The sequence below is a fragment of the Lacisediminihabitans changchengi genome (assembly GCF_016634425.1).
GTDB lineage: Bacteria > Actinomycetota > Actinomycetes > Actinomycetales > Microbacteriaceae > Lacisediminihabitans > Lacisediminihabitans changchengi.
In genome coordinates, this window is the sequence record NZ_JAEPES010000005.1 from 57,672 (window position 1) to 219,535 (window position 161,864).

149 protein-coding genes, 2 tRNA genes, 2 pseudogenes and 1 riboswitch (1 of these 154 only partly in view) are annotated in these 161,864 nt (G+C 64.9%); of the genes and pseudogenes, 87 read left to right on the top strand and 66 right to left on the bottom strand.

The genetic code is table 11. The features are described 5' to 3' along the window. From IV501_RS16255 to IV501_RS14180, 3 genes are all read left to right on the top strand, one after another. Nucleotides 1–499: the 3' portion of a carbohydrate ABC transporter permease gene (locus tag IV501_RS16255; protein WP_234698631.1), read on the top strand. The gene continues 389 nt to the left of window position 1, outside the view; only the last 499 of its 888 coding nucleotides appear in the window; its start codon lies off the left edge, out of view; it ends in the stop codon at nucleotides 497–499. A gap of 86 nt (nucleotides 500–585) precedes the next feature. Further along, nucleotides 586–1,401 carry a carbohydrate ABC transporter permease gene (locus IV501_RS14175; RefSeq protein WP_234698646.1) on the top strand — a complete coding sequence of 272 codons (816 nt, stop codon included), beginning with the start codon at nucleotides 586–588 and terminating at the stop codon, nucleotides 1,399–1,401. Between the two features lie 65 nt (nucleotides 1,402–1,466). Beyond that, nucleotides 1,467–2,792 carry an extracellular solute-binding protein gene (locus tag IV501_RS14180; RefSeq protein WP_200557027.1) on the top strand — a complete coding sequence of 442 codons (1,326 nt, stop codon included), beginning with the start codon at nucleotides 1,467–1,469 and terminating at the stop codon, nucleotides 2,790–2,792. Between the two features lie 85 nt (nucleotides 2,793–2,877). Here the strand turns inward: IV501_RS14180 and IV501_RS16260 are convergent, their stop codons facing one another. The 3 genes from IV501_RS16260 to IV501_RS14190 form a co-directional block, all read right to left on the bottom strand. Next, nucleotides 2,878–3,333, bottom strand: coding sequence for an SDR family oxidoreductase (locus IV501_RS16260; RefSeq protein ID WP_234698632.1), 456 nt, complete (start codon nucleotides 3,331–3,333; stop codon nucleotides 2,878–2,880). Then, a complete protein-coding gene (locus tag IV501_RS16265) occupies nucleotides 3,276–3,608 on the bottom strand; it encodes a hypothetical protein (protein WP_234698633.1) in 333 nt (110 codons plus the stop codon). Before IV501_RS16265 ends, IV501_RS16260 begins: the two co-directional genes overlap by 58 nt. Before the next feature lie 130 nt (nucleotides 3,609–3,738). Next, nucleotides 3,739–4,122: a DUF302 domain-containing protein gene (locus tag IV501_RS14190; protein ID WP_200557028.1), complete on the bottom strand. Its 384-nt coding sequence runs from the start codon at nucleotides 4,120–4,122 to the stop codon at nucleotides 3,739–3,741. A gap of 197 nt (nucleotides 4,123–4,319) precedes the next feature. On the opposite strand from IV501_RS14190, the gene IV501_RS14195 reads away from it, so the two are divergent. Continuing rightward, nucleotides 4,320–4,904, top strand: coding sequence for a TetR/AcrR family transcriptional regulator (locus tag IV501_RS14195; protein WP_307812314.1), 585 nt, complete (start codon nucleotides 4,320–4,322; stop codon nucleotides 4,902–4,904). 25 nt (nucleotides 4,905–4,929) lie between these two features. Here the strand turns inward: IV501_RS14195 and IV501_RS14200 are convergent, their stop codons facing one another. The 5 genes from IV501_RS14200 to IV501_RS14220 all read right to left on the bottom strand — a co-directional run bounded on the left by IV501_RS14200 (nucleotide 4,930) and on the right by IV501_RS14220 (nucleotide 10,456). Beyond that, complete coding sequence (locus tag IV501_RS14200; protein ID WP_200557029.1) at nucleotides 4,930–6,627, bottom strand: cation:proton antiporter; 1,698 nt, start codon at nucleotides 6,625–6,627, stop codon at nucleotides 4,930–4,932. After that, nucleotides 6,624–7,004, bottom strand: coding sequence for a hypothetical protein (locus IV501_RS14205; protein WP_200557030.1), 381 nt, complete (start codon nucleotides 7,002–7,004; stop codon nucleotides 6,624–6,626). Before IV501_RS14205 ends, IV501_RS14200 begins: the two co-directional genes overlap by 4 nt. Before the next feature lie 2 nt (nucleotides 7,005–7,006). Then, nucleotides 7,007–7,375: a RidA family protein gene (locus tag IV501_RS14210; RefSeq protein ID WP_200557031.1), complete on the bottom strand. Its 369-nt coding sequence runs from the start codon at nucleotides 7,373–7,375 to the stop codon at nucleotides 7,007–7,009. Nucleotides 7,376–7,398: 23 nt separating this feature from the next. Next, nucleotides 7,399–8,130, bottom strand: coding sequence for an alpha/beta fold hydrolase (locus tag IV501_RS14215; protein ID WP_200557032.1), 732 nt, complete (start codon nucleotides 8,128–8,130; stop codon nucleotides 7,399–7,401). A gap of 181 nt (nucleotides 8,131–8,311) precedes the next feature. Further along, on the bottom strand, nucleotides 8,312–10,456 hold the full coding sequence (locus IV501_RS14220; protein ID WP_200557033.1) for a sensor histidine kinase: 2,145 nt from the start codon (nucleotides 10,454–10,456) through the stop codon (nucleotides 8,312–8,314). A gap of 61 nt (nucleotides 10,457–10,517) precedes the next feature. On the opposite strand from IV501_RS14220, the gene IV501_RS14225 reads away from it, so the two are divergent. Together IV501_RS14225 and IV501_RS14230 are read left to right on the top strand one after the other, a co-directional pair. Beyond that, nucleotides 10,518–11,198 carry a response regulator gene (locus IV501_RS14225; RefSeq protein WP_200557034.1) on the top strand — a complete coding sequence of 227 codons (681 nt, stop codon included), beginning with the start codon at nucleotides 10,518–10,520 and terminating at the stop codon, nucleotides 11,196–11,198. A 315-nt stretch (nucleotides 11,199–11,513) separates the two neighbouring features. Beyond that, a complete protein-coding gene (locus tag IV501_RS14230; protein ID WP_200557035.1) occupies nucleotides 11,514–12,404 on the top strand; it encodes a helix-turn-helix transcriptional regulator in 891 nt (296 codons plus the stop codon). 71 nt (nucleotides 12,405–12,475) lie between these two features. Here the strand turns inward: IV501_RS14230 and IV501_RS14235 are convergent, their stop codons facing one another. The 3 genes from IV501_RS14235 to IV501_RS14245 form a co-directional block, all read right to left on the bottom strand. Next, entirely contained in the window at nucleotides 12,476–13,039 is a 564-nt protein-coding gene (locus tag IV501_RS14235) for an NADPH-dependent FMN reductase (RefSeq protein WP_200557036.1), read from the bottom strand. Between the two features lie 172 nt (nucleotides 13,040–13,211). Beyond that, nucleotides 13,212–14,279, bottom strand: a complete 1,068-nt coding sequence (locus IV501_RS14240; RefSeq protein WP_234698648.1) for a sensor histidine kinase — start codon at nucleotides 14,277–14,279, stop codon at nucleotides 13,212–13,214. Between the two features lie 103 nt (nucleotides 14,280–14,382). Further along, the gene (locus IV501_RS14245) at nucleotides 14,383–15,051 is read right to left on the bottom strand and encodes a response regulator transcription factor (protein WP_200557038.1); all 669 of its coding nucleotides are present in this window, start codon (nucleotides 15,049–15,051) and stop codon (nucleotides 14,383–14,385) included. A 183-nt stretch (nucleotides 15,052–15,234) separates the two neighbouring features. Here IV501_RS14245 and IV501_RS14250 point away from each other — a divergent pair, with 183 nt between their 5' ends. After that, a complete protein-coding gene (locus IV501_RS14250; RefSeq protein WP_200557039.1) occupies nucleotides 15,235–15,525 on the top strand; it encodes a hypothetical protein in 291 nt (96 codons plus the stop codon). A gap of 143 nt (nucleotides 15,526–15,668) precedes the next feature. On the opposite strand, the gene IV501_RS14255 is transcribed toward IV501_RS14250, so the two are convergent. From IV501_RS14255 to IV501_RS14280, 6 genes are all read right to left on the bottom strand, one after another. Beyond that, complete coding sequence (locus IV501_RS14255; RefSeq protein ID WP_200557040.1) at nucleotides 15,669–15,923, bottom strand: hypothetical protein; 255 nt, start codon at nucleotides 15,921–15,923, stop codon at nucleotides 15,669–15,671. Between the two features lie 38 nt (nucleotides 15,924–15,961). Beyond that, complete coding sequence (locus IV501_RS14260) at nucleotides 15,962–16,222, bottom strand: hypothetical protein (protein WP_200557041.1); 261 nt, start codon at nucleotides 16,220–16,222, stop codon at nucleotides 15,962–15,964. Between the two features lie 127 nt (nucleotides 16,223–16,349). Beyond that, nucleotides 16,350–16,423 (bottom strand) — tRNA-Pro (locus IV501_RS14265). Between the two features lie 41 nt (nucleotides 16,424–16,464). Beyond that, entirely contained in the window at nucleotides 16,465–17,430 is a 966-nt protein-coding gene (locus IV501_RS14270) for a metallophosphoesterase (RefSeq protein WP_200557042.1), read from the bottom strand. A 13-nt stretch (nucleotides 17,431–17,443) separates the two neighbouring features. Then, nucleotides 17,444–20,083 carry a transglycosylase domain-containing protein gene (locus IV501_RS14275; RefSeq protein ID WP_200557043.1) on the bottom strand — a complete coding sequence of 880 codons (2,640 nt, stop codon included), beginning with the start codon at nucleotides 20,081–20,083 and terminating at the stop codon, nucleotides 17,444–17,446. 76 nt (nucleotides 20,084–20,159) lie between these two features. Further along, nucleotides 20,160–22,679 (bottom strand): transglycosylase domain-containing protein, encoded by a 2,520-nt coding sequence (locus IV501_RS14280; protein ID WP_200557044.1) that lies wholly within the window; start codon nucleotides 22,677–22,679, stop codon nucleotides 20,160–20,162. Nucleotides 22,680–22,728: 49 nt separating this feature from the next. Here IV501_RS14280 and sp36 point away from each other — a divergent pair. Next, nucleotides 22,729–22,869 (top strand): annotated as a pseudogene (gene sp36 / locus IV501_RS14285) (Sp36 family protein); the annotation flags it as partial. 17 nt (nucleotides 22,870–22,886) lie between these two features. Then, entirely contained in the window at nucleotides 22,887–23,348 is a 462-nt protein-coding gene (locus IV501_RS14290) for a RidA family protein (protein ID WP_200557046.1), read from the top strand. A gap of 33 nt (nucleotides 23,349–23,381) precedes the next feature. On the opposite strand, the gene acs is transcribed toward IV501_RS14290, so the two are convergent. Next, nucleotides 23,382–25,364 (bottom strand): acetate--CoA ligase, encoded by a 1,983-nt coding sequence (gene acs / locus IV501_RS14295; RefSeq protein WP_200557047.1) that lies wholly within the window; start codon nucleotides 25,362–25,364, stop codon nucleotides 23,382–23,384. A 357-nt stretch (nucleotides 25,365–25,721) separates the two neighbouring features. Between acs and IV501_RS14300 the strand changes: the two genes are divergently transcribed. The 10 genes from IV501_RS14300 (at nucleotide 25,722) to IV501_RS14345 (ending at nucleotide 36,140) form a co-directional block, all read left to right on the top strand. Beyond that, nucleotides 25,722–26,714 carry a TadA family conjugal transfer-associated ATPase gene (locus tag IV501_RS14300; RefSeq protein ID WP_200557048.1) on the top strand — a complete coding sequence of 331 codons (993 nt, stop codon included), beginning with the start codon at nucleotides 25,722–25,724 and terminating at the stop codon, nucleotides 26,712–26,714. Then, the gene (locus IV501_RS14305) at nucleotides 26,707–27,642 is read left to right on the top strand and encodes a type II secretion system F family protein (RefSeq protein WP_200557049.1); all 936 of its coding nucleotides are present in this window, start codon (nucleotides 26,707–26,709) and stop codon (nucleotides 27,640–27,642) included. The genes IV501_RS14300 and IV501_RS14305 overlap by 8 nt, the downstream gene beginning before the upstream one ends. A gap of 110 nt (nucleotides 27,643–27,752) precedes the next feature. Continuing rightward, nucleotides 27,753–27,944, top strand: a complete 192-nt coding sequence (locus tag IV501_RS14310) for a DUF4244 domain-containing protein (protein WP_200557050.1) — start codon at nucleotides 27,753–27,755, stop codon at nucleotides 27,942–27,944. A gap of 37 nt (nucleotides 27,945–27,981) precedes the next feature. Then, nucleotides 27,982–28,362: a TadE family protein gene (locus IV501_RS16445; protein ID WP_200557126.1), complete on the top strand. Its 381-nt coding sequence runs from the start codon at nucleotides 27,982–27,984 to the stop codon at nucleotides 28,360–28,362. Next, complete coding sequence (locus tag IV501_RS14320) at nucleotides 28,359–28,715, top strand: Rv3654c family TadE-like protein (protein WP_200557051.1); 357 nt, start codon at nucleotides 28,359–28,361, stop codon at nucleotides 28,713–28,715. The genes IV501_RS16445 and IV501_RS14320 overlap by 4 nt, the downstream gene beginning before the upstream one ends. A gap of 149 nt (nucleotides 28,716–28,864) precedes the next feature. Beyond that, nucleotides 28,865–31,771 carry a type I DNA topoisomerase gene (topA, locus tag IV501_RS14325; RefSeq protein ID WP_200557052.1) on the top strand — a complete coding sequence of 969 codons (2,907 nt, stop codon included), beginning with the start codon at nucleotides 28,865–28,867 and terminating at the stop codon, nucleotides 31,769–31,771. Between the two features lie 2 nt (nucleotides 31,772–31,773). Further along, nucleotides 31,774–32,391: a dTMP kinase gene (tmk, locus tag IV501_RS14330; protein WP_372430757.1), complete on the top strand. Its 618-nt coding sequence runs from the start codon at nucleotides 31,774–31,776 to the stop codon at nucleotides 32,389–32,391. Between the two features lie 335 nt (nucleotides 32,392–32,726). Beyond that, nucleotides 32,727–33,884 carry a DNA polymerase III subunit delta' gene (locus IV501_RS14335; RefSeq protein WP_200557053.1) on the top strand — a complete coding sequence of 386 codons (1,158 nt, stop codon included), beginning with the start codon at nucleotides 32,727–32,729 and terminating at the stop codon, nucleotides 33,882–33,884. A gap of 23 nt (nucleotides 33,885–33,907) precedes the next feature. Next, nucleotides 33,908–35,449, top strand: a complete 1,542-nt coding sequence (locus IV501_RS14340; protein WP_200557054.1) for an alpha/beta hydrolase — start codon at nucleotides 33,908–33,910, stop codon at nucleotides 35,447–35,449. A gap of 43 nt (nucleotides 35,450–35,492) precedes the next feature. Further along, nucleotides 35,493–36,140 (top strand): TetR/AcrR family transcriptional regulator, encoded by a 648-nt coding sequence (locus IV501_RS14345; RefSeq protein ID WP_200557055.1) that lies wholly within the window; start codon nucleotides 35,493–35,495, stop codon nucleotides 36,138–36,140. 41 nt (nucleotides 36,141–36,181) lie between these two features. Here IV501_RS14345 and IV501_RS14350 read toward each other — a convergent pair whose 3' ends face one another. After that, on the bottom strand, nucleotides 36,182–37,084 hold the full coding sequence (locus IV501_RS14350) for a 2-dehydropantoate 2-reductase (protein WP_200557056.1): 903 nt from the start codon (nucleotides 37,082–37,084) through the stop codon (nucleotides 36,182–36,184). Nucleotides 37,085–37,145: 61 nt separating this feature from the next. Continuing rightward, complete coding sequence (locus IV501_RS14355) at nucleotides 37,146–37,868, bottom strand: GntR family transcriptional regulator (RefSeq protein ID WP_200557057.1); 723 nt, start codon at nucleotides 37,866–37,868, stop codon at nucleotides 37,146–37,148. A 77-nt stretch (nucleotides 37,869–37,945) separates the two neighbouring features. On the opposite strand from IV501_RS14355, the gene IV501_RS14360 reads away from it, so the two are divergent. From IV501_RS14360 to IV501_RS14410, 11 genes are read left to right on the top strand one after another with little or no spacing between them, the layout of a single operon-like run. Continuing rightward, entirely contained in the window at nucleotides 37,946–38,920 is a 975-nt protein-coding gene (locus tag IV501_RS14360; RefSeq protein WP_200557058.1) for a flavin reductase family protein, read from the top strand. Between the two features lie 38 nt (nucleotides 38,921–38,958). Beyond that, entirely contained in the window at nucleotides 38,959–40,545 is a 1,587-nt protein-coding gene (locus IV501_RS14365) for an aldehyde dehydrogenase family protein (RefSeq protein ID WP_200557059.1), read from the top strand. 1 nt (nucleotide 40,546) lies between these two features. Then, nucleotides 40,547–41,599, top strand: coding sequence for an LLM class flavin-dependent oxidoreductase (locus IV501_RS14370; protein ID WP_200557060.1), 1,053 nt, complete (start codon nucleotides 40,547–40,549; stop codon nucleotides 41,597–41,599). Continuing rightward, on the top strand, nucleotides 41,596–42,348 hold the full coding sequence (locus IV501_RS14375) for an alpha/beta fold hydrolase (protein ID WP_200557061.1): 753 nt from the start codon (nucleotides 41,596–41,598) through the stop codon (nucleotides 42,346–42,348). Before IV501_RS14370 ends, IV501_RS14375 begins: the two co-directional genes overlap by 4 nt. Further along, nucleotides 42,338–42,742: a carboxymuconolactone decarboxylase family protein gene (locus tag IV501_RS14380; protein WP_200557062.1), complete on the top strand. Its 405-nt coding sequence runs from the start codon at nucleotides 42,338–42,340 to the stop codon at nucleotides 42,740–42,742. The genes IV501_RS14375 and IV501_RS14380 overlap by 11 nt, the downstream gene beginning before the upstream one ends. A 33-nt stretch (nucleotides 42,743–42,775) precedes the next feature. After that, complete coding sequence (locus IV501_RS14385) at nucleotides 42,776–43,837, top strand: extracellular solute-binding protein (RefSeq protein ID WP_200557063.1); 1,062 nt, start codon at nucleotides 42,776–42,778, stop codon at nucleotides 43,835–43,837. Beyond that, nucleotides 43,834–44,706: an ABC transporter permease gene (locus tag IV501_RS14390; RefSeq protein WP_200557064.1), complete on the top strand. Its 873-nt coding sequence runs from the start codon at nucleotides 43,834–43,836 to the stop codon at nucleotides 44,704–44,706. Before IV501_RS14385 ends, IV501_RS14390 begins: the two co-directional genes overlap by 4 nt. A 1-nt stretch (nucleotide 44,707) precedes the next feature. Further along, nucleotides 44,708–45,562, top strand: coding sequence for an ABC transporter permease (locus tag IV501_RS14395; protein WP_200557065.1), 855 nt, complete (start codon nucleotides 44,708–44,710; stop codon nucleotides 45,560–45,562). After that, the gene (locus IV501_RS14400; protein WP_200557066.1) at nucleotides 45,543–46,688 is read left to right on the top strand and encodes an ABC transporter ATP-binding protein; all 1,146 of its coding nucleotides are present in this window, start codon (nucleotides 45,543–45,545) and stop codon (nucleotides 46,686–46,688) included. Before IV501_RS14395 ends, IV501_RS14400 begins: the two co-directional genes overlap by 20 nt. After that, nucleotides 46,685–47,296, top strand: a complete 612-nt coding sequence (locus IV501_RS14405) for an amino acid synthesis family protein (protein ID WP_200557067.1) — start codon at nucleotides 46,685–46,687, stop codon at nucleotides 47,294–47,296. The genes IV501_RS14400 and IV501_RS14405 overlap by 4 nt, the downstream gene beginning before the upstream one ends. A gap of 38 nt (nucleotides 47,297–47,334) precedes the next feature. After that, a complete protein-coding gene (locus IV501_RS14410; protein WP_200557068.1) occupies nucleotides 47,335–47,751 on the top strand; it encodes a hypothetical protein in 417 nt (138 codons plus the stop codon). Here the strand turns inward: IV501_RS14410 and IV501_RS14415 are convergent. The 4 genes from IV501_RS14415 to IV501_RS14430 form a co-directional block, all read right to left on the bottom strand. Continuing rightward, on the bottom strand, nucleotides 47,748–48,626 hold the full coding sequence (locus tag IV501_RS14415; protein WP_200557069.1) for a LysR family transcriptional regulator: 879 nt from the start codon (nucleotides 48,624–48,626) through the stop codon (nucleotides 47,748–47,750). The genes IV501_RS14410 and IV501_RS14415 overlap by 4 nt on opposite strands. A gap of 7 nt (nucleotides 48,627–48,633) precedes the next feature. Beyond that, nucleotides 48,634–50,340 carry an amidase gene (locus IV501_RS14420; protein ID WP_200557070.1) on the bottom strand — a complete coding sequence of 569 codons (1,707 nt, stop codon included), beginning with the start codon at nucleotides 50,338–50,340 and terminating at the stop codon, nucleotides 48,634–48,636. Continuing rightward, nucleotides 50,337–51,362 carry an agmatine deiminase family protein gene (locus IV501_RS14425; protein WP_200557071.1) on the bottom strand — a complete coding sequence of 342 codons (1,026 nt, stop codon included), beginning with the start codon at nucleotides 51,360–51,362 and terminating at the stop codon, nucleotides 50,337–50,339. Before IV501_RS14425 ends, IV501_RS14420 begins: the two co-directional genes overlap by 4 nt. 240 nt (nucleotides 51,363–51,602) lie before the next feature. Continuing rightward, nucleotides 51,603–51,675 (bottom strand) — tRNA-Thr (locus IV501_RS14430). Between the two features lie 228 nt (nucleotides 51,676–51,903). Between IV501_RS14430 and IV501_RS14435 the strand changes: the two genes are divergently transcribed. The 5 genes from IV501_RS14435 (at nucleotide 51,904) to IV501_RS14455 (ending at nucleotide 56,883) form a co-directional block, all read left to right on the top strand. Further along, nucleotides 51,904–52,809: a hypothetical protein gene (locus tag IV501_RS14435; RefSeq protein WP_200557072.1), complete on the top strand. Its 906-nt coding sequence runs from the start codon at nucleotides 51,904–51,906 to the stop codon at nucleotides 52,807–52,809. A 57-nt stretch (nucleotides 52,810–52,866) separates the two neighbouring features. Continuing rightward, a complete protein-coding gene (locus IV501_RS14440) occupies nucleotides 52,867–53,850 on the top strand; it encodes a Gfo/Idh/MocA family protein (protein WP_200557128.1) in 984 nt (327 codons plus the stop codon). 18 nt (nucleotides 53,851–53,868) lie between these two features. Further along, nucleotides 53,869–55,383: a D-alanyl-D-alanine carboxypeptidase/D-alanyl-D-alanine-endopeptidase gene (locus IV501_RS14445; protein ID WP_200557073.1), complete on the top strand. Its 1,515-nt coding sequence runs from the start codon at nucleotides 53,869–53,871 to the stop codon at nucleotides 55,381–55,383. A gap of 128 nt (nucleotides 55,384–55,511) precedes the next feature. Next, a complete protein-coding gene (locus tag IV501_RS14450) occupies nucleotides 55,512–56,102 on the top strand; it encodes an isochorismatase family protein (protein WP_200557074.1) in 591 nt (196 codons plus the stop codon). Nucleotide 56,103: 1 nt separating this feature from the next. Then, nucleotides 56,104–56,883: a TrmH family RNA methyltransferase gene (locus IV501_RS14455; RefSeq protein ID WP_200557075.1), complete on the top strand. Its 780-nt coding sequence runs from the start codon at nucleotides 56,104–56,106 to the stop codon at nucleotides 56,881–56,883. Nucleotides 56,884–57,060: 177 nt separating this feature from the next. On the opposite strand, the gene xylB is transcribed toward IV501_RS14455, so the two are convergent. The 3 genes from xylB to IV501_RS14470 all read right to left on the bottom strand — a co-directional run bounded on the left by xylB (nucleotide 57,061) and on the right by IV501_RS14470 (nucleotide 60,850). After that, on the bottom strand, nucleotides 57,061–58,476 hold the full coding sequence (gene xylB, locus IV501_RS14460; protein ID WP_200557076.1) for a xylulokinase: 1,416 nt from the start codon (nucleotides 58,474–58,476) through the stop codon (nucleotides 57,061–57,063). A 51-nt stretch (nucleotides 58,477–58,527) separates the two neighbouring features. Next, nucleotides 58,528–58,929: a DUF6855 family protein gene (locus IV501_RS14465; protein ID WP_200557077.1), complete on the bottom strand. Its 402-nt coding sequence runs from the start codon at nucleotides 58,927–58,929 to the stop codon at nucleotides 58,528–58,530. 73 nt (nucleotides 58,930–59,002) lie between these two features. Further along, nucleotides 59,003–60,850: an ABC transporter ATP-binding protein gene (locus IV501_RS14470; RefSeq protein WP_200557078.1), complete on the bottom strand. Its 1,848-nt coding sequence runs from the start codon at nucleotides 60,848–60,850 to the stop codon at nucleotides 59,003–59,005. Nucleotides 60,851–60,974: 124 nt separating this feature from the next. Here IV501_RS14470 and IV501_RS14475 point away from each other — a divergent pair, with 124 nt between their 5' ends. From IV501_RS14475 to IV501_RS14485, 3 genes are read left to right on the top strand one after another with little or no spacing between them, the layout of a single operon-like run. Next, nucleotides 60,975–61,901: an ABC transporter ATP-binding protein gene (locus IV501_RS14475; protein WP_200557079.1), complete on the top strand. Its 927-nt coding sequence runs from the start codon at nucleotides 60,975–60,977 to the stop codon at nucleotides 61,899–61,901. Then, on the top strand, nucleotides 61,898–62,743 hold the full coding sequence (locus IV501_RS14480) for an ABC transporter permease (protein WP_200557080.1): 846 nt from the start codon (nucleotides 61,898–61,900) through the stop codon (nucleotides 62,741–62,743). The genes IV501_RS14475 and IV501_RS14480 overlap by 4 nt, the downstream gene beginning before the upstream one ends. Before the next feature lie 23 nt (nucleotides 62,744–62,766). Then, complete coding sequence (locus IV501_RS14485) at nucleotides 62,767–63,576, top strand: ABC transporter permease (RefSeq protein WP_200557129.1); 810 nt, start codon at nucleotides 62,767–62,769, stop codon at nucleotides 63,574–63,576. A 113-nt stretch (nucleotides 63,577–63,689) separates the two neighbouring features. On the opposite strand, the gene IV501_RS14490 is transcribed toward IV501_RS14485, so the two are convergent. From IV501_RS14490 to IV501_RS14540, 11 genes are all read right to left on the bottom strand, one after another. Then, nucleotides 63,690–65,081, bottom strand: coding sequence for an MFS transporter (locus tag IV501_RS14490; protein WP_200557081.1), 1,392 nt, complete (start codon nucleotides 65,079–65,081; stop codon nucleotides 63,690–63,692). A 136-nt stretch (nucleotides 65,082–65,217) separates the two neighbouring features. Beyond that, on the bottom strand, nucleotides 65,218–65,688 hold the full coding sequence (locus IV501_RS14495; RefSeq protein ID WP_200557082.1) for a hypothetical protein: 471 nt from the start codon (nucleotides 65,686–65,688) through the stop codon (nucleotides 65,218–65,220). A 13-nt stretch (nucleotides 65,689–65,701) separates the two neighbouring features. After that, nucleotides 65,702–65,842, bottom strand: coding sequence for a hypothetical protein (locus IV501_RS14500; protein WP_200557083.1), 141 nt, complete (start codon nucleotides 65,840–65,842; stop codon nucleotides 65,702–65,704). A 17-nt stretch (nucleotides 65,843–65,859) separates the two neighbouring features. After that, nucleotides 65,860–66,330, bottom strand: coding sequence for a 6,7-dimethyl-8-ribityllumazine synthase (gene ribH, locus IV501_RS14505; protein ID WP_200557084.1), 471 nt, complete (start codon nucleotides 66,328–66,330; stop codon nucleotides 65,860–65,862). Next, entirely contained in the window at nucleotides 66,327–67,628 is a 1,302-nt protein-coding gene (ribA, locus tag IV501_RS14510; protein ID WP_200557085.1) for a GTP cyclohydrolase II, read from the bottom strand. Before ribA ends, ribH begins: the two co-directional genes overlap by 4 nt. Next, nucleotides 67,625–68,266, bottom strand: a complete 642-nt coding sequence (locus tag IV501_RS14515) for a riboflavin synthase (RefSeq protein ID WP_200557086.1) — start codon at nucleotides 68,264–68,266, stop codon at nucleotides 67,625–67,627. The genes ribA and IV501_RS14515 overlap by 4 nt, the downstream gene beginning before the upstream one ends. A gap of 1 nt (nucleotide 68,267) precedes the next feature. Further along, nucleotides 68,268–69,323 carry a bifunctional diaminohydroxyphosphoribosylaminopyrimidine deaminase/5-amino-6-(5-phosphoribosylamino)uracil reductase RibD gene (gene ribD, locus IV501_RS14520; protein WP_200557087.1) on the bottom strand — a complete coding sequence of 352 codons (1,056 nt, stop codon included), beginning with the start codon at nucleotides 69,321–69,323 and terminating at the stop codon, nucleotides 68,268–68,270. Nucleotides 69,324–69,395: 72 nt separating this feature from the next. Next, a riboswitch (FMN riboswitch) is annotated at nucleotides 69,396–69,560 on the bottom strand. Between the two features lie 39 nt (nucleotides 69,561–69,599). Next, complete coding sequence (locus IV501_RS14525; protein WP_200557088.1) at nucleotides 69,600–70,169, bottom strand: GNAT family N-acetyltransferase; 570 nt, start codon at nucleotides 70,167–70,169, stop codon at nucleotides 69,600–69,602. Nucleotides 70,170–70,172: 3 nt separating this feature from the next. Then, complete coding sequence (gene trpS, locus IV501_RS14530) at nucleotides 70,173–71,180, bottom strand: tryptophan--tRNA ligase (RefSeq protein WP_200557089.1); 1,008 nt, start codon at nucleotides 71,178–71,180, stop codon at nucleotides 70,173–70,175. Nucleotides 71,181–71,215: 35 nt separating this feature from the next. Next, nucleotides 71,216–72,064, bottom strand: coding sequence for an exodeoxyribonuclease III (locus tag IV501_RS14535; protein ID WP_200557090.1), 849 nt, complete (start codon nucleotides 72,062–72,064; stop codon nucleotides 71,216–71,218). 9 nt (nucleotides 72,065–72,073) lie between these two features. Further along, nucleotides 72,074–73,051, bottom strand: a complete 978-nt coding sequence (locus IV501_RS14540) for a YihY/virulence factor BrkB family protein (RefSeq protein WP_200557091.1) — start codon at nucleotides 73,049–73,051, stop codon at nucleotides 72,074–72,076. A 72-nt stretch (nucleotides 73,052–73,123) separates the two neighbouring features. On the opposite strand from IV501_RS14540, the gene ptsP reads away from it, so the two are divergent. Both ptsP and IV501_RS14550 read left to right on the top strand, forming a co-directional pair. Beyond that, complete coding sequence (gene ptsP / locus IV501_RS14545) at nucleotides 73,124–74,776, top strand: phosphoenolpyruvate--protein phosphotransferase (protein WP_200557092.1); 1,653 nt, start codon at nucleotides 73,124–73,126, stop codon at nucleotides 74,774–74,776. A 215-nt stretch (nucleotides 74,777–74,991) separates the two neighbouring features. Continuing rightward, the gene (locus tag IV501_RS14550; RefSeq protein WP_200557093.1) at nucleotides 74,992–76,608 is read left to right on the top strand and encodes a sigma-70 family RNA polymerase sigma factor; all 1,617 of its coding nucleotides are present in this window, start codon (nucleotides 74,992–74,994) and stop codon (nucleotides 76,606–76,608) included. A 451-nt stretch (nucleotides 76,609–77,059) separates the two neighbouring features. On the opposite strand, the gene IV501_RS14555 is transcribed toward IV501_RS14550, so the two are convergent. The 5 genes from IV501_RS14555 to IV501_RS14575 all read right to left on the bottom strand — a co-directional run bounded on the left by IV501_RS14555 (nucleotide 77,060) and on the right by IV501_RS14575 (nucleotide 81,800). Beyond that, nucleotides 77,060–77,815 (bottom strand): succinate dehydrogenase iron-sulfur subunit, encoded by a 756-nt coding sequence (locus IV501_RS14555; RefSeq protein WP_200557094.1) that lies wholly within the window; start codon nucleotides 77,813–77,815, stop codon nucleotides 77,060–77,062. Nucleotides 77,816–77,819: 4 nt separating this feature from the next. Next, on the bottom strand, nucleotides 77,820–79,625 hold the full coding sequence (gene sdhA, locus IV501_RS14560) for a succinate dehydrogenase flavoprotein subunit (RefSeq protein WP_200557095.1): 1,806 nt from the start codon (nucleotides 79,623–79,625) through the stop codon (nucleotides 77,820–77,822). 2 nt (nucleotides 79,626–79,627) lie between these two features. Beyond that, on the bottom strand, nucleotides 79,628–80,077 hold the full coding sequence (locus tag IV501_RS14565) for a succinate dehydrogenase hydrophobic membrane anchor subunit (RefSeq protein WP_200557096.1): 450 nt from the start codon (nucleotides 80,075–80,077) through the stop codon (nucleotides 79,628–79,630). Between the two features lie 2 nt (nucleotides 80,078–80,079). Then, nucleotides 80,080–80,475: a succinate dehydrogenase, cytochrome b556 subunit gene (gene sdhC, locus IV501_RS14570; protein ID WP_372430758.1), complete on the bottom strand. Its 396-nt coding sequence runs from the start codon at nucleotides 80,473–80,475 to the stop codon at nucleotides 80,080–80,082. Nucleotides 80,476–80,642: 167 nt separating this feature from the next. Continuing rightward, a complete protein-coding gene (locus IV501_RS14575) occupies nucleotides 80,643–81,800 on the bottom strand; it encodes a glycosyltransferase family 4 protein (RefSeq protein ID WP_200557097.1) in 1,158 nt (385 codons plus the stop codon). A gap of 112 nt (nucleotides 81,801–81,912) precedes the next feature. Here IV501_RS14575 and IV501_RS14580 point away from each other — a divergent pair, with 112 nt between their 5' ends. The 11 genes from IV501_RS14580 (at nucleotide 81,913) to IV501_RS14630 (ending at nucleotide 92,541) form a co-directional block, all read left to right on the top strand. Then, a complete protein-coding gene (locus tag IV501_RS14580) occupies nucleotides 81,913–83,031 on the top strand; it encodes a mannose-1-phosphate guanylyltransferase (protein ID WP_200557098.1) in 1,119 nt (372 codons plus the stop codon). Nucleotides 83,032–83,193: 162 nt separating this feature from the next. Then, on the top strand, nucleotides 83,194–84,300 hold the full coding sequence (locus IV501_RS14585; RefSeq protein ID WP_200557099.1) for a BMP family lipoprotein: 1,107 nt from the start codon (nucleotides 83,194–83,196) through the stop codon (nucleotides 84,298–84,300). Nucleotides 84,301–84,433: 133 nt separating this feature from the next. Next, entirely contained in the window at nucleotides 84,434–85,954 is a 1,521-nt protein-coding gene (locus IV501_RS14590) for an ABC transporter ATP-binding protein (RefSeq protein ID WP_200557100.1), read from the top strand. Then, the gene (locus IV501_RS14595) at nucleotides 85,951–87,297 is read left to right on the top strand and encodes an ABC transporter permease (RefSeq protein ID WP_200557101.1); all 1,347 of its coding nucleotides are present in this window, start codon (nucleotides 85,951–85,953) and stop codon (nucleotides 87,295–87,297) included. Before IV501_RS14590 ends, IV501_RS14595 begins: the two co-directional genes overlap by 4 nt. Beyond that, entirely contained in the window at nucleotides 87,294–88,601 is a 1,308-nt protein-coding gene (locus tag IV501_RS14600) for an ABC transporter permease (RefSeq protein WP_200557102.1), read from the top strand. Before IV501_RS14595 ends, IV501_RS14600 begins: the two co-directional genes overlap by 4 nt. Continuing rightward, a complete protein-coding gene (locus tag IV501_RS14605) occupies nucleotides 88,598–89,020 on the top strand; it encodes a cytidine deaminase (RefSeq protein WP_307812325.1) in 423 nt (140 codons plus the stop codon). Before IV501_RS14600 ends, IV501_RS14605 begins: the two co-directional genes overlap by 4 nt. A gap of 54 nt (nucleotides 89,021–89,074) precedes the next feature. After that, nucleotides 89,075–90,373 (top strand): thymidine phosphorylase, encoded by a 1,299-nt coding sequence (locus tag IV501_RS14610; protein ID WP_200557103.1) that lies wholly within the window; start codon nucleotides 89,075–89,077, stop codon nucleotides 90,371–90,373. Continuing rightward, complete coding sequence (locus IV501_RS14615) at nucleotides 90,370–90,672, top strand: hypothetical protein (RefSeq protein WP_200557104.1); 303 nt, start codon at nucleotides 90,370–90,372, stop codon at nucleotides 90,670–90,672. The genes IV501_RS14610 and IV501_RS14615 overlap by 4 nt, the downstream gene beginning before the upstream one ends. 10 nt (nucleotides 90,673–90,682) lie before the next feature. Beyond that, nucleotides 90,683–91,807, top strand: a complete 1,125-nt coding sequence (locus IV501_RS14620; protein ID WP_200557105.1) for an adenosine deaminase — start codon at nucleotides 90,683–90,685, stop codon at nucleotides 91,805–91,807. A 1-nt stretch (nucleotide 91,808) separates the two neighbouring features. Then, complete coding sequence (locus IV501_RS14625) at nucleotides 91,809–92,255, top strand: PTS sugar transporter subunit IIA (RefSeq protein ID WP_200557106.1); 447 nt, start codon at nucleotides 91,809–91,811, stop codon at nucleotides 92,253–92,255. Nucleotides 92,256–92,268: 13 nt separating this feature from the next. Next, nucleotides 92,269–92,541 carry a PTS sugar transporter subunit IIB gene (locus tag IV501_RS14630; protein ID WP_200557107.1) on the top strand — a complete coding sequence of 91 codons (273 nt, stop codon included), beginning with the start codon at nucleotides 92,269–92,271 and terminating at the stop codon, nucleotides 92,539–92,541. Nucleotides 92,542–92,585: 44 nt separating this feature from the next. On the opposite strand, the gene IV501_RS14635 is transcribed toward IV501_RS14630, so the two are convergent. Then, nucleotides 92,586–94,229 carry a phospho-sugar mutase gene (locus IV501_RS14635; protein WP_200557108.1) on the bottom strand — a complete coding sequence of 548 codons (1,644 nt, stop codon included), beginning with the start codon at nucleotides 94,227–94,229 and terminating at the stop codon, nucleotides 92,586–92,588. Then, nucleotides 94,226–95,104, bottom strand: coding sequence for a purine-nucleoside phosphorylase (locus tag IV501_RS14640; protein WP_200557109.1), 879 nt, complete (start codon nucleotides 95,102–95,104; stop codon nucleotides 94,226–94,228). The genes IV501_RS14635 and IV501_RS14640 overlap by 4 nt, the downstream gene beginning before the upstream one ends. 74 nt (nucleotides 95,105–95,178) lie before the next feature. Between IV501_RS14640 and IV501_RS14645 the strand changes: the two genes are divergently transcribed. Beyond that, complete coding sequence (locus IV501_RS14645; protein WP_200557110.1) at nucleotides 95,179–96,615, top strand: NAD(P)H-quinone dehydrogenase; 1,437 nt, start codon at nucleotides 95,179–95,181, stop codon at nucleotides 96,613–96,615. A gap of 556 nt (nucleotides 96,616–97,171) precedes the next feature. Beyond that, on the top strand, nucleotides 97,172–97,768 hold the full coding sequence (locus IV501_RS14650) for a hypothetical protein (protein ID WP_200557111.1): 597 nt from the start codon (nucleotides 97,172–97,174) through the stop codon (nucleotides 97,766–97,768). Nucleotides 97,769–97,857: 89 nt separating this feature from the next. Here the strand turns inward: IV501_RS14650 and IV501_RS14655 are convergent, their stop codons facing one another. Continuing rightward, a complete protein-coding gene (locus IV501_RS14655; protein ID WP_200557112.1) occupies nucleotides 97,858–99,615 on the bottom strand; it encodes an acetyl/propionyl/methylcrotonyl-CoA carboxylase subunit alpha in 1,758 nt (585 codons plus the stop codon). A 79-nt stretch (nucleotides 99,616–99,694) separates the two neighbouring features. Further along, complete coding sequence (locus IV501_RS14660; RefSeq protein ID WP_307812326.1) at nucleotides 99,695–100,318, bottom strand: Maf family protein; 624 nt, start codon at nucleotides 100,316–100,318, stop codon at nucleotides 99,695–99,697. A 43-nt stretch (nucleotides 100,319–100,361) separates the two neighbouring features. On the opposite strand from IV501_RS14660, the gene IV501_RS14665 reads away from it, so the two are divergent. The 4 genes from IV501_RS14665 (at nucleotide 100,362) to IV501_RS14680 (ending at nucleotide 104,738) form a co-directional block, all read left to right on the top strand. Continuing rightward, complete coding sequence (locus tag IV501_RS14665) at nucleotides 100,362–101,606, top strand: class I SAM-dependent RNA methyltransferase (RefSeq protein ID WP_200557114.1); 1,245 nt, start codon at nucleotides 100,362–100,364, stop codon at nucleotides 101,604–101,606. Between the two features lie 111 nt (nucleotides 101,607–101,717). Next, nucleotides 101,718–102,422, top strand: coding sequence for a response regulator transcription factor (locus IV501_RS14670; protein ID WP_200557115.1), 705 nt, complete (start codon nucleotides 101,718–101,720; stop codon nucleotides 102,420–102,422). Continuing rightward, complete coding sequence (locus IV501_RS14675) at nucleotides 102,376–103,695, top strand: sensor histidine kinase (protein ID WP_234698638.1); 1,320 nt, start codon at nucleotides 102,376–102,378, stop codon at nucleotides 103,693–103,695. Before IV501_RS14670 ends, IV501_RS14675 begins: the two co-directional genes overlap by 47 nt. Next, nucleotides 103,692–104,738: a DUF8320 family protein gene (locus IV501_RS14680; RefSeq protein ID WP_307812327.1), complete on the top strand. Its 1,047-nt coding sequence runs from the start codon at nucleotides 103,692–103,694 to the stop codon at nucleotides 104,736–104,738. The genes IV501_RS14675 and IV501_RS14680 overlap by 4 nt, the downstream gene beginning before the upstream one ends. Nucleotides 104,739–105,472: 734 nt before the next feature. On the opposite strand, the gene IV501_RS14685 is transcribed toward IV501_RS14680, so the two are convergent. Both IV501_RS14685 and IV501_RS14690 read right to left on the bottom strand, forming a co-directional pair. Continuing rightward, entirely contained in the window at nucleotides 105,473–105,724 is a 252-nt protein-coding gene (locus tag IV501_RS14685) for an acyl-CoA carboxylase subunit epsilon (RefSeq protein WP_307812329.1), read from the bottom strand. Continuing rightward, nucleotides 105,721–107,292 (bottom strand): acyl-CoA carboxylase subunit beta, encoded by a 1,572-nt coding sequence (locus tag IV501_RS14690; protein WP_200557135.1) that lies wholly within the window; start codon nucleotides 107,290–107,292, stop codon nucleotides 105,721–105,723. The genes IV501_RS14685 and IV501_RS14690 overlap by 4 nt, the downstream gene beginning before the upstream one ends. 145 nt (nucleotides 107,293–107,437) lie before the next feature. Here IV501_RS14690 and IV501_RS14695 point away from each other — a divergent pair, with 145 nt between their 5' ends. From IV501_RS14695 to IV501_RS14705, 3 genes are all read left to right on the top strand, one after another. Then, a complete protein-coding gene (locus IV501_RS14695) occupies nucleotides 107,438–108,241 on the top strand; it encodes a biotin--[acetyl-CoA-carboxylase] ligase (protein WP_200557116.1) in 804 nt (267 codons plus the stop codon). Between the two features lie 3 nt (nucleotides 108,242–108,244). Next, complete coding sequence (locus IV501_RS14700) at nucleotides 108,245–108,802, top strand: PH domain-containing protein (protein ID WP_200557117.1); 558 nt, start codon at nucleotides 108,245–108,247, stop codon at nucleotides 108,800–108,802. A gap of 377 nt (nucleotides 108,803–109,179) precedes the next feature. Next, nucleotides 109,180–110,061, top strand: a complete 882-nt coding sequence (locus tag IV501_RS14705; protein ID WP_200554814.1) for an endonuclease domain-containing protein — start codon at nucleotides 109,180–109,182, stop codon at nucleotides 110,059–110,061. 195 nt (nucleotides 110,062–110,256) lie between these two features. Here the strand turns inward: IV501_RS14705 and IV501_RS14710 are convergent, their stop codons facing one another. Beyond that, on the bottom strand, nucleotides 110,257–110,748 hold the full coding sequence (locus IV501_RS14710; protein WP_200554813.1) for a GtrA family protein: 492 nt from the start codon (nucleotides 110,746–110,748) through the stop codon (nucleotides 110,257–110,259). Between the two features lie 73 nt (nucleotides 110,749–110,821). Here IV501_RS14710 and IV501_RS14715 point away from each other — a divergent pair. From IV501_RS14715 to IV501_RS14725, 3 genes and pseudogenes are all read left to right on the top strand, one after another. Beyond that, nucleotides 110,822–111,961: pseudogene (locus IV501_RS14715) on the top strand (5-(carboxyamino)imidazole ribonucleotide synthase); the annotation flags it as partial. Between the two features lie 5 nt (nucleotides 111,962–111,966). Next, nucleotides 111,967–112,461, top strand: a complete 495-nt coding sequence (gene purE, locus IV501_RS14720; RefSeq protein ID WP_200554811.1) for a 5-(carboxyamino)imidazole ribonucleotide mutase — start codon at nucleotides 111,967–111,969, stop codon at nucleotides 112,459–112,461. Beyond that, entirely contained in the window at nucleotides 112,458–113,792 is a 1,335-nt protein-coding gene (locus tag IV501_RS14725; RefSeq protein WP_307812138.1) for an LCP family protein, read from the top strand. Before purE ends, IV501_RS14725 begins: the two co-directional genes overlap by 4 nt. A gap of 3 nt (nucleotides 113,793–113,795) precedes the next feature. Here the strand turns inward: IV501_RS14725 and IV501_RS14730 are convergent, their stop codons facing one another. From IV501_RS14730 to rfbB, 4 genes are all read right to left on the bottom strand, one after another. After that, nucleotides 113,796–114,938 carry a glycosyltransferase family 4 protein gene (locus IV501_RS14730; protein ID WP_200554810.1) on the bottom strand — a complete coding sequence of 381 codons (1,143 nt, stop codon included), beginning with the start codon at nucleotides 114,936–114,938 and terminating at the stop codon, nucleotides 113,796–113,798. A 77-nt stretch (nucleotides 114,939–115,015) separates the two neighbouring features. Beyond that, nucleotides 115,016–115,183: a hypothetical protein gene (locus tag IV501_RS14735; protein ID WP_200554809.1), complete on the bottom strand. Its 168-nt coding sequence runs from the start codon at nucleotides 115,181–115,183 to the stop codon at nucleotides 115,016–115,018. Nucleotides 115,184–115,444: 261 nt separating this feature from the next. After that, entirely contained in the window at nucleotides 115,445–116,296 is an 852-nt protein-coding gene (gene rfbD / locus IV501_RS14740; RefSeq protein ID WP_200554808.1) for a dTDP-4-dehydrorhamnose reductase, read from the bottom strand. After that, nucleotides 116,293–117,276 carry a dTDP-glucose 4,6-dehydratase gene (gene rfbB / locus IV501_RS14745; protein ID WP_200554807.1) on the bottom strand — a complete coding sequence of 328 codons (984 nt, stop codon included), beginning with the start codon at nucleotides 117,274–117,276 and terminating at the stop codon, nucleotides 116,293–116,295. Before rfbB ends, rfbD begins: the two co-directional genes overlap by 4 nt. A gap of 272 nt (nucleotides 117,277–117,548) precedes the next feature. Between rfbB and IV501_RS14750 the strand changes: the two genes are divergently transcribed. After that, complete coding sequence (locus tag IV501_RS14750; protein ID WP_200554806.1) at nucleotides 117,549–119,576, top strand: cell wall-binding repeat-containing protein; 2,028 nt, start codon at nucleotides 117,549–117,551, stop codon at nucleotides 119,574–119,576. Next, a complete protein-coding gene (locus IV501_RS14755; protein ID WP_200554805.1) occupies nucleotides 119,548–120,564 on the top strand; it encodes a glycosyltransferase domain-containing protein in 1,017 nt (338 codons plus the stop codon). Before IV501_RS14750 ends, IV501_RS14755 begins: the two co-directional genes overlap by 29 nt. A 10-nt stretch (nucleotides 120,565–120,574) precedes the next feature. Here IV501_RS14755 and IV501_RS14760 read toward each other — a convergent pair whose 3' ends face one another. Together IV501_RS14760 and IV501_RS14765 are read right to left on the bottom strand one after the other, a co-directional pair. After that, on the bottom strand, nucleotides 120,575–121,537 hold the full coding sequence (locus IV501_RS14760) for a glycosyltransferase family 2 protein (protein ID WP_200554804.1): 963 nt from the start codon (nucleotides 121,535–121,537) through the stop codon (nucleotides 120,575–120,577). A 16-nt stretch (nucleotides 121,538–121,553) separates the two neighbouring features. Next, entirely contained in the window at nucleotides 121,554–122,432 is an 879-nt protein-coding gene (locus IV501_RS14765) for a glycosyltransferase family 2 protein (protein ID WP_200554803.1), read from the bottom strand. A gap of 84 nt (nucleotides 122,433–122,516) precedes the next feature. On the opposite strand from IV501_RS14765, the gene IV501_RS14770 reads away from it, so the two are divergent. The 5 genes from IV501_RS14770 (at nucleotide 122,517) to IV501_RS14790 (ending at nucleotide 126,921) form a co-directional block, all read left to right on the top strand. Next, complete coding sequence (locus tag IV501_RS14770; RefSeq protein WP_200554802.1) at nucleotides 122,517–123,353, top strand: ABC transporter permease; 837 nt, start codon at nucleotides 122,517–122,519, stop codon at nucleotides 123,351–123,353. Continuing rightward, on the top strand, nucleotides 123,350–124,090 hold the full coding sequence (locus tag IV501_RS14775; protein WP_200554801.1) for an ABC transporter ATP-binding protein: 741 nt from the start codon (nucleotides 123,350–123,352) through the stop codon (nucleotides 124,088–124,090). Before IV501_RS14770 ends, IV501_RS14775 begins: the two co-directional genes overlap by 4 nt. A 45-nt stretch (nucleotides 124,091–124,135) precedes the next feature. Continuing rightward, the gene (locus IV501_RS14780) at nucleotides 124,136–124,747 is read left to right on the top strand and encodes a dTDP-4-dehydrorhamnose 3,5-epimerase family protein (RefSeq protein WP_200554800.1); all 612 of its coding nucleotides are present in this window, start codon (nucleotides 124,136–124,138) and stop codon (nucleotides 124,745–124,747) included. 3 nt (nucleotides 124,748–124,750) lie between these two features. Then, nucleotides 124,751–125,614: a glucose-1-phosphate thymidylyltransferase RfbA gene (gene rfbA / locus IV501_RS14785; protein WP_200554799.1), complete on the top strand. Its 864-nt coding sequence runs from the start codon at nucleotides 124,751–124,753 to the stop codon at nucleotides 125,612–125,614. 89 nt (nucleotides 125,615–125,703) lie between these two features. Next, nucleotides 125,704–126,921 carry a cell wall-binding repeat-containing protein gene (locus IV501_RS14790; protein ID WP_200554798.1) on the top strand — a complete coding sequence of 406 codons (1,218 nt, stop codon included), beginning with the start codon at nucleotides 125,704–125,706 and terminating at the stop codon, nucleotides 126,919–126,921. 26 nt (nucleotides 126,922–126,947) lie between these two features. On the opposite strand, the gene IV501_RS14795 is transcribed toward IV501_RS14790, so the two are convergent. Next, nucleotides 126,948–128,210, bottom strand: a complete 1,263-nt coding sequence (locus IV501_RS14795; RefSeq protein ID WP_200554797.1) for a glycosyltransferase family protein — start codon at nucleotides 128,208–128,210, stop codon at nucleotides 126,948–126,950. Nucleotides 128,211–128,603: 393 nt separating this feature from the next. On the opposite strand from IV501_RS14795, the gene IV501_RS14800 reads away from it, so the two are divergent. The 3 genes from IV501_RS14800 to IV501_RS14810 all read left to right on the top strand — a co-directional run bounded on the left by IV501_RS14800 (nucleotide 128,604) and on the right by IV501_RS14810 (nucleotide 134,237). After that, nucleotides 128,604–129,833 carry a glycosyltransferase family 4 protein gene (locus IV501_RS14800; protein ID WP_234698098.1) on the top strand — a complete coding sequence of 410 codons (1,230 nt, stop codon included), beginning with the start codon at nucleotides 128,604–128,606 and terminating at the stop codon, nucleotides 129,831–129,833. A gap of 48 nt (nucleotides 129,834–129,881) precedes the next feature. Next, a complete protein-coding gene (locus IV501_RS14805; RefSeq protein ID WP_200554795.1) occupies nucleotides 129,882–132,368 on the top strand; it encodes a glycosyltransferase in 2,487 nt (828 codons plus the stop codon). 105 nt (nucleotides 132,369–132,473) lie between these two features. Further along, a complete protein-coding gene (locus tag IV501_RS14810) occupies nucleotides 132,474–134,237 on the top strand; it encodes a class I SAM-dependent methyltransferase (RefSeq protein WP_200554794.1) in 1,764 nt (587 codons plus the stop codon). Between the two features lie 7 nt (nucleotides 134,238–134,244). Here IV501_RS14810 and IV501_RS14815 read toward each other — a convergent pair whose 3' ends face one another. The 5 genes from IV501_RS14815 to IV501_RS14835 form a co-directional block, all read right to left on the bottom strand. Beyond that, complete coding sequence (locus IV501_RS14815; RefSeq protein ID WP_200554793.1) at nucleotides 134,245–136,227, bottom strand: DUF7657 domain-containing protein; 1,983 nt, start codon at nucleotides 136,225–136,227, stop codon at nucleotides 134,245–134,247. A 79-nt stretch (nucleotides 136,228–136,306) separates the two neighbouring features. Further along, nucleotides 136,307–137,290: a GDP-mannose 4,6-dehydratase gene (locus IV501_RS14820; protein ID WP_234698097.1), complete on the bottom strand. Its 984-nt coding sequence runs from the start codon at nucleotides 137,288–137,290 to the stop codon at nucleotides 136,307–136,309. Next, complete coding sequence (locus IV501_RS14825) at nucleotides 137,287–138,354, bottom strand: glycosyltransferase family 4 protein (RefSeq protein WP_200554792.1); 1,068 nt, start codon at nucleotides 138,352–138,354, stop codon at nucleotides 137,287–137,289. The genes IV501_RS14820 and IV501_RS14825 overlap by 4 nt, the downstream gene beginning before the upstream one ends. A 4-nt stretch (nucleotides 138,355–138,358) precedes the next feature. Beyond that, complete coding sequence (gene gmd / locus IV501_RS14830; RefSeq protein WP_200554791.1) at nucleotides 138,359–139,387, bottom strand: GDP-mannose 4,6-dehydratase; 1,029 nt, start codon at nucleotides 139,385–139,387, stop codon at nucleotides 138,359–138,361. A 102-nt stretch (nucleotides 139,388–139,489) separates the two neighbouring features. Further along, the gene (locus tag IV501_RS14835; protein WP_200554790.1) at nucleotides 139,490–140,272 is read right to left on the bottom strand and encodes a glycosyltransferase; all 783 of its coding nucleotides are present in this window, start codon (nucleotides 140,270–140,272) and stop codon (nucleotides 139,490–139,492) included. 137 nt (nucleotides 140,273–140,409) lie between these two features. Here IV501_RS14835 and IV501_RS14840 point away from each other — a divergent pair, with 137 nt between their 5' ends. Genes IV501_RS14840 through IV501_RS14850 form a run of 3 tightly spaced genes read left to right on the top strand, consistent with a single transcriptional unit; the run spans nucleotide 140,410 to nucleotide 142,530 of the window. Beyond that, nucleotides 140,410–141,354: a GDP-L-fucose synthase family protein gene (locus IV501_RS14840; RefSeq protein ID WP_372430735.1), complete on the top strand. Its 945-nt coding sequence runs from the start codon at nucleotides 140,410–140,412 to the stop codon at nucleotides 141,352–141,354. A 28-nt stretch (nucleotides 141,355–141,382) separates the two neighbouring features. Beyond that, nucleotides 141,383–142,117 (top strand): glycosyltransferase family 2 protein, encoded by a 735-nt coding sequence (locus IV501_RS14845; RefSeq protein ID WP_200554788.1) that lies wholly within the window; start codon nucleotides 141,383–141,385, stop codon nucleotides 142,115–142,117. After that, nucleotides 142,114–142,530 carry a DUF2304 domain-containing protein gene (locus IV501_RS14850; RefSeq protein ID WP_200554787.1) on the top strand — a complete coding sequence of 139 codons (417 nt, stop codon included), beginning with the start codon at nucleotides 142,114–142,116 and terminating at the stop codon, nucleotides 142,528–142,530. The genes IV501_RS14845 and IV501_RS14850 overlap by 4 nt, the downstream gene beginning before the upstream one ends. A 72-nt stretch (nucleotides 142,531–142,602) precedes the next feature. Here IV501_RS14850 and IV501_RS14855 read toward each other — a convergent pair whose 3' ends face one another. Both IV501_RS14855 and IV501_RS14860 read right to left on the bottom strand, forming a co-directional pair. Further along, complete coding sequence (locus IV501_RS14855) at nucleotides 142,603–143,862, bottom strand: hypothetical protein (protein WP_200554786.1); 1,260 nt, start codon at nucleotides 143,860–143,862, stop codon at nucleotides 142,603–142,605. A 27-nt stretch (nucleotides 143,863–143,889) separates the two neighbouring features. Next, nucleotides 143,890–144,879: a glycosyltransferase family 2 protein gene (locus IV501_RS14860; RefSeq protein ID WP_200554785.1), complete on the bottom strand. Its 990-nt coding sequence runs from the start codon at nucleotides 144,877–144,879 to the stop codon at nucleotides 143,890–143,892. A gap of 236 nt (nucleotides 144,880–145,115) precedes the next feature. Between IV501_RS14860 and IV501_RS14865 the strand changes: the two genes are divergently transcribed. Further along, nucleotides 145,116–146,858: a DUF4012 domain-containing protein gene (locus IV501_RS14865; protein WP_200554784.1), complete on the top strand. Its 1,743-nt coding sequence runs from the start codon at nucleotides 145,116–145,118 to the stop codon at nucleotides 146,856–146,858. Here IV501_RS14865 and IV501_RS14870 read toward each other — a convergent pair whose 3' ends face one another. After that, nucleotides 146,859–148,241, bottom strand: coding sequence for a sugar transferase (locus tag IV501_RS14870; protein WP_307812137.1), 1,383 nt, complete (start codon nucleotides 148,239–148,241; stop codon nucleotides 146,859–146,861). A 706-nt stretch (nucleotides 148,242–148,947) separates the two neighbouring features. Between IV501_RS14870 and IV501_RS14875 the strand changes: the two genes are divergently transcribed. The 8 genes from IV501_RS14875 to IV501_RS14910 all read left to right on the top strand — a co-directional run bounded on the left by IV501_RS14875 (nucleotide 148,948) and on the right by IV501_RS14910 (nucleotide 157,790). Further along, nucleotides 148,948–149,919, top strand: coding sequence for a glycosyltransferase family 4 protein (locus IV501_RS14875; RefSeq protein WP_200554782.1), 972 nt, complete (start codon nucleotides 148,948–148,950; stop codon nucleotides 149,917–149,919). Between the two features lie 677 nt (nucleotides 149,920–150,596). Continuing rightward, nucleotides 150,597–151,112, top strand: a complete 516-nt coding sequence (locus tag IV501_RS14880) for a glycosyltransferase (RefSeq protein ID WP_200554781.1) — start codon at nucleotides 150,597–150,599, stop codon at nucleotides 151,110–151,112. A 73-nt stretch (nucleotides 151,113–151,185) separates the two neighbouring features. Further along, nucleotides 151,186–152,400: a glycosyltransferase gene (locus IV501_RS14885; RefSeq protein ID WP_200554780.1), complete on the top strand. Its 1,215-nt coding sequence runs from the start codon at nucleotides 151,186–151,188 to the stop codon at nucleotides 152,398–152,400. Between the two features lie 60 nt (nucleotides 152,401–152,460). Further along, nucleotides 152,461–152,988 carry an acyltransferase gene (locus tag IV501_RS14890; RefSeq protein WP_200554779.1) on the top strand — a complete coding sequence of 176 codons (528 nt, stop codon included), beginning with the start codon at nucleotides 152,461–152,463 and terminating at the stop codon, nucleotides 152,986–152,988. 5 nt (nucleotides 152,989–152,993) lie between these two features. Beyond that, nucleotides 152,994–154,289: a hypothetical protein gene (locus tag IV501_RS14895; protein WP_200554778.1), complete on the top strand. Its 1,296-nt coding sequence runs from the start codon at nucleotides 152,994–152,996 to the stop codon at nucleotides 154,287–154,289. An 11-nt stretch (nucleotides 154,290–154,300) separates the two neighbouring features. Then, nucleotides 154,301–155,677, top strand: a complete 1,377-nt coding sequence (locus tag IV501_RS14900; protein ID WP_200554777.1) for a polysaccharide biosynthesis protein — start codon at nucleotides 154,301–154,303, stop codon at nucleotides 155,675–155,677. Between the two features lie 21 nt (nucleotides 155,678–155,698). Continuing rightward, entirely contained in the window at nucleotides 155,699–156,487 is a 789-nt protein-coding gene (locus IV501_RS14905) for a glycosyltransferase (protein ID WP_200554776.1), read from the top strand. Between the two features lie 187 nt (nucleotides 156,488–156,674). Then, complete coding sequence (locus IV501_RS14910) at nucleotides 156,675–157,790, top strand: glycosyltransferase (RefSeq protein WP_200554775.1); 1,116 nt, start codon at nucleotides 156,675–156,677, stop codon at nucleotides 157,788–157,790. A 25-nt stretch (nucleotides 157,791–157,815) separates the two neighbouring features. Here the strand turns inward: IV501_RS14910 and IV501_RS14915 are convergent, their stop codons facing one another. Then, on the bottom strand, nucleotides 157,816–160,350 hold the full coding sequence (locus IV501_RS14915; protein ID WP_200554774.1) for a GH39 family glycosyl hydrolase: 2,535 nt from the start codon (nucleotides 160,348–160,350) through the stop codon (nucleotides 157,816–157,818). Nucleotides 160,351–160,529: 179 nt separating this feature from the next. Here IV501_RS14915 and IV501_RS14920 point away from each other — a divergent pair, with 179 nt between their 5' ends. Next, entirely contained in the window at nucleotides 160,530–161,336 is an 807-nt protein-coding gene (locus IV501_RS14920) for a glycosyltransferase (RefSeq protein ID WP_200554773.1), read from the top strand. After that, nucleotides 161,333–161,864 (top strand): glycosyltransferase (locus IV501_RS14925; RefSeq protein ID WP_200557118.1); only part of this gene is annotated, 532 nt, incomplete at its 3' end. The genes IV501_RS14920 and IV501_RS14925, both read left to right, overlap by 4 nt.

Sequence of the window (161,864 nt, forward strand, 5' to 3'; positions counted from 1 at the left end):
GCTGATGTGGGGCTATCTCTACTCCCCGAGCCTGTCGCCCTTCAAGCTCCTGACGTCGAGCGCCGACCTGCTGTCGGGTCCGACCATTTTGTGGTCGATCGCGAACGTCGTGACGTGGGTATACGCCGGCTACAACATGCTGATCATCTATTCGGCGCTTCTCGCCATCCCCACCGAAATCTACGAAGCGGCTCGGTTGGACGGTGCCGGACAACTGCGGATCGCATGGTCGGTGAAAATCCCCCTGGTCGCTCCCGCTCTCGTACTCACCGCTGTCTTCTCGATCATCGGAACGCTGCAACTCCTGACCGAACCGGAGGTCTTCAAGCAGTTCACCTCGTCGATCACCAGCAGCTTCACCCCCAATCTGCTCGTCTACTCGGTGTCGTCGATCCCGAACTTCAATCTGGCCGCGGCGTTCTCGGTCGTTCTCGCCGTCGCCACGTTCATCCTTTCGTTCGTCTTTTTGAGACTCACCAACCGGAGGACCGCACAGTGAGCGCGCAGAGCCAAACTTCAGCACGTCCCGTCCGCAAAGCCACCCCCGGCGGCCCTCGCGAAAGCATCCTCTCGCGGACGGCGGCGATGCTGATCATGGGGGTCTTCACCCTCTACTTCCTCATCCCGATCTTCTGGCTCGTGGTGTCGTCGACCAAGACCCTCGGCAATTTCAATTCCACGTTCTCTCTGTGGTTCACGTCGACCTCGTTCACCGACGGGATCGCCAATATCGTCAAGCTGTTCACCTACGACGACGCGGTATTTCCGCGATGGATGCTGAACAGCGTCGTCTATGCCTTGGTCGCCGGCGGCCTCGGCACGATCCTCGCTGCGATGTGCGGATACGCCCTGGCGAAGTACCGGTTCCGAGGCTCGGAGGCGATCTTCAACACGATCCTCGGCGGGGTTCTCGTTCCGGCCACGGCTCTCGCCCTGCCGCTGTTTCTCATCTTCAGCCAGGTCAGCCTGACCAATACGTTCTGGGCGGTGTTCCTGCCGAGCATCGTGAGCCCATTCGGCGTCTATCTCAGCCGCATTTATGCCTCGTCGAGCGTGCCGGACGAGATCATCGAAGCCGCACGGATCGACGGTTCTGGCGAGGTCCGCACCTTTTTCACGGTGTCTGTGCGTCTCATGTCTCCCGCACTCGTCACCATCTTCCTGTTCCAGTTCGTTTCGATCTGGAACAACTTTTTCCTCCCGCTGATCATGCTGCGCGACCAGTCGCTGTTTCCCGTCACCCTCGGACTGTTCACGTGGAACTCCCAAGTCAGCCAGATTCCCGACATCCGCACCCTGGTCATCGCCGGTGCGCTGGTGTCGATCATTCCTCTCCTCATCGCGTTCCTCTCACTCCAGCGGTTCTGGAGAAACGGGCTCGGTGCGGGAGGACTCAAGTAAGGCAACAACGATGTTCGCTCAGCATCGCGCTAGCCGCGCGTGCACATTCGATAGGAAGAAACTCCATGGCAAATAGATTCATACGGTTGGCGGCTGTTGCCACACTGGCAACCCTCGCCCTCGCCGGTTGTTCTGCGACCAATTCCGGTTCTGGCAGCAGCGCCGGATCCGCGAGTTGCAAGCCCTCCGGCGGCAAAGTCACTCTCGACTTCACGACCTGGGTTCCCGGTATGGACAAGGTTGTCGAGCTGTGGAACAAAAAGAACCCCAACATCCAGGTCAAGGTTCAGACCGGCCCGAACGGCAACTCGGGAACGTATCAGAACTTCTTCAACGAGCTCAAGGCCGGAAACGCGCCGGACATTGGCCAGGTCGAGTACGACTCTCTGCCGGCGTTCCGCGTACAGGACGGGCTGGAGAACATCGCCTCGTGCGCTGGAGTTTCGAAGGCGAAGTCGGAGTTCTCGTCTGGGCTGTGGAACCAGGTGACCTTCGGCGAGTCCGACTCGGTGTACGCCGTTCCGCAGGACTCCGGTCCCATGGCGCTGTACTACCGCAAGGACCTGTTCGATAAGGCCGGGCTGACGGTACCGACGACGTGGGAAGAGTATGCCGCCGACGCCGTGAAGATCAAGGCACTCGGAGGGCAGATCACCAACTTCCCGAAGGGAGATGTCAACTGGTTCGCGGGGCTGGTGTCGCAGGCGGGCGGACAATGGTTCTCGACGACTGGCGGCAAGTGGACGGTGAACCTGACATCGGAGCAGTCGACGAAGGTCGCGAACTACTGGCAGGATCTCATCTCCAAGGATCTGGTCTCGACCATCCCCGGCTTCACCGACCAGTGGAACAACGCGTACGACACCGGCGCGGACTGGACCTGGGTCTCTGCAGTCTGGGGCGCGAACACCATCTCTAGCGGTGCACCCACCACCACGGGCAAGTGGGCCGTCGCCCCGATGCCGCAGTGGAAGGCGGGTGGAAACACCTCGGGAGCGTGGGGAGGTTCGTCGAGTGTCGTCTTCAAGGGCTCCAAGCACCCGGCCGAGGCGTCGAAGTTCATTCTGTGGCTGAACACGAGCACCGAGGCGCTCACCGCGCTGAACAAGGAAGCCAACCTCTACCCGGCAAGCACCGCGGGCGACAAGCTTCCGGCGCTGACGGCTGGAGTCGAGTTCTACGGAAACCAGCCCATCTACAAGGAATTCAGCGAAGCGGGCAAGGTCATCAGCCCGTTCACCTGGGGTCCGACGATGACGCAGACCTATAACGATGTGTCGGACGGCTTCGGCAGCGCACTATCCGGCAACGGAACCCTGCTCGACGCTCTCAAAAACGGTCAAGACAAGACGATTGCCGCACTGAAAGCGCAGTCGATTCCTGTCAAGTAAATAGCACGGCTTCTCCGCAGCGCCCCTGGGTGCCTGGCCTTGGTCAGGAACCCAGGGGCGCTCGCGTTGTCCCGGGGTCGCGCCGTTACGCCGTCCATCCCCCGTCTAACGTCACGGTTGATCCGGTCATGTAGGCCGCCTGGTCGCTGGCGATCCCGGCGGCCAGTTTTCCGACCTCGTCGGCGGTGCCGAATCTGTTGAGCGCGGTGAGCCCTGCCAGGTAGGCGCCGTCTGGCCCGCCCGCCGGGTTTCCGTCGGTATCAATGGGGCCCGGTTGCACATTGTTCGCGGTGATGTGACGCGGCCCGAGATCGCGGGCCAGCCCCTGAGTGAATCCCACCAGCGCTGCCTTGCTCATGCCATAGATCGTGCCCCCTGACATCGGGATGCTTTCTGCAGTGATGCTTCCGATCATGATGATGCGACCGCCGTCAGGAAGGCGCTTCAGTGCGTGCTGGGTGGCATAGACGGTGCCGCGGATGTTCAGATCGATCGTGTGCTCGATGTGATCGTCAGGGTTTCGGCGAAGTGCTCGAACCATCCGCCTCCGGCATTGTTCAGCACGCTATCGGTGCTGCGGCGCCGGCGGCGAAGGGCGAATACCGCCACATTGATCAGGGCGAGGAGCAGAGGGGCTGCTCCTGCCCAGAACGCCGACCTCACTCCAGCGAAGTTACCGACGATGCCGCCGAGGCCGAACGTCAGCAACAGAATGCTCACCGTGCCGCCAGCGACGTGGAGAGTCGAGTGCAGGTACGGGGTGATGAAGGTGTACGAAATGTTGTGGCCGACAAAGAGCAGCGCGACGGTGATCATTAGAACCACGATGCTCGGGCGTCGCACCAAGGTGGGCAGAGCGCGCAGCGACGGCCTTTTCTATGAGGATCTTCGGAACCACCAGGGCCTGGAGCACGAGCACGAGCGGAAATCGACGCCGCAAGCTAGGTCAGGTCCGGATCTCCACAGCGGCGATTAGGGCATCGAAGAGTTGGGAGAGGTGCTGGAGAGGAAGTGTTGACGGGGAGATTCCGTACGACGCCCCGAGAGCGACCGGATCGCGGTACGTCAGCAAAGTCGTGCCGTGGTCATCGCGGATGAGGAGGCGCGACGGCAGCTCGTACCCGATGTCGGGGTTCTCCTGCATGAGAGTGGTTCCCACCGCCGGTGCGCCGAAGACAATCACTGTCTCCTCGGCCAACGCGAGGTTCACCGATCGCGCATTCGCTGCGTGGTCGTACTGTCCGAATATGGTGATCCCCTTCTGACGCAGTATGTCGGTGATGGCCGTGACGGCCTCCGCCACCGACATCGGAGTCTGAACCTCACGCATTCCATCCATTGATGACCTCCGAGCCGCCGGGTGAATTGTTCCACCTCATCATTGGATTGACCCGGCCGAATCCCCGGGGGTCCCCAGTCGTTTCACCATCGGGCGACCAGCGAGTCGGTTCGGGTCCCCGTCCTCTGGCTTTCGTGAACGAGAATTGACGTCTGAGCAGACCGCGCAAGTTTCTCGAAAGCGACGTTGTGGCGTCTGCCGGTGTGACGTTCACCGCCAAGGGATACTCCGGCACGACTCTCGACGACCTTGTCGCAGCAACCGGGCTCGGCAAGCAGAGCACCTACAACTCGTTCGGCGGCAAACATGCGCTATTTCTCCGAGCGCTGAGCTTGCACGCGGGCGAGGCGATCGCGGAGCTGGAGCGGGCACTGACCACAGACGCCGCTTCTCCTTTCGAACGGGTTAAAGGCCAACTGCTCAAACTGGCCATCGCCCTCAGTGATGGCGACGCCGCAAGCGACCTCTTCATCAAAGCGACCATCGAGATGGCCGACAGCGATTCGGCGGTCGCCGAGTCGGCACACAACACCATCAGCCGAATGTCCGGCGTCTATCGCGACTGCATCGAGGACGCCCAGGCCTGTGGTGAGGTCTCGGTCGAGGCGGACGCGACCGCGTTGGCGAACTACTTTGTGGCAGTTACCCGTGGCACGGAAGTGGTCGGGAGTGCCGGTGCCGATCGGGCGACTCTCACCGCTATCGCCCTGACCTCGCTCGGGGCGATTCCCGGGTCCGCGACACGGCCGCGTCGACATCCGCTGGGTGATTGACGGTCGCGGGGCAGGGCGACGGCGGTTATCGGTGTCGTTTGTCTCGTTGGCGAGTGTTCAATCGGTTCGTTGATGGTGGGGTTCGCTGAACTCGACTGAAGAACGCAGTGGCCCACGAACGACTACGTCGAACGGGACTGCTGCTGCCCTGGCCTTCCAGCTCGAATGCGCGCAGGGCCGCCTCTTCCGCATCAATGACTTCGAGCACCTTGATTACGGCAGTCTCGGGAAAGCGTCCCTCCGCTCTGGCTTTGATCGTGGCGTACCACTCGGCTCGGATCATCCGACGCCGCAATCGTTCGTAACTGGCCAGCAGAGATTCCTCATCGGGATTGGCAAGCTGGCGATCTAGGGACTCCTGCACCAGAGTCTCGCCCGCCCGCAACTGAGAGATGACTCGAACGTCGTCGTTGTCGGTCAACTCGGATTCAAGCGCGTCGACACCCGCGGCTCGAACTTCGGCCAATAGCGATCGCCACTCCATCTGCTCCTGAATCGAGTCCGGCGGGCTCACGCGGGCGAGGCGGATCACCGCCGGGAGCAGAGCTGAGCCGGAGATCGTCGCGACGACGACGACGAACGCCAGGAATTGAAGAAGCGCTCGGTCTGGCGTTTCTGGCGGGAGCAAGAACGCCGCGGCCAGCGTGACCACTCCTCGCACACTGACCGACGAGACGATGAAGGCGCTCTTCCACTGTACGTGCTGGTCGCGAAGTCGGCGGGGTCCCATCCGGAAGAACCATGCCACGGCGTAAACGAAGGCAAATCGGGCAGCAACGAGCGCCAGCAGGATCGTCGCGCAGATCCCCACCGCAGACCATAAGCCGTAGCCGGCGAGTGAAACTCCAGAAACGGCGCTCGAGAGGTTCAGGCCGATAAAGAGAAAGACCGCGTTTTCCAGAATGAACTGGACGGTGCGCCAATTGGCCAACTCAGCGCTGCGACACTCGGCTGTTTGAATTTTTGGCGAGAGATAGCCGAGATATAGCCCCGCGATGACGACCGCCAGGATTCCCGACCCATGGATGGCCTGAGCCGCGAGGAACGCGAGATACGGAGTGATGAGGGCGAGACTGGTGTCCAGGACCGCGACGCGGATTCGCGCGCGCACGAGAGCGGTCAGCCATCCGACGATTCCTCCGACCACCACCCCACCGGCGACGGCGAGAACCACGTTGCCGGCGAGGGCGAGGGGCGTAAACGATCCGGTGAGGGCGAGGAGGGCAGCATTGAGCGCTACGAGGGCGGCTGCATCGTTGAGCAGACTTTCGCCCTCGAGAATGGTGATGGCGCGTCTTGGCAGCCCCATCCGATGAGCGACGGCGGTCACGGCGACCGTGTCGGTCGGGGCGATCACCGCCGCGAACGCGAACGCGGCCGCCAGACCGATAGTCGGCAGAATGAGGCTGGCAGTGAAGCCGACGACTACAACCGTCGCTGCCACGGTGCCGATGGAGATCACCAGGATGCTGTCTCGCCGTTGCCGGATGTCGGCCAGGTAGGTATTTCTAGCCGCCGCGAAAAGAAGCGGTGGGAGCAGCCCATAGAGGATGAGGTCGGGGTCGATCGTGATCGACGGGACTCCCGGGATGAATGAGGCGATTCCACCCAGAGCCACCAGGATCAGCGGGGTCGGCCATCCGATGCGACGTCCCAGGCCGGTCATTGCGACGGTGACGAGTACGAACGCCACTATCCAACTGATGATCTCCACATGATTCATTGGTGGTCAGCTGGGCGAGCGGTGTTCGGCGGCGCGACCTGGTCTTCCACCGACTGCAGAGCAGATTGCAACTGCTCGTCCTCTGCGCGGAGTTGCTGGCGTACCGAGCGGATATGCGAATCGGTCAGAGAACGGATCGCGATCTGAGCGACAACGAGCGCGACCATCAGCAGAGCGCCGGCAGCCCAGAGGGGCTCAGCGCTCCACCACACCCAGCCGTATGCTTCACCGAGCGCACTCCAGCTCGCGGCGAATCCCAACGAGCCGAGGCCTATCGCGAGGGTGTTGAGAGGGATGCGCTGCGGAGCCGCCTGGTCAATTCGGCTGGGTGTTTGTGGCGACGACGTCGGGCCACCGCCGGAGTCGACTTCGTTCATCGTCAGCCACGCGGAAGCAGCGCGATGCAGTCGATCTCGACGCCGTAGCCGGGAAGAGATGCGCCCACGGTGGTTCGGGCTGGCAATCGAGCGCCGAACGCTGCCGTGTACGCGGCGTTGAATTCCGCGAGTTGACTGAGATCAGCAAGGAAAACTCCACACCGCACCACGTCCTGCAAGCCTGCTCCGGCGGAATCAAGGATGGCCGCGATGTTCTGCAAAACCGCAGAGGTTTGGTCGCCGATCGAGCCGTCCAGCATTTTGCCGTCTCGCGTCGGAGTCTGGCCGGAAACGAAAACGAATCTTCCGTCGGCGATCACCGCTGAGACGTACGGTCGCTCGGGCGCGACGCCCATTCGAGAGAACTCCATGGCTCAGTCCACCCGTCGGCCGGCTAGTGACCGGTTGTGGCGGCGGCGGCTTCGCGGATGAGGTCGGCAAGCTTCGCCGCCTCCGGGATGCTCACGGTGTGCGACCCGCCCGCCAACTCGACGGTCTTTCGGGAGCCGGCTCGCTCGGCCATGAAGCGGTGCGCTGCCACAGGGATGTTTCGGTCTTCGGCGCCGAACAGAAACCACGAGGGGACGGACTTCCACGCCGGAACCCCCGAAGCCTCGGAGAACGCCGATTCGAGAATGGGGCGTTGGGTCACTGCCATCACCTGCGCAACTTCATGCGAGGAATCTGCGGCGAATTGCGCGTGATAGCCGCTCTGTGTGATGTACAGGTCTGTTCCGCCGGCGACCGGCACGGGCGTGAGATTCTCGGCGAGGGTAGAACCAGGGAACTTTCCCGCCAGTTCGCCGGGGGTTTCTCCCTCGTCCGGCGCAAACGCTCCGACGAAGACCAGTGCCTTCACGTTGGGGTTGTCTGTTCCGCCTCCGCTGATCACGGTGCCTCCATACGAGTGCCCGACGAGGATGATGTCGCCGCTGACATCCTTCAAGGTGGCCCGCAAGTATTCAGAATCCGATGTGCCTCCTCGGAGCGGGTTGGCGAGAGCGATGGCGGGGAAGCCCTCTGCGGACAGTTCTGTGATCACCCCGCTCCAACTTGACGATTCAGCGAACGCGCCGTGCACGAATACGACGGTGGGCTTTGCGGCTGACGGCTCAGTGACGCTCATGATCACTCCTCGGGATAGGTCGCGTTTTCTCGGGTTCGGGCGAATCGCGATCATCACAGACTCTCGAATTCGTGGGTCGCGCACAGCCCGGCGAGTACCCGATCTATCCCCCCGCTAGCGGGGAGTCCGTCCCCCCGCCAGCCGGGCGTCAGCCCAAAAGGACAGGCCTCAAGAACTGGCCTTAGAGAACGGCGACAGGAAGGCGTGCGCTCACGATGGTTCCCCGTCTGCGCGGACTGTCGATCGTGAGCGTGCCGCCGACCGACTCGACGCGGTCTTGGAGCCCGATAAGGCCCGATCCCTTCGCGATGCGAGCACCGCCCACTCCGTTGTCTGACACAGAGACCACCAGCCGATTTCCTTCGAGTGTCGCCGTGACAGAGACTGCGGTGGCGTTTGCATGCTTGCTCACATTGGCCAGCGACTCCGAAACGACGTAGTAGGCGGCCACTTCGATGGGTTGCGGAAAACGCGGCAGCGCGTCCATGTGCACTCTGGAGGGAACGTCTGCACGGCGGCTGAGTGATCGGAGGGCCGGACCCAGACCGCCCTCGGAGAGGATCGCGGGATGAAGACCTCTCGATAGCTCCCGCAGCTCGTCGAGCGCGAGATCGAGGGCGTCTGCGCTGTGCGAGATCTTCATCCGAACGCCTGCCGCATCGGCGGGGAGCGCACGCTCGGCAGCCCTCATCTCCATGGTCACAGTGACGAGGCGTTGCTGTATTCCGTCATGCAGATCGTGCTCAAAACGCCTTCGGGTGTCATCCGCCGTCTGGACGATACGGGCACGGGACTCAAGCAGATCGAGGTGCGCCTTCATATTGCCGATTGCCGTCGCGACAAGGTCTCCGAATTGACTGACGCGCGCTTCCGTGTCGGCGGGAAGATTCCGTCGCGTCATGTTGGTGACGGCGATCGCGCCCCATAGCCGGTTCTCGACAACTACCGGGGTCGCGACGACGCTGGTAATGCCGATGTGTCGAGCCAGGGCCGCGAGCAGTCCGTCGGAGCCCTCCCACCCCTGTTGGCGCGCGGACGATCTGGTTTTCCACACTCGGGCCACGGGGTTGTCTCCCCTGATCGGCAGCCGCATGTCGGAGATCGCGGTGAGGGTGGGTTTTCCCCAGCCGGCGAGGACGGTGGCAGTGTCTTCGTCTTCGTAGCGAAGCATCATCGCGCCATCGACGCCGAGCAGCAGACCGATCTCGCGCACGATGGTGGGGATCGTCGTCGCCCATTCCTCCCTGGCAACGACCGTTGCCACGCGCCTCAGTGCTGCTTGCTCTTTGGCAAGATCCTCTTGGGCAACACGGGTCTGCAAGTTCGCGATCGCTATGGCGATGAGATCCGCGAATTTGACCATCCGCGGCTCCGTGTGCGGCGGGAGGTGACGGGCGCCCAATGACCCCACGACGACAGCCCCCCAGAGCCGCCCGCCCACCATGATGGGCGCCCCGACAGCAGATCTCATTCCCACTGCTGGCTGAACTGCTCTGACCTCGCCGGCGACCGTCGCGTAATCGTCGACGCGCGCTGGCAAGGAGGACGAGTAGATGCGGCCGGTGACGCTATTTCCCGCCGATCTCAGCCGGGTTCCGGTGGGCAAGCCGGCCTCCAGAGGCCCCCAGCTCGCGACGAAAGTAGCCATGTCATCGTCGTCGTAGCGCACTAGTTGGGCGCCGTCGACAAGAAGCACCCGCCCCAACTCTTCGGCCACGGCGGCGAAGACGTCCGCCGGGGCCGAGCCTCGAGCGACGAGCTCCGCGACTCGAAGTAGTGCCGTCTGATCTGCCGCGAGTTCCTGGAATTGTGCTTGTGCGCGGCTGCTGGCGATAACCGAGGCAATGAGTTCGGTGAAGCCGCTCAGTCGAGACTCCGTGTCGGGCGGGAGTGGGGCGCTGCCCACTGAGTGGACGAAGAGGGCACCCCACACCTGCTCGCCCACCAAGATGGGCACGCCGACCGACGACGTTATCGACGCGCGATCCGCCGGAGAATCCATGGCCCCCGCATCCGGTCCACCCACCCGCTCCAACCGAGCCGGTGCATGAGATTGCTCGATCCGGCGGGCGAGGCTGTCATCGTCTAGATCCCAGCGGTCGAGATACACGATCCCGAATCGACTGGTCGCCCAGGCAGCGATGACGCTGGTGTGGTCGTCGCCTTCAAACTGGAGGATTTCCAGGTAGTTCGGGCTCAACGCGGCGGCAACGTAGCGAGCAATCGTCTCGAGGACCACCCGAGAGGAGGTGCCATCGGAGACCAGACCGACGGCAGCTCGAAGCGCGGCGAGCTCTGCTCGGGACACATCCCCAGAAGATGTCATCGCCTCATCCTCCGGTTCTCGCCCGTTGCTGGAAGTCCCAGTTCACCCTGATAATGCGAACATGTCGAGACTTTCCGAGCCAACCGCGGGTGTGACGCGCGTGATGCTCATCGACGACGACGTTCTGCTGCGCGAAGGGCTGAGCAGCTTGATCGGAGCCGCGGGTTTCGAGGTGGTCGCCCAGGCATCCGACGCGTCGCAGCTCGATCAGCTCATTCGCCAGGCGAAGCCGGACTTGCTCGTCATCGACATCAGGATGCCTCCAACCCACACCATCGAAGGGATAGAAGCAGCCAAACGGATACGGTCAACTCTCCCCTCGCTGGCCATATTGGTGCTCTCTTCGCACGTCGAAGTCGATCACGCCATAGATTTGCTCAACAGCGGCCCCGGCATCGGCTATCTGCTCAAGCAACGAATCTCGAAGCTGGATGACTTCCTTTCGTCGCTCCGGCGAGTGTCTGCTGGCGAGTCGGTGATTGATCCGGCATTGGTGAGCGAGCTGCTTCTGGCGCAACGCTCGACCAATCCGCTGGACAGATTGACCCCGCGAGAATGCGAGGTGCTGTCGCTCATGGCAGAGGGGCGGTCGAATTTAGGGATCGGCCAGGAACTTCACATGACCGAGGGCACGGTGGAGAAACACGTGCATCGCATTTTCGACAAGTTGGGCCTTGGCGCCGAGACGAACATCAACCACCGTCGGGTACTTGCCGTCATCAAATACCTAGACATGGTGTGACTGCGCGGCGCGAAGTAGGGCCTCGGATTTCCCCGAAGCGATAGCGGCAGCTCTCGAGTCTGTGCGACCTCTGCTCACTCGGGCCCTGATGAGAACTGGGGTTAGTCCAGGATTCGAGGTGGTTCGTCACCTGATGTGATATGGGTTCAATGCCGAAAAGTTCACTCACGGAGTGGTTGTGGGCATCACAGAAGCGTTCGCGAATCGCCCGACCGTCGCTCTGATGGACGGATGTTCGCGGAGCTGTGGTGGCACCGTCACGGCTACGACGCACGACAGTCGATCGAACAGATGACTAGACCCGAAGGAAATCTGATGCCGATACAGCACACGCTCGTCAGCCAGTTTCTGCGAGCTCATCGCGACGCGCTCCAGCCCGAAGACGTGGGGCTTCCCCGCTCGGCGGGGCGCAGGGTTTGCGGACTGCGACGAGAGGAGGTCGCGTCGCTGGCCTGCATCAGCCTGGAGTACTACCTTCGCCTGGAGCAGGGAATCGGTGGGTATCCCTCGGATCGGGTAGTCACGTCGCTGGCTCAAGCGCTACTCCTCGACGACGACGAGGTGGACTACCTGCGCAGAATCGTGCGCCAGCAAGCCCGCGTCGTGCGCGCTCCTGTCATGTCGGAGCTCGTCGACGCAGGCGTGTCCGACGTCATCAATCAATGGGAGGGTTCTCCCGCAATCGTTCTCGATCGCAATCAGGATGTTGTCGCCGCAAACTCGCTGGCGCGCGAACTCGGGGGTGGCTCGTTCGATCCCGGCCAGAACAGAGTGCTAGCGACGTTCTCGGTGCCGCCTCGGCACCGCCGACCCCAGTGGGAGGCGACCGCGCGCTCCGTCGTTGCCGCGCTGCGATTTCACGGGGACGCCGATGATCTTCGGATGCAGCGAATTGTCGGGAAACTGTGGGGATCGAGTTCGGATTTTCGCCGAATTTGGGCTCTGCAGGACGCTCGCGCTCAGTCAGCGGGGAGCGTCGAGTGCTACATAGAAACTTTCGGGCGCGTCGACTTCCGCTGCCAATTCCTCGCGGTGCCCGGTATTAGCCATCATGTTGTCATGGTCCTTTTTGCTGACCCCGGCTCCGTCGCTGGTGACACGATTGAGCTCGTGGGCGCTCGGAAGGGCGCCGACTATGGAGAGGACTCCGGGGCGGGCGCTCTGAGCTCGCGGTACGAGAAGTATCCGCAAGCCGCATTAGCGTGACGGGTGGTTGTCTCGCCTTCGTGGTGTTGGGCACCCCACGAGCTCGGTTCGACCAGCCAGCTCGTTGGCTTTTACTCCTGTGAACTCTTCAACGATTCAGTCAGCGATTCGAGTTCGTGGAGCATCTTCGAGAGGATGGTTTGCTCCTTGTCGGTGGGGACGAATTCGCCATCGACGAAACGGGGTTCATTGAACAGTGGGATCTCGAGTTCGGCTCCAACACGGACGAGTCCCAAAATGCCCAGTACAGGCTCGAGACCGACAACCCCTCGGGTTCCGGCGGACACGCCCCCGTAGGTAACGAAGCCGGCCGGCTTTCTCCACCACTCCACAGCGAGATAGTCGAGTGCATTCTTCAGTGCAGGGGAGTAACTGTGGTTGTACTCCGGCGCGACGAAGATGAACCCGTTCGCGGCAGCCACCCGGGCGCTCCACTCACGCGTGTGTTGGTGGGTGTATTGCTGCATGCGCGGGTGATTCGGCTCGTCCATGAACGGAAGAGCGAGCTCGGCCAGGTCGACGAAGTCGATGTCGAATGTGCCCGCGCCGAGGGCTGCTTTCTCAACCCATTTCGCGATCGGGAGTCCGAGCCGACCCGGACGGACACTTCCAACGATGATCATGATTGTGTTCACGATGAGCTCTTTCTTGTCGACGGGAGTTCGCTGCGCAGGCTCTGGTGAGGTCATCCCGGGAAGACCAGGCGATTGTGGGGTCTGCGCGCACGGACAGCGAAAGCGTTGCCTCACACACCACAGCACTTCGCGCACTCAACCGAATCCGGGAAGTACCCCTAACTCGACCCGATCACACGGGGAGAGACACGTCGACCTCTAAGCCCCCACCCGCGCGGGGGCGAAGCGCTATCTTTCCTCGATGAGCGTCGACGATGCTGGCGGCCAAGGCGAGTCCGAGACCTCGACCGGAATGTCGATCGGTACTCTGCACGCGGCCGTACTGTCGATAGAACGGTTCCCTCAACAACTCGATTGTCTCCTCAGGGACCTGCTCGCCCGAATTGCTTATCGTGAGTTCGACGAAGCCATCAACGCTCACTGTTGAGACGACGACGTCGCCGCCCTGAACGTTGTGCCTGATCGCGTTTCGCATCAAGTTCCCCACCATCAATTTCAGAAGGGTCGGGTCGCCGTGAAGGCGGGCGGGGTGCAGATCGGTGGTCACGCGGATGTCTTTCTCGCGTAACTCGTCGTCGAGGTCTTGAAGCTGTTGGGTGACTTCGGTGTGGATATCCACCTCTGCGACGTCCAACGAGTGTTCTCCGATGGTGGCCAAGTCGAGCATTGCGTTGGTGATGAGGATGGTTCGCTGGTTCATGCTTGACAGCCGATCCAACAGCAGAGTCGTCTCGGCGGAGTGCTGCCCTTCGCGCGCGACATCTAGCAATGCTTTGGTCGTCGCCAGAGGGGTTCGAATCTCGTGCGAGGCGTTGGCGGCGAAACGCTGCTGGGCCGAAAACGAGCGTTCAAGCTGCTCAAGCATCTCGTCGAACGACCGCGACAACCGATGAAGTTCATCATCGCGGCCGACGCTATTGACACGATGGCTCAGGCTGCCCTGCCGCGCGAGTGTCGCTGCGTCGGTCAGGGCCGTGAGTGGCCGCAGCATCCGCCCGATCAGCACCCAGCTCGCTGCGGCTCCCACGGCAACCAACAAAATCAGCGACACCACGGAGATCATCAGCAGCGTGCTCAAGAGGTCGGAGGTGCTCGAGACGACGATCCCCGCGGTAAGCGGCTTCGCGCTCTGAACCGAGATGGGCTGGCCCGCCGGCACCAGTGTCGTGCTGGTCACAGCGGTTTGTGGGAATGAATATTTCGGCAGGTACGTCATGGCTAGGTAGACGACCGTGAGCATCACGGCGCCAACCAACCCGAGCAAAATCGTCGTAGCGAGGGTGAACCGCCGTCGAATGGATCGGGCGGGTCTCTGTGCATCGCCGGCCGTGCGGTGCCGAAGCCTAGGCACCCCCTTCCTCCATGCGATATCCGAAGCCGGGCACCGTCTTCACGATCCACGGCTCCCCGAGCTTTTTGCGCAGATTGGAGACCGTCACCCTGATCGAGTTGGTGAACGGATTCGCGTTGCGATCCCAAGCGCGTTCAAGGAGTTGCTCAGCGCTCACGACGCCACCCTCTGCGCGCATCAACACTTCCAACACGGCGAATTCTTTGCGCGACAGCGGCCGCGGATGCCCCGCTCGGGTGACTTCTCGGCGAAATGGATTGAGCACGACATCGCCGAAGACGATCGTCGGTGGTACGGGCCGGGTGGCCCGCCTTTCCAGCGCGCGCAGTCGCGCGACGAGTTCTCGCGGCTCGAATGGCTTGGCCAAGTAATCGTCGGCACCCAGCTCGAAGCCGGCGATCCTGTCGTCGAGCCGGCGGGCGGCGGTCAACATGAGGATTCGCACAGCGGAGTCGCCGTCGATGATTCGACGGCAGACCTCGTCGCCGTGCATTCCGGGAAGATCCCGGTCAAGAACAATGACGTCGTAGTCGTTCTCGTCAACGGCAGCCAAAGCCGCGAGTCCATCGTGCACGACGTCGGTGACTATGGCGGCCCGGTCCAGCATCGTCTTAATGGATTCCGCCATCAGAGGCTCGTCTTCAACTATGAGGGCACGCATTTTCCACCGATCGAATTGTTCGCGGGCTGAGAGGGCGCAGCTAAACCATTCGAACACATCGACCTAAAGAGAACATAAGGTCGAACGCTTACGCCCCCGCAACGCTCGACACGGTTATCTGATCTGCGAGCCGAATTTTTCGGTGCGAAACACAGTGATCCGTCGGGTCAGTTAGGAAATATCATGTCAATGCGCTTTAGCCTCAAGAGGTCCCTCATCGGCGGGGCTCTCGTCGTCGCGCTCAGCGGTGGCGCGATCGGAGCAGCATCGATCGCGAACGCGTCGGAGTTGCACTCCACCGGGGCTGCCGTATCGGGTGCGCCGGGAATCGCCTCCGTCGGCGATCTCACTGAGCTGAAGGGCGCTCCGGTCGTCATCGGAGAGGCCGGAGACGCCGGTACGACTCTCTCCGCAGTCGCTGGTCCGCTGCCTTCCAACATCCCCACGGGAGAGCCTGCACCCGCGGGCAAGTAGTAAACGGGGCGGGCGGCCCATTTGGGCCGCTCGCCCTTTTCGTCGAGCGGGGCTCCGAGACCACGCGGTAACCGGAGGTTAGCGGGAGGCGGTAAACGTCATTTCGCTGTCCTTGTCGGAGCCGGGGCGCTGGCCGTATCGAATCAGGATGGTGTCGCCTCTCTCCAAGGCGTAATAGTCGCCTTCCGCAACGGGGACCAGCCGCTGCCAAGACTGTCTTCCGCGACCGGTTCCCGCCAATCGAAGAACGGCCCGTGGCTGCAATAGACGGCAACGGTTGGGCCACCGCCGTCGATGAGGTTCTTCGTCGATTCGATCGTGTATGTATCGCCGGTGCGCGCGAGCGCGAAGTGCGTGTACGTCTGGTACCCGGAGATCGAGATCGCGAACAATGCCACGTATCCCAGTACGACGGTGACGAGAGAGGTCAGAACGATCAGCGTGATGCCGGCCCCGGATGATCCCGCGCGTAGGTCGCCCCGGCATCGACGATCAGCACGAGCAGACAGGCAACCCCGCCCCAGAACAGGATCATCTGAAGTCGGGTGCCGCCGACGACGCCGAGCGCGATGTGGATCGAGAGCTGGCCGAGGATGAAGACGGTGAGCCAGGCAACGACCTGCAGTCCGATGAGCGCGAGCAGAACGATGAGCGCGACTTTGCGCCAGTTCGGTCGAGCGACGGTTGCGGTGGTCACGGTGCTCCTGGTCGTGAGGGGAAGCCCGGGCGAAAACAAAAAAGATCGGGATGGTCTTTCGACCATTCCGATCCTTTTGTGCTGAATATCCAGAATCTTCTTGATTGATTTCCGGAATCAGCCTCTGTCGGGGTAGCGGGATTTGAACCCACGACCTCTTCGTCCCGAACGAAGCGCGCTACCAAACTGCGCCACACCCCGATTGTTTCGTCTGCAGATTCATCACCTGCACACGAGCCTCATCAAGAATAGCTGAAATCTCGACCGACAAGTGTCAGTAGCACCGCTTCGGGTGGAGAAGCGAAGCGCACCGGGGCATAAATGGATGTTCCGAGCCCAGCCGACACCTCGAGATACGCGACGCGGCGGGCGTGTCGCCACATGCTGAGGCCGCGAACCTGCTCGCGCGGGATGTCGCAGTTGGTGACGAGGGCGCCGTAGCCGGGCACGCAGACCTGTCCGCCGTGGGTGTGTCCGGCGAAGATCAGCTCGGTGCCTTGGCTGACGAAACTGTCGAGCACGCGACGGTACGGGGCGTGCGTGAGACCGATCGTGACGGGATCGGAGGCGCCGGGGTCATCCGCCCATCCCACGTTCTCTCGCAGGTCATCCATGGCACCGGGGAGGCGCTCCAGGTGATCCCAGCCGATGTGGGCGTCGCCGACACCCAAGAACTCGAGATTCGACCCCTTGATGGTGAGCGCACGGGCCGTGTTGTTGAGGTCGAGCCAGCCGAGACCGTCGAAGAACGCATTGAGCGACGCCGTATCGAGGTTGGGGGAGGCATGGCGCTTCTTCGACGGGCCGGTGAAGTAGGTGAATGGATTCTTCAGCACTGGGCCGTGGTAATCGTTCGAGCCATGCACGAACACTCCGGGAGTTCCACGGAACGGTTCCAGGGCGTACTGCACGCCCTCCAAACCGTCTTCGTGGCCCAGGTTGTCGCCGGTGTTCACGATGAGGTCGGGCTCGTACACGGCAAGACCGCGGATCCACTCCTGCTTGTCGCGCTGCCAGGGGGCCATGTGCAGGTCGGAGAGGTGAAGCACCGTGAGGGAGCGTGCACCGGGTGCTAGCACCGGCACGATTTCTCGCCGCAGGGTGAAGCGGCTGCGTTCGACCAGCGCACCCCAGGCGAATGCGCCAGCACCGAGGGTCGCCGCGGCGCCGATGGCCGTGGCGACGACCTTGCCGCTGGAATAACTCACGTGTAAATCCCTACTACGGGCAGAGCGGACCCGGGTCCGCGCCCGCGGGTGTGCCGTAGACGGTCAGTGTTACCCCGTCGGTCTTGGACATCGTCGCCCCCGCGGCGGGATTGCTCTCGCGCACCTGACAGATGTTGCCGCCCGAGCCCACCTGGCCAGCTACCCAGGTAATGCTGACGGTGCCCGTGATGCCGGCACCGCTGAGAGCTTGCAGCGCAGCGTGACGGGTCTGTCCGACAACGGTCGGCATCGCAGTTGCGAGAGACCCATCGCTGGTGAAGTAGGTGATCGTTGCTCCGCTGTACGACTTGCTGCCGCTGGCCGGGTCGGTGCGGGTGACGCGGCCGACCGGGAGAGCGGATGCTTCGGGCCCACCGTCTGCGACCTCGAACTTGTTGCTCGTGAGTAGTGACTTCGCCAGGTCGGCGGTGAGGCCAGTGGTGTTCGGCACCGTCACGGGCTTGCCCTGCAGCACGGCATCTGATGCCGCGGGGAACGACTTGTCGCCCCGGAACTGCGGCATGGTGTTCGCGGTTTTCATGATCTGCTTGATGATCGCGAAGCGGCTGCTGGAGTAGTAGTTCTCGCGCGTCTGCGGGTTCGTGAACTTCTTCAGGCTGATCTGGGCTCCGTCGTAGTTACCTTCCCACACCGCCGTGGCGACCTTCGTGGTGGTGGCAAGCGTCCAGTCGTGCTCGAGGAAGGAAGCGGTACCGGTCTTTCCTGCGATGGCGACACCGTCATTCGGGTTCCCGGGCTTGCTGGTTCCGCCCGTCTCGCTGCCGACCATTGCGTTCGCGACGCCGGCGGCGACGTCGGAGGTAATCGCGGTGCTGCAATCCTTGGCTTGGCCAGCCTGCTCTTTGCCCTTCGGGTCGACGACCTTATCGATGATCGTCGGAGTGCAGTAGGTGCCACCCGAGCCAATGGTTGCTCCCCAACCGGCAACGGTCAGAGGCGACTGCTCATTGACACCCAGAATGGTTGACGGAACGGTTCCATACTCATGCACACCGTCCATCACTGCGAGGTGTGCGCCCATTTTCTTCGCAGTTGCGGCGATCCCGCTGCAGAGATCCTGTTTCAAAGCCATGTTCATGAATGCGTTATTGACGGAGCGCATGAGCGCGTTCTTGACGGTCATCACCCCCTCGCGGGCCTTGCCATCGTTGTTGAGAGTAAACGGACTGCCCGACAATGGTGCTCCATTGCACTTGAAGCTCGAAAGCTTGTAAGTCTGCGGCCCGGTGCCGTTGATGACATCACCGAGGGATCCACCGTTACTCAGGTAGTCGGCCAGGTCGACGACCTTGTACGTCGATCCGGTGTTGAAGCCGTTCGATCCGCCGTAGGGCTTGTCGGTGGCCCAGTTGACCGCGCCTTTGGTCACGTCGACCGGGGCCCCGGGCACGTTCGCCGCATCGTCGAACGTCTTGTTCAGGGCCATGCTGACTATGCGCCCGGTGCCCACCTCCACGCTTACTGCGGCCGATCCGAGTTTGAAGCGCTGCTCGTCTGGCGGGGTGTGGAGATTCACCGCATCCTGAGCGGCCTGCTGCAGGTCGAGGTCAAGGCTGAGGTACACCTTGTATCCGCCCTTATCCCAGTTCGCGACACGCTCTGCTGGGGTCGCGCCGATGGCCTTAACGGCGGGCGCGGCATTCGGAGTGTTTTCGGCGAGTTGGCTCGTGATCACCTTGAGGGCGTAGTCGCACGCGAAGCCGGCCCCGGCGACGCTGACCGCGCGGCATCCGCTCGACGGCGGGGTGATCTTGACGTACGACTCGATCGGCGTGTTCACGGCCTCGGTGTACTGGGCCTGGGTGATGTGCTTCTCGTCGAGCATCGCCGCGAGAATCTGGTCGCGGCGCAGCTTGTTCGCCGCGTAATACTTCGGGTCGGTGAGGTTCTGATAGCTCGGCCGTTGCACGATGGCGATGAGGCTTGCGGCCTCGGCCAGTGTTATGTCTTTGGCGTTCGTGTTGAAGTACTGCTGGGCCGCGGCCTGAACGCCATAGGTGTTGTAGCCCATGTTGATGATGTTCAGGTACGCGAGCAGGATCTGATCCTTGGTGTACTTCTTGTCGAGTCCGATAGCGAGCTTCATCTCGCGCAGCTTTCTCGACGCGTTTTGATCGGTGACTGCCTTATAGGCCTTCGCCCGCTCTTTCGGGTCACTGATCTCCAGCGTCTGGCTGGTCAAGATGTTGCGGACCAACTGCATGTCCAGCGTCGAGCTTCCCTGCGTGTTGGAACTCGATGCGTTGTTCACTACCGCGCGGGCGATGGACGGGACGTCGACGCCACCGTGATCGCGGAAGCGACGGTCTTCACCGTCGACCGCAGCATCCTTGAGGAACTGCGAGACCTCGTCGGCGCCGACCTCTTCGCGGTTCTGCTTGAACACCTTGGCCAGCAGCTCGTAATTGTCACCGCGCTTGGCGTAGATCTCGTTCTGCTGCGAGAGCTGGCCGATCTTGATGTTCTCGGGCAGGTTCTCGAAGATGCTGATGCCTGACTGCGCGGTCATGCTGGTGACGGCGAGGGCGGGGGTGACCATCGCGGTCACGAGCACCCCGGCGATGACGCTGAACCCGACGAGGCCGACGAGTGCTCCGAGCGCGCCGAGCGGCTTCAGTTTCTGGGCAGACATACTAGACAGGCTAAGCGATGTTTACGGGCCTACCAGCTGGCTGCACCTGGGAATCAGATAACGCTCGTGCTAAAACTCACGGTTTGCTCGGGTTTTGGTTGCCGTTGCCGTTGCCGTTTCCACCCTGACCGGGTGCGCCGCCGCCATTGTTGGCATTCCCGGGTCCCGACCCGTTCTGCTGGTCGTTGCCGCTCGGATCACCGGAGCTCGGGAAGATCGTGATGCTCTGCCCGCTCGAGACGGACGTACCCGCTGCCGGGTCGGTGCGCGAGACAGATCCGCTGTTCTCGGATGACGGCTCTGCGGCGCCGACCGTGACGCTGAAGCCGAGGCTCTGCAACAGGGTGGTGGCATCGTCGGTCGACTGACCCGAGACATCCGGCACCTTGACGGTGGAACCCGCCAGGAGTTTCGCCGACACCGTCGGGAACGAGCTCGCGCCCTTGAGTGACGGGTTCTTGTTCACCGTCGACATGACCGCCTTCACAATCGCGAAGCGCGAGGTGGAGTAGTAGTTCGACTTGGTGATCGGGTTGGTGAACTTCTTCAAGCTGGTGGTGGCGCCGTCGATGTTGCCGGTCCAGACCGCGGTGGCGACTTTGGTCGTGGTGGCGACTGCCCAGTCCTGGTGGGCGGTATTCGCCGTTCCCGTCTTTCCCGCGATGGCGACGCCGTCGAAGGGGTTGCCGGGGCGACTGGTACCACTGGTCTCGCTGCCGACCATGGCGTTCGCGACGCCGGCAGCGACATCCGCCGTCAGCGCCTGGGTGCAGTCTTGCTGCTGCCCCGGGAGCTTCTTGCCCGAGGGGCTGACGATGCTGTCTATGATGACCGGCACACAGTACGTACCGCCCGAACCGATGGTCGCAGCAGCAGCCGCGATGGTGAGCGGAGCCTGCTCGTTGGTGCCGATGATCATGGTCGGGTTGAGTTCGAGGTTGCCTCCGCTGAACGACTTGAAGTCGGCGCGGTGCGCTCCCATGGTGTCGGCGGTGTCACGGATGCTGCAGAGATCCTGCTTCTGCGCCATCTGCATGAAGGCGTTGTTGACCGAGTTGATGAGCGCGGACTTGACGGTCATGTAGCCGCCCGGATCGCCCGCGTCGTTGTACGACTTGAACGCGCCGGTGCCGGCAACACCCGGGTCGCAGGACGTCGTGAAGTTCTGCTTCTGGAAGGTCTGCGGGCTGTTGCCGTTGACGACCTCGTTCAAACCGTGCCCGTTCTGCAGCCAGTTCGCCAGGTCGAAGATCTTGAACGTCGATCCGGTATCGAAACCGTTGGACCCCCCGTACGGCTGATCGGTGCTGAGGTTCAGCCCGGTCTTGGTCGGATCAGGAGCGGACCCCTCGACGATGCCCGCATCGTCGAAGGTCTTGTTCTGCGCCATGACCAGGATGCGGCCGGTGCCGGCCTCCACACTGTCGGCGACGCCGCCGAGCGCGAAACGGGTCTCCGTCGGAGGCGTCCACTTGGCGAGATTGGTCTGGGCGACATCCTGCAGATCAAGGTCGATGCTGGTGTAGATCTTGTAGCCGCCCTGGCTCCAGTTGGCGCGGCGTTCGGCGACGGTCGAGCCGAGCGCGCTGACGATTGGAGCCGCATTCGGCGTCGTCGCCGGGTCGAGGGCGGAGGTGATGATCTTCGACACGTAGTCACAGGCGGTGGGCGCGGCGCTGGCGGCGCGACATCCGTTGTCCACGGTGCTGAGCTTGACCTCGTCGGCGATGGGCGTGGCCAGGGCGGTATCGAGCTCCGCCTTGGTGATGTGCTTCGCGGTGTACATGTCGTTCAGGATCTGATCCCGGCGCAGCTTGTTGGCCGGGTAGAGCTTCGGATCGCTGAGGTTCTGCAGATTCGGCTGCTGCACGATCGCCACCAGGCTTGCCGCCTGGGCGATAGTGAGGTTGTTCGCCGAGGTGCTGAAGTAGCGCTGAGCGCCGGACTCGACGCCGTAGGTGACGCCACCCATACCGACCACGTTGAGGTAGGCGGTGAGGATCTGCTCCTTGCTGTACTTGCGGTCGAGGCCGATCGCGAGCTTCATCTCCTTGAGCTTGCGATCGAAGGTGTCCTCGATGGCGGCGACGTATGCCGCCTTCTGCTTCTTGGGGTCCGTGATCTCGAGCGCCTGCTGCACGAGCAGGTTCTTCACCAACTGCATGTCCAGCGTGGAGCTGCCGGATTGCGTGTGACCGCTGGTGAAGTTGCCAAGGGCTGCACGGACGACCGACTGCACGTCGACGCCGCCGTGGGTGAGGAAGCGGCGGTCTTCACCGTCGATCGCGGCGTTCTTGAGATAGGGGGAGATCTGGTCGGAGGAGACCTCCTGGCGGTTCTGCTTGTAGATCGTGGCGATCTTCACCGGCTGGCCCGCGCGGGTCGCGAAGATCTGGTTCTGGCCGGGTAGATCGCCGATGGTGATGCTGTCGGGAAGATCGTCGAAAATGCCGATCGAGTTAGAGGCCACAGAGCCGGTGACGGCCACGGCGGGGGTGACCATGGCGGTGGCGAGCACTCCCGCGACGACGCTCAGGCCGACGAAGCCGAGGATCGCAGTGAGGAGGCCCGGGGGCTTCTGAGCGGAGACAGACATATGATCAAGGCTAAAACGACCCCCCTGTTCGAACCCTGAAGGAATATTGATGCCCACCTGGGAGTACCTCACCACCCCGTTGATCGTGCACAACACGGCCGCCATCCTCAACAACTGGGGTTCGGAGGGCTGGGAGTTGGTGCAGGTCGTCACCGGCCCCGAGGGCGGACTCGTCGCCTACCTCAAGCGCCAGAAAGCCGACGACTGATGGCCGCGGTGGATGCCCGCCTCGCCGAGCTCGGGCTGACCCTCCCGACCGTCGTGCCGCCCGCCGGCGCCTACGTCCCCGCCGTGATCAGCGGAAACCTGGTCTTCACGGCGGGACAGTTGCCCATGGTCGATGGGGCGCTGCCCGCGACCGGCAAGGTCGGGGCCGAGGTGACTCCCGAGCAGGCGAAGGAGCTCGCCCGCCAGTGCGCGCTGAACGGGCTCGCTGCGGCGGCATCCGTCATCGGGTCGCTCGATCGGGTCGTGCGCGTCGTCAAAGTGGTCGGTTTCGTGTCGTCGGTGCCCGAATTCTCTGGGCAGCCCGGCGTGATCAATGGCGCGTCAGAACTGCTCGGCGAGGTGTTCGGTGACGCCGGTCGCCACGCGCGCAGCGCAGTGGGCGTCGCGGTGCTGCCGCTCGACTCGCCGGTCGAGGTGGAGCTGATCCTCGAGTTCGCGTAGCGGGTGTTGGTCGAGTAGCGCCCGCGCGTTGGGCTAGCCGCTGAGCTGCGCGCTGATGATCGACATCACCGAGGTGTCGGCGAGGGTCGTGGTGTCACCGACGGCGCGGCCTTCGGCGACATCCTGCAACAGCCGGCGCATGATCTTGCCCGATCGGGTCTTCGGGAGTTCCTCGACGATGATGACCTGGCGGGGACGGGCGATCGCACCGATCGACTGCGCTACGTGCGTTCGCAGCGTCACGCTCGCCTCGTCCGCGCTCTGCCCTCCGGCGTGCTCGGCTCGCAGAACCACGAACGCCACCACGGCCTGGCCGGTCGTCTCGTCTGCGGCGCCGACCACGGCGGACTCCGCCACGATCGGATGCGACACCAGCGCCGACTCGATTTCGGCGGTGGAGAGGCGGTGTCCAGACACGTTCATCACATCGTCGACCCGGCCGAGCAGCCAGATGTCGCCGTCCCCGTCGCGCCGAGCGCCATCCCCGGCGAAGTACTTGGTGCCGAATTTCGACCAGTAGGTCTCTCTAAAGCGCTCCGGGTCGCCCCAGATCCCGCGCAGCATCGACGGCCACGGTTCGGTGATGCTGAGAAGCCCGCCGCCGCCCGGAAGTACGGTGACACCCTGCTCGTCGAGCACCTCCACCGAGATTCCCGGCACCGGCACCTGTGCCGAGCCCGGCTTGGTAGTGGTGATGCCCGGCAGCGCGGAGATCATGATGGCGCCGGTCTCGGTCTGCCACCAGGTGTCGACGATCGGAGCGCTGCCGCCGCCCACGACATCCCGATACCAGATCCAGGCTTCCGGATTGATCGGTTCGCCGACGCTACCCAGCACGCGGATGCTGCTCAGGTCGAAGTCATCCGCGACCTGTCGGCCGACCTTCATGAACGAACGGATGGCTGTCGGCGCCGTATAGAAGAGGGAGACGCCGTATTTCTCGATGATCTCGAACCAGCGGCCGGGATGCGGCGTATCGGGGGTTCCCTCGTAGAGCACCGACGTCGTGCCGTTGGCCAGCGGGCCGTACACGACGTAGCTGTGACCGGTGATCCAGCCGACATCGGCGGTGCACCAGAAGACGTCGCTCTCGGGGTGGAGGTCGAAGATGTTGCGGTGCGTGAACGCGACCTGCGTGAGGTAGCCGCCGCTCGTGTGCAGGATTCCCTTCGGCTTGCCCGTCGTGCCCGACGTGTAGAGGATGAACAGCGGATGCTCCGCCTCGAAGGCGCGCGCCTCATGTTCGCTCGCTGCCGTGGCGAACTGTTCGTGCCACCACAGGTCGCGCCCGTCGGTCCAGTCGACGTCGTTCTCGCCGCGGCGAACCACGAGCACGTGCTCGACGGTGTGCGGTGTCTCGTTGCCATGTTCGTCGAACTTCTGGAGCGCAAGTGCGCCGTCGACGATGGGCTTCAACGGGCTGACCTTGCCCTTGCGCCAGCCCCCGTCGGCGGTGATGACGAGTTTTGCGGAGGCATCGTCGATGCGCGAGCGCAGGCTCTCGGCGCTGAATCCGCCGAAGACGACGGAATGGATGGCGCCGATGCGCGCAACCGCGAGCATCGCGATGACTGCCTCGGGAACGTTAGGCAGGTAGATCGCGACGGTATCGCCGTCGCCGACGCCGAGAGCCTCGAGCATGTTCGCGGCGCGCTTCACGTCTGCCGTGAGCTGGGCGTAGGTGATGGTGCGGGTGTCGCCCGGCTCGCCCTCCCAGTGGATCGCCACGCGGTCGCCGAGTCCGGCCTCGACGTGGCGGTCGAGACAGTTGTACGCGACGTTCAGCTCGCCGTCGGCGAACCACTTCGCGACGGGGGCGCCTGACCAGTCCAGCACCTGGGTGAAGTCCTTCTGCCAGGTGAGCAGGTTCCGTGACTGCTCCGCCCAGAACCCGAGCCGGTCGGTGGCCGCAGATTCGTACAGGGCGGAGGTCGCGACGGCTGCTGCCGCGAAGCTCTCACTGGGCGGAAAACGGCGGTCTTCGCGCAGCAGATTGTCGATGGAATCAGCGGACATCTATGTTCCTCTTCGAACGGTTGGCAGTACTTTGTGATCCTAGACCGGGGCTCGTTGCACCCCGTTGCCTGGGTAGCTGGGAGAAACCCACATCGGCTGTTGTGCGGTGCCGCGCCTGGAGTATGCTTGGCTTTCGTCGAACGAGAGTTCGGCTGGCGGCGCATAGTGATTCCCCCCAATCCCGCGTCGCCGTGGCGGCGCCGGTTCCCCCCAACAGGCGCCGCCCCTCTCATTTAACGCGGCTGATTTTGGTGACGTGGCAATCGGCCCCTCCCTCACACGACGCCAACTCCCGAGGATTGCACCGTACGACTTCCCATCGTGGGCCGGACTGCTCTGCGCCCCTAGTTTCGGGCCGTGGAGAGATTCGTCGCCGTACGGCCCGGGGCAGAGCCGCCCCGCGCTCGTCGCAGCAGTTTCGACGACGACCTGGCCGAATTTCCCGAGCTCAGAGAGCTCGTCTCCGACAGCGAGGTGACGGATGTCTTCGTCAACGGGCCCGGCCGTCTCTGGGCAGATCGCGGCGCAGGGTTGGTTCGCGCGACATCCGCTGCCCTGGACGAACCGACGCTGCGCGAGCTCGCTGTTCGCCTCATCGCGTTGGGCGGGCGACATATCGACGAAGCAAACCCCTGTGTCGATGTGAGGTTGCACGACGGGGTTCGGGTGCACGTGGTGCTGCCGCCCGTCTCCACGACCGGCACGCTCATCTCGATCCGGCTGCCACGGATCGTCGCGCTCGACCTGGCGGCGCTGGAATCGGCGGGGTTTTTCGCGATGGTCCCGGTCGCCGCGATCGAAGCCATGATCGCGCGACGGGAGAATCTACTCATCACCGGCGCGGGGGGAAGCGGCAAGACCACCCTCCTCTCGGCGCTGCTCGGGCGTGCATCGCCGACCGACCGCATCATCGCTATCGAAGATGTCGCTGAACTGCGGCCGGGGCATCCGCAATTCGTGTCGTTGGAGGCTCGCCAGGCCAATCTCGAGGGAGCCGGTTCCATCGGTCTGGAGCGATTGCTGCGTGAGGCGCTTCGCATGCGCCCCGACCGACTCGTACTCGGGGAGTGCCGCGGGGCCGAGATTCGCGAACTGCTGGCGGCGCTCAACACCGGACATGACGGCGGGGCGGGAACACTGCATGCGAATTCGCTGGCCGATGTGCCCGCCCGGCTCGAGGCGCTCGGCGCGCTCGCCGGGTTGAGCCCCACCGCGATCGCTCGACAGACCGTGAGCGCGATCGGCACCGTGCTGCATCTTCAGCGTCGACCGGAGGGCAGACGCCTGGTGCAGGTGGGGAGGTTCGAGCTCGACGCCCGAGACCGACTTCGGATGGTGACGGATGACTGAACGCTCCTCCTTCGACGAGCTCGCGGAGGTCGTGGAAAGGCTGGCGGTGTTGCTCGCGGCCGGAGTGGCGCCGGGCTCGGCGTGGGGCTATCTCGCGGAGACCGGATCGCGGTCGTCCCGCGTGCGCGCGATCGCCGAGGCGGTGGCCACCGGCGGGTCGGTGGCCGAATCGCTGCTGGATCGCGGTTCTCGGTCGCTGAGCTCGTCGAAGGGCGCTGCCGACGACCTGGCCTGGCGCGGACTCGCTGCCGCCTGGCGCGTTGCCACCGAGGCCGGCGCTCCGCTCGCGCCCACGCTGCAGCGTTTCGCCGCATCTCTCCGTGACCTGGGCGTGAACGAGCGCGATGCACAGACCGCGCTCGCCGGGCCTCGCGCCACGACGCGGTTGGTGATGGTGCTTCCCGTGATCGGCATCCTGTTCGGACTCGCGCTCGGCTTCGACACGGTGGGCACCCTCGTCGGCAGTGTGCCCGGCGCGGTCTGTCTGGTCATCGGGGTAGCCCTCATCCTCGTCGCCCGCTGGTGGAGCGCGGTGCTCATCCGTCGCGCGCGGCCGCCCACCGTGGTGCCGGGCCTCGCCCTCGATCTCGTGGCGATCGCGGTCTCGGGCGGGGCATCCATCCCGCGCGCTCTCGCCGTCGTGGCGAAGGCTCGCGCCGAGAGCGGTTTGCCGATCGATCTGGAGGATTCGGCGATCGATGAAGTACTGGCGCTGTCGGCGCGCGCCGGGGTTCCGGCCGCCATGCTGCTGCGCAGCGGGGCCGATGAGGCACGACGTTCGGCGCGCAGCGCGGGGGAGCGAAAGGCGGCAACCCTCGCAGTGACGCTGATGTTGCCGCTCGGGCTGTGCATCCTGCCGGCGTTCATGCTGCTGGCTGTAGCGCCGCTGATGCTCTCCGTCGTGTCCTCCACAGTCGGAAGTCTGTGAGCGCCGTCCACGGATCTGTCGTCGCGGGCTGAGCGGGCCCGACAGACGAGGACGATCGATCTCACGGACACCACCGAGCAGTACAACATCCCTAGTAATAAGGAGCGGACATGAGGCGATTGATGAAAGTTCTTAACCGAACGAGGCTGGATCGCGATGATGGCGCGGCAACCGCCGAATACGCCATCGCGACGATGGCGGCGGTGGGATTTGCCGGCCTTCTCGTTGCGATTCTGCGCAGCGACGAGGTGCGCGGCATGCTCACCGACCTGGTGCATCGTGCCCTCACCTTCGCGGGTTGACAGCCCCGCGAAACAGCATCGTGACCCTCGCTGGGCCATCGCCTCGCCGCGGAGGAATCGACGCACCCCGCGAGGCGAGCGGCCCCCGCGAGGTGAGCGGGGCAGTGTCACCGCCGAGTTTGCCCTCGTCGTGCCCGCCGTGATCGTGGTGCTGGGCTGCTGCCTCGGCGCGTTTCAGCTGGCGTCGGTGCAGCTGCGGCTCGAGAACGCGGCGGCGGTGGGCGCGCGCACGATGGCGCGCGGTGCCGATTCCGCGGCAGCCGCAACGCGCGTGGGGCAGGTGGTAGAGGGAGCGCGACTCGAGCGTCACGACCGAGGCGATCTGGTCTGCGCGGTGGCGCGGACATCCGTCGGTCTCGGTCTCCTGGGGCCCATGAACCTCTCCGCCACCAGCTGTTCTCTTGCGGGTGGCGAATGAGGTGCCGGTGGTCGGATGACCGCGGCTCGGGTTCGATCCTGGCAGTGGCGTTGACCGCCGGGATGCTCTGCTTGGCAGGGGTGTGTGCGCCGCTGCTGGCGGCTCTTCCCGCGCTGCAGAAAACAGCGGGCGCCGCTGATGCCTCTGCGCTGGCGGCGGCGGACGTCGCGTCGGGTGCTCTCCCGGGCGTCCCCTGCGACGCCGCGGGCCGTGTCGCCCGCGCAAACGGCGTTGCTCTTGCGCGATGCGAGGTCGATGGAACGATCGTGACGACGTCGGTGAGCACGCTGGTCGCCGGGTTCCACATCGCCGCCAGCGCCACCGCAGGAAGTCCCGATGGAGGGGGGAAGTAGACGGGTCGGATGTTTCTGTGTGTATGGTGTGCGTGTCGGGGCCTCGCCTTGACAATGAGCCCGGTCGGCGTCGAGACCCAGAATCCTGTGCCTATGCTTGCCGAGGTTTATCCGATCACGCGGCGCTCGCCGCAGACGCAAGGAGTCAGGTGCCAGGCACGAAGAAGCTGGTCATAGTCGAGTCGCCCGCAAAGGCCAAGACGATTGCCCAGTACTTGGGAGACGGATACGAGGTGCTGGCCTCGGTGGGTCACATCCGCGACCTCATCGAGCCGAAAAACCTCCCGCCGGAGCTCAAGAAGGGCTCGCTCGGAAAGTTCTCGATCGATGTAGAGAACGGCTTCACGCCGTACTACGTGGTCTCCGACCAGAAGAAGAAAACTGTCGCCGAGCTGAAGCGCGCGCTCAAGGGCGCCGACGAGCTCTACCTCGCAACTGATGAGGACCGCGAGGGCGAGGCCATCGCGTGGCACCTGCTCGATGAGCTAAAGCCGAAGGTCCCGGTGAAGCGGATGGTCTTCCACGAGATCACGAAGGAAGCGATCCAGCGCGCTCAGGAAAACACTCGCGATATCGACACAGCCCTGGTCGACGCCCAGGAGACCCGCCGCATCCTCGACCGCCTCTATGGCTACGAGGTCTCCCCGGTGCTCTGGCGCAAGGTCGGCCCCGGTCTCTCGGCCGGACGGGTGCAGTCCGCTGCGACTCGACTCGTCGTCGACCGTGAGCGCGAGCGGCTGGCCTTCCTTACCGCCAGCTATTGGGACATCTCGGCGCTGCTCGCGACATCCGCTGACTCCACCACATTCTCCGCTCGTCTCAGCCGACTCGACGGTGCTCGCGTCGCCACTGGCCGCGACTTCGACGACCGCGGCCAACTCAAGGCCGCGACCGGCGGCAAGCCGGACGCGGTCGCGCTCGATGAGCGGGCCGCGGAGAGCCTGGCAGCCGCGCTGCGGGATCCTTCGGCGAACATCGTCGTGTCGAGCGTGGACTCGAAGCCGTACACCCGCCGCCCGGCAGCGCCGTTCAGTACCTCAACGCTGCAGCAGGAAGCGGCGCGCAAGCTGCGCTTCTCCGCCCGGCAGACCATGAGCGTCGCGCAGGGGCTGTACGAGAACGGCTACATCACCTACATGCGAACCGACTCGCTCAACCTGTCGCAGCAGGCGACGGCGGCAGCGAGGTCGCAGGCGGCGAAGCTGTACGGCCAGGAGAGCGTCGCCGACAAGCCGCGCGTCTATGCGTCGAAGTCCAAGAACGCGCAGGAAGCGCACGAGGCGATCCGTCCGGCCGGCGATACCTTCCGTACGCCGGGCGAGCTCGAGGGCACGCTGCGGGGCAACGACTGGAAGCTCTACGACCTGATCTGGAAGCGCACCGTCGCGTCGCAGATGGCCGATGCCAAGGGTTCGACGGCGTCTATAGTCATCACGGCCGAGCCGCTCGACGGCAAGACCGCCGAGTTCGCTGCCAGCGGCACCGTCATCACCTTCCGCGGGTTCATGCAGGCCTACGAGGAGAGCCGCGACGAAGAGCGCAACGAGTCGGCCGAGCCGGCCGAAGCCAAGCTGCCGCCGCTGACGGTCGGGCAGAAGCTCTCGGTCACCGACGTCGAGGCGAAGGGCCACGAGACCAGCGCTCCGCCGCGGTACACCGAGGCCAGCCTGGTGAAGACCCTCGAAGAGCTGGGGATCGGGCGCCCGTCCACCTACGCCTCGATCATCTCGACGATCATCGATCGCGGCTACGTCACCCCACGCGGCACGGCGCTCGTACCGAACTGGATCGCCTTCAGCGTCGTGCGTCTGCTCGAGGAGTTCTTCGGTGACCTGGTGCAGTACGACTTCACCGCGGGCATGGAAGACGACCTTGACCGCATCGCCGGGGGGTCGGAAGACCGGGTCGGCTGGCTCAACGGGTTCTACTTCGGCAACGAGTCGCATCGAGGGCTTCGCAACGTCATCGACAACCTCGGTGACATTGACGCGAAGAGCATCAACTCCGTGGCACTCGATGATGAGATCACCCTTCGCATCGGCAAGTACGGCCCGTACCTGGAGGTCATCGACGAGAACGCCGCGCCGGATGCGACCCCGCGTCGGGTGAACATCCCGGCCGAACTCGCCCCGGACGAGCTCACCGTCGCCAAGGCGCGCGAGCTCATCGACGCACCGGTCGTGGTCGACCGCGTGATCGGCGTCAACCCCGACAACGGCAAGAACGTCGTGGCCAAAGACGGCCGATTCGGTCCGTACATCACCGAGCTCGATCCTGAGCCCGAGGTGATTCCGGTGGCCGTGGAGGCTCTCGCGGAGGTTCTCGACCCGAAGACGGGCGAGCTGAAGCCCGTGAAGAAGAAGGCGGCACCGAAGAAGGCTGCAGCGGTGAAGCCGCGCACGGCATCCATTTTCAAGTCCATGGATCTCGCCACCATCGATCTCGACACTGCGCTCAAGCTGCTCGGACTTCCGCGCGTCGTCGGAGTCGATCCGGAGTCTGGTGAGGAGATCCTTGCGCAGAACGGCAAGTTCGGCCCGTACCTCAAGAAGGGCGCGGACACGCGGTCGCTCACCGAGGAAGATCAGATCTTCGAGATCGATCTTGCCGGGGCGATCGAGCTGTACGCCCAGCCGAAGTACGGTGCGCGTCGCGCCTCGAGTGCTCTGAAGGAGTTCGAGAACGACCCGGAGAGCGGTAAGCCCATCCGGATCAAGGATGGCCGCTTCGGTGCCTACGTGACCGACGGTGTCACCAATGTCACCATCCCGCGGGGGGAGACGATCGAGGAGATCGACTTCGAGCGCGCGGTGCAGATGCTCGCCGACAAGCGCGCGAAGGGCCCGACGGTGAAAAAGGCGCCAGCCAAGAAGGCCCCGGCTAAGAAGCCAGCAGCCAAGAAGCCAGCAGCCAAGAAGCCGGCTACAACAAAGGCCGCGACCACCAAGGCGACAACGGCTAAGCCTGCGACGGCGAAGGCCGCCACGGCGAAGACCGCGGCCGCGAAGAAGCCGGCGACATCGCGAGCGACGGCGACGAAGACTCCGGCCTCCTGATTGTGACCGGCCTCTTCATCACCTTCGAGGGCGGCGACGGATCGGGCAAGTCCACCCAGGCGGAGTTGCTGTCTGAGTGGCTGGCGGCATCCGGTCACGTCGTCGTGCGCTCGCGGGAGCCCGGCGGAACGGATGTCGGCCTCGAGCTGCGCGAAATCGTGCTGCATAGCCGCGGGCACATCTCGCCGCGGGCCGAGGCGTTGATCTATGCCTCCGACCGCGCGCAGAACATCGACACTAAGGTCCGCCCGGCGGTGGAGCGCGGAGAGATCGTCGTCCAAGACCGCTACATCGACTCGTCCGTCGCCTACCAGGGCGCCGGTCGTGTGCTCGATGCTGCCGAGGTTCGTGGCATCTCGGTCTGGGCAACCGAAGACTTCCGTCCGGACCTCACGATCCTGCTCGACCTCGATGAGGCGATCGGGCGGGAGCGCCTGGATGAGGTGCGTACCCGCTTCGACCGCCTCGAGTCGGAGAAGAGCGACTTTCACGCCCGCGTGCGCGCCGGCTACCTCGCCCTCGCCGGCGCTGAGCCCGAACGTTTCCTCGTGCTGCCCGCCACCGACAGCATCGAGTCGATCGCGGCGGCAATCCGCGAGCGCGTTTCGGCGCTCCTCTAGTCGCGATTCGTACCGTCGCCCCGCTCACCCCTTCCGAAGTGGCTCTCACCCCTTCCGAATGACTCTCACCCCTTCCGACCACTTCCGAAATGAAGGAGTTTCCTCGCGAAACGCCGCACGAAGACAGCCGACACGCGTCGACCGGCGAGTTTTGCCTTCATTTCGGAAGTGGGTGCCGGAAGTGGGTGCCGGACGTAGGTGTCGGAAGTGGGTGCCGGAAGACGGTGCCGGACGTAGGTGCCGGAAGTGGGTGCGCGAAGTAGGTGTCGGAAGGGGCTGCGGAGCGTGAGTGCAGGACGCACCGGGCCGTCGGTGGCTCCGCTTAGGCTTGGCGCATGAGTGTGTGGGATGGCTTGACGGGCCAAGCGGAGGCGATTGAGGTCTTCCGCGCTGCGGCCGCCGACTCCACTCTCGTCGACTCGCCGATCGCCGCCTCGGCGATGACGCACTCCTGGCTGATCACCGGCCCGCCCGGTTCCGGTAGATCGAACCTGGCATACGCCTTCGCGACCGCACTGCTGAGCGATGGCACCCTGGCGGGGGATGAAGTCACGCGGCGTCAGGTGGCGGCACGCACGCATCCCGATCTGGGCGTCCTGTCGACCGAGGGAGTGATCATCAAGATCGACGAGGTCAAGAAGATCGTCGCGTCGTCACAGTTTTCACCGTCGGTCAGCCGCTATCGCGTCATGATCATCGAAGACGCCGACCGCATGGTCGAGCGCACCTCCAACGTTCTGCTCAAGGCGCTCGAGGAGCCACCGCCCCGCACCGTCTGGATTCTCTGCGCGCCGAGCGAGGCCGACCTGTTGCCCACCATCCGTTCGCGGGTGCGCACCGTGCGGCTGCGGGTTCCGGATGTGGCGGCCGTCGCCGACCTGATCTCCCGTCGCGACGGGGTGAGCCTCGACATCGCCACCCGCGCCGCCCGCGAGGCGCAGAGCCACATCGGAATGGCGCACCGCCTCGCCACCAACGAAGAGGCCAGGCGCCGACGCGAGCAGACGCTCGAGACGGCCCTCGGCATCCGTTCCGTCTCCGACGCGGTCATCGCGGCCGGCACCCTGCTGGCCGTTGCCGGCGACGATGCCAAGGCGATCACCGAAGAGCGGGATGCCGAGGAGCGCGAGAGCGCACTGCGGTCGCTCGGCATCGAGCCGGGTGGCACCATCCCGCCAGCGCTCCGAGCTCAGTTGCGCACCCTCGAAGAAGACCAGAAGCGACGTGCCACTCGCAGCCTGCGCGACGGCATCGATCGCATCATGGTCGATCTGCTCTCGCTCTACCGCGACATCCTGCTGCTGCAGCTGGGCGCACCGAGCGAGCCGATCAATCTGGCGATCATGCCGAAACTCGTCGCCGTCAGCGAACGGACGACTCCGTCGGCTACTCTCGCCACGATGGATGCGATCGCCACCGCGCGAAAGCGTATCGAGGGCAACGTTTCGCCGGCGCTCGCACTCGAAGCGATGCTGATCTCGGTCGCCAAATAACCACCCATCACTCAGGAACATCGTTGACACCTCACCGCTCCGCCCGTATCGCTATCGTCGCCGCGGTGCTCGCGCTCGTCGTGCCACTCTCGGGGTGCGTGAGCGCGTTCGTGCCGAAACCGGCGAGCAGCACCTCCACCCCCACGGGGGAGAAGGTCGCGGCCGACCTCGAGCCGTTCTACGGCCAGAAACTGACGTGGAAGAGCTGCGCCGGCGGCGACTTCCAGTGCACGACCGCGTCGGCCCCGCTTGATTGGTCCGACCCCGGCAGGGCGAAGATCTCGCTTGCCTTGATTCGCAAGCCGGCCACCGGGACCCGCCTCGGGTCGCTTCTGGTCAATCCTGGCGGGCCGGGGGCGTCCGGCTACGACTTCGTCAAAGACAGCGTGACCTATGCGGTCGACTCGAAACTGCAGTCGAGCTACGACATCGTCGGCTTCGACCCTCGCGGGGTGAACAAGTCGTCAGCGGTCTCCTGCTACGACGATCCCTCGCAGCTCGACGCGTATCTGTTCTCGATCCCGTCCGCACCGATTTATTCGGATGCCTGGATCGCCGAGAACGAGGCTTCCAACGCGGCGTTCGGTCAGGCCTGCCTGAAGTACACCGGCCTACTGCTCGGCTACGTCGACACCAACAGCGCGGCCCGCGACCTCGATCTGCTTCGTGCTGCTCTCGGTGATAAGAAGCTCAACTACCTCGGCTATTCGTATGGCACGTTGCTCGGCGCGATGTTCGCCGAGCTGTATCCGAAGAAGACCGGCCACCTCGTTCTCGACGGTGCGCTCGACCCCGCAACGAGCGACTTCGATGTGACCAAGGTGCAGGCGGAGGGGTTCGAAAGCGCTCTGAAGGCGTATCTGAAGAACTGCCTCACCGGTAAGGACTGCCCGTTCTCTGGCAGCGTCACCTCGTCGATGAGCCGCATCCGCGAGCTCCTGAACAGTTTGGATGCGAGTCCGATTCGATCGAGCGACGGCCGGGAGCTCGGGAGCTCGGCAATGTTCACCGCCATCATCCTGCCGCTGTACAGCAGGTCGAGTTGGAAGTACCTCGATACGCTGTTCTCGAGCGTGGAGAAAGGCGACGCCGACTTCGCCTTCCAGCTCGCCGACAGCTACTACGAGCGCAAGGCCAACGGCACCTACAGCGACAACTCGACCGAGGCCTTCATCGCCATCAACTGCCTGGATTACAAATCCACCAGCACGGATGCCACCATGCGCGCCGAGGCGGCCGAACTGTCGAAGGTGGCGCCCACGCTCGGCCCGCAGATGTCGTACGGCGGCACCTCGTGTGCCGCGTGGCCGTACAAATCCACCCGAGAGCGCGGACCGATCGCCGCGGCAGGCTCGGCCCCGATCATCGTCGTCGGCACGACGAACGACCCGGCCACGCCGTACGTCTGGGCGCAGAACCTTGCCAAGGAGCTGCAGAACGGCCACCTGGTCACCTATAAGGGTGAGGGCCATACCGCGTACAACAAGTCGAACTCGTGTGTGAACGATGCGGTCGACGACTTCTTCATCCACAACACGGTGCCCACGAAGGATCCGCGCTGTTGACGCTAGCGTTGTGCAAATTTGCACTGAGTGCAAGAATATAACCATGACTGTGGATGCCCCCAATCGAGGTCTGCGCGAGCGGAAGCGGATCGCCACGCGGCGTGCGATCGAGCGTTCAGCCCTTGCTCTGGTGGCCGAGCGCGGCCTCGACAAGGTGACGGTCGACGAGATCAGCAGCCGCGCCGACGTCTCGCCGCGCACCTTCTTCAACTACTTCGCCTCGAAGGAGAGTGCGCTGGTGGGCGACGCCCCCGAGATTCTCGACGAAGAGGCGGTGGAGGAGTACATCACCGCCGGACCGGGCGAAAGCGCGTTGCGCGGCCTCGGCCCTCTGATCGCCAGGGCCACCGAATCTGACACCGGCGAGATCGCGACGCAGCAGTTGCGGCGCACCCTGCTCAAGCAATATCCCGAACTCTTCGCGCAGCGCATGTTCGCGATGAAGGCGTTCGAGGAGCACCTGGTCACCGTGGTGGAGGCGCGACTGCGTCGCGACGAGCCCGAGTTGGCGAAGGATGACGCGGCGCTGACGAGCAAGGCTCGGTTGATCACTCTGGTGGTATTCGCCGTGGTGCGGCACGCGTGGACGAGCTGGAACGACAGCGACAACCCACGTCTGTTCGGCAAGCGATTGATCGACTCGTTCCACCAGCTCGATGAGGTGATGGCGGTCGGGACTCCCGCCGTCTAAAGCAGGGGCGTCTCAAGCGGCCCGGCTGACCGAGCAGTAACTCAGATCGTCGGTGCGGTCGACAGGCCCACGAGCTGGCGATGGATGTCGCGCAGCCGGGGCACTGCAACACCGTGACGGTCTGCCGCCGCGATGATGGCCCCAGTCAGATAGTCGTACTCGAGCGCGCGGCCGTGGCGTCGGTCGAGGAGCATCGAGGTGGTGGCCAGGGGCGGCAGCGTGTCGATGTGGTCGAGCATGGCCGCGCGATGACTGGCGTCGAATGCCACGCCCGAGGCCCGAGCAACCGCGGCGCCCTCGTCGAGGAGCGCGTAGAGCGTGGGTCGCACGGCCGGGTCGTGGGCGATCTCCATTGCGCGGTCGTGCAGAGCGGTCAACGGGTTCAATGCCGCATTGAGAATGAGCTTGTTCCACGACTCGGTGTCGAAGGCGTCGGTGTAGCGAGCGGCGACGCGATCGCCGAGAAGTGCGCCGAAGTCACGCGCGTTGCGGTTATCCGGCAGAGCGATCGTGCCGTCACCGTGGCGCACTACCAGATCGCCGCCCGACTTCTCAGCGGCGAGGTACACGATGCCGGGGACCACCCGAGAGGCATCGACCCACTCCGCGACCCGGGCGGCGTGGTCGATGCCGTTCTGCAGCAGCACCAGTCGGGTTCGCTGCCCGATCAGGCGGGTGAGCCAGTCGCCGAGGGACGCGGTGTGGTGTGCCTTGGTCGCGATGACCACCCAGTCGACGGGGGAGAGGTCGTTCGCACTGGTGGCGACCGCGGCATCCACTTTCCGGCGTTCGCCGTTCCATTCGACTGCCATGGGTCTGGGGTTTCGGCGACGGCACAGTGTGACGTCGGCGGATGAGCTGATCGCGTCGGCGACGGACGTGCCGATGGCACCGGCCCCGACGATGGCAATCGTCGGCCGAGCGTCAGGTTCTGAAGAAATCACCTGATCCATTGTCGGTCACAAACGCTGTGTGGATGACCGGGGCCCGCGCCAGGATCGAGAGTTAGGACACTCTGTTTGCGGGCTTGCCCTGGTCTGCAGTGGCGGCGAAGTGCGAGTCCTCGGCTCCGAAGATGGATGCCGCGGCAGAATCGATGTGCGCGACGCACAGTTGCTCGGCTCGAGTGGCATCCCGGTCGGCTATTGCCTCGACGATGGCCTCGATCTCTGCGAATGACGTCGCAGCCCGTCCCGGGATCGACAGCGAGGTTGCGCGAACGAGCGTTGCGCGGCGCCGTGTGCCCTCCCACAGCCGCCGCAACTCCTCGTTGCGTGCTCCCACGAACAGGATGTCGTAGAACACGGTCTTCTGGGTCAGCATCGCGGCGGGGTCATCGACCATCGGTCTCATCGCCTCCGCGGCGCGACGGAGTTCGTCGATCTGGTCGGCGCTGGCGTAGGCAGTGAAGAGTCGGACCGCGAGGCCCTCGAGCACGGCTCGTACCTCGTAGATCTGGCGAGCGTCATCCCGGGTCAACGTCGCGACGAAGGTCCCCCGCCCCGGTTCGGACACGACGATTCCCTCGCTTTCGAGCTGTCGGAACGCCTCTCGAACGGTTGCGCGGCTGGTGGATGTCGCGGCACACACCTCGCGCTCGACTAGAAGGCTGCCCGGGCGCAGCGAGAACGACGTGATCGCGTCGCGAAGATAACTGGCCACCTGATCGCGAATAAGTGCCGGCGCGCGCTCGATCGCTGCCGGCGATACGTTCTCAAAGGTGGTCACCCGCGTCATACTACCCGGCCGTTGACTTGTCAGACAACAGCCCATACCCTGACAGACAACGGACAGAGAGGTTTGCAGTGAAGGACTTCAACAGCACGCAGCCTGAACTGGATGTCGCGCTCTACCGTCAGGCGCTCGGCTCGTTTCTCACCGGTGTCACCGTGGTTACCACGGTCGATCAGGAGGGGCGGGATCGCGGTCTGACCGCAAATTCCTTCACCTCGGTTTCGCTCAATCCGCCGCTGGTCTTGTTCTGCGTCGACAAGCGGGCCGGCAGCTACGGGTGCTTCCGCCCCGAGGTCGGCTATGTCGTGCACATCCTAGGCTCGGAGCAACAGGAGATCGCAAAGACGTTCGCCTCCCGTTCCGGCGACAAGTTCGACGGGCTGGAGGTCTCGCGCTCGACAACCGGTGCGCCGGTGCTCAGCGATGCCCACGCCACGCTCGACTGCTCGGTGGATTCCGTCGTCGATGCGGGCGACCACGCCGTGATAATCGGTCGCGTGAACGCGTTCCATGTCGAGGAGAAGCGCCCGCTCGGGTATTACCAGGGCAAGATGCAGTCGTTCAATGCCGAGGAGGAACTCGCCGCGTTCGCGAATGCGACCGGCGCGGCGTTGACCGTGTTGTGGGTCGTGGAGACGCGGGACGGAGAGATGATTCTTGCCCGGCGAGGTGATTCGTTCTCCCTGCCGAAATCGACCTTGCCCACGAGCCGTCTCCATGCTGCTGCGCTGTCGCAAGCCGCGTCCGAGGCGATAGGGGTCCCCGTGGCGATCGACTTCCTCTACTCCATCTACGGCACCGACGGGGACTCGTTGACCCTGGCGTACCGCGGGCGAGTGGACCCGACGGGCGAAAGCTCCCTCGTGCTCCGAGACGATCTGACCAGCGAAGACGCGGAGCGGGCAGCCACGCTGATCAGCGATCCAGGTCAGAGCGCAGTGCTCCAGCGGTACGTCGACGAGCGCGGAGACGCGAACTTCGGAATCTACGCGGGCTCGATCGATGTGGGATCGGTCGCGACAATTCATGCCGTTTCGGCATTGTGATCGACGGCAATCATCCGCCAGAAACGAAGGAACGCCCAGTGATCCGACCACTACCCGAGAGCACACCGGCAGCGGCGATCGCCGTGACCCGAGGAATGGCCGCGGACGGCCTAGGCCTGTTCATCGATGGTGAGGAGCGACCGGGAGCGGAGAGACGGCGGTTCTCCCGCATCGACCCGTATTCCGGTGAGAGCTGGTACGACGTGGCGGACGCCAGCGCAGACGATGTCGACGCCGCGGTTGCCTCCGCTCATCGGGCTCAGGCCTCGGTGTGGGGCTCGATGAGCGCATACGAGAGATCTCTGATTCTGCTCAGGATCGCGGATGCCGTCGAAAAAGACGCCGACGTCTTCGGACTGCTCGACACCCTCGATAACGGCAAGCTGTTCAGGGAGACGCGTTCTCAAGCGGTCGGGGTGGCCCATTCCCTGCGCTACGCGGCCGGCGGCGCGGAGAAGGTCGAGGGTGTCACCGCTCCGGCCTCGGACAACCAGACGCTGGCGATGTCCATTCGCGTGCCATACGGCGTCATCGGGATGATCGTGCCCTGGAACTCCCCCCTTCCGCTGCTGATCGACGGAGCGGCTCCGGCCCTGGCCGCCGGCAACACGGTGGTGGTGAAGACGTCGGAGGATGCGCCGGCGAGCATCCTCCGATTCGCGCATCTCGCGCTGGCCAATGGCCTGCCGCCCGGTGTGCTCAACGTGGTATCCGGCACCGGCCCCCAGGCCGGCGAAGCTCTTGTGCGGCACCCCGGCATCTCGAAGATCGTCTTCACCGGAGGGAGCGCCGTGGGCCGCCGAGTGGCGAGCGCCGCGGCCGATCGACTGATCCCGGTTCTGTTGGAGCTGGGGGGCAAGTCCGCCCAGATCGTGATGCCCGATGCGGACATCAACCGCGTGATTCCGGGGCTGGTGTCTGGGGTCTTCGCCGCGGCGGGTCAGAGCTGCGTGGCCGGCGGCCGTGCCCTCGTGCAGCGGAGCATCTACGCCGAGGTGGTCGAGCGGATGTCCGAGGCAGCAGAAAGCCTCATGCTCGGCGACCCGATGATGGTCGAGACGCAAATGGGCCCCCTCGGGTCGCGTCGCCAGACGGAGAGTGCACTGCGGCATGTGCACTCGGCGCTCGACGGCGGCGCACGCCTGGTTTCGGGCGGACAAACCCGCAGCACCGGCCTCGGGCAGGGGCAGTTCTTCACCCCCGCGGTGTTCGCGGACGTCGATCCGGCTAACACCCTCTTTCAGGAGGAAGTGTTCGGACCGGTTCTAGGGCTGACTCCCTTCGACACCCTCGATGAGGCCATCGCTCTCGCGAATGACTCTCGGTACGGCCTCGCCTCCGGGATCTGGACCACCGACATCGACACCGCGCTCCGCGCCGCCACGCGGATCGATGCCGGGACCGTCTGGGTCAACACCTACCGGGCTCCGGAAATGACGCTGTCGGCTGGTGGCACCAAGGAAAGCGGCTACGGGCGCATAGGCGGTTCGCGCCAGCTCTACGAATTCACCCGCGAGAAGTCGGTCATCGTCAATTTCTCCGGCGTTGGCAACGATCCCTTCGTCATGGGTGGCGGAGCGACCGCTACGAACGCCCCGGCGACCAGCACGATCGTGGAGGGCTGAGATGAAATTCGGACTGATGGTGGATCTGGGCCGTACCTCGCCTGACATCTCGACCGAAGAAAACCTTGCCCAGGTGACCGAACTGGTCAGGGTCGCCGATGCTGGCGGTTTCGACATCGTCTTCACGGGGGAGCATCACGGGCACGAGATGACGATCGCCCCCGCTCCGTTCGTGCTTCTCACCTACTGGTCGCAGCTCACCACTGCGGTCAGGCTGGGTACTGCGGTGCTCTGTGCGCCGTACTGGCACCCCATCCGTCTGGCGGGCGAGGCCGCACTCTTCGATCTCATCTCCGGTGGTCGACTCGAACTGGGTATCGGGCGAGGTGCTTATCCCTACGAGTTCGAACGGATGGCCGGTGGCATCGCACCGGAGGTCGCGCGAGAGCAGCTGGCAGAACTGCTGCCTGCTGTACGCGGACTCTGGCGCGGTAACTACGAACACGACGGCTCGCTGTGGAAGTTTCCTAGCACGACCAGCACGCCGCGCCCGCTGAACCCAGACGGTCCGCCGCTCTGGGTCTCGGCCCGGCATCCCGACGTGTTCGAGATGGCGATCCGCAACCACGCCAACCTCATGGTGGCGCCGCTGTCGAAGGGTTTCGAGGAGGTCGAGTCGCTGATGGACAGGCGGCGCGACGCGATAGCGAAGGTCGACAACGGCTTCGCGCCTCAGATCATGGTGCTGCGTGACACCTACGTCGGAGCCGACGACGCCGATCCGCTGGTGCCGGTCGAGTATCTCCGACGGGGTGAGGGGTACTTCTCCAACCTGTTCCGCACAGACGGCGATGTCGACAATGGCTGGGTGTCGTGGGTGGATCCCGATGCGGCAGACGCCGATGATGACTACCAGCCCGAAAACGTCCTCAAGAATCTCGCGTTCGGCAGTGCCGCGCAGGTGCGAGACGAACTGAGGCGCTACGACGCGGCCGGAACGGATGTCTACCTCTACAACGCCACGTGGGGCCTGCCGTTCGACCTCGAGGTCGAATCGCTACGGCGCTTCTGCGCCGACGTGATCCCCGCCTTTTCGGGGTCGGCCGGCTCATGACCCCAGACGATGGCACCGCGGGCGGGCCGGTGCCGCTGGTGCTGATTCACGGCATCGGCGACGACCGCTCGGTCTGGGATGACATCGTGGCAGAGCTCGGAGCCTCCGAACGGATCATCACCTACGACCTTCGTGGACACGGCACCTCGCCCACTCGACCCCTCGTCAGCAGCATCTGGGACTTCGTCGGGGACCTCATCGCGATGCTCGACGCCAAACAGCTGCCGATGGTGGATCTGGCGGGATTTTCGCTCGGCGGGCTCATCGCGCAGGGCGCGGCAATCCGCCATCCGGACCGGGTTCGCCGTCTGGTAGTCATCGGGGCCGTGGCGGCGAGAACCCCGGAAGAGGAGCTCGCGGTCGGCCAGCGCTTGCGTGCGGTCGAGAAGCTCGGCCCCGCCGGGGTCGCGGAGCAGAGCATCGCTCGATGGTTCGCCCCCGACTACCTGGCCGCCCACCCCGAGGCCGCGGCGGAGGTGATCGAGCGCATGGAATCGCTCGATCGCGACGCGTACATCGCCTCCTACCGCGTGCTGGCCGCGACCGACTTCGCCGATGAACTGGCGAAGATAACCGCACCAACCCTGGCGATCGCGGGGGAGGACGACATCGGGTCGCCGCCCCACATGGCCGAGACGATAGCCAGCGCGACCGGCGGAGTCTCCGTGATCCTGCCCGGCGTCAAACACAACATTCTCCAAGAAGCCGCTCACCGAACCGCGAAGGAAATACAGCTCCATGTCAACTGATGTCACCCAAGAGTCGGCCCTCTTCGTCGAGGGGCTGGAAGTTCGCCGTCAGGTACTCGGCTCGGCGTACGTCGATGCGGCGCTGGCCCCGTCAGACCCCATGACTGCTGCCTTCCAGCCATTCATGACCTCATACTGCTGGGGCGAGATCTGGACGGACGACACCCTGTCGCTGCGCGAGCACAGTCTGCTCGTGCTCGCCATGACCGCCGCCCTCGGTCGCATCTCCGAGGTGGAGATCCACACCAGGGGAGCGTTGCGCAACGGCATCAGCCCCGACGAGCTGACAGCAGTACTGAAGCAGATCACGGTCTACTGCGGCGTTCCCATCGGCGTGAGCGTGCTCAAGGCCATGCGCGGTGTCATTGAGAGCTTCGATCCGTCTGAGGCGTAACCCGAACCAGCATCATCGATGAGAGGAAGAACAGTGAAGCACGTGAAGAAGGGGCGGATAGCGCTCGCCGTAGCGCTGGCCGTCGTAGGCGGCATGCTCGCCGGTTGTGCCTCCGGTGGCGGAGGGGCTTCCCCCACCCTCACATTGGTGACCTGGGGTGGGTCGACGCAGGACGGCATCAAAAAGGCGATCGCCGATCCGTTCACCGCATCCACCGGCATCAAGACGCGGGTGACCAATCCGGTCGACTACGGCAAGTACACCGCGCAGATCAAGAACAAGCAGGTGACCTGGGACTGGGCGGATGCCGAGGCCTTCTTCATCTACCAGCACCCCGACTACTGGGCTCCCATCGACACCTCGATCGTGAAGGTCAACCCGAGCGATTACATCCTGCTGCCGGGCCAGAAGGAGGTGCCGGCGAACCTGATTCCCAATGGGAGCTACTCCTTCGCCATTGCGTATCGCACCGACGCTAAGGGTGCCCACCCGCAGACCTGGGCGGATTTCTTCGATACGAAGAAGTTCCCGGGAAAGCGCGCGATCTACAACTCGCCGTACGGGATGCTGGAGGTCGCGCTGATCGCTGACGGTGTTCCCTTCGATCAGCTGTACCCCCTCGACGTCAATCGCGCGTTGAAGAAGCTCGACACGATCAAGGACGATCTGGTCTTCTGGAACTCCGGTGCCGAACTTCAGCAGGCCATGGTCTCCGGGGAGGCGAAGTACGCGTTCGCCTGGAACAACCGCATCGCCGATATCGAACAGAAGGGCGAACCGGTGGCCCTCGAGTGGAATCAGAACCTTCAGGACACGGGGTTCCTGGTCACCCCGAAGGTCGGCCCACACGTGAAGGACATGATGAAGTATTTCGCCTTCTCGCTCAAGCCGAAGATCCAGCGCGACTATGCCCTCGCCACGGGTTACTCACCCGTGTTGAAGTCGGCCATGGCCGAGATACCGAAAGACAAGCAGAAGTACTTCAACGCCTATCAGCCGAATCTCGATAAGGCGATCGGCACGATCAATCTGCAGTGGTGGGCAGACCACTACGACTCGGCCACGGCAACCTGGGCCGCATGGGCTGGTCAATGAGTTCGAACACCATGGCCGACCCCCACCCGGTGACGTCGCGCGCGCGCGTCGCCCGGTGGGGGTCGCCCACCCTGCTGTACGTGCCGGCCCTGGTGGTGCTGGTGCCGGTGTTTCTCATCCCCACCGCGCTCCTGCTCTCCGCGAGTTTCGTCTCCTCGAGCGGACCGTTCGGCAACTTCGCCACCATCCTCGATTCTCAGATCATCAAGGTCGTCTTCCTCCGCAGCTTCGCCGTCGCGGCCATCGTGACCGCGATCTCGCTCGTCATCGGCCTTCCCTTCGCCTCGGTCGCGCTCAAAGCCGGACCGCGGCTCAGAAACATCCTCCTCGGCTCGATCGCGGCGTCCCTGTTCTTCAGCGTGATCGTGCGGTCGTATGCGTGGCTGGCTCTTCTCGGGCATAACGGACCCGTGGTCGGCCTGCTCGGGGTATTCGGCGTCAACACGTCGAGCCTGTCACTGTCAAAAACCCCGTTCGCCGTGGCGATCGGGCTCGTTCAGTACGGTGTGCCGTTCATGGTTCTCGCGATCTCCGACGTGATGCGCCGGGTCGACGGCAACATCGACCGCGCGGCGGCGACGTTGGGCGCCGGTGCGGTCACCCGCTGGGTTCGAGTCACCCTGCCGCTCATCGCTCCCGGCATCATTGCCGGAGTCACGATCGTCTTCACCACCACGCTCGGCTACTTCCTCATCCCCTCCATTCTCGGATCACCGAAAGAAGCGATGATCGGGCAGCTGATCAGCCAGCAGGTGGGCACGACGGTCAACTGGGGCCTCGGGGCTGCCATCTCGACCGCGCTTCTCGTCGTCTCGCTGCTGCTGGTGCTCATCCTTCAGCGGCTGGGCAAGCGGATCGGGAGGCAATGAGATGAAACCACGCCTCGCCACCCGATGGGTCGGCGCGATCTTCGGCATCCTCGTCGCGGCCTACCTCGTCATCCCCGCGCTGATCGTCATTCCGTTGGCCTTCAGTTCCGGCCAGTTTCTGCAGTTTCCGGTTCCGGGATTCTCGCTGGAATGGGTTGGTCAATTCTTCAGTGACCCCGATTGGATGGCGGCACTGAGCAGGAGTCTCGTCGCCGCCGTGTGTACAGCACTCATCGCGGTGCCGATCGGCACGGTTGCGTCGTACGCCATCGTGCGCGGCCGACGCGGGGTCACGCGCGTCGTCGAACCGGTGCTGATGCTTCCGCTGCTGGTGCCGGTCGTCATCTCCGGGTTCGGCCTCTACCTCCTCACCTTGCTGCTGCACTTCCCCGGCGGGTTACCGCTGGTGGTGCTCGGGCACGTCGGGTTGGCCATCCCCTTCGTGGTGACCACGGTGCTGGCGTCGCTCAGAACGTTCGACCTGCGCCTGTTACTCGCGGCTCGCGTCTCCGGTGCCAATCCCTTCCAGGCGTTCGTTCGCATTCTGGTGCCGGTGATCGCTCCGGGGATCGGCGCCGCAGCGCTGATCGCTCTCATGACCTCGCTCGACGAAGCGGTGATTGCGCTGTTCATCGCCGGGGATACCGAGCCGACGCTGCCGGTGATGATGTACTCGAACATCACCTACTCGCTCAATCCCCTCGTGCCGGTCGCCGCAACGGTGCTGACCGTCGCAACATTCGTGCTCCTCATCGGCAGCTTTCTGCTGACCCGTCTTGCTCAGCGTCGCGGTCGCGCCGCTGCGATCGTCACCGTACGTGCAAAGGAAGTGCCCAGTGAGTTCCTCCGTAGCTGACAACCGCACCACGAGCGAGCAGCGGCCGACCGATGTCGCCGAGCACGCTGCACGACTTGAGCTGACCCGATTGGTCAAGCGGTACGGCGAGGTGGAGGCGGTCCGAGAGGTCAGCCTCACCATCGACCCTGGCGAATTCGTGACGCTCCTCGGCCCCAGCGGCTCGGGCAAGAGCACAACCCTCGCCATGATCGCCGGATTTGAAACGCCGACGAGCGGCACGATTACGCTGGGCGATCGAGACATCACCACCCTCTCGACCCACAAGCGAAACCTGGGCATGGTCTTTCAGGGGTACGCCCTGTTTCCGCACATGACCGTTTTCGACAACGTCGCCTTCCCCCTCGCGCTCCGCAAGATCAGCAAGAGCGATATCCGCGAAAGGGTGACAGAAGCACTCGCGACCGTTGGGCTCGGTCAGTTCGCCGACCGGAGACCATCCGCTCTGTCGGGCGGCCAGCAGCAGAGGGTCGCCCTGGCCCGCGCCTTTGTGCACCGCCCGAAGATTCTGCTGATGGACGAGCCGCTCAGCGCCCTCGACAAGTCCCTTCGGCGACAGATGCAGATCGAACTGCGGCGGCTCCACCAGACGCTCGGCACCACCGTGCTCTTCGTCACCCACGATCAGGAGGAGGCGCTCAGTCTCAGTGACAGGATCGTGGTCATGAACGAGGGTGCGATCGCTCAAATCGGAAGTCCGACCGAGATGTACGAGAACCCGCAGACCGACTTCGTCGCGGGCTTTCTCGGTTCGGCCCAGTTCCTGGAGGGGATTCTGCGCGAAATCCGTACGAACGCGACCTCGACGATCCAGCTGGCAGACGGAGGCATGATGACCGGTCGGTGCACCACCACGTGCGGGCCCGGCACCGCGGCCAAGGTGGTGCTGCGCCCGGAGGACGCCACGCTCGATCGTCCGTCTGCTCCAGCCAATGCGGTGACGGTTCGCACCGTCGCTCAGGTGTACCTCGGTGACCGCATCCGTTGTCTCGCCACGTTCCCCGACGGCAGCGAGGGCACGTATTGGCTCGATCACCACGAGCGCTCGCGCGTCGTCGTTGGTGACGACGTGACGCTGTACTGGCCGTGTTCGCGCACCGTGTTCGTGGCGAACCAGAACCGGTGAGGATCAGGAAGGTCATCGCCTACTGCGACGAGGTGCTGGCGGAGCGCGGAGAACCCGTCGCGCGTCCACTGCGTCGCGGCGTCGCGGCCGCGATCATCCCCAATCCCTGGCTGGCGACCGACACCCGGGCCGATCTTGCACCCGTCGTGGAGAGCATCGCCGCTCCACTCGCTCTGCTGCTGACCGCCTACCTCACCAAGCTCGTCGGGCCTCCGGCGCGGATCGAGGCCTTTGGCAAGGCCGCCATCGTGGGGCTCTCGGGCGAGATGGAGCACGGCGCCGCGCTGCTGCACACACCGTTTTTCGGCAACATCATTCGCGAGCGGTTCGACGCGACCGACTACATCAGCTTCGCCGACGCCCAGGGCGCACCCGGCACCTCGCTCGTGGTGCCCATGGCGCACAAGAACGACGGTGGTCTTCGCGCCTACTTCGAGTCGGTCCCGCTCCAGATAGACGATGCGCCGGAAGCGGATGAGATCGTGGTCGCCGTCGCCGCGGCAGACGGGCCTCGGCCCAACCAGCGCATCGGTGATCGCACGACCGATCGCCGGGTGCGGCTCTCGGAATATGCCGATCATTACCTGATCGGGGGTGAGATCCCGTGATCCGGTCGATCAGGACGCTGGTTCAGGACGTACCGAGCGTGGCACACGCGACCCGAGTCGAGCGCAGCGTCATCGTGCTGGCCATCGCCGGCGGAGATGTCAGTGGGGAGTCCGGCGGCGGGGTGGTAGAGCATCTCGTCGCGCGGGCCACGGAGGCTCTCGGTGGCGCGGAAGCGCTCGGTGGCGCGGCGGGGGCACCGGACATCCGCTTCTTCACTGCTCCCCAGACGACGGTGTCGAGCGAGACGCTCGCCGAACTGCAGGACCGGTATCCGGATGCCTACCGCGCGACGGTTGCGCCCGGAGATGCGTTCTCCGTCCCGATAGCTACCTCCGCGCCGCACGTACTTCGCCTGCAGGACGTCCCCCTGGCGACCGAGGTCATCGTAGCCGTCCGCCTGGTGGCGCAGCTCGAGTTTCCCGACGTGCTGACGCTGCGGACATCCGCAGGCTAAGTCGCCGGGCGTCCGCTGCGGGCCGCCTCGAGGATGCCGCTCGTCACTACCTCATAGGACGGCCACGATTGCCGACCCGGCCGAGTGACGACGAAGCTGCGGCGGTCGCCCGCCGCGCCGTCGAGCGGCAGGTAGCGAACGCCCGGATGGGGCCGAGCGTCTTCGGGGAGTAGGGCGACTCCGAACCCCGACGCGATGCACTCGGAGGCGAGTTCGATGCTGTCGATGCGGTGATGGATCGACGGAACGGCGTCGTAGTGCGCGGCGACCCGTCGCAGCAGTTCCTCGTCGTCGGCCGTGCGGGGATTCACGATCCAGTCGCTGGCGGCGTCGGCGAAGATCTCGGCCGCGGTGCCGCGGTTCGACGGATGCACCGCGAGCATCACCGGGACCGCGTCGAAGTGTTCGCCGCTGTGGTCGGCCGGTACCAGTGAGTAGTCGTAAACGATACCGATATCGATCAGGTCTCGGGCGAGCAGGTCGCGAACCTCCGGCGGCTCCCTCTCCTCGACCTGGACGACGAGACCGGGGAGGCGTTCGCGCAGGATTCGCGTCGCCGGAAGCACGTGCCGGATCAGGCTGATGGCGTACGCCGCAACGACGATGGTCGCCTGCTGACCGTCGTCCTGAAGGTCACCGCGCGCGCCATCGAGCGCGGCGAGGATCTGTCTGGCCCGCGGGAGGAACGCGCGACCCTCCGGCGTGAGCTTGAGCCTGCGCCCCGAGCTGCCGACGAGCGTCGCGGAGAGCTCTCGCTGCAGTGAGGCGAGCTGCTGGGACACGGCGGACGTGCTGTACCCGCTCGCCTCCGCGACCGCCCGCAGCGTGCCGCGATCGGCTAGCTCCACGAAGGTGATGATCCATTTCGTGTCCACGCGGTGGCTAGCCGTCGAGTTCAGGGGTGAGGGGCGGCGTCGCGCGACGGGGACGGATGCTCTCGAACGCGGAGGCATACTGCAGGAGGCTCGCGTCGGTGTACGCGGCACCGGCGAACGTGAGGCCGACGGGCATCCGGATGTCGCCCATGATGCCGAGCGGAACGGTCACGGTCGGGATTCCGAGGTGCCGGATCGCCAGGTTGCCGTTCGCCACCCAGACTCCGTTGCGCCAGGCGAGGTCGGCCGCGGCGGGATTCACGTCGGAATCGGCCGCTCCCACGTCGGCCACCGCGGGGAAGATGACGGCGTCGAGCCCGTTGTCGCGCATCCACTTTTCGAGGTCGAGTCGTCGGGTCTCCTCGAGACCTTCCAGGCCCGGGCGAAGCTCCGCGATCTCGTCCCACGGGGTGATTCCGGCCGTCGCGATCGAGACGTACTTCTCCATCCCGGCGACGAGATCACCCTCGCGATTGGGAAGGGTGCCGGGATCGTGGGGATAGATCTGCGCGCCGTCGGCTTCCGCGAGCCGTTCGAGGCTCGGGTCGGCGTTGGCCCGCAGAAAGTCGTCGAAGGCCCACGCGGTGAGGTCCCAGAGCTCCTTCTCGAGAAACTCGGGGCTCACGAGGTCGCGGGTGAAGATGGTGGGGGAGCCGGGGCGGTCTCCCTCGTAGTTGGAGATGACGGGGAAGTCGACCTCCACCACCTCGGCCCCGGCCGATTCGAGATCGTGCCGTGCCGCCTCCCACAGCGCCATGATCGACTCGCGCGTGATGATGCGCTCGCCGGCCGGGCCGCCGATGCCGGGCCTCGTCCCCGTTCCCGCCTCGGCGTCGGCGTTGATGTACATCTTCGGCACGCCGAAACGGATGCCGCGCAGTCGGTTGGCAGTGCTGTGCAGCGACGGGTACGAGGCGGGGCGAACATCCGTCACCCGCGGAATCGGAACCCACGGCTGCAGACGCCAGAGATCTCCGCGGGTGTCCGGGTCGTCGGCGACGATGACGTCCAAGATTTCGAGCAGGTCGGCCATCGATCGGGAATAGGGGACGACGACATCCATGGTCGGGGTCAGCGGCCAATTGCCGCGCACCGAGATGATGCCGCGGGACGGGGTGTACGCGCACAGCGCGTTGTTGGAGGCGGGGCCGCGGCCGCTTGACCAGGTCTCTTCGGCCAGACCGAAGGCGGCGAAGCTTGCGGCGGTGGCGGTTCCCGCGCCATTCGACGAGCCGGATGCGAACGGTGCCGTGAGGTAATCGCGGTTGTACGGGCTTTCGGCGCGACCGTAGACCCCGCGCTGCGTGCCGCCGTTGGCCATGGGGGGCATGGTGGTCTTGCCGAGGCAGATCGCGCCGGCGTCGCGCAGCCGCGAGATGGTGAATGCGTCCCGGGTGGCGCGCAGGTGCCGGAAGGCCGGGCTGCCGGCGGCGGCGGTGAGGCCCGCGACGAGGTAGCTGTCTTTTGCCGTATACGGGATGCCGTCGAGCGGGCCGCGAGTCTCGCCGCGACGGCGACGTTCATCGGATGCCGCGGCCTCCACCAGCGCTTCGGGGTTCGGCACCACCACCGAGTTCAGCCGCGTTGCGCTGTGCGGAGAGTCGTAGGCCTCTATTCGGGCGAGGTACCCCTGCACGAGCTCGACGGCGGTGGTCTGCCCGCTCTCGAGCGCCTCCCTCAGCTGCCGAATCGAGGTCTCGACGAGGTCGATCATGCGACGATCGTCGGCTGCTGCTGGGTGATGCAGTGGATGCCGCCACCCCGGCTCATGATCGGGCGAGCGTCAAGCGTCACCACGGTCTTGCCGCCGTACTGTTCGCCGAGAATTCCGGCTGCGTACGCGTCGGCCGCCGGTTCGCCGAACCCGCAGGCGATGATGCCGTCGTTCGCAACCAGGTGGTTGACGTAGTTGAAGTCGACGTACCCGTCGTCGTCGCGCTGCACCTCGGGCGCGGGCAGGTCGATGATGTCGAAGGTGCGGCCGCGCGCATCCGTCTGCTCCGAGAGGAATCCCTTTAGCGCGCGCGTCACCGCATGGTCGGGATGATCGGAGTTGCGCTGGTCGTGCAGCAGGATGTGCCCCGGAGAGGGAAACGCCGCCACCATGTCGACGTGGCCGCGGGTGCCGAGGTCTTCGTAGTCACGGGTGAGGCCGCGCGGGAGCCAGATGACCTTCTCGGCGCCGAGGGTTCTCGCGAACTCGGCCTCGATGCTCTCCTTGTCGGCGTACGGATTGCGCTGCGGGTCGAGCTGGACGGTCTCGGTGACCAGCAGCGTGCCCTCGCCGTCGGAGTGGATGGCGCCGCCTTCGTTGACGAGCAGCGAGCTCACGATCTCCGCGTCGGTCTGGCGGCCGACGAACCGGCCGATCTCGCGGTCGTTGCTCCACCTCGCCCAGTGCTGGGCACCCCAGCCGTTGTAGGTCCAGTCGACGGCACCGAGAACGCCGGGCCGCTCGTCGTCGACGACGAAGGTCGGCCCCATGTCGCGCATCCAGAAGTCATCGAGCGGAGCCGTCACGCGCTCGATGTGGCTACCGAGCATCCGCTCCGCCCGCGCGGATTCGCTCGGGTCGACCACCATGGTGACGGAGACGAAGGCGGATGCCGCGTGAGCGACGCCCGTCCAGGCCGCGTAGGTTTCTTCCGGCCTATCTCCCATCGAGAAGCACTCGAGCGGGAAGGCCATCCAGACGCGATCAAGCGGCGCTGTCTCGGCGAGCATCTTCCAGGCCATACGGCTCCCATCGTCGCGCTTCGGTGCGGCCTCACTCGCGGGCCGCTCTCCATCCGAGCCGAATCGATCGTCTGCGTCTATCGCGCGTTTGTCACCACAGCATCCACGATTTGCGGACGGTTGGGAAGAGGCCGCAACGACAATTGCCCGCGAGGATCGGAACACGCGATCGGTGCGGCACGATCGCACTGCAAAGACAAAGGGACCGGAGCCGATGGCCACCGACCCCCTATTCAACGGAGCCGCCTATCAGAATCGAACTGATGACCTTCTCATTACGAGTGAGATGCTCTACCGACTGAGCTAAGGCGGCCGAGCCTCGACGGGATATCCCGGGAGGCACAGCATGAAAGCTTAGCGGAGATCGGCCGGGCCGGCGTGCACCGCCGGACCGGGGATATGGCGCCGGGGATCCGGCGGCATCCCCCGTTCGAGGGCAGAACGATTCGCGGCGGTTGTGGCTCGCTGTTGCCCGGGCATAGCGTTGGAGCGGTCGCGAGCTCGGGGTTCGCGGCGCCCAGCGGGATTCGGGGGAATCGGTATGAAGCGTGTCGCCTTTCTGACGACCCTGCTCGCCGCCGTTCTCGTTGTTCTGTTGCCCTTCATCGGCGGCGGCGGGCCGTCCATCGGTACGGCCTCGGCGGCGCTTCCCGAGACGGGCACGCCGGTCTTCGCCTCCGCCACCCTTCCGAAGACCGCGACGGATGCCGCCCCCGCGGCCGTCGGAACCGAGCGTTCCGTGGCCAGCCAGCAGGCAGCGACCGCCAAGGTCCTCGCGGTCGACACCGAACATCTCGCGCAGAAGCCGGTGCCGATCCCGCCACCGCCGGCCCCGCCGGCAGCGCCGTCGAGCGGCAAACGCGGGGGAGCCGCGAGCGCCGGGGTCAGCCCCGGTGAGCGTCGGGCCGTCAAGGCCGCGGCAGGGCAGAGCTGTGCTCCGAGCCCGGGTGGCGGAGGAGGAGCCCCGGGCGGCGGCGACGGGCAGGGGGCGACGGGAACGACGAGCGGGGACATCCAGAGCTTCTCGTCCACCTACAACGCAATTCGTGCAGCAAACTGTCTCGACCCGATCCCGGCGGGTAACTTCCGATACGACGCCTGCATGGAGCAGCGACTGTATTGGATGGCGGAAGACCCGAGTGCGAACCCCGGCAACACCTGGGGACACGCCGGTGTGCGGAGCCTGACGCCCGCCGCGGACGGTTCGTACTACTCCGACACCACCCCGAGTCGCGGCTGCGACGGCAATCTCGCCGGCGGTTCGGGCAACTCTGGCGCGACCGTGGCGCAGAAATGGTGGGACTCCTCGGCCCACCGCCTCGCGCTGTACAAGCCGAGCTTCACCGGCGGCACCGGTGGAGTCTGCATCTTCTTCGCCATGACGCATGGCGGGGTGGGCGATTCCGGCGGGTTCACCCGCGCGGCCGCGCGCTGGGGATCGTGCTGACGCTGCGCTGCTAGGTTCGACACCGTGCAGAGCGCCGACGCTCGCCGGAAGGACATCATGGCTGGAGAACTTCGCTGGGGCATCCTCGGCACGGGTGGCATCGCTCACCTGCAGACCAACGATCTGGTGAAAAACGGGTTCACCGTGAGCGCGGTGGGCTCCCGCACACTGGAGTCCGCCCGCGCGTTTGCCGACGAGTTCGGGATCCCCGCCGCCCACGGCAGCTACGAAGAGCTGGTGGCAGATCCGGATGTCGACGTGATCTACGTCTCGACCCCGCATCCGTTCCACGCCGAGAACGCTCTGCTCGCGCTCGAGGCCGGCAAGCACGTGCTGATGGAAAAGCCGTTCACCCTGACCGGAGCCGAGGCGCGCCGTGTCGTCGACACCGCGACCGCGAAGAACCTCGTGGTGCTCGAGGCGATGTGGACGCGGTTTCTTCCCCACATGATCCGCCTCCGCGAGGTCATCGCCGAGGGGCTGATCGGCGAGGTGCGCACAGTGATCGCCGAGCATGACCGGCTGCTGCCGACCGATCCCGAGCACCGCATCAACAATCTCGCCCTCGGCGGCGGCGCGCTGCTCGACCTCGGCATCTACCCGGTCTCGTTCGCCTTCGACATCTTCGGCACGCCCGAGTCCGTGTTCGCGGCGGCCCCGCTGACCGCGACCGGTGTCGACCGGCAGGACGCCATCGTCTTCACCTACGGCGATGGCCAGCAGGCGATGCTCCATGCCTCGCTCGACACCCTCGGGCCGAACTTCGCCATCGTGTACGGCACGAAGGGGCGCATCGAGGTCGCGCCGATCTGGTACCAGCCCACCAGCTTCACCGTCTACGACGCCGACGATCAGGTGGTCGAGCGCTTCGACCAGCAGGTGTCGCAGCGCGGAATGCAGTTCCAGGCCTGGGAGGTCGAGCGCCTGGTGCGCGACGGCCGCATCGCCAGCGACATCATGCCGCCGGAACAGAGCGTGACGATCATGGAGACGCTCGACCAGATCCGCGCGCAGATCGGGCTGAAGTACCCCCAGGAGTAGGCCGGTTACCATGGGGGCGTGACCGAGCCCACTGATTCCGTCGAGCCCGGGCACGAGTCTCCCGAGAGGGAGACCCAGCAACCGACCCGCTTGGCCGGCGTAGTGGCGTCGGTGAGACGGCATCCGCGAGCCCTCCTGTACTCGGGACTCGCGCTGGTGTTCGTGCTCCTCGGCACCGGAGCGGTGTTCGCCGGTGCCGCCGTCGGTGCATCCGGCAGCGCCTCCAGCGCGACCAGAGTTGCGGATGTCGTCCCCTCGCCCACCCCGACCGTGACAACCCCGCCGCCGCGCCCGACACCAGACCCCGTACCCCCGGCGACCGCGTTGCGTACCTGCTCCGTCTCCGGCGCCGCAGCTAACCGTGCGCTCGGTACCTTCAGCGGCACGGTGATCAACACTGCCACCGGCGAAGTGCTGTTCGACCGCGGGGGTACCACCGGGGTGGCTCCCGCCAGCGTGCTGAAGACGCTGACCGCGGCGACCGGGCTGTCGGTGCTCGGTGCCGACTACCGCTTCTCGACCACCGTGTACCAGGGATCAGCGCCCGGCATCGTCGTGCTCGTCGGCGGTGGGGACGCCACCCTGAGTGCGCTGCCGCCCGGACAGGAGAGCGTGTATCGCGGTGCTCCGAAGATCAGCACCCTGGCCGATCAGGTGAAGGCCGCCTGGGCTTCGAGCCATGGCGCCGACGACCCCATCACGTCGGTCATCGCGGACGCCAACCTGTGGAATCCCGCCGATGCGTGGGATCCCACCTGGCCCGCCAACGAACGCACCCTCGGGTTTCAGCCGCTGGTGACCGCTCTGATGGTCGACGGCGACCGGGCAAACCCTGCGGCCCAGAACAGTCCGCGCAGCACCGACCCGATCGTGCATGCCGGCGCCGTGTTCGCCGAGGCGCTGGGACTTCCCTCCTCGGCGGTGACGAAGGCCGGCTCGGCCGTGACGGATCGCGGCGCGCAACTCGGGCAGGTGCAGTCGCAGCCGCTCAGCGCGCTCATCGGCAAGATGCTCCCCGACTCCGACAACACCCTGGCCGAGATGGTCGCGCGGGTCTCTTCCACGGCGTCGGGGAGCGACGGCTCCGCTGCGTCATTGACCGGGGTCTACCAGGCCACGCTGGCGAAGGCCTATGGTCTCAGCGCAACCGGGCTCGTCGTGAAGGACGGATCGGGCGAGAGCAACCAAGACGCCATCCCACCCACGATGGAGGCGAACTTCATGGTGCAGGTCGGTGCAGGGGCGAAGGGTCTCAAGGTCATCTACGACTCGCTGCCGGTCTCCGGCCAGACGGGAACCCTGAAGACCCGGTTCACCGGGGCCAACGCGGCCGCGCGCGGAGCGGTCAACGCCAAGACGGGATCGATCGCCACCGCCTATGCGTTGGCCGGGATCATCCACGCCAAGGACGGCACGGCGCTGGCCTTCGCCTTCTTCGCCGAGGGGCGACTCTCGGGCGCCAGCGCGATGGCAGGGCTCGATACGGTCACCACCGCGGTCTTCGGCTGCGGCAACAACCTCTCCAACAACTAGCGCACCGCTGGTCGAGTAGCGCCCGAGCGTCCGCGCGAGGACGCGTATCGAGGCCCTCGGTGCCAGTCTCGATACGGCTGCTCCTTCGTCGCGGCCTACTCGACCGGCGAAGTTCGTAAAATGGGCGGATGACCCGCGCCCTGTTCATCATCGACGTGCAGAACGATTTCACCGAGGGTGGGGCGCTCGCGGTGGAGGGCGGCGCTGCGGTCGCCGCGCGGATCAGCACCTACCTTGCCGCGCATCCGGAGCGTTACGACGCGGTCTTCGCCTCCCGCGACTGGCACGACGCCGCGGGCGACAACGGCGGTCACTTCGCCCCGTCTGACGCGGTCCCCGATTTCGTCAGCACCTGGCCGGTGCACTGCGTCGCCGGCACCACCGGAGCCGAATACCACCCCGCCCTCGACACCTCCGCCGTCACTCTGCACGTGCGCAAGGGGCAGGGCGTTCCGGCGTACTCGATCTTCGAGGGGACGACGGATGGCGGCGGTACGGTTTCTGAGGCGCTCGACCGCCTCGGCGTCACCGACATCGACGTCGTCGGCCTCGCCACGGACTACTGCGTGGTCGCCTCCGCCCTCGACGGCCTCGCCTCGGCGCGCACGGTGCGCGTACTCGACGACCTGGTTGCGGGCGTGGCGGCGGACAGCAGCGCTACGGCGCTGGCGCGGGTGACGGAGGCCGGGGCATCCGTTCTCCCCTCGAGCGCCGCCTAACGTGCCCGTCATCCCGATCAGCGAGCTGAGCGACCCGCGGCTCGCCGACTTCTCGCATCAGACGGATGTCGCCCTCAAAAAGACGGGCGGCGGCATCTACATAGCCGAATCGGCCCTCGTTCTCGAGCGCGCGCTTCGCGCCGGACACACGCCGCGCTCGGTGCTCGCCCTCGGCAACACGGTCGAGGAGGCGGTGGCCCTCGTCGGGCCAGACGTACCGGTGTTCTCGGGGCCGCCCGAACTGCTAGAACAGCTCACCGGGTACCTGCTGCATCGGGGCCTGATCGCCGCGATGGACCGTCCGCCGCTGCCGTCACCCGAATCGTTGCTGGCCTCCGCGCGCCGCGTGATCATCCTCGAGAATGTCGCCGACCCGACCAATGTCGGCGCGATCTTCCGCTCTGTCGGAGCGATCGGCGCGGATGCCGTGCTCGTCACGCCGCGCTGCTCCGACCCGTACTATCGGCGCGCGATCCGAGTCTCGATGGGCACGGTGCTGCAGGTGCCGTGGACGCGTCTCGGTGACTGGACGTCGACGCGGGAGCTGCTCACGGCATCCGGATTCCACGTTGCAGCGCTGGCCCTGACTCCGGATGCGGTCAGCCTGCGCGACTTCGCAGCGCCGGAGAAACTGGCGCTGGTGCTGGGCGCCGAGGGCGACGGTCTCACCGCTGAGGCGATCGCCGCCGCCGACACGATCGTGCAGATCCCGATGGCGCACGGCATCGACTCGCTCAATGTCGGAGCGGCCGCCGCCGTCGCGATGTGGGCGCTGAACTAGATGCGAGCGTGCGTGGTGCGTTTCTTCGGAGGTGCGTTTCCGAGGTGCGTTTCCGAAATGAAGGAGAATTTCGCAACATGCCGTCCAGATTCGGGATCGCGTCGGCGCGGCGAAAATTCTTCCTTCATTTCGGAAGGGGGCGGAAAGGACGGGAGGGGCGGATGTTTCAGGCAGCGCCTAGTACGACACCGAGCGCTGCGCCGCGGCGTACTGGCGACGGATGATCGGCTGCTCGTCGGCCGTGAACACCTCCGTCGCGGCCGCCGCCCAGATCGGCAGCTCACCGGTGAGCACCCATGCGGCCTGGCGCGCGGCGCCCACGGCGACATACTCCTCGGCAGCGGGCACGGTCACCGGTAGTCCGAAGATCTCCGGCGCGATCTGCCGCACGGCGGGGCTCTGAGCGCCCCCGCCGATCATCATCACGCGGTCGACGGTGACGCCCTGGCTGGTAATCGCGTCCAATCCGTCGGCGAGGCCGCACAGCATCCCCTCCACCGACGCGCGCGCCAGGTTCGCGGCGCTGGCGTTGGCGAGGGTGAGGCCGAGTACGGACCCCGTCGCGGTCGGAAGGTTGGGGGTGCGCTCGCCCTCGAGGTATGGCAGCAGCACGACACCGCCGGCACCGGGCGATGCGCTGAGGGCGAGGTCCGCAACCTCGTCGAGCTCCGTTGCGAGCAGCGCGGCGGTGGCGGCGATCACCCGGGCAGCATTGAGGGTCGCGACCAGCGGCAGGAACAGGCCGGATGCGTCGGCGAAGCCGGCGACGGTGCCGCTGGCGTCGGCGAGGGGTCGGTCGACCACCGCGAAGACGGTGCCGGAGGTGCCGACGGAGATGACCGCGTCTCCCTCGGCGGCGCCCAGGCCGAGAGCAGCGCCGGCGTTATCGCCGGCACCAGGGCCGACGACTATCCCGGCAGGGACCCCGGCGATCGAGCCGTCGGTGCTGCCGGCGGTCTCGTACGGCGCGAGCACCCGGGGACGGGTGACGACCTTGCCGAGAGCGCGCTCGAGAAAGTCCAGGCGGTACGCTCCGGTTGCGGGGGACCAGTACCCGGTTCCGCTGGCATCCGACCGGTCGGTCACCAGAGCGTCGAGGTCGGGATTGGCGGGGCCGTAGCCGAGCAACCGCCAGGTGAGGTAATCGTGGGGGAGCGCCACGGCCGCGGTGCGCGCGGCGTTCTGCGGTTCCGCGTCGCGCAGCCAGCGGAGTTTGGTGGCGGTGAAGGAGGCGACGGGCACGGTTCCGACCGACTCGGCCCAGACATCCGCTCCGATCTCCGCGATCAGATCGCGGGCCGCGTCGGCCGAGCGGGTGTCGTTCCAGAGCAGCGCCGGGCGCACGACCTCGCCCGCCTCATCGAGGCAGACCATGCCGTGCTGTTGGCCGGCGATGGAGAGCGCAGCGACATCGTCGAGCCCGCCGGCGTCCGAGATGGCAGCGAGCAAGGCATCCCACCACAGCGTGGGGTCTACCTCGGTGCCCTCCGGATGACTCGCTCGACCGCTGCGCACCATGGCGCCGGTCTGCGCATCCACGATGACGATCTTGCAGCTCTGCGTCGACGAGTCGACCCCGGCCACCAGCGTCACGAATTCTCCATCTCGGCGGACATCACCATCTCGGGCCGCGACGATGCCGAGCTACAGCGCGCGGACGCGATTGTTGCGTGCGTCGTGGGTGAGTTCCGCGCGGCCGAGCGCCTCGAGCAGGGGCGGGAGGTACATGCCGAAGCGTCCGCGGTATCCCTTGCGCAGGCCGTACCAGCCGCCGACCGGGTTCTGGTCTGACCGACCCCAGGCCTCGACGGAGCCTTCGGCAGCGGGCTTGAGTTCGTCCGCTGCGCCGAGCGGAACCCAGTCGCTCTGCTCGACCAGCCAGGCGTGAAGGTCATCGATTGCCGACAGGTGGTACTTCAGCGTCGTGGAGCCGACCTGGCAGACGAGCGCCGGTGGATCGGCCTCCGCATCGGCGTACATCGTGTAATTCGAGCTGCCCGGGGCGGTGACCAGCTCCCAGGGATCGTCTTTCGTGCCAGCATTCATGACTGAAACCTAGACCTCGCACGGCCGGATAGCCAGCCACGGCACTCGCTCCGCGCAGAGTGGGGCGTGCTGCTCAGACCAGCAGCTGGTGCTTCGCCAGATTGCGGTATAGCGGCGTCGTCGTGACCAACTCCGAGTGGGTGCCGACGCCGACGACGCGGCCGTGTTCGAGCACCACGATCTGGTCGGAGTCGACGACGGTCGAGAGCCGGTGCGCGATCACGATCAGGGTGCGATTCTCGGCCACGGCGTCGATCGCTTCGCGCAGTAGCTGTTCGTTGAGGCCGTCGAGCGAGGAGGTCGACTCATCGAGCAGCAGGATCGGCGGGGCGGCGAGCAGCGTGCGCGCGATCGCCAGCCGCTGGCGCTCGCCGCCGGAGAGCATGACGCCCTCCTCGCCGACCGCCGCGCCGAGCCCCAGCGGGCTGCGCTCGAGCACCTCGGTGAGGTTCACGTCATGCAGCACCTGGATGCATTCGGCGTCGGTCGCGTTCGGCGCGCCGAGGGTGAGGTTGTCGCGCAGCGTCCCGGCCAGAACGGGCGCGTCCTGCTCGACATAACCGATCTGCGCCCGCAGCGCCTCCCGATCCAGGGCACGGATGTCGACCCCGGCGATGCGGACGACACCCGCGGTCGGGTCGTAGAACCGCTCGATCAGCGCCAGGATCGTCGACTTGCCGGCGCCCGACGGGCCGACCAGCGCGGTGCGCTGACCACGGGGCGCGGTGAAACTCACGCCGTGCAGCACGGTGAGGTCTTTGACCTCCGTTTCGGTCCCTGAGCTTGTCGAAGGGTCGACCGAGGTCGGGGCAACCGCTCCCGCCGGGTAGGTGAACACCACGTCGTCGAAGCTGATCGCCGCGGCCGAGTCGCCGGGGGCGGCTGGCTCGATGGCGGCGTCGTCCTCGGCCTCGCTCTTCAGAGAGATGATCTCCTGAATGCGACCGAGCGCGCCGAGCGCCTGGTTCACAGAGGTGACCGCGCCGAACGCCTGGCCGAGAGGCATGATCAGCATGAACAGGAAGAAGATGAAGGCCACGAGATTGGCGATCGTGATCGCCCCGCTCGCCACCCGGAACCCGCCGACGCCGAGCACCACCAGCAATGACACCTGCAGGGCGATGCCGGCGATCGGCACGACCAGGGCGCTGATCTTCGCGACGCTGATTCCCTGCTCCCATGCGCCCACGGCATCCTTCTCGATGGACGCTGTCTCGCGGTCGGTCGCGTTCGAGGCGCGGACGGTGCGGATGGCGCCGAGCGCACGTTCCACGGAGGCGGCGAGGTCACCGACCCTCTCCTGTTGCTTTCTGCTGGCGACGCGGATGCGCCCGCTGAGGAGCACGACGGTGACCACGGAGACGGCGATGACCAGCACCGTGAGCCCGAGCAGAACCGGATCGATGACCAGCATGGCGATCAGCGCACCGACGAAAATGAGCGCGCCACCGACCGCGTCGACGAGACCTTGAGTGAGCACGGCGTAGAGCAGTGTGGTGTCCGAGCCGACGCGCGAGACCAGGTCGCCGGTGCGCCTGGTGTCGAATTCGCTGATCGGGAGGCGCAGCATCCGTCGCACCAGCTGGCGTCGGGCCGAGAGCACGACGCTCGTTCCGGTGCGCTGCAGTAGGTAGTGCTGCAGCCCGCTGAGCAGGGCGCTCAGGATGACCAGGCCGACGAGTGCCCACACCAGACCCCCGAGAACCTGGCCCTTCTGTACGACCGTGATGACCTGGCTGACCAGCAACGGCTGCGCGAGGGAGGTTGCCGCGCCGATGATGCTCAGGCCGATGACGACACTGAGCACCTTCTTGTGCTCGAACAGGTATGGCAGCAGCTGGCGGAAGCTGGCACGGGGGCCGTCGTCCTTCTGACCACGGGAGAAGGGGGAGCGGCGGGGCGTCTGCGGGGCGGTACTCATGATTGCGTCAAGTCTGCGCTAGTCAGGCTGGGACTTCGTACTCCTGACGGAGCCAATTCGCCTTTGTCCCTGCTTCGCCCGAGGCGCCCGGCAAGTGTCATAGCTCCTCGCTAGGGTGGAGCGCATGCCCGCGCCCGTCATCACCGCCGCCGACCTGACCAAGAAATACAAGGAGTTCGCCGCCGTCGATGGCATCTCGTTCGAGATCGCGCCGGGGGAGGCCTTCGGCTTTCTCGGTCCGAACGGCGCCGGCAAGTCGACGACGATGCGGATGGTCGGGGCCGTATCGACGCGAACAAGTGGCGACCTCGACATCCTGGGTCTCGATCCGAACCAGAACGGTCCGGAGATCCGGTCGCAGCTCGGCGTGGTGCCGCAGCAAGACAACCTCGACATGGAGTTGCGTGTGCGCGACAACCTCATCGTCTACGGCCGCTACTTCGGCATGAGCCGCGCCGACTGCGCCCGCAAGGCCGACGAGCTGCTCGAGTTCGCCCAGCTCAGCGACCGGGCGAAGGCGAAGGTCGACGACCTCTCGGGAGGGATGAAGCGGCGGCTCACCATCGCGCGCTCGCTCATGAACGACCCGCGCATCCTGCTGCTCGACGAGCCGACTACCGGGCTAGACCCGCAGGCGCGACACATTCTCTGGGACCGCCTGTTCCGCCTGAAGGAGCAGGGCACGACGCTCGTGCTGACCACGCACTACATGGACGAGGCGGAGCAGCTCTGCGACCGTCTGGTTGTCGTCGACAAGGGCACCATCATGGCCGAGGGTTCGCCGGCCGCCTTGATCGCTGAGTACTCGACCCGTGAGGTCGTCGAGTTGCGATTCGGGTCGGATCGCAATGCCGCCGTCGCGGTGGAGATCGAGGGCGTCGGCGACCGCATCGAGGTGCTGCCCGACCGCATCCTCATCTACAGCAACGACGGGGAGGCCGAGCTCGCTGAGGTCACCCGGCGGGGGCTCGAGCCGATCACGTCGCTGGTGCGCCGTTCGAGCCTCGAGGATGTCTTCCTCCGCCTCACCGGACGGAGCCTGATCGAATGACCGCGCTCGCACCCACCGCGCTCTCGCCTGCCGAAGAGGCGCGTGCCGCGGCCGTCAAACCTCGCCGCTGGGGCTCCTGGTACGTGGCGGAGCACCGCATCCGTGCCATCCAGTCGTACTACAAGACGCTGCTGTTCACCGCGGTCGGCAGCCCGTTCATGTACCTGTTCGCGCTCGGGGTCGGGCTGGCGACGCTCGTCGACAAGAACTCGGGCGGCGCCTTCAGCGGCACGAGTTACCTCGCGTTCGTCGCGCCAGCGCTCATCGCCTCCGCAGCCGTCACCGCTGCGGTCGAGGAGTGCACGTACCCGATCCTCATGGGGTTCAAGTGGAACGCCATCTTCTACGGGATGAATGCGGCGCCCCTCACCGGTCGGCAGATCGTCAACGGCGTCTTCCTCGCGGTGATCGCGCGCATCCTCCCCACCACGATCATCTTCTTTCTGGTGATGCTGGTCTTCGGCGCGGTGCCATCGCCATGGGGTTTCCTGAATATCGTCATCGCGACCGTCACCGGAATGTCATTCGGCGTCGTGATCGCCAGCTACATGGCGACGGTCGAAACGGATGCCGGGCAGCCGGCCTTCATCCAGCGCTTCATCATCGCGCCGCTGCTGCTGTTCTCCGGCACCTTCTTTCCGCTCACCTCGATGCCGATCTACCTGCAATGGATCGGCTGGATCTCCCCGCTCTGGCACGGCACCCAACTGGGCCGTGACGTCAGTTTCGGCCAGGTCGAGCCCGGCTGGCTGGTCGCGGTGCACATCGCCTTTCCGCTGGCTCTCATCGCCTTCGGCTGGGTGCGGACCCAGCGCGTCGTCACCCGGAGGTTGAACAAGTGAGCGACGCACCCACTCTCGCGCCGGTGCGCCCGACCCCAAAGGCCCGGGGCGGCATCGGAGCGCTCTACGCCGGTAACTCGAGCGCGGTCATCGGCCGCGGGTTGCTTGCCACGCGCAGCACGAACTGGCTGGTCATCCTCAGTGGCTTCTTCGAGCCGGTGTTCTATCTGCTCTCGCTCGGCATCGGACTGGGGGCCTTCGTCGGCACGGTATCGAACTCGAACGGTGACCCGGTGCCATACGCGGCGTTCATCGCTCCCGGGTTGCTCGCGGTCTCGGCAATGAACGGGGCGATCTTCGACTCCACGTGGAACGTCTTCTTCAAGATGAACTACGCGAAGCTCTACGAGGGGATGCTCGCCACCTCCCTCGGGCCGTTGGACGTCGCCCTCGGCGAGATCTTCCTCGCCCTGCTGCGCGGCGCGGTCTATGCGGCGGGCTTCATGATCGTGATGCAGGCACTCGGACTCAACCTGTCCTGGACGGCGATCCTCGCGTTGCCCGCCGTGCTGCTCATCGCGTTCGGCTTCGCCAGCCTCGGGATGGCGATCACCAGCTATATGAAGACCTTCCAGCAGATGGACTGGATCAACTTCGTGCTTCTACCGATGTTCCTGTTCTCGGCAACGTTCTACCCGCTGAGTGTCTACCCACAGGTGATCCAGTGGATCATCGAGGTGTTCCCCCTCTGGCACGGGGTCGAGCTGATCCGCGGGCTCACCACGGGTGCACTGAGCTGGGGGATGCTCGGGCACGTGCTGTACTTCGTCGTGATGATCGCCATCGGGCTCACCTTCACCACCCGCCGTCTGCGCGCCCTGTTCCTCGACTAATGAAGTGCCGTTGGTTGAGTAGGCCGCGACGGAGGAGCAGCCGTATCGAAACCGTTCGCGTGGTGGGTTTCGATACGCGTCCTCGCTCGGGCGCTGCTCAACCGGCGAAGTACCTACTCCACGATGGTCGTGAAGTCGCTGTCGCGGGTCTCCTTGCTGAGCCGCAGCGCGATGAAGGTGAGCACGGCCGCGATCGACAGGTAGATCCCGACCAGGATCGTGCTGCCGCCTGCCAAACCCCAGAGCGCCAGAGCGATGTACGGCGCTACCGCAGCACCGAGGATGCTCGAGAAGTTGTAGCTGATGCCCGACCCGGTGTACCGCACGTTGGTCGCGAACAGCTCCGGCAGCTGTGCACCCATCGGACCGAAGGTCAGCCCCATCAGCGAGAAGCCGATGATGAGCCAGGCCAGCACTCCGACGATGCCGCCGCCCGAAAGCGGGACGAAGAGAAGCCCGAACACGATGATTCCGACGGTGACGGTCGACAGCATCCGTCGTCGTCCGAAGCGCTCGGCCAGCGGGCCGGAAACCAGGGTGAAGATGCCGAAGAACACCACGCCGATGATCAGCATGATCAGGAACTCGTTGCGGGTGTAGCCGAGGCCGGGTACGAACGTCGCCGGGTTGAACGGTTTGCCGGCGGCCTTGGCGGCATCCGCAGCCACCCCGACGGAGGTGGCGGTAGTGCCGAAGGCCAGCGTGAAGGTGGTCATCAGATAGAACAGCACATAGGTCGCGAGCATGATGAAGGTACCCAGGATGAGCTGGCGCCAGCTGGTGCGGAACACCCGGCCGAGCGGCAGCTTGGCCACCGCGCCGCTCTCGACCACCTTGGTGAAGGCGGGCGCCTCCACGAGTCGGAATCGCACGTAGAGTCCGACGATCACGAGAAGCGCGCTCGCGAGGAACGGGATGCGCCAGCCCCAGGCGGCGAAGGCCTCCGGCGACATGGCGAGGTTGAGCACCAGGAATAGCACGTTGGCGACGATGAAGCCGATCGGTGCGCCCAGCTGCGGGAAGGTGCCGTAGATTGCGCGCTTGCCGGCCGGGGCGTTCTCGGTCGCGAGCAGTGCCGCGCCGCTCCATTCGCCGCCGAGGCCGATGCCCTGGGCGAAGCGGAAGATCACCAGCAGGGTCGGCGCGAGCACCGTCCAGCCCGGCGTGGATGCCGACGGCAAAACGCCGATCAGGAAGGTCGCGATGCCCATCGTGAGGAGGGAGGCGATCAGAGTGCCTTTGCGGCCGATCCGGTCGCCGAAATGTCCGAACAGGATCGACCCCAACGGACGACCGACGAAGGCGGCACCGAAGACCGCGAACGAACTGAGCAGCGCCGTAGCCGGCGACTGGGCCGGGAAGAACAGCGTCGGGAACACGAGAACCGCCGCCGTCGCGTAGACGTAGAAGTCGTAGAACTCGATCGAGGTGCCGATGAGGCTGGCGAGGATGACCCGGCCGCGTGGATTCACGGGGGCGGTGGTCACGGCGGTGGAAGTTGACAAGAAGCTACTCCGAGCAGGCGAGGGCGATGCGTCCGCGAAGGCGGCGGCGCCGGTCAGGGCTGCTGCAGTGCGATGATGCGGGAAACGGGAGAGCTTGTGGCTGTCACTCCAGGCTATACCCGGTCAGCTCGCACTCTTAGCTGCCGGAGGTGCGCCACTGGCTGAACAGGGCGGTCGCATCCGCGACGAATGTGCCGGAACCGTTCGGCCCCGTGCAGCTGTTGAGGTGGAAGCTCGACCTACCCGCGCCCCGGAATGTCAGCGTCACATCGGTGCCGAGACCCCCGCTGCACGGGTCGTTGTGGGTGGTTCCGACGTCGTTGAGCGGTACGTCGTACTTCGCCGCGACCTTCTCGAGCTCGGCGATGCGCTCGGGCGAGCGTTCGACGAAGGTGCTGTCGTCGAACCCGGGGACCGCCTCGAACTGGCTGAAACTGATGCTGGTGATCGGCGGGACCGGGCCGGGGCGGGTGACGCCGTGAACGATGAGGCCCACCACGATCGACACGATGATCGCGGCGATCGCGAGCAGCAGGATGCGGCTCGGCGGCTTCGGTGCAGGGCGTGCTGTCCTCGGGCGCGGAACCGTCGCGCCGTCGGAGGTCACAGTGCTAGCTGAGTCATAGAAGCCGCGTGCCGGGTACGGGCAGGCTCTGCGGCTGGGCGCCGGTCTGGAAGAACACCACGATCACGAAACCGACCGCCAGCGCGATGGCCAGCACGACGCCGATGAGCACGAAGATCTTGAAGGGATTCACCACCACTCCACCCTAGCCTTCTACCGTCGCAGGTCGCGGATCAGAACGGCCGTTGCGAGCGCCGCCTCCGCAGCCTCCGCACCCTTGTCTTCCTTCGAACCGGGCAGACCAGCACGGTCGAGACCCTGGCGTTCGTCATCGAGGGTGAGCACGCCGAAGCCGATCGGTTTGCCCGTCTCGATCGCCACCTGGGTGAGGCCGCTGGTGGCGGCGTCCGATACGAACTCGAAGTGGGGTGTGCCCCCGCGGATGATCACGCCCAGGGCGACCACGGCATCCGCCCCGTTCTCGAGCGCCGCCTTCGCGACGACCGGGAGTTCGAAGCTGCCGGGCACGCGCAGCTCGGTGACATCTGCCCCCGATTCGCCGAGCACGCGCCGGGCGCCGGCGAGCAGCCCGTCGGTGATGACCTCGTGCCAGCGGCCGGCGACGATGGTGACCTTCAGTCCCGTGCCATCGGTGGTGATCTCCGGTGCTCCGTCGCCGCTCATGCCAGGTGTCCTTTCTGGGCGTCGAGGATGCGCTGGTGTGCTCGCGCAGACTCCTCAAGCTCGGTGTCGTTGGGCAGGATGTGCCCCATTCGGTCGCGCTTCGCCTCGAGGTACCGTTCGTTGAACTCTCCGACGCCGACGACCAACGGCACCTGCTCGGTCACCGCGATTCCGTGTGCGCGCAGCTGGCGCAGCTTCTCGGGGTTGTTGGTGAGCGCCCGCACCTCGCTGATGCCGAGGTCGTCCAGGATCGCGGTGGCCGCTCCGTAGTCGCGACCGTCGGCGGGGAAGCCGAGAGCGGTGTTCGCGTCGAGGGTGTCCAGACCGTCCTCTTGCAGGCGGTAGGCCTTCAGCTTGTTGATCAGGCCGATGCCGCGTCCCTCGTGACCGCGCATGTAGATCACGATCCCGCCCTCCTTCTGGATCCGATCGAGGGCGGCGTCGAGCTGCGGCCCGCACTCGCACTTCTGCGAGCCGAAGACCTCGCCGGTGAGGCACTCCGAGTGCACCCGCAGCAGAGTGCCGTTCTGCGGGTTGCCGGCGATGACGGCAAGATGGTCGGCTCCGGTCATCCGATCGCGGTAAGCGCGAAAGCGGAAGCTGCCGTGCGCGGTCGGAATGGTGGTCTCGACCTCGAAGATCACCCGCGAGGTCTCGGGGATGACCGCGCCGGGGACGACCAGCTCGTCGACGGACGCGTCCAGGTACTCGAGCAGCGCCTCGATGGTGATCACCGGCACGGTGTCGCGCTCGCCGAGTTCGATCAGCTCGGGAAGCCGCATCATCTCCCCGCTATCGGCCACGATCTCCGAGATCGCGCCGACCGGAACGAGTCCGGCGAGGCGCAGCAGGTCGACGGCGGCCTCGGTGTGGCCCGCACGTTCGCGCACACCGCCTTCTGCTGCGCGCAGAGGCAGGATGTGGCCGGGCCGATGCAGACTCGCCGGCGTCGAGTCCGGCGCGGCGAGCACGCGCAGGGTGTGGGCGCGGTCGGCGGCACTGATGCCGGTGCTGATGCGGTCGGCGGCATCCACGCTCACCGTGTAGTTGGTGCCGCGCGGGTCTTCGTTGTCCACGACCATGACCGGCAACTCGAGGCGATCGGCGATGTCGTTGGTCATCGGCGCGCAGATGAACCCGGAGGTGTTGCGCACCATCCAGGCCAGCGTCTCCTGGCTCGCCGATTGGGCGGCGATGATCACGTCACCCTCGTTCTCGCGGCTCTCGTCGTCGGCGACGATGATGGGGCGCCCGGCGCGAAGCGCGTCGAGGGCGGTGGGGATGTCGGCGAGACTCATATCCCGCTCCTTCCGTCGATGGAACTACCGAGGTCGTGTTGCTGGCCGCCGCCGAGTTCGAGGAACCGGGCGACCTGGCGGGCCAGGATGTCGGTCTCGATGTTCACCGCGTCACCCACGGTCTTCGCGCCGAGAGTGGTCGCACTGAGGGTCTCGGGAATGAGCGACACTTCGAACCAGTCGATCCCGACCGCGCTCACCGTGAGCGAGACGCCGTCGACCGCGATCGAGCCCTTGCGGGTGACCAGCGGTGCGAGCTCCGCGCTGAGCGAGAAGCGCAGCACGGGCCAGGCACTGCCCTCCGTGATGCTGAGCAGATCGCTGGTGCCGTCGATGTGCCCCTGAACGATGTGGCCGCCGAGGCGGTCGCCGACCTGCGCGGCGCGCTCCAGGTTCACGGGAGCGCCGACGGCGACGCCCTTCAGCGTGCTCATCGCGATCGACTCGGCCATGACATCCGCGGTGAACCAGTCGTCGCCCTGGTCGACCACCGTGAGACACACGCCGCTGACCGAGATGGAATCTCCGTGCGCAGCGCCCTGCACCGCGAGCGGGCCGCGCACGGTGATACGAGCGGCGTCGCCGGTGGGGGACCAGTCGGTGACGGTGCCGAGTTCTTCGATGATTCCGGTGAACATGTCAGCGCTCTCTGTCGTGATGCGGGAGGGTCGGGGCTTTCGGGTAGGCGGTGATGAGCAGATCGTCGCCGAGCTGCTCGATCGACTCGATGTGGAGGGCGTGTGCACCGCTGAGGGTCGGCACGCCGAGATCGCCGAGGGCGAGCTTCGCGCCGCCGAGCAGCGTCGGCGCGAGGTAGATCAGGTACTCGTCGACGAGTCCGGCGGCGACGAAGGCACTGGCCAGCGTCGGGCCGCCCTCCACATAGACGTGACGGATGTCGCGCTCGAACAGTGCGTCGAGGATGGCGGGCAGATCCCGACTGGCGGTGAGGATGACCGGCCCCGGGTGCTGAAACAGCCGGGCGTCTTCGGGGATAGAGCGCTCGCCGATGATCACCGGCACCGGCTGGTGTGGCATGAGTTCGCCAGCATCCCCCCGTGCGGTGAGGCTGGGGTCGTCCGCGAGCACTGTTCCGGTGCCGACGACGATCGCATCCGCGGTCTCGCGCTGCTCGTGCACGCGCTGACGGGCAGCGGTTCCCGTGATCCACTGGCTGCTGCCATCGGATGCCGCGGCTCGCCCGTCGAGGCTAGACGCCCACTTGACGCTCACGTACGGCCGGCGCCCGCGCTCGGCGGTGAGCCAGACCCGCATTGCCCGCTCGGTCTCCTCGGCGAGCAGGCCGCCGTGCACCGCGACGCCGCCCTCCCGAAGGCGTTCGCCACCCCCGCCGGACCGCGCGCCCGGGTCGGCGACGGAGTAGTAGACCTCGCTCACGCCCGCCGCGAGGAGCGCCTCGCTGCACGGATCCGTGCGACCCGTGTGATTGCAGGGCTCGAGGGTGACAACGGCGGTGGCGCCGACGGCCTCGCCGGGGGAGAGCTTGGAGAGCGCATCGACCTCGGCATGCGCGGTGCCCGCGCCACGGTGCCAGCCCTCGGCGAGCACGGTGCCGTCGGCAGTGAGCAGAACGCAGCCGACCTGCGGGTTGACGCCCCAGGCGGGGCCGTGCGCGGCGAGCGAGAGCGCGTGGCGCATCGCCTGCTCGATTTGCGCTGGTGCTGTGGCGGTCATCCGTGGTCCTCTGCGTGGAGGCTCCAGGGATGCCGCGGCGACGGCTCGCCATCTCGGGCTGCCGTCGTTCGCGTGTGCTTCCTCTCATCCGGACTGAAGACCCCGGCCATTGCTGACCCGAACCTCATCACCGTCGGTGCCGGAATTCCACCAGCTCAACCGCCGGTCGAATGTCTTCGATCGGCGGGTCGCGGACTTTCACCGCCGGTTCGGATTCTCACCGACCCCGGAGCACAAACTAATTAGTGGCTAGCTTACTCACCGACGTTCGGCGCACTACATCCCCTGATCCGGGTCGGGCCACCCCGGCGTCGGCTGATGCGCGTCTCCCGCGTGCAGCTCCGCGTGCCACGACGGCCGCAGGTCGCCCTTGCGCATAGGCAGCGTCGAGCGGCGCTCGCCGGTGTAGGTGAACCCGGCCTTCCGCGCCACGCCAGCCGAGGCGACGTTTCCCTGAATGCACTCCCAGCGCACCACGTTCTGCCCGTGCGCCTCGAACAGCCAGTCGGTGAGGGCGATCGTCGCCTCGGTCATGTAGCCGAAACCGCGATGCGGCGCGCCCAGCCAGAAGCCGAGCTCCAGCCGCTGGCGACGCCATCCGAGCACGCCGAGCAGGGGTCCTCCTGCTACCAGGCGGAGTGCCCAGGTCAGTTCGCTGCCATCCGCCCAGCCCTTCGGCACGAACTCGTTGACGAAGAAGTCCGCATCCTTCAGCCGGTATGGCCACGGTGTCGTCATGAACCGCTCGAACACCGGATCGCTGCAGTACTCCACCACCAGGTCGCGGTCAGAGTGCACCGGCAGGTCGAGAACCAGCCGCTCGGTGCGGAGCGGGACGAACTCCACGCGCTACCGCCGCGGAAGGAAGCCGACGTGGTCGTAGACCTTCGCCAGCGTGGCCGAGGCCACCTCGTTGGCGCGATCGGCGTTGCCGCCGAGCACGCGGTCGAGTTCTGCCGGGTCGGCCAGCAGCTCGAGCGTGCGCTCGCGGATCGGCGCGAACGACTCCACCACGATCTCGGCCACATCCTTCTTGAAGTCGCCGTAACCGCGGCCCGAGTACTGGTCTTCCAGCGCCGGGATCGCGGTGCCGCTCAGTACCGACATGATCGTCAGCAGATTGGAGACACCGGCTTTCTCGATGGGGTCGAAGCGCACCTCGCGCCCGGCATCCGTCACCGCCGACTTGAACTTCTTCGCCGTCACGCTCGGCTCGTCCAGCAGCCAGACGATGCCGGCCGGTGACTCACCCGACTTCGACATCTTGGCGCCGGGATTCTGCAGGTCGTAGATCTTGGCGCTCTCCTTCTGAATGCTCACCTCGGGCACCACGAAGGTCTGGCCGAAGCGGCTGTTGAAGCGTTGCGCCAGGTCGCGGGTCAGTTCGATGTGCTGCCGCTGGTCTTCGCCGACCGGCACGATCGTCGCGTCGTAGAGCAGGATGTCCGCGGCCTGCAGCACCGGGTAGGTGAACAGTCCGACCGAGGTCGAGTCGGCACCCTGCTTGGCCGACTTGTCTTTGAACTGGGTCATCCGGCTGGCCTCACCGAACCCGGTGATGGTGTTCAGCACCCAGGCCAGCTCGGCGTGCGCCGGCACATGCGACTGCACGAACAGCGTCGACTGCGCCGGGTCGATGCCCGCGGCGATGTACTGCGCCGCCGTGCGACGGGTCTGCTCACGCAGCAGCGCCGGATCTTGCGCGACGGTGATCGCGTGCAGATCGACGACGCAGAAGAACGCGTCGTAGGTGGCCTGCATCTCTTTCCACTGCACCAGCGCGCCGACGTAGTTGCCCAGGTGGAGGGAATCGGCTGACGGCTGGATGCCGGAGAACAGGCGGGGGAGGGAGCTCATGTGCACAGTCTTTCAGGTGGAGCGGAAGGGAAGGGTCAGATCGCGTAGTCGACCACGACGGGAGCGTGATCCGACCACCGGGCCTCGTAGGACTCGGCGCGGTCGACCGTGTAGTTCGAGACCCGTGCGGCCAGCTCGGGGGTGGCGACCTGGTAGTCGATGCGCCAACCTACGTTGTTGACGAAGGACTGCCCGCGCGCTGACCACCAGGTGTACGGGCCCTCGACCTCGCCCGCCCACTGGCGCCCGACATCCACCCAGCCCATGCCGCGCTTGGTCGAGCCGTCGACCGCCGCCACGTTCTTGCCGGCCGGGCCGAAGATCTTGTCGAAGTACGCGCGTTCTTTGACCAGGAAGCCCGCCTGGTTGCGGTTTCCCTTCCAGTTCTTGATGTCGAGCTCGCGGTGCCCGACATTGAGGTCGCCGACCACGACGGCGAGGGGGGAGTGCGATGCGACCTCGGGCAGACGCTTGGTCATGGCGTCGAGGAATTTGTACTTCTCGATCATCTTCTTCGGGTCTTCGACGTTTCCCGAGTGCACGTAGGTGCTCACGACGGTGACGAGGGAATCGCCGACGCGGTAGTCCGCCTCGAGCCAGCGACCGGCGCTGTCGAACTTCTCGTCGCCGAGGTCGACCCGGTGGATCTCCGCCTTTCCGCGGCTGGCGAGCGCCACGCCCGCGCGCCCCTTGGCGGTGGCCTCATCGTGCAGGATGTTCCACTCGCTGCCGAGCAGGTTCTCGAGGTCGTCGGTCGAGGCCCGCACCTCTTGCAGGGCCAGGATGTCGACCCCGCGCGCATCCACCCAGTCGCCCATGCCGTGGCGGTACGCGGCACGCACCCCGTTGACGTTCACGGACGCGATGCGCAAGGGGGTAGTCATCCCCAAAGTTTATCCAGGGGGACTGACAGCCCTGGCCCTCGGGCGGTGATGCTCCGGTGGTCGGCGCACGCTCGTGGTGGCCGGTTTCGGAGTGATGGTCTCGCCGTGGTCTTTGACGTCGACGGCGATCCAGGTGGCCGTGAGCAGGATGACCTGGCAGATCAAGCCGAACCAGATCAGCAGCCCGAGCAGCACGGCGAATGACGCGAGCAGCGGGTTCTTGCTGCCGCCGCCCACGATGGTCGCGCCAAGCACCTTTAAGACGCCGAGGCCGATGCCGCCGAGCAACGCGCCGAGCAGCAGTCGACGGGGAGGGATGCGGGTGGCCGCCAGCACGCGGAACAGCGCTGCAAGCACGGCGGTGTCGATCGCGAGCGCGATGATGAGACCGATGATGCGGGCCACCACCGTGGCGAAGCCCGACTCGCGATCGATGCCGATCAGGTCGAACAGGAAGCCGAGCGCGCTCGTCGAGAAGATCGACAGCCCGGCGGAAAACAGGGTGACCGCACCGAAGGCGATGACCAACCCGAGATCTTTGGCCTTCAGCAACAGGAAAAAGGTCTTGTCCGGAGGTAGTTCGAAGAAGTGCCGCACCGCCGACCGCGCGGAGGCGAACCAACTGAGTGCCGTGACCAGTACGGCGACGAGAGCGACGATGCCGCTCCAACCGAGGATGCGAGACGTGAACAGGGCGTCCAGCTTGATCGCGCCACCGGCCCCGTTGCCCGTGTCGATCAGCCCGGGGACCGAGGTCGAGAGGGTGCTGACCACCGCGTCTTTGAAACCTGGGTCGGACTCGATCACCAGGCCGAGTACCGCGAAGCCGACGTAGAGCGCCGCGAAGACACTGTAGAGCGCGGTGAGGCTCAGCCCGCCGGCCAGAATCGGACCGTTGCGCTGCGAGTACAGCTGGAATACCCGCACGGCGCGCCAGGCCATGATGTGCTTCACGAGCAGCCTGATCGTGGCGATGACGGACTTCATGCTGCCTCTCTCGACGGTCGAATGTCCCCGGTAGAGTTGCGCGGGATGGAGCGCCCGAGGAAGAGGATACCCATGGAACTGAAGGGTGTCGGCGTGGGGCGTGGCCTCGCCGTCGGGCCGGTGCTCTGCATGCCGGATCCGCTCGAGGAGCCAGCGCTCGTGCGCAGGACGACGGATGCTGCGGCCGAGGCCAGCACGACCCGTGCGGCTCTCTCCGCGGTGGCCGCCGAGTTCGCCGCGCGCGGAGCGACCGCGGGAGGCACGGCACGCGACATCCTCGAGGCGAGCGCCATGATGGCGAGCGATCCGACGGTTCTCGCCGACGTCGACGACCGGATCGCGCACGGCCTCACCGGTGAGCGTGCTGTGTTCGAGGCGTTCCGGGTGTTCGAATCCGCGTTGATCGACCTCGGCGGTCGCATGGCCGAGCGAGCCTGTGACGTGCGTGATGTGTCGCGTCGCGTGATTGCGAGGCTGCGGGGAGTCGCGGCGCCGGGCATTCCGCAGGCGACGGAGCCATACATCCTCTGCGCTGGCGACCTCTCGCCGGCCGACGCCGCCATGCTCGACCCCGACCTGGTGCTTGCGCTGTTCACCCGCGATGGTGGGCCGTCAAGCCATACCGCCATCTTGACGAGGGCGCGGGCCATCCCGGCGGTGGTCGGCATCGGAGCCGACGTGCACCTCGCCAACGGCGAGACGGTGATCGTGGATGCCGCCCGCGCCACCGTTCGCATCTCGCCGACCGAGCTCGAGGTCTCGCACGCACGTCGCGTGATCGCCGACCGCGCGAGCGCCGCGTCGGTGCCGCTGCGTGCCGGAGCGCTTGCCGACGGAACGGCAGTGCCCCTGCTCGCCAACGTCGGTACGCACGCGGACGCGGAGGCGGCGGTGACGCTCGGAGCGGAGGGTGTCGGGCTGTTGCGCACAGAACTCCTGTTCTTCGACTGGGTGGTCGCCCCCACCGTCGAGGAGCAACGCGCACAGTACACCGAGGTCTTCCGCCGTTTCCCCGACCAACCCGTGGTGGTGCGGGTCTTCGATGTCGGGGCGGACAAGCCGCTGCGCTTCGTGCCGACCGGGCCGCCGGAACCGAATCCGGCCCTCGGCAACCGTGGTCTTCGAGCCCTCCGCCGCAACGAATGGCTGCTGCGTGACCAGCTCGAGGCCCTCGCCCTCGCGCAGGCCGAAACCGGCGCCGATCTTCGGGTGATGGCGCCGATGGTCAACGACGCGGACGACGCCGCCTACTTCGTCGACCTGGCACACGAGATGGGGGTTCAGGGGGTCGGTATGACCGTGGAGGTGCCATCGTTGGCCCTACTCGCCGATCAGGTGCTGGAATTCTCCGACTTCGCCAGCATCGGAACCAACGACCTGACCCAGTACACAATGGCCGCCGATCGCATGCTCGGAACCTTTCCGCAGTACCAAGACCCGTGGCATCCCGCCGTGCTCCGCCTGGTCAAGATGATCTGTGACGCGGGAGCCGCGGCCGGCAAGCCGGTGGGCATCTGCGGTGAGGCAGCGGCGGATGCCCGGCTCGCCGTCGTGCTGGTCGGGCTGGGCGCGACGACCCTCAGCATGACCCCCGTCGCCCTGGCCGACGTCCGCGCGGAGCTGGCTCTGCACACGCTGGCAGAGGCGCGGATGCTGGCGGCGCGAGCATTGCAGGGGCGCACCGCCGCTGACTCCCGGGCGCGGGCATCCGTCGCCCTGCACTGACGAACGGGGCTGACGAACCGGGCTGACGAACCGGGCCTCGACGGCCCTCCATCCCGGGACTAGCGTGCGGGCGTGGCACAAAAATCTTTGACTTCTACTCGCCCTGTGCAATACATCGCCCCATACTGGAATGGTCTCGCGAAGACGATGGCAGCGCAGCCAGCGATGTCGCTCGTTCGGGCCGAGCGAACACGTGTCCGGTGGGGGATCGGGTAATGGAAGAACAGGGGAATCCGGGAGTAACCACCTCGGATGAATCACTCGTGTTGCTGGCGCGCGCCGGTGACCGGGGCGCGTTTGCCGAACTCTGGCGTCGTCACGCCAGGTCGGGCATGCGCGTTGCGCGACAGTTCACGTCCAGCAGCGAAGCCGACGACCTCGTGTCGGAGGCGTACGCGCGCATCTACCAGCGCGTGCTCGCCGGGGGCGGTCCCGATGGCGCCTTCCGTCCATATCTCTACACGACCATCCGCAACCTCGCCGCCCGGTGGGGCTCCTCCAACCGCAGCATCGCGGTCGAAGACATCGGCGAGTTCGAGGATGTCGTCGAGGGCGACGATCCCGCAACCGTCGCCCTCGATCGCACCCTGACCGCCCGTGCCTTCCGTAGTCTGCCGGAGCGCTGGCAGTCCGTGCTCTGGTACACCGAGGTCGAGGGTATGGACCCGCACGAGGTCGCTCCGATCATGGGGCTCAGTGCCAACGGCGTCGCGGCGCTCTCGTATCGCGCCCGTGAGGGGCTCCGCAAGGCCTGGCTGCAGGCGCACGTCTCCGATGCCACGGCCGCCGGGGATTGTCGCTGGACGATCGAGCGACTCGGCGATCACGCGCGGCGCGGGCTCAGCGCGCGCGAGGAAGGCCGCGTGGTCACCCACCTCGCCGGCTGCACCAAATGCAGCATCATCTACGAAGAGGTGGATGACGTCGGCTCGCGCCTCGCGCTGGTGATGCTGCCGCTCATCCTGGGCGGCGGCGTCGGCGGCGCCATGCTCGCCTCCATGAGTGCGCCCGGCGGCGCGATGGCGGCAACGGCCGCCACCACGGCGATGCCTCCGGCTTTCCTCGCCACGTCGGCGGCCGTCACGGCGCCCGCGGTCGCGACCGGACTCACTGCGGCAGCCGTCAGCGCTCCGCTCGTCGGCGTGCTCTCCTTCGCGCTCGCGGTTTCCGGCGGGCTCGCCGTCACGGCGGCAGCGCAGCCGGCTGCACCCGAGCACGTGGCGGCGGCATCCGTCTCCGAACAGGTCGCAACGGATGCAGGGGTCGCCCCACTCGAGACCGCCCAGCCCAGTCCCGACTCCCTCGCTCTCCCTGCGGCCGCACCGAGCCCCAGTGCGGTTCCCGGCGCAGCCGACTCCCTCGTGGGTGCTCTCGCCCCCGGCGTGGGGGACACCCTTGCCGGGGCGGGTAACTCGGTGAACGGCGTGGTCGGCGGCGTCGGCTCGACCGTTGACGGAGTGATCGGCGGGGTGGTAGGCGGAGTCGGCGGTGCCGTCGGCGCGATCTTGCCCGGGACGAACATCGGTCCAGGTCCGGTGCCCGAACACTCGGCGCCGGCTGGCGTGGCCGGGGCGAACGTCGCGCTGGATCTCAGCGGCAAAGGCACGCCAGGCGCGAAGGTCTCGGTGCAGGCCGCGGGAATCGTCTACGCGACCACAACGGTGGGACTCGACGGTCGTTGGGCCGTGCACATCTCGGCGCTGCCAGCCGCAACGGGCAGCCTGCAGGTGAATCAGACTCTGGTGAGCCTGCTCGGAATCGACCTGCTCACCGTGCCGCTGTCGGTGCTCTCCAACAGCCTCGGCATCACCCTCGACGGCCTAGGTCTCTGACCGCCAGCCGGTCGAACGCAGCATCCGCCAACAGGACCACGTCGCTACTTCGTCCGCCAACAGGATGGATTCGGGACTTTCCGCCACCCCATCCTGTTGACTGCAGGCCCGCTGAGCTCACGCCGACGTAACCGACCCAGTGCAGGGCGTGCTCCGGTCAACTCGCACAGACCCCAGCAACGCACGGATGTCCGTGAGATTTTTTTCCGAATCCGCGTCATAGACAGACCAGTCGGGCCTCTCTTTCACTAGGAACGTGAATGAGCGTTCCTCCCGTTGGGGACAGAGGCCCTCGGGATGACACGACCGGGGGGTCACATGACCTGGCGTCGAGTGCTCCGCCCAGGGAGCAGGCGATGCCAGAGCACCACCTAGCAGGTGCACCGAAAAAAGATCGCCGTCAGCTCTTCGGGTGGGCTGACGGCGATCTTTCGTGCCGGTGGGGCCGTTGTTACGGCGTTCCCCGCAGAACCGCGGCCTTGACCTCGGCGATCGCCTGGGTCACCTGGATGCCGCGCGGGCAGGCATCCGTGCAGTTGAAGGTGGTGCGGCAGCGCCAGACGCCCTCTTTGTCGTTGAGGATGTCGAGGCGCACGCTCGCACCCTCGTCACGCGAGTCGAAGATGAAGCGGTGGGCGTTGACGATCGCTGCCGGCCCGAAGTACTGGCCGTCGGTCCAGAACACCGGGCAGCTCGACGTGCACGCCGCGCACAGGATGCACTTGGTGGTGTCGTCGAAGCGCGCGCGCTCGACCGGGCTCTGCAGGCGCTCCTTCTCGGGCTTCGATGAGGCGATGAGGAACGGCTGCACCTCCTTGAAGCTCTCGAAGAAGGGGTCCATGTTGACGATCAGGTCTTTCTCCAGCGGGAGTCCCTTGATCGCCTCGACGTAGACCGGCTTAGACAGGTCGAGGTCTTTCAGCAGCGTCTTGCAGGCGAGACGATTGCGCCCGTTGATGCGCATCGCGTCGGAGCCGCACACCCCGTGCGCGCACGAGCGACGGAAGGTGAGCGAGGCATCTTGCTCCCACTTGATCTTGTGCAGAGCGTCGAGCACGCGGTCGGTGCCCTGCATGACCACGGTGAAGTCTTCCCAGCGCGGCTCGGCATCCACCTCCGGATCGAAGCGGCGGATGATGAGGGTCGCCGTGAAGGTCGGAACCTCTTCCGGCACCGTGGGCTTGTTCTCCAGGACTGCGGTACTCATCAGGTCAGTACTTTCTCTCCATCGGAGGGTAATTGGTGATCACGACCGGCTTCCAGTCGAGACGGATGTGGTCGCCCGCGTGAGCGGACTCCGGGTCACCGATGCGATACGCCATCGAGTGCACCAGGAAGTTCTTGTCGTCGCGCTCCGGGTAGTCCTCGCGCATGTGGCCGCCGCGGCTCTCCAGGCGGGCACGGGCCGAGAACACCAGCACCTCGGCGAGGTCGAGCAGGAAGCCGAGCTCGATCGCCTCGAGCAGGTCGGTGTTGAAGCGCTTGCCCTTGTCTTGCAGGGCGATGTTGCGGTAGCGGGCGCGGAGCTTCTCGATGAGTTCCGTCACCTCCTGCAGCGACTCGTCGGTGCGGAAGATCTGGGCGTTGCGGTCCATCGAGACCTGAAGCTCCTGGCGGATAGCGGCGATGCGCTCTGTGCCATTGCCGCTCTTGACCATCTCGAGGATGTTCAAAACGCCGCGGGCGGGGTCGGGAGGCAGCGGCACGAACTCTGCCGTCTTCACGTACGCGACCGCGTTTCTGCCCGCGCGCTTGCCGAACACGTTGATGTCGAGCAGCGAGTTGGTTCCGAGCCGGTTGGAGCCGTGAACGCTGACGCAGGCGCACTCGCCCGCGGCGTACAGGCCGGGCACGACCTCGGTGTTGCTACGCAGCACCTCGGCGTCGGTGTTGGTCGGGATGCCGCCCATCGCGTAGTGCGCGGTCGGCAGCACCGGGACGGGCTCCGTGTACGGCTCCACCCCCAGGTAGGTGCGCGCGAATTCGGTGATGTCCGGGAGCTTTTCGTCGATGACGGCCGGCTCGAGGTGGGTGATGTCGAGGTAGAGGTAGTCCTGATTCGGGCCAGCGCCGCGACCCTCGCGAATCTCCGTCGCCATCGACCTCGCGACGATATCGCGCGGTGCCAGGTCTTTCAGGGTCGGCGTATAGCGCTCCATGAAGCGCTCGCCCGAGGCGTTGCGCAGGATCGCGCCCTCACCACGTGCCGCTTCGGAGAGCAGGATGCCGAGGCCGGCCAGGCCGGTCGGGTGAAACTGGAAGAACTCCATGTCTTCGAGCGGCAGGCCCTTGCGCCAGATGATGCCGACGCCGTCACCGGTGAGGGTGTGGGCGTTGGAGGTGGTCTTGAAGATCTTGCCGAAGCCGCCCGTGGCGAAGACGATCGCCTTGGCCTGGAAGACGTGGAGTTCGCCGGTGGCGAGCTCGTAGGCGACCACACCGGAGGGCTGCTCGACGCCATCCACCTCGGTCATCACCATGTCGAGAACGTAGAACTCGTTGAAGAAGTTGATACCGAGCCTGACGCAGTTCTGGAACAGCGTCTGCAGGATCATGTGGCCGGTGCGGTCGGCCGCGTAGCAGGCGCGACGCACGGGAGCCTTGCCGTGCTCACGGGTGTGACCGCCGAAGCGACGCTGGTCGATCTTGCCGTCGGGGGTTCGGTTGAACGGCAGCCCCATGTTCTCGAGGTCGTAGACCGCGTCGATCGCCTCTTTGGCGAGGATCTCCGCAGCATCCTGGTCGACCAGGTAGTCGCCGCCCTTGACGGTGTCGTAGGTGTGCCACTCCCAGTTGTCTTCCTCGACGTTGGCAAGTGCCGCCGCCATGCCGCCCTGCGCGGCACCGGTGTGCGAGCGGGTCGGGTAGAGCTTGGAGATTACCGCGACGTTGGCGTGCGGACCGGCCTCGATGGCCGCGCGCATCCCCGCGCCGCCGGCGCCGACGATGACGATGTCGAACTGGTGGTAGTGCACCCCGTCGACGGTGGACACGGTGCCTGCTGCGTCTGCTCCCATTACTAGTTGGCCGGGCAGAACGACGGGAGGAGATCGGCGGGAGCGCCGGCAGGACAGGGGTCGAAGGTGTAGATCACAAGGGTTCCCAGCAGGATGAGGACGATGGTGGCGGCAAGAAGCGCGCCCTTGAAGATGATTCGGAGGGTTCGGTTGTTGGCGTAGTCGTTGACGATGGTGCGCATGCCGTTCGCGCCGTGGATAAGCGCGAGCCAGAGTAGGAGCGTGTCCCAGATCTGCCAGAACGGCTGCGAGAGCTTTCCGCCGACGAAGCCGAAGTCGATCGCCTTGACGCCTTCGCCGGCGACCAGGTTGACGAACAGGTGGCCGAAGATGAGGACGACCAGCACGACGCCGCTCGCCCGCATGTAGATCCAGCCCCACTTCTCGATGTTGAAGCGGCGGTGCCGGCGCACACCCTGGGGCGCGCGAGGGGTCTCGATGGTGACGCTCATGATCACTCCCCTCCGAAGATGTGCATCAGTTGACGGGGGAGGAATCCGGCCATCAACACGACCCAGATGCCGATGACGATCCAGAACATCAGGCGCTGGTGCTTGGTGCCCCAGCCCCAGAAGTCGATCAGGATGATGCGCAGTCCGTTGAGCGCGTGGAACCCGATCGCGGCGACCAGGCCGGCTTCACCGAGACCCATGATCGGCGTCTTGTACTGGTCGATCACGGCGTTGTACGCCTCGGGGCTGACCCGCACCAGCGAGGTGTCGAGGATGTGGACCAGCAGGAAGAAGAAGATCGCGACGCCGGTGATGCGGTGGAGTACCCACGACCACATTCCCTCACGACCCCGGTACAGCGTGCCGCGCGGAACCCGCGGGGCGGAAATCGTAGGCACTGGGTAGCTTTTCTCTGGCTGCGGTGCGGCCAGGGACCCCGTCGATTTCTCAGACACGAGCACCCCCTCCTTGGCGTGACTCAGCCCTGCGCTGCAGGGCGGCGACCGTTCGTGGCGAACACTGCCTAGTCTATTGCCGCCCCCTGACAATCGCTGCCAAGGGCAACCTAAATAGCTCGGGATCGAGATACTTTGCGGGCCGGGCGTCCGGCCGCGATCACCGTGTCGTAGTGCTCAACCAACTCCGAGCACACCGACGCCCAACTTCGGTCGATCACGCTGCGCCGCCCGGCCTCGCCCATCCGCAGGCGGAGGGCCGGGTCATCCGTCAGCGTGCGCACCGCGTTGCGCAGCCCGCGGTCGTCCCCGGGTTGGTAGAGAAAGCCGTCGTGGGAGCTGTCGACCAGGTCGATCGGGCCGCCGATGCGAGGAGCGACCACGGGAAGACCGGCGGCGTGAGCTTCCTGCACGGTCTGGCCGAACGTCTCCTCCGTGCCCGGAGTGAGAAAGACGTCGAATGCGGCGTAGGCGGTCGCGAGCTCGGTTCCGGTGCGCTGGCCGAGCCAACTGATCGGCATGCCGCGCAGGCGCCGCTCGAGCTGCGGGCGGGAGGGGCCATCGCCGACCACGGCGAAGCGCACTCGGCGAAGTCCCCGCAGAGCGCCGAGACGCTCGAGCTGCTTCTCTGGAGCCAGCCGACCGACGTATCCCACGACGGTCTCCCTGCTGCCCAGACCTACGCCCAACTGCTCCCGCAGGGCGAGCGCCGCCGGGGTGAGGCGGTTGCGCGGGTGGTAGCTCTCCAGATCGACCCCGCGTCCCCACCGTTCCACCCGCTCGATGCCCGCCAGCGCCAGATCGCGCATAGATGCCGTTGACGGCGCCAGCGTGAGATCGGCCTGATCGTGCACCCAGCGCACCAGGCGCCAGGCCAAGCCCGTCGTGGCACGCAGGTGGTTGCGGCGGGCGTACCCCGCGACATCCGTCTGAAAGATGGCGACGCTCGGCACCCCGAGCCGTCCGGCCGCGGCCATCGCCTGTGCGCCGAGAAGAAAGGGGGATGCCGCGTGCACGACGTCGGGACGGAACGCGGCAAGCAGGGAGTGCACCTGCGGGCTCGGCAGCCCCACCGGAAACTGCCGGTAGGCGAAGGCGGGCACCTCGTGCACCGGGAAGCCGGCATATTCACGCGGGGCTCCGGCTGCGGGCGAGATCACGATCGCCTCGTGTCCTTCGGCCCGGAGGTGGTCGAGCACCTTGCAGACGCTCGTCGTCACCCCGTTCAGGGTGGGGAGGAAACTCTCGCTGACGACAGCTACTCGCATGGGTGCGCCTCTCGCTCGTGCTCACGCTATGCGGTGTGGCGGCCAGCGCCGATGGAGCACGGATGAACGGGTGGTGAAGGCTCCGCAAGCATCATTCGTTAGGGTGGTCGGCATGGCACACCGTGGCGCACTCGACCGTTTTTACAGCGTCATCCCCGCCGGTGGCATCGGCTCGAGGCTCTGGCCGCTGTCACGGGCGGATGCGCCGAAGTTCCTGCACGACCTGACCGGCTCCGGCAGCACGCTGTTGCGCGCAACCTGGGATCGTCTGGTTCCGCTGTCCGGTCCCGATCGGATCATGGTCGTGACCGGTCGCGCCCACCGGGCCGCGGTCGAGGCGCAGCTGCCCGATCTCGAGGACCTCAACGTCGTGCTCGAGAGCGAGCCGAAAGACTCCACGGCTGCCATCGGGTTGGCGGCTGCCATCCTCTATCACCGCGACCCCGAGGTCATCATCGGCTCGTTCGCCGCCGACCACGTCATCAACGACCGCCGAGGCTTCAAGCGTGCAGTAATCGAGGCGGCTGCGGCCGCTGATGCCGGGTATATCGCGACCATCGGCATCACCCCGACCGAGCCGGCCATCGGCTTCGGCTACATCCGCTGCGGACACGCGCTGGACATCCCGTCTGCCCCGAGCGCCGTGATGGCGGACTCCTTCGTCGAGAAGCCGGACCTAGAAACGGCGGAGGCGTACCTCGCCGAGGGTAATTACCTCTGGAACGGCGGAATGTTCATCTCCCGCGCCGACGTGCTGCTCAAACAGCTCGGCGAGAGCCGCCCGGAGCTGGTGGCGGGACTGACCAGGCTGGCCGAGGCGTGGGACACCCCCGAGCGCGGCGCCGTCGTCGACCAGGTCTGGCCGCTGCTCGAGAAGATCGCGATCGACTACACCGTGGCGGAGCCCGCGGCTGCGGCCGGACGGTTGGTCGTCATCCCGGGAGATTTCGACTGGGATGACGTCGGCGACTTCGCCGCAATCGCCAAGCTGCACTCGGCCGGCCGTAAGTCAGACCTCGCCATCCTGGGGGAGAACGCGCGCGTGCTCGCCGACTCGTCCACCGGCGTCGTCGTCGCGCAGAGTGGTCGTCTGATCTCGCTGATCGGCGTGACCGACATCGTCGTGGTCGACACTCCCGACGCCCTTCTCGTCACGACCAGTGCCAATGCTCAGCGGGTGAAGGCCGTCGTCGATGCGCTCAAACTCTCCGGGCGGAACGACGTTCTCTGACCCCGCCTCACCGGCGAATATTTCTGCCACATTTCGCGACCGTCGCAACTTGGTAACCATTGCTCGTTCGGCCGTGATCGAGGCCGATCGACGCAAGTAACATTCGGTAACCTGTGATCACTATCGCCGTGCGCTGTGCCCGGCAGCACCTTGGAGGACAACTTGAGAATCACCACTCGTCGGGCCGTGTTCAGCGGTCTTGCCATGGTCGGCATCGCCGCAGTGCTCGCCGGCTGTGCGTCGGCACCCGCGAAGTCGAGCAGCTCCGGCTCTGCTTCCAAATTCCTCCCCTGCATGGTGTCTGACGCCGGTGGATTCGACGACAAGTCGTTCAACCAGTTGGGCCTCGAAGGTCTGCAGTCCGCGGCGAAGTCGCTCGGCACCACCTTCAAGAAGGCCGAATCCAACGCCGACACCGACTACGCGCCCAACATCGACGGCCTCGTGTCGGCCGGCTGCAACCTGATCATCACCGTCGGGTTCAACCTTTCCGCTGCAACGATCACCGCGGCCAAGGCCAACCCGACGATCCAGTTCGCGATCATCGACGACGCGGCCGACGCCAACTTCGACGGCAAGACCGACGAGCCGAATATCAAGCCGATCCTGTTCGACACCGCGCAGGCCGCATACCTCGCTGGCTACGCGTCGGCCAGCTACTCGAAGACCGGCATCGTCGGCACCTTCGGTGGCCAGCAGTTCCCGACCGTCACCATCTTCATGGACGGCTTTGCCGATGGCGTCGCTGGCTACAACAAGGCCAAGAGCAAGGACGTCAAGGTCGTCGGCTGGGATGTTGCCTCGCAGAAGGGCTCCTTCACCGGCGGCTTCGAAGCGAACGACACCGCCAAGAACACGGCGCAGAACCTGATCGACCAGAACGCCGACGTCATCTTCCCGGTCGGTGGACCGATCTTCCAGAGTGCGGGTGCGGCCATCACCGACTCGAAGAAGGACATCGCGCTGCTGGGTGCTGACGCCGACGTGTTCGACACCTTCCCGACCTACGACAAGCTCTACCTGACCTCGGTGCTCAAGGGCATCGACCCGGCAGTGCAGGACGTCGTGAAGGCGACCGCCAAGCAGAAGAAGGGCACCTTCGACGACACCGCGTACGTCGGAACGCTGAAGAACAACGGAGTCGGCATCGCGCCGTTCCACGACTTCAAGGACAAGGTCAGCCCCGACCTGCAGGGCGAGCTCGACAAGCTGAAGAGCGGCATCATCGACGGTTCGATCACCGTCAAGTCCTACCTCTCGGGCAGCTAGTCGTACTCTGAGTTATCGGGTCGGGGGGACCAGCATCGCTGGTCTCCCCGACCTTCTTAATGATTACCGCGCTACCACCCCCGAAGACAAACGGCTCGGTCGATGACGCCCCTCGCCAGTTAGATTGGTTTCCATGAAGCTTGAACTCCGAGGCATCACAAAGCGGTTCGGTGCACTGACCGCGAACGACCACATCGACCTCGTGGTCGAGGCCGGCGAGATCCACTGCTTGCTCGGCGAGAACGGCGCAGGCAAATCCACCCTGATGAACGTGCTCTACGGCCTGTATCAGGCCGAGGAGGGCGACATCCTGCTGGACGACACGGTTCAGCATTTCGCAGGCCCGGGCGAGGCAATGGCCGCCGGCATCGGCATGGTTCATCAGCACTTCATGCTGATCCCCGTCTTCACGGTCGCCGAGAACGTCATGCTCGGCCACGAGCAGACCAAGCTCGGCGGCCGCCTCGATCTCAACGCCGCGCGCGCGCAGGTGCGGGAGATCTCGGCGCGATTCGGATTCGACATCGATCCGGATGCCCTGGTCGACGATCTTCCGGTCGGCGTTCAGCAGCGGGTCGAGATCATCAAGGCACTCACCCGCGACGCGAAGGTGCTGGTCTTCGACGAGCCCACCGCCGTGCTCACCCCGCAAGAGACCGACGAACTGATGGTCATCATGCGTCAGTTGAAGGCCGCGGGAACTTCGATCGTCTTCATCACGCACAAGCTGCGTGAGGTGCGCGAGGTTGCAGACCGGATCACCGTGATCCGGCTGGGCAAGGTCGTCGGCGAAGCATCACCGACGGCGACCAACACCGAACTCGCGTCGCTCATGGTCGGTCGCGCCGTCGAACTGACCGTGCACAAGGAGGTGGCGACGCCCGGCGCACCGGCCCTGGTCGTCACCGACCTCACCGTTCTCGATTCCCAGAATCAGATCGTCGTCGACAATGTCAGTTTCGATGTCAAGGCTGGCGAGGTTCTGGCGATCGCCGGCGTGCAGGGCAATGGGCAGACGGAGCTCACCGAGGCGATCATGGGATTGCAATCCAAGGTCTCCGGATCGATCGTTCTCGACGGCAAGGAACTGCGTAAGGCATCCGTTCGCACGGTGCTCGACTCTGGCGTCGGCTTCGTGCCGGAGGATCGCGGCCACGACGGGCTCATCGCCGAGTTCACCATCGCCGAGAATCTCATGCTCGACCGCTCCGACAGCGCACCGTTCGTGAAGGCCGGGACCCTGCAGCTGGGTACTCTGGCCGGCTTCGCCGAGGAGAAGATCACCGAGTTCGACATCCGCGCGCAGGGAATCGGCACCCATGCCGGACGGCTTTCCGGCGGCAACCAGCAGAAGGTAGTGCTGGCGCGCGAGCTCTCCCGCGAACTCCGGCTCTTCATCGCGGCCCAGCCCACCCGAGGCCTCGACGTCGGCTCGATCGAATTCGTCCATACCCGCATCGTTCAAGAACGCGACAAGGGAATCCCCGTCATCGTGGTGTCGACCGAGCTCGACGAGGTCGTCGCCCTCGCCGACCGCATCGCGGTGATGTACCGCGGCGGCATCGTCGGCATCGTTCCCGGCGACACCCCCCGCGACATCCTGGGCCTCATGATGGCCGGCGAGACCCCCACAGAAACAGAGACAGCAGCATGAGCGACCCGCAGAGCGGCGTTCCGGTCCCGGGCTCCGGGCAGCTTCCCGATCCGACACCGATCCCGGCCGACGACCAGGTACTCGAACCCGGTCAGGTTCCCGAGGAGCAGAAGGCCCCGGATGCTCCGCGCTCGCGTTTCGACGGAGTGCTTCGCGAGATCATGAGCGGGAGCATCGTCATCTCGATCCTCGCGGTCGTGTTGGCGCTCGTGGTCGGCGGAATTCTCATCGCCATCACCGACGAGAATGTGGCCAAGGCGGCCGGATACTTCTTCTCCCGACCGTCCGATACGTTCCAGGCGGCGTGGAACGCCGTATCCGGGGCATATTCCTCCCTGTTCCAGGGCTCGATCTACGCGGTGAACCGCCCCGGTTTCGCCGCCGGCATCAAGCCGTTCACCGACACGCTGAGCTTCGCCACCCCGCTGATCGCGGCCGGTCTCGGCGTCGCCCTCTCGTTCCGCATCGGCCTGTTCAACATCGGCGGCCAGGGGCAGATGCTCGTCGCTGCCGCCGCCGCGGGCTGGGTCGGTTTTGCCTTCACCATCCCGTTCCCGCTGCACCTGATCCTCGCCCTCGTGGTGGGAATCGCCGCGGGCGCGGCCTGGGCCGGCATCGTGGGCGCATTGAAGGCGTTCACCGGAGCGCATGAGGTGATCGTCACGATCATGCTCAACTACGTGGCGTACTACCTGCTCGCCTTCCTGCTGCGCACCCCCGGCCTCCTACAGGCGCCGGGGTCCAACAACCCCAAGTCTCCGCCGGAGAAGGAGAGTGCGATCTTCCCGCATCTCTTCGGGCCCAGCTACAACCTCAACATCGGCTTCATCTTCGCGATCATCGCGACGATCATCGTCTGGTACCTGCTCAACCGCTCGAGCCTTGGCTTCAAGTTCCGGGCTCTCGGGGAGAACCCCTCGGCGACGCGCGTCGCTGGCATCAACGTGAAGGCGATGTACATCGTCGGCATGCTCATCTCCGGCGCGCTGATCGGCCTGGCCGGTGCCTATCAGGTGCAGGGTTCGATCACGACCGGTTTCGGCTCCGGCATCGACGCCGGGATCGGTTTCGACGCGATCACCGTCGCGCTGCTCGGCCGCTCGCGTCCGGTCGGGGTGTTCATCGCCGGCATCCTGTTCGGTGCGCTCAAGGCGGGCGGCTTCACCATGCAGGCCGTCAACGGCGTCCCGATCGAGATCGTGTTGGTGGTCCAGTCCCTCATCGTGCTATTCATCGCGGCGCCGCCGCTGGTGCGGGCCGTCTTCCGCCTGCCGAGTCCTGCGGTGCAGCAGCGCGTCAAACGATCGAAGCTCTCTGGACGAAAGGCGGTGGTGACCAAATGAGCACCGCGACTTCTGACCTCTCCCCGTCGGCGTCCACGCCGAAGAAGCCCTCCGTGCTCGCTCCGGCGGTCGCCGTCGTGCGCAGCTGGAAGGTGCCGATCGCGCTCGGGGCTTTCGCGGTGATCGCGATCCTGCTCTTCCTGATCTTCGGCCGCGATGGTGTATCCCGGTTTGAGTTCTCGACCGCCGGCGACTTCGTCAAGATCCCGCTGGTGTCCGTCGATCGCCGCATCGTGGGCGTGATCGTGCCGATCTTGCTGGTGCTGATCGCCGCCTGGGCGGCGTGGCGCGCGAGCCGGGCGAAAAAGGTTCCGGTCTGGGTTATCGCGGCGTTCGCGGTGATCTTCATGTTCGGCCTCCTCACCTGGTCGGCGACATCGCTCCCGGTCACCGCGACCAGCCTCCTGGTCGGAGCGGTGAGTCTCAGCGTCCCCCTCATCTTCGGTGCCCTCGGCGGCGTCATCTCCGAGCGCGTCGGCGTGGTCAACGTCGCCATCGAAGGTCAGCTCCTGGCCGGCGCTTTCGTCTCCGCCCTCGTCGCGTCCGCCACTCACGTGGCAGTGCTCGGGCTTCTGGCAGCCATGGTCGCCGGAGCGTTGGTCTCCGTCGTGCTGGCCGCGTTCTCGATCAAGTACTGGGTCGACCAGGTCATCGTCGGCGTCGTGCTCAACGTGCTCGTCGCTGGCCTCACGTCGTTCCTCTACTCGACCCTGCTGTCCCCGAACATCGCGACGCTCAATACCCCTCCGCGGTTTGAGCGGGTCAACATCCCGTTGCTCGCAGACATCCCGATCATCGGCCCGATGCTGTTCAGGCAGACGATCATCGTCTACCTCATGTACATCGCTGTCTTCCTGGTCTGGTACTGCCTGTTCCACACCCGCTGGGGGCTCCGTCTCCGGTCGTCGGGGGAGCATCCGCAGGCTGCTGACACGGTCGGCATCAACGTGAACCGCACCCGATTCTGGAACGTCACGCTCGCGGGCGCGATCGCCGGTTTCGGTGGGGCGTACTTCACCCTCGGCTCGGTCGGTGGCTTCACCAAGGAGCTCACCGCCGGCGCCGGATATATCGCCCTCGCCGCGGTTATCTTCGGCCGTTGGGACCCGATCCGGGCGACGATGGCCGCACTGCTGTTCGGCTTCGCCACCAAGCTCCAGAGCGTTCTCGGCACGGCCGGCTCTCCCATTCCCTCGGAATTTCTGCTCATGCTTCCGTACGTGATCACGATCGTCGCGGTCGCGGGGCTGGTCGGGCAGGTACGAGCGCCAGCGGCCTCCGGAAAGGCATACGTAAAACAGTGACCAACGACACAGCGATCGACACCATCGATTGGGACGCCCTGCGGGCGGTGGCCAACGAGGCGAAGACCCACGCCTACGCGCCATACTCGAACTTCCCGGTCGGGGTCGCCGCCATCGTCGACGATGGTCGCATCATCTCCGGCGCGAACGTCGAGAACGCGTCGTACGGCCTTACCCTGTGCGCAGAGTGCGCGCTGGTCTCCAGCCTGCATATGACCGGCGGGGGGCGACTCGTCGCCTTCACCTGTGTCGACGGCCACGGCGACGTGCTGATGCCATGCGGTCGCTGCCGGCAGCTGCTGTACGAACACTCCGCCCCGGGCATGCTGCTCGAGACGGTATCGGGCGTGAAGACGATCGACGAGGTGATTCCGGATGCTTTCGGCCCCCGGCACCTCGAGGACTATCGCGCGGAGTAGCGGGCAGCCCCGGCTGCCGCGCACGACACAGCGCATTACACAAGGAGCACCACCATGGCCATCGAACCCTTCGACGTCGTAGACCTGATCCGTACCAAACGCGACCACGGCATTCTCAGCACAGCCCAGATCGACTGGCTCGTCGACGCGTACACGCGGGGTTACGTGGCGAGCGAGCAGATGTCGGCCATGACCATGGCGATCTTCCTCAACGGCATGGAGCGCAGTGAGATCCGCGACCTGACCATGGCGATGATCGCCAGCGGCAAGACGATGAACTTCTCGTCGCTCTCCAAACCGACCACCGACAAGCACTCGACCGGTGGCGTCGGCGACAAGATCACCCTGCCGCTGGCTCCCCTGGTCGCCTCCTTCGGCGTCGCGGTGCCGCAGCTCTCGGGCCGCGGGCTCGGCCACACCGGTGGCACCCTCGACAAGCTGGAGAGCATTCCCGGCTGGCGGGCGAACCTCTCCAACGAAGAGTTCTTCTCGCAGCTCGAGAACGTCGGTGCGGTCATCTCGGCCGCCGGCTCGGGCCTGGCGCCGGCGGACGGCAAGCTCTATGCCCTGCGCGACATCACCGGTACGGTCGAGGCGATCCCGCTGATCGCCTCCTCGATCATGAGCAAGAAGATCGCCGAAGGCACGGCGGCTCTGGTGCTCGACGTGAAGTTCGGCTCCGGCGCATTCCTCAAAGACATCACCCAGTCGCGGGAACTCGCGCGCACCATGGTCGCGCTCGGCGAAGACGCGGGGGTTGCGACATCCGCTCTGCTCACCAACATGAATGTGCCGCTCGGGTTCGCCATCGGCAACGCCAATGAGGTACGCGAGTCGGTCGAGGTGCTGGCGGGCGGGGGGCCAGCGGATGTCGTGGCCCTCACGATCGCGTTGGCTCGGGAGATGCTGGCTCTCGCCGGTCAGCCCGACGCCGACGTCGAGGCGGCACTGGCCGATGGCCGCGCCATGGACACCTGGCGCGCGATGATCTCCGCCCAGGGCGGCGACCCGGATGCGGCACTGCCGGTTGCGAAGGAGACCCTCGTGGTCACCGCCGACCGGGATGGCGTGCTGGTGGAGCAGCAGGCGCTGCCCTTCGGCATCGCGGCCTGGCGTCTGGGCGCAGGCCGTGCCCGCGCACAGGACCCCGTGCAGCACGCAGCGGGAATCGATCTACACGCCAAGCCGGGCGACACCGTCACGGCCGGCCAGCCGCTGTTCACCCTCAGCGCGGATGAGCCGGAACGGTTCGAGCGGGCGCTCGAGGCGCTCGACGGTTCGTACCGCATCGGCGATTTCGGTGACCCGGTGCTCGACGGCGGGCCCCTCATCGCAGAGCGGATCGGCGCATGACCGGGCGGCTCGACTGGATGTTCCGTAACCGCGAGACCGGGAAGATCACGATCGGGCAGCCCGCCAACCTGTCGCAGAAACTGTTTCAGGGCATCACCCTGGTAGGTATTTTCCTTCCGCGCGGACCTGTGCGCACCACTGCGGCGGTCGGTGCGGTCGGCGCGCTCACCTGGTGGGCGTCGGATGAGCTGGTGCGCGGGGTCAATCCGTTCCGCCGGTTGTCGGGGGCAGTGACGTTGGTGGCAGTGGTCTACCTGGCTCTCAGGAAACCACGGGTCATGGCGACGCCCAGCCGATAGATTTGGGGGCATGACTTCCGTTCCGCAGGACTACCGTCTGCCCGGCGGGGGCGCGGAGATCAGCGCCCTGCCGAAGATCTCGCTTCATGACCATCTCGACGGCGGACTGCGCACCGAAACGATCATCGAACTGGGCTTGCGGGCCGGGCTGGACCTGCCGGACCTAGACCCGGCAGAGCTTCGCTCGTGGTTCAAACGGCAGGCCAACTCCGACTCCCTGGTCGAGTACCTGAAGACTTTCGAGCTCACCATCGCCGTCATGCAGAGCGCGGAGAACCTCAGCCGGGTCGCTCGGGAGTTCGTGCAAGACCTTGGACGGGATGGCGTCATCTGGGGCGAGGTGCGCTGGGCCCCGGAACAGCACCTGCGTGCTGGCCTCACCCTCGACCAGGCGGTCGAGGCCGTTCAGGCCGGCATCGAAGACGGCATCGACGAGGTACGACACACGACCGGCCACCGGATCCGGGTCGGTCAGCTGCTGAGCGCCATGCGCCAGAACGGCGACGGGCTGGAGATCGCTGAGCTCGCGGTGCGGCACCGCAACAAGGGCGTCGCCGGCTTCGACATCGCCGGGCCCGAGGCGGGGTTCCCGGCAAAGAACCTGCAACCGGCCTTCGACTACCTGGCCGAGCACTTCATGCCGCGTACCGTCCACGCCGGCGAAGCGGATGGGCTCGACAGCATCCGTGGCGCCCTCTTCGACGGGCGGGCCTTGCGCCTCGGTCACGGGGTGCGTATTGCGGAGGACATCGTGGTCGACCGCGAGGATGCCGAGAGCACCTACGTCGCCCTCGGTCGCCTTTCGCAGTGGGTGAAGGATCGCGAAATCGCGCTCGAACTCAGCCCGACCTCGAACCTCGACACGAACGCCATCGCCCAGTGGGGCGATGAGCTGGTCGATCATCCCTTCGACCTGCTCTACCAGCTCGGCTTCCGCGTGACCGTCAACACCGACAACCGGCTGATGAGCGCGACGACCCTGAGCCGCGAGCTGTTCCTCCTCGCGGAGACCTTCGACTACGACCTCGGCGATCTCGAGTCGTTCCAGCTGAATGCCGCGGCTGCCAGTTTTCTGCCGCTGGAAGAGCGCGAAGAACTGGCCGACCAGATCATCGACGGGTTCGAGGGAGCCTGACGTGCCCGTTCCCCCACTCTCTGAAGCCGGCATCGTGATCGGTGCGACGCCGGTCGACTGGCGCGCCGCCGTGCGTCTCGCCGGCGAGGCGCTCACCGCGGTCGGCGCGGCCAAGCCGGGCTACGCCGACGAGATGGTGCGCATGATCGATGAGCACGGCCCGTACGTGGTCATCGCTCCCGGGCTGGCGCTCGCCCACGCGCGGCCGGGGCCGGAAGTGCTGGCCGACGGTCTCGCGGTCGTGACGCTCGCCACCCCGGTGGCGTTCGGACATCCGCACAACGACCCGGTGCGCGTCGTGCTGGGGCTCGCCATCGAGACACCGGCCAGCCACCTCGCGTCGATCGCCTCGATCGCCAACGTCTTCAACGACTCCGACGCGATCGAGCGGCTTGCGGCGGCGAGTTCGGCCGCCGAGGTGCTCGAGATCATGGGAGCGGCACAGTGAGAAGGACGGCACAGTGAAGATCGTTGCCATCTGCGGCGCCGGCATCGGCAGCTCGGGCATCCTCAAAGTCAACGCCGAGCGGGTGCTCGCCCGGCTCGGACTGGAGGCGGATGTCACGGCCGCCGACGTCGCGTCGCTGACGACCACGGCGTCCGACGCTCAGATCATCCTCACCTCGGCCGAATTCGTCGACGCCATCGGCAAGACCTTCGCCGATGTCATCGTGATCGAGAACTACTTCGACACCGAAGAACTCGCCCGCAAGCTCGAGGCCGCCCTCGGCTAGTTCCGCTGGCGCTGTCCGTGGATCACGGAGCCGACAGCGCGGCGTCAGGCGAGCAGCGCGCGCATTGCGGTCTCGAGTGCCGCGACCTTGCTGCGCGCTGAGGCGAGCCGGGCATCCGCTGTCCCGTCGGTGCTCGACGCGTCGAGGTAGACCTTCACCTTGGGCTCGGTGCCGCTTGGGCGCACAATGACGCGGGAGCCGTCCGCCAGCCAGAAGCGCAGGATGTCTCCCGCCGGGAACTGCTCGAAACCGTCGGCGAAATCGTCGACCCGATCCACCGCCGTCTCTCCGATCGCCTCGGGGAGGTTCGTGCGCAGCCGCTGCATGATCTGACGGATCTGTCCGAGGTCGGAGACTCGAATCGAGACCTGGCCGGAGGCGAAACCGCCGAAGGTGTCCGCGAAGGCCAGACGGTGCTCGCGCAGGCTGCTGCCCGCTGCGCGCAGCTCGGTGGCGAGCGCGAGGAAGTCGACGGCAGCAGAGATGCCATCCTTGTCGCGGATCTTGTCCGGGTCGACCAGGTATCCGAGTGCCTCCTCGTAGCCGAACGAGAGCCCGGGCACCCGTGACACCCACTTGAAACCGGTCAGAGTGTCGGTATAGGTCAGCCCGTAGTGGTGCGCGACTGCCGCGAGAGCCGGGCTGCTCACGATCGAGGCGGCCAGCGTGCCAGAACCATTCAGGCGCTCGGCCGCGCGCCAGCCAAGCAGCGCGCCGACCTCGTTGCCGCTGAGGCGTTCCCAGCCCTCTGTGGTGGGGACGCCGATGGCCAGCCGGTCGGCGTCGGGGTCGTTCGCGATCACGAGGTCGGCGTTCTCGGCCGTGGCGAGGGCGAAGGCGAGGTCCATCGCGCCCGGTTCCTCGGGGTTCGGGAACGAAACGGTCGGGAAGCCGGCGTCGGGTTCGATCTGCTGGCGTACGGCGATCGGTTCGGCGAAACCGGCCTCGCGGAATACCCGGTGCGCGGTCTCCCAGCCCACGCCGTGCAGTGCCGTGTAGACGTAGCGCAGCGTAGGGCTGCCCGAGGCGAGGGCAGCGGTGCGCCGCACGTACTCGTCGAGGATCTCCTCGCCCGCGGTTTCGAACTTCGGCGACCTCGGCAGCTCCAGCACGTTCGCGGTCGCCGCCACACGCAAGATCTCGGCAGCGATTTCGCCGTCGGCTGGAGGGACGATCTGCGAGCCGTGATCCGCTCCGCCGAGGTAGACCTTGTACCCGTTGTCTTGTGGCGGGTTGTGGCTCGCGGTGACCATGACGCCCGCGCTCACGCCGAGCTGCCGCACGGCAAAAGCGAGCACCGGGGTCGGCAGCTCGCGCGGCAAGATGATGGCCCGCACTCCCACGCCGGCCATCAGCTCGGCAGTGTCGGTAGCGAAGACTCGCGAGTTCTTGCGGCCGTCGTAGCCGATGACGATCGACGGATGCTCTTCCCGGGCGAGCAGGAAGGCCGCGAGTCCTGCGGCCGCCTGGGCCACGAGCACGCGGTTCATGCGATTCGATCCGGCCTCGATACGGCCACGGAGTCCCGCGGTGCCGAACTCGAGTCGGGTATCGAAGCGGTCATGCAGCTGGGCGACCGCGTCGTCGTCGCCGGCCTCGACATCCGCGATCAGGCCGTCGAGTTCTTCGCGGGTCTCGAGATCGGGGTCTTGGTCGCGCCAGGCCTTTGCGACATCGAGCAGGGTCACTTCGGGTCCTCCACGGTGCTCGTTTCCTGCACGGTGCTCATTTCCTGCACGGTGCTCAGCTCCTCCACAATGCGCGCGAGGAGCGCACTGATCACAGGCTCCGCCTCGCGACCGGCCTCGAGCACCTCGGCGTGGCTCAATGGAGTCTTCTGAATTCCCGCCGCGAGATTGGTGATGAGTGAGAGTCCGAGAATTTCCATGCCCGCCTGCCGGGCCGCAATGGCCTCGAGCGCCGTCGACATGCCGACGATGTGGCCGCCGATGGTCTTCGCCATCTGCACCTCGGCCGGTGTTTCGTAGTGCGGCCCACGGAACTGCGTATAGACGCCCTCGTCCAGCTCCGGGCTGACCGATTTCGCGATCGCGCGCAACCGGGCGGAATAGAGGTCGGTCAGATCGATGAAGGTCGCGCCTTCGAGCGGCGAGTCCGCCGTGAGGTTGATGTGGTCGCTGATCAGCACCGGGGTGCCGGGCTTCCAGGTCTCACGGATGCCGCCCGCACCGTTGGTGAGGATCATCGTGGTGGCCCCGGTGGCCGCCGCGGTGCGCACCGAATGCACCACGCGGCGCACGCCGTGGCCCTCGTAGTAGTGCGTGCGTGCGCCGATTACGAGCGCGCGTCGACCGTCGGCGAGCAGCACAGAGCGCAGCGTTCCGACGTGGCCTTCGAGCGCCGGCTTGCTGAATCCGGTGATCTCGTGGGCCGGGATGGTGGCGGTCGTCTCGCCGATGAGATCGGCCGCCTTGCCCCAGCCGCTGCCGAGCGTGAGTGCCAGATCGTGGTGCGCGACACCCGTGCGTTCAGCAATCTCTGCGGCGGCGATCGAGGCCGTTTCGAAGGGATCGGTGCTGGGGTCGTCGAGAGGATTGGACATCAGTCCACTCTATTGCCGACTTGTGTTCACGCACGGGTTTGGTTGCCTATCTACGGCTACGCGAGAATGAGGGCATGGCCTATGAATTCGAGCGCAAGCAACGCATCGCGATCGTGGGCGGAGGGCCCGGCGGATACGAGGCAGCGCTCGCCGGGGCGCAACTCGGCGCCGACGTGACACTGGTCGAAAGAGTCGGCGTCGGCGGCTCTGCCGTGCTCACCGACGTGGTGCCCTCGAAGACGCTGATCGCGACCGCGGAAGCCGCAAACGCCATCGGTGAGGCCGCCGATCTCGGAGTGCAGTTTTACACCCGCGGGGAGAGCGGGCGCCCCGTGCGTCCCGAGGTCGCGGTCAACCTCGGCGCCGTGAATCAGCGCCTGCTGCGTCTCGCCCGGCAGCAGTCGGAAGACATGAAGTCACAGCTGATCAAGGCGGGCGTGACGGTCGTTCAGGGCGACGGGCGTCTCGACGGGCCGAACCGCGTGGTCGTCTCTACCGGCAAAGGACGCACCAGCACGGATTTCGACGAGATCGATGCGGACACCATCGTCGTGTCTGTCGGAGCCAGCCCCCGCATCCTGTCCAGTGCCAAGCCCGACGGCGAGCGGATCTTCACCTGGACGCAGCTCTACACACTTCAGGAAGTGCCCGAGCATCTGATCGTGGTCGGATCCGGCGTCACCGGCGCCGAGTTCGCCTCGGCCTTCACCGCGCTCGGCTCCAAGGTCACGCTCATCTCCTCGCGCGACCAGGTGCTGCCCGGCGAGGACGCCGATGCTGCACGAGTCATCGAAGACGTGTTCCGTCGCAACGGCATGACCGTTCTGTCGAAGTCTCGCGCGAACTCGGTGGAGCGCACCGCCGACGGAGTCGTCGCCACCCTGTCCGACGGCACAACCGTCGAAGGAAGTCACTGCCTGATGGCCGTCGGCTCGATCCCGAATACGGCGGGAATCGGCCTCGAGGAGGCCGGTGTGCAGCTCACCGACTCGATGCACATCCGGGTCAATCGGGTGGCGCGCACATCGATGCCGTCGATCTATGCGGCCGGGGATTGCTCGGACTTCTTGCCGCTGGCATCCGTCGCGTCGATGCAGGGGCGTACCGCGATCTTCCACGCGATGGGGGATGCGGTGAACCCGACCGAACTGCGCAACGTCACCTCGAACATCTTCACCCAGCCGGAAATCGCGACCGTCGGCTGGACGCAGAAGCAGATCGAAGACGGCATCGCCCAGGGCGAGATCTACAAGCTGCCGCTCTCGTCCAACCCGCGCGCCAAGATGATGGGCCTGAAGGACGGATTCGTGAAGCTGTTCGCCCGCACCGGCAGCGGAACGGTGATTGGCGGCGTGATCGTCGCGCCGAAAGCATCCGAGCTGATCCTGCCGATCTCGATGGCGGTCGAGCACCGGCTCACCGTCGACCAGGTCGCCCGCGCCTTCGCCGTGTACCCGTCGCTCTCGGACAGCATCACCGACGCCGCGCGCGCGATGCACATCGTGAACTAGCGGCCGCCGCCGCGCGCCGCCCGGTAACGCCCCGCAGCCCGACACCGCGCCTTTTTGTTATCCCCGCGGGGGTTACAACTGACGCGGGGATAACAAACCGGCGCGAGGATGCTGACGAACGCTGCTCACAGCGACGGTTGTGCACAGATCTCGAAAGTTGCGACACGCAGCAGGGCTAGCTCGCAATGATCTTCGGATGTTCTCGTCCGCCCCACCATCCTCCAGTCTCGGAATCATTCGCTCCCGTGACGTCGTCGTCGCAGGCGATCGGGCAGCGCTGTACTCCCGCGTGAAGCGCGGGGAACTGACGGCGTTGTATCGCGGGGTGTACGTGGACACTGAGCTGTGGACCCGAAGCTCGCGGGACGAGCGACATCTCTTGCGAATTCACGCGGCCTCGACCTGCCTTCGCGACGACGAGGTATTCTCGCACTGGTCTGCCGCTGGGCTCTGGCGATTGCCTGCGGTGGGGTCGTTGCCAACGCGTGCATACGTTCGAGGGCCCGTTCGCGCTGGCGGTCGGTCCAGCGCCATTTTTGTGCGGCATGAGGATGGCGTGCCACACCTCGTCGAGAGCATCGACGGGCTGCGCGTCACCAGCCTCGCCCGCACGGTAGTCGATATGGCGGCCGTCGCGTCGTTCCCGGCAGCAGTGGCCATGGCGGATGCCGCGCTCCGACGCACCGAATATCCGTCGGCACGCGTTCCGTTGACAGCCCTGACCTGCGACGGCTTGCTCGCCGAAGCGAAAAAAGTGGCGCTGCGGCATGGCTCTGCGAGGATCAAACGGGTCATCGAGTTTGCTGACGGTCGTGCCGACCGCCCGGGCGAGTCCCTCAGCAGAGTCAACATCCATCTCGCTGGACTGCCCGCGCCGGAACTGCAGGTACCCATGCGCGGCGCTAGTGGTCGCCGGTACGTGGTCGACTTCTGGTGGCCGCAGTTCAACCTCATCGGTGAATTTGACGGCAAGGCGAAGTACCTCGATCCGCAATTCCTCGGCGGGCGCACATCCCAGCAGGCCGTCTATGACGAGAAGGTCCGCGAAGACGACCTTCGCGCGACCAGTAAATCGATGAGTCGCTGGCCGTGGGAGATTGCGGTTTCGCCGGAGCGGCTCCGTGCCTGGCTCGTGCAGGCGGGCATGCGCTGACCGCGCTGGTGTTTGTTATCCGCGCGGGCGTTGCAACTGGCGCGGGGATAACAAACCAGAGCGGGGACGGCGGATGACGCCGAGTACACCTAGCTCGCGATGTCGAGCAGCACCGTGCCGGAGGCGACAGTCGCGCCCACCGCCGCGGTGATGTTGCTCACCACGCCGTCCTTGTGCGCGGTGATGGGCTGCTCCATCTTCATCGCCTCGAGCACCAGGATGAGATCGCCCTTGACGACCGAATCGCCGGCCGCGACCGCGAGCTTGACGACGGTTGCCTGCATCGGCGCCTTCACCGAGTCACCGGTGGCAGAGGAGACCGCGCCGGAGCCGGCGTGGCGCTTCGGCGCGGCGGCCGCGGCGGGTACACCGGCAGCGACGGCTCCGAGACGGGCGGGGAGGGAGACCTCGATGCGCTTGCCGTCCACCTCGACGACGATGTTCTGGCGCGCTGCGGGAGCCGCGGCATCCGGCAGCGACCCGCTCCACGGCTCGATGCCGCCCGCGAACTCGGTCTCGATCCAGCGCGTGTAGATGCGGAACGGGGAGTCGGTGAAGGCCGGGTCGCGCACGATCTTGCGGTGGAACGGCAACACGGTGGGGAGGCCAGCGACCTCGAACTCGTCGAGGGCGCGGCGGGCGCGCTCGAGGGCGTCCTCGCGGCTGGTGCCGGTGACGATCAGCTTGGCGAGCAGCGAGTCGAAGGCGCCGCTGATCACATCTCCGGTGGTGACGCCACTGTCGACGCGCACGCCGGGGCCGCCGGGGAAGCGCAGGGTCTGCACCGGGCCGGGGGAGGGGAGGAAGTTCAGTCCAGGGTCTTCGCCGTTGATGCGGAACTCGAAGGAGTGCCCCTCTGGCTTCGGGTCGTCGTAGTCGAGCACGCCGCCCTCGGCGATGCGGAACTGCTCGCGCACCAGGTCGATGCCGGTGACCTCTTCGGAGACCGGATGCTCGACCTGCAGTCGCGTATTCACCTCGAGGAATGAGATGGTGCCGTCTTTGGCGACCAGGAACTCGCAGGTGCCGGCACCGAGGTACCCGACCTCGCGCAGGATCGCCTTGGACGAGGTGTACAGCAGTTCGTTCTGCTCGTCGGTGAGGAACGGCGCGGGCGCCTCCTCCACCAGCTTCTGGTGGCGGCGCTGCAGGGAGCAGTCGCGCGTAGACACGACGACGACGTTGCCGTGGGCATCGGCGAGGCACTGCGTCTCGACGTGGCGCGGCTGGTCGAGGTACTTCTCCACGAAGCACTCGCCGCGACCGAAGGCGGCGACGGCCTCGCGAACGGCGGAGTCGAACAGTTCGGGCACCTCTTCGCGGGTGCGGGCGACCTTGAGGCCGCGACCGCCGCCACCGAACGCTGCCTTGATGGCGACTGGCAGGCCGTAGGTGTCGACGAACTCGAGCACCTCGTCGGCACCGGAGACGGGGTTGAGGGTTCCCGGGGCGAGCGGGGCGCCCACGCGCTCGGCGATGTGCCGCGCGGAGACCTTGTCACCGAGCTTCTCGATGGCGTCGGGGGAGGGGCCGATCCAGATTAGTCCGGCGTCGATGACGGCGCGGGCGAAGTCCGCGTTCTCGGCGAGGAAGCCGTAGCCGGGGTGCACCGCGTTGGCACCGGAGCGGCGTGCGATGGAGAGCACCTTGTCGATGCGCAGGTATGTGTCAGCGCTGGTCGCACCGTCGAGGGCGTAGGCCTCGTCGGCGAGCTTGACGTGCCGGGCATCCCGGTCTTGGTCGGCGTAGATGGCGACCGAGGCGATTCCGCTGTCCTTCGCTGCCCGGATTACTCGTACCGCGATTTCGCCACGGTTGGCGATAAGGACCTTCGTAATACTGGGCATAGTTCTTCAGCCTATTCGCAGTTCGGCGGCGCTCTTTGGTTGCCACCTACAAAATGGGGTGGTTTACCCCTCCGAGACCCTACAACCCAGAGAGATTCCAGAGCGTGGGCCAGGCCACATCGAAGTCGAGAAAAAGCGACCGCAGTGTCGCCAGCGAGAGGCCGACGACCGCGTGCGGGTCGCCATCGACCGAACGGATGAACGGCGCCCCGAGACTGTCGATGGTGAACGCCCCGGCCACCAGCAACGGCTCCTCGGTGGCGACGTATGCGTCGATCTCGTCGTCGCTGATGTCGTCGGCGAAACTGACGGCCGCCGTCGCGACCGCCCCGACCGCGCCGTGCAGGATGCCGCCCCGATGGTCGATCAGCCAATGGCCGGAGTGCAGGTGGCCGGTCCTGCCGCGCTGCAGCAGCCACCGCTCGCGCGCGACCTCGGGCAGATGCGGCTTGCCGTAGACGATCCCGTCGAGCTCGAAGGCGGAGTCTCCGCCCAGCACGAAGCCATCGACGGATGGCCCGAGAACCGCCTCGGCCTTGAGCCGCGCGAGCAACTGCACCATGTCCACCGGAGTGAGAGGCGAGGCGGCCGCGACCGCGGCATCCTCGTCCACATGAGAGGGCAAAACGACGGGTTCGATGCCCGCCGCCCGCAACGTCGCGAGCCGGGCGGGGGAGGTCGAGGCGAGGTACAGCCGGGTCACGGGTGCGGGCTCCTGTTCAGTACGGGTGTGGTTAGCTCGAAGGATGGGTGAAGCACGCGGTACGCAGGTCGAAATCGAGGTTACAGGCATCGCCCACGGGGGTATCTCGGTGGGGCGCCTCGACGGGCGTGTGGTCTTCGTCAGCGACGCGATACCCGGTGAGACGGTGGTCGCCGAGGTGACGGATGACTCCAAGAAGTCGTTCTGGCGCGCCGACACCGTTCGCGTGCTGCAGGCCTCGCCGCACCGCCGCGATCACGTCTGGGCCGAGGCATCCGTCGACCGCGCACCCGAGGACCGCGCCGGTGGCGCCGAGTTCGGACACATCGACTCCGCCCATCAGCGTGAGCTGAAGCGTCAGGTGATCACCGATTCCCTGCAGCGGATGGCCGGCATCGACCGTGACGTGGTCGTCGAGGCTCTGCCGGGCGCGGAGGACGGCACCGGATGGCGCACCCGCGTTCGCCTCCACGTCTCCGAGTCCGGAGTGGTCGGCCCGTACGCCGCGCGCTCGCACCGGGTGATCCCCGTTGAATCTCTGCCCTTGGCCGCGGCGGAGGCCCAGGTCATCGCGCCGCTGAGCGAGCAGTTCACCGGCGCCGACCACATCGACCTCGTCGTGCCGTCGGTTGGGAATCCGTTCGTGCTGCAGGGCAGTGCCGACCGCAAGGAGCGCCCCAAGGCGCAGCGAATCGTCGAGCGGGTGGGTGACCGCGAGTTCCGGCTGGATGTGCGCGGCTTCTGGCAGGTGCACCGCGACGCCGCGCAGACCCTCACCACCGCCGTTCAAGACGCCGTGGACGAGAACCTGTTCGACCCCCGCGCCGCGAACCTCGACCTCTATGGTGGCGTCGGCCTGCTCGCCGCTGCGGTCGGCGATCGGTTCGGCAACCACGTGCGCATCACCACGGTCGAGAGCGACCCCCACGCCACCGATCATGCCGCCGAGAACCTCGCCGAGTGGGTCGGCGCGAATGCCGTCACCGGTCGGGTGGAGCACTACCTGCGCGGTGTCCTGAAGGATGCCGGGGCCGCCGAGCGCGACCGCCTCACCCGGGCGACCGTCGTCCTCGACCCGCCGCGCTCCGGTGCCGGCAAGCAGGTCGTCGACCAGCTCGCCGAGTTGTCGCCCCAGCAGCTGGTCTATGTGGCCTGCGACCCGGTGGCGCTCAGTCGTGACCTCGCCTTGTTCGCCGGCAAGGGGTACGACCTCACCGGCCTTCGCGCCTTCGATCTGTTTCCGAACACCCATCACGTGGAGGCCGTGGCCACTCTCGTGCGTCGCTGAGCACTCCTGCTGTTTCGCCGCGTCGCTGAGAGTCCGCAGGGGTGCGCGACCAGTACCATTGACTTCAGAACAGCCCCGCGGTATCAGCACCGCGAGAGACAGGATCCACTCATGGTGCAGGTGACGGAAGAAGAAACTATCGCGGCGGTGAACCGCACGGGAGTGCGGGTCTCGGTAGTCGACGACCACGAGTCGGTCCGCCTCGGATTGAAGGCAGCCTGCATCGAGGCCGGGTTCGAATTCGTTCTGGCCGCGGCATCCGTTCAGGAGTTCGTCGACAACCTCGACGGACGCGAGAACGACGTCGTCGTGCTCGACCTCTCCCTGGGCGACGGCTCGACGGTCACCGAGAACGTCAAGCGCGTGATGGCGACCGGTTCTGCCGTCTTGATCCACAGCATCGCCGACCGCGTCGCATCGGTGCGTGAAGCACTCGCCGCCGGAGCCGCCGGAGTCATCCCCAAGTCGTCTGCCACCAAGACCGTCATTTCGGCGGTCGAGACCGTGGCCCGCGGTGACGTGCTGAACAACCTCGAGTGGGCGACGGCGATCGACGCCGACCGAGACTTCGCCAAGGCACAGCTCGGTCGTCGCGAGCGCGAGATCCTTCACCTCTACGCCTCGGGTCTTCCGCTGAAACTCGCCGCTCAGCAGCTCGGCATCGGATATTCGACCGCGCGGGAGTACCTCGACCGGATCCGCGTCAAGTACGTCGAGGTCGGTCGCCCGGCGCCCACCAAGGTCGATCTGCTCCGCCGCGCGGTCGAAGATGGCATCCTTCCTGGTCTCGACCCTGACGGCGGCGATGGCCGCTAGCCGGGCGTCGTACCCCGGCCGCCCGCCCGCCCCACAGCCGACGCAGGCCAAACAGCCGCGCAACCCGATCAGTCGGCGGCAGATCGAAGCCGTTGCCTCGCGATCCGTCGCGATGTTCGGCCTCGTGTTCGGCGCTCAGACCGTCCCGGCCACGCTCGAGCAGATGAATCTGCTGCGCCCCGGATGGGCGTTGGTCTTCGTGATCGCCATCTACGGCGGGCTGCTGGTGAGCGTGGTGTGCTCCATCGCCCGTCGTTTCGTGCGCGAGATCAACACCTACATCGCGGCGGTGTTTCTCCTCGCGATGGTCGCCTGGCCGTTCGTCACGCTAAATCCGCAGGCTGTCGCCGCGGAAAGGCCATGGCTCTGGTATCTGTGCACGGTCGCTACAGCCTGCGCTGCCGTGGCGTTCTCCAGCTGGGTCGCTACCGGCTACCTGTTCGTCGCGCCGATTGCCTACGGCATTGTGCGAATGCTGCCGTCGGGCGGGGGCAAAAGCATCGAATCCGCCGGACTCGATGTCGCCTACGCGGTGGTGTTGGGCGGCGCCGTGCTGCTCATCATCACCCTGCTGCGCCAGGCGTCCGGTTCGGTAGACACGGCACAGTCCACGGCGCTCTCCCGCTACGCCCACGCGGTTCGACAGCACGCGACGGAACTCGAACGCGTGCAGGTCGACGCGATCGTGCATGACAGCGTGCTGACGACCCTGCTCTCCGCTGCCCGTGCCTACACCCCCGAGGCCAAGGAGTTGGCCACCCGCATGGCCGGCGACGCCATGGGGCATTTGAAGGATGCCGCAGCCGCCACCCCAGACGACGACGCGACGGTGAGCCTGTCGCAGCTCACCCAGCGCATCATCGGGGCGTCGGCGACTCAGCCCGCGCCGTTCGAGCTGCGAACGCGCGACATCGAGCCTGGAAGCATCCCGGCACAGTCCGCTGAAGCGGTGTACTCCGCCGCGGTGCAGGCGATGGTGAACAGCCTGCAGCATGCCGGCGACGAGGGCGTCACGCGCTGGCTTGCGATTCGAGGATCCGCCGACGGCGGTATCCAGGTGGATGTCGGCGACACCGGGTCCGGGTTCACCCTGAAGAACGTGCCGACCGAGCGGATCGGAGTGCGGGTGTCGATCATCGAGCGGGTGGCGAATGCCGGCGGGCTGGTGCGGGTCGACTCGGCACCCGGCGCGGGGACGGTCGTCAGCATCCGGTGGCCGCGTCCACAGCTGCCGGACCCTGCCGACATCGTCCTCGGGGAGGTGACCGCGTGATCATCAGCGTTCCGCGCTACCTGATCGTCACCCTCGCAGCCGTGTTCTCGGCCTATCACCTCGTGCTCGCGGCGGTATCGATCTCGGTGCCGACGGAGAAAGGGCCGTATATCGCGGCGATGGTGCTCTACGGGATCGCGACCGTTGCCAGCCTGTGGCTGACGAAGCGGCCGCGGATGCCGATCTGGTTGGGCGCCTTCAACGTGGCCGTCGCACTGGCGGTGCCGCTGCTCGTGACGAGTGTGGTCCAGACCGTGCCCAAAGATAGCTATGCGGCCTGGCACACCGCGGCCATCGGAACCCTGATGGTGATCACCTCGACCCGCAGGCGACAGGTGTTCGCGTTCATCGGCACGGGCATCCTGATCGTGCAGACGGTGGTGTGGCAGGGGCCGGGCGGACTGGTGGCGTATGGCGTGATCGGCAGCACCGTCTGGGTGGCGATCTCGTTCGCACTGTCGCTCTCGCTGACCAAGGCCGACCGTGACGCGCGCCAGTACGCCCTCGCCGAACGCGAGGCGGTGGAGTGGCGGGCCGCGCAGGAGGCCCACGTGAGCGAGCGGCAGTTCCGACTCGGTCAGACCAGCAGGATGGCCCTTCCGATGCTGCGTCAGATCGTCGCGTCCCAGGGCGAGCTGACCGAGGGCCAACGCCTGGAGTGTCTCCACCTCGAGGGCGCGATCCGCGATGAGATCCGCGGACGAAAGCTCCTCAATGACCGCGTGCGCGAACAGGTGATGATTGCCCGGCGTAATGGCACCGTTGTCACGCTGCTCGACGAGGGTGGCCTCGACGACCTGGAGGATGACGAGCTAGACCGCGTACTCAACCAACTCGCCGACGCCATCCGCGACACGGAGACCGAGAAGCTGATCGTGCGCACGGTTCCCGAGGGATCGGACGTCGCCGTCACGGTGGTTGGCCTGAGTACCCCCGACGATGGGCACGCGAACGCCCTGGGCAGCCACGCCGACGATGACGACGACGAAGACAGCGTCGATCTCTGGCTCGAGATTCCGCGCACCCTCGAACCCGCATCCTGAGCCGCGCAGCCTCCTCACGCCCTCGTTTCTGCGCGCGCGAGCTTCCGCGCGCTCACTTCCGAACGCGCTCGGCACCTCACACCCTCACTTCCGCGCGCTCACTTCCGAAATGAAGGTGAATTTCGAGCGACACACCTTTTCCGCGCAGAATGACGGCGTGTCGTGACGAATTGCCTTCATTTCGGAAGGGGGGCGGACGGGACGGGCGCGGAAATACGTCGACGGGCGCGGAAATGCCTCAACGGGCGCGGAGATGCGTCGACGGGCGCGGAAATACCTCACTGGACACGGAGAACGGATGCCGCGGGCCGTTAACGGAAGAGCGGGACCGGCCCGAAGGCCGGTCCCGCTTCAAACCCCGGGTCAGAGCGATAACCCGAATATCGCCCTGACCCGCCCCCAAGTCGTTAGCCCGCTTACCCTAGTCGGCTAACGATCTGGTGGTGTAACTCGATGAGAAACACCTAGCACCATCAATAATGCAAGCTGAGGGCCGCTCCGAAAAGTCGACACTTAGGAGGACCACCGGGGCCAAATTCTGTACCCCGGCGGTCGCTGCACCCCTGAAAATCCCTAGAATTAGGGCGGATGCCAACGGAATGCGGGGCACAAAGGGTCACATCCGGTTGATCTCATCGATAGATGGGGACAGACAGGATATTTCACTCGCGCGCACCTGTGGAATCGATGCTCGCCCCGGCAGAACAGAGACCCGCGTCGAACCGAGTTGCGACTCAGGTCGAGAAGCTCCGCCAGGCCCCGAATCCCGGCCGCAGCGGGCGGCGGATGGGGCGCTGGCTGCGCTGCCAGGCTGACTGACCGGTGTGAGCGGATGCCGCAGCAGCGAGGGCGTGCTCCTCATCCTGCGCTTCCTCGACCATCGCCAACACCACCGCGGTGACCGCGGCGAGCTCGGTGGGGGTGGGGTCGCCCGAGATCACGCGGAAACCCGCGAGGGGGTCATCCGTCGACGGTTCTGAACTCACAGCGGGATGTTCCCGTGCTTCTTCGCAGGCTGGTCGGCGCGCTTGGTGCGCATCGCCCGCAGCGCCTTGATCACGACGACGCGGGTCGCCGCGGGTTCGATCACGCCGTCCAGCTCGCCACGTTCTGCGGCGAGGAACGGGGATGCGACGTTGTAGGTGTATTCGTTGGCCAGCCGCGTGCGCACGGCAGCGACATCCTCGCCCGCGACTTCCGCGGCCTTGATCTCGTTGCGGTACAGGATGTTGACGGCGCCCTGCCCGCCCATGACGGCGATCTCCGCGGTCGGCCAGGCGTAGTTGAGGTCGGCGCCAAGCTGCTTGGATCCCATGACGATGTACGCGCCGCCGTACGCCTTGCGCGTGATGACGGTCACCAGCGGCACGGTCGCCTCGGCGTAGGCGTAGAGCAGCTTGGCTCCGCGGCGGATGACGCCGGTCCACTCCTGGTCGGTTCCGGGCAAGTAGCCGGGCACGTCGACGAGGGTAAGGATCGGGATCGAGAAGGCGTCGCAGAAGCGCACGAAGCGCGCGGCCTTCTCGCCGGCGTCGATGTTGAGCGTTCCGGCCATGGCGCTCGGCTGGTTGGCGATGATGCCGACCGCGCGACCTTCGACCCGGCCGAAGCCGATGACGATGTTCGGGGCGAACAGCGGCTGCACCTCGAGAAAGTCCGCATTGTCGACGATGTGCTCGATGACGGTCTTGACGTCATAGGGCTGGTTCGGCGAGTTCGGGATGATGCTGTTGAGCTTGCGATCCTCGTCGGTGATCTCGAGTTCGACCGAGTGGTCGTACACCTGATGCTCGGAGAGATTGTTGTCCGGCAGGAAGCTCAGGAGGGTGCGCGCGTAGTCCAGCGCGTCATCCTCGTCGCTGGCGAGCCAGTGGGCGACGCCCGAGACGGAGTTATGGGTGAGCGCTCCGCCCAACTCCTCCATGCCGACATCTTCGCCGGTGACGGTCTTGATCACATCGGGGCCGGTGACGAACATCTGGCTGGTCTTGTCGACCATGATCACGAAGTCGGTGAGCGCGGGGGAGTACACGGCGCCGCCGGCCGCCGGGCCCATGATGATCGAGATCTGCGGGATGACGCCCGAGGCCGCGGTATTGCGGCGGAAGATCTCGCCGTACTTGCCGAGCGCGACGACGCCCTCCTGAATGCGCGCGCCGCCCGAGTCGAGCATGCCGATGATGGGCACGCCGGTCTTGAGCGCGAGGTCCATGACCTTGATGATCTTCTCGCCGGCGACCTCGCCGAGCGAGCCGCCGAAGATGGTGAAGTCCTGCGCGTAGACCGCGACCTGGCGGCCGTGGATGGTACCGGTGCCGGTGACGACCGCGTCACCGTATGGCCGCTTCTTCTCCATGCCGAACGCGTGAGTGCGGTGCCGCACGAACTCGTCGAGCTCCACGAACGAGCCGTGGTCGAGCAGCTGATCGATGCGCTCGCGGGCGGTCTTCTTGCCCTTCGCGTGCTGCTTCTCGATTGCCGCCTCTCCGCTGGCCGTGACGGCCTCGTGGTAGCGGTCCTTCAGATCGGCGAGCTTGCCTGCCGTCGTGTACATGTCGTTGGTTAGCGCAGTGTTCCCGGCAGCGGGCAGGGCGGTGTCGTCTGGGGTCACCCGTTCACCTTACCGGCGGCCCCCTGGGCAACTCTTGTCGCAAGGCCACAAAGAGACCGCGCTTCTTCCGTGGAAGTACCCTGGAGCCATGCAGCTCCCTCTCAGTGCCTCCGTTGTCGATCATCTCGAGATCCTGGATGCCTGCGGCTCCACCAACACGGAACTCGTGGCCCGGGCTGCCGACCCCGCCCTGCCCGACTTCAGCGTGCTGGTCACCGGCGATCAGACCGCCGGCCGCGGACGACTCGGTCGCGTCTGGGTCGCCCCGCCCGGCAAGACACTCGCTATCTCGGTGCTGCTGCGGCCGCGCCTGCCCGCTGGTGAACCCCTCGGCGTCGAGCACTTTGGCTGGCTCCCGCTCATCGCCGGGCTCGCCATGACCTGGGCGATCAACGCGCTGGCTGAGGAGCACCTCGTGCGGCTGAAGTGGCCGAACGACGTGCAGATCGACGGCAAGAAGGTCTCCGGCCTCCTCGCCGAGCTGCTGCCCGGCGGCGATGCCGTCGTGATGGGGGCCGGGGTGAATCTCACGATAGAGTCCGCGGATCTGCCGACCCCGACATCCACCTCGCTGCTGCTCGAAGGGGCCACCCTCAGCGGCGACGAGTTGGCGGATGTCGTGCTCTCGCGGTACCTCACTGAGCTGAGGTCGCTCGTGTCGGAGTTCCTTCGCTTCGGCGGGGACCCGGTGGCCAGCGGCATCACCGACCTGGTCGACGAGCTGTGCAGCACGATCGGCCAGGAGGTTCGCGTCGAATTGCCGGGCGGCGACGACCTGCACGGCACCGCGATCGGCATCGACGGCACGGGGCGGCTGCAGGTGAAGAGTTCGGCGGATGGTGGGATCACGGCTGTCGCCGCGGGCGATGTGACCCACCTGAGGTATGAATGACGCATGGCCGACGAATCGCAGGACACTGAGCACGTCGTCGCTCGCCTGCGCCCGCACGGCCGCGCGCTGTTCTGGCCGTCGCTGGTGCTCATCGTCGTCGTCGGCTTGATGACCTATTTCTCCGGGAGCTTTTCTGAGACCTGGGAGAACATCGCGGTGCTCGCCGGCGGTGCCCTGCTGATCCTGCTGCTCTGGCTGCTGCCTCTGCTGTCGTGGCTGGGCAAGCGCTACATCATCACGAGCCGCCGCATCATCCTGCGCAGCGGATTCTTCGTGCGGATGCGCCAGGAGCTGCTGCACAGCCGCGGCTACGACATCACCGTGCGCAAGGCCGGGCTGCAATCGCTGTTCGGCAGTGGCAACGTGCTGATCAATGCGGGGCTCGATCATCCGGTGGTGTTGAAAGACGTGCCGAGCGCCGACCTCGTGCAGTCGAGCCTGCACGACCTGATGGAGAAGAGCCTCAACCCGATCGCGGCTCGGCGCCAGGCCGAGGCCTCCCGCCCGGGGTACGTGGCGCCGCCCGACCTCGACGAGACGACCGCCTGGGGCACGCGCTAGTCGTAGCCGGCGCCGCACCCAGTCCGCACCTGTCTTCAGTCCGCACCCCGCCCCGCACTCCCCGCACCCCGCCCGGAACTCCCTCCACCCCGCCCCGTACTCCCTCCCCCCCCCCCCGCACCCTCCGGTCCGCCAACAGGACCAGATCGCCTAATCGTCCGCCAACAGGACCAGATCGGGAGTTCTGTGGGCCGCATCCTGTTGACTGCAGCCGGCGGGGAGCGGGGAGCGGTGAGTCGGGAGCGGTGAGCCCTGCATCCGCCTGAGAGCGGTGTGCCGCGCATCCGTCCTCCTCCCCAGGGAGGCGAGTCGGGCATCCGTCCCCAACTTGCGTCAGCAGACCGGTGCGCGCGGGCGGTTGTGCGCACCATTGCTCCGTGCGCCGCGACCTCATGCTCGATCTCACCCGGTTCGGGATGCTGGCCCGCCGAGCCGATCTCCTCGCACTCGGTCACTCTCGCTCGAGCGTCAGCGCTGCCGTCCAATCGGGGATCCTTCGGGTTCCCCGCCGCGGCTGGGTCGCGGCGGCTGGCGTGGATCCGCTGGCGCTGAGAGCCGTGCGTTTGGGCGGCAAGCTCGGCGGCGCATCCGCTTTGGCACACCGTGGCATCTGGGTCGACGATGCCCCGCCGCTCGTCGTCTCCACCGCCCCGACCGCGAGCCGGCTTCCCGCCCTGCAGCCGGGAGAGAGTCGCGTCTGGCTGCCCGAGCGCTTTCCCGAGCTGACGGATGTGCGGTGGCGGGCGTCAGTGCGCGACGCGATCCTGCAGTACGGCCTGGTCGCGGGGCGAGACCAACTCATCGCGACGATGGACAGCGCGCTATTTCAGCGCTTCCTCACCTGGCAGGAGGTGGACGAGGTGCTCCCGCTCGTGCGCGAGGTCGCCCGACCGGGCCGCCGCGAGCTCGACGGACTCGCGATGTCTGGCACGGAATCTCGGATGCGCGTGGCGCTTCGACGGCGCGGGCTGAGGGTGCGAAGTCAGGTGTCGATCAGGCGGGTCGGGCAGGTCGATCTCGTTGTCGATGACTGGCTCATCGTCGAATGCGACAGCAGGCAGTTTCACGACGGTGAACCGCAGCAGATCGCCGATCGGCGTCGTGACGGGGAAGCCTCGCTCAGCAGCTACGGGAGCGCCCGATTTCACCACTCACAGATCATGTCCGACCTCGACTGGTGCGTTTCGGTCGTCGAGAGTCACCTCCGCCGGGGCCGCCCGGCTCGGTTAGACCGGAGCAAGCTGCAGTCAACAGGCTAGGCCCGGCCACATCCCCGAATCTGGCCTGTTGGCGGACGATTCGGCGATCTCATCCTGTTGACGGAGGGGTGAGGGACGGCCGGGAACGACGGAGGGGTGAGGGACGGCCGGGAGCGGCGGACGGGGTGAGGGGAGGAGACAGCGGACGAGCCGGGGTGGGGGAGGGAGGGGCCCCCCGGAGAGCGGATGTCCGCGCTAGTCGTCCGCCGGGATGGGCGTCGGCACGTGGCTCTCGTGCAGCGTCAGCGGCCGCGGCTCGTCGTTCTTCTCCTCGCGGAACACCCACAGGCGGTAGAAGGTGAACCGGAACGCGGTGCCGAGCACCAGGCCGATGACATTGCTGGAGATGTTGTCGGCCAGCACCGAGGTGTAGCCGAGCACGTAGTGCGACACCCACAGGCAGCCGAGGCCGATGAGCAGGCCGCCACCGCTGACGAGGGCGAATTCGAGACCCTCGCGGGCCACGTTCGGGCGCTTGCGATCACCGAACGTCCAGTAGCGGTTGCCGATCCAGTTGACGATGATGGCCAGCAGGGTGGAGACGATCTTCGCGTAGAGCGGGCCGTGCGACACGTCATCCGGTGACAGGACCGTGGCGCGCAGGAGGTTGAACACCCCGACGTCGATCAGAAAGCCGACGCCGCCGACGAGTCCGAAGCGGACGAGCTGGGCGAACAGACGGCGCATGTGTTCCTTGTGCGATGAGCGAAGATTGAGGGGTCGGAGCAATCCTAATTGCGTCTAATGCCAGCGAACTGACCAGGGAGAAACCATGCCAACAGTCGGAGTGATCGGCGGCGGCCAGCTTGCCAGGATGATGATCCCCGCGGCGGTGAACCTCGGGCTCGAGCTGCGCGTGCTGGCCGAGACTGCAGGGGAGTCAGCAGCGATGGCCGTGACGTCCATCGGCAGTCACACCTCCCTCGACGACGTGCTGGCCTTCGCCGAGACCGTCGACGTGGTGACCTTCGACCATGAGCACGTGCCGCAGGAGATTTTGCGCGAACTGGTGAGCCGCGGCATCCGTGTGCGTCCGGCCCCCGACGCGCTGCTGTACGCACAAGACAAGCTGCTGATGCGCGAGAAGCTGGCCGAGTTCGGCCTGCCGATGCCGGAGTGGGCACGCATCGAAAAAGCGGCTGACTTGGACGCGTTCCTCGCCGACAACGGCGGGCGGGTGGTGGTGAAAACCGCCCGAGGTGGTTACGACGGCAAGGGCGTGCGCGTGGTGTCGAGCGCCGCCGAGATCGAGGACTGGCTGGCCCTCGGCGAGCCGCTGCTGGCGGAGGAGCTGGTCGAGTTCCAGCGCGAGCTCGCGCAACTGGTGGCCCGCCGCGATTCGGGCGAGCTCGTCGCCTGGCCCGTGGTGGAGAGCATCCAGCGTGACGGCGTCTGCGCCGAGGTGATCGCCCCCGCTCCCGACTCCGAGGGGCGCGTGGCGGATGTCGCGGCCCAGATCGCGCGGACGGTGGCCGAGGGACTCGGCGTCACCGGCGTTCTCGCGGTGGAGCTGTTCCAGACCACCGACCAGCGCCTGCTCATTAACGAGCTCGCGATGCGTCCGCACAACACCGGCCACTGGACCCAGGATGCCGCCGTCACCAGCCAGTTCGAACAGCACCTGCGTGCCGTGCTCGACCTGCCTCTGGGGTCGACGGATGCCCGCGACACCTGGGCGGTCATGGTCAATATCCTGGGTGGGCCGGCCGAGGGTTCGCTGGCGGATCGCTACCCGCACGCGTTCGCCGATCAGCCGGCCGTGAAGGTGCACAACTACGGCAAGACCCCGCGCCCGGGGCGCAAGGTCGGTCACGTCAACGCGTACGGCCCGGATCTCACCGAAACCGTGGTGTTGGCGCGCGCCGCTGCGGCCTACTTTCAGGAGCAGAACCTAGGCTGATTGCCATGCCCGAGCCCCGCGTCGCCGTCATCATGGGATCAGACTCCGACTGGAACGTGATGAAGGCCGCCGCCGACGTGCTCACCCAGTTCGGCATCGATTTCGAGGTGGAGGTCGTCTCCGCCCACCGCACCCCTGACAAGATGATGGCGTTCGGCACGCAGGCGGCCGGTCGCGGGCTTCGCGTCATCATCGCCGGCGCCGGTGGCGCGGCGCACCTCCCCGGCATGGTGGCCTCCGTCACCACGCTTCCCGTCATCGGCGTGCCGGTTCCGCTGGCCAAGCTCGACGGTCTCGATTCTCTGCTGTCGATCGTGCAGATGCCCGCCGGGATTCCCGTGGCGACGGTGAGCATCGGGGGAGCGCAGAACGCCGGTCTTCTCGCGGTGCGGATGCTCGCGGCATCCGACCCCCAGCTCACGGAGCGACTGCTCGAGTACGCCGCGTCGCTGGCGGCGCTGGTGGAGCAGAAGAACACGGCGTTACAGGCGAGCTTGTGAGCGCAACCACCTCCGTTCGATTCCCCGGGGCGGCGCCCTCCGAGGTGATGGCGCGTCGAGCCTGGTGGCTGGTCGCGCTCAACCTGCTCATCCCGGGGTCGGCGCAGTTGCTCGCCGGCAATCGTAAGGTCGGCCGGTTTGCTGTCTCGACCACGTTCTTCCTCTGGGGCCTGGCCCTCGTCGCCCTGGTCACCTGGCTGGTCGCGCACACGGCGATCTACTCGATCGTCACCAGTGTGATCGGGCTGACCGCCCTGCAGGTCTTGTTCGCCGCATTCGCGATCCTCTGGACGATCCTCACCCTCGACACGCTCCGGATGGTGCGGCTCGTGAAGCTCGCGCCGGCGGCTGGTGTGCTGGTCGCGTTCGTCACCGTTGCGGGGCTCGTACTCACCGCGGGCAGCGCCGGCTATGCGGCCGTCTCGACCGGAGCCGCCCGATCGGCTCTCTCCCAGATATTCGGGGGCTCGTCAATGGCGACGCCGGTCGACGGCCGGTACAACATCCTGCTGCTCGGTGGCGACGCCGGCCCCGACCGCACGGGTCTCCGGCCCGACAGTACCTCGGTGGCCAGCGTCGATGCCGTAACCGGCGCGACGACGATCATCGGCATCCCCCGCAACCTGGAGAAGGCGACGTTCACGAAGGGTTCGCCTCTGTGGGGGCCCTTCCCCGACGGCTACAACTGCGGTGATCAATGCCTGATCGACTACATCTACACGTATGCCGAAGAACATCCGTCCCTGTACCCGAAGGCGACCGAGCAGGGATCGTCGCCGGGCATTCAGGCGATGATGGATGCCGCGGGCGGGGTCACGGGACTCACGATCCAGTACTTCGCCCTGATCGACATGCAGGGCTTCGCCGACCTGGTCGATGCAGTCGGCGGCGTCACGGTCGACGTGCCGGCCCGGCTCGCCTACGGGCCCGTGACGGCCAAGCAGCCCTACGGCTACTTCGAGGCCGGCAAACAGCACCTCGATGGTGCCCTCGCGCTCTGGTACGGCCGCTCGCGCTATAACGGCAGTGACTTCGATCGCATGGAGCGCCAGCGCCAGGTGCAGACGGCGATCATCCAGCAGGTGCAGCCGTCGGTGGTCGTCACAAAGTTTCAGGAGATCGCGGCGGCGGGGGCCCAGGTGATCAAGACGGATGTCCCTACCGCGGCGATTCCCGGATTCATCGACCTTGCCGGCAAGGGTCGCAAACTCCCGGTGACGCAGCTCGAGCTGGTGCCGCCGCAGTTCGACAACGGCAACCCAAACTACGACAAGATCCACGCCGCGGTGAAGGTTGCGACGTCCCCGGTGACGGCGACGCCAACTCCTTAACCGCTAGAGGTCGGCGTGTAGCTGCCAGACCTTCTCGGCGGAGTCTTTCCAGCTGAAGGTCTTGGCGCGGTCCTGCCCCTCGTAGCCCATCCGCTCGGCCAGGGCCGGGTCGTTCAGCACGGTGGCGATCGCTTCCGCGAGCCGTTCAGGATACGTCGCCCGGTCAGCGCGGGCGACCGCGATGCCCGCGCCCGCCGACACCTCAAGCAGAGCCGGGTCATCCGAGTGCACGACGGGCGTACCGAGGCTGAATGCCTCCACCATCGGGAGTCCGAAACCCTCGGCGAGGCTCGGGTACACGAAAACGGATGCGCGGTCGAGCGCGACGGCGAGGTCGGCGTCGGCCAGGTACCCCAGCGACCGTACGCGGCCTTCTTCGAGTCCGGCCTCGGCGGCCACCGCGGCCAGATCGAGCCCCTGCCACCCCTCCGGTCCGGCCACGAGCAGCGGGATGTCCGCCAACTCCGGCTGCTTCAGGGCGTTGATGAGCTCGATGACGCCCTTGTGCGTCTGCAGCGTTCCCACGCTGAGCAGATAGCGGTCGGGCAGCTCCATGCGAGCTGCGCGCTCGTCTGGGTCGACCGGGAGTCGCAGCTTGGAACTGACGGCCCCGCCGATCACCCGCACCCGTTCGCCGAAATCGAAGATATTTTTCAGCCCCGCTGCTACCGCGTGGGTGGGGACGACCACGGCATCCGCGTACTTGTATGCGCGCTTGGCCATCGCTTTGTACCAGCCGAGCCGGCGCGAGGTGAGTGCCTCGGGATTGGTCCACGGAACGACGTCGTGGATCGTGACGACGACCTGTTCGCCCTGGTTGTTGACGCGGTCGTGACGGGCCAGGGGTGCGAACAAGCCGGTGGCGTGCAGCATGCCAGAGCCCGGGAGCCGGGTGAAGCCGTGCTGCCAGGCGAGCTCGAGTTCGCGGCGGGCGAGGGTTGTCTTGTGCAGTCCCGCGAGACCGGGAAGGAGTGTCTGGATGAGCTCGTAGTCGGCCTCAGAGGAGGCGGACACCACCCCGGCGACGTTGCAGCCGAGTGGAGCAGTGGCGATCAGCTGCCGGGTCAACTCCTCGGTGTATCGGCCGATACCGCCCGGGATGGGGGCGACGATCTGGTCGACGATCACGCGCAGAGTCGTGGTCATGGTGCTCCAATGTGATTGCCGGATGTTGTCCGAACCCCCACAGGGAGTTTACCCGCGGGGTCCAAAGCCCTTCGCAGCTAGTCGGCCCACGCTCCCAGGGTGAACAACCAGGTGTTGATGCCGAGCAGCACAAGCCCGAAGGCCAGCAACGCCCAGTACACCCAGCGCCGCTTCAGCAGCAGCGCTACCAGTCCGGCGCAGCAGAGCAGCGCGAATACGATGTCGATTACGAGCTGAAAACGCACGTCCGCAGCGGGCTTGCCGCACCCGAGAACAGGCGGGCGAGCCCGCCCGCCCGCGCGGGGTAGCCCGGAAAGAACGCCACCCAAGTGGAGTGCGAGTCGACAGAGAAGTAACCGCTCTTCGCGATGTCGGCGAAGTAGAGGCTGTCCCACCGTCGAACACAGGGGCGCGCCAGCGCGCGCGACCGCAGCCAATGGCCGGTTTCTCAGTGATGGTCGGGCTCGGCGCGCTGGTCACGACTCGAACTTTACGGTGCGCTGTCGTTACGGCGTGATGGCGCCGTTCGCGGCCGCCTCGCTCAGCGCTTCGCGCCAGTCGCGCATCGGAGCAAGCCCGGCCGCGGCCCAGGCGTCGTGCCCGAGCACGGAGTAACTCGGCCGTGGTGCCGGGCGCACGAAGTCGGCACTGGTCGTCGGGAGCACCCGCGCCGGGTCCAGGCCGGCCTCGATGTAGATCGCCTTGGCGAAGTCGAACCAGGTCGTCTCGCCACTGTTGGTGCCGTGATAGATGCCGGCTGGGGCATCCGAATCGACCAGCGCGACGATTTGGGCCGCGAGGTCGCCGGTCCAGGTCGGCTGTCCGCGCTGATCGTCGACGACCGAGACGGTGTCGTGGGTGGCAGCCAGCTTCACCATGGTCTTAGCGAAGTTCGCGCCGCCGGCACCGTAAAGCCAGGCCGTGCGCACGACGTAGGTGCCATCGGGGTGCGCTTCCAGCGCGAGCCGCTCGCCTTCGCCCTTCGTGCGGCCGTAGGCCGAGATCGGTCCGCGCGGGGTGTTCTCGGCGTACGGCGTCGTGGCCGAGCCGTCGAAGACGTAGTCGGTCGACACGGTCACCAGCTTGGCGCCGGTCTCCGATGCCGCGATCGCGAGATTCTGCACGCCGACAGCGTTCACGGCATAGGCCGTATCCTCGTCGGTCTCGGCCGCGTCGACCTTCGTGTAGGCAGATGCATTGATCATCACGTCGTGCCCGGCAACCGCAGCACGCACGGACTCCAGGTCGGTGACGTCGAGGTCGGCGCGACCGAGAGCGGTGACGTGTCGTCCGGCAAGCGCGAGTTGCAGGTCGCGGCCCAGCTGGCCGTGTGCACCGGCGATCAGGTAGCGGGTCACAGCGCTGCGCGCTCCTTCAGCGGCTCCCACCATGCACGATTCTCGCGGTACCACTGCACGACGTCGGCGAGGCCCTGCTCGAACGGCACCTGCGGCTCGTAGCCGAGTTCGGCCTGGATCTTGGAGATGTCCACGCTGTAACGCAGGTCGTGGCCGAGGCGGTCCTGCACGCGGTCGACGTACGACCAGTCTTTGCCGGTCGCCTGCAGCAGCAGCTCGGTCAGCTCCTTGTTGGTGAGTTCGGTGCCGCCACCGATGTTGTAGATCTCGCCGGCGCGGCCGCGCGTGAGCACCATCGCGATGCCGCGGGTGTGGTCATCCACATGCAGCCAGTCACGGATGTTGTTGCCCTCGCCGTAGAGCGGCACGTGCTTGTCGTCGATGAGGTTCGTGACGAACAGCGGGATGACTTTCTCGGGGAAGTGGTACGGGCCGTAGTTGTTCGAGCAGCGGGTGATCGACACGTTGAGGCCGTGGGTGCGGAAGTAGCTGCGCGCGAGCAGGTCGCTGCCGGCCTTCGACGCGGAGTACGGCGAGTTCGGCTCCAACGGGCGGGTCTCGTCCCACGATCCCTCGGCGATGGAGCCGTAGACCTCATCGGTGGAGACGTGCACGAAGCGCTGGAGGTTCGAGCGGAGCGCAGCATCCAGCAGTCGCTGCGTGCCGAGCACGTTGGTCTCGACGAAGATGCCGGAGTCGCGCACCGAGCGGTCGACGTGCGACTCAGCGGCGAAGTGCACGACGGCGTCGACGGTCGGGAACAGCTGGTCGAGAAGTTCAGAATCGCGGATGTCGCCCTTGACGAAGGAATACCGCGGCGAGTCCGCAATGGGGGCGAGATTCTCGAGGTTGCCCGAGTAGGTCAGCGCGTCGAGCACGACGACCTCGGCGCCTTCGAGGCCGGGGTAGGCGTCCTGCAGCGTGCGACGGACAAAGTTCGAGCCGATAAAACCGGCGCCGCCGGTGACGAGAATTTTCATGCCTGAAATCTTTCGGAAGGGAGCGGTCCTATGCAAAAAGGTCTCCCTGATCCTACCGGTCGGGCTATTTTGCCCGGACGGGGGGTTGGCTGGACCGGCGTTGACTGGTTATATCGTCGAGGGAAGAAAACCCGGTCTCTTCTCGAAACAGCGCCTGTGCGGCGCGCTGTAGCGCTTAGGCGTCCAAGGTTGGTCGCTCGTTAGTATGCAAGAGCTTTGGTATGACCGACTCGGGATGTGGACACATGCGGTACAGGACATCGATTCCTCTTATGGGGGCACGTAATCGCGGCCGACTGGTCGCCGCGGGTCTCTCGCTGGCGCTGCTCGTCGGAGGGCTGGTGGCGATTCAGTCTCCAACTGCCGCACAGGCTCTCGACGGCTCCCAGTTCAACGCTGGCCACATCATCGACGACTCGAAGTTCTACGACGGCAACGCCCTGTCGCAGGCGCAGATCCAGTCGTTTCTGGAGTCGAAGCAACCGGGCGCATGTGGGGCGAACGGCTGTCTCAAGAGTTATGTGACCCCAACGACGAGCCAGCCGTCACGGAGCTCTTCGGCTACCGGCAATCTGGTCTGCAGCGCCTATCCGAGTGAAGGCAACGAGTCGGCCGCTCGCATCATCTTCAAAGTGCAGCAGGCGTGTGGCATCAGCGCCCGGGTAATTCTGGTGACCCTGCAAAAGGAGGAGGCGCTCATCACCGGCACCTCGCCGACGCTGGCCAATCTGAGAATTGCAATGGGGTACGCCTGCCCAGATCACGGTGCGGTGTGCGACACGAAGTACTACGGATTCTTCAACCAGATCTACTGGGGAACCTGGCAACTCAAGGTCTACAAGGCGGGGCGTTTCGCCCGGCAGCCCGGCGTGCAGGAGGTCGCTTACAGCACCGTGGCGAGTTGCGGGTCGAAGACAGTCAACGTCGACAACTATGCGACCGCCGCTCTGTACAACTACACCCCCTACACCCCGAACGCCGCGGCCCTCGCGAACCTCTACGGGACCGCGCCGTGCGGCGCTTATGGCAACCGCAACTTCTGGGTCTACTACAACCAATGGTTCGGCGGACCGAGCGGAGATCCTACCGGAGCACTGCAGACCGTGACCGGGGCGGCAAACAGCCTCTCCGTCACGGGATGGGCGGTCGACCCGGACGTGCTGGGCACCGCCATCAACGTGAGGGTGCGCGGTAACGGCTGGAGCACTCTCATCCCAGCCGGAGGAGCGAATGCCGCAGCCGATGCGGCCGTCCCCGGGGCCGGACCGAACCACGGGTTCGCCATGACGGTCACCGCCGCTCCTGGGACCCAATCGGTCTGCGCCGATGCGGAGAACCAGTCGCTCGGTACCGACATCAACCTCGGCTGCACCACGGTCACCGTTGGCTCCGTTGTCACATCGTCGTCTCGAGTTGCCGGTACGGATCGCTACGACACGGCCGTTCAGATCTCGCAGAAGAACTTCGCTGCCGGGGTGCCCGTCGCCTACATCGCGTCGGGCGAGAATTTCCCGGATGCTCTCAGCGCTGTTCCGATCGCCGCTGCTCGCCGGGCACCGTTGTTGCTCGCGACCAGCGCGGCGGTGCCAGCCAATGTCCTGGCTGAACTCGCGCGACTACAGCCGCAACAGATTGTTGTTGTCGGTGGCCCTTCTGCTATCTCGGCCAGTGCTTTCGCGCAGCTGTCCTCCGTTTCGCCGAGCGTCGTGAGGATCAGCGGCACGGATCGTTTCGGTACCTCCATCGCTGTGGGAAGCAGCCTGTACGGCCCGGCGAACCCCGCGACCACCGCCTACATCGCGACCGGAGCGAACTTCCCCGATGCGATCTCGGCAGCGTCGGCCGCAGGCTCGCAGAGGGCTCCCCTGTTGTTGGTCGACGGGTCGGCCACGGCAGTTCCGTCCGCCATTGCAGACTCTCTTCGCTCGTTTGGCGTGACGAAACTCGTCATCGTGGGCGGTGAGGCGGCAATCTCAGCCGGCATGACTTCCGCTCTTGGTGCGTTCGGTACCGTCACGCGAATTGCGGGCCCGGACCGGTATTCCACCTCCGCCAGCGTCAATGCTGCAGCCTTCCCCGCGGCGACCTCTGCCTATCTCGCGACCGGCACGGCTTACGCGGACGGGCTCACCGGAGGCGCTGTCGCCGGAGCGAACTCCGTACCTCTGTTCCTCTCCCCGCAGTCTTGTGTTCCGGCATCCGTCATCGATCAGATGGTGAGAACGCGCACGGCGACTCTGACCCTGCTCGGTGGCGCGTCAGCGCTCGGCGATGGTGTTTCTGGTCTCATGCCCTGCTAGCGTTTCTTGGGCCGAGTGGATATGGCCGTCTCCCGTCCAGCACCTCGTGCTCTACCCGACTGGAGAGGACCATCAGTTGACGGCAGAACCACGCCGAGTCGTCTATACCGCACTCATCGGCAGGTACGAGCAACTCAATGAGCAGCCTGTCGCGCTAGAGACCGATATCGAATTCATCTGCTTCACTGATGACGAACAGCTCACAAGCAAGACCTGGAATATTCGGCTGATTACTCCGAGGTTTCCTCTCGACACCATCAGGAGCGCGCGCTACCTCAAGGTGCGTGGGCCGGAGATTCTTGGCGACTACGACGAAACTCTCTGGATCGACAACAGTGTCAGGCTGCGGGCGACACCCAATCTGCTGCTGGACGAATGGCTCAGGGAGACCGATCTCGCCATTCCCGGCCATAGCTGGAGAACCAGTGTGATCGGGGAGTTTGACGCGGTCGCCGCGGACGGCTACGACGACCCTTCCCGCGTGTACGAACAGCTGATCCACTACTCGACCATCGTCCCGGCCGTGTTGGAGGAGGTGCCGTACTGGACGGCGCTTTTGGCTCGGCGCCGGACTTCCGAGGTGGATGCGGCCATGCAGCTCTGGTGGGACCACCTTCTGCGATATTCTCGCCGAGACCAGCTTTCGGTCAATTTCGCCCTGCGGAGCTCCGAGGTGGCTGTCACTCGGATGGTCTTGGACAATTCATCATCCCTCTGGCACGAGTGGCCCATTCGAGTTGATCGCAAGTGGGACGTCACGCGCGACCGGATGACATCGGCGCTGCGCATCCCCTCCGCGGAGATCGGTCGACTCGAGAACGAACTGGCCGCCATCCGGGCGGACCAGTCGAACCTCATGGCTGAGTGCCAGGTGCTGAAAGAAGAGGTCCTCGAGGCGAACGAACTCGCCGCCTCGTTCCAATCCAGCGCTTCGTGGAAACTCACGGCTCCCATTCGAAGAGTCCTGTCACTCTTTCATCCGCGCTGATCGCTCGCTCTCACGAGCGCGAGGCTGGTCTCGTGGGGATGTGCCCCGGGATGCTCAGCCAGTCGAAGAAGTCTTCCTTGCGATCGAAGAGCGCGTGACCCTGGTCCCGCTCGCTCAGCACGAACGAGAACGGCGACTCGACCATCGCGAGCGTCCATCCACTGTGTGCTGCGTAGCGGCTCATCCAGATGTCCTCCATGAAGAGGAATCGTGGGGGGATTGAGTGGAAGAATTCGGGGTCGTTGACGATGGCCGAATCACACACGCATCCACCGGTACCGATGTGATCCGCTAGCTGGCCGGTCGCTTCGAGCTGCGTGCGATTCCAGTACGCCCCGTCGTTCGTCCACGCCCAGACCCCTCGCACCGATCGCGGAGTAGCTGCGGCGAGGAGGTCGCTGACGAAGGTCGGCCCGAAGTTCTGGTCGTCGTCCATCATGATGTACGCACCGGTGTAGCCTCGCGCTACCAGCTCGCGCGCTGCGAGGAACCGGCCCATCCCTCCGATGTTGTGCGGGGACTCGACGAACTCGACGCTGTTCAACATCTCCGTCGGTGTGAACTCGTCGATGGCCCGCCGATACTGGGCGGAATGGTCAGGCTGGTTGTTCCAGAGCACAAGTCGAATCGTCGACTCCGTCGTCTGGGAAGAGAGGATGCCAAGAATGTCGGCTAACCGTTCCGGCCGGTTCCAGAGACAGACGATGACGGCCACGGCAGTCGAACTCGGGGTGCCGACGAGTTCCTCGAAAACGATCGGGCCCCGAAGGAGGTCCCGGTAGGCCCGTGTCCGCCGACATTGCTCCGGCAGTCGCCGAATCGTTGCCGCCGTTTTGTGGGTGCCGTTCAGAATGGCCTGAACAAGTCGCCGACAGGTTGCGACGGCGCTACGGGTGTTCGTGAGTGCACGGCGAGCCGGTGACTCGAGGCCGAGCCGGCGCACCAGCGAGACCGAGCGGGATATGAGGGTCATGATCTCCCGTTGCCAATCAGGGGCGCCGCGAACGCCGCGCGAGCAAGGCCGACCTCACGGCGAGTCCGATCGACAGAGTGACCCGCACCGGCCATAGCACCCAACCCGAGTATTTTCGGCTGAGGAACCGGCGCGCGCTCGTGTGGTGGGCTCTGATCATCAGGCCGGAGTTGTCGCTGGTCGAGTGGGCCCCGCTGTGCGTCACGACCGCGTCCGGCTCGTAGACGTTCCTGAACCCGGCCTTGCCGAGTCGGTAGCCGAGGTCGACATCTTCGAAGTACATGAAGTATCCGTCATCGAATCCGCCGAGGCTGTCGAATGCCGAGCGACGCACGAGTAGGCATGCCCCCGAGAGCCAGCCCGCATCCCGGCGTTCTTCAGTGGTGGACGTGTCGCGCCGGTAGGCACGCGTCCACGGGTTGCCGATCCAGATGTTGGCGAAGAGGGCGTGACCGATCCCGGTGCGCAGGGAGGGCACAGCTCGCGCCGACGGATACACCGCGCCATCCGTCATAATCGACGGACCAACCGCTCCGATCATAGGATCTGTGCTTCCGACAGCGAGAAGAGTGTCGATCGAGCCTGGCTGCAGCACAACATCCGGGTTGCTGATCAGCACCCACTCGATCGAATTCGGCAGGGTGCGCACCGCCAGGTTCATCGCGCCACCGTAGCCGTAATTGTGATCGAGAGGCAGATAGGACGCCGCGGCCGCGCGAGCCAGGCGTTCGGCCTCGGAGTCGTTGGCGCGGTTGTCTGCTACGACGACGGCGAGGGGAAGAGCGCTCGCGGCCGGCACGGAATCCAGGAATCCGCCGAGCACGTCGGCCGAGCCAAAGCTGACCGTCACGACACCGACCACGGGCGGGGAAGGCTGGTGCGCGGAGGGTGTCATCGGTAGGTAATCATACTTCTAGGCTAGATTGTTCCGAGCTTCACGGCTCGATTCGTGAGCGCACGTGAACTCCAGCGAGGATCGATGAAATACCTGAACGAAGTGTGGGGCTCCCGCGAGCTGCTCTTCAACCTCACCTCTCGCGAGGTCAGGGGTAAGTACAAGCGCACGGTGTTCGGCCAACTCTGGTCATTGGTCAACCCTCTTGCTTTGATGCTCATCTATACGTTCGTCTTTGGGTTCATCTTCAAGAGCAACCCTCCTCCCGGGAGCCCGAGCGGTCTCGATGTGTTTCCGTTGTGGCTTCTGTGTGGATTGCTCCCGTGGACCTTCTTTTCCAGCGTGGTGTCGACAAGTGCCGGTTCGCTTGTCGCGAACTCCGGTCTCATTCAGAAAGTGTCGTTCAGTCGCATAGTGCTCCCACTGTCGACAGTCGGGGCGAGCGCCTACAACTGGGCGTTCGAAATGGTCGTGCTGCTTATTGCAATTACGATCGCCGGTGGGTTTGTGCTTCCGTGGCTGCCGCTGGTTATCGTCGCGATGGCGCTGCTCGCGGTGTTCGCCGCCGGGATCGGTCTTTTGTTCTCGATCATGACGGTGTACTTCCGTGACACAGAATATCTCCTCGGGATCGTTCTCCAGTTTTGGATCTATCTCACGCCGATCATCTACCCGATCTCCCTGGTGACCAATGAATCAGCCAAACACGATGGCCTGCTGGGAACACCCATTACGATTCTCGGTCTTTACGAACTCAACCCGATGGTGCATTTCACGGCGATCTTCCGAGAATTGATCTACGACAATCGCTGGCCAGACACGAACGAATGGCTTATCTGTGTGCTTTGGTCGCTTGCCGCGATCGGGTTCGGAATGCTGGTCTTCCGCAAGAACGAACGCAACCTGGCGGAGGCCCTGTGAGCAACATCGCTGTCAGTGTGGATCATGTCACCAAGAGCTTCCGGATGTACCACGAGCGCAATCAGAGCCTGAAATCCGCCATCATGCGCGGTCGGACATCCGTGCATGAGGACTTCCTGGCTCTGGACGACGTCTCTTTCGACGTTCCCATCGGGTCGACCTTCGGATTGATCGGGAGCAACGGCTCGGGAAAGTCGACTCTGCTTAAGTGCCTGGCGAACATCTACTACCCGAACAAGGGCGAAATCACCCACTTTGGCAAGATCGCGGCGATGCTCGAGGTGGGATCCGGTTTCCACGCCGAGCTCTCCGGCCGGGAGAACATCTTCCTCAACGGCTCGATCCTCGGGATGTCGAAGAAGGAAGTTACCCGCAAGTTCGACGAAATAGTTGACTTCTCGGGCGTCGAGCAGTTCATCGACCAGCCGGTGAAGAACTATTCCTCCGGCATGTATGTGCGTCTCGGTTTCGCTATCGCCATCAATGTCGACCCGGACATCCTCGTGGTGGATGAAGTCCTTGCGGTAGGAGACGCCGAATTCCAGGAGAAGTGCTTCCGCAAGTTTGAGGACTTCAAGAGGGCTGGCAAGACCGTCATCCTGGTCAGCCATTCGATGGACACCGTCCAGAACATGTGCGACCACGCAGCGTGGCTCAACCGTGGAGAGCTCAGGGCCGTCGGCGCAGCAAAGCCGACCATCGCGGCCTACCTGGACTCACTCCACATTCCCGAGTAGCCCGATCGGGATTGCCGAACGGTGCCCTCCGATAGGCTCGTAGACGTGCAAATCCGAGAGCTATCAATACCAGACGCCTACGAGATAACCCCGATCCAACGTAGAGATGATCGCGGCGTCTTTCTCGAGTGGTATCGACATGACCTGCTCGAGGAGGCCGTCGGCCACTCCCTCGATCTCCGGCAGGCCAACACCTCGGTGTCTCAGAAAGGCGTGGTGCGCGGGATTCACTTCGCCGATATCCCGCCGGGACAGGCTAAGTACGTCACGGCTCCGCATGGGGCCGTCGTCGACTTTGTCGTCGACATCCGGGTCGGCTCGCCCACCTTCGGCGAGTGGGACTCGGTGCTGCTCGACAGCATCGATCGACGTGCGATCTATTTGGGCGAGGGGCTCGGGCACGCGTTCGTGGCGCTGACCGATGACGCGACGGTGAGTTATCTGGTGAGCGACACCTACAACGCGAGCCGCGAGCACGGGATCGATCCGACGGACCCGGCTATCGGACTGGTCTTCCCCCCGGAAATCGGCGAACTCCTGCTCTCCCCGAAGGACACGGACGCGCCGTCGCTCGCGGAAGCCGCCGAACTCGGGTTGCTTCCCCGGTGGGCGGATGCGCGCGCGTTCTACAAATCGCTCGATACGAAGGTCGTCTGAACCATGCGCGGAATCATCCTTGCCGGCGGCAGCGGAACACGCCTGTGGCCTATCACCCGTGGTATCTCCAAGCAGCTGATGCCGATCTACGACAAGCCGATGATCTATTACCCCCTGTCGACGCTCATGATGGCGGGCATCCGGGAGATCCTGATCATCACGACTCCCGAGTACAACGAGCAGTTCCGGGCGCTGCTCGGCGATGGTAGCGCCCTCGGCATCCGTCTCGAGTACGCGGTACAGCCGTCGCCGGATGGCCTCGCGCAGGCCTTCATCATCGGTGAGGAGTTCATCGGGGACGAGAGCGTCGCTCTCGTGCTGGGCGACAATATTTTCCACGGCGCGGGGCTGGGGCAGTCGCTTCGCACGAATGGGGAGGTCGTCGGCGGCCTCATCTTCGCGTACCACGTGGCGAATCCGACGGCCTATGGTGTTGTCGAGTTCGACAAGAACATGGTCGCCAAGTCGATCGAGGAGAAGCCGGTCGTCCCGAAGAGCAACTATGCGGTGCCCGGTCTTTATTTCTATGACAATTCCGTGGTGGAGATAGCCAAGACCATCGAGCCGAGTGCTCGAGGGGAACTGGAGATCTCCACGGTCAACGAGCGCTATCTCGCCGCCGGGGCGCTGCAGGTGCAGGTGCTCGACCGAGGAGTCGCCTGGCTCGATACCGGCACCTTCGAATCGATGATGCAGGCATCCGAGTACGTGCGTGTCATCGAAGACCGGCAGGGGTTCAAGGTCGGCTGCATCGAAGAGATCGCCTGGCGTGCGGGCTGGATCGACGACGATCAACTCGCCGGTCTTGCCGTGCCGTTGCGGAAGAGCGGATACGGCGTCTACCTGTCGAGCCTCCTCGGAGCATAGGGGGCACCCAGCGGCCCCCATACGGGGAGTGTTGACGATGAATCGCGTCTCCTATGCTCAGACCAACCCGAACTCCATGATTGGTCTCTGTGATAGCGCTCCGCCTTCTACCCGTCCTCGTCACAGCCATCGCCCTCGTCATGCCGGTGACTGCCGCGCATGCCCTTGTGCCCGGCGTCACCTCGGGGGCGGTCACCTCGGGGGCGGTCACCTCGACGCCGCAGAGGTTGGCCGGTGGCGACAGGTATTCGACGTCCGTGGCGATAGCCTCCCGATTCGCGGAAGGCGTACCGGTGGCCTATGTCGCGACAGGCACGAACTATCCGGACGCCCTGAGTGCTGCGCCCGCTGCGGCCGCTCTCGGAGGTCCGCTGCTGCTGACCGCCCCTGATTCGCTTCCCGCCGTGGTGGCCGCGGAGATCACGCGTCTCGCGCCGCAGCTGATCGTTGTGGTGGGCGGCAACGCGGCGGTATCGCCGGAGGTCTACGACCAGCTTTCCGCGATGACACCGGCGATTCGTCGCGACTCGGGAGTGGATCGGTACGAGACCTCCCGCACCATCAACCGCAACGCATTCCCCGCGGGAAGCCCGAGCGCCTTTGTCGCAACCGGAACGAATTTCCCGGATGCGCTGAGCGCCTCCGCCGCAGCAGGGAGCGTCAGCGCTCCGGTCGTCCTGGTGGACGGTTCCGCCTCCGCCGTCGCGCCGGCCACTAGCGAGTTGCTCACCTCGCTTCACGTCACGTCGGTGAAGATCGCGGGCGGCACCGCAGTCGTGTCGGAAAGCCTCTCGGCGTCCCTCCGGACGGTGACCGGGGTGGGCGTCGTCTCGCGCCTGGCCGGAGCGGACCGCTACTCGACATCCGTGGCCATCAACAACGGGTCGTTCGAATCCGCGCCGACCGTGTTCCTGGCTGTGGGCTCAGGATTTGCTGACGCGCTCGCCGGCGCGGCGCTCGCCGGCCACGATCACGCGCCGCTGTTCGTGACCCCGGGCAACTGCGTCTACGCCTCGACTCTCGCCGAGATGGCGCGCCTCGGCGCTACGACCCACGTGCTTCTCGGCGGTCCGGCGGCGTTGACTTCCGGTGTCGAGAACCTGATCACCTGCGAGTCGCTGAGCCAGCCCGTTCCTGATGTGCAGCCGACGGTTCCGCCGCGGCCGAGCTCCGGCATTAACTGCTCGAGCTTCTCGACGCAACCTGAGGCGCAGGCCTTCTACAACCTCTACTACCCCGCCTACGGTGACATCGCTCGCCTCGATCGAGACAACGACGGCATCGCCTGCGAGAGCCTGCCGCGCTGAATGCATCGGATCGCTGAGACGCTCGACTATCCGATCTGACAGAACAGGGCGAGCACGCTGAGCCCGGCTCCGTAGGCAAGAATCAGCCATTCGCTGAGGTTGTTGCGAACCAGCATTCCGACCGCCACCACGGACATCGGCGCGAGCGGTTGCCCGTAGCGGGGCGAGACCGGCGCGCCGGTTCCAAGAACCACCTGCATCGATAGCGCGAGCAAGGGTGCGAACACGGTGAACGCCACCGCCGTGGCTATGGCCCACGCTCGATTCAGGGTCCAGCCTCGGGTGCTAATGAACCATCCGAAGATCCCGACCATGACCAGAACTATGAAAGGTGCGGTCAACAGGGTTGGTATCGGGCTGACTCCTGATATCCCATCGCGAGGGAAGAAGAAGACGAATACGTTCGCGGCCAGCCCGTGGGGCGTGACGTTGCCAGACAAACCCTGATCGGGTCCGTCGCCCACGCGCGTCGCCCGTCGAATCAGGAGCCAGATCCCCTGCGCGACGGCGGACGACACGGCGGCGATCAGGGCCCACTTGATCATCGTGCGAGATCGCGGAATGGAATCATTCACGGGCGCGCGCCGCCGGACGATCGCGTAGATGACCAGCATGATGACAACGAGGCCGACAGCGAAGATATTGGTGACTTTGAGAAGAGTTCCGATCACCGAGGCGGCGACCAACCAACCTCCGAATCTCCCTGACTTCACAAACCGCGCGCCCAGGAAGGCGACGGTGGCTCCGGCGACGAGACTCGGAGCATCCGTGCTGATGTAGCTGAAGGCGTAGTGCGTCGAGACGAGGCCGATCACTCCGAGTCCGAGCCCGAGCGTCAGTCTCTTACTCAGCTTGAATTCGCGGCACAGCAGATAGAGCATGATGAGCCCGGCGACTAGCCAGAGTGACCCGACAGCTCGCGCGGCGGTCAGGAGCGAAACGCCGGTGACGAACTGAATGACCTTCGCTACCGCCCAGGTGGGGGCGAAATAGGCGGGGGTGTAGAGGTCGGCGGTGGTGAGTCCCTGCTGCGGGTAGACCGAGGGCGTGTCGTAGGTGCCCGTCGGCCCGGTACACGGCTCGCCTCTTGGACCGAACGTGTCGCCGTTGCAGGCCATGGCCTCAAGGCCAGCCTCGCCGATCGTTTCGCCCTGGCGCACAAAGCCCTCGGTCGGAACCTTCGTGATGTAGTCGTAGTAGACCCACTCGTCGTACGGCGAAAACGTCGGCCCATTTTTATCGACGTTCGTGAGGGTCGCCGAGAACCCCACGATCACGAGGAGTGCCACGGCCCAGAACCTGGTGATCCATCGGACGGCTGTCGCTTTGATATCTCGGGGTGGGCTCGAATTGATCTGGATGGTCACTGGTGGCCCCAACGTAGTTTCTCGTGCGGAATAACGCAGGTCAGCCTAATCGCACCCACGCGCGTTCACACTGTCTTCGGCACCGCCCAGTGTTAACATGAGGCAGGCACGCGGGGTTCGTGCCGGATCTCCCTCGTCGTCCGGGTCGGTATCCGGGGGCCGACGGTTGATTGATTTTAAGGATGTTTTTTCCCAATGCCCGACCAGCGCAACATACTCGTTGTAACCGCCGATTCATTGGCGCCTCGAATGGCGGGGCCAGCCATCAGAGCGTTCGAGATGGCCAAGGCACTCTCTGCGGTGGCCAATGTTAAATTGGCGTCCACTGTCCACTCGTCTCTGACCCACCCCGACTTCGAGATCTTCGACGCGTCTTCCATCGGCCTGCGAGAGAGCGAGCAGTGGGCGGATGTCATCGTCTTCCAGGGACATCTCCTAGCCACCCACAAGTGGCTCAAGGACTCCGAGAAGATCATCGTCGCGGACATCTACGATCCGATGCACCTCGAACAACTCGAGCAGGGCAAGGATCGGTCCTGGAGCGACCGGGTATCGCTGGGTCTCGATGTGGTCACCGTTCTCAACGACCAGATTCTCCGCGCGGACTTCATGGTGTGCGCGTCGGACAAACAACGTGACTTCTGGATGGGCCAGCTTGCCGGTATGGGGCGGATCAACCCAGCGACCTACGATCAGGACGCGAGTCTTCGCAGCCTTCTCGACGTCGTTCCGTTCGGGCTGGATGCTACGCCTCCGGTGCAGAGGCGCCACGCGATAAAAGGAACTATTCCTGGCATCAGCGCCGAGGACAAGGTCATTTTGTGGGGCGGTGGCATCTACAACTGGTTCGATCCCCTCACTCTGATCCGAGCGGTCGCGGAGCTGCACAAACGCCGACCCAATGTGCGCCTCTTCTTCCTCGGCGTGAAACACCCGAACCCGAACGTGCCGACCATGCAGATGTCGTACGACGCGCAGAACCTAGCGAAAGAGCTCGGCCTTCTCGGGTCGGTCGTGTTCTTCAATGAGGGCTGGGTTCCCTACGACGAACGCGCCGACTACATTCTGGATGCGGATGTCGGGGTGAGCACCCATCTCGATCATCTCGAAACCGCCTTCAGCTTCCGCACCCGAATCCTCGACTATCTCTGGGGCTCGCTGCCGATTGTCAGCACCGCCGGCGACACGTTCGCGGAGATCATCGAACATCATGAGCTGGGACGGGTAGTCGCACCTCAGGATGTCGCCGGGTTGGAATCGGCCCTCGAGTCTGTGCTGTTCGATGACGTCGAGCACGCAGCCACGGTCGACCGGGTGAAGTCGTTTGCCGCCACGATGACCTGGGAGCGCGTGCTGCAGCCCCTCGTGACCTATTGCCTCACGGGGGAGCGCGCACCCGACCTGGCTCGCAAGATGATCCTTGCTGGCCTCGATAAGCAGATTTCGCTCCAGACTAGGGTGGATGGACTCGAGCAGAGCTTCTCCTGGAGGATCACCGCCCCGGTCCGCGCGGTGACGGGCCTGTTTCGCCGCTTCCGCGGCTGACCTCCGTTATAGACTTCCGTGGCTCCCAATCGCCCAAGAGAGGCCGGCATGCCCACACTGCGACCAGGCGTCGTCTCCGTTGTGCTCGTCAACTACAAAGGCACGGACGACACGATTGAGGCGATCGGCAATCTCGGACGCCTCGATTGGCCGAGTGATCGGCTTGAGATCGTCGTGGTGGAGAACGCTTCTGGCGATAACAGCGAGGAACGCATCCGAGCCGCAGCACCGCACGTGACGGTGGTGGTCTCTCCCAAGAATCTGGGATTCGCCGGGGGCTGCAACCTGGGTGTTGCAGAGTCGAGCGGCGAGTTCGTCGCCCTGCTGAACAACGACGCGAGACCTGATGCGCTCTGGGTGCGGACCGCCGTCGAGCGGTTCGCCGAGTCGGCGAGCATCGGCGCCGTCGCGAGCCGAGTGCTCGATTGGGAAGGAAACCTCGTCGACTACATCGGGTCGGCAATGACCTGGTACGGAATGGGTTACAAACCCGACACCGCGGAAGCCATCCCCGCAACGCCGGACCTTCCAAAGGACGTGCTGTTCGGCACCGGGTCGGCGATGTTCGTCAGGCGATCCGTCTACGACGAGCTCGAGGGGTTCGACGAGCGCTACTTCATGTTCTTCGAAGACGTCGACCTCGGCTGGCGACTCAACCTGCGCGGTTGGCGCTTCGCCTACGAGCCGCGATCGCTTGCGTATCACAAGCACCATGCTTCGATGAAAGAGTTCGGTTCGTATAAGGAGACCTACCTTCTCGAACGGAATGCCCTCTTCACCCTCTATAAGAATATGGACGAGAAGAACCTCGCGGAGGCGCTTCCGGCCGCTATGGCGCTGTCCGTTCGACGCGCCATCGCGCGCGGAAAGATCGACTCTTCGGCCTTCGACCTGCGCAAGCCGGGTGGCGACAGCGAGTCGGACATCGAGATTCCCAAGATCACCGTCTCGGCACTGTACGCCATCGATCAGTTCGTCGAACGACTCCCTTCCCTTCGCGCCGCTCGCGACCAGATCCAGGCGACGAGAACGGTGTCGGACAGCCGAATCTGGAGACTGTTCGGCGAAGCGGATGCGCCCGTCTACCAGGACGAGGACTACCTGCGCGGATACGAGAACATCGTCACGGTCTTCGACGTCGCCGACCCTCCCATCGCGACGAGGGTTCTCATCATCACCGGCGATCCGATCGGCAAGAAACTCGCCGGACCGGCGATCCGCGCCTGGAACATGGCCGAACTGCTTTCTCGGGACAACTCGGTCACACTCGTCACCCTGAGTGGCACCGAACAGATCGATGCGCCATTCGACATCGCGCACGTGGCGCCGGGCGACGACCGGGCGTTCGACAAGCTCGAGGAGTGGGCCGACGTCATTGTGTTCCAGGGCCATGCGATGGCGGTGTTCGAAGCGCTACGTCGCACCACCAAGATCGTCGTGGTCGACATCTACGACCCGATGCACCTCGAACAGCTCGAGCAGGGACGTCACCTCCCCTCCGCCGAGTGGGCCACCCAGGTCAGCGATGCCACCGGTGTGCTCAACGAGCAGATGAGTCGAGGAGATTTCTTCCTCAGCGCTTCAGATCGCCAGCGGATGTTCTGGCTGGGACAGCTCGCCTCTCTCGGCCGCATCAACCCCGCGACCTACGACGGCGACCCCGACCTCGACGGACTGATCGGTGTCGCGCCGTTCGGACTCTCCTCGACCCCGCCCGAGCACCGCCGCGAGGTACTGAAGGGCGTTGTGCCCGGCATCGCAGCGACGGACAAGGTCGTGCTCTGGAGTGGCGGGCTCTACAACTGGTTCGACCCGAAGATCCTGATCAGGGCGGTAGCCGATCTGTCCGAGCGCCGACCGAACGTGCGCCTGTTCTTTCAGGGAACCAAGCACCCGCATCCCGGAGTGCCCGAGATGGCGATCGTCTCAGAATCACGTGAGCTTGCGGCCCGCCTCGGCGCGCTCGACAGGACCGTGTTCTTCAATCCGTCCTGGGTGGACTACGCCGATCGCGAGAACTACCTCATGGAGGCGGATGCGGGCGTCAGTACCCACTTCTCCCACATCGAGACGACCTTCTCGTTCCGCACCCGCATCCTCGACTACCTGTGGGCCGGCCTTCCCATGGTGGTCACGGCGGGGGACCATTTCGCGGAGCTCATCGAGGCCGAGAATCTCGGTCTCGTCGTCCCCGCCGGCGACATGGAGGCGTTGTCGGCGGCCCTCGAGCGCGTGCTCTTCGACGACGAGTTGATCGACGAGGCGAAGGCCAACATCGCCAGGGTTCGAGAGCTGTACTTTTGGGAGCGAGCGCTTGCTCCCCTCGTCGACTTCGTCGCCGACGCGCATCACGCCAGAGACAGGCAAGGGATGGGGGGAACCGCTGTCTCCGTCGCGCGCCCCAGGCAACGGGTTAAGCCCTCGGGTCTTCGCCATGACTTGAGGCTCGTCACTCACTACCTGAACAATGGAGGTCCCCGCATGGTTGTGCGGCGCATCCAGAGCCGATTAAGACGGAGTGAACCCGAGCTGTGACCCTTCGGCGGCGAAGCCGTGTTCCTGACCGAGATCGCTGGATCCGCTGGCAGAATGTCTCCGGGTCTGCTCAAGGGCTCTTATCGAAAAGGATTAGGTAGTCGCTTGGTTGCTGTTCTCGTGTGGGAGTCCGGGTCAGCCCACATCGTGTGCCCGGTGTGTCGCTACGACGGCGATGCTTCGGGCGACGTCGCGGTACTGGGGATGCCGGTCGGCCGGATTGAGACTGTGCGGTGTCCTCGATGCCGTTCCATCTCCATTCTCGGCGGCCTGTTCAGTATCAATACTCCCGAGTCGATAGTCGACGCGTACGTCGAAAACGGAGCTGGTCTCGAAGGCATCGCCCGGAACCTCTATTACATCGACCCGGCCCAGGTTTCCACCATGCTCGATGTCGGGTGCAACTACGGATTCGGCGCTCACCTCGGCAAGACCGTTCTCGGGTGGGATGCGATGGGCATCGAACCGGGGACCTCTGGACGGCGGGGCGCGCGTGAACTCGGCATCGTCATCCGGGATGAATTCCTTCTAAAAGAGACACGCTTCGACAGTGCCTTCGATCTGATTGTCGCGTCGGAGGTACTCGAACACGTTCCTGATCCGCTCGGATTCCTGCAGGCGATCGCGGCTCATCTCTCCCCGACCGGACGCCTGATACTGACGACACCCGCAGCGGAGATCGTCTCCCCGGACGAGCCGGACGTCGAAATCATCATTGCGTTGAGTCCGGGGTATCACCTCTTCCTCGCGAGCTCCGGCGGGCTCGAGATGCTTCTTCGAGAGGCAGGATTCGGCGCCGTCCGGATCGAACTCGACGGTCGCACCCTTCGGGCGATCGCCGCCATCGACTCTTCGGAGCCGGTGGAGTTCGGAGACTTCGGTCCGGACCCCTCCACGCTCGAGCGGTACTACGACCAGAGCGCCGAATTGGGTCCGGCCGGGTCCGCCCTCCGAAGCGGCATGGCCACTCGGCATTTCAGGTCGCTGGTCAACCGCGGAGCGTGGGAAATCGCTGGCGCCAGCCGGGATCGTGCCATCTCCGCGGTGAGCGACAGGCATGGAGTCGACCTGGCGTCCCCGACATCCGCTCTCGCTGCATTGCACGCCGGCACGCCCGTGCCCTGGAATTCCATATCGCTCGCATATCACTGTGGGATGCGGGAACTGGTCGACCGCAATGACGCGCCACTCGCCCTGCAGTACTTCGACTTCACCCTCGGGGCTGCGGCGCTCTGGGTGGAACAGGCGAATGTGCTTGACGGCGACTCGTCCGACCTGATGATCAACGCAGCGCGCCACCGTGCCCTTGCGCTCGCCCGCTTCGACCCGGATGCGCTTCCGGCCGCACTCTCGCTTCTCTCAACAGTCGACTCCCGCGGGAGCGCGGATGTCTGGACAGCGCGCATCCTCACCGAGCTGGTGTCACTCGCCCGCTTTGACGCGGCGGAATCGATCCGCGCGGATGCCGAGGCTCTCGTGGCGCGCTCGGACGGTCAGACGGGGGGTCGAACGGTTCCGGCCATTCGGTCCGTATTCGCCCTCGCCGACATGGACATCGCGAGCCGCAGGTTCGAGAGTGCCGCATCTCGGCTCCGACTGGCCCGACAGCTCCGCGGCAGATCAGCCACCGACGACGAGACCGAGGCCTTCATCCACCATGTCCTCGTCCCGTCCGCCAGTGAGCGTCTGGGGCACGCCTACCGGGCCGCGCTCGCGGCGAAAGACCACGCAACGGCTCGCCAGATCGCCCGCACCATCACCGAGGTCGCGCGTATCGGTCCACGCGCGCGTCTTCGACGATCCGCTCTCGTCTCGCTGGCCCGTTTCCCGGCAGCAATCGACGCTCTTCGACTCGGCCGGCGGCTCTAGCGAACAATCAGGTCTTCGGAATCACCCGGTAGATGGTGAAGGTCTGTTTCGGAGCGGGGAACGAACGGTCGGCGACAAGGCACTTCGAAGTGACCTTCTTCTCGGTCGACAGCACATAGGCGACATGCTTTTGTGCGAATTCAGAGCAAGCGTCGAACGTAGAGACGATCTGATCGGCCGCAGGATTGCTGACGACGGGCTCGCCCGGTGCGAAGACCCAGCCGATGCCCGCGAGTCGATTCCAGGTGTACTTGTACTGCGACGTTGGATCAATCTCTTTCCACATGGTGCGCGACGGTGCCCCCTGCATCCCATTGAACGCGGTCACTCCCGACTCCATCAGGATGGCAGAGGTTTCGACACCACCGACGCCGACCCAGTCTCCCGGCCGTTCGGCATCGACCCGCTGCACTCCCTTCGTCACCGGCGCATTTCGCAGATCGAAGACTCCGACATAGACGGGATTGACGCCCGCGGTGCTCAGGACGCTGATGGCGAGGAAGAGAGCGGTGCCTAGTGCAGGTCGCCTGCGCGCGACGAAGAAGATGGCCGCGGCTGAGGCAAGCGCGTCGAGCCACCAGAGCGGCGAGTTCCGGAAGAGCGTCGCACGTCCACCGAAATGGATCACCGCCAAGGCGACAGCGAGCTGCGACAGAACGAACAGCACCGCTGAAAGCACGGAGATCCGAAGTCCCGCCTGGCTCTTCTCGTCGTCGAAATAGCGGATGACGTAGGCCAGAATCACGAAGGACGCGAGCCCGAGCCCAATTCGCAGTCGAGCATCCATGGAGCGGTCGAGAAAGAGCAAGTGCGCGATTGCATTCCAGCCGGGGATGTAGCAGAACGCCACGATCAACAGGATGAACCCGACCATGGCCATGAGAGTCCATGGCAGTGGGACGCGCGACCGTGCGGCGCGCACGACGATCCAGACGACGACGGGGATCAGGAACGCCCCGATCAGAAAGAAGGTCGAAGCTTCGGACGCGTTGATGTTGAGCAAGCCATCGCCGAGGGACAGCGATTGCGAGAACGACGAACCGATCGTGCGTGCCCCCGTCGCGAGCAGGCTCGACCCGGTGGGGGTGAGACGTTCGCCGGGGTAGGACGTGGCCAAGAAAGCGTTGAGAGTGGTCTGTTTGGTCTGCAGCCAGATCAGCGTTACCACCGCGCCAAGCGCGCCGGCGATGAGGATCGGGACCGCCCTTGCAAGAAGAGCCAGCCACGCAGCCCCGCGTCTCTTCTGTTCGATCACGGTGCCGATGGCGAACAGCGCGACCACGAGCACGATCGGCACGATGAACGGCGCGTAGATACCCATTGCCATGACCACGGTGAGGAATGCCACCGGCGCTGCCCAGATCCATCGAGACGCACGGCTGTCCGAGCGAACTGCCCACAACATCGCTGCCATGGTGACCAGTGCCCAGGCCATCGGCCAGAAGATGACGGTCTGGAACCACCACTGGAAGAACGGGCTGAAGAAGAAGCCGACCGAAAGGGCCGCAGCGACGAGCGGCCGCCGGGGCAACACTGTCACGAGAAAGAGGTAGGCGGCGCCGATGAAGGTCAGGGCCGCAATCCACCACTTGAACGCTGTGGCGTGGTTGACGTCGAACACCAGATAGCCCCAGAGCTGCGGTCGAAAGACGACCGACCAGTCAGAGCGCGGCAGGTCGTGGGGGAGCGCCGCATCCATTCCCCCCGGCATCGTCCGATTGATCTCCGGGAGCCCCTGCTCGACCTGCGAGATCGACCAAGCGGTGTTCACGTACCACTCGTCTGAGCGGATCAGCTCAGGATGCCCGGCGAGGAGCGCCGGATCGTTTCCCGCATAGATCCGGCCGTACATCTCGCCGGACGACGTCCCGTTGAGAGCAAAACCGACGACGATGATTCCGAACAGCACGACGAGAGCCGGAAAAATGAGCAGTACGCGTCGGTTGGGCAAGCCGTCTGGTCGGGGCAGAGCGAAGCGGGCGTACTTCATTACCGAAGTCGTCCAGATCGCTCGCAGTCGAGGCGCCGTTGACTGCACGCGGATTTTACTCACTGAGCCTCACCCATCATCACGACAGCTGCTCGAGCTCAGCCGCAATCATGATGCCGACCAGCTCGTGGAACGAGACGCTCGGCTCCCAGCCGATCGAACGCAGCTTTGTGGGGTCGCCGACCAGTTGTTTTGGGTCTGCCGGTCGGTAGAGCGCTGGATCGATGATCACGCGATCTTCCCAGTCGGTGACACCGGCGACGGCGAAGGCCTCGGAGACGAACTCGCGCACCGAGTGCGACACACCGGTCGCGACGATGAAGTCGTCGCTGGTCGGCTGCGAGATGATCCGGATCATCGCGTCGACAAAGTCCGGTGCGTAGCCCCAGTCCCGGTGCACGTCGATGTTGCCGAGCGTGATGGTCTCCTGGCGACCGAGCGCGATCCGTGCGACGGCCATCGCGATCTTCCGGGCGACGAACGAGTCTGGACGCCGCGGGGATTCGTGGTTGTAGAGCACCGCCGAGCTCACGAACATCCCGCGCGCGCGGTAGACGCCCGCCATCTCATGGGCGAACATCTTTGCCGCACCGTACGGGGTCACCGGCACGAGCGGCGTGCGCTCGGTCTGTGGCACCTCGGTCGCGTCGCCGAAGATCTCTGCGCTCGACGCCTGCAGCATCCGCACCGGCCGCCCCGTGCGCTGCGAGAGATTCCAGGACGCCTCGAGAAGACGGATGGGTCCCACCCCGAGCACATCGGCTGCCTCGGCCGGGAACTCCCACGAGCGGGCTACCGAGGTGTTGCCGGCGAGGTTGAACACCCGGGTCGGTTCCGTCGCGTCGACGAGTTCGCGGATGCCGGTGGCGTCCCCGAGATCGGCCACATGGGCCGTCGCCGAGGGGAAGCGTTCGGCGAGGAGCGCGGCCCCCGCATGGGAGTGGCACATGCCGTGGACCTCGTCCCCCCGGGCGAGCAGCTTCTCCACAAGGTAGACCCCGTCTTGACCGTTCGCCCCGGTGACGAGGGATCGCTGGCGAGTCACGGATTCCGCGATGGTCATGCGACCCTCCGATAGACGTCGACGTGAACGTCGCGGCACTTCTCCCAGGTGAAGTCCTGCACCTGGTCGAGCCCACGACGCGTCAGCTCCGGTGCTCGTACGAGGGCATCGAGGATGCCGGCGGCGATCGCTTCCGGATCCTCAGGGTCGAAGAGCACGGCGGCGTCGCCGCACACCTCGGGGATGGAACCTGCATTCGATGCCGCAACCGGGCACCCGGACGCCATGGCCTCGAGCGGGGGAAGCCCGAAACCCTCATACAGGCTCGGGAAGGCGAGCACTGCGGCTGACCGGTACAGGTTCTTCAGCTCGTCCGTGCTGACGAGGCCGCGTCGCTCGACCCAGTCCGGAAGCTCGCCGAGCTGGTCGAGCGCACCACCGGTAAGCACGAGGCGGATGTCGGGGCGCTCAGCACGCACCAGGCGCATGGCCTCGACGAGTCGCGCATGGTTCTTGTGCTGCCAGCCGCGCGCCGGGTAGAGCACGAACCCCTCACGCGGCCCGAGGTTCGGAGTGAACTGCCGGGTATCGACGGCGAGGTGGGCGACGTGGATCTTCGCCGGGTCGAGTCCGAGCAGCTCCACCATGCGGGTCTTGGCGAACTCGCTGATCGTGATGACCGCGTCGGCACGCCGGGCCGCTCCCTCGTAGTAGTGGCGGCGATAGGCGAGCTCCGGTCGGGAGAAGAGTTGGGGGAGGTCAAGGTGCTGCACATCGAGGAGGGTCTGTACGAAAGCCTGGTCTTTCGACGGCTTCGGAGCCCCCACGGTGAACGGATAGTGGACGACGCGCGCGGAAGCCAGTTCGCGGCGAATCGATCGGGCGAAGACCGTCGCCGTTGTCAGCGCCCGCAGGCGGTCGAGCGTTGTCGGGCCGCCGTGCACCTGCGCAATCACGCGCTCCGCGATGCCCTCGCTGAAGCCCCGCGCCGTCGATGGCACCCAGGCGGTGGCCGAGACCTCGTCGACCGTCGCCAACTGCCGGGTGAGCTCTCGCGCGTAGGTCTCGCTTCCGCCCATGCCTCCTGGAACGAGAGTGAGCATCGACAGCGCTACATCGAGCACAGGATCAGACGGTCTGGACAGCGTCCACGTGACGCGATCCACCGAGTTCGAGTGCCTTGATGTCGGAGTCGACCATGATCTGTGCGAGACGGGGCGTGAGGATGGTGGGAGTCCAGCCGAGCTCGCGTTCAGCCTTCGAGTAGTCACCGATCAGCGAGTCGACCTCGGTCGGGCGCAGGTAGCGCTCATCGAACTTGACGTACTTCTCCCAGTCGAGCCCAACGTGCTCGAACGAGAGCTGCAGAAAGTCCTTGACCGTGTATGCGGTGTTGGTCGCCACGACGAAGTCTCCGGGTGTGTCGTGCTGCAGCATCCGCCACATGGCTTCGACGTATTCCGGTGCATAGCCCCAGTCGCGCACGGAGTCGAGGTTTCCCATGTAGAGCTCGGTCTGCTCGCCGGCGGCGATCCGGGCCACCGCGCGGGTGATCTTGCGAGTGACGAACGTGTCGCCACGGCGAGGGGACTCGTGGTTGAAGAGGATGCCGTTGGATGCGAAGAGACCGTAGGCCTCGCGGTAGTTTCGGGTGATCCAGTAGGAGTAGAGCTTCGCGACACCGTAGGGGCTGCGCGGGTAGAACGGGGTGCCCTCGTTCTGCGGTGGCGGGGTGGCGCCGAACATCTCGGAGCTCGACGCCTGGTAGAAGCGGGTCTGGAGCCCGATGGCCCGGATCGCTTCGAGGAGGCGAATAGTGCCGAGGCCAGTCACGTCTCCCGTGTACTCGGGCTCGTCGAAGCTCACGCGCACGTGGGATTGCGCGGCGAGGTTGTAGACCTCGTCGGGCTGGATCTCGTTGAGCAGGGTGACGAGTCGCGATCCGTCACTCAGGTCGGAGTAGTGAAGGAAGAGATTGGGATGCGGGGTGTGCGGGTCCTGATAGATGTGGTCGATGCGGTCGGTATTGAAGGTGGAGGACCGACGAATCAGACCGTGGACTTCGTAGCCCTTGCCGAGCAGGAGTTCGGCGAGGTAGCTGCCATCCTGTCCGGTGATTCCGGTGATGATGGCTTTTTTCGCCGTGGTCTCAGTCATTCACTTCACTCCGATGGGTAACGGTGGGCTGCACGGCACTGAGGCCAGGGCAGGGTCGCTTCAAAACTCCAACAGCCTAGCGCAGCGGCGCGGGGTCGACCGCTACCGCAGCGCGCGCGCCTGAGCGTTGACCCGGCCGGCCGCTACGGCGGACGCCCAGCGGATCGGTCGATGCCACAGGCCGCTCACCGGGCGGAGGATCGCGGGGAGGTGGCGGCGCTTCACAGACTCGGCTTCGCGGCTGGAACTCAGGCGATTCGCGACCGTGAGAGATTCCGCGTGCCAGCGGAACGCCGAGACCGAACGGCGAGTCCAGACGAACGACCCGTGCTTGCGGAGCTTGAGGAACGCATCCAGGTCCATGGCGAATCTGAGCTCGCGGTCGAATCCGCCGATCTCCTCGAGAGCATCGAGTGTGATCATCGTGCCGGGGTGCGGGATAAGGTCCGGCCCCCACGGGAGAAGGAAGGTGGCGAGGCGGCCGGCGTTGCTCACCGTGATGGTGCGTCCCTCGGGGTCGATGTAGTCGCATCCGCCGAAAGCCAGGACAGCGCCGGGCGTCGCCTCGAGAACGGTACGGAGTGTAACGAGTCCCTCCGGACGGAACAGGTCATCGTCGCCGACCCACGCGTAGTACTTCTCCGTTGTGCGGGCAGCGAGTCCGTAGTTGATGGCCGCCGAGATGCCTTCCTTGGGATCGTCGACAATGACGGCGCCCATAGACGCGGCCAGTTCGCGGGCGGCGGTGGCTCCGGGAGGCGCCACGACGACAAGGGTAACCCCGAGGTCTTTGCGCTGCTCGTTTACCGAGTCGAGAGTAATCTTGAGTGTGTCCAGTCGATCGCCGAGAGTCGGCAGCACAACGAGGACCTCAGGGTCGGACATGTCTCTCACTTTCAGGATTGCTAAGATCGGTGAGACGAAAAAGCGCTGCACCCTGAGTGTTCGGGCGGCGAAGGAACGTTTTTCCCACAGGCGCGATGCGCAAGGTGAGTATAACGAGATTGCACTATCGGAGGACCGTGGACAGATCGTCCCGCATTTACATCGCCGGTCATCGCGGCCTCGTCGGGTCCGCGATCTGGCGCCATCTCAAAGCTGAAGGCTTCACCGACATCATCGGCGCGACATCCGCCGAGCTCGACCTGCGCGACCGCGCCGGTGTCTTCGACTTCATGCGCGAGAACCAGCCGGATGTCGTCATCGACGCCGCTGCACGGGTGGGCGGTATCCAGGCCAACGACACCTTCAGCGCCGACTTCCTCAGCGACAACCTGCAGATCCAGGTCAACGTGATGGATGCTGCCAACGACATCGACGTGGACCGCCTGCTGTTCCTCGGCTCGTCCTGTATCTACCCCAAGTACGCCGAGCAGCCGATCAAGGAGTCGTCCCTGCTGACAGGTGTGCTCGAGCCCACCAACGACGCCTACGCCATCGCGAAGATCGCCGGCATCATGCAGGTGCAGGCCTCTCGCAAGCAGTACGGCCGCCACTGGATCTCGGCCATGCCGACGAACCTCTACGGACCGGGCGACAACTTCCACCCCGAGCACTCGCACGTGCTTCCGGCGCTCCTTCGTCGCATCCACGAGGCGAAGGTCAATGACGACGCCGAGGTCGTGATCTGGGGCTCAGGTACTCCGCGTCGTGAATTCCTCCATGTGGATGACCTCGCGAAGGCGAGCCTGTTCCTCCTCGAGAACTACGACGATCCGCAGACCATCAACGTCGGCGTTGGCGAGGATCTCTCGATCCGCGAACTCGCCACGATGGTCGCGGAAACGGTCGGGTACCGGGGCGAGCTCACACAGGACACGTCGAAGCCGGACGGCACACCGCAGAAGCTCCTCGATGTCACCCGGCTTCGCGAACTCGGGTGGGCGGCGACGACCGGGCTCCGCGACGGTGTAGCGAACACTTACGACTGGTACCTCGAGAACCTCGAGGCGTTGCGCAAGAAGTAGCCCCCGGGCTGATTGGTACTATCTCTCTATGGTCAACTCCCTCGAAAAAACGCTTGTGGTCATGCCGGCGTTCAACGAAGAAGAGTCGGTCAGAAACGTCGTTCTCGAGGTGTTCGAGAAGCTGCCCGGCATCACGTGTCTCGTCGTGAATGACGGATCGAGCGACGGCACGACGAGCGAGGCTCTCGCCGCCGGTGCCATAGTCGCGCGCCTGCCGTTCAACCTCGGAGTAGGCGGAGCCATGCGTGTGGGGTTCCGCTATGCCCTCGAGAATGGGTTCGACAATGTGGTGCAGGTGGATGCCGACGGCCAGCACGATCCGGCCGGAGTGATTGCCCTCCTCGCCCAGCTCGACACTGCCGACCTCGTCATCGGCGCTCGATTCGCCGGCGAGGGTGAGTACACGGTGAAGGGTCCGCGTCGCTGGGCGATGGTGTTGCTCTCCAAGTTCCTCAGCCGCACAGCTCGGACCACGCTCACCGACACGACATCTGGTTTCAAGATGAGCGGCCCGCGGGCCGTCCGACTCTTCGCTGAGCACTATCCGGCCGAGTACCTCGGCGACACGATCGAGTCCCTGGTGATTGCGGCCCGAGCGAAGATCGTCATCGTTCAGGTGCCCGTGGCTATGCGCGAGCGGGCCGGCGGTCGTCCGTCTCACAATCCGGTGAAGGCCGCCGCGTATCTGGCGCGTGCGGTGCTTGCGCTGATGTTTGCCATCATCCGCCCTCCAGTGAAGCTCCAGGAGGTGGCTGTCTCATGACCGTCGCAAGCTACATCCTGGGTGTCGTGTCCGCGCTCATCACCCTCGGGGTCGTCATCGAGATGCTGCGGAGGCGGCGCCTTCGGGAACGCCACGCGGTCTGGTGGCTCGTCGCGGGTGTGCTCGCCCTCATCGCAGGCGTGTTTCCCTCCACCCTCATTTGGGCTGCCGGCCTCGTCGGGGTTGCCGTGCCGATCAATCTGGTTTTTTTCGTCAGCGTCGCCGTCCTGTTCCTGGTCTGCATCCAACACAGTGCGGAATTGACCGAGCTCGAGGCGAAAACTCGTTCCCTGGCGGAGACCTCAGCGCTGCAGGAGATCCGCATCGGTGAGCTGGAGAAACACCTCACCGGCCACGCCGCTCCGGTGCTCGAAGTCGTCCAGGTGGACGAGAAAGCCCCGAAGAACTCCTAGCTGCCCGTCGTCCTCACCTCGCGCAGCGGGCGAGCTGCCGAAGTGCCGCTGGGGGATGCAGACGGATGCAGCTCAGCGCGCGCGCCGCTCCCGCAATCCCGCCGACACGAGATATGTGCCGTGCACGAGCAGCCCGACGATCGGACCGGCGACGAGCGCACAGATCGTTCGCGTGGCGAAATCCAGCGGAAGAAGAAGCGCGGCGACGGTGACGACCGCCCCGGCAACCCATCCCGCCGTGTAGACGAGATGCTGCGACCTCGCGAGAACCGCGGGGGCGGTGATGCAGAGCGCCGCAACGAGGGCGGATGACGCCACCAGGATCGCAAAGAAGGGGCCGTCGGGCTGTGGCCCAGTCGGTGAGATCAGCCCATAGATCGCCGGACCGAGCAGCCACCCGCCAAAGGCCAGCACCGCTCCGCCCGCAGCGACGATGCCGAGGAGACGTAGGAACTGGCGCCAGAAGCGCTCGGAGTGATTGCGGAACTGCACCACCAGGTAGCTCTGCAGCGACATCGCGACAACGATCAGCGGGGCCCGGGTGAGCGTGATGGCGAGCACGAACATGCCCTGGAGCGCCCGCGGAACCGAGTGCGAGGTGAGCCCGAGCATCAGGGGAAATCCGCTGACCATGATGCCGGTCGCCGTAGCCGCCACCACGGTTCGTGCGACGTTCCAGGTGAGGGCGCGATAGCCGACATCCAATTGCGAGCGTCCGACTATCGAGGGGCGGATGAACGGCCAGAGCACGATGAGCGTGACGGGGAACGGCAACGCGACCGCCCACGCGAGCACGACGACATCGGTGGTGAACGCCAGGGCGATCGCCAACCCGATGAGGCGTAGCAGGGCGTCAACGGTGATCATCAGCGCGATCGGCGTCCAGGCCGACACTCCGTAGAGTGAGCCGGCGAGCACGGCGACCATGACGAAGGATGAGGTGCCGATCGCGAGCGGCGGCACGAGAGCCCAGCCCTCGGTGGGGAACGCGGCTCGCACCCACAGTGGCGCCGTCGCAAGCACGAGGGCTAAGACCGTAAGCCCGGCGACGAGACCGAAGTTGCGCGCCCGACTGACCCGGTATGGACCGTCGCCGCTGACCGGATGCGTTCCGCGGGTCACTTCCTGCTGGATGCCCCCGAGCGCCCCGACGACGAGATAGATCGACGACCAGAAGACCGCGAACGGCACGTAGAGCGCCGGGCCCACGCGGTTCGGCACGAGAATCGTCACCACGTACGAGATCACGCCGGCAATCCCGGTGGCGACCAGGATGATGACGAAGCCGGAGAGGCGTGCCGGTGGTCGACCCACGGGCCTCGCGTCAGTCATCCGTTCATCTTATCGAGAGGGATGCCGTCACTCTCCGTGAGGCTGCAGCAGGTCGCGCACCATATCCAGTCGACCCTGGCTCGCGTATTCGGAGTACCAGCCGCGCCGGTCCGCCGCGAGCACGCGCCAGAGTCGGCGCCGTCGTTGCGCGGGCAGTGCCTGACGGATTGCTTCGAACGCCGCCTTGGTGCGCGCGTGGGCCAGCCGTTCCGGGAGCACTCGGTCCTGAACGCTGTCCAGCCGCTCCGCGAGCTGCGCGAACTGTGTGGCGAGCCGGTCGTTCCGTCCGCCGCGCGGCTCGAGCGCTCGCCGCACCTTACGCCGGAAGGTCGGATAGTCGACGCCGATCTGATTCGACGCGTGTTGCCGGTAGTCGATGAGTGCGGCATTCAGCGAGTCGAGTTGTCCGACGGTGGCGGCGACGACGGCAAGCCATTCGTCGTGCACCCATCCGGTGGGGAACGGCAGGGCCACCTCGAGCAGCCGGCGACGGAACATCGAGGTTGCTCCCGTCGCGATGTTGCGCCTGATGAACACCGAGAACCCGTCGCCGCGATGCAGCGCGGTGAGATCCTGCTCGCTCACCTCGAGTACGGAGAAGAGGTTGCGGCCCTGGTCCACACCCTCGGCGTCGACGAGGCGGGCGTCGGCGAACAGGAAGTCGAGACCGGGGCGTGCGTCGAACTCCTTGATGGCGCGGGAGAGGCGGTCCGGATACCAGAGGTCGTCCTGGTCGCTCAGAACGATGAGCTCCCCCGTCGTTGCCCGAATCGCGCTCTCGAAGTTCGCGGTGACGCCGAGCGCCTTCGGGTTGCGAAGCACGACGAAATCGAGCTGGGGGAGGGCGATTGACCCCACGAGCGCGATGGCGACATCCACCGTGTCATCCGTCGACGCATCGTCGGAGAGCACAATCTCATCGGGAGGGGTCGACTGGGCGAGGATGCTGCGCAGCTGGGCCTCGATGAAGCGGGCGCCGTTGTGCGTGCACAGCGCAACGGAGATCCGTTCGGTCATGATCCGACCCCCAGTGCGAGTGAAAACGGTGCGCGCGGCGCGCAGCAGCCCTTATATTCTGCCCGCTGCCTGAACACGATTGTCCGCTCAGTGCTCGGGACGGGCTTTCTCAGGATGCCCTCCGGTACATTTGTGCGGTGGCAGATGACAAACGAGTACCGATCAAGCATTCCCATATCGTTGGGCGTCATGGACTGTGGCGGCAAAACACTCGGGGTCGGACGACTCTTATCGTCGTGGCGGCCGTTCTGATCGTCGGAGTCGGAGTCGGCGCATGGGTCGGGGTTCGGGCGCTCTCGGCCAAGAAATCTCTCGAATCGGCGCAGAGCCTGATCGCGGATCTGCAGACCAAGGTGACCGCACGAGACTTCGCTGGGGCAAAAGACGACGCAGGCAAGATCAAGAAGGACACCGCCAACGCGGTATCCATGACGAGCGACCCGATATGGCGAGTGGTCGAGTTGGTCCCGGTGCTTGGACAGAATCTCACAGTGGTTCGACAACTCGCCGGTGCGGTCAACGACGTCGCCGTCGGTGCGATTGACCCTGCCGTGGACTTCGCGTCGACGTTCAATCTCGATGCGTTGAAACCGGTTGACGGGCATATCAACCTTGAGCCTTTGGCAAAAGCGGGAACGATCATCACCTCCGCCGATAAAGTGGTCGGCGCAGCCTCCTCAACGGTTGATTCGATCAACGACAGCACGTCTATCTCGGTTGTCAAGAACGCTGTAGTCAAGCTCGATCGGCTCTTGGTCAAGGCCAAAGGCATCACTGGTCCAGCGCGGAACGCTCTCGAGTTGCTTCCGCGGATGATGGGAGCCGGCGGACCCCGCACTTACATCATGCTGTTCCAGAACAATGCTGAGGCAGCGAGCCTCGGCGGGGCAGCGAGCGCCTGGACGATCTTGAACGTCGACAATGGCTCGATCACACTAGGAGCTCAGCCGGCGACCGAGAGTTTTCCCAGGAATCTGCCGATTCCCATTCCGCTCGACCCGACGGTGGTCGACCTGTTCAGCCAAAACGGACTGCAGTTCTCGAACAACGTCACGCTTCGTCCGAACTTCCCGACCGCGGCGAAACTCGCTCAAGCGTTCTGGCTGCGCGAGTCGGGCCAGAAGGTCGACGGTGTGCTGTCTTTCGACCCCGTCGCACTCAGCTACCTGCTCACTGCGACCGGGCCTCTGAAGCTGCCATCGGGGGAGAGCTTGACCTCCACTACGGCGGTTCCGATCCTGCTCTCCGAGGTTTACGCCAAATACTCGGGAGTGAAGGTGCAGAACGCCTTCTTCGCTAGCGCTGCGGCTTCGGTGTTCGGGGCGCTCACATCCTCTGCCCCTGATACCAACAAGCTCATAGCGGCGCTCACACGCTCGGTTTCCGAAAACCGATTGATGGTCTGGAGCGATCACCTGAAGGAACAGAAAGTCCTGTCGTCGATCCAGCTCGGTGGGATCATGGACACTACCAACAAAGTGAATACGCAAATCGGCGTCTTTTTCAACGACAACTCGGCATCCAAGATGTCCTACTACCTCAACACCTCGGCCGCGCTCACGTCCACAGCGTGCCAGAGCCCTGGCAATCCGACTTTCACCGCTGTTGTGGTTCTCAATTCCAACATTACTGAAGCGGCGCAGAAGGCTCTTCCGTCCTACGTGCGCTCGCAGGTCTACCTCAAGCCCGTCAAGACGCGGACCCAGGTTTATGTTTATGGGCCGCCCGGGGCGACCAATGCCAGTTTTTCTGATGGCGGTGGCGCGCTCGCCATGAACCTTGTCGGCTCAACCCGCGACCTCGGACGACCCGTTGCTCATATTCAGGTCGATCTGCTCGCCAGCCAGACAGCGACGTTCACTGTGACATTCGCTGGAACAAAAGGCGACTACGGTCCGCTATCCGCGCGCGTGACACCGATGGTCAATCCGACGGCTGTGACGCTATCCTCGCCGGGTTGCCAGCCCTCGACGAAGTAGTTAGACCGCGCCGTCCGACATCGCAACGGCACGAATCGTTCGCCACAGGATGATGATGTCTCCGGTCATTGACCAGTTCTCGACGTAATACAAGTCCAACCGGATCGCGTCATCCCAGCTGAGGTTTGACCGGCCGCTCACTTGCCAGAGCCCGCTCATGCCCGGTTTCATCATGAGCCTGCGGTGGGCTGCGTCGTCGTACAGCGCCACCTCGGCCTGTCTCTGAGGACGCGGGCCAACGAGGCTCATGTGGCCCAGGAGTACATTGAACAGTTGGGGGAACTCATCGAGGGATGAACGTCGGAGAAAACCTCCGACCCGCGTAATTCGAGGGTCGTTCATCACCTTAAACAAGGGCTCTGCGCTTCGTCCCTGCGCGTCAAGCAAACTTTCCAGCTGGTCGTCCGCATCCTTGATCATCGAGCGGAACTTCAACATGCCGAACGGGGTTCCCTGAAGTCCGATCCGTTCCTGCCGGTAAAGAATGCTGCCCGGACTGGAAGTTTTGATGGCGATTCCGACAGCAATAAGTACGGGCGAAGAGATGAGGATGATCAAGCCGGCCCCGACTAGATCGAAAGCTCGCTTCGAGAGACGCTTAACCCCGGTGAATGCGGGGTACTCCACGTAAATTAGCGGAAGACCGGACACCGGTCGGGCATGAATTCGAGGCCCCGCCACCCCCGTAAGTCCGGGCGCCACGATGAGGGTGACTTCCTTGCCTTCGAGGTCCCATCCGAGCTTACGCATGTCGAGGTGGCTGATCTCATCTGCTCCCGTGAGCACAACCGTGTCAGCCTGTACTTCTTCGAGGGCGACGAGGATGTCGGCGTATTTACCCAGGACGGGAACGCCTCCGAAGAAGGGCTTGTCAACCGAACCGTCACGAGTAAGCGCTCCGACGACGTTAATTCCCGAACCCTGCGCCCGCCGGATTGTGGCAGTGACGTTTTCCGACTTGACGCGTTCGCCAACGACAATTGCGCGGGAAACGTGAAGGCCGCGTGCCTGTTCGCGGCGGAGCCACTGTCGCCACGCCCATCGGGTCCAGAGCAGAAGGAATACCCCGATTGGCAGCGCGGTCAGGAAGTAGCCGCGCGCGAGATCAATCCTCAAAAGAAATGCGACGATCGCGAAAATCCCGAACAGGCGGATAGTCGAGTCGACAACGCGCCGATACTCGAGAGTTCCACTGCCGATGACCTTGAGGTCCCGTGTGGCATAGGCGCTGAGGACAAACATCCACAAAAGAGTGATGGCGATCGAGACAGAGTTGTAGCCGATTCCGATCTGAAACTTCTGTTCCAGGGCGACGGGCCGAAGTCCGAACCACAGCAATTGCGAGCCGTAGACGGCAAGAACGACTACGAGAAGATCGGTCACGATCAGGCGCCGGGCGTACACTCGCTGCCAAGTTCTCGACCGCCGCGCCGTTGCGCTTTCAGTACTGGTTGTCACAAAACCTCAGTTCGCCGTCATGACCGTGTGATCCGTCGGGTGCGCAGAACTTTCGGTCCTCGCAAATATATCCTCAGTTGTACGCAGTGAATCACCAACATTGAGGATCAATCGCGCGTTCTTGCTGGCGTACCGACGCCAAACTCCCCCAGGCCCTCAGCATTCTGTGTCGACTCTAGTATTTCGCCGCCAAAAATGGGTCAGCCTTTGGGTTCGATCAGTGGCAGCGGCGACCCTTGGCGGACTATTTCAGCTCACGCGCCACGTTCTTTCGCTCGGACTGATCGAGCTGGGATGCGCGCTGGAGGTTGTTGAGACTGATGGCAAGGTGCCGCACAAAGGTCTCGTCGTATCTGTTCGGCCGCTTCGAAAGTCGACATCGGTGCCTCACCCTTAAGTGGCGACATAGAGTAACTGGGACATATCGAACTTCTGCCAGCAGGGACTTGATTCCACCTTGAACGAATTATCAGACGAGCCACGCGTCGTCTTTGTAGATAGCTCTGCGTTGCCGGGCGGGGGGCAAATGGGACTAAACCGCTACCTGGTGCAGTGCAAGGCCAAGCTGACGAGACTCATCTCGTTGGGCCCGGGTACCGCGTTTTCTGGTGCAACGTCGGCAGGCATACCGGTGGAAGTGCTCACGGCGTCCCCCCACAAATTTGCGTTTCTAGGGATGGGCCTGCGTCTGTCCGGGCGGTTGAGAATGCTCGACCCGAACATCATCGTCGCAAATAGTCCCAAGGCGGCAGTTGTGCTCTCAAGCATTCGACTGCCCAAAGGCACCATCCGTATCTACTACATGAGAGATGATCTCAACCCGAAACGAAATTCGCGTCTGAAATTAGCGGTGCTTAATGGCTTCGTTCTCCCGAGGTTTGACGCATTCATCGCGAATAGCGAATGGACGCTATCGACGCTGCCGGCGAAATTCGACTCACATCCAAAGCGTGTCGCGTATCCAGTGTCTGGGTCGATTGCAACGAAGCGCAACTCGGCTCCTAGTGAACCCCTTCGGATCCTCACTCTGAGCCGGCTCGACCCTTGGAAGGGCATTCACGTGTTGCTCGATGCGCTGCACGAGCTCGAAGTGGCTGGGTACAGCGGGCGTTTCAGCCTAATGATTGCGGGCTCGAGTGCGCATTCGGATCCGCGCTACGCGTCGATGCTTGAGACGCAGGCTCGCTTGCTTCGAAGCCCAGTTCAGTTTCTAGGACACGTCGACCGCGTCGAAGCGCTCATTGCCGACGCGGACTGCTTAGTCTCTGTGTCTACGTCTCCTGAGCCGTTCGGGCAAGTGATCAATCAAGGAATGCTTGGCGGTCTCGTAGTTATCGCCGGGGACGAGGGCGGGCCCCGTGAGCAAATCGACCACGGCGAGACCGGATATCTGGTAACACCGAATGAAAGTGCAATTCTCGCGCGTACGATTCAGGCCCTCTTGGAGGATCCGGCTTCGCGGACTCGGGTGGCTGAAGCTGCTCAAAGGGCTGCCTCGAGATTCAGCGACCGAGTGACTGTTCCGCTATTGACTGAGGCCATCCGCTCCATCGCTGTGGAGTTCCATCCCATTCGGCGGGATAGGCAAAGGCTCTGTCTGTGAACACGACATGTCAAACTTGAAACGTCGATATCGGTGATTCACGGACCATCGAGTGACGAGCTTGCTAGTCGTGGGCGATAGAAAAGGTCAGAAAACAAATGCCAGTGCCCGAGACAACATCTTCAGTTGTGATACTCGTGAGCGAACTGTCCGGAAATTCGGTAGGACGAGCGTATGTGATTTGGATGCTCGCTCGAAAACTCGGATGGAAGACTGTGGTAGTCGGCCCAGTCGAGGAGCGTTTCTGGCCACCGCTTGCGAATTCTGCATTTTCGCGGGACTGCGTCGCCCTTACGGTCGGGCGGAAATCGGACGAGGACGAGCTATCTCGACTCGCAGAGTCCTCTGACCTGATTATCGCTGTCAAGCCACTTCCCCGGTCATTCGGCCGAGCGCTTCGCTTAAAGAAGCTAACAGGTACACCGATCCTGCTGGATATTGACGACCCTGATATAGAGGCAAGGATCGGCCGAGGACGATGGACCCATATGGTCGCCAAGTCCGTACTTCGACCTCGGACCTTTTGGCCAGCTCTTGTAATGAGGTCGAAGGCGTTTGGCGTTTCGCGAATAGTAAGCAACCCCGTTCTGCAGCGTCGCTATGGTGGAACTATTGTGCCCCACGCGCGGGAAGACACCGGGCCAGGGCGAGTTCATGAAACCCACGAGCCTCGGGTCGTGTTCGTCGGGACAAATAGAAAACACAAAGGGGTGGAAACATTGCGGGGCGCAGTGCGTCAACTCCAAGATTTCGGAGTCACGCTCGTGGTAACAGATGCACCGCCAGCGGACTCCGAACCCTGGGAAGACTGGGTCGGAAACACAACTTTCGAAGGCGGACTCGAACTGGTGCGAACTGGAGACATTGTTGTGCTGCCGAGCATCCAGACTTCGATGGTCACCGAAGCGCAACTTCCTGCCAAGCTTATGGACGCAATGATTGCCGGAAGGGCAATAGTTGTAACTAATGCGGAGCCACTGATCTGGGCGGTTGGAGAAGCAGCCCTCGTTGTAGAGTCGGACAACATATCAGCGCTTGCTGATTCGCTCAGGAAACTTTCGGACCCGGTCGTTCGCCGGAAATTTGGGGATGCAATTCGTGAGCGCGCACTTTCTCGCTTCACCGTCGAGGCTGTCCTGCCTGACTTTCGACGGGCGTGTGAAGATGCAATTAAAGGGGAGTCAGGTCGATGATAAGAACCGGATCGGAGCAGCGGCCGAATCGACTTCAGTGGCCCAGTAAGTACGCGATGCTCAGGAACCCGTCTTGAGAATCGTAAGCCTCTCTAAAGTCATTCCTTTCAAGGGAATTCCCCATGCGGGCGGCGAATATGTTCGCAGGCACGTTGACGCTTTGTTAAGCCTCGGTCACACGGTAACCGTACTTGCGCCAAATGACGGACGAAATCGCGCTGCCTTGGCTTTAAACGATTTGGATTTTGAAGTCCGATTGATCGGTACGTCCGGTTGGCCTCGGTTGACGAAATTCACGGACAAATTTTGGACGACGATAGACCCAACGAATCTGGCTCCCCGCTTCCGCCGAGCGATGAAGCAAGACTCTCTTTCGCGCACGATGCTGGAAGCGGCAGACATTGTTGAGGTTCACTGGACCGAAACTATGAGTTTGCTCCCGGTCAATCTAATTGTCCCGAAGCCATTGTTGTTTTCTCAGGACGTACTCGGCCAGCGAGAACAACGGAGCCTCGACGCAACTCCCCGTTGTCGGATCATGCGCCGAGCTCTCGGGTGGCTCCGCGTTAAGAGGACGGGCCCCGGAGAGCACAGCAAGCTGTCGAGTGCGGGAATGGTTATCGCGTTCAGTGAAAAGGACGCGGGGTTAGTCCACCAAATTGTTCCCCAGGTTTCTGTCGAACATATCGACCCTCCTCTTTGGGATGATTCAATTTCAGCCGAACGCGTCAAGCGGGAACCTCGGCTAGCTCGGGTGATTATGGTCGGCGCGTTCAAGCGTCCTGAGAACAATGTCGGTGCAACATGGTTCCTGCGCGAGGTGTGGCCCAAAATAATCGAGTCTGAACCTTCCGCGGAGTTCGCCATCGTTGGTGCTTCCCCCAGCGCACAGCTGCAAGCGGCGGCAGCCGACGCTGCGAACGTCACTTTCACGGGCTACGTCGACAGTGTCGAGCCTTACTACGCATCGGCCACAGTTGCCGTGGTGCCGTTGCTGTCCGGCGCCGGAGTGAAGTTCAAAAGTCTGGACGCTCTCCTCCGAGGCGTGCCGCTGGTCGCGACAAACATCGGTGCCGAGGGAATTACCGACAATCGCGGCGGTCATCCGTTTTCGGTTCACGACGATCCAGCCGAGTTCGCGACGGCCGTCATAGAGATCCTCCGCGGCGGAGTGGGGGTTCTGGGGAACGGCGAATCGCAGCGATGGGCTCAGGCCAAATATGGCACGAGCCAATTCAAATTGAGGATCGAGTCGATTCTCCAAAAATTTGCCGGGGAGCTATCGTGAACTGCTATCGCCCCGATCCGGAAGTTCATAACTTCACTACACGATCGGCTGTTTAATATAATGAAGCAAGGATTCAAAATCGTCTTCCTGTCGGTTTTTGGCCGGTGGCCGATTCACTTCATTCGGATCGCAACGCTTCGGGCTGCGGGAGTGACCATAGAGCGCGATGTCGTCATCTACCATGGCTACCAAGTTCGAAACCCCCGAGGTCTTTTCATCGGCGAGGATTCATCGATAGGGGAGAAAGCGGTTCTAGACGCGCGTGGCGGGCTTCGCATTGGGCGGTCTGTCAACGTCTCCAGCGAAGTGCAAATATGGAGCGCGCAACATGACTGGAAGTCGGAGAGCTTCGAATATGTCGAAAGCAGCGTCGTGGTCGGGGACCGGGTTTGGATTGGACCCCGAGTTACCGTACTGCCGGGAAGTGTTATCGAAGACGGAGTTGTGATCGCAGCTGGAGCCGTCGTTCGCGGCCATCTGGACGCTTGGTCCCTTTACGCTGGCGTACCCGCCAAGAAGATCGGCGACCGTCCACATAATATGGGTTATCGCCTAGGAGGGCCGACGAAGAAGTTGTGGCTTTGGTGAGCCGCATGCAGAACCCGATCAGCGCCATTATTTCGCGAATTCACCAGGCCGGTGCGTGCATTTACGGACGAAAAGGATTCGCAAGAGTCGAGCGCATTCTGTCGATAGTGGCGGCAGCAACTATCTTTCTGCCATCTCCTGTTGCGACCCGACTTACAGTCGGCACGATCATCGCCATTGTTTGTTTCCCTTTTGCCGCGAGGCAATTTGCGAGTAATCGCCCGGCTCGATGGGTGCTGTGGGCCACTTTCGCGATTGTGCCGGTCGCGCTGGTGACCGCGTTAGTGTCACTTTCCCTGCCATCGGGACGAGAATGGAATACAAATTCACTAATCCAGCGGCTGCTTGAATACGTCGCCTTTGTCGGTGCGATGGTCGCGTGCGGGTGGTGCGCGAAGGTCAACGGAATCCAAGTAACCGGGATCGTGCTTGGAACGTTCGGAGCCCTTTTCTCCATAGTTTTCATAACGAGTGCTCAAGCGGAAAATCCATGGAAGTATGTGCTTGCCTGGCCGTTGTCACTGCTGTTCGCGTCGTTGTTGGCTCGCGCACCACTGCTGATCTCGGTGGTGTCCATGCTTGGGTTGGCGTACGTGAGCTTCGCGTTCGAGTCACGGAATGCTGCGGGCGCCTTGGTGCTGGCCGCGGTATTGGCGGTCATTATCAAGCGACGAAAGCGCGGACTATCACCTGGTCGAGTCGTTGCTTTTGGAGGGGCAATTGTCCTCACCTGCGCCGCTGTGTTCATTGCCTTGACAAGCATGGTGAGCGCTGGACTATTTGGCCATGTCCTGCAATCTCGTCAGAGTTCACAGGGTGCGATTGGCCTTCTCGCGGGACGTATTGAGCCGCTTGCGCTCTTGGGTTACTTCAAAAACTCCCCGCTGGGTGTCGGAATCGGTGTCGTTCCGTCGCGTACTGATCGTGCTGCCGCAATACATGAGTTGAGCGCCGGAGCAAATTTCAAAAATCTAAACACCGACTACATTTACGAACGGCTGGTGGGCGAAAGAGTCGACTTGCATTCCATAGTCGGCACGTTTTGGTACGACGCTGGTTTGATCGGCCTAGTAATCGGACTGTTCCTGATCTTTGTTGTTGGGCGTGGGATACTTGCAACCCGAACCAACTATGTAGTGATTGCTTTCGCCGCAGTTCAGGGGCTATGGGATCTCCTCTTCTCCCCGCTTGGTGCCAATGGGCGGTGGGTCGGGATCGCTCTCGCGCTGGTGCTAGTGGCCAGCGCAGAGAAGTTTAGTGGGAGCCCCGAATTACGGGAGCCAGCCGGCATACAAACGTAAAAGGATCCGATGTGCGCCGCCTTCTGGTTTCGAATCTTGCCGTTCGAGCGATAACAACTCCGATAGCTCTGGTTTCTGGGCTCGTCAGCGCTTGGCTAGCTGTCGGCTACCTGGGAGCTGAACTGTATGCGTCCATAATCCTCATAACGACTTTGTCGCAACTCTTGCCTTTCGCGGACATGGGTGTCGGCGCGGCTGTGATCAACGAGGTTGCGGCGCAACGCAAGGGTGATAGGAGTCAGCATGTATATAGGGTTCTCGTGTCGGCGCAGCGTATTTTGCTGGTGGCTGGCGCAGCTATCATCCTCGCCGCGATCCTTCTTGCGATAATTGGTATCTGGCCGATTGTGCTGGGATCGGGATCGAAATTCCTCAACGACCCGACTCTGTTGGCAATCGCATTCTTCGGAATGTTCTCGGCCTTCATTTTCTTCCAACTTGGGTACCGAGTTCTAACAGGTATCGGAAAAAATCAAGTTGGGTCTTTGCTCAGTTGCGGTGCAAGTATTCTCAGCGTCTTGCTTATTTGGGGCGGAGTTGCACTCGAACTGGCGCCAGTGTGGTTTGTTATGGCACAGACTATTTCTGCGGCGATTTTCGCCCTGGTGGCTAGCCTGCTAGCCGGCAAGTGGAGCGGATATTCCTATATCGGTATCGTCATCGATATTTTCAGGCCGAGAACAGTGAAGCAAATCTCGATACGGGGGAGTGCGCTCCCCATGCTTGTAATCATGGCGGCGTTGCCCGCTCTACTCTTCGGGCACAAATTGATATTGAGTCATGTTTCAAGTTCTAATCAACTCGTGGCCTACACATTTGCCAGCCAGATTTACGCGCCCGCTTGGGCCGCCGTGTCTGGGACCCTTCTAGCGCTCTGGCCAGCCTTTGCGGCTGCTCGTTCGGTTTCCTCTAGTCGGGATACCCTTCGCGTTTTGAGAAGAACTTTGGTCCTCGTTGCATCCGCGTCTGCCCTTGCCTCGCTGGCGCTTGTCTTAGTGCTGCCCTCTGCGGCTTTGCTCATCGGCCACGGCCAGACGTCGGTTTCGTGGTGGTTGGCTGGAGGATTCGGCGCACTTATATTTGCTCAATCGGCCTTCTACCCGTTGGGTGTGTACCTCACTCGAGACCGCGAGCTCAGATTTCAGGCAATCTGTGTGGCACTCATGTTGGTGGTAGGGCTGCCGGCGTGCATCGGTGCCGCCAAATTGTGGGGTGCCCCAGGACCGGTGTGGGTTTCTGCCGTGTCCATTCTCACTTTCCAACTCGTGCCGGCCCTGATATTCCTAAGTCGGAACGGAAAACCCGTCGTAGTCGATGACGATGGAGCTGCAAGAGGAACAGGCATTGCGAGCGAAACACGGGTCGCGAACGGGCCGACGATTGGTTAGGACACTGTGCAACAGCCAGTATTGAGCATCGTTACGATCACGTGGAATAACCTTGCGGGTCTGAAAGAGACGATGAATTCCGTCAGGATTCAGGACATTTCCGATAGAGAAGTCATCGAGCACATCGTGGTCGATAATTTGTCGTCCGACGGTACTAGAGAATTCATGGAATCCCTGGCGCGCAGCGATCTGCGATATGTCAGGGAGGGGGATTCGGGGATCTACGATGCGCTCAACAAGGGAACTGGACTTGCGAACGGCAGGTTTATCCTCTATTTGAATGCTGGGGACAAGTTCCATGATCAGGCGTCTTTGGGACACATGATCCAAGTTTCTACGGAAAAGCTTGAGTCGCCAGCTATCGTCTTTGGCGCCGTACAGGTCGAACCCGGGAAACCGGAGAAACTGTTACGAAATGTTCCTCATAATTGGTTTCTTCATGCGTTTGGAATGCGCTCGGCTTGCCATGCAGCTACTGTATTTTCCGCATCTGCAGTACGGGAAGCAGGCGGGTACTCACTCCGAGCAGGGTTCGCGGGCGACTACGACCTGATCCTCCGACTCGGGTTGATGGGGAGAATACTTGGAAGCGATCGAGTTTCTGTCGACTACGACGGAACTGGGTTGTCTGCTCAGCGCAAAGATGAGATTCCCATGCTGTTACATCGAGTCCGCTCGGAGCGGTTTCAATATCCGCCGTGGGCGCGAAGACTGGATGCTGGCTTTGTGAGGCTTCTCAACGGGTACAGGGCAGTCCGCAGGTCTCTCAATCAACCGAGAGCTTTCACCTCGAAGCGTTCAACGAGGTAAGACCTAAATCGAGTCACGGCTAAGTAACACAGGTCACGTGAAGTCGTTTGAAAGGCTTGCCGCACGCGGCTTCTAAGGTGCCGCGAGCCGGCGTGTCCTGACTGTTCTAGGATTGTGGAGCCTCGGACGAATCGCGGCAGACATTACGGTTACTGCTTATCGCCGAGGGGCGCGGAAAGCGTTTGATATGGTCGGCCTGATTGCCCACGAGTGGATCGAAGCTCGTGGCGGTTCCGAGAATGTTCTCGAGGCGATTGCCGCGCTCTATCCCGACGCCGACCTGGTCACGCCTTGGTCGAACGCTCCGCATCGATTTCCTGATCGCAACGTTCGAGAGCTCTGGCTAGCCGACTCGCCACTGCGCGGTCGCAAGGCGGCCTCGGTTCCCTTTCTTACTGCGGCGTGGCGCTCGGCCATACCGTCGAACAAGGAATACGACTGGGTGCTTGCAAGCTCCCACCTCTTCAGCCACCACATTCGCCCACGCGGCCTGAACGCCGACGCGCCAAAGTTGATTTACGCCTATACGCCGGCCAGATATATCTGGAATCGGGAGATGGACGAGCGAGGCAACGGCCTGATCGCCAAAGCGGGGTCCGTCGTGTTGCGACCGCTCGATCGCAAGCGGGCACAGGAAGCAACGGCTGTCGCGGGAATAAGCAACTTCGTGCGCGATCGCATCAGTTTCAACTGGCATCGTGACGCGACGGTGATCTATCCGCCGGTCGAAACGACGGCGCTCCAGTCCGTCGCGGACTGGCGAACTCACCTCGGTGGCGACGAGTTGGCGATTCTCGATTCCCTCCCTGCCGATTTCGTACTCGGAGCATCACGTTTCATTCCGTACAAGCGGCTTGATCTGGTGATCGCATCCGGCGAAGAAGTCGGGATGCCGGTGGTGCTTGCAGGAGGCGGCCCAGAAAGGCCTCGGCTCGTTGCACAGGGGGCGGAGGCATCAGTTCCCGTTACCTTCGTCGACGACCCGTCGAGTGCGCTCCTTTACGCCATCTACCAGCGGGCATCGGTATTCGTATTCCCCCCGCTCGAGGATTTCGGGATCATGCCGGTGGAAGCGATGGCGCTCGGGACTCCGGTCGTCGCCAACGCGATCGGCGGATCGGCCGAGACCGTGGATGCCGGTGTCTCCGGCGTCCACTTTGAGGCTCTGGTGAAAGAAGACGTCGGCCGTGCGATCGGCCAGGCCTTGGCTCTCGACCCGGACGACTGCCGCCGCTGGAGCGGAAAGTTCTCCCGCGAAGCGTTCGACGCGTCATTCACCGAGTGGATGAACAACTCACTGTGAGGGCCGCCTTCGGCTTGGGATCGAGCTAGTTCTGGCCGGTCTTCGAGGTCATGGTGAGGTCGTCCGCCCAGCCTGTGCCGCCGCCCGTTTTGGTGATCGTCAGATCGGCCGTGGTCTGGCCTTTGGCCGTCGTGAACGTGACCCAAGTGGCTGCCCACTTCGGGGACACCGTGGAAGCCGCGCTGCTGCCTGCCTGAAGGGTCATACCGCCCCCGGTGGCGCTCGACCTCACGTAGCCCCCGACGGTGTAGGTAGTGCCGGGCGTGAGGCCGGCCACGGCATAGGTGAGACGAGATCCGGCCTTGGTCAGCGCGACCGCAGCGTTTCCGCCGTGCACGACGAGCGATTGCACCTTCGCGCTGCCGCGAGCCTTCCAGGGTGACAGCTTCGTTCCCTCGAATCCGCCATTGCTCAGACCATTCCGATAGGCCTCGAGCTCGGTGAGCTGAAAGTGGTACACCGAGGCTCCATTCTCCGAAGACGGGCGAGCGAGCTTGGTCGCTTCCACCTTGAGATAACGGACGCTTTTCGGTTCGAAGGTGAAAGTCTGCGGGCCGATCACAGTTGTCTTCGCGTGATAGTTGGTGACGGCGCTCAGATCGGTCCAGGTGGCGTTGTCGCTCGAACCCTTGATCGTGAAGTCGGAGGGGAATCCTTCTCCTTCGTGGCCCGCTGAGTTGCGAGACCACATGACGACGGAATCTACCGCCCTTGATTTTCCGAAGTCGACTCTGGCGGATTCTGTAGCCGACTGGTCCGCGTGACCGGCGGAGCTCCATCCTTCGGCGCCCTTTCCAACCCACGGCACGCTGATCCGGCGCCCGTCGATTAGGTTTGCGGTGCCCCAACCCGCGATCGGTACCTCCGCAGACGAGGAGGTCGTCGTCACTGTCGAGCCTGCACCGGACGCGGCGAGGTCGATGTTGGATGGCTGCGCAACGGGTGTGGCCGCCTGTGCCTTCTTCGTAGAGGGAGTGAACGTGAGCTCGGTGATCCCGTGGGCTGGAATTCGAATGGATTTCTTGTACGCGGAGGCTCCTGCGACGATGGTATCGCTGATGACCGGCGCGTTTTCATTCGGGCTCGGATAGCGATAGTCGACTGCGGTCGAGGTGTCGGCGAACGAGTTGCCCTTGTGATCGCTCACCATGGTCTGCGAGATCTCGAAGTTCGACTTCGAGTAGGGGAGCTTGGTAAGCGAGACGGCCATCGTGCTGTCCACGGCAGTGTTGTTCCAGAGAAGCAGGGTGGCTTTCTTCTTCGTGGGATTCTTCGTCATCAGCCCGAAGACATCTTTGGTGTCTGTTCCCGCACCCGCTATCGTCGCGGCGATCCTCGTCGGATCAAGGTGGGAGTACATCTCGAAGACGTTTCCGACTGACTTCCGGTGCCCATCCATGGTGATCAGTCCGAGGTCGCCGAGATAGGCCTTGCTCGGATTCGCACCCTCAAGGGGGCCGAACCAGAAGATCTTGGCGGCACCGGCTCCGATCGCGGTGTACAGCCGCTTCGCAACGTAACTCGATCCGCTGACACTCGAGTTGGTGTCCGACCCCTGGCCGACCCCGAGCCCGGAGGCCGGGTTGCTGTTCCACTCGGTGATGTAGATCGGGATGTTGCGACCGGTCGCCTTCAACCAGGCCTGAGCCTTCGGCCCGTCAGAAAAATCGCCGATGTAGTAGCTGTGGTACGAGAAGAAGTCGGCCGGAACGGTCGGGTTCGCGGTAAGCCACTGCAGGAACCGGGAGGACCAGCCGCCGAGCTCGCCGATCGTCGAGGTCGCGGCACCGCCCACCTGAGCCGTCGAGTCGGCGGCTTTCACTGCGGCAACGGTTGCCGCATAGAGTGCCTCGTATTGCTCGATGGTGCCGGTGTACGTGTACAGGCTGTCGATCTCGTTCCAGACCTCCCAATTGCGGCCTGACATCCCCATCGCCTTGTAATGCGCGACGAGCGCGCCGCTCGCCGCAGCGAAGATCTCTGTGGAGACCGGGGCCTTGTAGAGCGCTTTACCCGACACGGACGGAGAGTACGACAGCGAGAAGAATGGCGTCATGCCGTTTCGCACCAGAGGAAGTACCACGCGGTCCAGGTTGGTGAAATCGAAGGTTGCTTTTCCGTCGGCCGCGATATTCACAACGTGGTAATAGTTGTCGTCGAAGACATGGTCGATACGGATGTCTCTTAACCCCATGCTGGACATCTGCGCGGCCTGCGCCGGGAACCAGTTCATATTCTGCATCGGTGCGTAGCCGCCCTGTGATGCGTTCATCAAGACGTTCTGATCGACTGTCCCGTTGGCTTTCGTGTAGTCCGCAGCCAGCGTCGAGGTGGTCGAAGTGGCGGTCGACGTCTCCGGAGTTGTTTGAGAGATGGGAGTGCGCGTAAACGGAGGCTGGGCCGCGACGGGAGCCGACGACGCTGTCAGTTTCGGCGTCGGTGTCGGCGTCGGGGACGTGCACCCCGCGACGATGGCAGCGATGAGCGCGACGCAGGCAGCGACACGGGTGGTTCGGAGGGCGCGTCTCACCAATGTGGGCGCTGGGGCGTTGTTTCTCACGAGGACCTCTCATTTACAGCTGGGTGGTTCCCGCATCTCGACAATGGAATGCCGATGGGCGAGCTTACCTTTACTCGGTGCGACGACGCACGGCGTGGGCCGGGCCTGTCGCGAACGAGAGGATTAGGATGGGTCGACCGGGATATCCCCGCTCTTTGGCCACAAGGGAATCGACTATCGTGCCTTTTCCGTGGACGTTGATCACCGTCGCGTTCAACAGTGCCAGTGAACTGGAGCGGTACTGGTCGCGTCCGACCCCCGCCGACGTCGAATGGATCGTCGTCGACAACAGCTCGACGGACGACAGCGCGCTCGTAGCTGAACGGCTGGGCGCCACCGTGATCAGACTCGATCACAACGTCGGTTTCAGTGCCGCGAACAATGTCGGCCTCGCCGCTGCGCGTGGGGAATTCATCGCGTTCGTGAATCCTGACGTCTCGGTCGAATTCGATGATCTGCCCGACCTCGCGCAAACAATTGAACGGAATGGTGGGTTGGTGAGTCCCCAACTCGTTAACAACGACGGCCGAGATCAGCCGAACGGGCGCGGAGCACCACTGCTGCTGTCGAAGGTGGTCAATCGTGTCTCACGTCAGTCCGCGGTTCATCACTCCTATCTGGTCTTCGCAGAGCCGGGTCAGGAGCGATTCATTTTCTGGAGCATGGGCGCAGTGGTCGCAGGTTCCGCTGCGACGTTCGCCGCGCTCAAAGGGTGGGATGAGCGGTTCTTCATCTACTACGAGGACAAGGACATCGCCATCCGATCCTGGCGATCCGGTCGTCCGGTCGTACTTGCGGGCCAGTTCCGCTGGAACCACGGTTGGGCGCGGGAAACCGCGCATTTCAGACTGTCGCCCTGGGCGCATGAGATCGCATCCCTCGTAAAGTTCTACGCCCTATACCCGGAGTTCATCTTCGGCGGTCGGTTCGCAGAACGCCGGCACCCCGAGGCATCGGCCAATTCAGGAAAAGTTCCTGGCGCGTGACCCTCGCGGCGGTACCGAACTCACACGTGCGTCCGGCGAGCCTCGTGCTCACGGTGCTGAACGAGGGCCACAGCTTGCCGACCTTCCTCCGAAGCCTCTCCGCACAGCGCCATCTACCGAGCGAGGTGGTGATCGTGGACGGAGGGTCCGCCGATGACACCGTTGAGATATTGACGGCATGGAGTCCTCCAGCCGGAACAGCCGTTCGGATCGTCGAGCGCCCCGGCGCGAATATCTCCCAGGGGCGGAATACCGCCATCTCACTTGCGGAATCGCCATGGATTCTGGTGACTGACGGCGGAACCGTGCTTGATCCGGGGTGGATCGAGTCGTTGCTCGACTCATTCGACGGGCAACCGACGCCCACAGTTGTCAGCGGTTTCTTCCGCCCGACGGGCGAATCTCTTGTCGAACGAGCCATCGCGTTCACCGCCACCCCGCGGTTGACTGAGATCGATTCAGCGACGTTCCTGCCGTCAAGCAGATCGATCGCGTTTACGCGCGACGCGTGGTCTCAGGCCGGCGGGT

Coding starts and splice junctions, on each gene's coding strand:
- IV501_RS14175 (WP_234698646.1), top strand. CDS start 586: ATGCTGATCATGGGGGTCTTCACCCTCTACTTCCTCATCCCGATCTTC.
- IV501_RS14180 (WP_200557027.1), top strand. CDS start 1,467: ATGGCAAATAGATTCATACGGTTGGCGGCTGTTGCCACACTGGCAACC.
- IV501_RS16260 (WP_234698632.1), bottom strand. CDS start 3,333: ATGGTTCGAGCACTTCGCCGAAACCCTGACGATCACATCGAGCACACG.
- IV501_RS16265 (WP_234698633.1), bottom strand. CDS start 3,608: ATGATCACCGTCGCGCTGCTCTTTGTCGGCCACAACATTTCGTACACC.
- IV501_RS14190 (WP_200557028.1), bottom strand. CDS start 4,122: ATGCGTGAGGTTCAGACTCCGATGTCGGTGGCGGAGGCCGTCACGGCC.
- IV501_RS14200 (WP_200557029.1), bottom strand. CDS start 6,627: ATGAATCATGTGGAGATCATCAGTTGGATAGTGGCGTTCGTACTCGTC.
- IV501_RS14205 (WP_200557030.1), bottom strand. CDS start 7,004: ATGAACGAAGTCGACTCCGGCGGTGGCCCGACGTCGTCGCCACAAACA.
- IV501_RS14210 (WP_200557031.1), bottom strand. CDS start 7,375: ATGGAGTTCTCTCGAATGGGCGTCGCGCCCGAGCGACCGTACGTCTCA.
- IV501_RS14215 (WP_200557032.1), bottom strand. CDS start 8,130: ATGAGCGTCACTGAGCCGTCAGCCGCAAAGCCCACCGTCGTATTCGTG.
- IV501_RS14220 (WP_200557033.1), bottom strand. CDS start 10,456: ATGACATCTTCTGGGGATGTGTCCCGAGCAGAGCTCGCCGCGCTTCGA.
- IV501_RS14225 (WP_200557034.1), top strand. CDS start 10,518: ATGTCGAGACTTTCCGAGCCAACCGCGGGTGTGACGCGCGTGATGCTC.
- IV501_RS14230 (WP_200557035.1), top strand. CDS start 11,514: ATGCCGATACAGCACACGCTCGTCAGCCAGTTTCTGCGAGCTCATCGC.
- IV501_RS14240 (WP_234698648.1), bottom strand. CDS start 14,279: ATGCTCACGGTCGTCTACCTAGCCATGACGTACCTGCCGAAATATTCA.
- IV501_RS14245 (WP_200557038.1), bottom strand. CDS start 15,051: ATGCGTGCCCTCATAGTTGAAGACGAGCCTCTGATGGCGGAATCCATT.
- IV501_RS14250 (WP_200557039.1), top strand. CDS start 15,235: ATGTCAATGCGCTTTAGCCTCAAGAGGTCCCTCATCGGCGGGGCTCTC.
- IV501_RS14275 (WP_200557043.1), bottom strand. CDS start 20,083: ATGTCTGCCCAGAAACTGAAGCCGCTCGGCGCGCTCGGAGCACTCGTC.
- IV501_RS14280 (WP_200557044.1), bottom strand. CDS start 22,679: ATGTCTGTCTCCGCTCAGAAGCCCCCGGGCCTCCTCACTGCGATCCTC.
- IV501_RS14290 (WP_200557046.1), top strand. CDS start 22,887: ATGGCCGCGGTGGATGCCCGCCTCGCCGAGCTCGGGCTGACCCTCCCG.
- acs (WP_200557047.1), bottom strand. CDS start 25,364: ATGTCCGCTGATTCCATCGACAATCTGCTGCGCGAAGACCGCCGTTTT.
- IV501_RS14305 (WP_200557049.1), top strand. CDS start 26,707: ATGACTGAACGCTCCTCCTTCGACGAGCTCGCGGAGGTCGTGGAAAGG.
- IV501_RS14310 (WP_200557050.1), top strand. CDS start 27,753: ATGAGGCGATTGATGAAAGTTCTTAACCGAACGAGGCTGGATCGCGAT.
- IV501_RS14320 (WP_200557051.1), top strand. CDS start 28,359: ATGAGGTGCCGGTGGTCGGATGACCGCGGCTCGGGTTCGATCCTGGCA.
- IV501_RS14335 (WP_200557053.1), top strand. CDS start 32,727: ATGAGTGTGTGGGATGGCTTGACGGGCCAAGCGGAGGCGATTGAGGTC.
- IV501_RS14345 (WP_200557055.1), top strand. CDS start 35,493: ATGACTGTGGATGCCCCCAATCGAGGTCTGCGCGAGCGGAAGCGGATC.
- IV501_RS14370 (WP_200557060.1), top strand. CDS start 40,547: ATGAAATTCGGACTGATGGTGGATCTGGGCCGTACCTCGCCTGACATC.
- IV501_RS14375 (WP_200557061.1), top strand. CDS start 41,596: ATGACCCCAGACGATGGCACCGCGGGCGGGCCGGTGCCGCTGGTGCTG.
- IV501_RS14380 (WP_200557062.1), top strand. CDS start 42,338: ATGTCAACTGATGTCACCCAAGAGTCGGCCCTCTTCGTCGAGGGGCTG.
- IV501_RS14390 (WP_200557064.1), top strand. CDS start 43,834: ATGAGTTCGAACACCATGGCCGACCCCCACCCGGTGACGTCGCGCGCG.
- IV501_RS14395 (WP_200557065.1), top strand. CDS start 44,708: ATGAAACCACGCCTCGCCACCCGATGGGTCGGCGCGATCTTCGGCATC.
- IV501_RS14420 (WP_200557070.1), bottom strand. CDS start 50,340: ATGATCGACCTCGTCGAGACCTCGATTCGGCAGCTGAGGGAGGCGCTC.
- IV501_RS14425 (WP_200557071.1), bottom strand. CDS start 51,362: ATGGCCTGGAAGATGCTCGCCGAGACAGCGCCGCTTGATCGCGTCTGG.
- IV501_RS14435 (WP_200557072.1), top strand. CDS start 51,904: ATGAAGCGTGTCGCCTTTCTGACGACCCTGCTCGCCGCCGTTCTCGTT.
- IV501_RS14440 (WP_200557128.1), top strand. CDS start 52,867: ATGGCTGGAGAACTTCGCTGGGGCATCCTCGGCACGGGTGGCATCGCT.
- IV501_RS14450 (WP_200557074.1), top strand. CDS start 55,512: ATGACCCGCGCCCTGTTCATCATCGACGTGCAGAACGATTTCACCGAG.
- IV501_RS14465 (WP_200557077.1), bottom strand. CDS start 58,929: ATGAATGCTGGCACGAAAGACGATCCCTGGGAGCTGGTCACCGCCCCG.
- IV501_RS14470 (WP_200557078.1), bottom strand. CDS start 60,850: ATGAGTACCGCCCCGCAGACGCCCCGCCGCTCCCCCTTCTCCCGTGGT.
- IV501_RS14475 (WP_200557079.1), top strand. CDS start 60,975: ATGCCCGCGCCCGTCATCACCGCCGCCGACCTGACCAAGAAATACAAG.
- IV501_RS14480 (WP_200557080.1), top strand. CDS start 61,898: ATGACCGCGCTCGCACCCACCGCGCTCTCGCCTGCCGAAGAGGCGCGT.
- ribH (WP_200557084.1), bottom strand. CDS start 66,330: ATGAGCGGCGACGGAGCACCGGAGATCACCACCGATGGCACGGGACTG.
- ribA (WP_200557085.1), bottom strand. CDS start 67,628: ATGAGTCTCGCCGACATCCCCACCGCCCTCGACGCGCTTCGCGCCGGG.
- IV501_RS14515 (WP_200557086.1), bottom strand. CDS start 68,266: ATGTTCACCGGAATCATCGAAGAACTCGGCACCGTCACCGACTGGTCC.
- ribD (WP_200557087.1), bottom strand. CDS start 69,323: ATGACCGCCACAGCACCAGCGCAAATCGAGCAGGCGATGCGCCACGCG.
- trpS (WP_200557089.1), bottom strand. CDS start 71,180: ATGAGCTCCCTCCCCCGCCTGTTCTCCGGCATCCAGCCGTCAGCCGAT.
- IV501_RS14535 (WP_200557090.1), bottom strand. CDS start 72,064: ATGACTACCCCCTTGCGCATCGCGTCCGTGAACGTCAACGGGGTGCGT.
- IV501_RS14540 (WP_200557091.1), bottom strand. CDS start 73,051: ATGAAGTCCGTCATCGCCACGATCAGGCTGCTCGTGAAGCACATCATG.
- ptsP (WP_200557092.1), top strand. CDS start 73,124: ATGGAACTGAAGGGTGTCGGCGTGGGGCGTGGCCTCGCCGTCGGGCCG.
- IV501_RS14550 (WP_200557093.1), top strand. CDS start 74,992: ATGGAAGAACAGGGGAATCCGGGAGTAACCACCTCGGATGAATCACTC.
- IV501_RS14555 (WP_200557094.1), bottom strand. CDS start 77,815: ATGAGTACCGCAGTCCTGGAGAACAAGCCCACGGTGCCGGAAGAGGTT.
- sdhA (WP_200557095.1), bottom strand. CDS start 79,625: ATGGGAGCAGACGCAGCAGGCACCGTGTCCACCGTCGACGGGGTGCAC.
- IV501_RS14565 (WP_200557096.1), bottom strand. CDS start 80,077: ATGAGCGTCACCATCGAGACCCCTCGCGCGCCCCAGGGTGTGCGCCGG.
- IV501_RS14575 (WP_200557097.1), bottom strand. CDS start 81,800: ATGCGAGTAGCTGTCGTCAGCGAGAGTTTCCTCCCCACCCTGAACGGG.
- IV501_RS14580 (WP_200557098.1), top strand. CDS start 81,913: ATGGCACACCGTGGCGCACTCGACCGTTTTTACAGCGTCATCCCCGCC.
- IV501_RS14590 (WP_200557100.1), top strand. CDS start 84,434: ATGAAGCTTGAACTCCGAGGCATCACAAAGCGGTTCGGTGCACTGACC.
- IV501_RS14595 (WP_200557101.1), top strand. CDS start 85,951: ATGAGCGACCCGCAGAGCGGCGTTCCGGTCCCGGGCTCCGGGCAGCTT.
- IV501_RS14600 (WP_200557102.1), top strand. CDS start 87,294: ATGAGCACCGCGACTTCTGACCTCTCCCCGTCGGCGTCCACGCCGAAG.
- IV501_RS14610 (WP_200557103.1), top strand. CDS start 89,075: ATGGCCATCGAACCCTTCGACGTCGTAGACCTGATCCGTACCAAACGC.
- IV501_RS14615 (WP_200557104.1), top strand. CDS start 90,370: ATGACCGGGCGGCTCGACTGGATGTTCCGTAACCGCGAGACCGGGAAG.
- IV501_RS14620 (WP_200557105.1), top strand. CDS start 90,683: ATGACTTCCGTTCCGCAGGACTACCGTCTGCCCGGCGGGGGCGCGGAG.
- IV501_RS14640 (WP_200557109.1), bottom strand. CDS start 95,104: ATGTCCAATCCTCTCGACGACCCCAGCACCGATCCCTTCGAAACGGCC.
- IV501_RS14645 (WP_200557110.1), top strand. CDS start 95,179: ATGGCCTATGAATTCGAGCGCAAGCAACGCATCGCGATCGTGGGCGGA.
- IV501_RS14655 (WP_200557112.1), bottom strand. CDS start 99,615: ATGCCCAGTATTACGAAGGTCCTTATCGCCAACCGTGGCGAAATCGCG.
- IV501_RS14665 (WP_200557114.1), top strand. CDS start 100,362: ATGGGTGAAGCACGCGGTACGCAGGTCGAAATCGAGGTTACAGGCATC.
- IV501_RS14670 (WP_200557115.1), top strand. CDS start 101,718: ATGGTGCAGGTGACGGAAGAAGAAACTATCGCGGCGGTGAACCGCACG.
- IV501_RS14675 (WP_234698638.1), top strand. CDS start 102,376: ATGGCATCCTTCCTGGTCTCGACCCTGACGGCGGCGATGGCCGCTAGC.
- IV501_RS14690 (WP_200557135.1), bottom strand. CDS start 107,292: ATGTACACGACGGCAGGCAAGCTCGCCGATCTGAAGGACCGCTACCAC.
- IV501_RS14695 (WP_200557116.1), top strand. CDS start 107,438: ATGCAGCTCCCTCTCAGTGCCTCCGTTGTCGATCATCTCGAGATCCTG.
- IV501_RS14700 (WP_200557117.1), top strand. CDS start 108,245: ATGGCCGACGAATCGCAGGACACTGAGCACGTCGTCGCTCGCCTGCGC.
- IV501_RS14710 (WP_200554813.1), bottom strand. CDS start 110,748: ATGCGCCGTCTGTTCGCCCAGCTCGTCCGCTTCGGACTCGTCGGCGGC.
- purE (WP_200554811.1), top strand. CDS start 111,967: ATGCCCGAGCCCCGCGTCGCCGTCATCATGGGATCAGACTCCGACTGG.
- IV501_RS14730 (WP_200554810.1), bottom strand. CDS start 114,938: ATGACCACGACTCTGCGCGTGATCGTCGACCAGATCGTCGCCCCCATC.
- rfbB (WP_200554807.1), bottom strand. CDS start 117,276: ATGAAAATTCTCGTCACCGGCGGCGCCGGTTTTATCGGCTCGAACTTT.
- IV501_RS14750 (WP_200554806.1), top strand. CDS start 117,549: ATGGGGGCACGTAATCGCGGCCGACTGGTCGCCGCGGGTCTCTCGCTG.
- IV501_RS14755 (WP_200554805.1), top strand. CDS start 119,548: ATGGTGTTTCTGGTCTCATGCCCTGCTAGCGTTTCTTGGGCCGAGTGG.
- IV501_RS14760 (WP_200554804.1), bottom strand. CDS start 121,537: ATGACCCTCATATCCCGCTCGGTCTCGCTGGTGCGCCGGCTCGGCCTC.
- IV501_RS14765 (WP_200554803.1), bottom strand. CDS start 122,432: ATGACACCCTCCGCGCACCAGCCTTCCCCGCCCGTGGTCGGTGTCGTG.
- IV501_RS14770 (WP_200554802.1), top strand. CDS start 122,517: ATGAAATACCTGAACGAAGTGTGGGGCTCCCGCGAGCTGCTCTTCAAC.
- rfbA (WP_200554799.1), top strand. CDS start 124,751: ATGCGCGGAATCATCCTTGCCGGCGGCAGCGGAACACGCCTGTGGCCT.
- IV501_RS14805 (WP_200554795.1), top strand. CDS start 129,882: ATGCCCACACTGCGACCAGGCGTCGTCTCCGTTGTGCTCGTCAACTAC.
- IV501_RS14815 (WP_200554793.1), bottom strand. CDS start 136,227: ATGAAGTACGCCCGCTTCGCTCTGCCCCGACCAGACGGCTTGCCCAAC.
- IV501_RS14820 (WP_234698097.1), bottom strand. CDS start 137,290: ATGACCATCGCGGAATCCGTGACTCGCCAGCGATCCCTCGTCACCGGG.
- gmd (WP_200554791.1), bottom strand. CDS start 139,387: ATGACTGAGACCACGGCGAAAAAAGCCATCATCACCGGAATCACCGGA.
- IV501_RS14835 (WP_200554790.1), bottom strand. CDS start 140,272: ATGTCCGACCCTGAGGTCCTCGTTGTGCTGCCGACTCTCGGCGATCGA.
- IV501_RS14845 (WP_200554788.1), top strand. CDS start 141,383: ATGGTCAACTCCCTCGAAAAAACGCTTGTGGTCATGCCGGCGTTCAAC.
- IV501_RS14850 (WP_200554787.1), top strand. CDS start 142,114: ATGACCGTCGCAAGCTACATCCTGGGTGTCGTGTCCGCGCTCATCACC.
- IV501_RS14855 (WP_200554786.1), bottom strand. CDS start 143,862: ATGACTGACGCGAGGCCCGTGGGTCGACCACCGGCACGCCTCTCCGGC.
- IV501_RS14860 (WP_200554785.1), bottom strand. CDS start 144,879: ATGACCGAACGGATCTCCGTTGCGCTGTGCACGCACAACGGCGCCCGC.
- IV501_RS14890 (WP_200554779.1), top strand. CDS start 152,461: ATGAAGCAAGGATTCAAAATCGTCTTCCTGTCGGTTTTTGGCCGGTGG.
- IV501_RS14895 (WP_200554778.1), top strand. CDS start 152,994: ATGCAGAACCCGATCAGCGCCATTATTTCGCGAATTCACCAGGCCGGT.
- IV501_RS14910 (WP_200554775.1), top strand. CDS start 156,675: ATGGTCGGCCTGATTGCCCACGAGTGGATCGAAGCTCGTGGCGGTTCC.